We start from the raw sequence: 230,686 nt of genomic DNA on the forward strand, positions 1-230,686 counted from the left end.
AGTCCTTCAGATCACTGCCGGAGCCGGTGGTACGGAAAGTTGCGACTGGGCTTCCATGCTGATGAGAATGTATACCATGTGGGCAGAAAAACAGGGCTATAAAATCCGTGAGCTTAACTTTCAGGAAGGAGATGTAGCCGGAGTAAAAACCGTTACCCTTGAAATAGACGGTGAATATGCTTTCGGGTATCTGAAAGGAGAGAACGGTGTACACAGGCTGGTAAGAATTTCACCTTTTGACAGTAATGCAAAGCGCCATACGAGCTTTGTTTCCGTATATGTATATCCTTTGGTAGACGATACTATCGAAATTAATATTAATCCTGCCGATATTTCATTCGAAACGATGAGATCTTCCGGAGCCGGAGGGCAGAACGTAAACAAGGTGGAAACAGCCGTACGTCTTCGTCATGCGCCAACAGGAATTATCATTGAAAACTCTGAGTCCCGTTCCCAGCTTCAGAACAAGGAAAAAGCCATGCAGCTCCTTCGCTCAAGACTTTATGAAATGGAGCTTGAAGCACGCATGAAAGCAAGAAACGAGATAGAAGCCAATAAAATGAAAATAGAGTGGGGCAGCCAGATCCGAAACTACGTGATGCATCCGTATAAACTGGTGAAAGATGTCCGCTCTGCTCATGAAACCTCAGATGTGGATTCTGTGATGAACGGAAATATCACGCCATTCCTGAAAGCCTTCCTGATGGCCGATGGTACTGCGGTTTCAGATGATGATCTGGATTTGTAAAATATCATGTCTGTATTTTAGTTAAAATCTTATAATTAATTTTTGTTTCAGACTTTTTACACTTACTTTTGTTGTTAATCGTTATATATGGAAGATTTCAATAGCTGGAAAGATTTACTGAATCCTGAGTTTTATATTAAAATGGGAGGATTCTGGCTTATTTTATTTATTATTTTTGCCGAAACAGGCCTTTTTGTAGGATTTTTTCTACCAGGAGATTCATTACTGTTCGTATCCGGAATTTATGCTGTTGAAATTATCAAAGAGACTTTCGGCTCCACAGGGAGCGATTTCCTGGATACAACCATTCTGGCTTCATGTGTAGCGCTTGCTGCAATTATCGGAAACGAGATCGGCTATTATTTCGGAGTGAAAACAGGCCCTGCTTTATATAAAAGACAGGATAGCATGTTATTCAAGAAAAAATACCTGTATCAGGCACATGATTTCTTTGAAAAACATGGGGCGCTGGCAATCATTATGGCAAGATTTTTACCGGTAGTAAGAACTTTTACGCCAATTGTTGCAGGTATTGTAAAAATGGACAAAAAAGAATTCTTAAGAGATAATATTATAGGAGCGGTTCTTTGGTCATTCGTCCTGATCTTTGCCGGACATTATCTGGACAAGCTTTTCCAGGAGCAGTTCGGAATTAATCTGAAAGAGAAACTGGAACTTATTATCATTGTCATTGTTCTGATAACAACCCTTCCGGTAATCATCAAATTTGTTTTCGGTAAAAAAGAAGATTTCTCGAAATACGAAGACAAGGATTTTGAGTAAAAGATTTAACAAAAAATATATATAACCTGCTTTTGGCGGGTTATTTTTTTATCCATTCCAGAATATTCGGGTAAATAATACTGTCTCTTTTTATTTTACTGAAAAACCTCGGAACATGGCCCGTTCTTTTCATAAAAATGAGCTTGTGAGGTACACTCTGGCGGGTAAGGGCAGAATCCATAGATAACCCCTGATGCTGATTCACAAGAAAGTCATTATTGCCCTGGAAAAGTAATGTGGGAACATTGGAGATATTAGCAATTGGGCTTGCCTCCCTGAAAGCTTCAGATATGTTTTTACGGTCAAATTTTGTCCCTACCACTTTCTGGAAGGTTGGAGAAGTATATTTTGAATAAAACGAGCTAAGGTATTGCGGACTGTAAAAATCCGTTGGACCACTCATTGAAATGATCTTTTTAATCTGTTCAGGATGCTTGTAACCGTAGAGAAGAGCAAGATGTGCTCCTGCACTTTCTCCCAGCAAAATGTAATTGTTCGGTTGAAGCTCTGCTTTTTCAGCCAGGGAATTGAATTTTTCAATCGCAGCGGCAATATCTTCAAGCTGCTGTTTATAAGTAATGTTTTTCCGTTTGGAAACCAGCCTGTAATTCATATTAATGCTGGGAATCTTGTTTTCGAAAAGCATTTTCTGAACCTGGATCATATGTTCCTTTTTACCGAGAGTCCAAGCGCCGCCATGTACAATAAGAACTACCGGGGTATCTTCTGCATAATCCAGTGGAAGAAAAACATCCATTTTCTGTCTCTTGTGCTCCCCATATTTCAGATTATATATTTTCTGCTGGCCTCCAGTGCCTACCCAAACCCTGAATTTTGTATTACAGGACTGCAGCAGGAAACTGAGGCATCCTACAATGAAAAAATGATACCTGAGAATGAGCTTTTTCATAGATTAAAAATACTGAAAATAAACAGTGTAATATGGGGAAGACTTATGATTTTTGATTGTTTTAATATTTTTCTGCCGTTTTGCTTGAAAGTCCGTTTTTTACCTGAATAAGTTCCTTTCCGTCCTCTGTGGAAAATGTAATTTCCGTATCATCATCAGAAACAAAAAAAGAATTTTCTTTCTCCGGTAATATTCTCACCGAAGGCCCGCTATTGTTTTGAAAGAATAATTGACCATTTTTTAAAGTTATGTGAATAATATCATCTTCTGAAATGTGATAATTCCCCACATATTTTTTTAAAGTTGAGCTATCCAGAGTTGCCTCTTTCTTAGGCTTCGGAAGATCATAAGGCTGATCTAAAAGTGCACCCAGAATCGTATTTCCAGCCTTCTCTAGTTTTTTACTGGTAATATTGTTGAGCAAAACAATGCAGATGTCATCTTCGGGAAGCATTGCCAGATAGCTTGTTGCCCCTTCAATATTTCCTCCGTGATTAATCACTTTTTTTCCGTAAAGATCATCAATGAACCATCCGTAGCCGTAGCCACTCAGGAAAGGGGTTGTTGCTTTTTTAAATGCTTCTTTAGAAACAATTTTATAATCTCTGAGACCTGTATAATATTTGTAAAGATCTTCAACTGTACTGTAAATTTGCCCTGCGGAGCCGGTTAGTTCAGGATTCCATATTTCCGTTTTTTCCTGTTTTGTTTTTGAAAGATAGGCATAAGGAACCGTTTTTTCAGGACTTGTCAATGACGGATAATCAAAGCCGGTATGATCCATTTTCAGGGGATTTAAGATCATCTTTCTTACGGCTTCTTCATAGGGCATTCCTGTGATTTTTTCAATGATAACTCCAAGCAGAATATATCCTGAATTGGTATATGAGAATTGTTTGCCTGGCTCAAAATCCAAAGGCTCATCTTTAAAAAAGGAAATCTGCTTATTCCGGCTGATACTTTCCCCGGAGTGAAGAAGACGGAAGTATTCCCTGTTTCTTAGAGGTTCGTAAATTCCTGATGTATGGGTGAGGAGATTTTCAACGGTAATCTCATTGCCTCTTGGATAATCTGCAATGAATTTAGAGATAGGATCTTTTACGGAAAGCTTTCCTTCTTCGCTGAGCTTTACAATCGTTAATGCAGTAAAAGATTTGGTTAATGAAGCAATTTGGTAAATGCTGTTGTTTTGATTGAGAATCTTCTTTTCCGCATTCTGCCATCCGTAAGACTTTTCAAAAAGCGTTTTGTTGTGATAATGGATAAGTGCTGTACCATTGAATTTATTGATCGCAGCATAAGCTTTTATGATATTATCTATTTCCTGTTTTTTCTTTTCCGGATTCGTATCTGCCTTATTTTGCGCTTGGAACAGAGAACCGAATGTACTGAATATAAAAATCATACATCCTACAAAGAAAACATAATATGTATGCCTCATGATATGATCGTTTTGAAGACAAAGTAAAAATAAGCAGAGTTTCTTTAAATAAACAGCTTATTATCAGAAAATATTTAAAATTAAATACCCGGAAACAAATAAAAGTAGAATTTAATAATTATTTTTGCTCGACTTAACATATATTAAAAAAATATTAAAAGAATATGGCATCTGGTTTTTTTGCAATTTTAGATGATATTGCTGCACTGATGGACGATGTGGCGGTTACAAGTAAGGTGGCAACACAAAAAACAGCGGGTATCTTAGGAGATGATCTGGCTGTGAATGCAGAGAAAGCCACTGGTTTTCTTTCTTCAAGGGAAATTCCGGTTTTATGGGCAATTACAAAAGGTTCTTTTATTAATAAGCTCATTATTCTTCCCGTTGTATTCCTTCTCAACTGGCTTTATGCTCCGGCAATTAATTATGTATTGATTCTGGGAGGGTTATATCTGGCTTTTGAAGGAGTTGAAAAAATCATAGAATTTCTTTTTCACAGGGAAAAAGAAGGTCATGAAGTAGTGGAGGAAATTATAGAAGACGAAAAAAGTGATGAGGAAATAGAAAAAGCAAAGGTAAAATCGGCCATTACCACAGATTTTATTTTATCTATTGAGATTGTTATCATTGCCTTGGGAACTGTTTTGGAAGAAAACCACCCTTTCATTACACAGATTTTGGTGACGAGTCTGGTTGCCTTTATAGCCACAGTGGGAGTTTACGGAATTGTTGCTTTGATCGTAAGAATGGATGATGCAGGGTTCAAATTAATCAAAAAAAGTAATGACAAAGGCTTCTTTGGAAAGCTTGGACATTTATTGGTGAAAGCTTTACCTATTGTTATTAAAGCCTTAGCAGTTATCGGTACAATTGCTTTGATTATGGTAGCCGGCGGAATTTTTGCCCACAGAATAGAATTTTTTCACCATGTTTTGCCTTCATGGTCTTCTAACGAGTTTCTTACTATTTTAAAAGAAATTATTCTCGGCCTTATAGGAGGATTAGGTGCTGTTGCGCTTTTTACGATGGGGAAGGGTGTTGTTTCTTTAGTAAAGAAGAAATAGAATCTGATATATAAGATATATAATAAGCGTTTCGGGGCGGCTTCGTAGAAGCCGCCCCGAAACATTTATGACAAAAAAAAGAGGCTGATAAAAAGCCTCTTTTAAATATTTTAGTTGAATAAATCTTTCACTTTATCAAAAAAAGTTTTTTCCTTTCCGGAAGGTTCTGCAACCATTTCTCCGCTTGACATCTGCTTTTCGAAGAAATCTTTCTGATCTTTAGTCAGTTTCTGCGGTGTCCATACATTAATATGGATGAACATATCTCCTTTGCCATAACTGTCGATACTTGGAAGTCCTTTTCCTGCTAATCTTAAGATCTTTCCGGACTGGGTTCCCGGATCAACGGTAATTTTCACTTTACCGCCTACCGTAGGTACTTCTTTCTTAGTTCCTAAAGCAGCTTCTGCAAATGAAACATATAATTCCTGGTGAAGATTATCACCTTCTCTCTTGATTATTTTGTCTACTTCCTCTTCAATGATTACCAACAGGTCTCCCGGAATTCCACCGAAAGGAGCATCATTTCCTTTTCCTCTTACATTAAGCTGGATACCGTCTCTGGCCCCTGCCGGGATATTGATTGAGATTTCTTCCTCATCTTTAATCAGTCCCTGAGCATTGGCTCCTGCAGGAATTTTATCCGCTACTTTCCCGATTCCCTGACAAGTACCACAGGTAGTCTGCGTCTGCATCTGTCCGAACATTGTGTTCATTACTTTAAGCTGAACACCGGAACCGTTACAGGTAGGGCATACTTTTGAAGTAGCGCCTTCCGCCATCTTCATTTTTTTTACTTTGATGGTTTTTTGCGTACCGTTCACCATTTCTTCAAGGTTCAGTTTGATTCTGATCCTTAAATTAGAACCCTTTACCTGTTGGCGTCCTCCGCCACCACCTCCAAATCCACCGAAGCCTCCACCGAAAATATCTCCAAACTGACTGAAAATATCTTCCATGTTCATACCTCCGCCGAAGCCTCCGCCTCCGAAACCACCGTTACCGCCCATTCCGGCATGGCCGAACTGATCGTATCTTGCACGTTTCTGGTCGTCGCTCAGTACCTCATAAGCCTCTGCAGCTTCCTTGAATTTTTCTTCAGCCTCTTTGTCACCCGGATTTTTGTCAGGGTGATATTTGATAGCCATTTTTCGGTATGCTTTCTTTATCTCGTCAGCTGAGGCAGATTTACTGATCTCAAGAACTTCGTAATAATCTCTTTTTGACATAATGCTTATAATTGATTATTGATGGATGATAAACGATGTGTATTCCATCATTTGTCATCCATCATGATCATTGATATTTTTAGTTTCCTGTTACTACTTTTGCAAAACGGATTACTTTATCACTTAAAGTGTATCCTGTTTCAATAACATCTACGATTTTGCCTTTCAGATCTTCAGATGGTGCAGGAATCTGAGTAATTGCCTCATGGAAGTCTACATTGAACGAGTCACCTGCTTTTACTTCCATTGTTTTTAACCCTTTTTCGGTAAGTTTATTTTTTAATTTCTGATAGATAAGCTCTACTCCCTGGAGATCCGATGCATTTCCGTTTTTAGCAATTTCTTTCAAAGCTCTTTCGAAATCATCCAGAACTCCCAGCATAGAGATCATCATATCCTGGTTGGCATATTGGAAGAATTCCATCTTCTCTTTTGCCGTTCTTTTTTTATAATTTTCGAATTCAGCGTATAATCTGATGTAACGGTCCTTTTCTTCTGCCAAAAGTTCCTCTGCAGAAGGTGTTGCTGTCACATTTTCCCCAGACACCGCTTCTTCCTGAATGTTGTTTAATTCCTGATTATTGATGCTTTCTTCGTTAATATCCTGATTTTCCATAATTCAATATTTATTTAAAGAATTGATTCACAAAGAACCTGCCAAATAGAAAAAATGGACATTAAGGCAGAAAAAGAGAACAAAAAAATGATGAGAATGGTCAATTTTGCTGCGCAAGTCAATGGTGAATTATTGGCGCGGAAAAAATTCACCAGTGATAATACATCTCTATCCTGTAAATGTCTGGTACAGCAGATACAGATTCAAAACAATTATGATAATTGAAATGATCCATACGATAATTTTTAAAAACGGTTTATTAACAAATTCCCCCATTTTAACCTTATCGTTGGTGAACATCACCAAAGGAACTACAGCGAAACTCAGCTGCATAGACAAAATAACCTGACTTAAAACCAGTAAATCTGTTGTGCCTTTTTCACCATAAATAATAGTAACTATTAGGGCCGGAATCACAGCGATCAGTCTTGTAATTAATCTTCTTAACCAGGGTTTTAAACGGATATTTAAGAAACCTTCCATAACGATCTGTCCGGCAAGCGTTCCTGTAAGTGTAGAATTCTGTCCCGATGCCAGTAAAGCAATTGCAAAAGCAATACTTGCCATAGAAGCACCGAGTATTGGGGTAAGCATTTTGTACGCATCATGAATGTCCGCTACATGCTTATTTCCTGTTGTATGGAAAGTGGCGGCAGCTAAAATAAGTATGGCCGCATTAATAAAGAAAGCCAGCATCAGTGAAACGGTGCTGTCGATAGTTGCGAATTTTATCGCTTCTTTTTTCCCTTCTCTGTCTCTTGGATAATCTCTTGTTTGGACAATGCTGCTGTGCAGATATAAATTGTGGGGCATAACAGTTGCTCCCAGAATCCCGATAGCAATATAAAGCATTGCAGGGTTTTGGATGATTTCCTTTTGAGGAACCAATCCGCCAAGGATTTCATTGAAAGCAGGCTGTGAAATCACGATTTCATAAATGAAGCAGGCAAGAATGATGAAGATAAGCCCACCCACAATACTTTCTATCCACCGGAAACCTTTGGCCTGAAGTAAAAGAATGATCAGAACATCCACTGTGGTAATTACAATTCCCCAGGTCAGAGGAATATGAAACAGGAGATTTAAGGCTATGGCAGAACCAATGACCTCGGCGAGATCACAGGCAGCAATGGCTATTTCACAGAATACCCATAGAATAAAGTTGGTTGTTGGGTTAAAATGATCACGACAGGCCTGAGCAAGATCTCTTTCAGCAACAACACCTAGTTTTACAGATAAATGCTGCAAAACCATTGCAAAAATATTTGAAATAAGAATTACCGAAAGCAAAGTATATCCGAACTGAGCACCTCCGGCAATATCGGTAGCCCAGTTCCCCGGATCCATATATCCTACGGCAATCATCAGTCCCGGACCGGCAAATGCAAGATATTTTCTCCAGAAATTGGCTTTTCTGGGCACTTTTATAGAGGAATATACCTCTGATAGGGAGTGAGAAGTTTTATCTTTACGCCAGGCGCTATTTAATTTAAAATTCATAAATGTTAGAAATGACTAACAAATTTAATTAAATAAATATAAATACAGAAATAAGAGCATAAAAAAATCCCGGAAATTGATTTCCGAGACTTTATTTTTAAAGATTCTAAAGATCTATTTTGCAAATCTTACAGACATTTTTCTGTCCGCAGCTCTTTCTGCATCAGAAGCTTTAGCATCTACTGTAGCAAATTTGCTTCCGTAACCTTCAGCTCCAAGAACCTGAGCTCCAACTCCTGCTTTTGCTAAAGCAGCTTTAATGAAGTCAGCTCTTGCCTGAGATAATTTTACGTTGGAAGCCTCGTTTCCTGTTTTGTCAGTGTAACCTCCGATTTTGATTTTTGCATCCGGGAATGCTTTTAAGATCGCTACCAGATTATCAAGCTGTCCCTGAGAACCTGCTTCCAGCTCAGAAGAACTTCCCATTTTGAAGTTTACGTGGTCAAAATCATACCACTTATCTTTTAATACTGCATCATCAGCTGCATTTTTGTAATCTCCTGATTTAAGGAAAGTAATCATCTGATCTTCCATACCTCCTTTGTAACCTTTCAGCATTACACCGTTAAGATCAATGTTTTCATCTGTTCTGGTTGCCGGTGCTGCAGTTGTTGCAGAAGTATCCGTAGAGGTAACAGTGGCAGCCGTATCAGTTGTTGAAGCTGTAGAATCAGTTGTTGTAGTGGTAGTTGTTGTCTGTTTCTTATCACACTGTTTCCAGATGAAATAAGCCGCAGCAATTAAAAGTAAAAGCGGAAGTAACCATTTCCAGATTGAACCTCCGCCATCATTATTGTTTCTGTCAGGATTGGTTCCTGCAGATGTAGTACTTCTTGTAACTTCTATTTTCGGCTCATCCTGTCTTGGAGCTGCTTCTGCATGAGAGCTGCTTCCTCCGAACCAGCTTCCTAAATTTAGGGATGCAAGAGAAAGTCCTGCCGGCAGAAGGGTAGAAATAATTCCTTTTTGGTCACCCAACAGGCTTGAAATACCTGATTGTCCTAAATTATTATCAGCAGCATATTTACCGATAGAACCTACCGTAGCTCCTGTTACTAAATTAAGCAGTGAACTGGAAGAATTATTACTGATTCCTGCATAGGTAGCAATAGCATTTACTATTCCACTAAGCTTATCTCCAAAAATGGATGTCAGCAGAGTGGAAATTATAGGATTGTTAGATGATCCGCCAAGTAAATTTCCTAAAATTCCGCTTGATGACGCATTGGTAATTGCATCCAAAACTCCCGGATTATCCGAATTATTTGCTAATCCTCCAACAACTGCAGGCAAGAGCCCGCCAATTGCTTTAGAAATACCGGATTCGCTTTCTCCGAACTGAGAAGCTGCTTGCGAAATTAAAGCGGGACCTAACTGTCCTTTAATTAAATCAATGACATTTAAAGACATAATAAATTATTTTTTTAGATTAATGTTGCATAAATTTAAACAAAAATCTGTCCAAAAGTCATTTTTTTTGAATATTTATTTAATTTCCTGCATAGCTTTTGAAAATCAGCAAAAAAAATTAGTAGGCTTTTGCGAATAATACACGCCTTTTAGACGGTTTTCCACTTACCAGAGAAATACCTTCTTCAATATCATCATTTAAAGGAATACATCGTATCGTCGCTTTTGTTTCATCTTTAATCTGCTCTTCTTCTTCAGCGGTTCCGTCCCAATGTGCATAAATGAAACCTCCTTTTTCTTCAAGAATCTTCTTGAATTCTTCATAAGTATCAACTTTTGTAATGTTGTCTTTTCTGAAGTTGAATGCTTTTTCATAGATGTCCTTCTGGATAGTCTGCAATAATTCTTCAACATAAGTATCAAGACCTTCGATAGAACGAACTTCTTTGGTAAGATTGTCTCTTCTTGCAATTTCTACAGATTTATTCTCAAGATCTCTGGGTCCCATTGCAATTCTTACAGGAACGCCTTTCAGTTCGTATTCTGCAAATTTCCAACCTGGTTTGTTGTGTGTATCGTCATCGAATTTCACTGAGATTCCTTTAGCTTTTAATTTAGCCTGGATATCAAGTGCCACTTCACTGATCTGTGCCAATTGCTCTTCTCCTTTGAAGATCGGAACAATAACCACCTGGATTGGCGCAAGGGTCGGAGGAAGTACCAGCCCGAAATCATCGGAATGGGTCATAATCAGAGCTCCCATCAAACGTGTGGAGGTTCCCCATGAAGTTGCCCAGGCGTGTTCAATCTTACCTTCTTTATTGGTGAATTTTACATCGAAAGCTTTCGCGAAATTCTGACCCAAGAAGTGAGATGTTCCTGCCTGAAGTGCTTTTCCATCCTGCATCAATGCTTCTATACAGTACGTTTCATCAGCTCCTGCAAATCTTTCAGACGGTGTTTTTAACCCTTTGATAACCGGCATTGCCATGAATTTTTCTGCAAAATCTGCATATACGTCATTCATCTTTTCAGCTTCTTCTATAGCTTCTTCTTTTGTAGCATGGGCTGTATGACCTTCCTGCCACAGGAATTCTGCGGTTCTCAGGAAGAGACGTGTTCTCATTTCCCAACGGACAACGTTGGCCCACTGGTTAATCAATATAGGAAGGTCTCTGTAAGATTGGATCCAGTTTTTATATGTATTCCAGATGATTGCTTCGGAAGTAGGACGTACGATGAGCTCTTCTTCCAGTTTAGCGTCCGGGTCTACAATAAGTTTGTGAGGATTGTCCGGATCTGTTTTTAATCTATAATGGGTAACTACGGCGCATTCTTTAGCAAAACCTTCTGCATTTTTCTCTTCTGCCTCAAACAGGCTTTTGGGCACAAAAAGCGGGAAATAAGCATTAACGTGACCTGTTTCTTTGAATCTTTTATCCATTTCATCACGCATTTTTTCCCAGATTGCATAGCCATATGGTTTAATTACCATACATCCTCGCACTCCAGAGTTTTCAGCTAAGTCAGCTTTTACCACCAACTCATTATACCATTTGCTGTAATCTTCGCTTCTTGAGGTTAATTTTGCCATTATTTTTTAAAATTTTTTTAACTTTTGTTCATTATTGTAATCTAAAAATAAAAATCTATTTTTGATAGATTTTTTTACCAGTGTTTTGGTACATTTTTGGTACAGATTGCAAATATAATTTAAATTAAAAATCTTTACGTTATCATGAAAAGAAATATACATAAAAATTTGCTTGGTATGTTAAAATCCAAAGGGATCTTAGCGATATCAGGTGGATTGTTACTTGTCTCCTGTGGTGCCCAGATGGGAGGATATACAGAGACTGACGGGGTATACTACGACCCTAATAAAGATACGCTGCCAGAAGGAGTGATTATTAATGATGGCGGTAACAGGGTTGGAGAAAACTATGATTATTACCAGGACTCCAATGTCATTCAGAATGCACAGGCCAATTCCAGGGAGCAGGACAATAAATACAATACATGGAGTGATAGTAACTGGAATACAAATGCAACTGATTCAGATTGGGGTGCATTTGCAGGAAACCAGACCAACTATTATGATAATTCCTGGGGATATTCTCCGTGGGGATGGTATGGTTATAGCCCTTATTGGGGCATGAACCGCGGCTGGGGTTGGGGTATGAATTTATCCTGGGGCTGGGGCGGATCGTTCGGCTGGGGCTGGGGTGGCTCATTCGGTTGGGGCTGGGGAAGCCCTTACTGGGGATATGGCTATTCTCCTTACTGGGGTGGATATTATGATCCGTTCTGGGGTGGCGGTTACGGTTACCCATATTGGGGTGGCGGCTATTGGGGTAATGGTTACAGACAATCTTACAGAAGAAGCAGTGGCGGAGGATTCAGTAATCCGGGCCTAACAAATGCGGTTTACAGAACTAATACTTACAGAGGAGGCTTTAGAAACAGCGGAAACGGATTCCGAAACTCATCAACGAACAATGGTTTCAGAAACAGTGGCACAAACAACGGTTTCAGAAATAACGGTTCATATAATAACGGCGGATTCAGACAAGGAAATAGTAACGGAGGGTACAGACCGCAACAGCAGTCTGGAGGATTCCGTAATTCAAACTCTCAACAGAGACCTAATTATAACTCTCAGCCAAACTATAACAACAATGGCGGCTTCAGATCCAATGACGGCGGAGGTTTCAGATCAGGCGGAGGCTTTAATTCCGGAGGCGGAGGCTTCAGAAGCGGAGGTTCTTCAGGCGGCGGTATGAGATCTGGCGGCGGAGGCGGTGGCTTCAGAGGCGGCAGATAATTTCAAACTTAATAACTATTAAAAAAATAATGTTAAAAAAATCTTTAGTATTAATGAGTGTTTCTGCTGCATTTTTTGCACAGGCACAGGATGTTTCCATATTGAGAAATACTGTAGATGTTTATTCCAGCACTCCTATGGTGGGTTCGTCCAAGTTCAATGCAATGGCAGGAGCTAACGGAGCATTAGGTGGTGATGCCAGCGCATTGCTTACCAACCCTGCAGGTTTGGGAGTAGCTATTTCCGGAGAAGCTTCCGGAACGCTATCCATTGCAGGAAATAAAAATAAAAGTACATGGGCAGGATCTGCGGTTGATTACAGCCAAACCAATACGGACCTTGGAAATATCGGAGGAGTAATTGCTTTTCCTTTAATGACGGAATCCGGATGGAAATTTATCAATATCGGGATCAACCATTCCAACCAATCATTAGATAATTACGTAGAGTCTCCGGGAAGTAACGGTCTTATTTATGATTTTGATGTTGATAAAAGTTCATCACTGGCAGGACATGCATATGACAGATATGGAAATCTTTCAAAAACAAGTTTTGGTGTTGGTGCTAACTATAATCATAATGTATACATCGGTGCCGGGTTCAATTTTTTCAATGCTTCAATTGATCAGTCTGATAAGGCAGCCTTCAGATCACTTCAGAATGGCTCTTTAGAATATTTTGACAGACAGAGTACACCTTTTTCAGAAAGATCTTCAGGTTTTTCAGCCTCAGTAGGGGTAATAGGTAAGCTAAGTCCTAATTTCAGAATTGGAGGGGCAATAGAAACTCCTACATTCTGGCGTATAGACAGAGGATATAATTACTATAATGATCCAACCTATGGTGATGGTTCGGATGGTGAATCCAGAGACCTTACGACTCCTCTTAAAGCAACGGTCAGTGCGGCATTTGTTGCCAGTAAAAACTTTTCATTAAATGTGGATTATACATTAGGTTTAACAAGACCTAAATATAAGGTGGTTACCGGTATTGAAAGCGAACTGAACAGCTTCTTTAAAGATAATTATAAAAATACATCAGAGGTAAGAATCGGTGCTGAATACAGATTGAAGCAGCTTAGACTGAGAGGAGGTTATTCTTTTATGTCTAATCCTTTTGATGCTCTCACTGTGAGCAGGTTCAATGCGGATGGGTCTGCCGGAGACCAGTCTTACAGTAATATGCTGCTGAATAACAGAAACCTTGCTTCTTTCGGTCTGGGATACGATTTCAAATCATTCTATATCGATGCATCTTATCAGTATGTAACCACTACATATAGCAATCCTTTCTTAAGAGGTATTGAAACAGGAGATCCTGGTACAGATACTGCTTACTATTCTCCATATAACAATATGACCGATACACCTGGAAATATTATCTCTAGCAACTCATTTGTTGTCTCAGAAGTAAAAAATAACAGGAATAACTTCTTTATTACATTCGGCTGGAAGTTCTAATTCCAGATTGTGTAATGAGTGATTAAATTGAGGCTCCGGATTTCATTCGGAGCTTTTTTTGTGTAAAAAATATTAATGGGAATGTCCTGCCACCGGATGATGATGGAAAAGATGCATAAGCAAGGCCAATGAAACACCAACGATCACAAGTCCGATCTTTATCCAGTCAATATTATGGTTTTTATTGCTTTCAAAAATAATGACGGAAGAGATATGCAGAAAGATTCCTCCTACAATAGCCAGGAAATAAGGCTGCAGATCAGGATTGAAATAATTTCCTAACAGCATTCCCATCGGAGAGGCAAGCGCAAATAAAGCTACAATCAGGAGTGATGGATACGGTGAAGTTCTGGATTCATTTTTCCTGTTGAATAAAAAGGCTCCCAGAATAAAAGAAATAGGAAGGTTATGAAATACAATTCCCAGAAGGTAAGGGGAGAGCTGTTGTTCCTCATTGGCTAAAGGGATTCCCTCTATGAATGCATGGATAAATAATCCTACCATCAATGCCATAGGAAGAATATTGTGTTCACTATGATGATGGAAATGTCCATGCTCGAAACCTTTTGTCAGGGCTTCAAGGATCATCTGAAGCAAAACACCGGCTATAACGAAAATTCCCAGGCTGCTTCCGGCTTCAGAAGTATAAACCTGTGGAAAAACTTCATTCAGGCAGATGGTGATCAGGAATCCGGCACTTAAAACCAGCAGGTTTTTGGCCAGCTTTTCTTTTTTTCCGAAATGCTTGCCCAGAAAGACTCCTGTAATAACGCTTAATATCAGTAAAACAACCGTTATCATACTTTTTTCTTAAATAAATTGATACAGCGTGGTGAAACTTCACGGTCAAATTCATTCAGCTGATAATCGCCCCAGATCTTTACTCTTTCAAAGCCACAGTCTGTTGCATAGGAATTGATAGCTTCCAGAGTATGAAGCTTTACTTTTTCGAAGAAATGATAAGGTCTTCCGTCTGCTTCAAAACGGATATCTTTAATGATATGTCTGCCCTCAATCTTTTTCAGGATTTTAAAATCAATATTACCACGGGTTATGATGGTTTCAGGAACTAAATTTCTCCTTACATATTCTTCATTCAGGTAATCCAGGACAAAATGCCCTCCCGGTTTTAATACATCATAAACCGATTGAAATACTTTTTTGTCATCACTTTCATTATCAAAATACCCGAAGCTGGTAAACAAATTGAATACGGCATCCATAGGATCTGCATCAATGGGGTTCCGCATGTCGTGAACATTGAAAAGAAGAGTCTGGTTTTCAAACTGTTTGTCGAACTCAATGCTTTGCCTGGAAAGATCCAGTCCCAATACGTCATATCCCAGTTTATTCAAAAAAACAGAATGCCTGCCTTTTCCGCATGCCAGATCAATAATCCTGGATGATTGCGGTAACTGAAGGTCTTCAGTAAGTTTTGTAATGAAATTTTCGGCTTCCGTATAGTCTCTGTTACTATAAAGAAGGTGATAATAAGGCGTATCAAACCAAGATTCAAACCATTCCATAATGCAAAAATAACTAAATTTGTGCGGTTAAAAGCAAAGTATTTAAATAATGAAAGATTGAAAAATTCAATTATGAGCAAAATTGAATCCGTAATCTTTTAAGTGTTAAATCATTAAATCTTTTAATCCCTATTTATGAATACAGAAAATCTAAAGATTCAGATAAAGACATTTTTCGGATTGGAGCAGATCCTTTTCGAAGAAATTAAAAAATTAGGCGGAAAAAACGTTGAAGTGAAAAACCGGGCAGTTAATTGTGAAGGAGATCTAGGTTTTCTTTATAAAATTAATTATTCTGCAAGAACAGCATTAAAGATTTTGATTCCTGTTTATGAATTCAAAGCATTCAACCAGCACCAGTTTTACAGTAAACTTTCAGCGTTTGCGTGGGAAGAATATATGGACGTGGACCAGTCTTTCGCGATTGATTCTACAGTAAATTCAGAAACTTTCAAGCATTCCCAGTTTGTTACTCTGAAAATGAAGGATGCCATCGTTGATTATTTTCAGGATAAATTCAAAAGACGCCCGAATGTAGAAACAAAAAGCCCGGATATTAAGTTCCATCTGCATATCGACAGGGAATTGATAACAATCTCTTTAGATTCCTCCGGAGATCCACTGTTTAAAAGAGGATACAGAAAAGAGCAGGGTGAAGCGCCTATCAATGAAGTGCTGGCAAGCGGAATGCTGCAGCTGGCCGGCTGGGATGGTAAAGGAAACTTTTTAGACCCGATGTGTGGTTCAGGAACTCTTTTAATTGAAGCGGCAATGATTGCCATGGATCTTCCTGCACAGATCTTCAGAAGAAGGTTCGCATTCCAGAACTGGAATAATTATGATGCTGATCTTTTCGCAAAAATTAAGGAAGTCAGGGTAAACAGGGTAAAAGAATTTACCGGAAAGATTATCGGTTATGACATTGATGCCAGAATGCTGAATGCTGCCAGAACAAATATTGAAGCAGCAGAAATGGAAGATGTGATTGAAGTGAAAAAACAAAACTTCTTTGAATCCAAAAAAGAGCTTTTCCCGTTGCTGATGGTTTTCAACCCGCCATATGATGAGAGAATTTCCATCAATGATGATGATTTCTATAAAAAAATAGGAGATACATTTAAAACAAGTTATCCCAATACATTAGCGTGGCTGATCTCTTCTGATCTGGAAGCTGTGAAAAAAATAGGACTTCGTCCTTCAAGAAAAATCAAGCTTTTCAATGGTAAGCTGGAAACAAGATTCCTTCAGTATGAAATGTACGAGGGCACGAAAAAAATACATAAAAAGGAAAGCTAATTTTTTAGATTATAATAACTTCATCTAACGATGTAAAAAATTTACGATATCCTGTATCTGTAAATACAATTTTTGTTAATTTAGTAACCTTAATTATATTTACTCGTATTAGTTAGAGTAAATGTGCATACAATAAAAACATAATGGCAAAAGATTTTAGCTGGAAAAGTCTTTTTATCAATGATAATGATAAAGACGGAGAATCAAAACAAAATACCAATACTTCCGCTGAATTACCAGATGAAGCCAGATTTCCCACTTCTGTAGCCTCTCCAAATATTGGAAGTACAGGTACGGCAAGCAATGTCAATATAACAGGTAATCCTTTTATAAATGAAATTTTGGACGTATATCAGAAAGGATTTGATAGTCTGAATAATGAAGGATTTGATTTTTATGAATTATATAAATCCGTACACGCAGTAGGAATCAATAACCCGCAAAGTTATCAGATGGCTTTTGCTATGGGAAAATCTTTGAGACCTGAGATCAGCAAAGAATTCTTACTTGATAAATCCCAGTATTATATTTCTGAAATTGAAAAAGTATTTCAGAACTATGATGTTATTGGAAACTCAAAACAAAAAGAACTTAGCAATTCCATTGTACAGAAAAAAGAAAATTTAAGCAAGCAGATTGCAGATTTACAGGCACAAATTACCAAGTTGCAAAACGATCTGCAAATCAAAAATATGGAACTGGAAAGAATTGATATTGACAACAAACAGATGTTTTTGGAAATTCAGCAGAAAATAGAAGCAAATAACCTGGCAAAACAAAAAATTTTAGAATCAATAAATACCGTTGTGGCAGGTATTAAACAATATTTATAAAAATGGACACAAGATTTGAACAAGAAAAAACAGCTTTATCAGAATTACCTATACTTAAGCACTTTGACGAATCCAAAGGCGAAATAGCACTTAATAAAGATACTCTGAAAAAAGGAGAGAAAGGACTTTTCTATGCTCTTATGGCAGGATTACTGGGTGTAGGAGGATATTTGGTCTGGACATTTATTATCCCGCCATTATTTACCATGTTGGGACAGGCAATTGCACTTTCGGCGACGGCAGTATTTTTAGTGTTTTTGGTAATGATGTATCCCGTTATTATGAAAGGGTTGAGGTTCCTTACCAGAAATATCCACAGAGCTTTAATACAGAGTAATCCGTTTAATGAACTGGAAGAACAAAAGCAAAAAATGCTTAAAAACCGTGAGATCTTTAAAAGCACAAAAGCAAAATTAAAAGGGCTGAAAAATGAAATGGAAATCGAAGCGTCCAAGTCTGAAAAAGAGGCTAAAGACTTTCAGGAGCAGGTTCTAAGCCTTCAAAGGCAATCCGAAAGGTTGAAATCTGCAATGGATGAAATGGTAAGACAACACGGACAAGGAGCAAAAGATACCGATGAATATGTTGCTTTACAGAGTGAGCTGGCAAAAAAATTAAGCGACTCTCAAAGAGTTTCCAATCAATATGAGCAAAGTAAGAACTTCATCCAGAAATATGGAGTTCGTGCAAATGTTTTAGGAAAAATGGATAGAAAACTAACATTGGCAGGAACGGCAATAGATATCAAAATTGCCGATTTTGATACTACTGTAACAATGCTTAGAAAAGAATATGAGTTTGCTAAAAATGCCAAAGCCGCTACAGAATCTGCAAAAAGTGCAATGATGTTCACAAAAGATTGGGAACTTGAATATGCACTGGAAGTAGTAACATCTACCATTGCGCAGGATATTGCAAGAACTTCGGAAAACCTTATCGATATTGATGCTCTTACCTCACAGTATTCTGTAGACAATGATGAATTGTATACCAAACTGGATACTTTGGCAGATAAAATCAAAACCGGAGACAATGTAATTCCGGACTCAACAAAATATACCAATCCGAATTATAAAATGTCTAAAGATGACAAAATGAATGCAGGAGGTTTCGGTGATATTTTCTAATACAAAAAAAAATAAACTATAAGAAATGGGAAAAATTTTAAAAATTAATAAACTCACTACTTTTTCAGAGTTATTAATTGTTGTTGTTGGAATTGGAGCAATTCTGGGTGCAGTATATGCTTTGTCTCCAGGTCTTAAAACAGCTGTTTCCAAGCAGTTAACAGGAATAGAGCTTAATAAAACTGACGTAAACAACGTAACAAATGCAGAAAAGATAGAACTTCCCTCAAAAGAACTCTCTTCTGCAGTTTCAGGAAAACCATTGGTAAGAATTGCGGGATATGCATGGAACGGACAATCCGGGATGATCGTTGCGAACGGAGGACCAAAAACTACCAAAGGTTCTTTAATGGAGAAAAACGGAGTAAACCTTGAGATCATTCGTCAGGACTGGTTATCAGAACTTAGAAATATGCAGATGAAATTTATCGAAGATTTTGATAAAGGTGAAGCCTTTCCTTCTTCTGATAAAAGTGCATTTGCTGTAATGATCATGGGAGACGGAGCTCCTTTCTACATCAGCTCGGTTCAGAAAGCATTAGACGAAAAATATGGTAAAGATAAATACCATTTACAGGTAATGGGAGCTGTTGGAATGAGCTACGGTGAAGATAAATTAATTGGACCTCCAAGCTGGAAATCTGATCCTAAATCTATGAAAGGTTCTGTAATTTCAGCAGTTTTAGGAGACGGAGACTGGGTAACAACGGTAAATTACTGTTTTGCGAACGGTCTAAAAGTAAACCCTGATCCAACCACATATGATGCAGAAGCAGTAAATATCTATCCGTCTGAAAATGATGATTATATGAAATCTGCCGAAGAATTGATCAAATCTCAGACTACAGGATGGACAGTAGGTTTAAAAGAAGTTTCCAATGGAAAACTTACAGGGAAAACAGTAAACAGAAAAATTGACGGTTGTGCAACTTGGACACCGGGAGATAAACTTGTATTTGATAAACTTTCAGGATTTGTTGATATTGTTTCTACAAAAGAATTCAATAACCAGATGCCTACTGCATTCATTGGTGTAAAAGAATGGGCTGTGAAAAACCCGGAAATAGTTTCCAATATTTTGAAATCAGCACTTACAGCTTCCAACCAGATGAAAAACTATGAAGACTGGAAAGTAAGAGCTTCAGAAGCTGTTGCAGATACTTATAAAATCGAAACTCCACAATACTGGTACAAAATGTTCAAAGGAGAACAAGGTACCAAAAATGGACTTACCTATAATATGGGAGGATCTAAAGTCTTCAATTATGCAGATGCAATGCAGTATTTTGGAATGACGGACGGAGTAAACAGATATAAATCAGTTTATAATCAGGTTTCCGGTTATTTAACAGAGCTTAATCCATTTGGATTTAATGAGAATGTAGGAAAAGTAGTACCATACGAAGATGCAGTAAACTTATTCTTCCTTAAGAATATTAATGATATTGAATCTACATCTGCAGATCAGGCGGATTACAGCAAGCAATCTACAGAAGTTATGGCTTCCGGAGAATGGAAGATCAACTTTAATTCCGGTAGTGCTTCTATACAGAATAGCTCAGAAAAAGACCTTGAAAAAATCTATAATCTTCTTATTCAGGCAGAAAACTCTAAACTTACTATTGTAGGTCATACGGATAACAGCGGAAATAGTAATAATAACCTTACTTTATCTAAAAGCAGAGCAGAATCTGTAGTAGATTATCTGAAGAAAAAAGGAATTCCGGAATCCCGTTTCCAGTTAATTGACGGAAAAGGCTCAAACGAACCTGTCTCTGATAATAATTCTGAAGCAGGTAAGGCACAAAACAGAAGAGTTGTAATAACATTCTTAAAATAAATAAATTAAAATATAGCTGCCTGAAAAGGCAGCTTTTTTAGTATGATAAAATTAATAACACCTTTCGAAAATGTCTCAAAAACTACCAGAACCATTATTTTGGTGGGTTGGATAGTATTGTTACTTATATTGTGGTTTGTGATCACTTCCGGTGAAAAACATTTGTTTCCTTCGCCCGATCAGGTTTTAAAAGGTTTTGAAGAACTCTATAAAGAAGGACTGGTTGTACATATTTTCAACTCCCTGAAATTATGTTTCATATCCATTTTACTGGCAGTTATTTTATCCATGCTGTTTGCTTACAGTTTTCCTTTGCCTTTGCTGAAACCGATTTCAGAATTTATTACCAAACTCAGATTTTTACCTTTTACAGGACTTTCGTTTTACATTACCATGGTAGTACATGACGCAAGAAATATGCAGATATGGATCATGGTTATATTTTTAACAACTTTCCTTACCACTTCGCTTATTTCGGTGATCAATGCTATTCCACAGGAAGAATTTGATCATGCAAAAAGTTTGAAATGCTCCAGATTTGAAGTGCTTTGGCAGGTTATTGTGTTGGGAAGAATAGACTATGTAATAGATGTTATCCGTCAGAACCTTGCTATTACATGGATGATGCTTGTAACAGTAGAATCCATTGTTGTGGCTTCCGGAGGATTGGGCTTCCTTATTAAAAATTCAGATAAATTTATGAATCATGGAAGAATTATCGCTTTGCAGATCATTATACTGCTTATAGGATTGTTTTTAGATTGGTTCATTAATTACTTAAGGAAAGCTATTTTCAGATACTCAAAAATATAAACTATGACTTATCATTTCGAAGAAACATTATTATATATAGATAATTTAAGTGTCGCTTATGATGAAAATATCATTATAAAAGATATAAGTTTAATAGAAAAAAATGTAGTAAGAGCCGGAATAGAAAATACCGGCCAGCTTGTAGCAGTAGTTGGAAGATCAGGAAGAGGGAAATCAACCTTTTTTAAAGCTCTTACAGGTCTTGTAAGTCCTAAAACAGGAAAAATTTTGATCAGGGATTTCGAAAAAGAAGATATCAATGCAGCCAGAAGTGTGGAAGAAGGAGACATCGGTTTTGTTGATCAGAAATATACCCTTTTCAGACACAAAACGGTAAAGCAGACTTTTGAATATGCTCTAAGAAAAACAAGTCTCTCCAAAGAAGAAAAAAACAAAAAAATTGAAGAGTATGCTTCAAAATGGGGTCTGGAAAAATGTCTTGATAAATACCCCAATGAACTTTCAGGAGGACAAAGACAAAGAACAGCCATTATAGAACAGCTTTTTTCGTCAGATAAATATATTGTTCTGGATGAACCTTTTTCTGGGCTGGATGTAGGAAATATTGAAGAAGTAAAAAAGACATTCGGGATGCTTTGTGATGAATCTGAGCATAATACCATTATGTTTTCCACCCATGATATTAAACTGGCGATAGAATTGGCGCAATCCATTTATGTAATAGGCTATCCAACCATTGATGGAAACAAAAAAGATTACGGAACCATTGTAGCGAGATATGATCTCAGAGAAATGGGATTGGCGTGGAAAGAATATGGAGACGAACACCGTGATCTGTTTAAGGAAATTGTACAGCAAATGATGAACTCATAAAAAACCGTATTTTGAAAAAATTTGATCCGATTTCTCTTATTGAAGACTCTATTTCTTCCATAAAAGATTATATAGACCAGGAATTATTGACCGAAAATAATTCTATCGACATTTCATTGTTAAAAGAACTGAAAACTGAAAACACTGAGCTTTTAAACTTATGTAAAGAGTTGAATAATGATGAGGTTTTTATTCAGAAAGTCAATGATAAAATTGATCGGAATAAGATCAATGCATTATACAAAACAGAAAGAATATTTCTTTCAGAGATTCTTTCCATATATGGAAGGAACAAAAGCGAAGATCAGGATAAATCTAAATTTATACTTGCTTATTATTATGATGCATTAAGAAATGATCATTTTGCAGATGAAAATCATTTGAGCAAACTCAATCAGCTTATAAAAACACAGGAGTTTTCCGGAATTATTGACAAAATACAACAGGAAAACAAACTTGTATTACTCGTTCCTGATGACAGAAATCTAATTCTTTCCATATTAACAGAACTGAAGCATCCAAAACTTCAGGCAATGCAAACAAACTTTGAGAATTACAAAAAATTCTCAGGGATTTCAGAGCCCGAAAAGATAGAAGTATATGTAGAAAGCCCTGAAAATAAAGAGAAAACTGAAAAAGAAGCCGAACAAAATAATATCAATGTTTCCTTTCCTCCAAAAGATGATACCCTTGAAAAAGCCTTACAGGAACTTCACAATCTCGTAGGTCTGGAAAAAGTAAAAAAAGACATTAACGAATTAATCAACCTTCTTGAAATTCAGAAAAAGAGAAATTCAGAAGGGATGAAAAATGTTGAAATTGCTTTACATACTGTATTTTTAGGACCTCCGGGAACTGGTAAGACCTCAGTGGCGAGACTTTTAAGCAGAATTTTCATGCATCTTGGTTATTTATCCGAAGGACAATTGTATGAAACTGACAGAGAAGGACTTATTGCAGGATATGTAGGACAAACCGCTATAAAAACAGATAAAGCCGTAGAAGAAAGCAAAGGCGGAGTTCTTTTCATAGATGAAGCCTATGCTCTTACACAAAACCAATGGGGAAATGATTTCGGTGCGGAAGCAGTGAATACCATTATAAAAAGGATGGAAGACTACAGGGACGATTTGGCAGTCGTTGTAGCAGGTTACACAGAACCTATGAAAATGTTTATCGATTCCAATCCGGGACTGCGTTCACGTTTTAACAGATATTTTTATTTTGAACATTTTACAAGCGAGCAGCTATTGCAGATTTTTGAGAAATTTTGCAGCCAATTTGATTTCAGTATTTCTGATGAATCCAAAAACAAACTGAAGGAAATTTTCTCTTCAATGGATAACTTGAAAACCGAAAGTTTTGGTAATGCAAGAGCAGTAAGAAATATATTTGAAAAATCTATTCAGAACCAGGCAAACAGACTTATTTACTGGACAGCTCCCAAAGGGGAGTATTTAAAAACACTGCATGTGGAAGATATTCCAAATTTAGAAGAAGTTTTGGAGAGTCTGGGAGATCAGGAAAAAGAAGAAGAATAAATAATTATGGGCTGGGATCTTCTTGATTTTTTGGGAAATCTTTTAAATGTTCTGGATTTATTTACAGTGAGTTCATCATCTTCTGAAAGCATCAGTTATGATGATAAACCCACTGTAAAGAAGAAGACAAAATACTTTACAGAAAAAGCTAGTGCAGGTTTTATGCTTGTAGCTGCGGTTTTATCCTTTTTTGTCTTTAAAGCCCCACTTCCTGAAAAAGATTATTTTCAAACCTTAATTGTAATTTCCATAATAGGAATTGCGGTTTCAGCAATCTTATTCTTTATATTGCATATCCTGGAATTGTACTATTTTAAAAATCTTTTTAAACTTTTGCTTTTCAGTATTTCTGTAATCCTGTTTTTTATTTCACTGGCGGCATTCATTTATTTTAGATCGGGTTTATTTTTATAATTTGAATTTCTTATATAAAAATCTCTCGCTGATTGAGATTAAGCAGATCTTCTTTAACTGTTTATTCCTTAATAAGCTCGCTTCATCGAATCAACGAAGTTGATTTTTTTCTTTGCTCATCTCAAATCTGAATTCATATTAATAAACTTTGCGTTAAAACCTATGTTTACAGATCAAGTAGATTACACAAATTTTACATTAACATTTGCTAAACCAATTATACCAAAACAGAAGGTACATGCCCATACTGTTTTTTAAAAGCATAGGAGAAATGGGAAAGATCTTCAAAACCAACTTCTAAAAATACATCCGAAGGTCTTTTATGCTTTTCCTTCAAATGATAATAGGCCAGTTCAAGACGTTTTTGCGTAAGCCACCGTTGTGGCGTTGTCTGAAAAATTTTCCTGAAATCCCTGTTAAAAGTAGACAGACTTCTTCCCGTAAGATAACCAAACCTTTCCAGAGACATATTGAACATATAATTCTTCTCCATAAATCCGGCCAGATCAATCTTTCCTGGTTCTTCAAAATCTGTGAGGACAGCATCAATATCTTTGTCGATTTCCCTGAGGATGCTTATCGCTTCAGTTATTTTTAATGAAGCAATATTTTCCGGGAAAACTCCTTCCACTTCAAAATAAGGAATCAGGGATGCAAGACAGCTCTTTAATAATGGATGGTTTTGATAGCTGTAGATTTTAGACTCACGGCTTATTATTTTATGTCCCAATGCAATTTGAGCATAGAACTGTTTCAGCCGTTCTGTTGTAAGGTGCATCACGACAGCTTTATGAGGAAGTCCGTCTTTAGGATAATTGATGATTGTGGCCAGATGATTTCTCGGAATCAGGAAAATATCTCCGGCTTTGAAGAGGTATGTTTTATCAGCCTGGATAATTTTGGTCTCTCCCGAGATAAACCAGACCAGCATATGGAACTCAAAAACGGTTTCTGTTTTGAAAAGCTTGTCATCATAGGTAGAAAGCTTGATATCCGGGGTAATATACTGTATCTGGAAATCCATGATCTTTAGTTTATAAGTACAAATGTATTTAAAAAGAGCTTATTCTGCATCGAATTTGAAGCCGAGCATTTCTTCGCTTAATTTCCATAACCTTTCCGCGTTTTCCCTGTCGATGGAGTAGGACTGAACACCACGGATGGTGTCTGGTTCATCATATCTGTGCTCTATGTGTCCGAGGTCTATTTCCGCAATATCACAATTTTCACAGTAAACACCGCCAATATTTTGAAGAGCAGGGCTTGTTGCACACCAGACTGTTGTGGCAGCACCTTGTGGAACTGTTTTTAATCTGACTTCTACTTCAGGTTTTATTTTTCCGTTTTTATCATGTGTTCCCATCTGAATGTAGAGGTCAATCGGTTCTTCCCTTCCCAAATCAGTTCCGTAAACAGATCCGGGATGCAATGAATAGGCTCTGATATTGAATTTTTTTCCTCTTTCATCCAATGCTGCGGAAAATAAATTACATGCCGTCTTCGATTGCCCATATCCTAAAAGGGTCTGGTATTCTCTTTTCTCAAAATTAGGGTCTTCAAAATCAAATGGAGACATCTGGTGGCCGTAAGAAGAAACACTCAGTACACGGGCACCGTCCGCTTTCTTTAATGCAGACCAGAGTCTTGCTGTTAAATGGAATTGCCCAAAATAATTGGTTGCCAGCTGCGATTCAATACCTCTGCTGTCTCTTCGGAGAGGGACCCACATAATTCCCGCATTGTTAATCAGGAGATCCAGTTTTCTGCCGGATGCAAGGAATTTTTCGCTGAAATCTTCAATAGATCGGGGATCTGTTAGGTCCATTTTTTCCAGCTCAATATTGTTTATTCCGGCAAGATTCTTTCTTGCTTTTTCAATATCTCTCGCTGGAATAATTACGGTTGCACCGGCAGATGCAAGGACTTTTGTGGTTTCAAGGCCGATTCCTGCATAGCCGCCTGTAATGATTGCTGTTTTACCTGTAAGGTCTGTTCCTTTGATGACTTCCTGAGCTGTAGATTGTGCATTAAAGCCGGACTGTAAAGGGTGCTGTTGTGGATTAATGTTCTGTATCATTTTTTTAGGTTTAAATTTCTACAGCAAAGGTAGGGCTGGATTTTCCTGGCGATTTTGTTTAAAATGTCAAATTATTGTGTTGAGAATTTCAAAATCATTTCCGGAAACGGACTTGCTTAAAAGTTAATTTCTTTGAATAAGCTGTTAAACTGTTTGCGGGTTCATCTGCGAATAAGTAATTTTGAAAAATTTTCAATTTGAGACCTACCATTTCCATTGTCGTTGCCATTTTCAACCGAAAAGATGAGCTGTTTGAACTGCTGAATTCCCTGACTTTTCAGACGGATAAAGACTTTGAAGTGATTATTGCAGACGACGGCTCTCTTATTGACCTTAAACCGACCATTCAGAATTTTGAAGAAATACTGCATATCAAATATTTCAGAAAAGACAATTCAGGCCCTGGTCTTACGAGAAATTACGGTGCTAAGAGAGCTCAGAATGACTGGCTTCTTTTTGTAGACAGTGATGTAATTGTAGAAAAAGATTACATCGAAAACATTAAAAAAGACATTGAAACTATTCCCTGTGATGCTTTCGGTGGAGCAGACAAAGCCCATAAAGGTTTCAACCTGATGCAGAAAGCCATTTCCTATTCCATGACCTCAGTTTTTACAACCGGAGGAATCAGGGGAAGTAAAAAAGCAGTTTCCAGGTTTCAGCCGAGAAGTTTCAATATGGGCGTGAAAAAAGAAGTTTTTGAAAAAGTAGGCGGTTTTTCAGAAATGAGGATAGGGGAAGATCCCGATCTTTCTATGACACTCTGGGAAAATGGCTTTACTACAGCTTTTTTTGATGATATTGCTGTGTATCACAAGCGAAGAGTGGATTTAGGTAAATTTTCAAAACAGGTTTACCAGTTCGGATGTGCAAGGCCTATTCTTAACCAGAGGCACCCCGAATATGTCAAAATATCATTTGCATTTCCTACACTTTTCATGCTGGGCTATATTTTTGGTTTTATAGAATATTTTCTTCTCGGAAGAGGAATTATTCTTGCATTTTACGGGTTGTATACATTTCTTGTATTTTTCCATGCGATGTTTGTAACGAAGAATATCAGCATTGCCGGAATGGCAGTCATTTCAACCTATATTCAGATGTTTTCCTACGGATATGGTTTCCTGAAGTCATGGATACTACTGAATATTTTCAGAATGAAACCCGAAGAAGCCTTCCCAAAACATTTTCATTTAAAGTAAACCTTTTTTAATTGGTTAATGCTTAGTTGGAAATAGATTTAATATAACGCAAAGCTTAATTCTCATACTGCATATTTTAGTCTTCAAAGGTTTGATCAATTTTCAATTGATCTGATGAAGCGGACTTTTAACCATTAGCTTCATCAATGGTGCAGCCATCATCTTTGCTTTCCTCAAATAGAACGATTTGTTATCTAAACTTTGAATATAAATAATTCTACATTTTTTCTGTGAAACTTTATTAAGAATCCTTATTTAATGGGGTTTTAGGTAAAAATAAAAGCTGCCGGAAATTCCAACAGCTTTTACAACAATAAATTAGGATATGAATATGGTTTCATGGTTGAGAACACCTGTTTTCAGCATGCATTCCCGCATTTTTTCATACGTTCTGGCAATATCATGATCCAGCCCAATCGAAAATCTGATCAAACCGTCCGATATGCCCATTGCTTCACGCTCTTCTTCCGGAATTTCCGATGAAGTGGAGCTTCCCGAGCATGAAAATAAAGTTTTATAGAATCCTAAACTTACAGCCAGGTAGCCCAGGTTTTCCTGCTGCATCATTTCCATCAGCTCATTGGCCTTTTCCGTAGTTCCGGCATCTATAGTTAACAGTCCTCCGAATCCGTATTCTTCATGCATCATGCTTTTCATCAGCTCATGATCCTTATGGGATTCCAGACCCGGATATGACACTTTTAAACCGTCTTGTTCAAATCTTTCAGCAAGATACATGGCGTTGTGGCTGTGCTGCTTCATTCTGATGTGAAGTGTTCTCAGGTTTTTAAGGATGCTTGCAGAGCGGAAGCTGTCCATAGTAGGTCCCAGCAGCATGCAGGCTCCGTTGTTCACGTTTTTGGTATCATTGATGAATTCCTGGCTGGCACAGTAAACACCGCCTACCGTATCACTGCTTCCGTTAATGAATTTGGTCAGACTGTGAATCACAATATCCGCTCCCAGTAATGTTGGCGAAACAGAAAGAGGGGAGAAGGTATTGTCAACGATCAGTTTTAGATTATGTTTTTTACAGATTTCAGAAAGTTTTCTAAGGTCAGCTACCTCAAGGAGAGGGTTGCTTACACTTTCACAATAAATAACTTTCGTATTTGGAGTTATGGCATTTTCTATAGACTCAAAATTGCTGATGTCTACAAAAGAAGTTTCAATATGAAACGGAGGCAGGAAATTTTTAAGGAAAGCATAAGTTCCACCGTAAATCGTTCTGCTGGAAATAATATGGTCACCACTTTTACATACCTGCATTAAAACTGAGGTAATGGCTCCCATCCCCGATGCTGTAACATTGGCGGCTTCGGTATTTTCCATTTTTGCCAATGCCTGTGCGAGGTAAAGATTCATTGGTGATGAATGTCTTGAATATAAATAGCATCCTTCGGCATTTCCCTCAAAAGTATCAAACATTGTTTTTGCAGAAAGGAATGTATAGGTGGAGCTGTCAGAAATGGAAGGATTCACTCCCCCGAATTCACCAAAATACTGAAGATCCTGAATTTCATTAGCCGCATTAAAATTTTCCATAAGCTTTAGATTTATTTGTCGGGCTAAATATGCTTTGTTTTCATATTTATTACAAGATATATTCAAAAATGTAGAATATAAAACTGTAAATTATTATTTATTTAGAAAATATGTTTATTATATTTGAATGTATTAAACTTTCTCCAAAAAAATATCTATGAATTTTGATGAAACCGATAAAAAGCTGCTCCTGTTTCTTCAGAAAGATTGCAAGCAGACTACCAAAGAATTGTCTTACAAACTCAATTTATCTGTAACAGCTGTTTATGAACGCATAAAAAAGCTTGAAAACCTGGGAGTAATCTCAAAATATGTTGCATTGCTGGACCGGCATAAAATAAACAGGGATTTCATTGTATTGTGCCACATAAAATTAACACAGCATAAAAAAGAATTCGTGCTGCAGTTCGAAAAAGAAGTCATGAATCTTCAGGAAGTCACAGAATGCTTCCATGTGAGCGGTGATTACGACTACATCCTTAAAATAGGAGTAAAGGACATGGAAGATTACCGTAATTTTATGTTGAGTAAATTAACGGCACTACAGCACATAGCAAGCACTCACAGCTCTTTTATGATCTCTGAGGTAAAAAATACAACAGCTATAGTTCTGTGATTTATACGAGGACTCCGTTCTTTGAAGCGATTGGTTCCGGAAGGTCTTCATGTTCTCCTATCATTTGAAGAACATCAATCTCTATGGTACGGCATATGGAAAGCATCGGAATATCAAACATCATTCCTTCAAACGGGTTTTCCGAATAGTCACCAACCAGCTCCATAACGATGTAGATCCATCCGATAATCACGCAGAAAGGTACACTTACCAAAATTCCCCAGTTCCCTAATTTGGCAAATTCATTGACAAGCCCAAGAGGAAGCAGCATAATGAAAATGACATTAAAAATAAAAGCTGTGCTCGCAAACTGCCTCGGAGAAGGGAATTTTTTGATTCTTTCCGCCTGCCCCTGATAATCATAAAACAGATTAAGCGTTTCCTGAAGCTGCATCTGGTTAAATTCTGAAATATCCCCGAAATTCTTCAGGTCATTAACTTCTTTTGCCTGTTTTGAAATCAGGTAGGTTGCAAAATTTTTATATTCCGGCTGTAGATCCAGTTCTTTTTCAGAAAGGTATTTATGAAGGAAAATCGGAGTTCTTCCGTAATCAGGAAATCCTGCTTTGATGAGCCTGTGTCTTCGGATATTGATATCCCCGAAATGTCTTTTCTGTGACATATGTTCCCATTCCGTAGGTACCAAAAGCTGTTCACGGAAAGTATAAAGCCATGCAATGTGACGGTAAGCGATTTTCTTTTTGAGTGTTTCTGTTTCACTGTTGCTTTCTCCGTTTGTATTAAAAGCATACAGCATGGAAACAAAAGATCGGCTGGAATTTACAATTCCGCCCCATATTTTCCGGGCTTCCCACAATCTGTCATAGGCCTGGTTATTTTTAAAACCTACATAAAAGGCTTCTGCAGTACCAATCAACGCTACAGGTACCCATGGAATAATCATCCATTTCCATTTGAAAAAATAGAAAAGGGCTGCCACTAAAGTGCACCAGGCTGTAAGCCAGATGATATGGCCGCCTGCCAGATTTAATACCTGTCTGTAGTTGAAATATTTTGTGGTGATCATACTGCGTTCATCAAGTTTGGTGTGGACATGAGCAAATCGGATACCAAAATCCGAATATTTTTAATCCAATATTAAAAGTAATAAAAAAACCTCTAAAAAAATTAGAGGTTTCATATATTTAATAGTGCAGATTAATATTGCAGCATTTCTTCAATTTTCTTGCTGAGTTTGTCAGCATTCGGAAGCATTTCTTTTTCCAGTACCAGATTAATAGGAACGGCAGGAACATCAAGAGATCCCATAGTTTCTACAGGTGCATCCAGATATTTGAAACACCTTTTCGAAATACGGTGTGCAAATGCTTCGGCAAATGAATTGTTAAGCTGTTCTTCCGTAAGAACGATGCACTTTCCATGTGCTTTTACTCTTTCGAAAACAAGTTCTTCATCCAAAGGAATTATAGTTCTAAGGTCAATTACCTCAACTCGTCCTCCAAAGTTCTTCACGGCTTCTTTAGCCCAGTAAACACCCATTCCGTAAGTTACAACCAGTAAAGTTCTGCCTTTTTCAGTTTGATCCTGGTCTGCTTCAATGATCACTTTACCTTTGCCGAAAGGAAGGATATAATCTTCCGCAGGCTCAATGGTTTTGGCATCTTCAGTTCCGGGAACCTTGCTCCAGTATAAACCTTTGTGCTCCAGCATGATCACAGGGTTTGGATCGTAATAAGCAGCTTTTAACAAGCCTTTGAAATCGGCTGCGTTGCTTGGGTAAGCAATCTTAATTCCTTTGATATTGGCTAAAATACTTTCTACACTTCCACTGTGATAAGGTCCGCCTCCGCCATAAGCACCAATAGGTACACGGATGATATTGCTTACAGGAAATTTTCCCTGACTTAAATAACTTGATTTTGAAATTTCAGTGATCAGCTGGTTAATTCCCGGATAAATATAGTCTGCAAACTGAACTTCCACGATAGGTTTTAATCCTACCGCACTCATTCCGGCAGTTGATCCGATAATGTATGCTTCCTGGATAGCCGTATTGAAAACTCTTTTGTTGCCAAATTTTTTACCTAAAGTAACTGTCTCCCTGAAAACACCTCCGATTCTTTCTCCTACATCCTGTCCGTAAAGTAGAGCTTCAGGGTGTTTCCACATCAGTTCCTGAACCGCGTGGATAGCAGCATCAACCATAACGATTTTTTCACCGCCAGCAGGTTCACGTGTTCCTGTTTCTTCCGTGATAGGGGTTGGTGCAAAAACATGTTGCATAACCGTTTCAGGCTTTGGGTCTTCTGCATTTTTGGCTCTTTCAAAAGCTTCTTCTGCTTCAAGGCGGGCTTTTTTAGTGATCTGCTTTAAAAGATCTTCGTCAATCCCTGATTCAAGAAGTTGTTTTCTCAGGATTTCTCCCGGGTCTTTAGCTCTGTGCTTTGTTAAATCTTCCTCATCTCTGTAGAATTCTCTTCTTACACCAGATGTATGATGGCCGATAAGAACGGTTTTAGCACAAACTACCAAAGGTTTTCTTTCGGTTCTTACAAAGTCTACAGCTTTTTTCATCGCTTCGAAACTTTCTACAAAGTCGGTTCCGTCCACGCGCATTCTGCTGAGACCTGTAAATCCGGCAACGAAATCGTAGGCATCACAGGTTCTTGCTTCTTCTTTGGTTACGGAAATTCCCCATTCATTATCCTGTACAAGAAATATGATGGGAAGCTGGTGAAGAGCGGCAAACTGTAAAGCTTCACTTACTTCACCTTCTGTTACAGAATTGTCCCCGAGGCTGCAAATCACAACAGGATTATTCTCAAAGTTCTGTAAATTGAATTCCTGGATATATTTTATTCCCTGAGCAACTCCTGTCGTAGGAATGGTCTGCATTCCCGTTGCTGAACTCTGGTGAATGATTTTCGGTTTGTTTTCTTCCCTGCTTGAAGGATGGGAGTAATAAGACCTTCCTCCTGAAAAGGGATCTTCAGCCTTTGCAAGAAGCTGCAGCATTAATTGGTAAGGTTCGAACCCGATTCCTAAAAGAATACTTTCATCACGGTAATAAGGAGATACCCAGTCTTCTTTTGTTAACTGATAGGCTGTGGCCAGCTGAATAGCTTCATGACCTCTTGAAGTACTATGAACATATTTACAGATATTTCTGTTTTCCTCATAGATATCTGCCATAGCTTTAGCCAGCATCATATGATTATACGCTTTAAGCAAAATATCCTGAGAAACCTTTTCGTGAAGTGTATTTTCCATAGAAAGCAAATATACACAAAAAAATAAAATACTAACAAGCGTTAGTATTTTATGAAAGCTGCATTATGCAAAGACCTATTCTTTAATGATTTTCTTGGAAATAACATCTTTGTCCGTTTTTATTTCAATGATGTAAATTCCTTTACCGGAGCTTGAAAAATCTATAGATTCTTTATCACTATTAATAGTCCCGCTTTGTATTCTTTTACCTGAAATATCATAAACAGTGAATACTGATCTTTTGGGTGCTTTCAGGATATAAACGTTATCTTTCGTAATGGTCGGGGCTATGGAAAGACTGCTTAAAGGTGAGGTTTCAGCGGTTCCAAGAACTCCATTCTGACCTGTTACAATAATTGAATAGTTTTGAGGTGCTGCAGCTCCTGAATTGTTTTTTAATATTCCCTTATGAGATATTTCAATTCTGTATCTTCTGCCTCCTGTTGGGGTATCCACAACCACCTGTTCAACATTGTCTACCGTATTATCTCCTTTGGTAGCAGGTGTCATTGGGTTGAGAGAATTAAGTTTCCACGGAGTGTATACCATATTGGTAACAGTATCTATAATTCTTACATCAATGTCGTTGATAAGCTTAGAATTCCGGTCATTATGAATTTCAGTCCACAAGGTGCCAAAATTGGTAAACTCAGGATCTATCCATGATAGGGTTACTTTTAATGGTTCTGAGCCGGAAGCAATAATATCTTTTTTGTTAACAGTACCGTTATTGAGTGTCTCGTCATTAAAAATAACCGTATTATTTGACTTTCCTACCAATAGCTCTGCTCCTTTTTTAGCATTGATAAAGCCCCATCCGAATTGAGGGTCAGGACCTGTATTTCCTGCCTCTGATGCTGAATGTATCATTAGTGTTTTGGCAGAAGCTGCATTGAGAACACTTCCTGAAAACAACTGTTTGTTGATTTGTGTCCAGAGTCCTATAATTCCGGTGACAACCGGGGCTGAAAAAGAAGTACCGCTTCCTGTAGTGGAGCTGCTTCCTGTAGGATCGGAAATGTTTGCGCTTATAACGTTTGTTCCAACAGCGATGATGTCGGGTTTAATAGCTCCGTCATCCCTGGGACCTGCACTGCTGTAGCTGGAATGTATTACGTCAGATGGTGAGTTGTATCTTCCTCCGTTGGCTGTAATGATATCTGCTGCTCCCACTACAATAATGTTCTTTGCTAAGGAACCTGTACTAATGCAGTCATAGCCCTGAGAGCAATTATTTGGAGGTATAATGTCTGTAGGTGCGAATTCAGTCAGGTATCCGTAATCATTTTCATAATATTTTTTTTCGTTGGCCGTCTGGGGTCCGTCTCCGAAAAAGTTACCGGCAGATTTTACGATGATGAATGAAGGATTATCATATACAATCCGATCATAATCCCTGTCGTTAGCGAGATAAACTCCTTGAGCATCATAGTACAGACTTGGACTTGTAAAACTCCCTTGCCAAACCCAGGCTCCTTCTCCTGCAACGGACTGGTAAGCCCATCCGCTATCGGTGCCATAAGAATGATTTGAAATATTGGGATGAGCAATCAGCAATTTCTGAAATACACTGCTTGCCGCAGAATTACCCGGGAGTGGGGTTGTTCCGAAGGAATAGGCATCTATCGTTGAATTAGGAGCAATTCCTTTAAAATTGACCTGTTTGGCTGTTCCGTTTACTGTGATGGTGGAAGGGTAGTTCTTGGAACCAATAAATCCGGCAACAGCAGTTGCGTGATCTCCATAGATGAAGCTGTTGCTTTCCTTGTTGCTTATTCTGCCGGGAAAATTATTGAATAAAAAATGTTCGGAGTATACTCTTGCTTCGCTTGTTGTAGAACTTCCGTCAAAAATTGTAAAATTAATATTCTCACCATTGAAAGAACCTGATAATCCTGAGATGTTGCCATCCTGTAAGAAATCGGAATTTGAATTTAAAATCTGATTCTTGTCTGTAACCTGCAGAAAATAAGGTTTGTCGTTGGGAAGGAAACCGGCGAGGGTATTTCTTTTTTCCTTAATTTCTTTTAATGTTTCCTCATTTTTATTATTGCCGTAATGCCTGAGAATATAAGAATCAAATTTTCTGCTGTTCTCAATGTTCTGTCTCTCAAACTCTTCGTTGAGGGTTTCATTTTTTTGGGCGTTACCGAATGTGATACCCAGGGTACCCACCAGAATAAAAATTTTTTTCATTAAATCGAATTGTGTTTTTGAGACTGCAAATATATCAAATATGCAGGAATAATTTGACGGAATAGAATTATATCTAAATTATGCTTTGAACTATGAATCTGCACTTTAAAACTTATTTAGACTATAATACAGGACAGTAGAATAATATTAATTGCAAATGCTTATCTGATTCTGTTTTGATATGAATTTCATTTTTTGTTTAAAATATAATTTTTTGTAAAAAACCATTCGCTTTCTTTTGTATTTTACTGCCGGATTTTTGAAAAAATGAAGTAACTTTACATTCTCTTTTTAAAAAAGTTAGAAACTTATATGTATTTAATTTTTGACACAGAAACAACCGGATTACCTAAAAATTTCAATGCACCGCTTTCAGATTCAGACAACTGGCCAAGAATGGTTCAGATTGCATGGCAGATACACGATGATAATGGTAATTTAATTGAAAATCAGGATTATATTATAAAACCTGAAGGGTATGACATTCCCTTCAACGCCGCAAGGATTCACGGAATTACCACAAAAATTGCCAACGAAGAAGGACGGGATCTGCAGGAGATTCTGGAAGAGTTTTCCAAAGTCCTGGACAGGGTAAGGGTAGTATCCGGACATAACGTAGAATTCGACTATAATATTGTAGGAGCAGAATTTTTCAGGAAAAATATAAAAGACAATCTTCAGGAAAAGCCAAAAGCCGATACCATGATTTTGGGTACGGATTACTGTAAACTGGGCGGAGGAAAAGGAGGAAGATACAAATCTCCCAAACTGGAAGAACTCTACGAAAAGCTTTACGGCCATAAGTTTGACGAAGCTCACAACGCTGCTGCCGACGTAAATGCAACAGCCAGAGTATTCTTCGAAATGATGAGAATTGGCGTGATTCCTGCCGAAGTACTCAAAACCTCCGAAGATCAGCTGGCTTACTTTAAAACACTTTATCCGGACCCGATAAAGCCGTTTGATATTGTCATCAGAAGGCAGGTTGCAGATTTCAACAATAAGAAAAAACAAACGGATTTCGGAAATGTTGATGAGGTAGACCTCGGAAAATATTTCAATTTTAACAGTCACAGCGTTTTCTCCACACTGATGGCTACCTCGGGCATTAATGACCTGATTAAAAAAGCTTCCGATGATAACTTCCCGGCGGTAGGAATGGTTGATATTGGAAACATGATGGGAGCCTTCAAATTTGTTTCCGCAGTAGAATCTGCCAATTCAGACCGGTCGAAAAAACATAAAGAATATCTTGCAAAAAAACAGGAAGCAGAAGAAAACGGGACAGAATTTACTGAACAGGAACCTGTTTCAGAACCCCTCATTCCTGTTGTGGGTTGTGAATTCTACATTTCAGACCGTTATGAGCAAAAACAGTTTACAAAAGATGATCCGGACAGAAGAACCCAGGTTGTTCTTCTGGCAAAAGATTTTAACGGCTATAAAAATCTCGCCAAACTCTCAAGTATAGGATTTCTCAAAGGTTTCTATTTCGGAGTTCCGAGGATCAGCAGAGAATTAATTGCTGAGTATAAAGAAGGCCTTATTGCTTTAACTTCCGGAATTTTAGGAGATATCCCCGATGCCATTCTTAATACCGGAGAACAGAAAGGAGAAGAACTTTTCAAATGGTGGAAAGATACTTTCGGAGATGATTTTTATGTACAGCTTCAGAATCATCAATTGCCTGAAGAAGAGCACTTAAATGAAGTTCTATTATATCTTGCAGATAAATATAATACCAGGATCCTTGCCCAGAACGAAACTTTTTATACCCATAAAGACGATGCCAATATTCAGGATATCGTAAGCTGCATCAAAGATGGTGAAAAGCTGACAACACCTGTAGGAAAAGGATTTGGTAAACGAAGAGGGCTTACCACAGGAGAATATTATATTAAAAACAGTGATGAGATCAAAGAAACATTTCTTGCTTATCCCGATGCCTTTGAAGCATATGATGAGTTTCTCGCGAAATTCAGTCCGTATACTTTAAAAAGAGACGTTTTACTTCCTAAATTTGATATTCCGGAAGAATTTATCCATGCAGAAGACGAAGCAGACGGAGGGAAAAGAGGAGAAATGGCCTACCTTACTCACTTAACTTATGAAGGTGCCAGAAAAAGATATATAGAAATCACAGAAGAAATTAAAGAACGTCTTGATTTCGAACTTGATGTAATTGCCAATACCGGGTATCCGGGGTATTTCCTTATTGTACAGGATTTCTGTAACGAAGCAAGGAATATGGGAGTGTGGGTTGGCCCCGGAAGGGGTTCTGCAGCCGGTTCAGCAGTAGCCTATTGCATTGGAATTACCAACGTAGATCCTATTAAATATGACCTCCTTTTTGAGAGATTCCTGAATCCTGAAAGGGTCTCAATGCCGGATATTGATATTGACTTTGATGATGAAGGCCGTGACAGGATTATTAAATGGGTAATTGAAAAGTACGGACAGAGCCAGGTGGCCCAGATTATTACCTATTCGGTTTTAGGTGGAAAATCTGCCATTAAAGATGCGGGAAGAGTATTAGATGTCCCGATTCCTGATACAAACAATATTGCCAAACTGATTCCTTCAACTCCCGGAATGAACATTGCCAAAGCTCTGTCAAAATATGATAAACTGAAACCGGAAGAGCAGATGCTGGTGGATGAAATGAGGATGGTGCTTGATAATCCTGAAGATCCACGTTTTGATGTTCTGGCCAGTGCCAAAAAGATGGAAGGCTGTATCAGGAATACAGGAATTCACGCTTGTGGAGTAATTATTACCCCTGAAGATGTAAGTAATCTCGTTCCGGTAACCATTGCTGCTAAAGATGCCGATATCCTGGTATCACAGTTTGATAACTCTGTAGCAGAGAGTGCCGGACTTCTGAAAATGGATTTCCTGGGCCTCAGAACTTTAACGATTATCAAAGATGCTTTAAAATTGGTCAAAGCAAGACACGGAGTAGATATTGATCCCGATGAAATTCCGCTTGATGATGCAAAAACATATCAGCTGTTTAAAGAAGGAAGAACGGTAGGGATTTTCCAGTATGAAAGCCCGGGAATGCAGAAATATATGAGAGAGCTTAAGCCTACGGTTTTTGCCGATCTTATTGCCATGAACGCACTTTACCGTCCGGGACCTATCAAATATATCCCGAACTTTATCAACAGAAAGCATGGTATTGAAGAAATTGTCTACGATTTACCCGAAACAGAAGAATATTTAAAAGAAACATACGGAATTACCGTTTACCAGGAGCAGGTAATGCTTTTATCTCAAAAATTGGCCGACTTTACCAAAGGTGAAGCCGATACACTGAGAAAAGCAATGGGTAAAAAGCAGATTGATGTTCTGAATAAAATGTACCCGAAATTTATTGAAGGCGGTAAGAAAAACAATCTTAATGAAGAACGATTAGAAAAAATCTGGAACGACTGGAAAGCCTTTGCGGAATACGCCTTCAACAAATCCCACTCTACATGCTATGCATTAATTGCCTATCACACGGCTTTCCTGAAAGCCAACTATCCGGCAGAATATATGGCAAGTGTAATGAGCAATAACATTAACAATACCGATTCCATCACTATGTTCATGGAGGATTGTAAAAGTATAGGGGTTGATGTTCTTGGACCGGATGTTAATGAATCCCAGTATAAATTTTCAGTAAACGAAAAAGGGCAGATCCGTTTCGGACTGGGGGCAATCAAAGGAATTGGAGAAGGTCCGAGTGAAGCAATTACAAGAGAAAGAGAGGCTGGCGGGAAATTTAATAATGTTTATGATTTCTTCGAAAGAATCCTGCCTTCCCAGATGAATAAGAGGGTAGCGGAAAGTTTAGTGCTGGCGGGAGCCTTTGATGAATTAAGCTCTTATCACAGAGGCCAGTATTTTGATATTGATATGTCAGGAAGAACAAACCTGGAACGGTTGATCAGATACGGGCAAAGTTTCCAGGAAAGTAAAAACGAAATGGAACATTCCCTTTTTGCCGATTTTGCGGATGAGGTACAAATTGAACAGCCAAAGCTGCTGCCTTGTCCGGAATGGCCAAATATGCATAAACTTAATAAGGAAAAAGAAATCATCGGATTCTACCTTTCAGCGCATCCGCTGGATGAATTCAAATATCAGTTCCAGTTTATGCAGGGCAGACTTTCCAGGAAAAGTGTACTCGAAAAGGACGAAGAAAAAGTAGTAACGGACGAAGTTCCCCTTTTAGAAAAAGATTCCCAGGATGAAACTGTCGATCTCATTGAAATTGTTTCCGATGATTTGTCTGTAGGAGATGGGGAAGAAGAAATTATAGAAGAAGTAACAAAAAAGGCCGAGCCGAAAGGAAATTTCCTGTTTTTAAATCTGGATGAGGTAGATGCCTATAAAGAGCAGGCCTTTGCAAACAAACAGGAGGAGCTCTTTGAAGAGAAGAAAAAAGACTGGAAAACAGTTCAGAAAGAAAGGGAAAATGGCGGTGCCGGAAAAGAGTATACCGTAGCCGGACTGATCACAGAATACAGGGTTCAGGATGGATTCAGAAGCGGTGAAAAAGTGGCTTTTGTTACGCTGGAAGATTATTCGGGGTCTTATTCTTTCAGGCTAGGAGACAGAGATTATATGCGCCTGAAGGAAAAGCTGGAAGTCCAGAGATTTGTAATTTTTAAAATAAAATTTGCACAGGTAAAGGACGGAAGAGTATTTGTGAATGTAAATGACGTCATTGAGCTTCAGGAAGCTTTTGAAAGATTTGCGAAAAGTATTTCCCTGGTAATGGACGTTATGGATGTTCGCCCTGAAGATCTTGATTTCTTCAGAACGGTTCTTGACAGAAATAAAGGAAACCAGAAACTTAAATTTTTTATTAAAAATATTGAAGATGATTCGCAGATTGAAGTGCAATCCATGAAACATTCCGTAGATCTCAACGGAGATTTGATCAAGGAAATTCAGCTTCTGAATAAATATGAATTTTATCTGAATTAGAATTTAGAAATAGTAAAAAAGAGCGGCATTTTTTGTCGCTTTTTTTATGGCTGATTAAGTCGTGAATTGGTGAAAAGTAAAAAAGTTTTTTTATGTTAAATAATAATTATTCCACTGTTTTGTGATTTTTAGTTTGATGTTAATTCATTGATTGTTAATAGTTTGTGATTCTATTGTAAATTGATGATTTTATGTTAAAATTAAACATATATTTAATTCTAGGTAATAAAAAGTTTTCTTTATGATTTTGTCTGTAATATTTTATGATAATTTTTGATTTTAGACAAAATATTTGATTACTTTTACCCTCTAATTTTTATTTTACTACGTATGAAAAAACTTCTACTTTCGTGCTTAGTTGCCATGAGTATGGGAACTTATGCACAGGTAGGCCCACCACAAGCTACAACTCCGAATACCAATAACGGGTATGGATTTGCGCAAAGTAGTGGAACCTATACTCCGTTATCTGCCAGTAGGACCATCTGGCAATCTGGTGCAACCTTAGGAACAAATGCTGTGTCTGCAGCCATTAATTTACCATCAGTATTTAAATATAATGGTAAATCCTATTCCAGTATTTACATTAGTAACAATGGTTTTGTAACTTTGGGTACAGCTGCTGGTACAACTACCTACACAGGGCTTTCTACAGATACTTCCACTCCTTATGAAGGAGCATTTGCAGGTTTTGCAGCCAATCTGAGAAATGCAAATACAACCACTTCGGAAATTTCTTATGAATCCGTAGGGTCAAAGTTTGTTGTTCAGTTTACTGATTTACAGGGGAATTCAGCATCAACAGCTCAGGCTATCAATTTTCAAATACAATTTGATTTAGTAACCAATACCGTTAGTATTGTATATGGTAGTTGTGTTTCCGGAACATCAACATTGTCCGGGGAAGTAGGAATCAGAGGATCTGAAAGTTCGGATACAAACAACAGAACCGGAACTGACTGGACTGCTACCGCTATTGGAACATCAACATCATCCACTTGTACTTTAGGAAGTACCAATGGAACTACTGTTCCTGCTTCTGGTCTTACATTTACCTTTACTCCGGGAACATGGCTTTCTACAGCACCCACTTATGCTACATTACCTTTCACTGAGAGCTTCAGTTCATGGGTGAATGGTAACTCAACAGGTGACCTGCCGAATGCTGCCAACTGGAGAACCTGGCCTTCAAGAGGTGATAACTCCTGGAGAGCAAGTGATAATACGGTCTCAGGATTTTCAAGCGCAACCGGATGGACGAGTGCCAATGGAACGGCTACTGTTGCGGCACCTGCTGTAACACCTGCAGCAAGATTCCACGCCTATAATACGGTGAGTGCTTCAGGATACATGGATTTGTATATTGACTTATCTGCAGGCACTGGAAGTAAAATTTTAAGTTTTGATTATATTAATCCGACAGGAACAGATGTTTTGAAAATACAAATCTCCACAGATGGAGGAACCACATTTAATACAGTTGGTTCTACATATGGAGTTTCTTCTTCCTGGTCTAATAAGCTTGTTAATCTTGGAGCAAATAGTGCAACTGCAGTTGTAAGATTCATTGCGACAGGTGATAATGGAAGTGATGATATCTATATCGACAATGTAAACATAAGCAATGTGACTTGTTTAATGCCGGATACAGTTACCGTAGGTACTACAACAGCAACTACAGAATCTGTAAGCTGGACTATTGGAACTCCTGCTCCTACTTATGATATTTATTACAGCACTACCAATACAGCTCCTACAAGTGGAAGCACTCCTAACGTAACCGGTGCTACTGGTACAACTTATACGTTAACGAATTTAGCTCCGCTTACGACTTATTACGTTTGGGTAAGATCTCATTGTAGTACTACAGATCAAAGTATCTGGATTCCAGGTCCATCTTTTACAACAAAAACATTCTGTCCGGCAGTAACAGCTCCAGCTTCTTCAGCAACAGGAGTTTCAGTAACGCCTACCTTCACATGGACGGCAAATGCTGATGCAACCGGATATAGAATTACTATCGGAACTACATCAGGAGGAACAGATGTATACAACAATGTAGATGTTGGTAATGTAACAAATTATCCTTTACCTATTACCCTTAACAATTCTACAACATATTATTATACCATAAATTCTTATAATGCTGGTGGTGTAACTTCTACATCATGTACGGTAAGAAGCTTTACAACAGTTTGTGGTGTTATAACTCCTGCATACACTAATGATTTTGCTTCATTCCCTGGTACATGCTGGTCTCTGGCAAATGGAGGGACTCCTGCAACCGGTCCGGGTACTGGTACTACAAACTACTGGGTTAGTGATGGTTTCTTAAATGTAGGATCTACAGGAGCTGCTAAAATTAACCTTTATACAACAGCAAGACAAGGATGGTTAAAATCTCCATCTTTCAATTTATCTGCAGGCGGATACAGAGTTAAGTTTGATTATGGTGTAACTACTTATAACGCTACTACAGCCAGTGCGATGGGGTCTGATGATGTAGTACAGTTCCTTGTTTCTCCAGATGGAGGAACTACATGGACAATATTGAAAACCTGGAATACAGCCAATACACCTAGTAATACTTCAAATACATACATTTTTGATTTAACAGGTTACACTGGAGCTAATACTATATTTGCTGTTTATGGAAGTGACGGTACAGTGGATGATACTCAGGATTATGAGTTCTTTGTAGATAACTTTGCGGTAGAAGCTATTCCTGCTTGTGATGCACCTACAGGTCCAACCAGCACGCTAATTACAGATTCATCGGCTACAATTTCTTGGACAGCCCCAGCTACGGCTCCGGCAAACGGATATGAGTATTATTATTCAACAACTAATACTGCTCCTACATCTGGAACTGCTACTACGGCTACTTCTCAGAATCTTACTCCTTTGTTGCCTCAAACTACATATTATTATTGGGTAAGATCTATGTGTGCAGGTACACAAAGTGTTTGGGTATCCGGAACTTTCACAACGTTGGCTACTCCGCCTGCGAATGATAATTGCTCAGGTGCTGTTGCGCTAACAGTAAACCCAGGTACTGCTTGTACTGCAACAACTGCAGGAAATACTTTAGGTGCTACAGATTCAACTGTACCTGTTGGTACTTGCTCAGGAACACCGGATGATGATGTTTGGTATTCTTTTGTAGCAGGATCTGTTGCGCATACGGTTTCTCTTTCAAATGTAGTCTCTACAGGAACAACTTCATCTACAAGTTTATACACTCAGGTATTTAGTGGTGCTTGCGGATCTTTAACAAGTATCCAGTGTGGAACAACAAACTCTACAACCGTATCTGGATTAACAGTTGGACAAACTTACTATGTAAGAGTATATAACAGTAATGGTGCTGGATATAATAACAGTTTCAATATCTGTTTAGGCACTCCGCCACCACCACCAGCTAATGATGTTTGTTCAGGTGCTGTAGCTTTAACAGTTGGAAACAATTTCAACTCTCATCCTATTGTTAGTTCGAATGTAGATGCTATTACTGATGGTACAACATCTTGCCAGACAAGCAGAGGAGAGAATGTTTGGTTTGCAGTAGTAGTTCCTGCAAGTGGAAAAGTTACTTTGGAAACCCAGGGTGTTACAGGATCAGGATTTGTAGATAGTGTAATTTCTGTTCATACTGGTACCTGTGGATCATTAACAAGTATTGCTTGTGATGATGATAGCGGAACAGATAACTTCTCTTTAGTTACTGTAACGGGTCAAACTCCTGGAGCTACATTATATGTAAGTGTATGGAGATATACCGGAACTGCAGGTGGTGGAAGTACTACAGGACAATTCAAGCTTTCTGCTTATGATTCATCAGTGTTAGCAACTTCAGAAGTTTCAGGAGCTAAAAATGATATCAAAGCATACCCGAATCCTTTTGCAGATGTATTGAACATTTCAGATATCTCTAAAGTGAAATCAGTAACAATTGTTGATATTGCAGGAAGACTTGTAAAAACAATCGACAACCCTTCTTCAGCTCTTCAGTTAGGAGATCTGAAACAAGGACTGTATCTTGTAACTCTTAACATGCAAGACGGATCAAAACAAACGATCAAAGCAATCAAGAAATAATTTCTATTGATCATAATTATTTGTAATAGCAGCCGAAAGGCTGCTATTTTTTTTAATGTGATATTCTGTGTATTCAAAGCTCATACAGACAACATGAAAATCCATCTTAAATCATCCGTTTAGAATATTTGAAATGGAGAATATATTATTTTAAAGAGACGGTTTAAAACCGTCTCTTTTTCTGTTCAATATAAAAAGATTATTGTATTATTTTTATTAAATTTGTTTTAACCATAAAATAATATTATATGAAAAAGATTTTACTTGCGAATTTACTAACGATTGGCACATGTGCCTTTGCTCAGACCTATTGTACACCGGAGTTTTCCAGCGGATGCAATGGAGGAGATATGATTAACAGTTTTACCATCCCGTCAGCCGGATTTAGCCATCTTGATACAGGATGTTCTCAGGCAGCATATGGAGATTATACGTCTCAGACTATTAACATGAATGCAGGAGTCAATTACGCATTCTCTATTACTCATGATTATGAAAGTCAAAACGTACGTATCTGGATAGATTTTGACAATAACGGAACCTTTGATGATACCACACCGGAATTAGTGGCCGAGGCTACCAGTGGTGATGAACTGTTTACTAACGGTACCATATCTATTCCTTCCACGGTTACACCCGGAACTTACAGGATGAGAGTAGGAGACAGGTATTCCAGCCAGCCAGTGCCTTGTAATACGGCTGGTTATGGAGAGGCTCATGATTATACGGTGGCTATAGGAGCGGCCCCAAGCTGTCTGGCTCCAAATAACTTATCATCCAGTGCAGTTACTTCCAGCTCGGCTTCTATAGCCTGGACAGCCTCAACAAGTACCGTTGGAGTGGGCTACGAATATTATTATTCTACAACAAATACAGCCCCGGTGAGTACTACTCCTGCAACAGGAAGTGTGGGAGCGTCTGCCTTATCAGCCCCGCTGTCACCTTTAAGTTCTGCAACAACTTATTACGTGTGGGTAAGGTCCGTATGCAGCGCTGCCGATAAAAGCGGATGGTCTGTTGGAACATCATTTACAACAGCATGTGCTACTGTAGTACCAACAACTGCTTATACCAACAATTTCTCTACATTCCCCGGAAGTTGCTGGGAACAGGCTTCAGGTGGAGATGCATCTACAGGACCTACCGGTACAGACGAATTATGGTATGACGGTGACTTCCTGAATGCCGGAGATGATAATAACTCTGCTAAAATAAATCTTTATTATAATGAAACTGTCGCGTGGCTGAAAACTGTGCCTTTCAATCTTTCTGCGGGAGGATATAAAGTTAAGTTTGATTATGGAGTTACGGAATTTTTCGACACTACCCCTTCCGCTATGGGATCTGATGATGTTGTACAGTTCCTGGTTTCCAGTGATGGTGGAACTACATGGACAGTTCTGCAGACATGGAATGCTGCAAATGCTCCTTCCAATACCTCTACCACTTATTCCTATAATCTGACCTCTTATACAGGAGCAAATACGGTTTTTGCATTTTATGCCTCCGAAGGTGCTGTAAATGATTCTGAAGACTATGAATTCTTTATCGACAACTTTAAAGTAGAAACTGCAACACTGGCAACATCAGAAGTTTCCAAACCAAAAGAAGATATTAAAGCATATCCGAATCCTTTCACCGATGTGTTGAATATTTCAAAAGCAGAGCTGGTAAAATCTGTCTCCGTTTCTGATGTTTCCGGAAGATTGGTGAAAACCATAGAAAATCCATCCTCAGCGCTTCATTTGGGAGATCTGAAGCAAGGATTGTATTTCGTTACTCTACATATGAAAGACGGATCTAAGCAGATGATTAAAGCAATTAAAAAATAACCGGAATACTCATATTTAAATAAAAAGACGGCTGATTGGCCGTCTTTTTTATATTACTCATCTTTATTATTCATTATTAATTACCTGTCATTTATTGGGTACCGGCTGTATGTCACCTGTATTCATATGCTCAAAGACAGTTGGGAAAAACATCACAAGTATAAAATAGATAATGATCATTAATATCACTAAAGCAAAAAGGATAATGACCAGGCTGTTGGGTTTATTTTTCTTTTGTGGTTCCATGATTTTTGTGGTATTGGGTTAATAGATTAATATCAATACCAAATACTAAGCTAATTTCTTGCCACACTGTTTACAGTATCTTGCATCATCATCAATATCTTCATTTCCGCATTGGTCACAGATCTTCTCCAGGTTCTGTCTTTTGTTTCTCATTTCTGCCGTTACAATTCCTGTAGGAACTGCAATGATAGAATAACCGGCAAGCATTAAAATAACAGCAAAAAATTTACCCATCGGTGTAATAGGGGATACATCTCCATAGCCAACCGTGGTTACTGTAACTACTGCCCAGTAAATGGACTGTGGAATTGTTTCAAAACCTGGTCTTCCGCCTTCCACCATAAACATCAGGGAGCCCACAATCACAGAAAAAATAATCAGGAATAAAAGAAAAATATAAATCTTTCTGGAACTGTTCTTCAGGGCACGCACAATGAGGTAGCCATCGTTCATAAAATCCAGGAGATTGAAAATTCTGAAAATTCTCAGCATTCTCAGCATTCTGAAGATCAGAAAATATTTAGTGACAGGAAAGAAAAAGCTAAGGTAGAAAGGAACCAGCGCAAGAAAGTCTATAATTCCGAAAAAGCTGAAAATATAATGCTTTTTATTCTTCACTACACTGATGCGCATCCAGTATTCAATTGTGAAAAAGATGGAAATAATCCATTCCAGGATCAGAAATGTATAATGGAACCTTTTGTCGAGCTGAGGTACACTTTCCATCATAATAATGGCAGTGCTTATCAGGATAAGAGATAATAATGTAATGTCGAATAGCTTTCCCAGCCTGGTATCGGCACGGTAAATAACCCTGTAAAGAAATCTTTTCCAAAGTTTGTCTTCAGGAACAAGATTATGTTCTCTTTCCATTTTTAATGTTTTTTACAATTAACAAATTATCGTTATTTTCGTAGCAAACATACAGAATAAAATGACAATAAGTGAAGTAATTTCAAAAATAGAAAACCGTATTCCCCTACAGCAGGCAGAAGATTTCGACAATGTGGGATTGCTGTGCGGAGTTCCAACCCGGAATGTCAGCGGAATACTCGTATGCCATGATGCTTTGGAAAATGTTGTAGATGAGGCTATTCAGAAAAACTGTAACCTGATTGTATGTTTTCATCCGATTATTTTCTCAGGATTAAAATCCCTTACCGGGAAAAATTATGTGGAAAGAGCCGTACTGAAGGCTATCGAAAATAAAATTGCCATTTATGCCATACACACGGCATTTGATAACGATTTTTTTGGGGTGAATCATGAAATTTGCAGACAATTAGGGTTAAAAAATCTGAAAATTCTCCAGCCTAAAAAGAATAATTTAAAACAATTGACTGTATATGTACCGAAAGATCATTCCGAAAAAGTGAAAGAAGCATTATTCGCAGCAGGAGCAGGAAATATTGGCTTTTACGATGAATGCAGTTTTACTTTGAATGGAAACGGAACATTCAGACCTGTTGAAGGCTCAAATCCGTTTTCCGGACAGCAGAATATCCGCGAAAATGCTGATGAAGATATGATCTCCGTTATTTTTGAAGATTACAAAAAAGGGAAGGTGATTTCGGCTATGAAGGCTGCCCATCCATACGAAGAAGTGGCTTATCAGATTTATCAGCTGGATAATGAGAACCAGCATTCAGGACTGGGAATGTATGGTGAGCTTGATGAAGAAATGGATGAACAGGATTTTTTAAGAATGGTGAAAGAAAGATTTGGACTGGAAATCATTAAACACTCTGATTTTACCCATAAAAAAATTAAAAGAGTAGGGGTTCTCGGAGGATCCGGAGCCGGCGGAATAAAATCAGCTCTGTCACAAAAATGTGATGCTTATCTTACGGGAGATATTAAATATCACGACTATTTTCAGGCAGAATCCAAAATGCTGATCTGTGACATCGGGCATTATGAATCAGAACAATTTGTAACTCAACAATTATTTGAAATTTTGTCACAAAAATTTAGTACATTTGCAATTTCAAAATCTATTGAGAAAACAAACCCAGTAAATTATTTCATTTAAATATGGCAAAAACCAACGATATTTCAGTTGAAGAAAAATTAAGAGCTTTATACGATTTGCAGATCATTGATTCAAGATTGGATGAAATCCGAAATACCAGAGGAGAATTGCCAATTGAAGTTGAAGATCTTGAAATTGAAATTGAAGGACTTGAGAAAAGAGCCGAAAAATTTCATGCAGACATCAAGGATCAGGACGATCAGATCAAAACAAAGCATGAAGTGATTAACCATGCAAAAACTTTAATTGAAAAATACAAGTCTCAGCAGGATAATGTAAGAAACAATAAAGAGTTTGAAGCATTAGGAAAAGAAATTGAATTCCAGGATCTGGAAATTCAGCTTGCTGAAAAAAGAATTAAAGAATTCGGAGTTAAAATTGTTCACAAAAACGAAACTTTAAGTGAGCTTAATGACAAAATCAGCAATTTAAAAAACCACCTGAAATTCAAAAAAGAAGAATTGGATGGTCTTATCTCTGAAACTCAAAAAGAAGAAGAATACCTAATAGAGCAGTCCAAAGAATTTGCAGGTAAAATTGATGAAAGATTACTTTCTTCATACAGCAGAATCAGAAAGAGCTCTATCAACGGATTAGCTGTTGTAGGATTAGAAAGAGGTGCTCCGAAAGGATCATTCTTCACAATTCCTCCTCAAAAGCAGATGGAGATTGCACAAAGAAAGAAAATCATTATTGATGAGCACTCTGGGAAAATTCTTGTAGATGACGAATTGGTAATGGAAGAGAACGATAAAATGAAATCTGTAATTAAATTTTAATTACAATTTATAAATAATAAAAAATGTGCTTCAGAAATGGAGCACATTTTTTTGTTTAAACTTTATCTGAAAACGTGGAATTAAAGTCTAAACCTTAGTTAAAAGGTATAAAAAAAGCTGCTTCATCGTCTGAAACAGCTTTCTGTATTTTTATTCGTTGTGCCCGTACATTTTATTGTACAGCTCTATGAATTTTTCTTTTATCGCTTTTCTCTTAAGCTTTAAAGTTGGAGTTAGAAGTCCGGTATCAATGCCCCATACTTCAGGAGTTAATTCAACCTTTTTAATTTTTTCCCAATTTCCGAGATGCTCATTAATGCCTTCTATTTCCTTTTCAATTCTTTCCTTTAATTCAGGGCTTTTTGCAATTTCTGCAGGAGTGGAACCTATATTCAGGTTATTTCTCATGGCCCAGTTTTTGGCAAACTCAAAGTCAGGCTGTACCAATGCGCACGGCATTTTTTCACCGTCTCCCACCACCATGATCTGCTCAATGAATTTTGAAGCTTTTGCCTGATTTTCAATTGTCTGTGGTGCAATATACTTTCCGCCTGAAGTTTTAAACATCTCTTTTTTACGGTCAGTGATCTGAAGGAAACCTTCACTGTCGATATGTCCAATGTCTCCCGTTTTGAAAAATCCGTCCTCAGTGAAAGCCTCTTTGGTCATTTCTTCGCTTTTAAAATAACCTTTGAAAATAGATGGACCTTTTACTGTAATTTCACCGTCTTCCTGGATTTTTACCTGTAGGTTATCCAATGGTCTTCCAACTGTACCGACCTTCATTTTTTCAAAACTGTTTACAGAAATTACCGGTGAAGTTTCGGTAAGGCCGTACCCTTCCAGAATAGGAATACCGGCATTCTGGAACATCAGGTTTAATCTCGTGGATAAAGCTGCAGAACCGGAAACCAAAGTGATGATTTCTCCGCCGAGCCCTTCTCTCCATTTTGAAAATACCAGTTTATCAGCAATAATTCCCTGTAATCCTGAAGGCTTGGAAATATCTTTTTTCTTGCTGATTAAATTTAAAGCCCAGAAGAATATTTTTGATTTCAGCCCGCCGGCTGAAGAACCTGTATTGTAAATTTTATCGTATACCTTTTCCACCAATCGGGGTACAACGCTCATATAATGAGGCTTTACCTCTTTTACATTTTCCCCCATTTTATCAATGCTTTCAGCGAAGTAAACAGAAAAGCCATTGTACTGGAAGAGATAAAAAAGCATTCTTTCAAAAATATGACATATAGGAAGGAAGCTCAACACCCTTGTATCTTTGTAATCCAGACTTTTTTTCTTAGGAATTCTTGGAAAAGAACCTAAAACATTGGACACAATATTATGGTGGGTAAGCATTACGCCTTTTGGTTTCCCGGTGGTTCCTGAAGTATAAATAATGGTAGCCAGATCCTCCGAATTGATAGCATTGGAAAGATCTTCCACTTCAATCTGGGTGGAATCATCCTCACCAAGATCCAGAATTTCTTTCCAGTTGGCAGCTCCGCTTATATTGTCGAAAGTGAAAATTCCCTGTAGCGAAGGGATATTGTGTTTTACCTTCATTACTTTTGAAAGCAGATCCTTGTCAGATACAAAACAATACTGTATTTCAGCATTATTAAATATGAATTCATAATCTTCAGAAGAAATACTCGGATAAACGGGAACTGAAACGACACCGATTTGTGACAGTCCAAGATCCATTACCGCCCATTCCGTACGGGAATTGGTGGTAATCAGAGCTATCTTGTCTCCCGGTTTTATACCCAGCTTCAAAAGTCCTCTGGATATTTTATTTCCCTGGTTGATAAACTCTAATGTTGAAGTTTTTTTCCATTCACCCTGATACTTCGTCACAAACATATCTGTTTTAGGAAATTTTTCTAAAGCATAGTGTGGAATATCGAATAATCTTTTGATTGTCATGATTTTTTAAGCAATTTTTAAAGAATTTTAAATATAAGCATTTTTTTTAATTGAAAAAACCGAACCTTATGAATTAGAGATTACTTGAATGCTTAACATATTAATTTAAAATCCGGTCCGGAAAAATGCAGGATTTTCCTTTTTCTTCTAAATTACTCATTTATTTTGGGTAATGGGGTTTTTACCTGTCTTTCAAAGATTTTATCTCACGGTTTTTATCAACCCAGCCGGCAAGGAAAATAATAAGAGTCATAAGAATAATAAAAGATATAAATAAAACTTTAAGAGAATTGGGCGGGGGAGGTCCGAATGTATTGGAGATAGTTACGATTACAAGTAATGCTGCCAGTCCCCAAAGTACCCAGGTACCTTTTTTATTTTTGGCTTTTGTTATGGAGGTGTATACAAACAAGCCTCCGAAAAAGAAGAGAAATTCAGTAATAAGTGTAGCTGCAACGTGATTCCATAATCCGAACCCCACTTTATAATCTCCGAATGGAGTTATGGGCAGGTCTGTAGTATGTACGATTAAATCAAAGAACCAATGACTGAGGACACACAGACCAATGACAACAGAGCCGCGAATATCTTTTTTAATTAAAAAGTATATGAATCCGACAATTATTCCCCAGATGATTCCCATCAAAAGGCTGTGGGTATATGGAAAGTAGAGAAATTCGTATGCATTCGCCTGAGTATACCCCGGCACAACTGCCACTTTTTCTATATTAAAGATAAGCATAAACGGCCAGAGAATATCCACGAATTGAGTGGCTATAAACAGAGTTGCCAGTGAAACTTTGGGAGCCACTTTTTTAGCTGCGAATGATAAACCAAAATGTCCTATAAACATAATAATGTTGTTTTTTATTTAATAGCAATAATGGGCACAAAGTTAAAATATAGAATCAGAGGCCCGCTTGATAAAAATCAAGAATTACATGAGCTGTTTTTTCCTGATCCTGCTGAAAGTTTCCGGTGTCATTCCCAATATTGATGCAATGTACTGTAGCGGAACCTGATTAAATAGTTCTTTATTGGTCTCAAAAAAAGAATTATATCTTTCTTCTGCAGACATGGAGAGATGGCTGAAAATCCGGTCTTCCATATAAGTAATGCATTGTATGATGAAGTTTTTTTCCAATTCATACCATGTTGGAACTATATTCGTGATTTTATGATAATCGATGTTGGTAATAGAATATATTTCTGTATCAGATAATGCCTGTATAGTCCAGCGGGATGGACTTTTAAAAAAGAAACTTGACAGATCTGTTCCGAAATATCCTTTCGTGGCAATCCATTGGGTGATCTCCTTATCATCCGTAGCTGTAAAAACCCTTAATAATCCGGACTGAATAAAGCATAACTGGTCACATACCTTTCCTGTTTGTAGAAAATAGTCTCCCTTTTTCAAAATCATTGGCCTGAAAAGTGAACTTATCCGGTTCAATTGTTCAGGCTGAATAACTTTGAAATAAGATTGAATATATTGTTCAAGTTCTGTCATTATTCAGGAATTAAATATTCTTATTGCCAAATCTACACATTAAATCAATACTATACATGCTTTGCATTGGAAACCAATACCGGCTTTCCAATCCTGTTTATATAAGTGTAAAGATTAATAATGTATGATTTCTGATTCTATTTTCAGGTTTCGTTAAAAAGTGTAAATTTACGGCTATCTAATTATTATTTTTTATGGACTTTAATTTATCGGAAGAACAGCTGATGATTCAGCAGGCTGCAAGAGATTTTGCACAAAATGAACTATTACCTGAAGTTATTGAGAGAGACCGCGATCAGAAATTCCCTACAGAACAAGTAAAGAAAATGGGTGAAATGGGGCTTCTGGGAATGATGGTAGATCCTAAATACGGAGGAGCAGGTATGGACAGTGTTTCTTACGTTTTGGCAATGGAAGAGATCGCAAAAATAGATGCTTCTGCAGCTGTTGTAATGTCCGTAAACAACTCTTTGGTATGTGCAGGTCTTGAAAAATTCGCCTCCGAAGAACAAAAAGTAAAATACCTTACTCCTCTTGCGAGCGGAAAAGTAATTGGAGCCTTTGCGCTATCTGAGCCTGAAGCAGGTTCTGATGCAACTTCTCAAAAGACAACAGCAGAAGACAAAGGAGATTACTACCTTTTAAACGGTATTAAGAACTGGATTACCAACGGTGGAACTGCCTCTTATTATATCGTAATTGCACAGACAGACCCGGAAAAAAAACATAAAGGAATCAATGCTTTCATCGTAGAAAGAGGATGGGAAGGTTTTGAAGTTGGTGTGAAGGAAGATAAATTGGGAATCAGAGGAAGTGATACACACTCTTTGATCTTCAACAACGTAAAAGTGCCTAAAGAAAACAGAATCGGGGAAGACGGATTCGGATTTAATTTTGCTATGGCAGTATTGAACGGTGGTAGAATCGGGATTGCTTCACAGGCATTAGGTATCGCTTCAGGTGCTTACGAACTGGCTTTAAAATATGCAAAAACAAGAAAAGCTTTCAAAACCGAGATCATCAACCACCAGGCTATTGCTTTCAAGCTAGCGGATATGGCTACCCAGATCACGGCGGCAAGAATGCTGTGCTTTAAAGCTGCATGTGAGAAAGATGCAGGTAAAGATATCTCTGAAAGCGGTGCAATGGCAAAACTGTATGCTTCTCAGGTGGCTATGGATACTACTATTGAAGCAGTACAGATCCACGGAGGATACGGATACGTAAAAGAATACCACGTAGAAAGAATGATGAGAGATGCAAAAATAACGCAGATCTATGAAGGTACTTCCGAGATTCAGAAAATAGTGATCTCCAGAAGTATTGCAAAATAAATAATATAAAAAACACACTGCTTATGAAAAAAACTTTGTGGATAATCCTGGGAGTAGTTCTTCTTCTGATAGGCGTAACGGTATGGTATAAGTACTATTTCGTCTTTGGAGAAGGAGTGAAGTCCGGCTATCTGAATTATGCCATGAAAAAAGGCTACGTTTTCAAAACCTATGAAGGAAAACTTATCCAGGAAGGTTTTGGAAAAGGAAAAACAGGAACCGTTACAAGCTATGAATTTGAATTTTCTGTGGAAGATCCTGAAATTTTTAAACAGCTGGAAACCAACAGCGGTAAAACGTTCGATCTTCATTACAAAGAATACAATGGAGCGCTTCCATGGCGGGGCAATACAAAGTTTGTTGTAGATAAAGTAGTGAATATGAAATAGCGAAAGGCTCCCATTGGGAGCCTTTCTTTTTACAAACCACTTTTATATAATATACTTTTATCCATCGCTGCAGAATAGAGTCAGTTATGAATGTCTAAATATACAAAGAAGAACCTCCCCGCGCATTTGATTTTTATTAAAATAATATTAAAAAATCCATCTTTCGATGGATTGTATTTTATTGAGGATTATTGTCGGTGAATTTTTTATTTTTCTTCTTGTAAAAATAATACCCTATTCCGCCAATCAGGAACAAAGGCCACAACGGAAGAATAAAAAGGAAGACAGAAGTGATCACTCCCCAACCGGATGAAACTGCTGCCAGCGATTTCTCACCAAAAGTTTCAGGCTGCTTTTCATTAACTGATCTATCCGTAAGTGTTACAGTTATCGTGCATAAAGTATTGTCTGTATAGTTATTTCCGGAAACCTGTATGCTTTTAGTCTCAATATCGCCAATGTCGCTCAGATCATTCATTAAGTCGTCAAAATTACGGATCGGAACTTTAATATCCATATAATATACCTTCTGGTTGCTTTCTGAGTAAGAAGAATTTCTGTTGGCTGCTTCTGTGGCAACATAGGAAAGCTCTTCACTTTTAACATAACCGTTATTTTTTATGGTTTCTTCCTTTACGAATTCCTTCACGGTTTCTGCATTGTCTGCTTGTACGGACAGAATACCCGTTTTTACCATTTTGTTTTTGAGTTCATAGCTGTCATTTTGAGGTTTATCCTTATAAACAATTTTGGTTTCTTTGATCACTTTTGGAGCTGGAACATTTACGATTACCTTTTCAGCTTTTTTCTCCACGGAATCTTTTTTCTCAATTTTAGATTCCAGTTTTGTTGAGGCAATTTTATCAGTTAAAGAATCTACGATCTTGGAAGTATTTTCTATTTTCTGCTGGATTTCGCCTTTGGCATCCTCAAAATCTTTTATTCTCACATTGGCGGAGTCCAGAACTTTGTCTGCTGTATTATTGATAGAATTTACGGTTTCATTTACTGCAGCAGCGGCACTGTCTGCGGCATGTAAAGTATCTTCCACCTGAGATTTTTCAGCTTTTCCTTCTTTACACATAATGAATGTGCTTGAAACAGCCACCAGTAATATGAATTTTTTCATAATGTTAATTTTTTTGATGAAGTAAAATTAGCAGTGAATGCAGCCAAACTTTTGTAAATGAAAAGTATTATTTTAGTAAAATTTTAACTAATTGATAATCATTGAATTGATCTTGTTTTACAAAAGATTTACAAAATGAAACTTATCAAAATTATCATCCGCAATATTAGTTTTGGTTATTATATATTATTTACACTAAGCTTTTTCTAAAAAACACGGATGTGAAAATTTATGAAACCTGTGGTTAAAAAATTAGTGCATTCTTAAATGAAAAATACTCTTTTAAAGGTGACCTTTTAAACAGCCGTTTTGCCCTCAATTGAGTATTTTTCAATTAAATAATTTTTACGGCTCATTAGTATATTTTGAAAATGATCTGAAGGAATTAAATAATTTTTAAAAAAAATATTCAAAATGCTAATTCTGAATATTTTAATATTTACATTTGCTTTTTAAGATTTTTATAATGAAAAACGTGTATTTTGTTCTCGTTTTTAATAGTGTAGTCATCCACATTTGTTGATGATGAAATTGTATTATTTAATAGTAAAAAGATAAGCACAGTAATAATAAGTTAAAAAAAGAAAAAACTATATGAAAAAACAAATACTTTTTATGGGGATATTTCTTATTTCCAATGTTTTTTTAGCACAAACAAGCCAACTTTGGAAGGAAGTGTCTCAAAAAAATACTTCTGAAATCTTTGAAAATAAGACCAGCATTCTTCATCCCAAAATTTATAATCTTGATTTTGATAATTTAAAGAATGCTTTAGCGAAAGCACCCAAAAGATTTGCTGTTAAAGGAAAGTCTGATATTATTATTTCTTTCCCAAATTCTAATGGTAAGCTTGAAAGTTTCAAAGTAAGAGAAAACTCAAATTTCGATCCTGAATTAGCAGCAAAATATCCGGATATTAAATCTTATGTTGGTGTAGGTGAAGATGACTCCAGTTCTACTATTTATTTCAGTATTTCACCATTGGGATTATCTTCAATGGAGATATATGGAAACAAATCAGCGGTTTTTATCGAGCCATATACTAAAGACCTTTCGACCTATGTCGTTTATAAAAAATCAGACAAAAAAGAGAGTTTAGATAAGTTTGAATGCACTGTGCTTGATGTTGCTCAAAAAGGTCTGGATAATTCTAATCTTACCGCAAGACCAAATGCTGATGATGGAAAATTAAGAACTTTCAGATTAGCCTTATCTTGTACAGGTGAATATACAACCTACTTCGGAGGAACAGTAGCAGGTGCATTGGCAGCAATGAACAATACAATGACTCGTGTAAATGGAGTTTTTGAAAAAGATTTCTCTGCAAGAATGATCATTATTGCAAACAATAATGCTGTAATTTATACTGATGCAGCTACAGATCCTTATTCTCCTTCAGCCCAGATGAATAACTGGAATGCTCAGTTACAGAATACTTTAACTGCGACGATTGGAGAAGCAAACTACGATATCGGCCATTTATTTGGAGCGACTGGTGGTGGTGGAAATGCTGGTTGTATTGGTTGCGTTTGTACCAATGGATCAAAAGGAAGTGGATATACTTCGCCGGCAAATGCCATTCCATCTGGCGATAGTTTTGATATTGATTATGTTGCCCATGAAATGGGACATCAGTTTGGAGGGAATCATACATTTTCTCATAATATCGAATCAGCAGGGGTAAATATGGAGCCTGGCTCAGGATCTACAATTATGGGATATGCAGGAATTACCAGCCAAGATGTGCAACAAAATTCAGATCCGTTTTTCCATGCTATAAGTATTCAGCAGATTACCGATAATATTAAAACAAAAACCTGCCCTGTAGTTACAAACACTGGAAATACTATTCCTACAGCTAATGCCGGATTAGATTATATCATTCCGAAGGGCACTCCATTTATGCTTACAGGAACGGGCACTGACGGAAATGGAGATGCTCTAACCTATATTTGGGAGCAAATGGATAAAGCTGTTTCCGGACAAACCGGAGCAAATTCTGCGGCAACTGCAACAAAAGCTTCTGGTCCTACTTTCAGATCTTGGACTCCACAAACTACTCCTATCAGATATTTTCCAACAATGGCTTCAGTATTAGCTGGAAGCACGACCACTCAAGGTTCGGAAATCCCTGTAGAAGCTTTATCAAATGTTGCCAGAACCTATAACTTCAGGTTTACCACTCGTGACAATAGAGCAGGAGGTTCCGGAAACAATTCTGATGATATGGTAGTTACAGTGAATGCAGCTGCAGGCCCGTTTACCGTAACCTCACAAAATACTACTGGAGTTGTTTGGTCTGAAGGCCAGTCATATAACATTACATGGGATGTTGCCAATACAACGGCTGCCCCTGTAAGCACACCTAACGTAACGATTCTGTTGTCAAAAGACGGTGGTCTTACCTTCCCGACTGTTTTAGTTGCAAGCACCCCTAATAATGGTTCTTATAGTTATACTGTTCCGGGCGGTCTTGGAACAATTTCCAATAATGCCAGAATTATGGTGAAAGCTGTTAATAATATATTCTTTAATGTGAATTTAAAGAACTTTACAATTAATTCATCAGTCGTAGTAGATCCCGGACCAGATCCAAGAAATCCAGTAATACCTACAAGAATATACCAGGGTCTGATGATATATCCGGTACCTTCCAATGATGGTTATGTGTACATTAAAGCTGATTTCCCTAGACAGGTTCCGCTGCGTCCATACGTTATTACCTACGAATTATTTTCAATGGACGGGAAACTGATTGTTCCTAAAAAGACCAAATATATATTTGATGAACTTTTGGAACAGATTAACTTAAAACATTTACCTACGGAATCCTATATGATTCATGTTACTGTAGATGGAGAAAAGATTGTTAAGAAATTAATGATGATACCTAGATAATAGATCCTCAAAATAAACAATAAAAAAACCGTTCGGAAGAACGGTTTTTTGTTTTTTATGGCAATTTAGCTTTGTTCAAATTCACTGATAAAATGCAGTTTCACATTCGGGAATTTTTCCTGTGTCATGTGGATGGTAAATGAAGAATCCGCCAGGAATACAAGCTGATTGTATTTATCTCTTGCAAGAAAACGCTGTTTTAACCTCGCAAATTCCTTGAACTCTTCAGATCTTTCATCTGCTTCCACCCAGCACGCTTTGTGCATGGAAAGAGGTTCATAGGTACATTTAGCGCCATATTCGTGTTCCAGACGGTACTGGATAACCTCGTACTGAAGTGCTCCAACTGTTCCGATGATCTTTCTGCCGTTCATTTCAAGGGTAAATAACTGGGCAACCCCTTCATCCATAAGCTGATCTACCCCTTTTGCCAGTTGCTTGGCCTTAAGAGGATCGCTGTTGTTGATATAACGGAAATGTTCCGGAGAGAAACTTGGAATTCCTTTGAAACTCAATTTTTCACCGCCGGTCAGTGTATCACCTATCCTGAAACTTCCCGTATCGTGAAGGCCTACAATATCGCCCGGGAAACTTTCATCCACAATTTCTTTTTTGTCAGCAAAGAATGCATTCGGGGAAGAGAACTTCATTTTCTTTCCTTCTCTTACCAGCAGATAATTTTCATTTCTTTTAAATGTTCCCGAAACAATTTTTACGAAAGCAAGCCTGTCTCTGTGCTTAGGGTCCATATTCGCATGGATTTTGAAAATAAATCCGGTAAAATTACTTTCTTCCGGTTTTACAAGACGTGTATCACTTTCTTTAGGTTGAGGCATCGGGGCAATTTCAATAAATGCATCCAATAATTCACGAACTCCAAAATTATTTAAAGCAGATCCGAAGAAAACAGGCTGTAAATCACCATTCATATAATCTTCACGGCTGAATTCTGGGTAAACGGATTGCACAAGCTCAAGCTCATCTCTCAGATTCTGGGCTGCTTTTTCACCGATTACCTCATCTATTGAAGGATCATTAATGTTGTCAAACTTAATCGTTTCACCTACTTTCTGCTTCTTTTCTTCAAGAAACAGCTGGATATTGTTTTCCCAGATATTATAAATTCCCTGGAAATCACTTCCCATACCAATAGGGATGGACAATGGAACTACTCTCAGTCCTAATTTCTGTTCAACCTCATCCAAAAGGTCAAATGCATCCTTACCTTCACGGTCAAGCTTATTGATGAAAACAAGCATTGGGATATTTCTCATTCTGCAGACTTTTACCAGCTTTTCAGTCTGTTCCTCAACCCCTTTTGCAACGTCAATCACAACAATTACAGAATCTACAGCCGTTAAGGTTCTGTAAGTATCTTCTGCAAAATCTTTGTGACCGGGTGTATCCAGGATGTTGATCTTGTGGTCTCTGTATTCAAAAGCCAATACGGAAGTCGCAACGGAGATCCCTCTCTGTCTTTCGATTTCCATAAAGTCGGAGGTAGCTCCTTTTTTTATTTTGTTGGATTTTACCGCTCCGGCTTCCTGGATAGCCCCTCCGAAAAGAAGTAATTTCTCCGTAAGGGTTGTTTTTCCGGCATCCGGGTGGGAAATAATCCCGAAAGTCTTTCTTTTTTGTATTTCTTTGATTAAGTCTGACATAGTGTATTTTGAAGTTGCAAAAATCGGGATTTTTTGTGAGGTTTCAAATAATTTCAGGGAAATAAATGGTTTCGGGTTGCGAGGCGCGGGTTATAGGGTTCGAGTTCCGGGATTTTATATTGTAAGTTATGAGATACGGGTTATGAGCAGGAGTAAATAGTAATAGCTTTAAAGATGTTCTTCTAAATTAAATACTCAAACGCTCAAACTCTCAAACTCTCAAACACTCAAACCTTCAAACTTTAAAACCTCATCCCGAATCTCGCACCCCGCATCCAAGTATTCTCTTTTTTAGTTGCTCAAGGCTTTCAAAAAAATTATCTTTGTTTTTATAAACTTTTTATAGGGAAAAGTATGGAAAATAGCAGGTATCCGAAGTTTACCTTCACATGGATCGGCGGTCTTGTTTTACTGGCAGGGTTATTTATAGGAACAATGGCTGTTTCTTTTTTCAGCAGCTTCTGGAAAATTGCTTTTCTGGAAAATCTTGAGCTGAAAGACTGGTTTCTGATGGTGACCAACGCAGCAGGATTTTTAACCGCCGTCGCTTTTTTCGATTTTTTCATCGTAAGGCCCACAACCGGGAAAAAACTGAATTTCAGTTTTTCACCAACGAATTTTTATACCTACGTCCTGATATTTCCTATGATGATCGGGATGATGTTTATTTCAGAGTTTATTACCTCTCTTATACCAATTACAGGTCCGTTCTGGGGAAAATATTATGAATTTTTCTCACAGCTTATGGAGCAGCTGACCTTTGAACCGGTCATCATGATCATCATGACAGTAATCATGGCGCCTGTTTTTGAAGAAATTATTTTCAGGGGAATTATCCAGAAAGGACTTATCAATAAAGGAGTAGATCCCAGGAGAGCTGTTTTTTATGCATCTGTTATCTTTGGGCTTGTTCACGGAAATCCGTGGCAGTTTGTAGGGGCAGTATTATTAGGATGTGTATTGGGACTGGTATATTATAAAACAAAATCCTTGTTGCTGCCAATGCTTTTGCATGGTTTCAATAATCTGTGTTCTTCGTTGCTGGTTACTTATAACAAAAGCGAAAGTTTTTCAGAGGCTTTTAAAATTTCCGAATGGGTTGTTCTGGGTGTTGGGATGGTGCTTTTTTCATTATTTTTCTATCTCTTTACGGTAAGGAACAAAATTCATTATTCTGAAATATAATAAACAATATAAATACGGTTAATCGTAACAGGCTTACGAAAGAACAAATTGAGCAAAAATGAATATAGATATGGAATTATTAGTTGCCACTCATAACGAACACAAAAAAGAAGAGATCCAGCAGATTCTGGAAAATAATTTTACAGTAAAAAGTCTTACAGATTATAATATTCATGAAGAGATCGTGGAAGATGGTGATTCTTTCAATGCCAATGCCCTCATCAAAGCAAAATACTGTTTTGAAAAAACCGGGATTCCGAGTTTGGGAGACGACAGCGGACTTGTTGTGGAAGCTCTGGATGGCAGACCTGGAATTTTTTCTGCCCGTTATGCCGGTGATCATGACTTTGCAAAAAATATAGAAAAGGTTTTAAGCGAACTGGAAGGCCAGGAAAACAGAAAAGCCTATTTCATTACAGTTCTTTGCTATTATGACGAAAATGGAGCCCAATATTTTGAAGGAAGGGTTCATGGGAATTTATTGACGGAAAATAAAGGGCATAAAGGTTTCGGGTACGATCCTATTTTTGTTCCTGAAGGATATGAAAGAACTTTCGCAGAGATGAATCCTGAAGATAAAAACAAGATAAGCCACCGTAAACAGGCATTGGATCTGTTTCTGGATTTCTTAAAAGTAAAAGAATAATTAATTCTATGTAAGCCAGTATTTAAACTTCAATCTGAGAAGATATGTTTAAATTTTCTGTCGTACATTTGCTGCAATAAACTATTGATTTGAGTACTTATTTAACGATATTAGGCTTTAATTCAGCTATCCCTACCATTAATTCTTCACCTACGGCACAGCTGCTGGAAATGGAAGAAAGATGTTTCCTGATCGATTGCGGAGAAGGTACCCAGGTACAGCTGAGAAAAGCGAAGGCGAGGTTTTCAAAGATCAATCATATCTTTATATCCCATCTTCATGGTGATCACTGTTTCGGTCTTCCCGGTCTTATCGCCTCTTTCCGTTTGCTCGGTAGAGAAAATCCGCTTCATGTTTATGGTCCGAAAGGAATCAAAAAAATGCTGGAAACCATCTTTACAATCACAGAGACACATCGTGGTTTTGAGGTAATTTATCATGAACTCGATAAAGATTATTCCGAAAAAATCTATGAAGACAGCAGAGTAGAAGTATACACCATTCCGCTGGATCACAGAATATACTGCAACGGCTATCTTTTTAAAGAAAAGCCAAAGGACAGGCATCTGAACATGAAGGAAATTGCCAAATACAGCGACATAGAAACCTGTGACTACCATAACATAAAAGCAGGAAAAGACGTCGTACTGAATGATGGTTACGTTCTTAAAAATGAAATACTTACTTTAGAGCCCGCGCCTCCGGTTTCCTATGCTTTCTGCAGCGATACCCGGTATCTTGAAACTGTGATCCCGATCATTAAAAATGTAACCGTTCTGTATCATGAATCCACTTTTCTTCATGATCTGAAAGAAATGGCAGATTACACCGGGCATACCACCGCTTTGGAAGCAGCTACGGTAGCTCAGAAAGCAGAAGTTGGAAAACTGATCCTGGGACATTTTTCGAACAGATATGGAGATCTCACCGTATTTACTGATGAAGCGAGAAATATTTTTCCCAATACTTTCCTGCCAAAAGCACTGGAGAGCGTAAAAATCTAGAACCTGTATGCTTAATTTTGAAGAACTGAAAAGCTTTCTGAATGAAAAGGCAGACCAATACAACAGTCCTGATTTCATTGAGGATGATCCCATACAGATCCCGCACCATTTTACCTTAAAGCAGGATATAGAAATTGCCGGTTTTCTGACTGCAACCATTTCATGGGGAAACCGGAAGTCAATCATCAGGTCTGCAGATAAGATGCTTGATATCATGGGAAATTCTCCCTACGATTTCGTATTGAATTATTCTGAAAAAGATCTAGAAATCCTTCACGACAAAAGTATTCACAGAACTTTTAACGGCCAGGATTTTGCTTATTTCATCAGGCAGTTCAATAAAATCTATAAAGAAAATCAAAGCCTGGAAAATTTATTTTTAGTAAAAGACCAGGAGGCTGATTTTCAGCATGCCATTGAAAGATTCAGAAGCAGTTTTCTGGGATCAGAGAAACACAGAAGCCATAAACACGTCAGTTCACCTTATAAAAACTCTTCCTCCAAAAGAATCATTATGTTTCTCCGGTGGATGGTGCGCAAGGATAAACGTGGCGTAGATTTTGGTATCTGGGAAAATATAAATCAGAAAAACCTCTCAATTCCGTTAGATGTACATACGGGAAACATTTCAAGAAAACTGGGTCTGGTTTCCAGAACACAGAACGATTGGAAGACAGTGGAGGAGCTGGATACAGCCATCAGAAAATTTGATGAAAATGATCCGGCTAAATATGATTTTGCATTATTCGGGCTTGGAGTAACCAAAGAACTCTTATAATTAATATAGGAAAGGATGAAAAAAGAAAAAGAAAAAACAGAAGTGTTGGAAAGAATTGCAAACGGGATCACCTGGTGGGTCGGTTCTATTCCGTCGCTTATCGTTCATACCCTGTTTTTTATCACGTCATTTCTTTTGCCGATGCTCAACATCGTTGAGTTTGACAAGATGCTTCTGATCCTTACAACAGTAGTTTCACTGGAAGCTATTTATCTGGCTATTTTTATTCAGATGTCCGTTAATAAAAGTCACGAAAAAATTGAAGATATCCAGGAAGATATTGAGGAGATCAGTGAGGATATTGAAGACATTCAGGAAGATATCGAGGAAATCAGTGAAGACATAGAAGAAATCAGTGAGGATATTGAAGAGATCAATGAAGATATTGAAGATATTCAGGAAGATATTGAAGAAATTAACGAAGATGAAGATGATGAAGACCATAATGAAAGAGCAAAGAATGTAATGCTGAAAAGCAATGTAAGCTCCAATAAAAATGAAATCAAGGCCCTGAAAGACATCATCAGCCAGCTGAAAACAGAAATAGAACAGCTGAAAAACGAGTAATAAATAGAAGTCATAAAGAATAATTTTTCCTTACAATAAAAGCAGACCTGTACAAAAAAGGCCTGCTTTTTTAATAAATTCTAAATTCAAAATCAAATCCTATTAATTTTGTAGAATATATAATTGTAAAACATATTTATTATGAATGTATATAGTGAATTATTTATATGTGCCGGAAATAAGATGGTTTTTACTAATATTTTTGCTACATTTGAACAAACAATTATAAAATGTTAGGTTATAGATTAAACAAATACTTTTTATTTCTGGTATTACTGTTTACTTCTGCAGCAGTATTTTCCCAGAACGTCAGGAAAAAATCACCACCCAAAAAAGCTACTCCGGCAACCATGAAAGCAGGCGCATTCATAGATGTGAATGTACCGACTTATCCTCAGTCTGCCTATACCATTGAGCAGCTTGTGAAAAACGTACTGATCTCCGGAGGATCTGTATGTGCGGCTCCTAATGTAAGTAACGTAACGGTATCTCCCAATCAGCTGGCAACAGATACAGAAAGAGCCTGGGGGTATTTCAATAAGGGCACAACCAATTTTCCTTTCACGGACGGGATAGTATTGGTCGCTGGTAAAGCAAGAAGGGCCGGAAACGGATACGAAGGGACTAATCCCCTTTCAGATGAGGTTCCGAATTCCGGTATTAACGATCCTGATCTTGTAGCAGCAGTCAATCCTCCCGTTACCCTTAAAGATGTTGTTGCAGTTGAATTTGATTTCGTTCCGAACAGCAACCAGGTGAAATTCAATTATTTATTTGCATCGGAAGAATATACAAGCGGATTCCCATGTGGTGATTTTGCCGACAGCTTTGCGCTTCTTCTTAAAAAAGTAGGTGATCCAACCTATACCAATCTGGCGATACTTCCCGGGGGTGCAGGACCTGTAAGTGTTACCAACATTATTCCACATGGAGTAGGATGTGATGGAGAAACCGTTAACGAACAGTACTTCGGTGGATTGAATACATCAAATATTGAAACCAATTTTATAGGAAGAACAGTTCCCCTTACAGCAGTTGCAACAGTTGTTCCCGGTCAGGCATACCACTTCAAGCTTGTTCTTGCAGATGCTTTGGACCAGCGTTACGATTCTGCTGTATTTCTGCAGGGAGGATCATTTGATATCGGGATGACCATCGTTGATGGTAACGGAAACCCTCTCGGAGAATCAATCAATATGTGTGATAATACACCACAGGTCCTAAAAGCACAGGTAAGCACCGTTCCCGGAATGACCTACAAATGGTACAAAAACGGAGTATTGATCCCTAATGCAACTAGCGTTACATATATAGCTACCTCACCGGGAGTATATGAAGTAAAAACGTTTGTAGGCGGAACAGAATGCCAGAAAGCAAGTATTACCATTGTAGGCGGCACTTCGCCCACAGCCCAGAATGCAATATTGAAGCTCTGCGCTACACCTGCACTCAGCACTTTTAATTTAGAAAATTCAAAACCACAGATCAGTACAACACCGGGAGCTGTATTCCGTTTTTATGTCAATCAGACAGATGCACAGGCTCAAAACAACAATTATATTACAAACCTTACAAACTATAACGGGACCGATGGACAGGTTATATACGTAGTAGTTTCCAATGGTGCATTCTGCAGTAAAATGGTGACTTTAACTTTAAAAAGAGAAGAAACACCTGTTGCACAGCTTAATGCTCCAAGGCTGAGAATCTGTGAAGGAGAATCTTTGATATTAACAGCTTCAGGCGGTGTAACCTACCAATGGGGAGATATTTCTTCTACCGGAGGCGTAAGAACCGTAAGCCCAACCCATACAACCACTTATACAGTATACGCTATCGGTGCGCAGGGGTGTAGATCTTTACAACCCGCTACCATTACAATTGATGTAGTTCCTGCTATCGTATCCTCACTGAAAGGAGGACAGATTTGTGAAGGAGATATGATCCTTTTAGATGCCGGATCCGGACCGGGCTACACTTATGAATGGAGTACAGGAGAAACCACCCAGGCAATTACCGTAGGAACTCCGGGTGAGTATACAGTGATAATCAGTAACGGTGTATGTTCCAAAGTATTTACAACCCAGGTAATCCGTGCCATAATCCCTGAAATCATAAAGGTTGATTATAGCGAAAACGGAACGATGATTCTTACAGCAAGTAATCCTAGTGGCGGTACATTGGAATATTCTGTAGACAACGGCTTTACATGGCAGGCCTCTAATGTATTCTCCAATGTTCCTAAAAACACAGTAATATCCATCCGTGTCAAAGTGAAGGATACCAGTTGTGTAGGATTCCTGGAATACTTTACATTTGTTATGAAAAATGTAATTACTCCAAACGGGGACAATGTAAACGATATCATTGATTTCAGTGGAGTAAGCAGTTACAAAGACTTTCAGGGTTTTGTTTTTGACCGTTATGGAAGAGAAGTATTCAAGGCGGGAAGAACCAGACCGTATTGGGATGGTTATTTCCAGGGTAAACGTTTGCCTACTGCATCTTACTGGTATCAGGTAATTTATCAGGATCCTGCCAGCAAACAGCCTGCTGTGAAAACAGGATGGATCCTTCTTAAAAACTTAGAATAATCTTTTAATAAATACAAAAAAGGCTGGCATTTTGTCAGCCTTTTTTATTATATTCAAATAAACCAAATTTATATTGCAGAATAAATAAACTTGTGTTCATGATAATGTAAATTGCGTTAAATTGAAATTCAATCAAAAAAAATAGTATTTTTGTTTAAAATACTATAAAATGTTAAATAGGAGGATTGAAAATTTATTTTTGGCGTTATTTTTTGCATTGGTCGGCAACTTTGTTTTTGCTCAAAACACAGACAGAGCAGCGATCCCTGCAAAAAAAGCTAATGCAACCTCTATGAAGGCAGGTGTTTTTATAGATGTAAATACACCCAATTATCCGGAATCTAATTTCAGCATTACACAGCTGGTAAAAGAAGTCCTTATTTCCGGAGGTGCCTGTTCCACATCCAATGTAAGCAACGTTACTGTTTCCCCTAATTTATCAATAAGTGATCCTACCAGAAGCTGGGGATTCTTTAATAAAGGTACCACAGCCTTTCCATTTGCAAAAGGGATTGTTCTTTCAACAGGATTCGCTGCAAAAGCAGGGAATAATTATCAGGGAACTTTAAATGACGGGTTAAATACTTTTGGAGATACAGACCTGGCCACAGCTTTAGGAATTAATAATGGTGAATTGAGAGATGCCACCTATATAGAATTCGATTTTGTACCGGCTTCTACAGAAATTACATTCAGATATTTATTTGCATCTAAAGAATATGCGCCGGGGTTTCAGTTTGCATGTACCAAATCAGACGGGTTTGCTTTGCTGTTAAAAAAAGTAACGGATCCTACCTATACTAATCTGGCAGTGCTTCCCGGAGGAGCTGGGCCGGTGAGTGTAACGAACATTCACCCAACGATTCCCAACGGCTGCGGGGCTGTTAATGCCGCTTATTTTGCAGGGATAAATAACCCGGTTATCGAAACCAATTTTGACGGGCGTACCATTCCTTTAACTGCAAAAGCTACTGTAACTCCCGGGGTTACCTATCATTTTAAAATGGTTTTGGCAGATTTTAGTGACAGAAATTATGATTCAGCAGTATTTCTGGAGGCAGGATCTTTCGACATCGGTGTGAAAATCCTTGATCCTGCAGGAGTTCAGCTTCCTGATACTGTAAATATGTGTGACAATGCTCCTCAGACGTTTACAGCTTCCGTACAGGCTCCTAACGTAACTTATCAGTGGTTTTTAAATAATAATCCTATTCCTGGTCAAACAGGACCTAGTTATACGGCTACACAGCCCGGAGTATACAGTGTTCAGGTTTTTATCCAGGGGAATACATGTCCTGGTACAGGAACCATTACCGTTGTGGGAGGAACTTCGCCTACAGTGCAGAATGCCACTTTAACAGCCTGTTATGCTGCCGGAAATGCCACATTTAATTTACCTTCAGCACAGCCTTCCATAAGTACAACGCCCGGTGCAACGTTTGCCTACTATTTTAATCAGGCGGATGCACTTGCCGGAAATGCCAATACTATTCCCAGCCCTGCAACTTATTCAAGTCCAGGGGGACAAACAGTATATGTTCTTGTAAAAAACGGATTCTGTTCCAAAGTCGCTGAATTGCAGCTTGTAAAAGCCCCTCAGATGACTGCATCCATTTTGCCGCCGGCAGTATTGACCTGTGTGAGTTCACAGACAACCTTAGACGCTTCGGCTTCTGTTTATCCTACAGGATCTACTTTTAACTGGACAACTACGGGAGGAAATATTGTGTCAGGAGGAACTACCTTAACTCCGGTTATCAATGCTCCGGGGACCTATACTTTAACCATATCAAAAACTTATCAGCCGGGAAGTGTAATCTGTACCGCTGTCGCCAGCGTTACAGTTACAGGAGACAGTGCTCCGCCTGTTACTGGACTTACGGCAAGCAAAATACAGATATGCAACGGTGAATCCGTAACATTAACAGCATCGGGAGGTGCTACCTATAACTGGACAGGGCTTCCCGGAACAGGAAACACCCAAACAGTATCCCCTACAACTACTACTACCTATACAGTAACTGCTGTAGGAGCCAACGGATGTGTATCTCAAAACCCTGCTACAATTACTATTGAAGTTTCGCAGCCTATTACAGTGCAGAATGCTGTATTACATAAATGCTATGCGCCAGGGCTTACTTATGACCTGACAACCGCCCAAAGCCAGATTACTTCTGCAGGTGGCGGAGTTACCTTCACATATTATATCAATCAGGCGGATGCTCTTGCCGGAAATGGCAATTTTATTGCAACACCTACCTCTTATTCACCTCCGGGGAGCCAGACCATATATGTATTGGTGAAAAACGGAGGATGTCATTATGTGGTTTCCCTTCAGTTACTGAGAACCCCTGAAACAACACTTACGATAGCAGCACCGCAGCAGATTACCTGTACTACACCTCAGACGACATTAAATGCCTCGGCATCTGTAGTGCCTGCCGGATCTACTATTACATGGACAGCAACAGGAGGAGGCAATATAGTATCAGGAGCAAATACCCTTACTCCTGTAGTGAATGCAGGAGGAACCTATACCCTTACGGTTACCAATGTATCCCAGCCTGGAAATTTAAGCTGTACTTATACGGCAACTGTTACAGTAACACAAAATACAACATTGCCAACTGCCGGTGTAGTATCCTCTCAACCTAGAATATGTTTGGGGGAATCGGTTACATTGACAGCCTCAGGTGGTGTTACTTATAATTGGGTTGGACTTCCCGGAAATGGAAATACTCAGGTAGTTTCACCAACTTTAACTACAGTATATACGGTATATGCAGTGGCAGCCAATGGTTGTGTTTCTGCAACTCCTGCAACAGTAACTGTTGTGGTTGGGCCGCCAATTGCGGGTATATCTGCCTCTAAAACAAAAATATGCGCCGGGGAATCTGTTACCCTTACAGCTACCGGAGGAATTACCTATAACTGGGTTGGGCTTCCCGGAAACGGAAATACCCAGGTGGTTTCCCCAACGGTTACTACAACTTATTCTGTATATGCATTGGGAGGTAACGGCTGTAGCTCTATAAATCCTGCGACCGTAATAATAGAAGTGGTTCCGGCAATTGTGTCCACATTGCAGGACGTATATGTATGCGCCGGAGATACAGGGATTTTGGATGCCGGTGCAGGTCCCAACTATACATATTTATGGAGTACAGGTGCAACTACACAAACATTATCCACCAATGTTCCCGGAACCTATACAGTTACCATCAGTAATGGTGTTTGCTCAAAAGTATTTAGCGGAAGCCTATTCAATCCGGATCTGCCTAAATTTACTAATATAGTATATGATAAACATGTGCTTACCCTTACAGCAAGTAATCCTTCAGGAGGTGTTCTGGAATATTCTATAGACGGAGGTACAACCTGGCAGACATCCAATACGTTCTATAATGTTTTGGATAATACAAACTATCACCTGATGGTAAGGGTAGTAGATGCAAAATGTGGTACATCACTAGATTATTTCACATTTGTGATCAGTAATGCCATCACTCCTAATATGGATGGAGTAAATGATACCATAGATTTCTCCGGAATCAGTGGATATAATAATTTTACAGCATCAATTTTTGACAGGTATGGTGCAGAGCTTTTCAGGGCAACCAAAACCGATGCTGTCTGGAGAGGTACTTTAAAAGGACTGAATCTGGCCACAGGTACCTATTGGTATAAAGTACAATGGGAAAATCCAGCCAGTAAAAAGCTCGAACAGCGCTCAGGCTGGATATTGCTAAAAAATAGAAACTAATAGATAAACCTTCCATATTTGGAAGGTTTATTTTTTTTATATTAAAAAAAATATAAAAAATAGGGTATATATTTAGAAAAAAATTAAATTTGTTAAAACAAAAGTATTATGCGAAGAAATCTACTATTCCTTTTATTTTTCTTAGTCGTTTCGACATTTTTATACTCACAAACAGACGGGCCCCGTAAGCCTCCAAAAAATCAACCTTCAGGATCAGCTAATCAAAAAGCAGGAGCGTTTATAGATGTAAATGCAGCAGGATATGCAGAATCCACCTATTCAATTACACAGCTGGTAAAAGACGTCCTGATCTCATCAGGAACAAATACCTGTGTAACCCCTACTGTGTCCAATGTAAAAATTACACCCAATCACGCAGTAACAAATGCTGACAGATCCTGGGGATACTTCCATAAGGGAACTACCAATTTTCCGTTCAAGGACGGGATTGTACTTTCTACAGGAAAAGCCAGAAGAGCAGGTAACGGAGCAGAAGGAAACCTGAGTGATAATAACGGTGGAGGAACAGATTCCGACCTGGCACAGGCCATCGGATCTACCGGAACCCTGACTGATGGCGTTCTTCTGGAATTTGACTTTGTTCCTACTACCTCACAAATAAAATTTAATTATATCCTGGCATCCGAAGAATATTCCGGCTCATTTCCATGCCAGTATGCAGATGCCTTTGCTATTTTGCTTAGGCCGACATCGGGAGGAGCCTATCAGAATATGGCCATACTTCCGGGCGGTGCCGGTCCTGTAAGCATTACCAATATCCACCCGCTGATTCCCGGAGCTGGTGGTTGTGCAGCAATTAACGAACAGTATTTCGGAGGATATAATACCACCAGTATTGAAACGAATTTTGAAGGAAGAACCATTCCTCTTACTGCAACCGCAACCGTAATGGCAGGACAGGAATATCACTTTAAAATGGTGGTTGCAGATTATGCACCGGGAAGCTTTGAAGACCACGGCTGGGATTCTGCTGTATTCCTGGAAGGAGGATCATTCAATATTGGTGTAGAGCTTTTAGACCCTAGCGGTGCTACTTTACCTTCTGATATTAATGTATGTGATAATGTACCACAGCTGATTACCGCCTCAGTAAGCGACCCTAACTTATTATACCAATGGTACCTGAATGGAACTCCAATAACGGGTGCTACTACAAATACTATTTCGGCAGTACAGCCGGGAACATATACCATTGAAGTAAGCGTTCCCGGAAATCCATGTCCGGGCAGAGCTACTATACAGATTCATGGGGGAACTACTCCGGAAGCACAGGATGCCACACTTCTGTTATGTTCTACGCCGGATATTACCACTTTTGATCTGACGAATGCTATGCCGACAATAAGTCCGACACCGTCAGCTGTATTTAAATTCTATGTAAACCAGGCTGATGCAATAGCTCAGAATGATAGCTATATTCAGAATATTTTAAATTATAATGGTACAGACGGACAGATCCTGTATGTGGTAGTGTCAAACGGCGGATTCTGCAGCAAAATGATAGAATTGACTTTACAAAAAGAAACCACGCCTAAAGCAGGTATCAAATCTTCCAGAATCAAAGTGTGTCCGGGAGAATCAGTAACCCTGACAGCTGAAGGAGGTGTAACTTATCAATGGGTTAACTTCCCGGGTACCGGAAATACACAAGCCGTAACTTTATATCAGACTACAACATTTTCTGTCTATGCAGTGGGGGCAAAAGGATGCCGTTCTTTAAATCCTGCTACTATAACCGTAGAAGTTACACCGGAAATTACTTCTCCTTTAAAAGACATAGAAATGTGTATAGGTGACCGAATTACTTTAGATGCAGGTGCGGGCCCTAACTATAAATATTTATGGAGTACCGGAGCTACAACACAGACTATTATTGCTGACAGTTGGGGTATTTATACCGTAGAGATAGATAACGGATTCTGTAAAAAGATCTTCACGGCTAAAGTAGGAGGTGCAGCTACACCTTACGTTACAGCAGTGAATTATGAAAGTGCCAAAAAAACAGTGACAATTATTGCAGAGAATCCTATGATGAATAACACTCCAAGTACTTTGGAATATTCTATAGACAACGGAATCACATGGCAGCAGTCCAATGTTTTTACCAATCTTTTAGACAATACCAATTATACAGTGGTGATCAGGAGAGTAGGAACTCACTGCGTTGGAACATTTGATTTCTATACGCTGCAGATCAACAATATCATTACACCTAATAACGATGGCATTAATGATGTACTGGATCTTAAAGCACTGACTGATTTTAAAAATTTCACAGGATCTGTTTTTGACAGATATGGGGTGGAAATGTTCAGATTCTCTAAAGAAAAACCAGTCTGGGACGGAACAGTGGGAGGTAAAAAACTTTCTACAGCGACTTACTGGTATAAGTTCAATTTTGAATATCCTAAATCAAAAGTTCAGATGAACTGGTCCGGTTGGATCATGCTTAAGAACCGAGAATAAGATAAAAGCATACAGAAAAAGCCTTTCAAGAAAACTTGAAAGGCTTTTTTATTTTGAAATGAATTTTATTGATTTTGTTTCCAGAGATTGGCAAAGCCGATGAAATCCAGGACACTCAGTTCTTCCGCCCTTTTGTCTAAAAATTCATGGGTCTTTAAAGCTTCAGGAATATTAAGTATTTTCAGAGAGTTGGAAAGCTTTTTTCTTCTCTGGTTGAATCCGGCTTTTACAATCTGCTTAAAAAGAACTTCATTGCCGGCCAGACCTTCTTTAGGATTTCTTGTCAGCCTGATAACCCCTGATTTTACTTTCGGAGGCGGATTAAATACATTCTCATGAACAGTGAACATATAATGCACATCATAATATGCCTGTATCAGAACGGAGAGGATACCGTAATCTTTAGTTCTGGGTACTGCTGCTGTTCTTTCTGCAACTTCTTTCTGGAACATCCCCACCATTTCAGGAATTTGTCCATAATAATCCACCATTTTAAAAAGAATCTGGGAAGAAATGTTATAAGGGAAATTACCGATGATGGCAATCTGTTCTCCATTAATAAAATTAAAATCCTGTTTCAGGAAATCCCCCACAAAAGTATTTTCTGTGATTTTAGGATAATTGTTTTTCAGGTATTCAATAGATTCGGTATCAATCTCTGCCAGATAAACAGTCTGATCTTTTTCAAACAGGTATTTGGTAAGAACGCCCATCCCGGGACCTACTTCCATGACGTTTTTATAGCCTTCAAAATTAAGACCTTCCACGATTTTTCTCGCGATATTTTCATCTGTCAGAAAGTGCTGCCCAAGATGTTTTTTTGCTTTTACACTCAACGTTTTTTATGATTTTATTAACAATGATTTTCTTTATTTCGTCCCAAATTTCGGAAGATTTTTTCTATTTTAGCCAAAAATTTTAATATTAATGGCTAAATCTGTTGATGAGTTTAATAAGAAAAGGCTTCGGTCAAGCAATATTACAGTAGTAGTAAGTATCGCATTAGTGTTATTTTTGTTAGGATTAATGGGTCTTATTCTAATCAATGCCCAAAAGTATTCTGACTATATTAAAGAACAGCTGGTAGTGAATGCTTATTTTGATGAAAACTATGATGCAAAGGATTCTGTAAAGATTGCAAAACTGGAGGAAGAAACTTTTAAAAAGGTACAGACATTAGCTCCTGTAAAAAAAGCGACCTATATCTCCAGGGAGATGGCGGCTGTAGAAGCCAAAAAAACAATGGGCATAGACAGTGATGCGCTTTTTGAAGAAAATATTTTCCCTTCATCTATAGAAGTGGCTTTAAAACCTGAATATGTGGATCCTGCAAAAATTGACGGAGCCATCAAAGCACTGAAAGCCGTTCCGGGTATTGTAGACGTTAAGAATGACAGCAGCCTGATGGTAGATGTTTACAATAACCTGAGCAGAATTTTGAAATGGATATTAGGTTTTTCCGTTTTATTCCTGGTTTTGGCGGTTGTTTTAATCAACAATTCAATCCGTCTGAAGATATTCTCCAAAAGATTTATCATTAAAACCATGCAGCTGGTAGGGGCAAAAAGAAGGTTTATCCTTAAGCCGTTTATCATTGAGGCTGTTATTCTGGGTGCCATCGGTTCTGTGATCGGGCTTCTGGCATTGGGAGGTGTCTGGTATTATTTTACAAGCCAGATCGGTTCAGCTTTCGTGCAGGATAACAACCAATACTTCTGGCTGATTGTTCTCGTACTCGGTGTAGGAATTTTTATATCTGTTTTAAGTACCATTTTCGCTACATGGAGATTCTTAAAATCAAACGTTGACGATTTATATTACTCTTAATAATGAGCAAAAAAACAAATAAATTTGCCGCTTCAGATTTTGGCAAGGAAACCGAGGTAACACAGGAAAATACCTTTTATTTCGGGCAGCAGAACTTCAGGTGGATGCTGATAGGGCTGGCTTTTATCGTAGTAGGATTCCTGCTGATGATGGGGGCGGATGCTAACACGGTAGATGGTAAATTTGATCCCAATTCATGGAATGACGGTATTTTTTCCATCCGCAGGATCAGAATTGCACCACTGTTTATAGTGATAGGCTTTGCAATAGAAGTTTACGCTATTTTAAAAAGAAAATAATTATTACATTCTTTATTTAGAGATTAAGGGATTGAGGAGTTTGGAGATTTTCTGAATTTCAAAATCTTTTAATCTTTAAATTTTTATATACACAAAATATGGATTTAATTAAAGCAATCATTATTGCTATTATCGAAGGGCTTACAGAGTATCTTCCTATTTCTTCTACGGCGCATATGGGCTTTGCTGCCAATATTATGGGGTTGCAGGATGATGAATTTCTCAAAATGTTCCAGGTGTCTATTCAGTTTGGTGCTATTCTTTCTGTTGTAGTGGCTTACTGGAAAAAATTCTTTGATCTTAAAAATCTCCAGTTTTATTATAAACTTGCTTTTGCGGTTGTTCCTGCATTAGTTTTAGGCTATTTATTTGATGATAAAATTGAAGCCGTTCTCGGAAACCAGATTGCCATTTCTTCCGTATTGGTGCTGGGAGGAGTAGTTTTGCTTTTTGCGGACCAATGGTTCAAAAATCCTAAAATTGACGATGAGAAAGGAATTACGATAAGAAAAGCGGTCACAATAGGTTTCTGGCAATGCCTTGCTATGATGCCGGGAACCAGCCGTAGTGCTGCTTCGATCATTGGAGGGATGTCGCAGGGATTAACGAGAAAAGCAGCGGCAGAATTTTCTTTCTTTCTGGCAGTTCCAACGATGCTGGCAGTAACCGTATATTCCGTTTTCCTTAAAACATGGGGTAAAGAGACCGGACATCCGCAAAAAGGATATGAGATGATTATGGCATCCCAGGATCATATTCTGGTTTTTGTGATAGGAAATATTGTAGCATTTATTGTAGCGTTAATTGCCATTAAAGCATTCATCGGGGTACTGAACAAATACGGTTTCAAGCCGTGGGGCTGGTACCGTATCTTTGTAGGAATTGCCCTGTTGATTTATTTCTATTTCTTTAAATAAAAGTATGAAAAGTAATATTTTAAAGATATTGGCTTTTTCCGGTTTAATAGTTTCCTGTACGCCTGCCCATACACTGTTTGTAAAGAACGGCACAAAAGAGAGAATAGAGTTCTTCGTTGAGCTTAAAGACAAAAATACAGCCGAAGATCTGCTGATCTGTAAAGAACTTGTACCGGATGAAAAGCTGGACCATAAACCTTTCATGGAATATGACAAGGAAGGGAAATGCTACCGTCAAAAGATCACATCGGTGAGCAAAACAAGCTATAAATTTAATTTACCGGAAAATTATACAGTGAATATCACTCCAAATAATTCAGTATATCCTTTCCGGAATATATATTATTTCATGGGTGATAAAAAATGTTTTGTCAACGTAGAAAACGGCCCTGATTGTAAGCAGAAAGTCAATAAGTTACCAAGTCTGGTAAGTATCACGGAAATATTAGAATAATGACAGCCGAAGAACTGCAATCAGGATATGTATTTTTATTGGACAAACCTCTGGACTGGACCTCTTTCCAGGCTGTCAATAAAATGAAATATAAACTCAAAAGAGAGTTTAATCTTCCCAAGAAATTTAAAATAGGCCATGCCGGAACTTTAGACCCGAGAGCAACAGGTCTGCTGATTGTCTGCTGCGGAAAATTCACAAAGAAAATTCCCGAAATCCAGGATGCTCCCAAAGAATATTGGACAGAAATTAAAATAGGGATTCAGACAGAATCCTATGATACCGAAAAGCCGGAAATCCTTCATCAGGATATTACTCACGTTACCGAAGAGCAGATCAGGGAAACCCTTGAAAAATTCGTTGGCGAAATAGAACAGAAACCTCCGGTATATTCAGCAATAAAAATAGACGGACAGAGAGCTTATAACCTGGCGAGAGCAGGAGAGGAGGTAGAAATGAAGTCGAGAAAAACGACTGTTTTCTATATCAAAGATATTAAAATTGCTCTTCCTTTAGTCAGCTTTACAGTAGGATGCTCAAAAGGAACATATATCAGAAGCCTGGCTCACGATATCGGGCAGGAACTGGCAGTAGGAGCGTATCTTACACAGCTTAGGCGTACAAAAATCGGGGAATATACAATAGAAAATGCAACGTCTGACTTTTTAGAGAACGAATACAGATTTGAAGGTCTATGATAAAAAATTACCTCTTACTTTTAGGTTGTTTATTTTCAGTAATGTGTTTTTCACAGGAAACTGAAAATAAAAAAATTAAAATGGATTTTTACTTCAATCCGGCACTTAATGTAGGGTTTAATCTTCAGAACAGAGATAATCAGCTTACCGATTCACAATATATTGAACCCAAAAGAACCGGTAAAATCACCTATGGAATGACCGCAGTAGGAGGTTACAATTTTCTTCCTAACTTTGCACTCGGAACAGGATTTAAATACAGTTTTATAGAAGATAACTACCATCTGGTATACTGGATGATCCAGCCGAAGATTATATTCAGCCCGGGAGACCGTCCTTTTTATATTGATCTGAATTATGGAAAACAGCTTAATCATTCCGCCATTTCAGATTCTGAATTTTGGGGAGTCAGGCTTGGAATGATGGTTTCCTATTCCAAAAGACTCAGCCAGGAAGGAGGAATTATTTTCGAAGGATATCAGCTGAATGGAAAATCTAACGGCTTTTTTATCGGATTAAGTTATGGAATTACTGTTTTCAGTAATAAAAATTATACAGGTTACGGAGAAGACTAATGGAAAAAACGCGTATCAATAAATATTTATCAGAAGTAGGCTACTGTTCAAGAAGAGCTGCAGATAAACTTTTAGAGGAAGGAAGGATAACAATCAATGGGAAAGTTCCTGAAATGGGTACAAAAGTTTCTGATGAAGACCTTGTGGAAGTAGACGGGAAGCCCATCCGCGAACCTCAGGATAAACCCGTGTATATTGCCTTTAATAAACCTGTAGGAATTGTATGTACTACAGATACAAAACGTGAGAAAAACAATATTGTAGATTATATCAGCCACCCAAAAAGGATTTTCCCGATAGGAAGGCTTGATAAACCCAGTGAAGGCCTCATTTTGCTGACGAGTGATGGCGATATCGTAAACAAGATCCTCAGGGCAAGAAACAACCACGAAAAAGAATACATTGTTCGTGTAGACAAACCTATTTCTCCCAAATTCCTTGAAAAGATGAGGAATGGAGTTCCGATTCTGGACACAGTCACTAAAAAATGTGAAGTGGAAAAGATTGATGATATGACTTTCCGTATCGTTCTTACCCAGGGACTGAACAGGCAGATCCGCAGAATGTGCGAATTTCTCGGGTATGAAGTAAAAAAGCTGAAACGTATCCGCATCATGAACATCAAGCTGGATCTTCCGGTTGGAAAATGGCGCGATCTTACAGAAGAAGAATTCAATGCACTTAATACGCTGCTTGCAGATTCCAGTAAAACCGTAGATTAAATCGTTTCGGGTTTCGGGATACGTAGTTTAACCGGTTTTACCACTATCAACTGACTGATAAACCTGAATCCTGTAACCCGAAACACGCAACTTATAATTATTTGATATAAAGTTTCATCCTCACTTCATATTCAGGTTTTAGACTCCAGTAAAACCGTAGATTAAATCGTTTCGGGTTTCGGGATACGTAGTTTAACCGGTTTTACCACTATCAGTTGACTAATAAACCTGAATCCTGTAACCCGAAACCCGCAACTTATAATTATTTGATATAAAGTTTCATCCTTGCTTCATATTCAGGTTTCAGTTTCAGCATTTTCCAGATTTTTGCATCCGTAAAATTGCTTGTACGGTAAAAGACGATCTTATCAGCAGAATATTTAAAATAAGGATGGTTTTTGAGCCATTCTTCGGGAGCATCGGTCAGCGTATATTTAGCAACATTCGATGTATCGAGCTGGCACGTGGAGATCAGTTTCTGAACCATTTCCTTATCAATATTGTACGTATCCATAATTTGCTGTTTATTGACAAATCCACCCAGTTTTCTGCGAAATCCAATTATTGATCCTGCGCTTTTTTCATCCAGCCCGAATTCCAGAAGCTGCTTGAACGTGATGGTATTAAGATCCATCTTAGAAAAATCGGTTTCCTGTTTTTGAACTGTATTTGCAATTGCGCTGAGTTTAATATAAGGACTCAGCTCCTGGAATTTTTCCTGGGAAATAACAAAACATTTCTTGATATCTTCAAGTGATTTGAAACTTCCTCTAAGATTTCTGTCCCGGTAATTGACAATGGTACTGGCTTGTTTTTCAGAAAATCCCAAAGCTTTCCAGCCATTCAAATCTAATGTATTAGGATCAAATGGATGATATTGTATGCTGGATTTTATGGCATACTGGCCACCTGAGTTTCTGAAATTATCAGGCGTTTTTGCAGGAAGCAGTAAATAAGGTTCAAGTTTGCTGTAATTCTCTGAAGAAATAATAAAACATTCTCTGAATTTTTCCTTGCTCACAAAGCTTCCGCCCAGATAATTCCTATACTTTAAAATAGCTTCCGCCTGTTTTTCACTGAAGCCCATCGCTATCCATTCTGAAGCAGAAAGTCCATCCGGATTGAATTTTTTGGAAACATTGATTTCTTTTTTCTCCGTATTTCCGAATTTTTCAAAACGTTTGCTTTTCCCATTTTCAGGGAGCAGGATAAAAGACTCCAGTTCATTAAATTTCTCAGCAGAAATGGCATAGCATTTTTTGAGCTGTTCTTTTGAAGAAAACTGACCTCCTACAATTTTTTTATAATTAAGAATAGTGGAGACCTGTTTTTCTGAAAATCCTAAATTCCTCCATTGTTTTGCATCCAGATCATTGGGATTAAAATCATCCAGGTTTAGAGGGACAGTACTTGCCGTAATAAATTTTAGTTTGGGAAAATCTTCTTTTTCCCTGCTGGTGTACTTTTGAAAAGCAAACAGCACAATCAGCAGCATTCCCATGAATGCCAGTTTCCGGTAATAGTTTTTTCTCATCATAAGGTAAACTTATTCATAAAAATAAGTACGAAGCAATGGTGAAATACAAAAAGTATTGTTTTGTACAATAAATTCACTCAAATGATTTTTAAATTACACTTGTGTACATATTGTATAGAATTATTTGAAGAAATAGGGATAGGATTATTCTGTAAATGTCCTTAGAGTGATTTTTTAATATAGTACAATTATACTTATTGAGAGGAAAATCTTTATGTAAGTAAACAGAAATGAGTAGTATTATAAGATTGAAATGATTTTAATACAGAGCCTGTACGGGATTTTAACCACAGATTTCACGGATTTCCACAGATTTTTATGTTATACTTGTTGAATTATGAACAGCAAATCCGTGGTTAATAAAATAAAGATCTGAAATTATTCAGAATCTCTGTCTGCCAAAGAAGCCTTCAACTTCTGAAGTTCGGCTTTTATAAATTCAAGACGGTCAATGATGGTAACGGTTTCAGAAATTTTGCTGTTGGTGGTTAAAGCAATCCTTGCTCCATCCAGTGTATAGCCCTTTTCTTTTACCAGATGGTAGATCATCTGTAGATTTTTGATATCTTCAGGGGTAAAATAGCGGTTGCCCTTCTTATTTTTTTTAGGTTTAATAATAGGAAATTCCTGCTCCCAATAACGTATCAGTGAAGTATTTACATCAAAAGCTTTTGCAACTTCTCCTATGGAATAATACAGTTTGTCAGCTAAGTTTATCTTCATTTTACAAATCCTAAAAGCCAAAGATAAAAATTTTTTAAACTCGGATGCAAATATGCAAGGGTAAATATCTTTTCTGAAGGGTTTATATGAAGAGAAAAATTTTCATTGATATTTTTTACTGCTTGTATTTTTTCTCTTTTTACAGTACTTTTATACAATAACCTCGATCTGTAATGAACTTTATCTCCGTTCTTCATATGGAACTTTTCCAGTCCGGCAGGAATACGTCAGACTTTTATTTCAATACCATGAAAGAACATCTGGTTGTAGGCCATCAGCATATTGAGAAGCCGCACCGTCATGATTTTTATGCCGCTGTTCTTTTCACCAAAGGAAAAGGGATTCATGAGATTGATTTCCAGAGATATGATGTTTCAGAGGGAAGTCTTTTCTTTCTTTCCCCCGGACAGATTCACAGCTGGGAGCTTTCGGAAGATATTGACGGATATATTTTCTTTTGTTCACAGGAATTTTACGAGATGCACTATGTCAACCAGAAATTGAGGAACTTTCCGTTTTTCGGTTCCGTATCTTTTCCCAGAAAACTACAGCTCGATCCTGATGAGATGATAAAAAATACCGGCTTATTCCAGGATTTAGAGCGAGAATATCAGGCTCAGGATCTGATGAAAGAAGGATTTATTCTGTCCCTGATGTCCCAGATTTTCATAAATGCTACAAGGCTCTTTTCAAAAAATGTTGATATGCATTCCTCTTCCGCGAGCCTTTCTTATTTTAAACATTACCAGGATTTTGAAGATCTGATGGAACAGCATTTTACTACTCAGAAATCCATTTCCTATTATGCATCGCTGTTAGGAATCACTCCAAAACATCTCAACAGAATTATACAAACCGTTGTTCAGAAAACAGCAACTGATATCATCACGGAAAGAGTAGTGCTGGAGGCCAAAAGAATGCTGATGTACCTTGATGAAAGCCTCATAGAAATTGCATTCAGGCTGGGCTATGAAGAGTATTCCTACTTTGTAAGGGTATTTCGGAAAAGCTCCGGAATGACGCCTACTCAGTTTATGAGAAAATATAAAGCTTAAAGTTGATGGATGGGAGAGGGAAGCTGGAAGAGGTGATTAAAATTTAAGATAACAGATATATATCCCGTTTTCAATAGATGCATATCAATCCTGTATATTAAAATTTCTTACTTCAAATCTGACATCTGACATCTGATATCTGGCATCTAATATCTTGGTTCTTGGCTCTTAATTCTTGACCTTTCTACAACAACAGTTTAAACGGTCCCTCAAACGTCGTCTCAAACGAATCCAGCATTTCTCCTTTTTCATCAAAAACACCAATCACCATATTCTGCTTGGAAAACTTGATATCTTCTTCAGGAAAAGTGATATTGATGTTTCCTTTCATAATTTCATCACCCTTCAGGACAATTTTTTCATCACCGAAATAGGTAATCTCTGCATGAGCAGGGCTTATTACTTTAATGGTAAGGATCTTTTTCTCGTTCGATTTGTTTAAAAGAGTATAAATAAAAGTATTGGTGATCTTACCGTCTTTAATGAAGAATGTGGAACCTGCCGGTTTGATGAATTTGGCTTCCATAGATCCGCGGTCATGCATCAGAAATCCTAAAAACCCGATCAGCAGTGCCAAAAATATTGTAGTAGCCTTCATTCTTGATGTAAACCTGAAACTTTCCCGGTTTTCAATTTCAGCTTCCGTAGCATACCGGATCAGTCCTTTAGGTAAACCTACCTTATCCATAACTTCATCACAGGCATCTATGCAGGCTGTACAGTTTACACACTCCAGCTGCTGCCCGTTTCTGATATCAATGCCTGTAGGACAAACTACGACACACTGATGACAATCGATACAGTCTCCTTTGCCTGTAGCCTTTCTGTCTTCATTATTTCTCCATTTTGAACGGTTTTCCCCTCTTTTGAAATCATAGTAAACATTGATGGTCTGTTTGTCGATCAATACTCCCTGAAGCCTTCCGTACGGGCATACCAAAGTACAAACCTGCTCGCGGAGCCAGGCAAAAACAAAATAGAAGGTCATAGTGAAAAACAGCATCACAAGGAATTTTACGGAATTGGCTTCCGGTCCTTCGCTCATAATCCGGTATACTTCTTCATATCCTACAATGTACATGAACATGAAATGGGTGATGATTAATGATATAACTGCAAAAACGGACCATTTCAATATTCTTTTTCTTATTTTTTCAGCATTCCATTCCTGTCTGTCCAGTTTCATCTGCTTATTTCTGTCACCTTCTATCCAGTATTCTATTTTTCGGAATACCATTTCCATGAAAAGGGTTTGCGGACACAGCCACCCACAGAATATACGCCCGAAAACTACCGTAAACAGCATAACGAAAATCACAGAAGTTACTGCTCCCAATGCCAGGATAAAGAAATCCTGCAGGTAAAAAGGTTGTCCGAGGATGAAAAAACGTCTGTCAATCACATTGATCAGAAGAAAAGGATTGCCGTTGATCTTTACAAATGGAAGCCCGAAAAATACAGCCAGCATAAGATAGCTTGCATAATTCCTGTAGTTGGTATACTTTCCTTTTGGTTTTCGTGGGAAGACCCATTTACGCTTTCCCGTTTCATCCATGGTTCCCACTGAATTTCTGAACGTTTCATTTTCAATTCCTATAAATTTGTCGCTGCCTGATTCTGCACTCATTGCGGTACTTTTACTGAGTTAAAAAAAGTATGAAGGTGATATTCTGTAGCAGGATCAATGAATTTTTCAATCAGTTTAAAAAAAGAAAATAGCGTTGATCTTACTGTAGCAAAGGTCCGGATAAAACTATTTTTTAACTAACACCATCTGCTTCAAAAATAGGACAAAGAGGACATTCATTGTTTTGAAGTATATTGTATCAAAATGAATAAATAAGTTTGAATCTTATCCCTGATATTGTAACTTGCAGTCTTTAAAATAAATGAGGCATGAAAAAGACAGGCAAAATAGGTGTAATTGGTTTGGTTTTCGCATTGATAAACTGTCAATCAGTAAATTACAGCAAAATGTTTTATGGAGATGTACAGCCGGAAAAGGTTTCGGACCAGTTCAGTTTTACAGAAGGGCCGTCTTCCGATAAACAGGGAAATGTTTATTTTACGGATCAGCCTAATGACAAAATTTATTACTGGGACTGGAAAACGAATAAAATTATTGAGTTTTTAGGAAAAACAGGCCGTGCAAACGGAACTCATTTTGATAAGGACGGAAATCTCATTACCTGTTCTGATGATCAGGGAGAAATCTGGAAAATTTCAAAAGATAAAAAAGTGGAAGTAATCCTGAAAGGTTTTCAGGGAAAAAGGCTGAATGGGCCTAATGATGTATGGAATGATTCTTCCGGAGGAATGTATTTTACGGATCCTTTATATAAAAGAGATTACTGGGTAGATTTTAAACAGGAAATTCCTCATAAAAGCCTTTATTACAGAACTAAAGAAGGTCAAACTGTTAAACTGGACACCTTTGTACAGCCTAACGGGATTATTGGAAGCGAAATCTTTAAAAAACTTTATATTTCAGATATTGATGACGGAAAAACTTATGTGTATGATATTCTTGGAGAAGGGAAGTTGTCTGAAAAGAAACTCTTCTGCGAAATGGGCTCAGACGGTATGGCTCTGGACAAACATGGAAATCTTTATTTAACCGGAAAGGGAGTACATATTTTCAACCGCCACGGAAAGAAACTTTATCATATTCCTATTGAAGAAGACTGGACTTCGAATGTCACTTTTGGAGGGGAGAACAATGATATTCTCTTCATCACAGCCTCAAAATCTGTTTATACTTTACCGACTAAAGTAAGAGGAGTGAAGTAATCCTATTTTTTGTATATAAAGATTTAAAAAAGAAGAGAAGCCCGATTTGAACTTCTCTTCATATTCCTAAAAGCTTGAAATAGCTTAATGGTTCATATTAATAAGCAATTTCCATTTTCACTTTCTTACCTTTCAGCTTTTCAGTGCTTAACTTTTTTAAAACAGCAACTGTTTTATTTCTGGCAACTGCCACATAAGAAGTAGTATCCTTCACTTCAATAATGCCGATATCTTCTTTCTGCAGTTCCCCTTTTTTAATAAGATAACCTACAATATCTACCTTATTTACCTTATCTTTTTTCCCGGCACTGATGTAAATTGTCTGGAAAGGGGTTCTCTCCGGAACTTTATTGAAACCGGCTACACTTTCTTCCGGTGTGTTGCTTTTAATGAAAGGAAAGTTTTCATCTTCGGTCATAATCAGGTAGGCAAAACCTTTCGCGTTCATTCTTGCGGTACGGCCATTTCTGTGGATAAAAGCGTCTTCCTTCGGGGGAAGCTGGTAGTGAACAATAGATTCTACTTCGGGAACATCCAGGCCTCGTGAAGCAAGATCTGTGGTAATTAAGATCCTTGCAGAATCATTCCTGAATTTCAAAAGGGCACGTTCTCTCTCATCCTGTTCCATTCCTCCGTGGAAGGTTTCTCTGGCGATCCCTTTTTCTCTTAAAAGCTCGGAAATACGGTCTACAGCTTCACGGTGGTTACAGAAAATCAGTGTTCTTTTATTCCCGATCTTGCAGATTAAGTTAAATAAAGTATCCAGTTTTTCTTCTGGAATGGTCATTACTTTTCGCAATTGAATGTCCGGTTTTACTTCATTTAGTTTTAAGAAATTAATGATCTTCTCATCTTTTAATCCTGTAAATGCTGGAATTTCATCCATTGCTGTTGCTGAGGTTAAAATTCTCTGTGAAAGACCCTTTAATGTTCCGGTGATAAATTCCATGTCTTCATGAAAACCGAGTTCCAAAGCTTTGTCGAATTCATCCAGAACCAAAGTCTGAATGGTCTTAGGATCAAAATTATTATTCCTTAAATGATAAACCACACGTCCCGGAGTTCCGATCAGGACTGCCGGAGCTTCAATGAGATTATTGACCTCAATTTTTTTATCATGTCCGCCATAACATACAGACACTTTAAAATCTGTTCCCATTGATTTGAATACCTGCTCAATTTGCAAGGCTAATTCTCTTGCCGGAACTAAAATCAATGCCTGAATTCCTGAAACGTCCTTTTTGAGGTTTCGGAGGACAGGAAATAAGAAAGCAAGTGTTTTTCCCGAACCTGTAGGAGACAGCAAAACAACATCGGTATTATTTTCTGAGGTTTTATAAGTAGATTTCTGCATCTGATTCATATCCTGAATCTGCAGTTTTTGATAAATTGATTCTAATTCCATTTTGCAAAGGTAGTGAATTTAATAGGTTGCAGATCGTAGGTGGCAGGGATTGGGGATTAATTGGAAGCAAGGTTAAAAGTTTCAGGGTTTATCAGTATTTGTTTCAGTTCATTTAATTTTTTAATCCTTGAATTTTTCAATCTTTTAATGAATTTAAGACTGACATTCAGTAGTTTAAGAAATAATTGAGGGAACAGAAAAGCTTTGTTAATTTCAAATAAAATTCCTATCTTTGCACCCACTTTTGTGGCGAAAAGGTTTGAAGAGTAAATTACTTATAATTAATTACTTCCGTATTTTTTAATCCGCATTTATTCAGACCGTTAAAAAAGAAGGAATACAAATTTTATTAGAAAATGTCAAAAGAGACAAATTCAGCAGAGGTTTTATTAAACCAAAACGTAGCACCAGAACAATTTGATTGGGATTCATTCGAATCAGGTCTTGATGCAGATGCAAGAAAAGAAAAAAGCGATCTAGAAGAAATCTACAACGGATCTCTAAGCAGCCTTAACGATAACGATGTTATCATTGGTAAAGTTGTAAGATTAACTGACAAAGAAGCTATCGTTGACATCGATTTCAAATCTGAAGGTGTTATTTCTCTTAACGAATTCCGTTACAACCCAGGATTGAAAGTTGGTGATGATGTAGAAGTAATGGTTGACAGAAGAGAAGACAAAACTGGTCAATTACAATTATCTCACAGAAAAGCAAGAACGCTTAAAGCTTGGGATAGAGTAAACGAACTTCACGAAACTGGAGAAATCGTTAACGGTTTTGTTAAGTCTAGAACTAAAGGAGGTATGATCGTTGACGTACACGGAATCGAAGCATTCTTACCAGGTTCTCAGATTGATGTTAAGCCAATCAAAGATTACGATCAGTTCGTAGGTAAAACTATGGAATTCAAAGTTGTGAAAATCAACCCTGAGTTCAAAAACGTAGTAGTATCTCACAAAGCATTGATCGAAGCAGATATCGAAGGTCAGAAAAAAGAAATCATCGCTCAGCTTGAAAAAGGTCAGGTTCTTGAAGGTACTGTTAAGAATATTACTTCTTACGGTGTATTCATCGACTTAGGAGGTGTTGATGGATTGATCCACATTACAGACCTTTCTTGGTCTAGAGTGAACCACCCATCTGAAATCCTTGAAGACGGACAGACTGTAAAAGTTGTTATCCTTGATTTCGATGATGAGAAAACAAGAATCCAGTTAGGTATGAAGCAGCTAGAAGCTCATCCTTGGGATGCTCTTTCTGCTGACATGAAAGTTGGTGATAAAGTAAAAGGAAAAGTAGTAGTTCTTGCTGACTATGGTGCATTCGTAGAAATCGCTCCAGGTGTAGAAGGATTAATCCACGTTTCTGAAATGTCTTGGTCTACTCACTTAAGATCTGCAGGAGACTTCGTGAAGGTAGGTGATGAAGTAGAAGCTGAAGTATTAACACTAGACAGAGAAGAAAGAAAAATTTCTCTTGGTATCAAGCAGTTATCTAAAGATCCATGGGAAAACATCGAAGCTAAGTATCCGGTAGGATCTCAGCATGTAGGAACTGTAAGAAACTTCACTAACTTTGGTGTATTCGTAGAGTTGGAAGAAGGTATCGACGGATTAATCTACATCTCTGATCTTTCTTGGACTAAGAAAATCAAGCACCCGTCTGAATTCTGTGCAGTAGGTGATAAATTAAACGTTATCGTTCTTGAATTGGATATCCAGGCTAGAAGATTATCTCTAGGTCACAAGCAGTTAACTGAAAACCCTTGGGATAAATTCGAAACTAAATATGCTGAAGGTACTATCCACGCTGGTAAAGCTGTAGAAGTTCACGATAAAGGAGCTTCTGTACAGTTTGAAGACGTTGAAGTTGAAGCTTTCTGCCCGTCAAGATTGTTAGAGAAAGAAGATGGATCTAAAATCAAGAAAGGTGAAGAGGCTGATTTCAAAGTAATTGAATTCAACAAAGAATTCAAGAGAGTAGTAGTTTCTCATACAGGAATCTTCAGAGACGAAGAGAAGAAAAACATGAAAGAAGTTTCTTCTAGAAATGTGTCTTCTTCTTCAAACAATGAAGAAAGATCAACTCTTGGAGATATCGATGCATTAGCAGAATTGAAAAGAAAAATGGAAGAAGGTAAATAATCCTTGAACCATTTATAATATGAAGCCGCTCATTTGAGCGGCTTTTTTTATTAACTGTAATTTAAAAACTTTCCAACTAAAAACTATTCTGTGAAACAATGGGATAAATAATTCTTTACTCTTTAAGCAGAGTTTTTTATTGTAATAGCCTGTAGTAGCTTATTTGAGGAAATGGTAAAAGTGGTATGAATGATAGATTTTGTGATAAAATATTTTATTTTTGAAATAATACCCTGAAAAATTATATTAATTGTGAATTATTTGTAAATTAGCGACTTTATTAGTAAAAATGAAGAAAATAACTCTACCTCTTTTATTTGCTGCATTCGCAGTATTTCCTTCTACTTTATTTTCACAAGATAATGAGAAGCTAGTTAAAGATTATATTTCTCAAAATAAGATTAGAGAATATAAAAAGAACGATCTTACCAACTTTACCATTGACAATATTGATAATTCCACATCAATGAATGGACAGGTTGTAAAGTTCCAGCAGATGTATAATGGTTTGCCATTATATAGTTCAGTAGGAACAGCACTTGTAAAAGATAATAAAATAGTTTATTACACGGATAACTTTGTGAAAGATTATTCTGTATCAGCTCCAAAAATTGCAACTGTTACTAAATTTAATGCACTTCAATCCATTGCAAAAGATTTAAGAAAAGATGAAATTTCAAATCTGCCTATTATAGGCTTTTCTGAATCTGAGCCTGTATCCGGAGCAGCTAAACAAAGGTTAGTGTATGTCGAGGATAAAGGAGATCTTAAACTTGCTTATGAATACTCTTTAAGAGAGCCGAAGTCTGCAAGCTATTGGAATATCCTGGTAAATGCTTCAACAGGGGAGATTATCAGTAAACTTGATTTAAATTTATCATGTAATTTTGAGCATGGTGCTTATTCCCATGATGACCATGAAAGCTTTGCTAAGAATAATCTTATAGGCCCTGTAAATACTTCAAATGCTGCTACTGCTTTTTTAGCACCTGATAATGCTTCATATAATGTATTCCCTTTCCCTATAGAAGCTCCTACATTCGGAGGAAGGTCTCTTATTTCAAATCCTTGGATGTTGACGTCTTCACCGGAAGGATGGCATTCTGACGGAACAACCCATTATACTTCAACAAGGGGTAATAATGTTCATGCATATGAAGATACAGGAGGTATTAATAGTGGTGTATCAGCAGAAGGAGGAGCGTCCAGAAGTTTTGATTTCCCTTTTAATATTCATTCCGATCCCGGTAGCAATCAAAATGCTTCCATTACCAATTTATTTTATGTAAATAACAGAGTACACGATATATTTTATAAATTTGGATTTACAGAATCGGCAAGAAACTTCCAACAGAATAATTTTGCAAACGGAGGTGTTGGAAATGATTATGTAAAGGCTGAAGCACAAGATGGAGGTGGCAGCAACAATGCAAACTTTGCAACTCCTTCAGACGGAAACAGGCCTACCATGCAGATGTATTTATGGTCCGCAGTAAATCAATTATTCTATTATAATGCTCCAAGTGCAGCTACCAGCCGAAATCCAACAGTTGGAACTGCTCAGTTTGGTCCTGCATTAGATGCTACGGGAGTTACAGGTAACGTTCAGCTTGCTTCAGTAATTGATGGCTGTACAGCACTTCCTGCAGGATCTCTTACCGGAAAAATCGGATTAATGGAAAGAGGTGGTACAAACTGCCCTTTCACATTAAAAGTAAAGAATGCACAGGATGCAGGTGCTATAGGTGCTATTATTTATAATCATACAGCGGCTACAAACTTCCCTTCACAAATGTCAGGGACAGATGCTACAATTACTATCCCGTCAGTGATTATCCTTAATCCTGAAGGAGAATATATTAAAAGCCAGCTTGCAGCAAGCACAACAGTTAATGTAACTTTAAAAGATGATCCTGCTACAAGTATAACTCCAGACGGAAGTTTCGATAATGGGATCATAACCCACGAATACGGACATGGAATTTCTAACAGATTAACAGGAAACGGCTATACTTGTTTAAGTTCAAGTTCAAGTAAAGAACAGATGGGAGAAGGATGGTCAGATTTCTTCGCTCTTATGGTAACCAACAGACCTGGTGATAATGCATCAGTTCCTAGAGGAATGGCTACTTACGCTGCGGGGCAAACTCCGTCAGGTGGAGGAATCAGACCGGCAAAGTATTCTCCTGATTTTACGATTAATGACTATACTTATGGAGATACAAACGGTATGGAATATACGAACCAAAGTGGAAATATCGTACCTGATGTTCATTCAATTGGTTTTGTATGGGCTACCATGTTATGGGATCTGCATTGGAAATACGTTGAAAGATATGGATACTCTTCTGATGTAACAGCCAATACAACAAACGGAAGTTCCAGAGTACTTCAATTGGTAACTAATGCCTTGAAACTGCAAGCATGTAACCCTACTTTTATTGATGGAAGAGATGCTATCCTTCAGGCTGAACTTGCATTAACAGGAGGACAGGATAAATGTATGATCTGGAGGGTATTTGCCAAGAGAGGTCTGGGAACTGGGGCTTCAGCCGGAGCTAAACTTAATATCAACGACCAGACTGAAAGTTTTACTCTTCCTGAAGGCTGTTCTGCACTTTCAACAGAAGACGTACAGATTGCCAAGAACAAGATTTCTATCTATCCAAATCCTGCGAAAAATGAGTTTTATATCAACTTCCCAAGCAGTACTATTGGAAAAGTAAGTCTGGAAATTTATGATATGTCCGGAAAACTGGTTTCTTCGGAAGACAAAATTTCACCGGAAGCTAAAAAAGCAGTTTCTACAAGTAACCTGGTAAACGGAACCTATATGGTAAAAGTTAAAGGTCTTGGTATTGATGCTACTTCCAAAGTAATTGTTAAAAAATAATAATTTACATAATCTCTATCTGAGAGTCGCCGCAAGCAAAGCTTGCGGCGATTTTATTTATCTATCATACCAATGTCCCGGATATTTAAATTATTATGTTGTAACTTTGCAGGCTGTTAAAAAAATTATGAAGAAGAAAAATATACTCAAAGGAGTTTTATTCGTAGGGATTGGGGCCAGTATATACGGAATGCTGGCTACATTTGTAAAAATGGCTTATCATGATGGTTTTACCACATCTGAAGTTACCACTTCGCAATTTCTGTTAGGGATTGTAGGACTTTTGATCTTGAATTTCATCCAGACCATTACATCGAAACAAAAACTTTCATCTCCAAGTTCTAAAGAGGTGAAAATGTTATTGCTTGCAGGAACATCTTTAGGCTGTACCAGTCTGTTCTATTATATTGCTGTTCAGTACATTAATGTTTCCATAGCGATTGTGCTTCTGATGCAGTCGGTTTGGTTCAGTGTTGTAGTGGAAAGTATAATTACAAAAAAATTACCCAATGCCCGGAAAATTACTTCTGTAATTATTGTACTGGTGGGTACTGTATTGGCTACAAACCTTATTAATATGGATATTGAGCTTGATTGGCATGGGATCTTCTGGGGTTTAATGGCCGCTGCATCCTATACGATGACTATGTTTACGTCCAATACATTGGCTACTCATCTTCCTGTGTTCAGGAAAAGTATCATTATGCTTTGCGGAGGTGCGGTTGTAGTATTCGGATTTTTATTTTTTGCACAGATAGGTCCTATGTATTCTGATGGATTAAAGTCTTTATATCTGAATTTTACGGAAAATACAGAGCATATTCATTCATTCAATTATTCAATATTCTGGACATATGGATTTGTTCTTGCTTTATTTGGAACCATTGTTCCGCCTATTTTGTTTAATATAGGTTTTCCGAATGCAGGACTTGGATTGGGAAGCATTGTTTCATCATTGGAACTTCCGGTTTCGGTAACTATGGCCTTTGTTTTACTGGGTGAAAAAGTTTTCTTCATACAGTGGATAGGTATCATCCTGATCCTTTTTGCTATCGTACTGATGAATTTACCTTCCAGAAGCGAAGTGAAGTCCGTGGAGTTTTCGTAATAAATGAAATTAAATTAAAAATAATATCAAGAAACCGTTCCTTTTGGAGCGGTTTTTTTAATTTTATTAGATCAAATAAAGTTTCTATGAAATATTTCAGAAAGGCAGCGGCAATGATCATGCTTTCCGCAATACCAACTTTCCTGTTTTCGCAGATAAAACCCCTGGATGCAGAGCTGTCTGAATATAAATATCCTTTTGAAGTTCATTATATCAACCTTAAATCTCAGAATAATGAGCTTAAAATGGCCTATATGGATGTCCAGCCCAAAAAGGCAAACGGAAAAACGATCATGCTTCTCCATGGAAAGAATTTTAACGGAGCATATTGGGAAAAGACCGCCAAAGACCTTTCAGATAAAGGATTCAGAGTGATTATTCCGGATCAGATCGGGTTTGGAAAATCTTCAAAACCTCAGAGTTACCAGTTTTCCTTCTCACAACTGGCTCAAAATACAAAAGCCATACTGGATAAACTTGAAATTGATAAAATAATAGTGCTGGGACACTCTATGGGTGGGATGGTAGCAACAAGATTCACCCTTCTTTATCCTGAAAAAGTTCAGAAACTGATCCTTGAAAATCCTATAGGACTGGAAGATTATAAAACATTTGCGGCCTACCAAACTATTGATGAAGCTTATCAATCAGAGCTGAAAAATACTGCTGAAACCTATAAGGCTTATCAGCTAAAATTCTACTACGACAATAAATGGAAAGAAGAATATCAGCCATGGCTGGACCTTATTGCAGGCTGGACACTGCATAAAGATTATCCGAAGGTGGCGTGGAATGCTGCACTGACTTCTGATATGATTTATAACCAACCTGTCTGTTATGAGTTCAAAAATATCAGAACACCTGCACTTCTTATTATTGGAACAAGAGACAGAACAGCAATAGGAAAGGATAGGGCGCCTAAAGATCTTCAGCCTAAAATGGGTCAGTACCAGGAGCTAGGTAAAAAGACACAACAGGAAATTCCTGGTTCAAAGCTGGTGGAGCTTGAAAATGTAGGGCATCTTCCGCATATAGAAGTCTATCCGGAATTTTTCAATGCTTTGTATGATTTTATTAAGTAGGACTGGGATGATATTTACATAATAATATAGGAGCAGAAATATGTAATAGATAACCATCCGCTTAATCGAATTAATTTTAATTGATTCTTCCTTGGCCCCCTTAAAATAATATAATTAAAACTTTGCGTTTAAGAAATACTACAGAGAAATTAATACATCAGATTATATGCAAAATAAAAAGAGACTATCTGAATTAGATAGCCTCTTTTTGTATGTATTGTTGTCTGAATTACTTTTTCTTGTAAGCAGCGTCTTTGATTCTAGCTTTTTTACCTCTAAGGTCTCTGAAGTAATAAATTCTAGATCTTCTAACTCTACCTCTTCTGTCAACTTCAATTTTCTGAAGTGCAGGCATGTTGATAGGGAATACTCTTTCTACACCTACATCACCACTCATTTTTCTGATAGTAAATGTTTTTGTAGCTCCGGTACCTCTTAATTGGATAACTGTACCTTTGAAGAACTGAGTTCTTGTTTTTTGTCCTTCTTTAATTTCGTAATACACAGTAATTGTGTCTCCTGCTTTGAATTCAGGGAAATCTTTTTTAGTAATGTACTGGTCTTGTACGTACTTTAATAAATCCATTATTAATAAAATAAAATGTTAAAGCTAAGCAACTTACACGTTCTTCGTCAGAGGTTGAATAACAGGTCGCAAAGATACAAAATAGTTTTTGATTCTACCAAATATTTAATGTGCTAAAAACTATAATTTTTTCGCGCTGTATCTGCCTGAAAATTAACAGTTCTTTTAAATTCCCATCAGGCACAGTTTATATAGGAAATCTACTTTTGCCCGAAATTAAAAAATCAGATCATTTTTTAGCATCTGATATACAAATCGAAATAAATCTATACAAAAGTAAACAACTATGAAACATTATTTCTTCTTTTTCTGTTTTGCCGTCCAGATGGCATTCGGGCAGGCATTGTTTCCCTACCTGCAGAATCCGACGCCCAATTCAATGATCGTCAACTGGAAAACAGCTTCCGACAACGAAACAACCGTGATCTACGGAACATCTCCAGCCAATCTGAATGTAACCGTTACCGGAACAACCAATATTTTTTCGGATACAGGCTATAATAACAACTATTATTACCACACGGCAAAGATTACCAGCTTGCAGCCAAATACCAAATATTACTACAAAATAAAGACAGGAACCAGCGAGTCATCAGTTTATAATTTCAGAACACTTCCTTTGCCGGGGCAGCCTGTTACTGCGGATGGGAAAATACGTTTCCTGATTATGGGAGACAACCAGATCAAGGCAGAACCGAGGTATGACAGTCTTACCTTAAATGCATTCAAAAAATTAAAACAGAAATTCGGGCCCAATTCCGATCCTTCTGATAATATTGCGCTTACTTTTATGGTGGGAGATCAGGTAGATGTGGGAACATTGGACCATTATGAAAATGTTCACTTCAAAAAGAACATCAAATTATCTCCCTATCTTCCTATCCAGACAACAGTAGGAAATCATGAGACGTACGGAACCCTCGGGATGAATTCTTATTATGCCCATTTCTATATTGATGAAATTAAGTACAAAAATATCAGTTCAGGAAATGAAAATTATTATGCACAGCAGGCTGGGAATGTTCTGTTTGTAAGTTTAAGTTCTGAACATACAGGAACAGCACAGCAGACATGGCTTTCACAGATATTGAATGAAGCAAACGATGATCCTACAGTAGACTGGATTATCTCTCTAAGCCACAGACCATACCAGGCAGAGCAGTACGTAGGTGATATCTCTACTTGGGTGAGAAACAATGCAGTACCCTTATTGACTACTTCCGGTAAATATTTAATGCACGTGGGAGCTCACCACCATTTGTATCACAGAGGCCAGTTAAAAGATACCCCGAATTACCAGATCATTTCCGGAGGAACTGCATGGGACCAGTATTGGGGAATGTCCAATGAACAAGATTTTGATGATGTGCAGAAAACACTGACAGACTGGACCTACCAGATCGTAGAAGTAGATGTACAGACCGGAAAAGTAGATATAGAATGCTACTCAATCGGAGGAGTTTATAACAGAAAATACAATGAACTGGTGGATACTTTTCACAGGTATAAAAATCAGCCGAAACCTTCAAAACCATCTGTTGCGAATACTTTTTCTACACCGGTAACATTACCTTTAACGCTGGATGGAAGTGCTTTTGCCTCTTCTAATGGAGAACTGCTGAATACCACACAGTTTTTAATCAGTAAGGCTTCAAATTTCTCTGTAATTGAGAAAGAATTCTACCGCGATTATGAAAACTGGTTCGGAAAGGACGGAAACGGAACACCGGACAGAACGAAAAATTTAAATGCCGGACTTGATATTACAAAGGCAACCATTCCCGCAAACTCTATTTCCAACGGAATTTATTATGTGAAGGTACGCTACAGGGACAGAAACCTGGAATGGAGCGACTGGAGTGATGCAAAACAGTTTGAAGTAACAGGAAGTGTAGTTTCTAATCCTACATTTACATTAGATAAAACAGAATATACCCAAAATGAACAGATAACCGCCACTTATACAGGAGGCCCCGGAAATCAGCAGGATTGGGTGGGAATTTATAAAAAAGGACAGACACCGGCAACAACAACCTCCCAAAGCTTCCTTTATACGAATGGACAGACGGCAGGAACCGCTGTTTTCCCGAATGGTCTTGCCAATAAAGGTCAGTACTTCGCAGGATTCTTTGCCAATAATGGCTACACAGAAATTACACCGAGAAAAAATTTCTACATAGGCCCGAAAGTACAGCTTCAGACTACAGCAGATACTTATCCTGTAGGCGGAACAGTTGTCGTTAATTACAGCAACGGCCCCAATCTGGTAAAAGACTGGATAGGAATTTACAAAATGGGGCAGACGCCGGGAACCAATACATCTATTAAATGGAGCTATGTATCCACACCTTCAGGAACATTGAATTTTACAGGTCTTCCAAAAGGATATTATTACGCTCAATATCTGCTTGAAGACGGATATACCGGAATAGGGGACAAAGTATTCTTTAAAGTAGGGGATATTGTCACGGAATTATGGATCAACAAGCCTGTTTATACATTAGGCGAAAATATTACCGCTTCATGGACAGATTCTCCTGGAATTATCAAGGACTGGTTGGGAATTTATCCTCAGAGTGTTCAGATTCCGGATGATAATTTTGTTTCCTATACTTACTTTGACGGAGTTACCCAGGGAACAAAAACCATTCAGGGAACAGCGCTTCCTGCAACACCGGGGAATTACTACATGGTGATGTTTACCAACGATTCTTATACCGAGGTATCCAACAGAAAAGAGTTTCAGATTACTTCCGCAACATTGGGAGCCGAAGAAGTAAAAAGTACTGAGAAAAACGTGGTTTTATACCCGAATCCTACAAAACCGGGAGAACCTACATTCATCAAAAGTGATTATCCTATTGAGAAAATTGAGCTGGTATCAGCATCAGGACAGCTGTTGTATGAATCCAAAAACATCAACAACCAACGCTTCTCTCTGGTGAACGAAAACCTTCCGAAAGGAGTATACTTTGTAAAAGTGCATACCCGGAAATTATTCACTTTAAAGCTTGTTATACAATAATATAATGATATATCAAAATAGTTTCGGCCGGCTTGAAAAGCCGGCCGAAACTATTTTGATTTTTAATTGAAAACTAATCAAAACCGTCAAGCAAATACTGCTCATGCATCCTGGTCTGAATGACCGTGAAAATATCACTTTCTTCATTGTCAGCCAGGACTTTGGCGTCCTGGATAAGCTGGCCGTCTGCGTTGTAAACTTTTACAATTATCCATTTTCCGCTGCGTTCGAGTTCTTTTATGCCCTGTTCGCCCTTAACTTTAATTTTACCGCTTTGCAGGATACCATCTTTAAAAACCGATTTATTCACCGCCTTGCCTTTAGCATACTGAACAACCTGGGCGGTAAAACCTTCAGGTTCTTCTAATGGCTGGCTGTAGGCAAACAACAGCGTACCTTTTTCATTATATACCGTTGAATCATAACCGTCCTGTTTGGCATTGAGCTTTTTTTCAGATCTCAGAGTGTTATCATCCCAGAAAAATTTAGATAAAACCAAAAGCCCGTTTTTATAATGTTCCTCGGTAACTCCTTCATATAAAATACCATTATAAGGCAGGTCATCCTTATACGTGATGTTGCTTTTCAGATTTCCGTCCGGGGTGTAATATTTGATTTCCTGCGTTACATCATCCTTGATAATTTTCTCTGAAGACAGTTTTCCGTTTTCGTCAAAAAACCTATTAAGAACCAGAGAACTGTTTTTATAAACATTGATCAGGGAAACAAGCGAATAGTCGTTGATAAACTGGTGGTCTTCCCCTTCCTGAGGGATCAGGGAATCAGAATCTTTATCATAGGTATAGGTAAGATGTGCTACTTTGTTGCCGTTTCCGTCATATGTTGTTTTGTAGCCGTCTTTTTTGTTCATTTTCTGTTCCTGCAGGATTTTTCCGTTTTTCCCGTAAATAACAACTTCCTTTATACTTCCGTCATTTTTGTATTTCTCAATTTTTGAAACCCTCATAGGGTTAGGATAGTATTCTACGAGAAGATTATTATCAGTGTTTTTAGAAGAGCTTGTTCCTATATATTTGCCATTTTCACCGTAATATTTAGTTTCACTGTTTCCGTCCTTGTCTGTTACAGTTTCGTACCTGATTCCTTTAATATCGTTATCATACACAATAGTTCTGGACTCTGTGGAACTTTCATATACTGTATAAGAGTTAAAGTAGGATTCATTCTCTATATTCTTATACATATAGGATTTGCCCTTGAAGTTACCGTCTGCGCTGTACACCAGATCTTCCAGAGGCCTTCCTTTGTCGTCAAAAGTCTGGGAAGGTCCCACCTGCTTCCCGCCGGAAAAAGTTGCTGTGCTGTTTATTTTTCCTTCGGGGTTGTACCAGGTTACTTTACCGTCATACACCTCACTACCCGGTGTAGGGTCCGAAGCAAGGCCTTCCATTTGAAGTTTTCCGTTTTTATAAAAGTCTTTGATTAGTGTAAGCTTACCTTTGGCTGCGGTTTCCCTGTAAAATTCCATTTTATCCTGAGTGGTTTTCTCCCAGTTTTCATCAAAATAGATCTTTTCCTGGGCATTTATACTGATACTCAGAAACAGGGCAAGAACTGCTGTTGTAAATAATTTTTTCATGTTTTTATTATCATTTAAATGGTTATCAGATTGGGGGTTAAATATCCTTTGTTTAGATTACATAACTGTCGTTTTCCAATGTCAAATATAAATCATTTTACTGAGAAATAAGACTGTGTTTAACTTAGGAAGACCCGTAAAATCCCGGAATTTTTTATATTTGTTGATTCCTGAAGTTGAAATCAAATAGGTGACGGTAATTTTGAATGCATCAGTTTTCTTGAATTAAATGCCATAAGTTTGAACTTCCTTATAAAATGAGTAAATAAATTTCCGCTTACTGTAGATTTAAGAAAAATGATTAAATTTAACCGACAGAAAATCTAATATTTCATGATAGATAAAAGAGTAAAAAATGCCACAGAAGCCATCGAAGGAATTAATGATGGAATGACTTTAATGCTGGGGGGATTTGGCCTTTGCGGTATCCCTGAAAACTCCATCAATGCTTTAGTGGAAAGCGATGTAAAAGACTTAACGTGCATTTCAAACAATGCAGGAGTCGATGATTTCGGGCTGGGATTATTGCTTCATAAAAGACAGATCAAAAAAATGATCTCCTCATATGTAGGGGAAAATGCAGAATTCGAAAGGCAGATGCTTTCCGGAGAACTGGACGTTGAACTTACTCCACAGGGAACTTTAGCTGAAAAATGCAGGGCGGCACAGGCTGGAATTCCTGCTTTTTATACTCCTGCAGGATACGGAACAGAAATAGCAGAAGGTAAAGAAGTCAAAGATTTTGACGGGAAACCTCATATTCTTGAACACGCTTATAAAGCAGATTTTTCAATTGTAAAAGCCTGGAAAGGAGATTATGCCGGAAACCTTATCTTTAAGGGTTCTGCCAGAAATTTCAATCATCCGATGGCTGGCGCTGCAAAAGTCACCATTGCTGAAGTAGAAGAGTTGGTAGAACCGGGAGAATTAGATCCCAACGAGATCCATATTCCGGGAATCATGATCCAAAGAATCTTCCAGGGAGAGAAATTTGAAAAAAGAATAGAGCAGAGAACAGTCAGAAGCAAAGAATAATTTCTGAGATTAAATTTGTTTAAGCTTTTACTTTTTAAATAGGAATAAAATCTACAATAAAAAAGCGCTGAATTCATTCAGCGCTTTATTTTTATGCTTGAGGGTTAAGCATTTTTCTTTCCCCGATCTGTTGTCGCCACATGGCGTAGTATAGTCCTTTTTCAGCAATTAAATTATCGTGGGATCCCATTTCTACAACCTGTCCGCGCTCCAGAACATAGATCCTGTCCGCATGCATAATAGTACTTAAGCGGTGGGCAATCAGAACGGTAATTTGCTCTCTTTCTTTCGAAATACTTTTTATAGTGGAAGTTATTTCCTCTTCAGTGATACTGTCCAAAGCAGATGTTGCTTCATCAAAAATCAATAAATGAGGTTTCCTTAAAAGCGCTCTGGCAATGGCGATTCTTTGTTTTTCCCCGCCACTCAGTTTCAGCCCGCCCTCTCCAATAACAGTTTCAATACCCTTTTCAGCTCTTTGTAACAAGGCGGTGCAGCTGGATTTTTCTAGAGCAACAGCCAGCTCAGATTCCGTAGCCTGTGGATTAACAAAAAGTAGGTTTTCTTTGATAGTTCCTGCAAAAAGCTGGGTATCCTGCGTTACAAAGCCAATCTGGTTTCTTAATTCATCAAAATCAAATTCCTTTCCGTTGATGGAATTGTAAAAAATATTCCCTTCCTGAGGCCTGTAAAGCCCAACCAGCAATTTTACCAGTGTACTCTTTCCGGAACCGCTTGGCCCCACAAAAGCAATGGTTTCTCCATTTTTAACATCAAAAGAAATATTATTTAAAGCCTTATACTGAGCAGATTGATGTTTAAAAGAAACATGCTTAAATTCCAGCTCCTCAATAGCACCGATTTGTTTTGGATGAAGCGGTTTTTCTTCCACATCTTTTTTCATTAAACGGTCAAAATTCTGAAGAGATGCTTCTGCTTCACGGTAAGAAATAATGATATTCCCGATCTCCTGCATCGGCCCGAAAATAAAGAAACCGTAAAACATAAGAGACAGATACTGCCCGGGAGTAACTACATTTTTAAAAATCAGGAATAACAAGGTCAGGGTGATTAATTGTTGAAGAAAATTCACCATCGTTCCCTGGATAAAGCTTAAAGAACGGATGCTTTTAACCTTTCTGAGCTCAAGTCCCAGAATTTTATATGTATTATTATTTAGACGGATTACTTCCTGACTCGTTAATCCCAGACTCTTGACAATTTCTATATTTCTTAAGCTTTCCGTGGTACTTCCTGCTAAAGCCGTAGTTTCCGAAACGATATTTTTCTGGATGCCCTTTATTCTTTTGCTCAGTAAATTGGTGACAAATGCAATCAGGAAAATTCCGCAGATATATACCGGCATGATCGACCAATGGAGACGGATCGCATACACGGAAACGAAAATAATACTCACCAAAATACCAAAGAAAATATTAATAAAATTGGTAATGAACTTTACAGAATCCTCCCTTACTTTCGTCAGGATAGATAAAGTCTCACCACTTCTCTGATCCTCAAATTCCTGGTAAGGCAGCGCCATAGAGTGTTTTAAACCATCCGTAAAGATTTTTGCACCAAACTTTTGCGTAATAACACTTACCGCATAATCCTGAAAAGCCTTGGCAATTCTGCTCACCATAGCTGTTCCGATAAGTAATCCTAAAAAGTAAAAAGCACCGTGATAAGCCGGGCTTCCATATAAATATTCGTTCAGGCTTCTCGGAAGGAACTTTTCCTTATCAAAGAAGTTAGGATGGGTAACCAACTGATCCAGAATATTACCCGTAATAGCCGGAGCAAACAAAGAAAAAACCTGATTAATGGCTGCCAGAAGCAAAGAAATGACAATTAACCATTGGTAAGGCCTAAGGTATCTTAAAAGTATTTTCATTTTAATAAATAATGCTGCAAAATTAGAGATATTATTTTGACTTATAACATTAATAATTTTGAATAACAAAGACCTTTTGTATTCAAGTGAAAAGAATTAAATTGCAGTCTAAGTTTTTACTATGCTTACAAAAGAACAAATTGCCAAAAGAATTTCAAAAGAACTGAAAGATCGTTACTATGTAAACCTGGGAATAGGAATTCCCACTCTGGTTGCCAACTATGTTCCGGAAGGTATTTCCGTAGAATTCCAGAGTGAAAACGGAGTCCTGGGGATGGGGCCTTTCCCTTTCGAAGGTGAAGAAGATGCAGATATCATCAATGCAGGAAAACAAACTATTACGATCCTTCCAGGAGGTTCATTTTTTGATTCCGCATTCAGTTTCGGGATGATCCGCGGCCAGAAGGTAGATCTTACTATCCTGGGAGCGATGGAGGTTTCAGAAAACGGAGATATTGCCAACTGGAAGATCCCCGGAAAAATGGTAAAAGGAATGGGAGGCGCAATGGATCTTGTAGCTTCTGCAGAAAATATTATCGTTGCTATGATGCACGTGAACAAAGCCGGAGAAAGCAAAATTCTTAAGAAATGTACCCTTCCGCTTACAGGTGTTAACTGTGTGAAAAGAGTGGTAACAGAATTAGCGGTATTGGATGTTACTCCAGCCGGATTCAAACTTGTGGAAAGGGCTCCGGGAGTTTCAGTAGAGCATATCATCAAATCAACAGAAGCAGATCTGATCATTGAAGGTGAAATTCCTGAAATGCAATTCTAATAAAACAAAAACCTTGTCACTGGCAAGGTTTTTTTATTGATTTTTATTTCAATTTCCAGGTCTTGACTTTTTGTTTCTTTTGTTTCAATACAAAAGAAAAAGCTAACTCAAAAAAAGAGATAGCTTTTGTATTTTATAGCATCAAGATTGTAATACTAATCTTTAACTTATTTCCCATCCTGAGCCCCAAAAACCTTCTGTAAAATAGAAGTCGTTCTCATGGCCGGCGTATTTCTGATCCCGCTTTCTTTATCTGCTACCATTTTAAATACCCCGTTAATAGTTTCTGTGGTAACATATTCATTAAGATCCGTTGTTACAGACTGTCCTGTAAAAGTATTGTATTTAGAGATCAGGTTTTTCCAGACTGTATCTGCACCCACTTTTCCCAGAGAAGCTTTTACCTTTGGCTGGAAAGCTGTAAACAGCTGGCTTTGCGTCTTGGACTGTAAATAACTGGTTGCAGCATTATCACTCCCCAATAAAATATTTTTAGCATCTGTGATTGTCATTGAGGTAATAGCTTTGGTAAAAATAGGAGCAGCCTCTGTTACCGCATCTTCAGCAGCTCTGTTCAACAGTTTTACACCTTCATCAGCAAGACTTCCCATTCCTATAGAACGCAGGGTAGTATCTATTTTTCTTAACTTTTCAGGCATTAAAATCTTTACAGCTTCATTCTTTAAAAAGCCATCGGTTAAAGCCAGTTTCTTTACACCATCAGTTACCCCAAGGCTCAATGCTTCCTTTAATCCTGAAGAAATCTGTGTTGAAGTAAGGTTCCCCAGATTGACAGAAGAATTTTGAGTTGAGGTCGTAGTAGTTGTAGTGCTTGTGGTACCTGTTGTAGAGGTTTTAGGCTTTGTAGGATTTTCAAGGTCAATTCCGGTTTGGTTCTTAACTGTAGATTTAATAATATCCATCAATTGTGCCTGTGCAGAAACTGAAAATAATAACCCTGCAGCGAATAGAATATTTTTTCTCATTGTATCTTTTTTGCAAATTTAGATGATTTATTATTTAATAAGTTAAATGCTCAAAGAGTTTTGGAAAATAATTAACTTAGCTAAAACCTTAATCATACCTAAATGCGACGTTTTCTTTTTATGTGTTCTGTTATTTTTTCCACCGTTTTTCATGCTCAGAAGAAGCCTGATCTGATCCCTTATCCTCAAAGTGTAACTATGCAGAAAGGCAAGTTCATCATTCCCGAAACACTCATACTGAGTGATAAACTTCCCAAAGAAGAAACAGAATACTTCAAAAAACGTCTTGGTTCCCGGATTAAATTTCAGAACAGCAGTAAAATAGAAGGAGCTGATATGATATACGTTCCGATTCCGCAACTAAAGACCCCGATTGATCCTGAACATAAAGAAAAATATCTTATTGATATTTCCTCCAAAAGAATTTTTATAACTGCTAATACAAATCAGGGTTATTTTCTGGCACTTCAAACATTAATTCAATTATTTGAAGAGCATAAAGAAGATAAAGAAATTCCAGCTATGGAAATTAATGACTATCCTAAATTTGCGTGGAGAGGAATGCATCTTGACGTTTGCCGTCATTTCTTCAACGTTGATGAGGTGAAACAGTATATTGATTATCTGGCCATGTATAAGCTGAATACCTTTCACTGGCACCTTACAGACGATCAGGGATGGAGAATTGAGATCAAAAAATACCCAAAGCTTACCCAGACCGGATCAAAACGTAAAGAATCCATGATTGGTGCTTACGTTGATAATACTTTTGACGGAAAGCCTTATGGGCCCTATTTCTACACCCAGGAACAGATTAAAGAAGTTATTAAATATGCTGAACAGAGGCACATTACCATAGTTCCCGAGATTGAAATGCCAGGTCATGCTTTGGCCGCTTTGTCAGCCTATCCTGAACTTGCCTGTACAAAAGGGCCGTTTGAGTCCGCTACAAAATGGGGCGTTTTTGATGATGTCTTCTGCCCGAAAGAAGAAACATTCACCTTTCTGGAAAATGTTCTGGATGAAGTTATAGCGCTATTTCCCTCCCAATATATTCACATTGGCGGAGATGAATGTCCGAAAACAAGATGGAAAGAATGTTCCCACTGCCAGGAACTCATCAAAAAGAATAATTTGAAGGACGAACATGGTTTACAAAGCTATTTCATCCATAGAATTGAAAAATATGTCAACAGCAAAGGCAGAAAGATTATCGGCTGGGACGAAATCCTTGAAGGAGGTCTGGCTCCAAATGCTGCCGTAATGAGCTGGACAGGCGTAAACGGTGGAATAGAAGCCGCAAAATCCGGGCATTTTGCTGTAATGACACCGGGAGCTTATTGTTATTTCGATCATTATCAGGGAGATCCACAGTCAGAACCCAATGCTTTCGGAGGATTTACCCCTTTAGAAAAAGTCTATTCCTATGATCCTGTTCCTGCAGAGCTGAACGCAGAACAGGCAAAATATATCTTAGGAGTCCAGGCTAATTTATGGACAGAATATATTACCGGTTTTAAGCAGGTAGAATACATGATATTCCCAAGACTGATGGCACTTTCGGAAGTTGGATGGGGCACTGCTGATTCTAAGAACTATAAAGAATTTGAAGGAAGGGTAATCAGGCAGTTCAAAGTTCTGGATAAAATGAAAGTGAATTATGCCAAAAGCATTTATAACATTTCAGGAAAAGTACTTCCGGCCAGTAATGGTATTGCCTATGAGCTCACAGTATCGCAAAATCCAGAGGGAATACGATATACAACAGACGGAACAGAACCTTCCATAAGTTCACAGATCTATCAGGGGCCTGTTGCTGTTTCGAAATCTTTAACCGTTAAATCTGCCTATTTTGAGGATGGAAAGCTGAAAAGTGCCGTTTCTTCACAGGAATTTACGGTTTCCAAAACAACGGGAAAAAAAATTACACTGGAACAGCAACCGAGTGAAAATTACTCTTTTGGCGGAGCTTTTACGCTGGTAGACGGAATTATAGGAAATACAAGACAGTTGGGTAAAACATGGCTGGGTTTCCAGGGAAAAGATGTTATAGCAACAATTGATTTTGGACAGAAAACAGCATTTTCAGAAGTTTATTTTAATACATTGGAAAACAAAGGAAGCTGGATTCATCTTGCAAAATCTGCACAGATTTTTATTTCTGATGATGGGACAAATTTCAAACTGATCAAAGAAATCGGGGAAAACGAGATCTTGAATTCAAAAGGAAAAATAAAGCTCAATGTAGGAAATCAGAATTCAAAATATATTAGGCTTACAATAGAAAATGCAGGTATTATTCCTGCCGGAAACCCCGGTGCAGATTCAAAAGCGTGGTTATTCGTTGATGAAATTGGTGCAAATTAGAAACTATTCTGTAAAATAGTGTTTGTTATCATCGTCTGCTAATTCCAATTATTTCAAAATAAATTATTTCATAACAATAAAAAATTAAAGATCACAGTGCTATATTCTGTGGTCTTTTCCTTTTCTGCCAGCGGGAAAATTGCTAATTTGGAAGTCAAATATTTCAAATATGCAAAGTAGACGAAACTTCATCAAAAAAACGGCTGCTGCTTCTCTGGCACTTGCCGTAAATCCACTGGATCTGATTGCCGGAGAACTGCCCGAAAACCATTCAACAGCCGGAAAACCTATTGTTCTTTCCACCTGGAATTTCGGACTGAAAGCAAACGAAGAAGCATGGACCATTCTGGGAAAAGGCGGGAAAGCCCTTGATGCAGTAGAAAAAGGAGTCCGTCTCGTAGAATCAGATCCGTCTGAAAGAAGTGTAGGCTATGGAGGTCGTCCGGACAGGGATGGCAGGGTTACGCTGGATGCCTGTATTATGGACGAAAACTATAATATCGGTTCAGTTGCCTGTTTGGAATATGTTAAAAATCCTATTTCCGTAGCAAGAGCAGTGATGGAAAAAACACCCCATGTTATGCTGGTTGGTGATGGAGCGCTGCAATTTGCATTATCGCAGGGATTTAAAAAAGAAAACCTTCTTACTCCCGATTCAGAAAAAGAATGGAAAGAGTGGTTGAAAACGAGCGAATACAAGCCGGTTGCCAATATTGAAAACCATGATACCATCGGAATGATCGCCCTTGATGCCCAGGGAAACCTTTCCGGAGCCTGCACTACCAGCGGAATGGCCTTTAAAATGCATGGAAGGGTAGGAGATTCCCCCATCATTGGTGCTGGTTTATTTGTAGATAATGAAGTGGGGGCTGCTACAGCTACAGGTCATGGCGAAGAGGTGATCCGTACAGTAGGAACCCATCTTGTGGTTGAACTGATGAGACAGGGCAGAAACCCTCAGCAAGCCTGTAAAGAAGCGGTAGAAAGAATTGTAAAAATTGCCCGGAGAAGAAATAAAAACCTGAAAGATATCCAGGTTGGTTTTATTGCTTTAAATAAAAAAGGAGAATATGGCTCTTACTGTATACAGGACGGATTTAATTTTGCAGTATACGATCAGAAAGGGAACCGTCTGGAAAAACCGGAATTTGCCTTGAAATAATCACTTGATTTAATAATGAGAAATATAATTATCGTTTCCTTATTTCTGGCTGTAAGCTGTCAGGATAATACCAAAAAAGATGCTGATATCAATGCCGTAGAAGAAAATATTGCTGTAAATAGCTCCACTGAAGCTGAGAAAGCAAAAAAATGGCTGGAAAAAAGTATTGTAAGCTATTTCAAAGCAGACATTTCTGATCAGGAGAAGAGGATGCAGGACATCACTACAAAAGATTACTATGAATACAAAACCGATGCTGCCAATGTAGATATGGATGTTGACGGAAGCCTTACCCTGAAGGAATTTCAGGATAAATGGAAAAATAAATTCAATACAAAATATGCAGGAATAAACACCGGATTCCTGATCTCTGAACAGGATTGGATTAATATTGGAGTTGGAAAATGTGAATTGGACGCAATTTCCGGAAATAATGCCTTTGTTTTCGATGTGGAAATAACAGATGAAGGAGCGAAGGCTATTTTTGACCGTAAAATAGGGGTTGTGAAAAAAGATGATAAATTCCTGATAGCCGATGTTCTTGAAAAAGATTAAATATTAAATTAAAAAAAAATGTCAAAAATAGAAATTGCATGCTTCAATCCGGAATCGGCATTAATTGCCTTTGAAAATGGAGCCGACAGAATAGAATTGTGTGACGGGCTGAGCGAAGGCGGAACAACCCCCGGTTTTGAAACTACTAGAGAACTGAGAGCAAAAATAAACATCCCGGTTTTTGTAATGATCCGCCCAAGAGGAGGAAATTTCATCTATTCAGAGGCTGAATTTGAACAGATGCAAAAGGACCTGCTCCAACTAAAATCTCTGAAAGTAGACGGTTTTGTTTTTGGAATTCTGGATGAAAATGATAAGGTACACACAGAGCATAACAGAATTCTGGTCGAAATGGCAAACCCTCTTCCATGTACTTTTCACCGTGCTTTCGACAGGGCAGATGATCTTGAAGATTCCCTGGAAAAAGTCATTGATTGTGGCTTTAAAACAATTCTCACTTCAGGTCAGAAGCCCAACGTTTCCGAAGGAAAGGAAAATTTAAAAAAACTGGTTGAACTTTCCGCCGGGAGAATTGAAATTCTGGTCGGTGGCGGACTTCGTTCTACCAATATTGAAGAAATCCGGGAATTTACAAATGCAGGTTACTTTCATTCTTCAGCAATTACGGATGGTGGGGCTTTTGCCAATGCAGATGAAGTTATTGCTTTGAAAAATAAATAGTTTTTTTAACGCAAAGTTTATATAGAATGATGTTAAATTTTAAGTAAAGCAAAGGATCTGACTGCGTCGAAATGAAGCTGAATGGATATGCGCTTGCTTAATCGAATCAACTTGTTGATTCTGCCCTTTGCATTCCTTAAATCTAAAGCATAGATAATAAAGCTTTGCGTCAAAAAAATAACAAATCATATTGGAATATTCTATTTAACTAGATAAAAAAACATAAGACACAAATGAATGACAGAAAACGAAATATCCTATAAAATAATAGGAGCCGCAATAGAAGTACATAAAAATTTAGGAGTTGGATTACTGGAAAAAGCCTACGAAACAGCTCTGGTTTATGAACTGAAACAACTGGGAATGGATGTGAAACAACAGATTTCCCTCCCCTTAAAGTATAAAGAAGTTACAGTAGAAAATGCTTATATAATTGATTTAATAATTGAAAATAAGGTTATTGTTGAAATAAAAGCAGTCCTTGAGTTGAATCCTGTTTTTTACTCGCAGGTTTTAACCTATCTGAAACTAACTGATCTGAAGCTGGGGCTACTGATAAATTTTAATAGTGAACTTATTAAATATGGGATCCACAGAATTGTAAACAAACTTATTAATGAATAAATCTATCCTTCTTGCTTTCCTCTTTATTCAGGGTATTATGGTTGCTCAAATGACAAAACGAAGCTTGTCTTCTGAAAAATGGCAGTTCAAAAATACACAGGAAAATAATTGGCTGCCTGCAAAAATTCCGGGTACTGTTCATCTTGATCTGATGAATAACAGGATGATTCCTGATCCTTTTAAAGATGAAAATGAGAAAAAAGTACAGTGGATAGAAAACGAAGACTGGGAATATCAGACCAGTTTTAATATATCATCAAAAGAACTGAATAATGAACATATTGACCTTGTTTGTAACGGCCTGGATACCTTCTCAGAAATCTATCTGAATGAAAAACTGCTGAAGAAAACAGATAATATGTTCAGAAAATGGGAAATCCCGGTGAAAGAACTTTTGAAAGAAGGGAATAATGAACTTAGAATTATATTCAGGTCTGCAGTAAAAGAAGGAAAAGAACTGGCCAAAAAAGTTCCGTTTACCATGCCGGAATCACCAAGAAGTTTTGTAAGAAAGGCTCAGTACCAGTTTGGCTGGGACTGGGGTCCAAGACTCGTCACTGCCGGGATCTGGAAAGATGTAAACCTGGAATTCTGGAATAAGATAAAAGTCGGGAATATTCAGTTTCAGCAGCATAGCCTTACAAATACACTGGCTGAAGTTTCTTTTAATATGGAAATCTTTGCAGACAATGAAGGAGAATATACAGCCTGGTTCAATATGAATAAAGGCAAATATAGTTTTTACCTTAAAAAAGGCCTCAATAAAATTGCTGTTCCCTATAAAATTAAAAATCCCAAAATATGGCAGCCTAACGGATGGGGGAAATCCCAACTGCTTGCTACAAGAATCAGCCTGCTCACTGCTAGAGGCCAGATCATTTATGATACCAAGGTTTCCTATGGGCTTCGCACGGTAGAACTGGTTCAGGAAAAAGATACAGCCGGAAAATCCTTCTATTTTAAGGTCAATGGAAAACCATTATATGCCAAAGGAACCAACTGGATTCCCGGCGACAGTTTTTCGCCCAGGATGACCAAAGAAAAGTATCATCAGCTTATCAAAGATGCCAAAGATGCCAATATGAACATGATCCGTGTGTGGGGTGGTGGTATTTATGAAGATGATGAATTCTACAAAGCCTGCGATGAAAACGGTATTTTGGTATGGCAGGATTTCATGTTTGCAGGAAGCTTTTATCCGGCTGATGAATCTTTTTTAAATAATGTAAAAGAAGAAATAAAAGATCAGGTCGGCAGGCTTCAGAACCATCCGTCCATTGCTTTATGGTGCGGAAATAACGAAATTGATGAAGCCATTGTCAACTGGGGCTATCAGAAGCAGTTCAAATACTCAAAACAAGATTCACTCCAGGTTTGGAAAGACTATAAAAAACTCTTTCATGATGTGATCCCAAATACCTTACAGACAACGCTTACTCCTGATAAAAATATCTATTGGCCAAGTTCACCGTCTGTTGGATGGGGACATAAGGAAAGTCTCACACAAGGAGATTCCCATTACTGGGGAGTTTGGTGGGGAGAGCAGCCATTTGAAATATATAATGAAAAAGTAGGCCGTTTCATGTCAGAATACGGTTTTCAGGGAATGCCGGGTGTTGAAGCTGTAAAATCCATGTTTTCCGGAACGTCCGATCTCAGCCTTCAGAATCCTGTGATTAAAGCCCATGAAAAGAACACAAGAGGATGGGAAATCATTGGGAAGTATATGGAAAGGGACTATAAAGTGCCTTCACACTTTGTAAAATACAATTACATTTCCCAGCTTCTTCAGGCCCGTGGAATGAAAATCGCTGTTGAAGCCCATCGCCGCTCACAACCTTACAATATGGGCACATTATACTGGCAGCTGAACGACTGCTGGCCGGTAGTTTCCTGGTCATCCATTGACTATCTGGGGAACTGGAAAGCGTTACATTATCAGATGAAAAGGAGTTTTGAACAACAGGCCATTTTAACTGAGGAAAAAGATGGGATTTTAAACTTTTATGCTGTTAATGATGGAGTAAAGAGCTTTAATAATATTACGCTGGAAATGAGAATATTAAATTTTCAGGGGAAAGTTTTAAAACAGGTAATGGCAGTTTCGAAAGCGGAAGTATTGGAAAATATTCTGCAGTTTGATCCTGTTAAAATCAAGAATCTGATATCTGAATCTGACAGGAATAAAGTTTTTTTACAGTTAACTTTAAAAGACAAGTACGGGGGAATTCTTGCGGTTAATCAGCATTTCTTCTCAAAACCCAAAGAACTTCAGCTAGCTAAACCCGTTATCAACATTAAAAAAATCACATCAGATGAGGTTGAAATTTCCACAGATGTTTTGGCAAAAGATGTTTATTTAATGGGAGAAGCTCATTTCAGTGATAATTTCTTTGATCTTTTTCCCAATACTTCAAAGCGGATCAAACTTTCAAAGCCTCTGGAAAATATTAAAATGATGAGCCTTTGGGATACATTACAAAATTAAAATAGTATGTTCCAGCAAAAATGTGCCCAACCCACTCAATCAGTAAGATTTAAAAAATAACCCATGAATTCTGAGCTGAAATTTATTTTAAATAAAATTGATTTTCTTTCTTGATTTTTAAAGGGATAACTAAAAAATCAGCCGTAACTTTGTATTATATTTCTTAAATAGTATGGTAAATTTTGTTCTTATTGCAGTGTGCATTATTGCAGGAATGGTATTCAGAGCAACAAAATCGATCCATCCTGATGCCCACAAGGGAATCAACACCTGGATTCTTTACCTTGCCCTGCCCGCAGTTTCCTTTAAATATCTGCCAAAAGTAAAGTGGACAACAGAAATGCTGTTCCCCATTGCGGCTACCTTTCTTATTTCTGTTTTCTGTTTCTTTTTTATGATGTTTTACAGTAAAAGTAAAGGCTATTCAAGGCGTTCCAGAAGTACATTGGAACTTACCAGCGGTTACAGCAATACATCTTTTATCGGTTTTCCGCTGATCAGTGCATTTTATGGTGAAAGTCTTTTAAGTATTGCCATTATCTGTGACCAAACCATGTTTTTTGCCCTTTCAACACTGGGAATTATAGCAGCGGTGAAAGGGGGAGCAGATCCGGCAAAGTAAGCGCAATATTTATTTTAAAAAGGCTGGTCACATTTCCACCATTAATAGGATGCATCGCTGCATTGGTATTATCGCAGTTTATTGATTTCACCGTTGCAGAACCCTTTTTTGATAAACTGGCGGCAACAGTAAGTCCATTGGCATTATTTTCAGTAGGGCTTCAGCTGAAATTTAACGGATGGAAAAAACTTGTCCCCCAGATGTCCACTTCCATGCTTTATAAACTGATTTTGGCACCAGCCATTGTTCTTGGATTGGCGTTACTTTTCAATATAAAAGGAGATGTAGCCAAGATAACGGTGTTTGAAGCTGCAATGCCAACTGTAGTCACCTCAAGTATTATCGCAGAACAGTTCAGGCTGAATACCAAACTTACCAATCTTATTATTGGCTTCAGTATTATTGTCGGGTTCCTTACCTCTGCGGTCTGGTATCACATCACTGAGATTCTTTTTTAAAATCAATGTTTTGATAAGCAAAAGACTGCTATTCATAGCAAGGTAACAATAATACCTAATTAAATAATTAAAATATTCTCTCGCAGATTGAGCTGATCAAGCAGATGTTTGCGTTATTCTTGATCTGCATAATCTGCTCAATGTGCGAGAGTAAAAAATAGATTTCCTATTTTAAGATAGCTATAATCAGAAAAATAGCATGAGCCTGTTTTACCATCCGATCCTAATAAAAAATTGCAGTTCTCTAAAGAAAAATCTAATTTTACATTTTAAAAATTTCCCTTGCAGTACGCCCAAATTGTTTTACCACTTAATTTAAAAGGATCTTTCACCTACAAGATTCCTGAAGAACTTATGCCTGTAATTCAGTTGGGAATGCGGGTTTTGGTGCCGTTTGGCGGAAAGAAAATTTATACCGGAATTGTCTTTGAAATTCATCACAGTACACCGGAAAGTTTTGTTGCAAAAGAAATCATCAGTATTTTGGATGACAAACCGATTCTGCCCGAAGAGCAGATCAGTTTCTGGAACTGGCTTTCAGAATATTATCTCTGTGGTCTTGGTGAGATCTACCGTTTTGCATTTCCGTCCTCTTTGAAACTGGAAAGTGAAACCTATTTAAAATTGAGGCCTAATATTAAGGTTGATTTTGAAAATCTGGATGTCAATGAAATGTACCTTATCCAGGCATTGGAAGTGCGCCAGCTCATCAATCTTACCGATATAGAAGCGTTTATTCCGAAAAAAGAGATTATCAGAACGATCAACTCCCTGATTGACCTGCAATATATTGAAATTGATGAAAAAATAGCTGAAAAATATAAAGCCAAAGAAGTAGCCTATGTTAAAATCAGTAATGAGGTGCTTAAAAATCAGAATCTTACAGATATTCTCATAAAACTTAACAGGGCAGCGAAACAGAAAGATCTTTTCCTGGCGATTTTAGAAAAGCAGACGGAACATCCGGATATTCCGGTTAAAAAATCTGAACTGTTTGAAGACGGGTATTTTGGGACGTCCCATTTTAATGGACTTGCAGATAAAGGCCTTGTTGAAGAATACCACATGCAGAAAGACAGGATCGAAAGTTACGAGGGCGAAATTGAAGAACTGGAAGAACTTTCCGAACAGCAGAAGGAAGCTAAAACTGAGATTGATGAAGCTTTTGAAGAAGGGAAAAATGTGTTGCTGCACGGTGTTACTTCCTCAGGGAAAACACACATTTATCTGGAAAAAATTGAAGAATGCATTCAGGAAGGTAAAAATGTTCTGTTCCTGCTTCCTGAAATTTCACTGACCAAACAGATTACCCAAAGATTAGAAAAAAAATACGGCCGGCAGCTCGGTTTCTATCATCAGAAATTAACGGATTTTGAACGGGTCGAAGTTTGGAGAAGAATTAAGCAGAATGATATTAAAATCCTTATCGGAACCCGTAATTCACTGTTTCTGCCTTTTCAGGATCTTGGGCTCATCATTGTAGACGAAGAACACGATTCCGCGTACAGACCGAGAGAAGCATCCCCTTATTTCAATGCAAAAGATGCAGCGCTCGTTTTGGGGAACTTCTACAAAGCCGGTGTGATTTTGGGATCTGCAACACCTTCTGTAGAAAGTTACTACAACGCCAGAAAAGATAAAATAAAATATATTTTCCTGAATGAAAGATTTGGGAATGTGAATTTGCCTGAATATGAGATCATCAATTTTAAAGAAGCCCAGGAATCCAAAAAGGTTACCGGAAATTTCTCTTTACACTTAATTGATGAGATCAAAAAAACACTGGACCAGAAAAACCAGGCCATTGTGCTTCATAACCGCCGTGGCTATGCCAATGTAATAGAATGTGAAACCTGTGGCTATGTTAATTATTGCTCAAACTGTGATGTTGTAATGACCTATCATAAGGCAGCCAATGAAATGAAATGCCATTACTGCGGACAGAGAGCCTCAAAACCGAGAACCTGCCCGAAATGCCATTCGGAAAACCTTAATGAAAGAGGAGTGGGAGTAGAGCAGATCCATGAAGAAGTATCCAAAATGTTCCCTAACAGTGAAGTGGACCGTATGGATGTTGATTCCATGCGTAAAAAGTTTGCCTATGAAAAGCTGTATGAAAAAATAGAAGAAGGAGAAACAGACATTATTGTAGGAACACAGATGATATCCAAAGGACTTGATTTTGACCATATCGAGCTTGTGGCTATTCCTAAAGCAGATTCCTTGTTATATGTTCAGGATTTCAGGGCAGAAGAAAGAGCTTACCAGCTGATTACCCAGGTTTCGGGAAGAGCCGGAAGGGTTTCCGGGAAAGGAAAGATTTTAATTCAGACCTATAATCCGGATCATTCCGTTTTTCAGCTGATCAAGATGAACAATCCTGCAAAAATCTATAAATATATCCTCACCGAACGTCAGAAATTCCATTATCCGCCGTTTACAAAGCTGATTATGATCGAGCTGAAACACAGAAAAGAAGACAAAGTAAACCGGGCTTCCCAGTTTTTAGGATCTGTTTTAAGGAAATATCTTCCGGAAGAATGTGTCCTGGGCCCGGAAAGAGCGCAGATTGCAAGGCTTAATAATTTATACCAGTTCCAGATTATGCTTAAGCTTCCCCGCGGGAAAAAATATGATGAATTCAAAAAAATGGTGTTATTAAGTTTGAATGAATTCGATGAAATCACTGCTTATCAAAGTATTAAAAAAGATGTTTTTGTGGATTTTTAACAATTTTTAACAAACTTTACACTCTTTTATAAGAACTCTGTAATCCTTTTTAAAACAATAATTTCTACTTTTGATCGTTGATAAAGTGTTTGGCTCTTTAACCGGATGATTTAACTTATCACTTTTTAGAGTGTCAAACTATGGAACCAAAAAAAGATAGATGGTAAATTACAGAAAATATATTTCAGGTGTAGCGGTATTGGCTTCTGGGTTTTTCCTTGCCCAATCTACCGTTTCTACAGTTCTTTACTCACAGGCTTACGAAAATCAGAAGAATACTTTAAACCTTCCTTCTCCGGTTACCTCAGTAGCGGAGAGAACGGTTTTGTCGGCCAAGGAACTTGTAGATATTAATGTAAACACAATGATGGCGGATCCTGTGCTGAAAAATGCAAACTGGGGATTCGTAGTGTATGACCCTAAAACGAAGAAGGTAATTTCTTCGTACAATGAAAATACTCCTTTAGTTCCGGCTTCCACTACAAAATTGCTTACCACGGAAACAGCACTGAGCCTTTTGGGCGAAAACTACCGTTGGATAACACAGCTGGAATATTCAGGAACTATTGATGAAAATGGAACTTTAAACGGAAATCTGTATGTTGTAGGCAGTGGTGACCCTTCTTTAGGAACCAATAAAGCAGGAGCATGGTCGTACAGGGACATTATTTCAGATTTCATGGGCGGACTTTCCCGTGAAGGTATCCGAAAGGTAAATGGTGATATTATCATTCAGACAGCGCTTTTCAAAGGCAATATTACAAGGCTTCCGGAAAATGTTGTATGGCTTGAAAACAATAACTATTATTTGCCTGTAGGAACTACACGTGAGATCAATCCTGCCAACGAAAAGCTGATCATGAAAAAATCAGGCTTGGTTTCTGATAAAAAATATTTCTATATGTCTCCGTATGCCAACCAAATGGTATATGCAGATAAGTATGAAGGAGATGGTATTTTAACAACAAAACTTCCCGATGCGCCCGCTTACCTTGCCAATACGTTCAGAACAACACTGGTAAAGAGCGGAATTGCCGTAACAGGAAAGGTGACCCCTAGAATGACGGATGCAACCCCGGAAAGCAGAAAACTGGTATCAGCCTATAAATCTCCTACATTAGGGGATATTATATTCTACACCAACCAGCATAGTGACAACTCCCTGGCAGAAGCATTGCTGAAAACCGCTGGTTTCCAGAAACTGGGCGATCAGACTTCAGAATCAGGAAGAATAGTTGTAACCAGCCACCTGAAAGATGAGAGCTTTGATATGATTGGCCTGAATTATATGGATGGAAGCGGACTTTCCAGAAGCAATAATGTAACGCCGATTTCCCAGGTAAAGTTCCTAACCTCTTTAATGAATGAAAAATATTACAAAACTTATTTTACTTCATTACCGGTTGGCGGACAGTCCGGAACACTGAAAAGAATGTTCATAGGTGCAGGAAACGGACAGGTTTTTGCCAAAACTGGAACTTTAAATAAAGTAAAGACTTTAGCAGGATACCTGAAAACCAATTCAGGAAAAACCCTGGTGTTTTCTTTAATGGTAAACAATTATTCAGGATCTGTAGATATGGTAAAGAAAAGAATGGAAAAAATTCTTGAACCGGCTCTGGATCTCTAAAAGATATTATTTTAATATTATAAAAACCTTTTAATCAATGATTAGAAGGTTTTTTTTATCTTTGGTTACAATCTAATATTCTGAATATGAGAAAATTTTACCTTCTGATTCTGAGCTTTCTGATCTCTCAGCAGTTCTATGGACAAGTGCAGGATCAAAATATCGAAATAAAAGGGCTCATCGCAAAAGAAATGAAATCTTTTGCGAACAAAATGACTGCTTACAATATTAATCCCAATACTCTAAACTACGATCTGCAGTATCAAAGGATGAATGTCACCTTAGATCCTGCGGTATATAATATTGCAGGTTCAGTTACTTCTCACTTCAAGCCCAATCAGAATATGAGCAGCATTTATTTTGATCTGACGGATAATATGATTGTTTCCCAGGTGCAGTATCACGGAAGCAGTATTACCTTCCAGCAGCTGCCTACAAAAGAAATAAAGATTGATTTTCCAGCTTCTGTTCCTGCCAATACACTGGATTCATTAACGATTCATTATTCAGGAGCTCCAACTCCCGGAAATGCTTTTTCAACCACTTTGCAGAGCGGAACACCTATTTTATGTACTCTGAGTGAACCTTATGGGGCACAGGACTGGTTTCCGACCAAACAGAGCATGAATGATAAGATTGAAAGGTTTGACTTTAAAATCACAACACCTTCACAGTATAATGTTGCGGCCAACGGAAAGCTGATGTCTGAAACAACACTTCCCGGCAACCAGAAACTTACTTTCTGGAGAACTGCTTACCCTACTGCGGCTTATCTGATTGCGCTTTCCATTACTAATTTCGTTAAAATTAACGATACGATGGGAAATCCTCCGTTTCCATTCGTTAATTACATATATCCGTCTACCAATGCTGATGCTGCGAGTATGGCCAATATTGAATGGACAAAGCAGGTGATGAATACATTCGAAACCTATTTTGGACCTTATCCTTTCCGTAATGAAAAGTACGGGCACATGCAGTTTAAGTTCGGAGGCGGAATGGAACATCAGACCATGTCATCTATGGGAAGCTGGAGCAAGGGTCTTATTGCCCATGAGCTTGCCCATCAGTGGTTCGGGGATAAAGTAACCTGCGGTGCCTGGAATGATATCTGGCTGAACGAAGGTTTTGCTACTTTCGGTGCTATTCTTGCCAATGAAAAGCTATTGATGACCAATGCAGAGTTCAAAAACTTCCTGCTGGGGGAAATTAATAATATTACCTCTTCTCCCAATGGATCTACCTACGTTCCGGATGCTGGCCTGTCCAATGTAAGCAGGATATTCGATAACAGGCTGACGTATGCAAAAGGGGCCTATATTTTACGAATGATTAAATGGATTCTTGGGGATGCGGCTTTTTACCAGGCGTTAAAAGAATATCATGCAAGACCGAATTTAGCTTATAGCTATGTTAAAACTATTGATTTTAACGCATCCCTGCTTCAGTCTACAGGAAAAGATTTTACACCGTTCTTCAATGACTGGTTATATGGTGAAGGTTATCCTGCCTATACTACAAAATGGAGACAGATTGGAAATCAGATTCTGTTTAAAGTTTCCCAAACGCAGAGCAGCCCTATCGTAAGCTTTTTTGAAATGCCGTTGCCTATCAAGGTAAACGGAACCGGTGGGCAGACTGCTTATTTTGTACTGAATCATACAGCTAATAACCAGGGGTTTCTGGAGGCAGTACCTTTTCCGGTAGCCAGCGTTGAATTTAATTATGAATACCAGATTTTAGAAAAAAATTCCACTGTAATTCAGGATAATACACTAAGCGTATCATCTGTAGAGAAGGAAGATTTTGCACTGTACCCAAATCCTGCAAAAAATGAGCTGTATATCAAAGGAGTTAACAGGCCTGCTGAATATTCAATTTATAGTATAGATAGGAAATTGATAAGAAAAGCAGTTTATCAGCCTGGAAAAACAGTTGGAATTTCAGTACTGGTCCCGGGGTCTTATCTTTTTACCATTGATGATAAAAAGATAAAATTTTTAAAACAGTAGAATAGACATTTAAAAAAGATTCATACTATAAAAAATCAAAAAGTATTTTAGTTTACAGCTGGAATACTTTTTTTATTTACCTGTTGAAGGCTTCAGAATTTTCATTTTAGAATTGATTTTTGAAATATAATCTCTTGTTTAAAATGTGTTTTTATGTTAAAAATTTTTGAATTTTTAATTTATTTTATTATATTTAGTTCAACAAATAAATCAAAATGTTATGAAAAAAATTCTACTATTGCTGTCATTAGCTTCTGGTATCACAGCTTTCTCACAGGTTATTTTTAGCGAAGGATTCACTACCTTCAGTTCTTTGGCTGGAGCTGGCTGGACGACTACTAACCAAAGCAGCCCTTTAGGAGCCAGTACATGGGCACAGGGAGGAGGAACCGCTTTTTCAGGTGGTGGACAGGCAGGAGGAACTACCTCTTTTACCTTATGTAATTTTAACAGTACAACGGGAGGAACCGGGACTATTAGTAACTGGCTTATTACCCCGCCCATTACAGTGAAAAACGGGGATGTTATTTCTTTTTATTCAAGAAAAGGAGGAACGAATGGTTCATATGCAGACAGACTTGAGTTCCGTCTGAGTGACCAGGGAGCAGCATCAGTTGCACCTTCGGGAGCTGCCGGAGTAGGGTCTTACACGAATCTTGCAGTGTCTATCAATCCTAATCTTACCAATAATACTACCGTAGTAGATGGTTATCCGTTGACCTGGACCCAGTATTCCTATACCGTTTCGGGATTGCCTGCCGATACAAGCATGAGAATGGCTTTCCGTTATTTTGTTACCAATGGAGGTCCTGACGGAACCAATTCAAATATTGTAGGAGTAGATACTTTTGCAGTAACAAGAACGGTTTTATCAACTAATGAGGTAAGCGCTCAGAAATCCGGGCTTTCAGTTTATCCGGCTATTACCGACAGGGAACTGAATGTAAGCCTAAAAAACAACCAGCAGATCACAGGGATCTCTATTTATGATATGTCCGGAAAGGCTGTTTCTTCAGTAAAAGCAGATGTGATAGATAAGAGCAGTTCAATAGTAGATGTGTCCGGTCTCAGCAGTGGAAATTATATCATCCACATCTTAACGAAAGATTCAAAATATACAAGCAAATTCATAAAAAAATAATTCTTTAATAACCGGAAAGCCTTCAGTAATGGAGGCTTTCTTTTTTAATTTAAAAGATCGGATAAAAGAGATATAGGAGGCGTTCTGCGGATAATATACATAGATAAATTCCATTATTTAATAATTTAATTGTTAAAACCTTATTGAAAGCTTTCAGATCAGAAAGTTTTTTTGTTTTCTGGCAGCAGCAGCTCCTCTTCTTCTAGCGGTTTTCACCTTATATTTGAACCATTTTTCTTTGAAGAGTTTACGCATTATATTATCAAAGTTTCTTGTGACTACCATATTTTTAAAGCCACGCCATTTTTCCAGCAGACTCGATGGGAGAGCCCTTACGGAAACAGAATATCCTTCAGTTTCATATTGTATATAATGCCACCATCCGGATGGAATATAAAGGGTCTCACCCGGCTCTAATAAGGCTTCGTAACCGTCAAGATAGACTAAGGCCGGAAATTCCCTGTAATCAGGATCTTTAATATTAGGCAGACTGTGAAAATTATACGGCAGCTTATACATAAGATCTGACTGCTCCCAGGGAAAAAGCCAGATCCTTTTAATCCCATGAAACTGAGTGATGAAAACATGAGACATATCAATATCAATATGGTTTCTGGTAATAGAACCTTCACCTCCGAAGAACATAAAAGGCAGCCATTTCAAAATTTTTCCGTTTGTAACATCGTTGTAATGAATGTCACTCTTAAGTTCCGGCCTGATTGTGAGAAGGTTAAATAGAAAAAGCCTGTGCTCAGTTGGGGCAGTACTTATAAGGTCCAGATATTCTGCAAATGTAGTCTGTCCAATCGGGCTGCTTGCTACCTTATCCAAAGATTCAAGTTCGCTGCCGTAAATATTAACTTTATGTTCGCCAGCTATTTCTTTAAAATACGCATAATTCCATTTTTTGAAAGCGGGACTTTCCGGATCAATAAAATCCTCCATAATAACAGGAAAACGCGGCTTCATATGATTGCTGATAAAGCTTCCGGAACTTATTTTCTTTACTTTTTGTATCGGTGTCAATCTCATACTCCTGAATTTAAAGGACAAATATAATTATTATCCTACTAAATTAGTAGACTAATAATGTTAAAACTGAAATTAACCTTCATTTTTAGAATTAAACTTATAAAAGCTGATACTTTAAAGCCTTTTTATTAAATTAGCACATCTAAAAAATTACTAAAAATGATCTCTGAAAAATATCTTCAGCATTTACAGAACGAATTGCAAAACATTGAAAATGATGGCCTTTACAAAAGAGAAAGAATCATCACTTCCCAGCAAAGTGCAGAAATTGAAGCCAATGGAAAAAAACTTTTAAACTTCTGTGCAAACAATTACCTGGGGCTGTCGAACAATCCGGAAGTAATGAAAGCTTCCCGGGACATGATAGAATCTCATGGTTACGGAATGTCTTCTGTACGTTTTATCTGCGGAACACAGGATATTCACAAGCAGCTGGAAAAGAAAATTGCAGATTTCTTAGGCCTTGAAGATACTATTTTATATGCTGCATGTTTTGACGCAAACGGTGGTGTTTTTGAACCGTTGTTTACCGAAGAGGATGCTATTATTTCAGATGAACTGAACCATGCTTCAATTATTGACGGTGTACGTTTATGCAAATCCGCAAGATACCGTTACAAAAATAACAATATGGCTGACCTGGAAGCCCAACTGATTGCTGCTTCCGAAAAAAATCACCGTTTCAAAATTATCGTTACGGATGGAGTTTTCTCAATGGACGGTATTGTGGCAGACCTTAAAGGCGTATGCGACCTTGCAGAAAAATACAATGCCTTAGTAATGGTAGATGATTCTCATGCTACAGGTTTTATCGGGAAAACAGGCCGTGGAACTCATGAAGCGAACGAAGTAATGGGAAGAGTGGACATTATCACTTCTACATTAGGAAAAGCTTTGGGAGGAGCTCTTGGAGGATTTACTTCGGGTAAAAAAGAGATCATTGATATGCTGAGACAGCGTTCACGTCCATATTTGTTCTCAAACTCATTAGCGCCTGGTATTGTTGGTGCAGCTTTGAAAGTTCTGGACATGATTTCCAGTGACACTTCTCTTCGTGATCAGGTAATGGAAAATGCAGAATATTTCAGAACCCAGATGGTTGCCAAAGGATTTGATATTCCGGATGGAGACGCTGCTATTGTTCCGGTAATGCTATACGATGCCCCTCTTGCCCAGAAAATGGCTGAAAAGCTTATGGATGAAGGTATTTATGTAATAGGATTCTTCTATCCTGTAGTTCCGAAAGGAAAAGCAAGAATCAGAGTACAGCTTTCCGCTGCGCACACAAGAGAACATCTTGATAAGGCCATTGCAGCGTTTGAAAAAGTAGGAAAAGAATTGGGAATCATTTCTTAATTGTAAAATTCAATATATGTGCTTCGACTTCGTTCAGCATGACAGTTCTCATTATTACGTTTAATTTTTGATAAAATTAGAGCAGTTAGTGTAAATAATGTCATAATGAACAGAGTCGAAGTGTTTTTTATACTATTTCTACCAAATATTTTTGTTATTAACATTATATTTGCCATTATTTAAAAAAATGCTTTATACCATAATCAAAGCACTGCATATTATCTTCATGGTAAGCTATTTTGCGGGAATTTTTTATCTCGTAAGAATCTTTGTCTACTATAAAGATACCGATGAATTTGCAGAAGAAAAGAAACAGATTCTGAGAGAACAGTATACTTTCATGGCCAGAAGGCTGTGGAATATCATCACAGTTCCGGCCGGTATTATTATGGCTGTCTGCGGAATCATTATGGTATTTCTGAATACCGGACTGATGAAAATGCCCTGGTTTCATTTAAAACTTACATTCCTGATCGGGCTTGCAGTTTACCATTACTGGTGCTGGAAAAAAGTACTGAAGCTGAAAGAACTGAACGGTAATACAATGGAAATCCCCAATATCAAACTGAGACAGGCGAACGAAATCGCTACATTCATTTTATTTCTGGTGGTTTTTACCGTAATCCTTAAATCTTCGGTTATTGAATACTGGTGGCAATTAATTACAGGATTTTTCGTTATTGTATTTCTGATCATGATGACCGTTAAACTCGTTAATAAGAATAAAAAAAACAAATAATTGTTGAAGCCGGATGTACATATAAATACATAAATACACCTGCTTTTACATTGTACAAAAAACTATGATTGCAATTTTAAAGAAGGAACTTTGGAGCTACTTTGGAAACTGGAGCGCATGGGTTATTATTGCCGCTTTCAGCCTCATCACAGCTCTTTTCCTGTTTTTTTTCGAGAATGATTCCAATATTTTTGATATCGGAATGGCTTCTCTACAGAGCTATTTCGTACTCGTTCCGTGGCTGCTGATGTTCATTATTCCTGCACTTTCCATGAAAACCTTTGCAGAAGAGCAGCAAACAGGAACACTGAACTGGCTTTTTTCTCAGCCGTTAAAAGTTTCAGATCTGGTAACAGGGAAATTTCTTTCAGTTTGGATTGTTGGCGTTCTGTGCCTTATTCCATCATTGATTTATCTTTATACCGTATATGTTTTAGGAGTTCCTGAGGGAAATATTGACCTGGGAATGACCTTTGGAAGCTATATCGGGCTGATTGTTCTTATTGCAGCTTTTGCAGGAATAGGAATTCTGGCCTCGTCACTTTCCCAGAACCAGATCATGGCTTATCTGCTGGGCGTTTTCATGTGTTTTATCATGTATTTCGGAATAGAACAGCTGGCGAGCTACAAGCTTCTGGGCGGTGCAGATTTTATACTTCAGAATATAGGGTTTTATCAGCATTTTCTTGGCTTTACAAGAGGTCTTATCGATCTTAAAGATGTGGCCTATTTTATCCTGATCATCGGTGCTACGTTATTATTGTCCAACCATTTTATCACTAAAAAGAAGTAGCATTATGAAGAAGTTTGATATTAAATCCCCATTAGGAATTTTCTTAATTGCCGTTGTACCTTTGGTTATCCTGCTTACATTTTCCGGAATCAGGCTGGATTTAACCAAAGAAAAAAGATATACCCTTTCCGATAATACTGTAAAAGTGCTGGAATCTGTAAAGAAACCGCTCACAGTAGACGTTTACCTTGAAGGTGATTTCCCTGCAAGCTTTAAGCAGCTTCAGAGCGAAACCAAATTCATGCTGGAAGAGTTCAGAAAGATCAATCCGAAAATAGATTTTAAATTTATTGATCCCATTAAAACAAAGATGTCCCAGGATACTTTGATGGCCATGGGAATGCAGCCTTCGGTTCTTCCGGATGTTAAAGACGGAAAGATTTCGCAGATCACACTTTTTCCTTATGCCGTTATAAAATACGATAAAAGAGGAGTTTCTATCCCTCTGGTTGTACAGCAGGCAGGAATAGATGCCGATCAGCAGCTTACAAGATCTATCGAAGGCCTGGAATACAGCCTTGTTTCCAACATCAAGAATATTGCAGCAGACAAGAGAAAGAAAGTAGGAATCCTTGTCAATCATGATGAACTTGGACCGGAAGAATTTCACAGCTTCATGCAGCTGGCACTGGAAAACTACGATGCAGGTCCTGTAATTCCAAAAAACCAGACAGAACTTACCCTGCAGGATCTTCCTTTACTTAAGCAAATGAGTGCTTTGGTCATTGCAAAGCCAAGAAAAGCATTCACAGATAATGAAAAAGTGATTCTTGACCAGTTCATTATGAATGGAGGAAAGACACTTTGGATGATCGATGCCGTTAACGCTGAAATGGATACACTGACAAGATCCCAAAAAGTAATGCCTTTTCCTGTGGACATCAATATGACTGATTTCTTTTTCAATTACGGGATCAGGATCAATCCGGCACTGGTAAAAGATGTAAAGAAATTTGCTCTTCTTAAACTGGTAACCGGTGAAGTGGGAGGGAATCCGCAGTATACAAGCCTTCCGTGGCCGTATTTCCCGCTTGGAATTGCTGAAAATGATAATCCGATCACGAAAAATATCAACCCGGTAAAATTTGAATTCCCTACTTCCATTGATACTTTGGGTGGAAGAAAAAATATTAAAACAAAAGTTCTTTTTGAATCCAGTGAAAGAACACTTCTGAAGCAGGTTCCGAATTATGTCGACCTTAAAGAAATTGCAAGTGTGGACAGCCTCGGGCAAATGGAAAAGCCAAGTACGCCAAAAATATTTGCTGTTGCGCTGGAAGGGAAATTCAGTTCTGCTTATGCATCAAGAATTGAAAGAAAAGGTTATCCTGGCTTCAAAAGTCAGAGTCCCGAGAATAAAATGATCATTATTGCAGACGGAGATGTAGGAAGAAATAAAATGCACAAAGGTGAGCCGCTTCCGATGGGAATTGACCGCCTTACCAACCAGGAATTCGGGAACGAACAGTTTTTGAGAAATGCCCTGGATTATCTTCTGGACGACAGCAACCTGATGGCTCTCAGAAACAGGAATATTGAGGAAAGACTGTTGGACCGGAACCGTGTCACAGAAGAAAAAGCAAACTGGCAATGGCTGAATTTATTACTGCCTTTAGTGGTAATAGGCCTGCTGGGAGGATTATTCTTCTGGATGAGGAAAAGAAAGTTTGGATAATACATAAAAGCCGTTTCATTTTTTTGAAGCGGCTTTTTTATTTATATTCTAAGCTACTTTCTGAGTTTACTTTGATATTTCTCAAGCACATTCCATATTCCGTAGAAAGCATCATTTCCTTTTTTATCCGAAAAATTGGTGTTAAAAACCATGATGCGCCCCAGATTATTCTTAGGATCAAAAAACAGGATAGACATAACACCCGGATCGCCTCCGGTATGCCCGATGTATCCGGTATAGCCATATCCTATAAAAATACCGGTATTGTAAGATTCGCTGTAAGGATTCTGCTCATTTCTTTCCGTGAAGTTTTTGGCAGTAAGCTGGGGTTTAAAATATTCTCTGTAGCTTTCAGGAGTCAGGATGGTTCCATTGCCGTTATAACCTTTGATCAGTTCGGATAAATATTTACTCAGGTCGTTGATGCTGGTTATCAGTCCGCCATCCGGATAAGTTATGGAATGATAATAGGGAAGAACCGTTTCAGGGTTTTCATAAAGACGGGAAAACTTTGAGAAATTAATGTCTTCAAATTTCCAGCCTGAATCATTCATTTGTAAAGGTTTAAGGATATATTCTTTGGTGAAATCACTGAAACTCTTTCCGGTGGCCTGTTCTATGATGAAAGCGGCAAGCGTGGTGCCTACGTTGGAGTATTCATACATACTTCCGGGCTGATGTGATGAAAAGCTGTTTTTATTCCATTTTCCGTTTTCTGCGAGTACATTTTGTAAAAATGATTTCATTGGAATAATTGAATCTGAAGGATTGAAAATCTGTTCATCATCAAAATTAAGTTTAACGCCATCTAACTTCTGATCCTGTTTCAGATAATAGTTTTTGGAAAGGTAAAATTCATTGTCAGTGATCGAGGAGGTATGTGTCGCTAATTGGCGGATGGTGATATTGGCCTGAGGAAAGTTCGGATTAGCCACTTTGAAAGGCAAATACTTCTGAACAGGATCATCCAAATGCAGCTTTCCCAGTTCCTGTGCTTTAAGAAGGGCAATTCCGACAAAGGTCTTTGAAACAGAAGCAATATTTTGAATCGTATGATCGGTATATTGCTTTTTACTTTTTACATCTGAATGGCCAAATCCCTGCTGATAAAGTGTAGATTCACCATCAACGACAGAAACAGCAAATCCGTTGAAAATTCCCTGTTGATATATGGTGTTTATTTCCGTATTGAGAGATTCTCTGATATGTTTTTCTATATTAAACTGTCTGTTTTTCTGTGCGTTACATGATGCTAAAACATATACGGCAATGAGTAATAAAAATCCTTTCATATGTCTTTTAATAATAGGACAGTTAGAGTAATGGTTTTATTACATAATTTAACAGGAAGGAAATACAAAAGGGGAGCCCTAGTATGTTGAAAGGAAGTAAATTAACTAACTGAAAATCCCATTTCAGCTGTTGCCTGTTTGTTTTTTATGTAATTTATAGCTTACTGTTCTTTATCCACTGTTTCAGGAAGCAGCAATGCTGTTTTGTAATAGCTTATGTCTGCCGGAATTTTGTTTTGCAGATCTTTAAAAGTAGAATAATCGTAGTGCTCCCATTCAGAATCATCATCCGGATCAGGGGTTTTATCTATAGCCAGTTCAAGTTTTCCGTCTTCCTGGTAGCTGAATTCTATGGCTGCAAATTTTTCACCGTTTTCATCATAAGTATACCAGCACTTTGTTGTTCTTTCCAGTATAGGTTTCAGAGTTTTGTTATCCAGAACCTGGGAACAGATGAAGTTTTCAGGATCATCATAATGAAAGACTGTTTTTGAGATCAGGGGTTTTTCATCCACGGTTAATGAATACATTTTGTTTGTGGCAATGATGAAGTCTCCGTTGGTTTCCCGTTTCTCAATATCAAAAAGGTCAGATTTTTCTTTCAGGTAATTCACAATTTCTTCTTCATCTTCCTTATGATTCATAAAATAGTTGATATTGTACACTTCATCTTCGGTAAGAAACTCTATCTCTTTCAGTAATTCAGAGTCTTTCTCATAATAGTATAAATGATAATCGTCCAGCTTTTCAGCCCTGGCCTTTGAAATCACTTCTCCAAAAATGTTTTTATATACTTTTTTCATGTTTAGTCGTTTATTAGATTTTATTATCAGTAGTTATGGTGTATACAGCATATTTGAGGCCTTTTTTTTATAATTCCGGCAGAAATTTATTTTTTAGATACCACACGCGCATTTTTTAGCAGAATTTTTATCCGTTGCATAAGTTGGTTGCCTGTACTAATTCCTACATGGGAGTGTCCGGTGTCTGAAAATTTTCCGGAATAGAAATGAGAATCAAAATATTCCTCATTCAGGTAGTTTTCGGTATGATAATAACTGTTGGATAATTGATAACGGTACTTGTCTGTTTCAGGGAGGGTAGGCATGAGCTTAAAGTTCTCATCCCTGTATTCAGTTTTCATGGGTTAGTTTTTGTAGTTCCAAATATATTTAAAATCAAATAATTATGGAATTATATCCGGGATTTTATGATAAAGATTGTAGGAAAGGTATAAAAAATTCAGGATTTGGATCAAAATTAATGAATATCTCTTTAACATAGAGAATATTAGAACATATTAAAGCCTTTTATATGATTTCTGATTCTGCCTTCAATAAGCATCGGAAGTGTACCGTTAACGCTGTTGAAATATTTTTCAGGCACCGGATTATTTGCTAATTGGTTTAGAGGAGGATTATCTCCTTCATCTAAAAACATAAAAACCGGAAGTCCGTGGGATGCCAGGCATATAAAAAATAGAGATCTGGAAATCAGTAGATTATAAACATCCAATAATTCAAGTCTTTCCTCCCGCTGCATTTCATTCTGGCTGTCATAAATACCATAATCCAAAGCATAACAGTAATTTCCGGCCAGGAATAGAAGTTCTTTTAAAACCTTCGGAAAAGAATTTCCTTTATTATAAGTCTGTTCCAGAAGGATAATATCACTTTCAGGCATGCCTTTGTTGGTATCACCATCTATTTCAGGGTATTTGAGTAGAATATTCAAGTATTGTATGTCCATTTAATTAAACTCTATACATCTTTGATAAAATCTTCATATTCATAATAAAATCTCTCAAAACCATCCATTTTATCCCAGAAAAATTCGAATGTTTCCTGCCAGGTATTTTTATTGAATATAGAAACATTATGCTTTTCAACCCAGATTTTACTGATTACCTTTCCGTTATCAAGGGTAAAATATTCCTCTTTCTGAAAGTCTCCTATAAAATCTTTCAGAATATCTTCCAGAGACCATATCTTTTCATAATAGGCATTCCGGAAAATTTCATCCTTCATCTCTATGTCCAGTGAAACCCCGGCTTTTTTGTTATCGGCATAAAATTTAAATGACAGATCCTTGATCTTGGTATCATACAGGATCCACTTTCTCGGAAAAGACTTTCCAAAAGCCGTCCAAAACTCCTTTTTTAGTTGCTGTGCTTCTTGTTTGCTGAACATATGAACAAACTTAAGAATTTAATGGTGAAAAGGCAAAAAACGGGTACATAAAGAATAAGCAAAACGACACATAGTCTGCACTTTTCTTTCATCATGATTTCTTCATTTATCTAATTCAAACTATTTTCTTATTTTTGCTGTAATGCTTTCAAAAAAATCCCAATATGCTTTTAAAGCGCTTTCATACCTTGTAGAGAAAAGGAATGACGGCCCGGTCCTTATTTCTGAAATTGCGGAACATAAGAAGATCCCTTTGAAGTTTTTAGAAAATATCCTGCTGGAATTGAAAAAAGCAGATATCCTCGACAGTAAAAAAGGAAAAGGAGGCGGATATTTTGTAAAAGGAAATCCTGAAAATGTAAAGCTTGCCAAAATTATCCGTTTGGTGAATGGTCCCATTGCCATGCTTCCATGCGTAAGTTTAAATTTCTATGAAAAATGTGAAGACTGCAACGAAGATCACTGCGGACTGCACGATGTACTCATAGAAGTTCGGGATGCTTCCCTCAATATTCTTGAGAAAAAAACTTTAATGGATCTGGTTGACTAACCCGGTCCCTTTTTTTGAATAATTAGTCTACTTATTTGGTAGGATAATATTTTTATTTGATATTTGCAGTACCCAAATGCTTCAATCATAAATGAAAGCGGCCTTGTTCCGGTTGTTCAATGCCTGAGAGATAAAACCGGTGGCCAGGAGCTGTAATGATAGTAATATGATAATTTCAAGAAAAATCCAGATAAGACTCAATGTATTCTTTATCACGGCCATTATCCTGCTGATCACCATTTTATCCATGTATGAACTGGGGTATATGGATGAGCTGCTGAATATTTTAGCTAAAGACAATTATATCTTTTACTGGATGCTGCTGGTTGGTGTATTTGCAGAAATTGTAGCCGGATCAATGGGAATGGGGTATGGGGTAATTTGTACAACAACCCTTTTGTTCCTGAATATTCCACCCCATATTGTGAGTGCCAGCATTCATTCTGCTGAAAGCTTTACAACGGCGGCAGGAAGCTTAAGCCATATCAAGCTTAAAAATGTAAGTAAAACCCTGGTTAAGAAACTGGCTGTTCCGGCAGTTATAGGAGCCATTATAGGTGCAGTAAGCCTTACTTATTTGGGAGAATATTATTCCAAAATCACGAAAACACTTATTGCTTTTTATACCCTTTATCTGGGAATTCAGATTCTTTCCAATGCATTTAAGGATAAACAGAATAAGGCTCTGAAAAAGAAAACCAATCTTACAAGACTTGGTGTAATTGGAGGTTTTATAGATGCTTTTGCCGGAGGTGGATGGGGCCCGTTGGTTACCGGAACCCTTATTAAAAATGCTTTCACTCCCAGATTTGCAGTTGGCAGCTCCACCGTTGCTAAATTTATACTGACCATCACTGCTGCCATTACGTTTTTCCTTACCCTTGGAATTCAGCACTGGAATATCATTCTTGGCCTTTTGATAGGCGGAATTATTACCGCTCCTTTTTCTGCTATGCTTACGGCAAAACTTCCTGTAAAGAAAATGTTTCTGGTGATCGGAATCCTTGTTATTGTGATGAGTTCCATAACTATTTATAAATCAGTTTTCAAATAAAATTTATGTGTTCCGCAGAAAAATAAATGCCCGAAAAGCTTTTTCTGCTTTGAAAATATTCTACTTTTACACCAATAAATAATAGAAAATGAATTTGCACATAATAGCGCTTTTTAAGTTTAATGAAAACTATCTGATGGAAGCTGTAGAGCTGTTTCAGAATCTTGTAAAAGAGACCAGAAAAGAAGAAGGATGCCTTCAGTATGACCTTATTGAAGACAAGGATAATAAAGGAACATTCTTTCTGATTGAGCTGTGGGAAAGTGTTGACCACCATAACAGGCACAACGGTCAGGACCATCTTCTGGACTTCCGTAAAGATGCTTCAAAAATCATGGAAAGCTCCGCTGAGGTGTACAAGGGGTTTAAGATTTATTAATAATTAATTTAAAAATTTAAGATTTAAGCATTTAATTAATCAGGTGTCTGTTGAATTGTAATTTATATTCACTCTCTAATTCTTTTAATCTTTAAATCATTAAATCTTTTAATTTAAAAATCATATAAAAGGCGGTCTCAGATTCTGAGACCGCCTTTTGATTAGAAAAAATAGAAAGTATTAAAATTTGAGTTTATTTTACAAATGTAAATAATTATTTTTAATAAGTCTAAATAAAAGTATAATATTTATTTTTTTCACCTTAATCCTATGAGAATTGTTCTGCCGGATATAAAAAAGCTGCCCCGAAAGTTTCAGAACAGCTTTATAAAGGTGGTATAGTCTAATAAACCTTATTTTTTAATGAACTTGGATTTTATTACTGAACCTTCAGCAGTTTCAATAATGATATAGTAAACACCAGCCTGAAGAGCTGCAATATTAAATTGCTGTCCCTTTACTTTACCTTCAGAAACTTTTTGAGCTCCTGCAGAGTAAATCTGGATATTTTTAGGTTCTTTTTTGTATACAAACTGTAAAGCCGTATTATCCGAATTTACAGCAAACTGAACATTCTCCTTAGTTTTTACATGGTCTGAAACGGCAAGAGTAGATGCTGCATTATAAATAACATCATCCACCTGCAGGGCAGCATGCTGTACAGAACCGGTAAATTTAAACGCAATATACTGGTTGGCAGATGCCGGTACAGTGATGGTTACTGTTTGCTCCGTTGCAGAATTTAGTGAATAAACCGGGCTGATGGATGTGAAAGTTGCAGTACCTGCGGTTGTAGCTGCAGAAATAAGACCTACTTCCAGAGTTCCTCCTCCGGCAGATCCTGTTGTCATTGCATAAGTAAATTTCAGTGATTTTGTACCATCGGGAGCAACAATCTGAGGAGAGATAAGATATCCGGCAGTATTGGGAGACATCAGTGTATAGAACTGTGCATGCTTATCTGTAGTTCCGTCTGCATATATAAAGGGTCCGGCTCCGGGAGGAACTACCTTCGACCATCCGTTCTGTGGCCAGGCTGCGCTCGTACCCGTTGTAAATGAATCAAAGTTTTCATTAATCGTCGCTACTTGTGCATTCGCTGTAAAAGCCGTAAACATTAATGTTCCTAGAAGTAGTTTTAATTTCATAACGTTATTTTTATTTAGAATTATTCTACAAAAGTAATAATTTTATTTTTAACTATTCTAAATAAAATATTATATTTGTCGAAAATTTTTGCGTCTATGAAGAAGAAGGTACTTTCAATACTGTCATTGTCCGCTGTTTTGTGGATCAATGCGCAGGAAAAAGATTCTCTTAATCAGAAGAAAATAGAAGAGGTTGTTGTTACGGGACAATACACCCAGCAGTCTATTAATAAATCCATTTATAAAGTAGAGGTTATTAATGCAGAGCAGATCAAAAATATGGCGGTTACGAATGTCGCAGAGGTTCTTAATCAAAATCTTAATATCCTGATACAGCCCAACAGAAGCAGCGGAGATTCCAACGCCAGTATTATGGGATTAAGCGGGGAATATACCAAAGTTCTTATTGATAATATCCCAGTGGTGAGCGATCAGGGAATGGGAAATCTTGTGGATCTTACCAAGCTTAATGTTAATAATATAGAACGTATTGAAATTGTAAAAGGTTCGATGGGTGTAGAATACGGAAATAATGCTGTAGCAGGTGTTATCAACATTATTACTAAGAAAAGCTATTCTAAAACGTTTAATGCCTTGCTTTCGTTGCAGGAAGAAACAGTAGGTAAAGATTATGACTGGTTTAAAAAAGGTAACGGACGCCATGTTCAGTCTTTAAATTTAGGGTATAAAATATCTGAAAACTGGTCAATCACTGCAGATGTCAATCATAATGATTTTCAGGGATATAAAGGGAAATATCAGGGGTATAAATTCTTTGATCCCGATAATGCACTCAGAGGTTACGAATGGCAGCCGAAAGATCAGCTGGTTACCAATGCTGCGGTTCGGTACGCAAAAAACAATACCTCCCTGTTTTATAAAGTCAATTTCCTTACAGAAACCGTTAACTTCTATAATCCCCTTGTGAATGTAGATATATTGGGGGAAGGTAACAGAACTTACGTAGCAAATGATAAGGATTATTTTACTAAAAGATGGATTCATCAGTTCAATATTCAGACAAAAATAGGATCAAGAATAAACTATACAGGAGATTTTTCATACCAGAGCCAGGAGAGAAAGCTCCAGGATTATAAATATGACGTTCCGAACAGAACTGAAAAATCAAGGGAAGATAAAAGAACATACTATAAATCTGAGGTTCTATATTCAAGAGGAATGCTCAGCAATTTCCTTGACAGTAAAAAGATTAATTTCCAGTTGGGCTACGAATTAGACAGAACAAAAGGTTTTGCAAGCAGTGCTATCGGAAATTTCGGAACTACAGGAAAAGAAGATATTAACAGAACCATTTTCAATTATGCCAATTTCCTGTCCGCCGAATGGATAGTAACGGATAGATTTTCCCTGCGTCCGGGAGCAAGGCTGGCATTAAGTGATAAATTCGATTCACAGTTTAATTATTCATTAACAGCAAAATATAATTTCTCAGAACAATCGGACATCCGCGGAGTTTTCGGATCTGCCAACAGATTTCCGACTTATGATGAGCTGTTTACCTTTGTAGTAGACAATAACCACGACATCAGGGGAAATGAGAACCTTAAACCTGAAACCGGTTATTCCATCGGGTTATTCTGGGATTATAACCTTAAAAATTCCAATGACTGGAAATTCAATTTCAGCGCTTCGGGAATGTACCTGAATGTGAAAGACAGAATTGAAAGCGTAATTATCAGCAACAGCCCTCTGAAATATACCTACCTTAATATTGATAACTATAAATCATTACTGTTTGGAGGAAGTGTAAATATAAGAAAAGATAACCTGAGCATCAATGCAGGAGTTTCTGCACTAGGGATTTCACAGGTTTTAAATACCGGGAACATCACTTCACCCGATGATTTTAACTTTTATGTGGAAGCTAATTTAGCAGCCAATTATACCCTACCAAGAACCAAAACACTTTTTGCCCTTTATTATAAATACTCAGGCGAAAGCAGGCAGTATGTTCATATAGGAAATGCCCAGGACCCGCTGGATCCGGGAAAATATGTTCTGGGAGAAATCGGGGATTTTAATATGATGAATTTCACCGTTTCTCAGCCATTCTTTAACAGTCACCTCGAACTGGCCTTGGGAATAAAAAATATTTTTGATGTTTCTACCATCAGAAATACAACCATTGCAGGAGACGGCCACAATGCAGGAGCAAGCAATCAGAATCTTTTTTACGGCAGAAGTTATTTTGCCCGCTTAAACTATAATTTCTAATACCATCAAGAATGAAAAAAATAATATTTTGTCTCTTATTCGGAGCTTCATTTGTTTTTCAGTCATGTCTCAGCGATAATGAAGATCCCGTAGCAGTAGCACCGGTTCAGGGAGCTATCGGAAATCCTAATGTAGGAGGGGCAACAGAACCCAATCAGGTCTGGATTGACCTGAGCGAGATTGATCCCACTACCAAAGGCCCTGTACAAACCTTTACAAAAAGAACAGACTGGGATCTCGCATTCTATTCGGGATCTGAGTTTAAAGTTGTTATAAATTCATCCATAATGATGGCGGCAGGCAAAATCCCTAATGTAACCACTCTGGATCAGGTTACGGATGCAAGTGTAGCTTCCATGAAATATGATGTTCAGGTTGCCAATTTCAACCCTGCCAATGAAGTATACGTTGATGATGTTAAAGGGAACTTCCCATCCGGATATACAGCCATTTCAGAAATCAAGGCCGGTGATTCCGGAAATGCCATCTATCTGGTTAATATGGGCAGGGAAATCTTTGCCGGTACTGTAGCTCCGGGATCTGTAGCGACAGGAGGCGACAGCAGAGGCTGGAAAAAAGTTCAGATTGTGAGATCAGGCGATGAATATAAAGTAAAATCAGCGGATCTTGACGGAAGTAATTATTACGAAACAACAATAGCTAAAAACGCAGCTTACAATTACAGCTTTCTCAGTTTAAAAAATAAAAGGCAGGTATTTATTCAGCCTGAAAAAAATAAATGGGATCTGTGCTTTACCGTATTTACCAACATTATTACCGGAGCCGGAAGCTATATTTATGCAGATTTCGTAAACAATAACAATCTGGGTGGCGTTGGTGCCTATGAAGTTATGGTGACTTCAGGTTCAGGAATTGATGCATACAACAATTTCAAAATGGCAGATGTAGTTCCGTCCAAATTCATTTATAATGATCACCGCGTTATCGGTGGGAACTGGAGAAACCCTGTAGGAACAAACGGACTTGAAGTGTACGGAGACCGTTTCTATGTCATTAAAGATGCCGAAGGATATTATTTTAAGCTGAAGTTCACAAGATTTACCGACAGCCAGACCGGAGAACGCGGTTTCCCTCAATTCGAATACAAACCTTTATAATAAATCAAATAATAGTATATCATGAAGAAATTAATCCTTGCAGCTTCCATCCTGATGGCAGTATACTCTTGCAAAAAAGAAGAAGGTGCTAAAAAAGAAAATACAACAGAAGCTTCTTCTGAAGCTCCGAAAACCAATAACAAAATTGTTACCCTGAGCGGTGGTATTACAGAAATTATAAGCGCACTGGGCCACGAAAAAGAAATCGTGGGAACAGACGTTACAAGTACATATCCTGAAACTCTGAAAGCTACAGCTAAGGATCTTGGGCATGTAAGATCCATGACAATTGAACCAATCATGGCCGTAAAACCAACCTTGATTTTAGCTTCAGATAAAGACATCAATCCTGAACTATTGGGAAAGATCAAATCTTCAGGGATTAAAGCTGAGGTTTTCAAACAGGAATATTCCGTAGACGGAACTAAAAAGCTGATTACTGATGTGGCAAAAGCTATCGGAAATACAGATTACCAGAAATTAAACGATAAAATTGATGCTGATTTAAAACAGATTCAGCCAATCGCTAAAAAACCAAAAGTATTGTTCATCTACGCAAGAGGAAACATGCTGATGGTTTCAGGAAAAAATACACCTATGGCCTCATTGATAGGTCTTGCAGGTGGTGAAAATGCAGTAAATGATTTCGAAGACTTCAAACCACTGACACCTGAAGCCGTTGTAAAAGCAAATCCGGATGTATTATTCTTCTTCTCAAGCGGATTACAGGGAGCCGGCGGAAACGAAGGAGCTCTTAAAATGCCGGGCGTTGCACAAACCAACGCAGGTAAAAATAAAAAGATCATCGCAATGGACGGAGGACTGGTTTCAGGTTTCGGACCTAGACTGGGAGAAGCAGCAGTAGCATTAAACAAACTTTTAATTGAGAACACAAAGTAAACTCTACTTTTATTTAACTATAGGTACCGTGCTGCTTGCCATTATAGCAGTGCTGGCACTTAATACAGGAGTCTATGACTTTGGAGGAACATCACCCTTCAAAATTTTATGGCAATATATAAAAGGAGATCCGGGCATATCGTTAAGCGATAAATATGTGATCTGGGATGTACGTGCGGCCAGGATCATTATGGCAGTTTTAATAGGAAGTATGCTTGCTGTTTCGGGGACAGGCCTGCAGGGGCTTTTCAAAAATCCTCTTGCAACGGGTGATCTGATAGGCCTTACATCGGGAGCAACACTATTGGCAGCAATTGCCATTGTTTTAGGAGGGCATTTCAAACAGTATCTTCCTGAAGCTGTACAATTTTCACTGGTGGGAATTGCGGCATTTATAGGATCTTTTTTATCGATGATGTTGGTATACAGGATTTCCACAAGTGGAGGAAAAACAAATGTGGTGATGATGCTTCTTACCGGAGTAGCCATTACAGCGATCGGATTTTCAATTACCGGATTTCTGATCTACATTTCAAAAGATGAACAGCTCCGGGACCTTACGTTCTGGAACCTCGGGAGCCTGGCAGCAGCAACATGGACTAAGAATATTATCCTGGCAGTAGTGCTGGTTATTTCTTACATCATCCTGCTTCCGAAGGGAAAAGCCCTGAATGCCATGATGCTTGGAGAGAAAGATGCCCAGCATTTGGGAATCAATGTAGAAAGACTTAAAAAACAGATCATCATTATTGTAGCCCTTATGGTAGGAAGCTGTGTTGCATTTTCAGGAACAATAGGATTTGTAGGGTTAATTGTACCTTACATTTTAAGACTTTTATTCAAATCGAATTATGCATTTATCCTGCCTTTGTCGGCCGTATGCGGAAGTATATTGCTTTTAACGGCAGATACTTTCAGCAGAAGCATTGTAGAACCTTCCGAACTTCCGATAGGAATTCTTACGGCACTCATGGGAGGTCCTATTTTTATTGCCATTTTAATTAAATTCAAAAAATCCCTGTAATGATAAAGGCACATCAGATCAGTTACAAGCATAAAGACTTCTATATTCTGGACGGAGTTGATGTTTCTCTGGGGTATGGAGAATTTCTTGCTATTGTAGGTCCTAACGGAGCTGGGAAATCCAGTCTTTTGAGCGTTTTGGCCAACGAAGTAAGATCCAGGCAGGAAGTATTGTTTAAGAATAAAGCTATTGCCAAATGGGATGTGAAAGAACTGTCTAAACATAAGGCTAAATTTTCCCAGCACAACAGCAACGATATTCCTCTTGAGGTAAAAGATGTCATCATGATGGGAAGGTATCCCTATTTCGATGCCCAGCCCGGAAAAGAAGACCTGGAAGCCACAAGCAGAATGATGGATGAAACAGATATTTTTCATCTGAAAGACAGGGAATACAATACACTCTCCGGAGGCGAAAAACAGCGTGTACACCTTTCAAGGGTAATGGCCCAGCTTGAAAATGACATTGCCCATAAAGTGGTTTTTCTGGACGAGCCCCTGAATAATTTAGACATCAAACATCAGTATAAAGCTTTGGAGATCATTAAAAATTTTACAAAAAAAGCTAACAGTGCTATTGTTGTGCTGCACGATCTGAACCTTGCCGCACAGTTCGCAGATAAGATCTTATTAATGAAATCAGGAAAGGTTTCCGCATACGGAACGCCGGAAGAAGTTTTCACCGCTGAGAACATCAGCCATGCTTATAATTTTCCCTGTACCATTTGCGGACACCCGATTACCAATAACCCAATGATCATTTTTGGATAACCATGGAAAAAGATGAATTAAAGATCCTCGCTCAAAACCTTGCCAACCCGCAGGGAGAAAAGGGTATAGAGATCGGCGAAATGATGAATGCCACCAACATCAGCATGACGCTGGAAAGCATCAAAACACTTTTAATAGAAGATGATGAGCGTATTCTTGAAATAGGACACGGAAATGCCGGCCACCTGAAACATATTGTAAGCAGGGCACAAAACCTGAAATATACAGGAATCGATATTTCTGAAACCATGCACAATGAAGCCAGGAAGCTGAACAAGGATTTTGAAAGCCAGGCTGAATTTGTACTGTATGAAGGGGAAAAGCTTCCTTTTGAAGACAAAACCTTTGATAAAATATTCACGGTTAATACCGTTTATTTCTGGGAAAATCCGGTTGAATTTCTCAACGAGATCTATAGAGTTTTAAAGAGAGACGGAACTTTTGTCCTCACTTTCGGACAGAAAAAATTCATGGAAACACTGCCGTTTACAGAATACAATTTTACCATGTACAGCAACAGTGAAATGGAGCAGCTGGTTTCCAAAAGCCATTTCAAAAGAATGAAAATCTCGGAAAAAGAAGAAGATATACCAAGCAAGTCCGGAAACGAGACCATACATAGAATTTATACAGTTTTAACCATAAAAAAATAAAATAATGAGCACATTAGTTAATGATTTAAAGGAAAAATGGGAGGCTCTGAAAGCAGAAAATCCACATATAAGAATAAGAAATGCCGCAACACAGCTGGGCGTAAGCGAAGCCGAACTTTTGGCAACAAGCATAGGAGAAGGAGTAACGGTACTTAATCCTGAATTTCCGGCTATCCTTACCGAAGCAGAAAAACTGGGTAAAGTAATGGCTCTTACCCGTAATGATGAATGTGTACATGAGAGAAAAGGAATTTACCAGAACGGTGATTTCAGCAGCCCGCATGCACAGCTTTTTGTAGGAGAAGACATTGATTTGAGAATATTCCTTAACCACTGGAAATCTGCCTTTGCCGTAGTGGAAGGAGACAAAAAAAGCCTTCAGTTTTTCGGAAAAGATGGCCTTGCTCTTCATAAGATTTACCTGACAAAAAACAGTGATGAAGCTGCGTTCGATGCTATTGTAGGAAAATTCAAGGCGGAAGACCAGAATAGCGTATTAACCATTGAAGCAGTGGCTCCGAAAGCTCCTGAAAAAGCAGATTCTGAGATTGATGTTGAAGGATTCAAAAAAGCCTGGACGGAATTAAAAGATACCCATGATTTCTTCATGATGACCAGAAAATTCGGGGTAAGCAGAACCCAGGCATTAAGGCTGGCTCCTGAAGGATTTGCTAAAAAAGTTGACAATTCTAAAGTAGTGAACGTTCTTGAAGATGCTTCAGAAAAGAATATTCCTATTATGGTTTTCGTTGGAAACAGAGGAATTATCCAGATTCATACAGGTAATGTAAAGAAAACACTTTGGCACCAGCAGTGGTTCAATGTAATGGACCCGGATTTCAACTTACATCTTGATGTTACCAAAATCGCTGAAGCATGGATCGTTAAAAAACCTACGGAAGACGGGGAAGTAACGGCTATTGAAGTATTCAACAAAGAAGGGGATTTCATCGTTCAGTTCTTCGGGAAAAGAAAGCCTGGAATTCCTGAACTGCAGGAGTGGAAAGACCTTGTTGCAGAATTAGAGAAATAAATAGTTAGATGATTTTTATAAGGGCCGTTTTGTTTTTTTAATTCAAGGCGGTCTTTTGTTTTTGAAAGGCTAAAAAGCTGAGATGGCAAAGAAGGCTGATTGTACCTTTTGTGGTTCAGAATTAGTAAAAAAATGTGATAGTGTGAAGAAACATTTGTGTAATTTGTGTTTAAATAAAATAAGAATGAAAAATATATTCATAACCGTTCTGCTGGCAGGTTTTTGTTCATTAAGCGGGCAGAATTTTAAGGCATACCAGTTTTATGATAAAAAAGGGAAAGAAGTAAAAACAGATAAACTGGTTAAAGAACTGGCTGAATATGATGTGGTTTTCTTTGGTGAAAATCATAACAGCTCAGTCAACCACTGGCTTCAGCTGAGAGTAACCGAAGCTTTGTTTGAGAAGAAAAACGGGCAGATTATTCTTGGGGCAGAAATGTTCGAAAGAGATAACCAGTCACAGTTGAATCAGTATTTGAATGGAAAATCTGATGCAAAAACATTAAAAGATTCAGCCCGCTTATGGAACAATTATACTACGGATTACAAACCGCTGGTTGATTTTGCCAAAACTAAAAAACTGAATTTCATTGCAACGAATATTCCAAGAAAATATGCTTCCCAAACTGCAAAGGAAGGACTTGAATCCCTGAATACATTAAGCGCTCAGGAGAAAACATACATCGCACAGCTTCCGATTAAAGTAACCTTAGATACACCCGGTTATCCGGAAATGAAAGCCATGATGGGAGATCATGCGGAAGGAACAAAAGTGATGAACTTTATCTCTGCACAGGCTACAAAAGATGCTACTATGGCTGAATCTATCCTGAAAAATATACAGGCGGGAAAAACTTTCATTCATTACAACGGAAACTATCACAGCAAAGAATTCGGTGGAATTTACTGGTACATCAAACAGAAAAATCCCAATCTTAAAATGGCGGTAATCTCTGTTTTTGAATCTGAAGACCCTGAGCTGAAAATTCCTGCTAAAGATTATATCCCGACAGATTTTAACCTGATCATTCCGGCGGATATGACGAAAACATTTTAAAATTCGGAGGGTCTTTTGACGAGAGAGTTTTTATAATTAAAAAAGGCTTCGACTCCGCTCAGCCTGACAGTAATAATCTATTCGTTTGTATTGTTTTAACTGCCGGGTTGAGTGGAATCAGAGTTCTTAAAAAATGTTCAGCGGGTAGGGTATCACGTTGTTTTATTCCGGATTGTTGTCCAGGTTCTTAAACCAAAGTTCTGTACTTTCTTCAGCGGGGATATTCAGTTTTTTCCTGAGATTGTGTTTTCTGTTTCTAACGGTGCTTATAGTTCTGAAAGTATACTGTGCAATATCTTTCGTATTAAATCCTAGGTACACATATGCGCAGAGGGTAAGCTCTGAAACTCTGAGTTTAGGATCAATTTTCAGGAGTTTATTAATTAAATCTGTATAAACTTCCCGGAAACGTGTAAAAAATTCAGGGCTGTTGTTTTTGGCAAGCTGTATCAGGTCATCAAAAGATTCATTTACCTTCTGTTTTAGTTCCTGGGTTTCTTCTTCTTTTTCCACAATGATTCTTTCTTTTTCCAGAAGAAGTTTCTTTTTTCGTTTTTGCAGCTTTCTTACAAATAAAAAGGTTGAAAGTAAAAGGATAAATCCCAATATTAAAGCACTGTATAATAATATTCTGTAATCGTGCTTATGCTTTTCCTGTTTTTCGTTTATTATTTTACGGATAGGAACTTCCACCAGCATTTTATTGGCATCTTCTATACTGTCATTAATGGTAGTATATTTTTCCAGGGCCAGCAAACGGGCATTTTCCTCTTTTGCATCTTTATAATTCTGGTATAATAATTTATAAATCTCCTTTTCATCATTAGGTCTGTTCAGTTCCTTAGCAATATCTATTGCTTGCAGATAATTTTCCGTGGCCTTGTTGTACTCCTTATTTTTATTATAATATAAACCTGTTGCATGCAAAACGACACACTTCTGGTAGGGGGTAACCAAAGGGTCTGATTTTAACAGCTCATGAGAAAGATCCAGAAACTTTTTAGCTTTCGCCAGATCTTTTGTATGAAGGATATAATTTTTAGCAATACGGGTTGCTGAGATTGCATCTTTTTTTATTCCGAATGCTTTTTCTGCGGCAAGCATGGAGCTTTTAATATTTCCTGCCGCTTCATTGCTTACCGCCTGGCAATTGTAGACATAAAACAGCGCTTTTTCCTTTTTTTGCGGATCGGGAATTTTCAGGGCCCAGTTTTCAGCAATTCCATAACTCTCCATGGCGTTTTGCAGTAAACTCAGCATTGAGTAATTTTTCCCTAATTCTGTATATACTGCTGCATTTAAATCGGCAATCTGAAGATCTTTATTGTAATATAAAGCCTCATCAAGGTATTTCAGACTTTCTTTATAATTGCCCATGTTATTATAGAGATTTCCAACCTGAAAGCTGGAGTAGGCAGCCCCTTTTGTATACCCTATTGATTTTGAATTTTGTATTAGGGCAAGATTCAGATCTATTGCCTCCTGGTAGGTTCCTTTCTTTCTTAATTCATAAGTGGTATTACACAGCGAGTCAATTTGCGGGATAGAATATTGGCATAGAGCAATATACGGAACCAATAGACATAATAACTGAAACCCGTTTTTCAGTAGAATATAATTTATAAAAGTAGAGGTTGAATGTAATTTTTGTTTTGGATATATCATAAATTTATGAATATTATTCATGTTTCTAAAAAGTAAAAGTATATAAATAAAACTGTATTTCTTTAAATAATATGCCTGTTCACTGAATTATCCGCTCCTTTAAAGTTCATATCTTAAATTTTGAATTTTTCAAACATTTCTCATATGCTTTCATTATAGCTTTGTAATACTTTCCTTTTATCTTTACATCACAAACTGTAAAAAATGAAAAAAATATCTTTTCTGCTCATCTTCTTTATCGGGTTCGTTAATGCTCAAAAACTGTCATCAAGTGAAATTTCAATAATCAATAAAGGTGATATCAATGCGGCGTTGCCAATTTATCAGACAACAGACTCTCATCAGCATAAAACCTTATTAAGCCTCTCTACAGAAATAGATCCTGCTGATCCTAATACAGTAACTTTGGTGAAAAGGATGAAAGAATCCCTTCTTTCAACGGATGGTGGAGTAGGAATTGCAGCGCCACAGGTTGGGATCAACAGAAAAGTGATCTGGGTACAGCGTTTTGACAAGGAAGGAAATCCATTGGAGTATTTCATCAATCCTGTCATTGTATGGAGATCAGAATTGCAGAATCTTGGCCCGGAAGGGGATTTGTCTATTCCGGATTTCAGGGACCAGTTTTACAGGAGTAAAGTAATTCAGCTGGAATATACGGATCTGAAAGGGCAAAAATATTCGGAGATTGTAGAAGGTTTTACGGCTGTTATTTTTCAGCACGAGATTGACCATCTTTTCGGAATTTTGATCTCGGATAAAAAAGAGAAGGAGAAAAACGATTCTTACAAAAAAGTGGATGCTTTTAAGAAGAGTGATTCAACGACGAGATAATGGTTTTGTTTTCATATAGGCATTCAGGCTTTATTTACAGTTTTGCAATGCCGTTTTAATGTGAAGATTGTCTTTTGTTTCTTGTATATGTACATCCGGGAAAATTGCTGCAGCCCCAGAAAATCCCGTATTTACCATTTCTTTCAATAAGATTTCCACCGCATTCCGGACATGAAATATTTTTATTCATACTGGAATTAACTCTTCGTGTTGTATCTTTATTCCGGTTGTTTGTTTTTGCATTGAGAATGGTGGCGACAACTTCGTTCCTGGTTTGTTCGTTAAGGTAAAATGAATCATACCTTTTAATTGTTTTGACCAGCTTATTCACATAAACAACATCAGTATATGTTTTGGTTTTAAGCGTTGCTCTTTTTGTAAATGTAATGATCGAATAATATCTCAGATACTTATAATTTTTCAGGACGTGCTTTAAAGCATAAATATGACTCTGATTCTGTAAAACAGGATTATAAAACTTACGTCTGTATCTATAAATGGCCTGAATCCAGAATTTATCATTTTCATAACCCAAGATCCAGCCTTTGTAATTTTTAGTTTCAATAACAAAGATTCCATACTCTGAAACAATAATATGATCTATCTGTGAAGTGGAGCCTTTAATCCTGAATTCAACATTATTCAGAACAATGTATTTTTCACTATTCAGTCTTTTTAAGGCTTTTGAAACTTTATTCTCACCAATAACTCCTTTTATTCTTGGAGTGTAGTATTTAATTAATAGGAATAAGATACCCAGAACTAATAGAAAAATAATTAGAAAACTGCTATCCATACTGTTTGTATAAGATTTCTGTTAATGCTTTTATACTTATTGGGCCGGTTGTCATCAGTAAATAAAAAAATCTGCCTCCAAAGAAACAGATTTTTTTATAGAAAAGAAACTAAACTTAGTTATTCGTAACCGAAAGCTTAACCTCCATATTATTTCTTGTAGCATTGGAATACGGGCAGATCTGGTGAGCCTTTTCAGTTAATTCCTGTGCTTCTTCAATAGAAACCCCCGGAATATTCACATCAAGCTCTGCAGCTAAACTAAATCCTCCGTTTTCCAGCTGTCCTATACTGATTTGTGCAGCAACAGTAGTTTCCCCGGTTTTTACTTTTGAAAGGCTGATCACCCTGTTAAGAGCACTGTCGAAACACGCTGAATATCCCGCGGCAAAAAGCATTTCAGGGTTGGCAAAATCATCATTGCCGCCACCTAACGCTTTAGGCATTCTTACATCCAGTTCCAAAACTCCGTTTTCACTTTTTACATGTCCGTTTCTTCCTCCTTGTGCTGTTACTTTTGTTGTATATAATGTTTTCATTTATTTTTCTATTTTGTTTAATACTTTTAAGATTGTTTCTTTAAGGTGCAGCAGATCTTCCGAGTCTACACCAATTTTATTCTGTATTTTTCCGGGAATTTCACAGGCTTTCTGCTGCAGCTGCTTTCCGGATTCTGTCAGAAATACTTCAACCACTCTTTCATCCTCTTTTTTCCGTTTTCTGGTAATAATTCCCTTACTTTCCAGCCTTTTCAGAAGAGGAGTTAATGTTCCGCTGTCCAGAAACAGTTTTTCACCGATATGGCTTACCGGAAGACCATCATTTTCCCACAATACCATCATCACGAGATACTGCGGATAAGTGATATCAATCTCATCAAGGAACGGACGGTAAAGCCCTGTAATTTCCTTGGCAATCACATAAAGCGGAAAGCAGATCTGATTTTCCAACTGTAAAGCTTTTGAATTTTCCATAATACCTGAATTTGAAAGGTTTATTGAATATATTACTTTTTAATGATGAATTCCTCCATCGGAACCCTTACTTTTTTCATTGAGGACAGCCAGTCTTTTTCCTCATCCCTGTAACCGAGATAAAGCAGGGTGACACTTTTTAATCCCAGTTCTTTTAATCCCAGGATTTCATCCACCACTGCATTGCTGAATCCTTCCGCGGGTGTACTGTCGATTTTCAGTTCTGCGGCCTGGGCAAGGGCAAATCCCAAAGCAATATACGTCTGTCGTGCCGTATGGGCAAAGTGCTCTTCTGAAGTCTGCGCATTATACATCTCCTTGATCTTATCCGTATAGCTTCCGAAACGCCCTCTCGGCAAATCCCTCACATCGGTATGATAATCGTATACCTTATCAATTTTTTCATTGGAATAGCTGTCCCATGCAGCAAATACCAGCAAATGGGAAGAATCTCTCATTACCTCAGGATTTAAAGCCCCGGCAGTCATTTTTTCTTTTAATTCCTGATTTTCCACTACAATAATACGGAAAGGCTGAAGCCCCGATGAAGTAGGAGCAAGCCTGATTGCTTCTAAAATAGTATCAAGATCTTCCTGTTTCACTTTTTTTGAAGGATCATATGCTTTTACGGCATGTCTCCACTGTAAATCTTTTATTAATGACATTTCTGTTGGTTTAAATTATATTTTCTGTTATTTAATTCCTTAAGCTCCTTAAAGCTGAAAAGAACTATGCAAATATATAGCCAATTATATTGTGTGCAATTTAATTATGATAGATTTAATTAATATGCATTTTAGAACAGAAAAATCAGAAGAAAGTAAAATGACAATTTATGCGTTAGTTATTTCATCTTTTTCAGCAGGAATCGGATTTTTTGGGAAGTTCTTTATTTCAAACTTTGTATTGGAATTTTAAACAAAAAACAATGCAGAGATTTACAAACAAAACAGCCCTGATTACCGGCGGAACCAATGGAATGGGATTTGCAACGGCACGGCAATTCATCAATGAAGGCGGAAATGTCATCATTACAGGACGAAGTGAAGAAACAGTAGATAAAGCTTTAAAAGGGTTAGGTAACAAAGCTTCAGGAATCATTTCAGATGCGGGAAGCATGAAAGATCTTATGAATTTACAGCAGGAAGTAAAAAAGTATACGGAAACCATCGAAGTACTCTTCGTTAATGCAGGTTACGGGAAATTTTCACCCATTGAAAATGTAGATGAGAATCACTTTAATGAGCTTTTCAATATGCTTGTTAAAGGGCCTTTCTTCACGGTTCAGCAAATGTTGCCTTTAATGGGGAAGGGAAGCTCAGTTATTTTCAATACTTCGGTAGCAACTGAGATTGCCATGCCCAATTTTTCAATTTATTCTGCGGCAAAATCGGCAGTACAGTCTTTTATTAGAACCTTTGCAGCAGAGCTTACAGAACGTGGAATACGGGTGAACGGAATCAGTCCCGGGCATATTAAAACCAATATTTTTAATAATACAGGCTTGAATGCCGAAGAGATTGAAAATGCAGTACATGATATTATTTCCACGATTCCTTTTAAAAGGCAGGGTGAGCCCACAGAAATTGCCAATAGCGTGCTGTTTCTGGCTTCGGAGGAGGCTTCTTACATTCATGGGGCGGAAATTAAAGTAGATGCGGGAATTTCCGTCATAAGATAATTAAAAGTCCCTGTCATATCAATGACAGGGAGATTTTGAAGGATATCATTTGATTTTCCTCTTCAGTTTGCTTTTAAGTGCAGTATATTTTAAGGGAAAAGATAGTCAAATCAAGGGATTTCATTGATCTGTTTTATGATATTTGTATTGTTTTCGATACCTATATTATATGCTTTTCCTTTTTTATGACCCTGATTTGCTTTTTCAAGGAGTGCTTTATAATCAGCTCCTTTTTTAGACAGGTAAAAAATCTGCGGACTTATTCCAATGGATATACGTGTGAATTCTTCCGGTTTCTCCGGATCTTTAGTGACATCAGTAATGACTGAATTATTATACCAGGTCAGATTTTGCGAACCTGAAGTACCGGAACAGGAAGTGATCATAAATAATAGAAATAGTATATAAGTCCAGATTTTCATAGAAAAATATTTAGCAAACAGCTTCTACAACTGAGTTTAAAATTGCAGAAGCTGTTTTAAGTTAATTAGAATCCACAGCTTGCCACACTTGGGGCCGGCGATGGAGAGCACCCTGAAAGTAATGAGAATTTAGTCAGTACACAATTGGTATTGATTAAATTATCATCATAAAGATAAGATGCTGACGGGCTTCTGTAATACACGCTCCCTGTAGTATTCGCATAGGAAGATACGGACGCGGATCCACACGAAGTATTGATACAGGCATTTCTCCAGGCAGTATCTGTAACAGGTCCGCTAGAGAATAGGGAAGGATCTATGATTCTTTTTTCAGTAACACCTGATGCATTTTTATAGCTTACCAGAATGGCAACGTGATAACTCCATGATACGCAGCATGTTCCTGTAGATGCTTTTAAATTTCCGTATACAAACTGTTTCTCACAGTCGTAGCCGTTGTTAATCAGGATTTGTCGCATTTTGTGGGCTCTTGCGTAACATCCGTCTACAGGATATCTGAATGTGATGCACGGTGAAGATGCTGTGGAAGTACCGCAGGCCTGGTTTTTGATCAGGTTGAACATACTGTTTAAGGTAGCCACATTAGGAAGAACACTGGTTAACTTGTTGGTTTCACTTTTAGCCTGCTTGGTATAGGCAGATTTGAAAAAGCGGATATCTTCCTCATTCCCTTTCTCTACTTTGGTAATTTCATGAGTGTTGGGTTTGATAAAAACCTGGATAGGAGTTTCATTTTTTACAGCTTCCCGGATCAGGCTGATGTACTTTTCATTTTCCTCCGTTGGCGTAATGGTGTAGAACTGTGCAGTAACAATAAATGATACTTTCAGTGTCCCGTTTTCATCTTCTATCCCTACCGGAATGGTTTTTCCAAGATCTGTAAATGTTTTGTCGATTGTTTCGTTCTGACTCATCTGCTGTTCTGCACCGGAGTCCGTACAGGAATTAAATGACATAGCTGCCACAAATACCATTACTGATAAAAGAAATTTTTTCATAATTCTCATAATTTGGTGGTTAATAATACAATGTATTGATCTAAGTTTTGGTGTGTATTGTTTTTAAAAGGAATTTATTATAAATAATAGTTCACTTTATTGTGATATTAAAAGTAAATAAAAATTGCATCCTGGCAAATTATTTTTGAATAAAAATTCAATTATCTTTATTTTATTTGAATAATAGTAATGTTTAAAGTGTTTATAGTTGATTTTTATTGTTAATATCTCAAAAAGGTTTAATAGTTATAAAAATATAAAACATCCCGCAAATTTGGATTGTAGGATGTTTTGTGGAAAGAAAATTATTTTGCAGATGGCCTTATTTATGAGTAAACTTTTAAAACCTTGCCATTTACAGCTCCCAAAATGCTTAAAATATAGGCATTGACTATCTTACTCATCGGAGCGAGATTATACCCGGGAAATAAACCTTTATACCTTTCGAAGCTGTCTTCAACAAGTCCGGGGCTTACGGCATTAATTCTCAAACCGTTTTTCAGTTCCTGTGCCGATGCAAGTACGAAACTGTTAACAGCTCCGTTAATCATGGCTACTGCGGTTCCGTTTTTTGCAGGATGCTCTGAGGCGATTCCGGATGTGAGGGTAAATGAACCTTCTCTGGACAGGAAGTTTTTCCCGATAAGTACAAGATTCATCTGGCCTATTAGCTTTCCTTGTATTCCGGGCAACATATCTTCTTCCGTCATTGAATAATAATCACCATAAAAACCGGTTCCTGCCGTGCATACACAGGCATCAATGGTTTTCAGCTCTTCAAACATTTTTAGAATTGAATTTTTATCAGAAATATCTACCCTGATGTCTCCGCTGTTTCTGCCGGCTGTAATTACTTCATGAGTATCCTGTAAAGATTCTTTTACTTTTTTCCCGATGGTTCCGTTACCACCTACCAATACTATTTTCATATAATTTTTTATTCAAAATTAATGATTGGGGCAGGGGGTGGGTTAGTATAAAAAGTTCATTATGTAGAACAATTGGTCCGGAATTCGGAAGGGGTAAGTCCGTAGGTATTTTTAAATAATCTCGTAAAATAAGAAGAATTGTCGAATCCGCATTGATCTGAAATCTGTGAAATTGTTTCTTGGGTGTTGTTTAAAAGAAGTCTGGCATGTTCCAGGCGTTTCAGGTTGATCCATTTTTTAGGAGGAGAACCATATATTGTGTTGAATTCTCTTTTAAAGGTAGAAATACTTCTGTTGGTAAGCCCTGCAAGATCCTCAAGGGACAGCTTCTGAAATAAATACTTTTCAACTGTATAGGTCAGATTTTCAGCTGATGTTGAAAGTACGGAACTCCAGAAAGGCATTGTCTGTGGGAGTGGCATTGTTTTGAGGATATACAGCAAAATTTCCTTTTGCTTAAGAAGTAAAATCCCTTTGTCTTTTAAGCTGTTATCGGTGAAGTATTCCTTTAGCTGCTCTTTATATATTTCAATGATTTTATTGGTGGAAAGTTTTAGAAACCGGGCATTAGAAACAGCGTGGCTGATATTCAGTCCATATTCTGAGATCACTTCCCATACAGTCTGAGGGTTAAGAAATAATAAAATAGCTTCAAAATTGAGTCCTTCCTCAAAATATTCTGCCATTGCATAAATCCCTTTCCTTAAGAAAATGATCTCATTGGAATTGACTGTTATTGTTTCATTGTCTATATGCAGATGCTTATTCCCCCTTAAAATAAATACCAGTGTATCCTGCGTAAGGAAAACTGTTTTGGTTGTTGTTGTATTCTCCCTTTTAAATTTGGCAAAGAAAGTATTTTCAACAACCAGGAAAGTATTGTCATTTACATCAGCTTTTTTAGGGGGAAAATGAAAAATCATGGTTGGCCTGTAAAGATTTCTACCCTGTTATTTGATGTACTATTAAACCGCTTTGGTAACAAGCTCTGCTTCAAAAACATCTGCAAAATGCTTTCTGATCTTTGCTTTCAGGTCTTCCATTTCTTCAGGAGAAAGTTCTCTTTCAAGCTCTCTTTTCAGGGAGGTTACCTGCTTATCTTTAATTCCGCAGGGAATTATGTATTCAAAATAACGCATATCTGTATTCACATTCAAAGCAAAACCATGAAGGGTAACCCACCGTGAAGCTTTTACACCCATCGCACAGATCTTTCTGGCATAAGGTTTTCCTACATCCAGCCATACACCGGTTTCTCCCTGTGAGCGCTCTCCTTTAAGACCATATTCACCAATAGTCCGGATAATTACTTCTTCCAGATTTCTCATATATAAATGAATGTCTGTAAAGAAGTTTTCAAGATCCAGTACCGGGTAACCTACAACCTGCCCGTAGCCGTGATAGGTAATATCTCCGCCACGGTTCACTTTTACGAAAGTAGCATCAATTTCTTTCAGTTTGTCGATGCCGGCCAGCATGTTTTCTTCATGGCCGCTTTTTCCTAATGTGTAAACATGAGGATGTTCTACCAGTAAAAAGTGATTGGGAGTGGTTATATGCTGTTCCGTGGGTAAATCGCGGTTTTTTATTTTGGTATCAATGATGTTCTTCATCAGGCTCTCCTGGTAATCCCAGGCGGGCTGATATTCTTTTATACCCAGATCTTCGAATTCTACTGATTTATTTTGATTTGTATTCATACCATTTTTCTGACATACAAATTTAGTGAATTTTAACCTTTCACAGCATGGATAAAATCTATGGCAGCATTCTTCCAGTCTTTATGGTTCAGCAGGGTACTGACAAAGGCTGTTCCTATAATTCCACCGGCAGCTTTTTCTGTGACATTTTCGAAATCGTCTTTTGATTTGATCCCAAAACCTATCATCACAGGATTTTTGATGGGAAGAGAAGCAAGCCTTGACAAATAGTTTTCATTTTTCAGCACGGCATTGTCATTTCCTGTCGTAGATGATGAACTTACCGCGTACAAAAATCCTGAACTTAAAGAATCCAGATACAGAATTCTTTCATCCGATGTTTCAGGGGTAACCAGAAACGTAAAATTAAGGTTATAATTTTTTAAGATTGACTGATAATTATTTTCAAATTCAATAGGGGGAAGATCAGGAATGATAAGCCCTGAAACACCACTTTCTGAACATTCCCGGCAGAATCTTTCAAAGCCAAAGCTCAATACAGGATTGATGTATCCCATCAGAATAACAGGAATATGAATGTCATTTTTTACGGTTTTCAGCTGGAAAAACAGTTTTTCAATAGTCATTCCGTTTCTTAAAGCCAGCTCGTGAGCCTGCTGAATCACCAGACCGTCCGCCACAGGATCAGAATAAGGCATTCCGATTTCCATCATATCAGCACCGGAATTTTGAATGAGCTTTATAATATCAGCGGTATCTTCCAGTTGTGGAATTCCTGCTGTGAAATATATATTTAGTTTTTTCATTTCTTTTATAATAGAGGTTAGAAATTAGAAGTTAGAAATTAGAAGTTAGAAGTTAGAAGTTAGAAGTTAGAAGGGAATATTACAATTCAAAGTTGGAGAAACTAATTTCTAATCTCTAACTTCTAATTTCTCTTAAATACGTTTCCATATCCTTATCTCCGCGTCCGCTCAGGCAGATCACGATAATCTCATCTTCACCAAATTTCTTTTTATCTAAAACGGCAAGCGCATGGGAGCTTTCCAATGCCGGGATAATTCCTTCCAGCTTTGTCAGTTCAAAAGCAGATTTTAAAGCTTCCTCATCATTAATGCTGAAGAATTCCGCCCGTTTTTCTTTAAACAAATGAGCATGGAAAGGGCCTATTCCCGGGTAATCAAGACCGGCAGAGATGGAATGGGGTTCAATGACCTGTCCGTCTTCTGTCTGCATCACAAGGCTTTTGCTTCCGTGAAGAACACCTAATGTGCCCAGGAAAGTTGTGGCAGCAGATTTTCCAGAATTAACACCCAGACCGCCGGCTTCCGCAGCAATGATTTTCACGTCCTTTTCTTCTACAAAATGATAAAAAGTCCCTGCAGCATTGCTTCCTCCGCCTACACAGGCAATTACGTAATCAGGATTTTTTCTTCCGGTTTTCTCTTGCAGCTGTTCCCTGATCTCCTTCGAAATGATACTTTGAAATCTGGCTACCAGATCCGGAAAAGGGTGGGGTCCAACTACACTTCCTATCACGTAATGAGTGGTCACGGGATTATTGATCCAGTCTCTGAGGGCTTCATTTACAGCATCTTTCAGGGTTTTTGAACCGGATGTTGCAGGAATAACTTCTGCACCCAGCATTTTCATTCTTGCTACATTCGGGGCCTGGCGCTGAATATCGACTTCTCCCATATAAACGATGCATTCCAGGCCAAGCAGGGCGCAGGCCGTAGCTGTGGCCACTCCGTGCTGTCCGGCTCCTGTTTCGGCAATAATTCTGTTTTTTCCGAGGCGCTTTGCCAGAAGAACCTGTCCCAGGGCATTATTGATTTTATGGGCTCCTGTATGGTTGAGGTCTTCTCTTTTTAAATAAATCCGGGTATTGTATTTTTGGCTTAAATTTTTAGCAAAGTAAAGCGGTGTAGCGCGTCCTACATAGTTTTTAAGCAGATCCTGGTATTCGTTCTGAAATTCTTCAGATTCTATGATCTTAAGATAGTTTTTTTGCAGCTCCTCTACATTCGGGTAAAGCATTTCAGGGATGAAAGCGCCTCCAAATTCACCATAATATCCGTGTTCATCGGGGTTTTTATAATTCATTGTAGTATTCTTTAATAATTAAATAAGCGGTTATTTCGTTTTATTCAGCCTCAGAGCCTTAAAATAGATTTTGTTTCATCGCCGGGCTTTTTAATTTGATAATTCATCGGTTAAACTGTTGATGAATTCTATGTTGTGATTCCGTTGCTGTCTTGTAATCAGTTTTTTATGATGAAGCAGTTCAATTTTACTGATCAGATCAATTAAAGTGGCGATATCTATTTTGGATTCATACATGGTAATGGCTATTTCCAGGTTGTCGATCAGGAAATAAGGATCATAATCTTCATAAAGCAGAAAAATTTTGGCATAAATCTTTCCCAGGTCATATTTTACGTTTGCTTTAACGTGATTGTCTAAAAATTTGTCGGAAATAATTACAAGATAGTAGCTGTTCCACAAACCGATTCTTTCAAAGAAGTATTGAATATCACTTTCATCAAAATTTTTAATAATTTCTATAAATTCCTGAAGCTGTCCGTCTATGCTCCAATATTCCGTGTCACTATCATTTTGAGAAACAAAATTATATAGTGCCTGTATTTTTTTATTTCCAAATTTAGTCGGAAATAGTGTTTTATAAAATGTCTTTTTCAGCCGACGTATATTCATCATCCTTCGTGTGTATTTTTTTAGTGGTTCTTTCAGAACGCTTTCGAAATGAATTTTTTTATTTTTTCCAGGTCTTTTATTCCCGGTTGCAGTTCAAATTTTGAATTGATATCTGTTACAAAAGGCTTCCTGAGCAGATGGGCTGTATCTTTTATATTTTCCTCTGATATTCCACCACTTAAAAAATAGGGAAGCGGGATCTCCAATTCATTCAGTATCATCCAGTCGAACTGTTTTCCTGTTCCTCCAAAGGCTTTACTGTCCGTATCAAAAAGGAAGTAATCTGCTATTGAAAGGTAGGAGTTCATCATTTGTTGTATTTTTTTTATGGTTTCCCGGTCATTGCCTCCAACTCGTATCACCTTTATAATTTTAATTTCTGATCCTATATTCTGCTTTAATTCAGCAATAAAATCCTCATTTTCGTCACCGTGAAGCTGGATCAGGTTTAATCCTGCTTTTTCTGCGATATCTGCAATTTTATCTGTTTTTTCATTGACAAAAACTCCTGTTTTTCCCGGATGGTCAATTTTTGAGATATCCTGCAGATTCAAGTGATTCAGAACATATCTTGGTGATTTTTCATAGAAAATAAACCCAAGAAAATCTGTTTTCATGGATATCAGCTCTTGAATCTGGTCCAATTGTGTCAATCCGCATACTTTCAGTTTAGATTGCTGATCTTTATTCATTGTTAAATTGCTAAACAGTTATGTTGGAAGCAAACTCAGCGAATTTGCCTGCCGGATCTTCATTTTTCATAAAATATTCTCCCATCAGGAAACCATCAAATCCTTTTTCCTTTAAATATTTAAAATCTTCGACATTGTAAATTCCACTTTCTGCAACAGATACAACACCTTTCGGAAGCTGGTCTTTTAAAAGAACGGAATGCTGAAGATCAACCTTGAAATCCTTTAAATTTCTATTATTGATGCCCACAAGATCAATCTCAGCATTGAAATGTTTCAGCTCATCTTCTGTATGAATTTCCAGAAGGGTTTCCATACCAAGCTGATGTGCTAATTGCGTAAATTCAAGAACCTGACCGGGAGAAAGGCAGGCTGCAATCAGTAAAACAGCATCGGCACCGATACTTTTGGCTTCATAAAACTGGTATTCGTCCACCATGAAATCTTTTCTGAGGACAGGAATGTTAATATGGTTTCTTACCTTTAAAATATCATCAAAGCTTCCTCCGAAAAAATCTGTATCCGTCAGGATTGAAATCCCGGATGCTCCAAAGTTTTCATAGGCAGAAACAACTTCCAAAGGCTGAACTTTATCATTGATGATTCCTTTTGAAGGGGATTTTCTTTTAAATTCAGCAATAATTCCGCTTTTGTTTTGAACGGATTCTTTAAGGGATAAATTTTGTCTTCCAAAAAATTCAGAATTCTTAAGACCGTCAATTGAAATTTTCGCCTTTGAAACCGCAATTTCTTCTTTTTTCCTTTCAATAATTTTATCCAGTATTGTCATGTGTTTGTTTCTTTGTTAGAAGTGTTACGGAATACCGCAATCTTACTGTTAACCATTAATCAATAATTCCAGGCTTCTCAGTGCTTTTCCGCTTTCCAGGCTTTCTTTGGTTAGGGCAATGCAATCTTCATAGGTTCCGAATTTCCGGGTGTGGAAAAGAGCGGTTGATGCATTCGCAAGAACCACAGAATTTTGTTGTACCGTACCTTTTCCTTCCAGAATATTCCTGAAAATCTTTGCAGATTCCTGGGGAGTTTCACCTCCTTTAATGCTTTCCGGACTTACAGAATCAAAGCCCAGATCTTCGGCAGAATGGATCTCTTCACCACTTTTTGTAATGATCTTAGTGTCCTGGGTCAGGCTTATTTCATCATATCCGTCAAGGCCATGTACAAGAATAAATTCGCGTTCTTCTTTTTGCAGAAGATATTGATAGATCCTTGCAATTTCAAGGTTATAAACTCCAATGACCGAATATTTTGGTTTCGCAGGATTAACCAGCGGTCCCAGAAGATTAAAAAATGTTCTCAATCCCAATGCTTTCCTTAATGCACCAACAGACTGAAGTGCAGGATGAAAGTAAGGAGCGTGCAGGAAACAGATATTGGCTTTTTCAAGATCTTTATTCAACTGATCTGAATCTTTTTTGAACTGATAGCCGAGCTCTTCCATTACATTGGATGATCCGGTAGTGGCAGAAGCTCCGTAATTCCCGTGTTTTGCCACTTTCTGTCCCGTCCCGGCAACTACAAAGCTTGCCAGAGTTGAGATATTGATCGTATTTTTCCCGTCTCCTCCGGTTCCTACAATATCTATGGTATCTATAGCATCAAGTTTTACAGGAACAGTCATCTGGAGCAGTGCTTCCCTGAAACCTTCCAGTTCCTGCAAGGTAATATTCCGCATCAGAAATACGCTGATGAAGGCAGTTACTTCTGCGGAATTGAATTTATTCTGAGCAATCTCGATCATCATAGCCTTTGCCTCGGATTTGGATAAGGTCTGATGGTTGAACAGGTATTGGAGAATCTCTTTCATCTGAGGTTTTTTTATAGTGTTGAATATTTCTGTAGTTTTCAATGTAAAAGGAAATTTTTGATGATAACCTCTCCATCAGGAGTTAAAATGCTTTCAGGATGGAACTGTACGCCGTGAACATCATAGGTTTTATGCTGCAATGCCATAATCATCCCATCTTTATCTACCGCGGTAATTTCCAGCTCTTCCGGAAAACCTTCAGGATTTACTGCCCAGCTGTGATACCTTCCCACTTCTATTCCCGAAGACAGGTTCTTAAAAATCTTGGTATTTTCCTTAACCAGTTCGGCAGAAGTTGCCACCCCATGGAAAATTTCTGAGAGATTGATCAGGCTTCCTCCAAAAGCCTCCGCAATGGCCTGCTGCCCGAGACACACTCCCAGAATACTTTTCGTAGGAGCATATTCTCTGATGAGGTTCAGCAGAATGCCTGCTTCTTCCGGAATTCCCGGGCCAGGGGAAAGAATAATTTTATCATATTTCCCGATCTCTTCCAGAGTGATCTGATCATTTCTTACAACATCCACTTCCTGTCCCAGAATTTTTTCAATGATCTGAACCAGGTTATAGGTAAAACTGTCATAGTTATCGAAAACGAGGACTTTCAGTTGTTCGTTAGAAGCTGGTGTATTTATATCGCTGTTCATTTTTTTGTTTTTTATTGTTTGATAAAAGTGATTGGTTGCCGGTTCTCAGTTGTTTTTTAATTCATTACTAATTTACCAGCTTTGTCAACTGCTTTTTTCAATGCATTTAATTTGTTGTTGACTTCCTGCAGTTCACTTTCAGGGATGGATTTTGCGACCAGTCCGGCTCCGGCCTGATAATAAAGGGTATTGTTTCTGCTTAAAAAAGTACGGATCATAATGGCCTGGTTGCAGGTTCCGTTTAATCCTATCATACCGATACATCCGCCATAATAGCCGCGGGAATCTTTTTCATACTGGTCGATCAGTTGAAGGGCTCTGTGCTTCGGAGCACCACTTAAAGTTCCCTGGGGAAAGGTTGCTGAAACCATATCAAGAGGATTAAGATTTTCAGGAAGATCGGCAGTAACTTCGCTTACCATGTGAATGACATGGGAAAAAAGCTGAATCTCTTTCAGCTTGGTAACGGTTACATTTTTGCCCAGTTTACCAAGGTCATTTCTTGCTAAATCTACCAGCATGGTGTGTTCCGCATTTTCTTTCGGATCATTTTTTAAGGCTTCAATGGATTGAAGGTCGGTTTCCAGATGCCCGGTTCTTTTAAAGGTTCCGGCAATAGGGTGAATAACGGCTTTATTGTCTTTGATGATCAACTGGCTTTCGGGACTGGAACCGAATAATTTATAATTCCCGTAATCGAAAAAGAAAAGATACGGGGAAGGATTGATATTTCTCAACGCTCTGTACACATTGAATTCATCCCCTTTGAATTTCTGCTCAAACCTCCTGCTTAAAACCAGTTGGAAAACATCACCTCTCATGCAGTGTTTCTGTGCTGTTTTTACCAGTTCGATGTATTCTTCATCAGTAAGATTGGAGGTTTCACTGCCATCTTTTTCGAAAGGGTAGACGGGAGTGTTCTGGTTTCTGATCAGGTTTTCCAGCAGATAAAGCTCAGATTTTAAACCGGGAATCTGATTTTCAATAATATGCATTTCATCATTATAATGATTGATGGCTATCACGTATTGGTATAATCTGTAACGGAGAATGGGGATTTCCACTTCAGGGCTCTGCGGCTTTAAACTGATGTCTTCGAAAAACTGTACAGCTTCAAAACTTGTATATCCGAAAAGGCTCTGGGCCGTTTGTTCAATAGGATCATGTGTAATTTCACAATCGAAAATACTTTGGAATTCATCAAAAATATCAGTGATATTACGTTCACCTATCAATTGCTTTACAGGATCTGAGCCGGGAAGTTTTACCTCAAATTCAGTAAGGTTTTTGACTTCAATTCCTGCCACGGCATTCACTGCAATAAATGAAAAATTATGATCAATATTCTTGGAATCTGAACTTTCCAGAAGGATAGTATCCCGGAACCTGTCCCTGATCTGGAGATAAATGTTCATCGGGGTATAAAGATCTCCCAATGTTTTTCTTGAGCCGGTTTTTATTTTTATTTTCTGAGTGGTCATCTGACTTGTATTTTTTTGATTTTGGATTAAATAAAAAAAGCTTCAACGGAATCCGTCAAAGCCTATATATTGTTTATTGTAATTATGCTACTTAAGATGAGTAACATGACAATACTTCCAGACCCGACGAAGAGTTTGAAAGCCACCACCAATTATTGTTACTCGTATTTAACATAAGGCAAATGTAGAAATTTTTTTAATATAAAAGCAAAAAAATGGGCAGAAATAAAAAAACTTAATATAGGAATCCTTTATTTAAGCTGGTTCCGCTCTTTTTTTAATTCTTCAATTTTTGTTCTGTATTCTTCCTTATCATAGGATTTTACATATTCTTCCAAAGCTGAAATATATTCTTCAATGAACTCCTTATTCGTCCTGTCAGCTTCATATTTGATCTTTGCGGAGTTTACCGGAGCTATTTTCTCATATTGCAGCAAAGCGTTTCCTTCTTCAGACTGATAATAAAGAATCACAATGTTTTTCTCATATCCCGGAATGTATTTTACCGGAAAATGCTGTTCGGTTCTTGGGATTCTGATCGCATTTTCGATGGGGTAGATTGCGGCGCTGGTTGTAGAAAAATAAGTTGAGGTGTATTTTCCGTTCTGCTTCTTTACAATGGCTTCATAATCATGGATATACATGTCGTTCAATGTAGAATTGGTTTCTATGTCAGAAGTGATAATGGCCGTACTTTCAACACCGTATTTGTTTAAAAACCAGGCATTAAGGTATTGTCCGGCAACACCGTTCAGAATGGCAAGAGGAAGAACTGGGATCAGCAACCATGCTTTTTTGGTTACAAAGGAGAGCAGACCAAAAACCACCAAAAGTATGATCACCGTATAAAAACCATGATGGCTGGTAAAAAATAAAATTTTGGATATAAAGATCATTGGAAAGCCTTAGCTATTTTTTACTAAGTTAATAAAAATCAGCAGATAAAATCGGATTCAAAATATAATACTGTTACCGGAAAGTTTTACGGTAATATTGTACTCCTTTAATTCCAACAAACAACATCAACACTCCAAAAAATCCCAGTAATGCAATGGCTAAATAATTATTATTCCGGTGACTTTCATTATAATCTTTTAAAGATAAATATGGTGTGTTTTTATTATGAATTTCTACAATACTGATATTTTTTTTATACAGAAAGTTTCCCGGAAACGGAATTTTTTCTGATTTTACTATTTTTCTATAATATTCATGCTTTTCAATAAAGAACATAATCGAATCTCCCTGTTTATTATCGTTCATCAAACCATAAAGAGATGATTGGTTCAATTCAAGATCTCCAATCATAAAATTGATTTCAGGATATTCATTTAAATTAATTATTAAAGTTTTGCTTCTTCTTCCTTTTTTTATTTTAAGATCTTTTACAATACCTTTTACTTCAACAATACTGCTTCTGGTAGGTAACTCGGAGAAAGAACATTTAACTGAGAACAAAAGGAGAATAAAACCTGAAATGAATGAAATCCAGATCAGCCTGAGATTGGTTCTCTTTTCTTTTTGATAATTATTTTTCATTTGTGATTTATTTTGATAAAAGGAAGTGAAATTACATAAAAATCCTTCCCTCCAATTTGCTGGCTAAATTAATAAAATATGAAGGTTTCGTATCCGGATATTGTATCCGCAAAAATAGCCTTTTAGCTGTACGACTCATTTAATACAGTAAAATATCATTAAATGGGAAAATGTCATCCATTTAAAAGCTTATTTTTTATACTTTTGTCTAAATTTTATAGAAAAAATAATGAAAAAAGTATTAGCAATTGCATTCATCGGAAGTTTATTCGTGGTAAACTGTTCCAAGAAAACAGAGCATCCATTACAAGACAGCAACACCATGTTACCGGAACCAGACGCTCCAACCGTAGTAGACTCTACAGCTAAGAAAGCTGCTCCTGCTGCTGCAACAACTCCTGCACCGGCTACTCCTGAAGCTGCTAAAACAGATTCTGCTGCTGCGAAAAAATAATGAAAAAATTCCTTTTGATAGGAGCGGTGGGATTTCTGATCGTTTCCTGTTCTAAAAAAGAAAATACGGAGGTACCGGCTATAGCTTCTGAAACATCCGCTGTTTCTGAGCCTGCAAAAACTAATCTTTCCGGTGACCAGATCATCGAAACATTAGACTGTTCAGGGTGCCATTCCGTGAATGAAAGAATGATAGGACCTTCTTATAAAGAAATTGCAGAGAAATATTCTGAAAAAGATATTGAACTGCTGGCTTCGAAGATTATAGAAGGCGGAAGCGGAGTTTGGGGAGGTGTTCCGATGGCTGCCCATCCACAGGTATCCAAAGAAGATGCTAAAAAAATGGTAGAATATATTCTGAGTCAGAAAAAATAAACCATGTCTACCGAAAAATCCAGTCTGCACACAAGAAACCTGCATCGTGATCCCTATGATTTTGATCAGCTTATTTCTTGTGTGCCGGAACTGAAACATTATGTTTTTGTCAATAAATACCAGACAGAAACAATAAATTTCAGCATTCCTGAAGCGGTTAAATTGCTTAATAAAGCATTGCTGTTACATTTTTATAATGTTAAAAGCTGGGATATTCCTGATACCAATTTATGTCCGCCTATTCCCGGCAGGGCAGACTATATCCACTATATTGCAGATCTTTTAGCAGAAAACCGGACTGATATTCCTGCAGGAAATTCCATAACAGGTTTAGACATAGGTACGGGAGCCAATCTTGTTTATCCGTTGCTTGCTCACGGTTCTTACGGATGGAAAATGTTGGGAACGGATATTAATCAGGCTTCTTTGGAAAATGCACAGCGTATTTTAGACCATAATCAGGATTTATCACCTGTTATTCAATTGAAGAAACAATCTGATCCCAATCATATTTTCAGAAATATTATTGAGAGTGGAAACCGTTTCACATTTTCTATGTGTAATCCTCCTTTTCATGATTCCGAGGAGTCTGCACTGAAAGGAAACCTGAGAAAAACAAAAAATATCAGGAAATCTAAGCCTCAAAAGGCTCTTCTTAACTTTGGCGGACAACAATCTGAACTGTGGTGTGAAGGAGGCGAAATAGCTTTCATTACAAAAATGATTGAAGAAAGTGTTCTGTATTCTTCACAAGTTCTCTGGTTTACATGTCTGGTATCTAAAAAAGATAATCTTCATAAATTAACCACATTTTTAAAGAAAGTCAACGCCATAGATGTCAAAACCGTTGATATGGCTCAGGGGCAAAAAGTAAGCAGAATGTTAGCCTGGACGTTTATCCCTCAAAAAGACAGGAAAGATTGGTTTTAAATGTTAATGGTCAGTTTTGCTGCGTAAGTTAATGGTGAATGGGATGAAATAATTAATTCATATCTAAAATACCAACAGTCAACACCAAGCCGTGTCCGGAAATTCATTGGAAATCAAATTCAAAATTCATAATTGACAACTCACTAAAAATGCCTAAATTTGTACGCTTTTAGAAAAATAAGAAATGCAATTATCAGAACAAGAAATCATTAGAAGAGAAAAGCTGAACAAGCTTACTGAAATGGGAATTAATGCATTCCCGGCGGAGGAGTATACTATTACAGATACTACGGAATCTATAAAACAGGATTTTGCTGAGAATAAACAGGTGAAGATCGCTGGTAGATTAATGTCCCGCAGAATTCAGGGAAAGGCTTCTTTTGCTGAATTGCAGGATTCTAAAGGTAAGATCCAGGTTTATTTTAACAGGGATGAGATCTGTCCGGGTGAAGATAAAGAGCTTTATAATGAAGTGTACAAGCACCTTTTGGATATCGGAGATATTATCGGTATTGAGGGGACTTTATTCACTACTCAGGTAGGGGAAATGACTATTCTGGTAAAGAATTTTACGCTTCTTACCAAAGCTTTACGTCCGCTTCCTCAACCAAGAACAGATGAAAATGGAGTTGTACATGATGGATTTAATGATCCTGAACTGAGATACAGACAGCGTTATGTAGATTTAACGGTTAATCCGCAGGTAAAAGAGATCTTCGTAAAAAGAACAAAAATGTTCAATGCGATGAGAACTTTCTTCAACGATGCCGGATATTTTGAGGTAGAAACACCAATTTTGCAGTCGATTCCCGGTGGAGCCGCGGCAAAACCGTTTATCACCCATCACAATGCTTTAGATATTCCGTTATATTTAAGAATTGCCAATGAATTATATCTTAAAAGACTGATTGTCGGTGGTTTTGACGGTGTTTATGAGTTCTCTAAAAACTTCAGAAATGAAGGAATGGACAGAACCCATAATCCTGAATTTACAGCAATGGAGATCTATGTAGCCTACAAAGATTACAATTGGATGATGGATTTCACAGAAAAACTTCTGGAATTCTGTGCTACACAGGTAAACGGAAGTTCTGAATCCACATTCGGAGAACATACAATTAACTGGAAAGCTCCTTATCCGAGAGTTTCCATGACAGAAGCGATCCAGAAATATACAGGTTTCGATATCACAGGAAAAACAGAACAGGAATTATTCGATTTTGCCAAATCTATCGGAATTGATGTGAATGAGACAATGGGTAAAGGAAAATTAATTGATGAGATCTTCGGGGAAAAATGTGAAGGAAACTTCATCCAGCCGACCTTCATCACGGATTATCCGATTGAAATGTCTCCACTGACAAAGAAACACAGAAACAAAGAAGGCTTAACAGAGCGTTTCGAATTAATGGTTTGTGGAAAAGAAATTGCAAACGCTTATTCCGAGCTTAATGATCCAATTGACCAGAGAGAACGTTTTGAATCTCAAATGGCCTTATCTGAAAGAGGAGATGATGAAGCAATGTTCATCGATCAGGATTTCTTAAGAGCATTGGAATACGGTATGCCACCAACTTCCGGATTAGGAATCGGTATGGACAGACTTATTATGTTCTTAACGAATAATGCTTCTATTCAGGAAGTACTATTCTTTCCTCAGATGAGACCGGAAAAAACTGTTCCACAGATTGAATTGGGAGAGGATGAAAAAGTGATCCTTGAAATCCTTAATTCTCAGGAAGAAGCGATGGCTTTGACTGAAGTAAAAGACAGAAGCCAGTTATCCGGTAAGAAATGGGATAAAGCTTCCAAAACTTTGACTAAAAATAATCTGGTGAAGGTGGAGAAGATTGACGAGAATCTTTTGATGAAGTTAGCATAACTTTATTGATATATAAATAAAAAAAGACTGCTAAAAAGCAGTCTTTTTTGTTTGAACTTTACTTTCTCTGCCTGCTAAACGAAGCCATCAGATAAAACAAAAACGGAAGAATAAACAACGAACCCAACATCAAAGCCCAGCCGAGTGCTGCTATTGTCTTTTCAGGTGCCATATGTTCCAGTAATGAAAGATGCTGTCCATTTCCCAGTAAAATAATATCCGGATTATGCTGATAAGTAGCTGCCACAAGGATCATCACCATCTGAAATCCCGCCAGTGCACGCACCGGAAGCAGCTTTCGTTGATTCATAGCTCGAAGTATGAGCAATAAAGCTATAGTAGCAAAAACAATAGCCATAATTCCCAAAGGCTTTGAAAATACCCACATCAAAAGAGGAATATCTGAGATATAGGCCGTTACAAATACCAATATTCCGGTAATTACTACAAAAATCATAGTCTGCTGGGATTTTCTGATCATCAGGGTCAGATCAGCTTTATCCCGGGTTTCCCTTAATGAAAATATAGAGGCTAAATAAGCACAAAGCGAAACTGTAAACAGGCCTACGGAAACACCAAACCAGTTCAGCCAGCTGAAAATATATAAATCTAAAAATCCAATCGCATCAGGATTTATGGAATGTGAGACAGTTGCAGCAGCAATCAATCCTAAGAAAAATGGCGTTAACAGGCTGGCATAATAAAATACCTGTGTGTATAAAACCTGCATATTGTCTTTTACAGCATCATAATGCCTGAATGTAAAAGCGGTTCCTCTTGCAATAATTCCTACAAGCATCAGAACCAAAGGAATATGAAGGTAGGTTGACATTGTTGTATAAATCTCAGGAAATCCCACAAAAAGAATAACGATTGCAATGATGAGCCACATATGATTGGCTTCCCATACCGGAGCAATGGATTCATACATAATCTCTTTTGTCTTATGACGGGCCTTTTTATGGGTAAAAAGCTCTACAATTCCAGCCCCGAAATCAGCTCCGCCCAAAATAATATAAAGGCAGATGGAAAGCCATAAAAAACCTATAACAATGTAGATCATGATTTCTTGTTTTTATCGTTAAACTGAGCATCTGTAGGGTCATAAAGCTTTGGTACCATCTTGATCTGTCTTCTCAAAAGGAAAATGATAATTAAAGATAATGATACGAAAATTGCGGTAAAGAAGTAAAAAGAATACTGTATTCCCGGCATTGGTGTTACCGCATCTGCTGTCCTCATAATTCCATAGATGATCCAGGGCTGTCTTCCCACTTCGGTAACTGTCCACCCGGCTTCCAGAGCTATGTACCCGAAAGGTGTCGCAATTAAAAATGTTTTTAAAAACCAGTTTTTGTCCAGCCATTCCTTTTTAAAGAAGAAAGAGTAGAGGTATACCGCCCCGATGCAGATCATTACAACGCCGAAAAAAATCATGATTTGGAAAGCATAATGAACAACAGCTATCGGAGGCCATTCATCCCGTGGAAAATCATTTAAGCCCTTTACTTCAGAATTAAAATCATTGCTTACCAGGAAGCTTAACACTTTTGGAATTTTAACGGCATATTTTACTTCCCCTTTTTCCTCATCAGGAATGCCTCCCAATACAAATGATGCTCCTTTTTCAGTTTCAAAATGAGCTTCCATAGCAGCCAGTTTAATAGGTTGTCTTTCTGCAACGGATTTTGCAGCCACATCACCGCTTAAAGGTGCACCAAATGCCCCGATCAATGCAAACCCTGCAGCAATCCTGAACGCTTTTGTATGGAATTCCACATTCTTTTTCTTCATCATTAAAAAGGCATGAACACCTGCCACAGCAAATCCTGTTGCGCAGAAAGCCGCCACCGTCATATGAAGAGCCTGTGGAAACCATGCCTCATTGAACATAGCTTTAATAGGATCTATATTGGTGTATTGCCCATTGATATAATCAAAACCTGCAGGTGAATTCATCCACGCATTAGCAGCAACCACAAGAATACCTGAAGCCAGTCCGCTTAAACCAACCAGAAATCCACAGAACCAGTGGAACCACTTATTGAACTTTTCCCAGCCGTATAAGAAGAATCCTATGGCAATGGCTTCAATAAAAAATGCAGTTCCCTCAAGAGAAAACGGCATCCCGAAAATAGGTCCGGCGTGCTTCATAAATCCCGGCCATAAAAGGCCAAGCTCAAAAGAAAGCATAGTTCCCGAAACAGCTCCGGTGGCGAACAGGATGGCAACTCCTTTGCTCCAGGCTTTGGTAAGTCCTTTATATACTTCATTATTGGTTTTAAGGTATTTCCAGTGGGCAAAGGCCATCAGGAAGGGCATTACCATTCCCACGCAGGCAAAAATGATATGAAAACCCAGCGAAATAGCCATTTGCGCACGGGCTGCAATAAAATCATCCATATAATCAACTTTTGAGTAAATAAATTTAAGGATAAATTAGGGATATGTAATATGATTTAATACAGCCGATGTTTAAGAAATAGATCATAACTTTAAACTTTTTTAAACAAAACAACATTCTTGTTTTCTATAAAAACTCTACTTTTTTTGACATATTTTAACTTTCATAAGTCGAAAAAAATCACGATCTTTGTGAGTCTCTGCATTTGGCAGGATTTTAATAATTTATATGAGTCAGAAACAATATACAGCTAGTAGTATTCAGGCATTGGAAGGAATGGAGCACGTACGTATGCGTCCTTCAATGTACATTGGTGATGTGGGAGTAAGAGGTCTCCATCATTTGGTTTATGAAGTAGTAGATAACTCTATTGACGAAGCGTTGGCAGGATACTGCGATACGATCTTCGTTAGCATTAAAGAAGGAAACGGAATCGAGGTTAGTGATAACGGTAGAGGTATTCCGGTAGACTTCCATGAAAAAGAACAAAAATCCGCCCTTGAGGTTGTAATGACGAAAATCGGGGCCGGAGGTAAATTTGATAAAGATTCTTACAAAGTTTCCGGAGGTCTTCACGGAGTTGGGGTTTCGTGTGTTAACGCACTTTCCAATGAAATGATTACCACTGTTTACAGAGACGGGAATGTTTATCAGCAGATATATTCAAGAGGAAAAGCACAAACCGGGGTTGAAGAAATTGGTCACAGCGACAAGAGAGGTACCAAACAGTTCTTCCAGCCTGATGATAGTATCTTTACAGAACTGGTTTATAACTATGATACTTTGGCGAGCCGTTTAAGAGAGCTTTCCTACCTTAATAAAGGAATTACCATTACCCTTACCGATGAAAGAGAAACGCTGGAAGACGGTTCTTTCAAAACGGAAATTTTCTATTCTGAGGGAGGTTTAAAGGAATTCGTTGCCCATATTGACGGAAACCGTGAATCTATCATGGAGAACGTAATCTTCATGGAAGGTGAAAGAGATGATATTCCTGTGGAAGTGGCTATGCGTTATAATACTTCATTCAGCGAAAACCTTCACTCTTATGTTAATAACATCAATACCCATGAAGGAGGTACTCACCTTGCGGGTTTCAGACGTGCTTTGACGAGAACTTTGAAGAAGTATGCTGATGATTTGGGAATTCCGCAGAAAGAAAAAGTGGAAATTACCGGTGATGACTTCCGTGAAGGACTTACTGCCGTAATTTCTGTAAAGGTAATGGAACCTCAGTTTGAAGGACAGACTAAAACAAAATTGGGTAACTCCGAAGTTTCAGGTGCTGTAGATAAAATTGTTGGGGAAATGCTTACCAATTTCCTTGAGGAAAATCCTAATGAAGCTAAAATTATTGTTCAGAAAGTAGTTTTGGCGGCAAAAGCCAGACAGGCAGCTAAAAAAGCCCGTGAAATGGTTCAGAGAAAATCACCGATGGGTGGTTCAGGACTTCCGGGAAAACTGTCAGACTGTTCATCCAAAGATCCGGCAGAATCCGAATTGTTCCTGGTGGAGGGAGATTCCGCAGGTGGAACAGCTAAACAGGGTAGAGACAGACACTTCCAGGCAATTTTACCTTTAAGAGGTAAGATCCTGAACGTTGAAAAGTCAATGCTTCACAAAGTATATGATAATGAGGAGATTAAAAATATCTATACTGCCCTTGGAGTTTCTGTAGGAACAGAAGAAGACAGCAAAGCTTTAAATATGGTTAAGCTGAGATACCATAAAATTGTTATCATGACCGATGCTGATATTGATGGTTCCCACATTTCTACGCTTATTCTTACGTTCTTCTTCAGATTCATGAAAGAACTTATTGAGAACGGATATATTTATATTGCCCAGCCACCTTTATATTTATTGAAGAAAGGAAATAAGAAGATATATGCTTATAATGAGAAGGAACGGGAAGAATTTACTTTAGAAATGGCTCCGGATGGAAAAGGCGTGGAAGTTCAGCGTTACAAAGGTCTTGGAGAAATGAACCCTGAACAGCTTTGGGAAACTACGCTAAACCCTGAGCACAGAATTTTAAAACAGGTTACGATTGATAATGCAGTGGAGGCAGATAGTATATTCTCAATGTTGATGGGGGATGAAGTACCGCCAAGAAGAGAATTTATCGAAAAAAATGCAAAATATGCAAAGATTGATGCATAATTGTTATTAAAAATATATTAAAAAAAGCTTCTATGTATTAGAAGCTTTTTTTATATTTGGTGAAAACCAATAAAAAATAATACTATGTTAACTCTTTTACAAACAGACCCTTATGAAGGGATGGATTCAATGACCGGAGCAGCAGCTGCAGGGCTGGGAATAGGCACTATGATCTTCGGATTGCTGGCTTATATATTTTATGGATACTGTATGTATAAAATATTTCAGAAAGCCGGAAGACAGGATGCCTGGGCAGCTTTTATCCCGATCTACAATATTATCGTATTGCTAGATATTGTCAAGAAACCCATATGGTGGATTATCCTGTTTTTAATTCCTCTTGTTAATATTTACGCATCATGGGTTGTTAATGACAGATTGGCGAAAGGGTTTGGGAAAGAAACTCCGGTTTATACTATTCTTTTATTCTTCTTCGGTTTTATTTTTATACCAGTTCTTGCTTTAAGCAGTGATAAGTACGATAGTAACAGAATTCCAAATGACCAGTAATTAATCAAAAAAGAAATATTGAAGACTTCAGAAATGAAGTCTTTTTTTATGTCTGTTCTGTAAATAAGAATTTAATACTATCCTATAAATTAAAATATTGAAGAAAAACTATAAAACATCATTATTTAGAGATATAATCTGTTAAAATTAGTATATATAAAAATGCAGTGGTGAAGCCTTTCACATAGTATTGACATTTATTTTGAAATAAAAAATTAACATATATTAAGATTTTATTATTTTTGCTCAATTTTAATAAACATGATGAAAATTTTATTTATAGGAGCTATCTCCGGTATCTTTATATCCTGCATAAAGATTATAGTATTTATTCTTGATACCAAACTTTTATCAAAGTCAATAAAAGAGTTTTAACCTGAGGAAACTTTATATACTAATCTGATTATCTAAAATTTTATTAGCCTTCAATTATTCAATTTATAGTAACAAATGATAAAAAATATTATGATGACTCGTTATAAATTCCATATCACAATATGTGGTTTGGCCTTTAATCTGTTTTTTGGACAGCACAAATTTCTCTCTCAACCGGTCTTTAATGAAGATGATTTAAAGAAAACCAACTCATTGATAGAAAAAAGTGCCCCTGCGGAAATACTCTATAATTCTGTAAGGTATAACTTTATGCCTGATAATACCATTGAAAAAGAATATTATTCAAAAATCAAAGTATATGATAAGAAGAATGCAGAAGAATGGCTGAACATCGAAATTCCTTTATTTGTTGAAGACAGGCTGGATAAATATGACGTGAAAGTATACAATCTTACAAACGGTAAAGTAGAGAAAATTTCAATTGATAAAAAAGATCAGCTTAAAGAAAATTTTACAAAAGGCTTAAAGATCTATAAACTTGCCTTACCTAATATTCAGGATGGGGCAGTCATTGAATATAGTTATAAGATCGTAACGAGAAATGTGGTAAACCTTACTTATTTTCTGGAGTATAGTATTCCGGTTGTTTATCAGGAATATAATTTGGAATATCCGGATGATCGACTGACTTATCATTTTAACAATACAGGAAATATTATCACTCCCAAATATCATGTTTCGAGCAACGAAAATCGTTTGGGGGCATTATATAATATATTCCGTTTCGGATATGAAAATATGAAGCCTGTCCAGAAAGAAAAGTTTGTAAAAGATATAGATCGGTATCGGGGAAAAGTAAAACCGGAGTTGAAGCAATATAAAGGGAAATATTTTATCTATACTGATGCAAAAGACTGGAACGAGGTAGCAGTGCAACTTGACAGGAATGAGGAATTCGGTGGATTTCTTAAGGATAATGTAAGTAATATACTTCCGGAACAGTTAAAGAACGGCTACAATTCTGTAGAAAAGGCAGATAAGATTTTTAGTTTTGTAAAAGAAAATTACAAATGGGACAGAAAGGATGCAATATTGACTACGCAAAGTCTTAAACAGCTCCTGAAAACAAAATCCGGGAATAGTGCGGAAATTAATCTACTTCTGATCATGCTTTTAAGGCACGCAGGAATTGAAGCTAACCCTCTGCTAATTTCTACAGTAGATAATGGAATATTGAATATAGGGTCTCCAGGACTTAGTAATCTGAATTTTGTGCTGGCATCGGTAAAGATCAATGGACAAACCTATTTTTATGATGCTACATCATTTAGTTCGAGAGTAAATATTCTTCCGGAAAGAGATTGGAATGATTTCGGAATTTTAATGGAAAAAAGCAAAGGAACAAGTTTTTCATATTCCAATACAAACATCAGCAAAAAACAACAGGAGATCAAAGCAAGCCTTGACATAGATAATTCCATTGTAAAAGGAACATTTAAACAAAATGATAATGGAATGTATGCTATAGAATCTTACGACGGATTTGATGTAAATAAAGATAAATACAATCAGTCTTTTGCAACTAAGTATAATACAGATATCAAGAAAGTAGAATCAAAACTTCTCCAGGATGGAGATTTTGAATCTCAGATGGAGTTTTCAGGGAATAATTTAATGGATATTGTAGGAAATAAGATAGTAATCAATCCGCTTTTATTTCTGAATAATCAAAATGAATCCTTTAATCAAACTGATACAAGAAAATATCAGATCGATTTTATCTCTGCTTTTGAGAAAGAAAAGAAAATTGAATTGGAAATACCGGAAAACTATAAGGTTTCAAGTCTTCCAAAAGATAAAAAAATTGCTACTGATGATAAGGAAATATCTTATGAATATAAAATTGAAACTGTTGGTAACAAATTGGTCGTTACCTCAAAAGTGAATATAGGAAGCCAGAACTATCCTAAAGAATATTATCCTTTCTTTAAACAGATATGGAAAGCTATTTCAGATTCTGAAAATCAGGTAATTACTTTAGTAAAGAAATAGTAATTAACGTTAATCAATTATTTATAAAAGTTAAACTATAATGATGAAAATATTAGTTTTAGGAGCGCTTTCTATAGCCTCCTTATATTATGCACAAACTTATCCTGTTTCTGCAATTCCTGAAAACCTGAAGAAAAATGCAGATGTTGTAATAAGGAAAGATCTTACAACCGTTCAGATCAATAAGATTGACGAAATTAAATATCAGTATAATACAGTAACTACTGTTTTAAATAAAGACGGTGACTCTAAAGCCCATATTTATATTCCCTATCAGAAAGGAGATAATATTTCCGAAGTAAAAGTGACTATTTATGATGAGTCCGGGAAGAAAGTAAAGAGTTTTTCGAAATCAGATTTCGGAGACTTTGCCAATAATACTCAGGGTGTATTTTATTCGGATAACAGGATTTTAGCTTTACCGTATACTTCGGCCTATTATCCATATACCATTGATTTTTCCTACCAGATCACAGATGAGAATACTATTTTCATTCCCGATTTTGTACCCTTTTCCTCTCCGAATATCTCTCTTGAAGAAGCCCAGTTCAAAATAATCAATAAATCAGGAATTGATCTTAAGACCAAAACCTATCCCTCAAAATACAATTATACCGCAGTAATTGCAGCTGATAATGGTAATGAAAAAACTTATTCCTATAAAAATGTTCCGGCAATAGATGATATACAGATGCTGCCCCAGCCTGAAAAAATATTGCCTAAAGTAAGCTTTACTTTAGCTAAATTCAATCTGGAAGGTAAACAGGGAGCTTTGAATAACTGGACAGATTTCGGAACCTGGTATTATAGTAATCTTGTAGAGCCTGTTTCTGTATCTACTCCTGCCATTAAAGCTGAGGTAGCTGCATTGAAATTAGAAGGTTCCACAGAGGAAAAAGTGAAAAAACTTTACCAGTATATGCAGTCCAAAACAAGATACATATTTGTAGGACTGGGAATTGGCGGCTGGCTTCCGATGCCTCCCGATGAGGTAAACAAAAAAGGATATGGAGACTGTAAAGGGCTTACCAATTATATGAAGACATTATTGAACGAAGCGGGAATTCCATCTAATTACTGTGTTATTACTTCAGGTTCATCCGATATTTCTTTTGATCCCGACTTTCCATCTATGGGAGGAAATCATGCGATTTTGATGGTTCCTACGGAAAAAGGGAATATCTGGCTGGAAAACACATCCCAACAGGTTGCTTTTAACCATTTGAGCTACAATACTACAGACAGAAATGTTCTTGCCGTAACCAAAAAAGGGATAGAACTTATCAATACACCAACATATACAGCTGAACAGAATAGGGAAAAACAGACTGTTAAAATTCACCTTACGGAAGACAACAGTATCAATGGCGAAATTCAGTTTGCTTATACCGGAAGTCAGTATGATAATAATCTGGTCTATGCTTATTTATCACCAAAAGAAAGAATTGAAGCTATGAAAAAGGCATTTGACGTTCTGAATTTTGAAAAGGTGGATATGAAAGATTTCATTAATGACAAAGATAATGGAATGATAAAATTCAATGTGGATTTTAAAGCTAATAACTATTCCAAAACTACAGGAACAAATTTGATTTTCAGAGCCGTGCCTGTTTTCTCGAATAATTTTTATAAATCAGATGAGAACAGAGAACTTCCTTTTGAGATAGGGCAGTCTTTCCAGGATGAATACGAAATTGATTTTATCATTCCAAAAAATTATAAAATTGATGAAGTTCCGGAAAATGTAACCATCAATTCTGAATTTGGAACCTACAAACTGAATATTGTAAAAAACGGTGAATCTGTAAAAGTTACACGATTCATTAAAATTAACAAAGGAATATTTCCAAAAGAAAAATATAATGAATACGTAAGTTTCAGGAAAAAGACCCTGAATATGGATAATTCAAAAATATTACTGACTAAAATTTAACCATGAAAAAAAACTTATTAACAGCTTTCTGCTTCGGAATTTTAATTTCTGTAAACGGTCAGAAACATGAATTTCTGGATCCCCCGAAATTTGATAATGCAGATCTTTCTAAAGCAAAATCTGCACTGGACGAAAATGCACCCGCAGAAATTTTATATAAATCGGTACATTTTGATATTGATACTTCTACCGGGGATCTTAGGAAAAAGGTTTTTTACAGGGTTAAAATTTATGATAAAGATAAAGCAGAAGACTGGTTGAATCTTGAAATTCCGCTGTACAAAAATGCTCATGGTGATGAAGAGGCTTTAAACAAAATGAAAGCATTCGTTTACAATCTGGAAAATGGAGCAGCAGTAGCTACAAAAGTGGATAAAAGTTCAAAGTATAAGAGCAAAGAGAGTAAATATACAACCATAACCAAATTTGCTTTTCCCAATGTGAAAAACGGTTCCATTATAGAATATCAGTATGAAGTTTTATCTCCGTTTTTATATTCGGTTCCACAGGTGGTAATAGAGTCTGACACGCCTGCTCTTTACACCGAATATATTCTGGACAGCCCCTCTCATATAGCTTATAATGTAAACTATACCGGTTCATTAACTCCAAAGTATAGGATGGTGGAAGAAAAAACAATGTATGGAATGCCGTTTAAAACTTATAGATTCGGATATGAAAACTTAAAAGGGTTCAAATCTGAAAAATTTGTCAAAAATGATAGAAATTACCGTACAAAAGTAAGCGCAGAGCTTCACTCTACTAATTTTGGACAAGTGAAAATGTATTCCTCCTCATGGGAAGAAATCAAAGAAAAGCTCTATAAAGATGATGATTTTGGAGAAGAACTGAAAAAAACAAAACTGGCTAAAGAATTAGTACCATCAATTATTTCAGGCCTGCATTCCGATACCGAAAAAGCAGACGCTATTTTTAATTATGTAAAAAATACATTCACCTGGAATAAAGACCGTGGAATCTATACGGAAGACGGAATAAAAAAGCTCTTGGAAACCAAAACAGGAAATGCAGCCGAAATTAATCTCTTTCTCATTATGATGCTTAGAGAAGCTGGTATAAAAGCCGATCCGCTTGCCATTTCCACGGTAGACAACGGCGTGATTAATTTAATTTCTCCTAGTATAGTTGGGATGAATTTTGTAATTGCAGCAGTTAAAATAAAAGATGGGTATAGCCTTTACGATGCCACCTCAAAGCAGGCATCTGCGAACAACCTCCCTCCAAGAGACTGGAACCAGTACGGTGTTCTGATGGCTAAGGAAAAAGCAACCCTGATCGAGATGGGAAATGCCACAACCAGCTTCAATTATCTTACGACAGAAGCAAAAATCAATGAAGATGGTAGTATTTCAGGAACTTATTCTGATAAAGATACCGGTTCATACGCTATGTTTGTTAAAGAAAGCTACGATGAAAATGCTGAAAAGTACAAAAAACAGTACAAAGAAAACTTTGCGATAGACTTTACAGGAATTGATTCTAAAATTCTGGAAAACGGGGATTTTGAAAGCACAATGAAATTCACTTCAGACAACATGGTAGATAAAGTAGGGAAGAAAATGATCATCAATCCTATGCTTTTTCTCGGCAAGAACTCCAACGAATTTGATCAGATTGATGAAAGAAAATATCAGATAGACTTTATTTCATCATTCACGAAAGTTAAAAAAGTTATTCTTGAGATACCGGAAGGCTATATCATAGAAGCCATGCCTAAAAGTAAAAAGATCGTTACAGATGACAAAGAAATAGAATACAGCTACATCGCTGAACAGAAAGGCAACAAACTTGAAATAATTTCTACCACAAAAATTGCCAGCCCGGATTATCCGAAAGAATACTATCCTGCATTCAAACAGATATGGGGAACCGCATCAAAAAGTGAAAACCAGGTGATAAGCCTGATCAGGAAGTCATAAAAAGCAAAACTTATTCAGATCAACAAAAATAATTTTTGAAAACCATTCATCTTTTGAATGGTTTTTGCATTAAGTATCAAAAGATAATTATGAAAAACACGATTGCCGTTCTGGCAGTTTCTTCTTTGCTTGCTTTTTCATCATGTAAAAAAGGAGAAAACATAACTGCATCTTCTGACAAAACAGAAATTTCCGAGCTGGAAAAATTTACAGTGGATTCCGTAAAAGTAAGCGATTCTTCAAAAGTAGCAGATTCGCTGACTGTAAGTTTTACATCCAGAATACTCGTTTTCCCGACTCTGAAAGACAAAAAACTGCTGGACAGTATCTATTTTGACAACAAAGCAATCAAGGATTTTTCTAAAAAAGGCCTGCAAGCCTATCTGGACAACGAAAAAAATAAATATTTCCAATCTATAAAGAGCGATAGCAAAGACTGGATTTCAGATATTTCCTATGCACAGAAATGGTATTCAGATTCCCATATGAAATTGGTATCTAATGATAACGATTATATGCATATCAGGTATGTATGGAGTTCATATGAAGGTGGTGCCCACGATAATTACGGGTTTTCAGAAAGAGTTTTTGATCTTAAAAACAATAAAAAACTGGAACTTAAAGACATTACTTCAATGCCAAAAGCCAAACTTGAAGCTATACTGATGAAAAATATCAATAAGATTGGCAGTGGTACAACAGACAGTGAAGGGGAAGTGAAAAATTCAGATATGCTGCTGGTAGAAGTCATTCCTGCCACAGATAACTTCTATTTTGATCAGAAAAACCTGTACTTCCACTACAGTCCGTATGAAATTACCGCTTTTGCAGCCGGAGACATTGTTATTCCTGTTTCCTGGCAAGAACTTAAAGGAACATTAAATACAGAATTTAAAGAAAGAATGAAAATAAACTAAATTAATGCTTCCGGATCTGGAAGCATTTTTTATTTTTGCGGTAATGGAAAGAGTAGCTTTTATCATTAATCCTTTTTCGGCCAAAAAAAACTATCAGCCGTTTCTTGATGAACTCAAAAAAAAGGTCAGTAATCCTTTGTACTATATCTCCGAATCTATTCCGGGGACAGATGATTTTATCAGGGAAAATTTTGACCGTGTTGATATCTTTGTCGCTATCGGAGGGGATGGAACCATTTCCACAGTGGCAAGAAATCTTATCAATACAGATAAAATCCTGGCTATCTTTCCGGCAGGATCCGGAAATGGCTTTTCCAATGAGACTAAATTCAGCAAAAATCTGGACGAGCTTTTAGAAAAAATCAAAGCCAAAGCATCCAGGAAGATTGATACTTTTACCGTTAATGACAGGCTTTCTATCAACGTTTCAGGAACAGGTTTTGATGGTAAAGTTGTTAAAGAATTCGAAAAAACCAGCCGTGGATTCAAAAATTATATCAAAGTTTCCCTGAAAACATTCTTCAATTACAAACCTATCAAGGTAAAGTTTTTTGATGAAGCCTATCAACAGTACAATGGGCGCTACCTTATGCTGAATGTAGCCAACACACGCCAGTTTGGAAACAACGCTTATATTGCTCCCAATGCAAGTAAAAGTGACGGTTTGGTAGATATGGTCCTGGTGAAAAAATTTCCGCTCACATATTCAGCTCTTTTTGCTTTCAGAATGTTTACCAAAAGGCTGAAGGATGATGAATATGTAACCTATCTTCCCGTTTCAGAAATTTCATTTAAAGTAAATACCAAAAACTGGCATCTTGATGGTGAGTTTAATAAAATAAAATCGCCCGTACATGTAAAAGTACAGCCAGCGAGCCTGAATATCCTGACCTGATTTGTCTATTTCCAGTAGTTTTTCATAAGATCTCCCATCTATTCAATAGAATTGGAGAACTTTAGTTCTGCGATAATTCAACCGTTGGAAGTCCTGTTGTGTTGATGAAAAAAATATCCTAAACTTCTAATTTTTTCTCAATTTCATTCGGATGATCCAGACAATATTGCAGCTGCGTTTTATCCAGCTGTTTTTCCCAGTTTGCTACAACTACAGTCGCAACAGAGTTTCCGATAACATTGGTTAACGCTCTGCATTCACTCATAAACTTATCAATTCCTAAGATTAAAGTCATTCCCGCAATTGGAATTTCCGGAACAACGGCCAATGTTGCAGCCAGTGTTACAAATCCTGCTCCCGTAACACCGGCAGCGCCTTTTGAACTTAGCATTGCCACTAAAAGTAACATTAATTGCTTTTCCAGTGGAAGGTGAATATTAAGAGCCTGGGCTATAAAAAGAGAGGCCAGTGTCATATAGATATTGGTTCCGTCCAGGTTAAAAGAGTATCCCGTAGGCACCACAAGTCCTACAATAGCTCTTGAGCAACCCGCCTTTTCCAGCTTTTCCATAATCCCCGGCAGCGCTGATTCTGAAGAGCTCGTCCCTAAAACCAGAAGCAATTCCTCTTTCAGGTAAAACATCAGCTTGAAGATACTGAAACCGTTATACCAGGCCACCGCACCCAAAATCAATACAACAAAAAGAATAGAGGTAATATAAAATGTTCCTACTAAAAAGATAAGGTTCAGTACCGAATGAAGACCATATTTCCCGATAGTAAATGCCATTGCCCCAAAAGCCCCGATAGGAGCCAGCTTCATCAGCATATGCACAATTTTGAAAACAGGGGTGGACAGATCCTGCAGAAAATCAGTCACTTTCTGGCTTTTTTCTTTGGTAAGAACCAGTGCAACACCCATCAGAATAGCTACAAGAAGCACCTGAAGGATATTTTCACCAACCAAAGGACTGAAAAGCGTTTCAGGAATAATGTTCATGATAAAACCTGTCAGGGTAGAGTCATGAGCTTTTTGCTGATACTGGGAAACATCACCTGATAAGGTAGAAGGATCAATATTTAATCCGTGTCCCGGTTGTAAGATATTTCCTACAATCAATCCGATAATTAATGCTAAAGTTGAAAATGTAAAGAAATAGAGCATTGCTTTTACTGCAATACGTCCAACCTTTTTGAGATCGGTCATGTGGGCAATTCCCAGTGTTAAAGTAATGAAAATCACTGGAGCGATGATCATCTTCACCAGTTTGATGAATCCGTCGCCTAAAGGTTTCATTTTTTCACCCAGTTCGGGATAAAATCTTCCCAGAAGTATACCTGCTGCTATGGCAATAATAACCTGAAAATAAAGCTGATGATGAATTTTTTTCGCTTTCAAGTGACTTTTTTTAGATGTTGAATGCGGAAAATTAAGAATTTTTATCTTAAACATGACGAAAGTCAGTTAAAATAGTCCGGATGAGTTTTTTGAAAGAGGGAAGAAGGGAGACAGAAGAGGGAAGTTCTGGAAGTTTATATAAAACCCGTGTCTTTTGATTGAATTGTCTGCTTTTAAGGAAATAATGCTTCGACTCCGCTCAGCATGACATCTCTAATAAATAACTGTAGAGTTTATAAACGGTCATGCTGAGCGGAGTCGAAGCATATATTATAATAGAATTTTAATTTCTGGATTATTCCACTGCAACAGAATCATCACCGCGGCCATCCGCCACAGCATGAATATTTCCGTTGTCATCCATCAGGATCAGTTCTGTTTTCCCAATGTATTTTATTTTTTCGATCATGTAGTTTTTACTTTTAAGGGCTTCGATGGTACTTTCAGGGAAATTATTTTCTACCGTAATTTTCTCAGGAAGCCATTGATGATGGAATTTCGGGGCATTCACAGAGATATTGGCATTCAGTTTAAAATCCACCACATTCACAATCGACTGATACACTGAGGTAGGAATAGTAGTTCCACCCGGTGTTCCCACAACCATATAAGGTTTCCCGTTCTTAAGCAGAATGGTAGGAGTCATTGAAGAAAGCATTCTTTTATTAGGCTGGATGGAATTGGCTTCACCGCCTACAGCTCCAAACATATTCGGAACTCCGGGCTTAATGGAGAAATCATCCATTTCATTATTTAAAAAGAAGCCTGCACCGGAAACCACTACTTTACTTCCGTAATATCCGTTAAGTGTTGTCGTTACAGAAGCTGCATTTCCGTCCTTATCTATCACAGAAATATGAGTGGTCTGTGTGGATTCGTTTGGCTGGCTGATGATCTTTCCTACTTCCGAACTGGGAGTCGCTTTACTGAAACTGAAGCTTTTCCATCTGTTTTTTAAATAAGCATCAGAAGTAAGATAAGTTGTTTTATCTTCAATGAAATCCGGATCTCCCATGTATTCTGCTCTGTCTGCAAAAGCTCTTCTTTCGGCTTCCGTCATGATCTGTACAGCCTCCGTTGAGTTCTGCTGATACTTTTCAAGATTTTCATAACCGGCCATCGTCAGCATTTGGGCAAGCAATACGCCGCCGCTGGAAGGAAGAGGCATTGTTACCACACGGTTTCCTTTGTAGTCGAATTCCAGAGGTTTTCTTTCTGCTGCTTTATAGTTTTTAAGATCTTCCAAAGTGATGATTCCATTGCCTTTTTTCATTTCAGAAATCATTAATTCAGCTGTTTTGCCTTCGTAAAAACCTTTTGCTCCCAGCTTCTGAATTAATTTCAGCGTTGCAGCCAGTTCTTTCTGAACCAAAATATCTCCGGCTTTCCAGGGAGTATCTTTTACAAAGGCAATAGAGGATTTATTATGTGTTAAGAAGTTTTCTTTGTGTGTGTTCAGCATATTGGCTTCCATTTCTGTAATGGCAAACCCTTTTTCTGCAAGATCAATGGCTGGCTGGATGATTTTTTCCATCGGGAGTTTGCAGTATTTTAAAGTGGCATAAAATCCGGCTATGCTTCCCGGTATTCCTACTGCAAGCCTTCCATTTTGGGACAAGTCCGTATTGGCTTTTCCGTTTTTATCAACATACATGTCCCTGGATGCCTTTTTCGGGGCTGTTTCCCGGTAATCCAGTGTGAATTTTTCACCGTTGTTTTTAACACCCACCAAAAAACCTCCTCCTCCGATATTTCCGGCCTGAGGATAAACTACGGCAAGAGCATATTGTGTGGCTACAATAGCATCGTAAGCATTTCCGCCCATTTTCATAATATCTGCTCCGGCCTGGCTTGCAAGGGGATGAGCAGAGACTACTACACCTTTATTCTTTACTTTTACTTCCTTTATGATGTTGAAATCAGTAAACTGAGCCCAATATAGATTGCCTGCCAACAGTACCGCTGCAATAAAAAACTTCTTCATAAAATTTTGTTTAAAACAAAAGTAGATAATTTTTTAATGTAAACGGTTGCATATTAAACAAATGGAATGCTGTTATCTGATTGTATTAATGAAGAAACTGGAGATAGGAAGAGATATTTTTGAAAAGTTTTTACTGAATGATGATTATAGTTGATTTCTTGTAAAATTAATTGTTTATAACCTGTCCAGTGACCTGTTTTTTTTAAATACATCTTTTTTATTATGATAAACATGATTTTTTTACTTTTGTACAACTCTAAAAAATATGTAAAATGGAATCCTATACGGAAAGAATATTAATTACAGGTGCCTTGGGACAGATCGGCACCGAACTCACGAACAGACTTGTTGAAATTCACGGGGCTGACAATGTAGTAGCATCAGGGCTGGACAGATGGCAAAAGGGAATTACAGCTGCCGGACATTATGAAAGAATGGATGTTACCAATACACAGCTGGTAAGACAGGTAATCAAAGACTATGAGATTACAACGGTTTACCATCTGGCTTCTCTTTTATCCGGGACTTCAGAAAAGCAGCCGGTTTTTGCCTGGAAACTGAACCTTGAACCTCTTCTTCATTTTTGTGAAATGGCAAAGGAAGGGCTTCTTAAAAAGATCTTCTGGCCAAGCTCAATTGCTGTATTTGGAAAAGGAATTCCAAAACATGATGTAGCTCAGGATGTGGTTTTGAATCCTACAACGGTTTACGGGATCTCCAAAATGGCAGGAGAGAAGTGGTGCGAATATTATTTCGATAAGTATGGAGTAGATGTAAGAAGTATCAGGTATCCGGGGCTTATTTCATGGAAGACTCCGGCGGGAGGCGGCACAACGGATTATGCTGTAGAGATTTTTTATGAAGCGATAGAAGAGGGAAAATATACAAGCTTCATTTCTGAAAACACCGGAATGCCGATGCTGTATATGGACGATGCTATCAATGCAACATTACAATTAATGGAAGCTCCAAAGGAAAATCTTACAGTCCGTTCTTCATATAATTTAGGAGGAATGTCATTTACGCCGAAAGAACTGGCCGAAGAAATCAAGAAAGAAATCCCTGATTTTTCAATCGATTATCAGCCGGATTTCAGACAGGCAATTGCAGATTCCTGGCCGGCTTCAATTGATGATTCCGTAGCAAAAAAAGACTGGGGACTGACCTATGATTTCGGAATTTCTGAAATGACGAAGGATATGATTACGAATCTTAAAGTGAAATTAAATAAAAATTAATCACTTAAAGTTAAAGTTTAAATAAAAATTACTTTAACATTTGATTTTTAATTGATTATAAATATTATCTAAAATTTAATTTAAATGATTTTACTAACTTTTAACATCTTAAATATTGAGGCTGAGGCAAAAAACGGGTCGGAAATTTCTGATGTGGAAAGACTGAAAATTGCAGAAGATAATACAAAAGCTATTCTTCGGATTTTAGATATTCATGATATCAAAGCAAGCTTTTTTGTGGAGATTTCCATCGCAGAAAAACTGCAGGACTTAATAAAAGCAATTTCATCCAAAGGGCATGAAATTGCTTTTTATAATAAGAGCTCTTCTCTTCCCGAAATTGAAGAAGTTAAAAAGAACATTCAGGGTTTTCTGGAAAAACAGATCAGGGGAATCAGGCAGAAAGATTTCAAATTGCCCCAGGAAAATCTGAAATCTCTGGAATTTAATTATGTTTCCAATATTGATAATGCAGATATTCTTTTTCCGTTCAAAAGGCTGAAAAGAGATACGGAGATCAATGAAGAGGATGGCCTGAGTATTGTCCCTGAAAGTATCTCACCTTACAGTCAGTTGCCATATAATGATTTTGTCTTCCAGATCCTGCCGATGAAGTATTATCAGAGCATGGTTTTTGAAACGCTGAAGAAGGATGATTTTGTATTGATTTATCTTAATTCCTGGCAGTTTACAGATTTTAAAAAATACAGGTTTGATATTCCGTTTTACAGAAGTCTGTTTTCAGGTAAAAAAATGGAAGACAAGCTGGATGCGCTCCTTAGCTGGATTAACGAACATGATATGGCTACTTCGCGTATGAAGGATTATATTTTTTAGGTTCTTCCTTCAGGTTTTATACAATTTTATACTCTCGCAGATTTAGCGGATTAAGCAGATGTTTGTGTTATAATTTTGGATGCATTCATTTTTAAAATATGAGTGTATTATTAAGCCTGTTTACCAATCATTATTGTAATATCCATAAACATCTGCTTAATCCGCTAAATCTGGAGAGATTATTTTAAGACAGTTCAAAAAGCGTAATTTCCGGCAGTACCCCAACTCTTCCGGGATATCCCAGAACTCCAAAACCTCTGTTGACATAAAGCATTTTTCCTTCGCTTTCATACAAATCAGCCCATTTTGGATAGCGGTACTGTACTGGCGACCATTTTATATTTTTTAAGTCTAAACCGAACTGCATCCCATGTGTATGTCCTGAAAGTGTCAGGTGGATGTTTCCCGGATGTTTTTTTACCACATAATCGAAATGGGTAGGGTCGTGGCTCATTAAAATTTTCGGGGCAGATTCCGGTACACCTTTTAAGGCATCATCAATTTTTCCGAATTGAGGGAAAGGCTTAAGTCCCCAGTTTTCAACGCCGAGAATATAAAGTTTTTCTCCGTTTCTGTCAATTACCCTGTTTTCGTTTCTTAACATGTCAAAACCGGCCTGTCTTTCGTATTCTATAAGCGTTTCGAGATTTTTCTTCTTGGCATCAGGAGAGGTCCATGATACATAATCGCCGTAATCGTGGTTTCCTAATACTGCAAACTTGCCGTCTTTTGCTCTGATCTTTGAAAATAACGGGATAAAAGGCTTGAATTCATCCGAAATATTATTCACCATATCTCCTGTAAAAAGAACAAGATCCGGGTCCTGTTCATTGATGAGATCAATGGCGTGCTGTAATTTGGATGGATCAGAAAAACTTCCGCTGTGAACATCTGAGATCTGGATTACCTTATAGCCTTTAAAGTTTTTTGAAAGACCAGGTAGTTTTACCTTTATTTTTCTTACAGTATGTCTGTATTTCCCGAATGTAATCCCATCAATAAACAGGGCAGACAGAACTCCGCCAAGACCTAAACCTACCATACTCAGGAATTTTCTTCTTTCCGGGAAGAAGTTTTCTTTTGGTTGAGTTAATCCTATCAGGTATCCGCCGGTTCTGAAGATATCATCAATTAATAAAAACAGGACTACGAAAATTTTAGGTAAAATAAAGATCAGGAATAACGAAATCATGATCTGTGCCCTTACAGTGCTCCTGTCTGATCTTTGGAAATGAGTAACCTCATAGGCAAAAATCCCATAGACGGTTAAAGATATGACCCAATATCCGAGTCTTATCCAGAAATTATCAGTTAATGTTCTTACAGCCTGATAGATATAAACTTCCAAAAACAGGAAGATTCCGGCAATAATTAAAAAATTTCTTTGCATAATAAAATCTAAAAAAGCACAAAGAATCTCCCTGTGCTTTATATTTTTTTTGTTAAATCAAATATTTTTAAGGAAATCTGTAAACGATAGCATTGATGTTCATCCCGGCACCTACCGAAGTCATCACAATGTTACCTTTATCCTTAAACGTTTGACCATCCATTTTTCCTTTAATTATTAAATCATACATGGTAGGAATGGTTGCTACAGAGGTATTTCCCAGGTTCTGGATCGTCATAGGGGAGATGGAATGATCGTAATCTTTCACATCATAAAGCTTGTGAAGTCTCTCAATCATCGCGTAATCCATTTTTGCATTGGCCTGGTGGATTAATATTTTGTCGATGTTTTCGATGGAAAGTCCGGCTTCTTCAATCGTTTCTTTAATGGCTACAGGGACATTTTTAAGCGCATACTCATAAATTTTTCTTCCCTGCATTCTTACAAACAAACGGGTTTGATCAGCATCTTTATTGATGGAAGGCCCGTTAGCCAGATAATTCAGTTCAGGTCCGTTATCACAGATTGTATTGTGAGCGATGATTCCTACATTTTCATCATCAGTAGCCTTTACTACCACAGCACCCGCACCGTCTGCAAAAATCATTCTGTTTCTGTCGTACGGATCTGTTACACGGCTTAATGTTTCTCCACCGATAACCAAAATTGTTTTTGCCGTTTTAGCTTTAATTAAATTGTCTGCCAGAATCATTGCTTCCACCCATCCCGGACAACCGAAAAGCATATCATAGGTTACACATTTTCTGTTTTTAATACCTAATTTATTCTTTACTCTTGCGGCCATAGTAGGCATGAAATCAGCATATCCGTTTGCCGTAACTTCCCCAAAGTTGCTGGCATAAATGATGTAATCCAGTTCTTCGCCGTCTATTTTAGCGTTTTCAATAGCTATTTTAGCGGCCTCGTATCCGATCTGTGAGTTGGAAAGACCGTCTTCAATAAATCTTCTGTTTTCTATTTCAGTAATTTCTACAAACTTCGCGATAGTTTCTTCAGCAGGTTTTTCAATCTTAACTCCGTCTTCAGTGTAAAACTCAGAATCCATAAAATAATCTCTACCAATAACTCTGTTAGGAATATAGGATCCGGAACCAATAATGATCGTATTCGGCATTCGTTTATATGATTTTTTTTAAAGATGCAAAGTTAATAATTAATATTAATAACGGAGAATTAAAAATATTATTAAATTTGCAAAAATTGTACTTTACAATCGTATGAAAAACAACTCGTCCTTAAAAGGCTTACTTATTGCAGCTGTGGTGTTTATCGTTGCCTTTGGGGTATACTTCTTTATTTTAGCCAAGAAAAATTATTTTGTAGTAGATAATCCCACTCCTAACACCTATTATTTTAAAATTAATAATGGTTCTGAGGGAATTATCTCTGCTGGGCAGTATGTTCATGTGGATGTGAAACAAGGGAAAAATTCGATTAAGGTTTTTGACCAGCATAAGAAAATGCTGTATGATTCTGCGTTTGAAGTAAATAAAATACGCGGGCTGATTAATATTGCCCATCAGGATTATTATATCAATGACCAATATTATGGATATAATCTAAAAAAAGATTCACTACTTTTGGCCCTTGACAAAGTTACCATAGACGGAAAAGATTATTTCGGAGGAGCAAAGCATTTCAATAAGCTTTACACCGAAGATTTTTATTATAATGTGGATGAAGATTACGATAAGGTGATCAAAAACATCCAGAAAGTGGAATCCAGATCAAAGATTTTCAGAAAGCAGGATTTCCTGAATTATTACAAAGAATATTACAAGTTTTAAGTTTTGACAAAAGATATTACCAAAGTTACTCCCTATAATTCCGAGGCTACCAAAAAAAGCCAGGTAGAGGATATGTTCGACAATATTGCACCGAAGTATGACCTTCTGAACCATGTTTTATCTATGAAAATTGATGTTCTGTGGAGAAATACATTGGTGAAAATGATGAAAAAAGACAATCCGCAGGAAGTGCTGGATGTGGCTACAGGAACGGGAGATTTAGCAATTACCATTGAAAAAGGAACCGATGCAAAAGTAATTGGTTTAGATTTATCACAACAAATGCTGAATGTTGGCGTTATTAAAATAAAAAAACTTAAATTAGACGGCAAAATTTCCATGCAAAAAGGAGATGCGGAAAATTTACCTTTCGAGGACAATAGATTCGATGCTGTTTCCGTTGCATTTGGAGTGAGGAATTTTGAAAACCTTACCAAAGGTTTGGCAGAATTAAGAAGAGTAGTTAAAGATAACAAGAGTGTTTATATACTGGAGTTTTCAAAGGTTGAGGGGTTCTTAGGACCATTTTATATGTTTTATTTCAAAAATATATTACCTGCCATTGGCAGACTGGTTTCCAAAGATAATAGGGCATATACATACCTTCCGGATTCTGTAAATGCTTTTCCTTTCGGGGAAAAGATGAAACAAATTCTTTTAGATACAGGATTTAAGAAAGTAGAATATAAAAAGCTAAGTTTAGGTATAGCTACAATTTATAAAGCAACAAAGTAACCTATGAATAAATTTCTATTAAGAGCACTGGTTTTAGCCTCAGTCAATATTGCCGTTTTTGCAGACGCACAATTCAGAACCCGAAACAGAATGGATAAGTTGGAAGACTTTGACGAGCAGAAATTCAGTTGGGGTTTTTATTTGAACGGCAACAGGCTAGACTACCGTATTGTCCTTCATCCAAGGTATGGTTCGGAGGGGAATCAGAATCTTGTTAAATCTAAAGAAAGCTACAGTTTCGGTGCAGGTTTGATCGCCAAATGGAGACTGAACGACTATCTGGATTTAAGATTGGAACCAGGCTTGCAATTTGCTCAGAGGCAATTGATTTTTGATACCCAGTCTAATGACCAGTATGCGGCAGGAACATTAACGAACCCGCCTTTTACTCCAATTCCTTTGACTGATAAAGATAAAACAAGAGATATCAAATCCACGTTGGTAGACGTTCCTGTATTATTGGAGCTTCACGGTAACAGATGGTATAACTCCAGACCTTATATTGCGGCTGGTGTGAACTACATTGTGAACCTTCAGTCCAATTCAGATTCCGAGGATGATAACCTTCAGCAGGTTTTCAGATCCACCACGCACAACTTTGCATGGTCGGCTGAAATGGGGATTCAGTTTTACTTTAATAAATTTAAGCTTACCCCTGCGATCAGAGGAACATTCTTCATGAACAACGAGAAAGTGGCGGATAATGCAAATACACCTCCGTACTGGGCAACAGCAATGTCTACGCTTCAGACAAGAGCTGTAATGTTTGTTCTGAAATTCGAATAAGAAAATACAGCAATAAAATATAAAAGGAGATGTTTATGCATCTCCTTTTTTCGTACTTAATCAAAATATAGGGACTTTTATTTTTGTTACTGTTATTATTTTTTTACTTTTGCTATTAGTTAGAATATAGAAAACCTGAAATGCTTCAAGATTTAGAAAATAATTTTTCAGAATTAGAGAAAAAGATTTTGCTTTTACAAAAGAACTATAAAAATCTTACTGAAAGATTATCTGAATTAACTGTTGAGCATGAAGATCTGAAGAAGAAATATGATGAGGAAAGAAAAAGAAATCAGGTATTAGCAGAAGAACAGAAAAATATAAAACTTTATTCAGCAATATCAGGAAACCCTGAACACAACAGATTAATGAAAAACCATATCAACAGATTGGTTAAAGAAATTGATTTCTGTATTGCACAGCTTCAAAACAGTGGATTATAATGGATGTAAGAAGAATAACCATCAACATTGCAGGAAGGGTATATCCGCTGAACGTACCGGCCGCAGAGGAAGAAACTCTGCGTAAAGTAGGAAAGCAGATTGAAAGTATGATTAAAGATTTTGAACAGAACTTCGATGTAAGAGACAAACAGGATGCTTTGGCCATGTGTGCCCTGAAATTGGGAACCAATGCTGAAGTAGTTTCTCTGAACTACGAAAAAAATATAAATTCTACCAACGAAAGATTAGTGAAGATTAATCAGTCGTTGAATGAAATTGGGAAATAGATTTTTTTCCCATCAAGACTGCCTACAATAATTCTAACACATTTAAGGTAAACTCAACGCTAAACAATTACCGAGCAAATGTCCGCTGAATGGCGTGCCGGATTTCCGGATTACAGACAGTGGAAATCAGTTCAAATCGTGTTGATTAGGAGTTTACTCTCAATCCCTGAATTGTTGTAGGTTTTTTTTATTTAGATAAGTGTAAGACAATTAAAACTCGATATATATTATGACAACAGCCATTATAGTAGGCGTTATTTGTTTGTTTATAGGGGCAGTGGTAGGAATTCTTTTCTCCAGAAGCTCTTTAAATACAAAAGCAAAATTTATTGTAGACGATGCAAAGAAAAATGCCGAAAACCTTATAGAAAAAGCAAATGTTCAAGCAGAATCCATAAAGAAAGAAAAAAATCTGCAGGCCAAAGAAAAGTTTTTGGAACTGAAATCACAGCATGATGCGGATATCCAATCCCGTGAAAAGAAAATGCAGGAGGTTGAAAAAAGAATTAAAGACAAGGAACATAAGCTTAATGACGAGCTTAGCAAGACCGGAAAACTTGAAAAGGACCTTGACAAGCAGATTGCAGACTATGCCAAGAAAAACGAAATCCTGGAAAGAAAGCAGCAGGAACTGGAGGTAGCCACTACCAAAAAAGTGGAAATCCTTGAAAAAATTGCCAATTATACAGCAGAAGAAGCTAAAGCAGAATTGGTGGAAACCATGAAAGCAGAAGCGAAAACAAGAGCCCAGGCACACGTTCAGGGAATTATGGAAGAAGCACAGCTGAATGCTAAGAACGAAGCAAGAAAAATTGTTATCCAGACCATCCAGAGAATCGGAACAGAACAGGCAATAGAAAACTCAGTATCAGTTTTCAACATTGAATCTGATGAGGTAAAAGGAAGAATTATCGGTAGAGAAGGTAGAAACATCAGAGCTTTAGAAGCAGTAACAGGAGTAGAAATTATTGTTGATGATACCCCGGAAGCGATCCTTCTTTCATGCTTTGACCCGGTGAGAAGAGAAATTGCAAGATTATCCCTTCACAGATTGGTAACGGACGGAAGAATCCACCCGGCAAGAATCGAAGAAGTAGTAGAAAAGACAAGAAAACAGATTGAAGAAGAGATCATTGAAGTAGGAAAAAGAACAATCATCGATCTTGGAATCCACGGATTACACCCGGAACTGATCAAGATTGTAGGTAGAATGAAATACCGTTCTTCTTACGGACAGAACCTTTTACAACACTCAAGAGAAGTGGCAAACATTGCTGCAACTATGGCTGCCGAATTAGGTTTAAATGTAAAACTGGCAAAAAGAGCAGGTCTTTTACATGATATAGGTAAAGTGCCTGAGCAGGAATCTGAACTTCCTCACGCTTTATTGGGAATGCAGTGGGCTGAAAAATATGGTGAAAATGCAGAAGTTGTTAATGCAATCGGAGCTCACCACGACGAAATTGAAATGAAATCATTATTATCACCAATCATTCAGGTTGCCGATGCTATTTCAGGAGCAAGACCGGGAGCAAGAAGACAGGTATTGGAATCTTATATCCAGAGACTGAAAGATCTTGAATCTGCGGCATTAAGCTTCGATGGTGTATCAAGTGCATACGCGATCCAGGCCGGTAGAGAACTGAGAGTAATGGTAGAAAGCGGAAAAGTAAATGATGAAGTGGCCAACCAGTTATCTTATGACATCTCTGAAAAGATCCAGAATGAACTGACTTATCCTGGACAGGTAAAAGTAACGGTAATCAGAGAAACAAGAGCTGTGAATATTGCAAGATAATAACAGGTAAAGATATTTTATAAAAACCTTTCAAGAGATTGAAAGGTTTTTTATTTTTATCAAAACTTAAAAATGCAAGAACTGTCCCTGTCTTCAAAACTGAAGTACATTTTTTCAATCCCCGTTGTCATTTCAGCCCTGGGCTATTTCGTAGATATCTATGATCTTCTTTTATTCGGTATTGTAAGAATTCCCAGTTTAAAAGCTTTAGGTCTGAATCCGGATGCTGACGGAACCTTTATCCTGAACTGTCAGATGGTCGGGCTTTTGATCGGTGGGGTTTTCTGGGGAATCTTTGGAGACAAAAAAGGAAGGCTGTCTGTACTTTTCGGTTCCATTCTGGTATATTCATTAGCTAATATTGCCTGTGGATTTTTACCCTATTTTCCCAAAGAGCATTTGGTGTATCAGTATGCAGGTTTGAGGTTCATTGCTGGAATAGGACTGGCCGGGGAGCTTGGAGCCGGAATTACCCTCGTTTCTGAAAGCCTGCCAAAGAATCTGAGAGCAATCGGGACTTCTGTGGTAGCCGGTTTCGGATTAATGGGTGCAGTAGTGGCACAGCTCACGGTAGAACTGGCCGGAGGATGGAATATTTCATACATCATTGGCGGAATTATGGGAATCATGCTGCTGATTCTCAGAGTAAGCGTTTCAGAATCCGGTATTTATAAGAATATTGAACATAAAAGTGTTTCCAAAGGGAATTTTCTTTCCTTTTTTACCAATAAAGAACGATTGGTCAGATATCTTAAATGTATAGCCGTAGGGCTGCCTACCTGGTATTGTATAGGGATTCTGGCGGTTTTGGCTAACCAGTTTGCCCCGGAACTGAAGATAAAGGATATAAGTCCCGGAAAAGCTATTATGTGGGCTTATATAGGCATTTCTGTAGGTGACCTGATGAGCGGTTTCATTTCTCATGCATTGAAATCCCGTAAAATGGCCATCTTTTATATGTTGCTGTTCACCATAATAGGAGTGGCAATTATGCTGTTCGGAAATACCAATACCGAGACAAAATATTATATCTTCTGTGTCTGGCTTGGATTAGGAACGGGCTATTGGGCAATGTTTGTAACACTTGCGGCAGAGCAGTTTGGTACCAATATCAGAAATACGGCAACCACAACAGTTCCCAATATGGTAAGAGGCCTGGTACCTGTAATGATCCTGGCATTTGATCTGTTAAAAAATAATTTCACAGTCATTATCAGTGCTGCAGTGGTAGGAGTGGTTGTATTCGGACTGGCTTTTTATTCAGCGCTCACCATCTCTGAAACCCACAACAAAGATCTTGAATTTACAGAATAATATGGTTCTGTCAGGGATTAAGTGTTATGTATATGCAATTAAATGAGTGAATTAACATTTTATTGTGCTTTAAATAATAATTATTTGTTTACTTTTGAAGATAACCGATCTAATTCTATTGTTTAATTAAAAATCAAAACATCATGTCACAGGAAATTTTTAAAAACGCGAAAAAGCTAAAAAAGGACGATCTTAAAAACATTGTAGGAGGTATTGGCGGAGTAACAACCCCGGATCTTTCAAAATGCGGATGCAGCTGTACAGGAGCTGTAACAGGTCCGTCATATTGTGTAAAATATAAAAAATGCCTGCAGGTAATAACCTGTTAACAGAAAACATTTCATGTAATAAAACCTTTCGGGAAATCGGAAGGTTTTATTTTTATAAAAGGCAAAAAATTTAAAATAGGTTAAAAAAATTTCAACCATTACAATAAATATTGAGACTTAATTTTTGTGGATCAAGGCTGGTGGTAACGATCTTTTAATAGCGAAATTGTATAGCTGTTTAATAAATGATGAAATATAATATTATGTTTATAGTGTAATAAATACAATGATATCAATATATTGTTGAAATTTTAATTAAATTATATTGCAAATAATTAATATTTGTTTAACTTTGAAAAGTAACAAAACTATATTGTTTAATCTCAAACCAATCACGTAACATTATGAAAAATGCAAAAAAATTAAGAAAAGCAGATCTGAAGAACATTATCGGAGGAATCAGTGGCAAACCTGATTTATCACTTTGCGGATGCAGCTGTTCAGGAGCTGTAACCGGACCTTGGTACTGTGTTCAGTATATTGCCTGTACACAGGGATATAACTGTGACCAGTCTGCAATTTAAGCCAGAAAACATTTCCACATTTAATACGCAGAAGCCTTTTGGACCTTCCAAAAGGTTTTTGCCGTTTTAACCCACGATATAAAGTAAACTTCCCACGCTTATGGCAACCCATAAAATAACAGCTGCAGCCAATGGCTTGATGCCTATTGTTTTTAAAGCCTTTACTGAAAGGGTAGACCCGATAAAGAACAAAGTAAGGTTTAACCCTGATTTGGCAAGAGCAGTTACAGGACCGCTGAAATGATCAAAAACCGGAAAATACGTATTCAGCACTATGGCAAGGATGAACCACCCGATGAACCACGGAATTTTTATTTTCGATTCTTTATTTTTAAAGATAAACATCGTAATCACAGAAACCGGAATGATCCATAAAGCACGGGCCAGCTTCACTGTTGTTGCTATTTTTAAAGCTTCATCCCCATATTTACCGGCTGCACCTACCACAGAACTGGTATCATGAATTCCTACAGCACACCAAAGCCCGAACTGTTCCTGGGAAAGTTGTAATAAATGCCCAATTGCCGGATATACAAATAACGCAATAGAATTCAGGGTAAAAATAATGGCAAGCCCTAAAGAAATTTCCTTTGTACCCGGTTTTATAATGGGAGAGACGGCTGCAATGGCACTTCCTCCGCAAATGGCAGTTCCCACAGAAAGAAGATAAGATAGTTTTTTCTCAAGCTTAAATACTTTTCCCAATACACTCCCCAGAATCATCACAGTTAAAATACTTACAACCGTTAAAAAAAAACCTGTTTTTCCTGCCTCGAAAGCTTCATCCAGCTTAAGCCCGAAACCCAGGCCTACAATGGAAATCTGAAGAAGCAGATGAATGTATTGATGAAGATGCTTTTCAAACGGATTTCCGGTAAAAACAGCTAAAGCAAAGCCCAATGCTAAGGCAATAGGAGAAGACACAATTGGTGTGAGACAAAGTACCGCCAGGGCAATAAAAATAATTTTTAATAAAACTTTATTCTGAATATAATGCTGCATCCTGTAGAATTTTTGAATTGATGGTTCAAAATTCCACAAATTATTATAATAAAATAAATTGTATTTTATTATTGAATATAACTTTTAGTTATAACTAAGGTGCTTCAAAAAGAGTTTTATCAGTTCAGACTGTTCACCTTTAGGAAGGATATAATGAAAATTTCTTTCGATGCTGAAATTCTTTACATCCACAATGCTGAGGGTGTTATTTTTGAGCTCACCTAAAACCGTACTGATGGATAAGAATGCCATACATTCGGAATGAAGAAGGTAGTTCTTGATACTTTCACTGCTTCCCAGCTGCATAACAACATTAAGATCATCCATCTGAATGCCCTTTTCTTTTAACCTGTTCTGAATGAATTCCTGCGTTCCCGAGCCCTGCTCTCTGAAAATAAGATCGAGCTGGTGCAAATCTTTTAATTGCAGAGTTTTACGGGCTAAAGGATGATTGGTTTTTGCCACCAAAACAATTTCGTCTGCCTTAAAAGGATGGTATTCAAAAAATGAAGACTGAGATTCGCCTTCGATAATTCCCACATCTATTTTTCCCTCTTTAAGAAGGGTAGAGATTATTTCCGTATTATGGGTCACCAATTCTATTTTGATGTCCTTGTAATAAGAATGAAAAGTTGCCAGAATCTCAGGTAAAACATATTGAGCAACTGTTGTACTTGCCCCGATAATGAGTTTTCCTCTGTGTTCCTGGTTAAACTGATTGATTTCGAACTCCATATCACGGTAGAGGCTCCGGATCTTTTCTGAATATTCAAACAAAATCTCCCCGCTTGCCGTCAGTTGAATGCTTGTTCCTTTCCTGTCAAATAACTTGGTAGCAAGCTGGTTTTCAATTTCTTTGATGTGTTTGGTTACAGCAGGCTGTGTAATATTAAGCTCTTCCGAAGCTTTTGTAAAACTCAGTCTGGAAGCCACGGTATGAAAAACTTTAAGTCTGTAATCAAACATTTTACAATTTATTTTTGGGATTGGAAATCTTATATGAAGGTAGAAAATTATTTAATTTCAGAAAAGTTTTTATTATGATCATTTTCATATCTCCGGTTTTTAGCTTCTCCTACTTTCTGCCGGGTATAAATACTGTTGTGACCTGATAAAAGATAGGAAACCACGCAGGCAATGGCCACATAAACACCGCTTTCTGCTCCGAATAATTCTATTCCCATCAGAATACAGGCTAAAGGAGTATTGGTAGCCCCTGCAAATACTGCAACAAATCCCATTCCCGCAAGCAGTCCAAATGGTAAGGGAATGAATAATGATAACGCGCTGCCCAATGTAGCCCCGATAAAAAATAAAGGAGTTACTTCACCACCTTTAAAACCCGCTGAAAGTGTGATAATGGTAAAGATCATTTTTAAGGCAAAATCATACAACGGAAGCTGTTTTTCAAAAGATTCCAGGATCACGGGAATTCCCAGTCCCGTATATCTTGTTGTTCCCATAGCAAAAACTGCCGCAGCAATAATAATTCCGCCCACCACGGGACGAAGCGGAGGATATTTGATATTGGATTTAAAAACTGATCCCGCCCGGTGAATGATTCTGCTGAAAGCTGCCGCACAGATTCCAAATGCAATTCCCGCAAGAATGCTGTATAAAACAGGCAGAAATTCCATTTTTGGAATAAAATCGATATGGTAATGAATATGCTTTACCTTCCATAGATTGGTAGCCCGGTCTGCAAAGATTGCTGAGGCAAAAGCCGGGAAAATAGCATTGTACCGTATCCTGCCGATCAGGAAAACCTCAAGCCCAAAGACTGCCCCGGCAAGAGGGGTCCCGAAAACAGATCCGAAGCCTGCTGCAATGGCTGCTATTAACAGGATTTTTCTTTCATTCTTATCAAGTTTAAACGGTTTGCTTAGCTGATCTGCAATGGCTCCTGCCATCTGGATTGCCGTTCCTTCACGGCCTGCAGAACCACCGAAAAAATGGGTAACTATAGTTCCGAGGTAAACAAAAGGAGCCATTCTGAAAGGAATGATTTCTTTCGGATCATGGATACTGTCAATGAGGAGATTGTTTCCTGCTTCAATATCTTTTCCGGGATAATAGTAAAGGAGGCCAATAAGAAAACCTGCAACAGGAAGAAAGGCAATCAGCCAGATATGATTTTCCCTGAAATTGGTAGCCCATTCAAGGGACTGTAAAAATCCTGCAGAGGCTGTTCCCACTAAAGCACCTGTAATTATGCTGATGCACAGCCATTTTAAAATATAAGGCAAAGCCGGGTATCTTCTGAAAAAAAAGCGGGTATGAAAAGTAATTTTTCTACGTATTGTTCTTTGATTTTCTGACATAATAATCCTGATAAGTTATTGGTTAATAATCTCTTAATCAGGCGTCATCAGCTTATGTAAAGCGGTTGGGTAAGGAAGAGCACCATTTCCTTTTGTGATGCAAATATAAGTATTATTTTAAAAGAAACTGTTTTCAAGAATATACTTTTTGCTTATCCGGATACTTTCAAAAATATCTTTATCACTTGAATCCTGCTCAAGGAACCAATATTTCAGGCCTGCTTTTTCCCTTGCACTGAAAATTCTTTTGAAATTGATTGTCCCGTTTCCAATTTCTGTAAAATCTTTTGTGCCGGCCTTCATATCTTTTACGTGCCATAGAGGGAAACGGCCGGGATATTTGTCAAAATAAGCGAGTGGATCAAGCCCGGCCTTTGAGATCCAGTATAAATCCAGTTCCATTTTAACCAATTCTGATGCTGTATTTTCCAGGATAAAATCATAAACACTTTGGTGGTTGTCCAAGATTTCAAATTCAAAATCATGGTTATGATAGGCAAACTGAATTCCTGCTTTTTGGGTTACATCACCGGATTTTTCAAACAATTCAGGAAGCTTTTTATAGTTTTCGGCAGTCCTTTCCTCAGGAAAAAGATAAGAACAGACCATATATTCAGATCCGATAAAATGCAGATCATCCACGCATTTTTCCCAGTTGTTTAATAAGGTTCCTTTATCTTGATGGATAATTCCTGTGGTGTGATGTGAGCTGATGACCTTTAAACCGGTCTGTTGCAGAATATTCTGAAACTCGGTTCTGTTTTTTCCGAAGAATGTTCCGTTATATCCATAGATTTCCAGTTCTGTAAAGCCTAAAGCTGCCAGTTTTTCCAGTGCTTTTTCAAGATGATCCGAAACAGCATCCCGAACTGTGTAAAGTTGAATGGCTAAAGGCTTTTTTGTGCTAAATCTGGAAATTCCACAGGAATATAACCCCAGAAATCCCAACGATGAAAGTTTAATGAAATCTTTTCTCTGCATCGGCTATAGAAAAGGCTTCATTTCATCTTCGATCTGTGTTCTCAGGTTCATCAGGCGTTTGGCGTACTCTTCCTGCTGTTTTTCCTCTTCCGTTTCAGGGACCCATGCCGGGACAGGGAGTTTTTTACCGTTTTCATCTACTGCAACGAAAACAATGATACAGTGGGTTTTTTTATCAAAAGTAGGCTGTTTCAGATTCCTTGAAAAAACGTTGATGGAAATATGCATGCTTGATTTCCCTGTGTAAATCACCTGTGCATCTACTTTTACCACTTCTCCGATTTTGATGGGCTCATAGAAACGGATTCCGCCCACATAAACAGTTACCGAATAATTTCCACTCCATGTAGTGGCACAAGCATAACCTGCCTGATCAATCCATTTCATAACGCTTCCTCCATGTACATTTCCCCCGTAATTTACATCTGAAGGCTCTGAAATAAACTGAAAAGTAATGGGTTTGTTCTGCATTTTTATAAAATTTGAATAAAGTTATTTAATAATTTCCAGAATTTTAGATTAAATCCTACTTTTGAAAGATAAAAAATTCCTTGAAAAGGGAAATTTAACCCATAACAGATTTAAGAAGCAACAATGAAGAAAGTATTCTATCTCAATACATGTGATACATGCAGAAAAATTTTAGCACAGTTTGACCTTGCAGACTGGGAGCTCCGTGAGATTAAAAAAGAACCGGTAACTCAAGAAGAGCTGGCAGCCATGCATAAGAAAACAAAATCTTATGAAGCGCTTTTCAGTAAAAAATCAACACAGATCAAGTTAAGAGGTGTGGATGTAAAGTCTCTTGAAGAAAAAGATTTCAAGGAGCTGCTGTTGGATCATTATACATTTTTAAAACGTCCTGTTTTTCTTACGGATAAGGAAATTTTTGTAGGAAACGACAAGAAAAATGTTGAAGCTTTAAAAGAATTCTTTGGCGTTAATGAATGAAACTTCTGATTTCCATATTGCTTTTTACTTCCTTAAGTTTCTATGGACAAACGGTTTACAGGACACCTTCAGGGACGAAGTATCATTTGTCATCATGCAGAATGGTGAAAAATGTTTCTTCCGGTCTTACCGTAAATAAAGCGTTGGAAATTGGTCTTCAACCCTGCAAAATATGCAATCCTCCGACAACTGTATACGGAATTGCTTCCCAGCCTAAAAAAGTAAGCGGTACGGATAAAGGAAACCGTTGTCTGGGTACTACAAAGGCAGGAACAAGGTGCAAGCATTACACCCGTATAGGAAATGATTACTGTTTTCAGCATACTCCTAAGTAATCATCTTTTTTAAATGTATCTTGTCATTGGTATGTGATTTATTTTTAGTAGATTCATTTTTACATATTTATAATCACAAAAAATAGAATCATGACAAAAGAATTTTTAAAAACAAAGAACCTTAACAGATCCACACTGAAACAAATTAACGGCGGAGGGAAACCTCTTGTTGTCAACTGCTTTACACTTTGCGGTCCGGGAGGTGGCATTATTTCCAGCAGACCGGGATTAGGTGATGCCTGCAATCCTGACAGAACAATATGCTGTGTTTGTAACTAACCACAAAACATAAAAAACAGGCTGTAATTTATTTACAGCCTGTTTTTATTTTAATTATTTCTGAACAGTTATACGAAAGGAGCTTTCACCACTTTTGCAGGAATATTCTTGTTTCTTACCTGGATAAAGATTTCAGACCCCAGTTTGAAATGAGGTTTGTCCACATAAGCAAGTCCCAAACCGATCTTTTTCATTGGTGACTGTGTTCCTGATGTTACTTTCCCGATTACGTTGCCTTCTGCATCCACTACAGGATAGTCATGTCTTGGAACTCCTTTATCCTGAAGCTCAAAGCCTACTAATTTTCTTGTAACACCTTCTTCTTTCTGTTTTGCAAATGTATCTTTGGAAACAAAATCCTTATCGAATTTGGTGATCCATCCTAATCCTGCTTCAATAGGAGAGGTAGTATCATCGATATCGTTTCCGTAAAGGCAGAATCCCTTTTCAAGTCTTAAAGTATCTCTTGCAGCAAGTCCGGCAGGAACAATTCCTTCCGCTTCACCTGCCTTGATGATGGCATCCCAAAGCTGCTTGGCATTTTCATTGTTGAAATAAATCTCGAAACCGCCGCTTCCGGTATATCCTGTATTCGAAATGATTACATTATTTACTCCGTCAATGCTTCCTACCGTAAAGTGGTAGTAAGGAATTTCAGAAAGATTGGTTTCTGTAAGCTTTTGCAAGATTTCAGTAGCTTTAGGCCCCTGTACTGCCAGTAATGACATCTCGTCAGAAGCATTGGTCATTTTAGCACCGAAAGTGTTGTATTTTGAAATATGATCCCAGTCCTTATCAATATTTGAGGCATTTACCACCACAAAATATTTATCGTCTTCCATTTTATAAACAATAAGATCGTCCACAATACCTCCGTTTTCATTAGGAAGGCAAGAGTATTGAGCTTTCCCGTTCTCAAGAGCATCTACATTGTTGGTGGTAACAAGCTGTAAAAGGTCTTTAGATCCAGGTCCTTCAATAAAAAACTGTCCCATGTGTGAAACATCAAACAATCCTGCTTTTTCTCTTACTGCAAAATGTTCTTCCGTAACACCGGAATATTGTACAGGCATTTCAAAGCCTGCAAAAGGTACGATTTTAGCGCCCAAAGAAACGTGTTTATCGTATAAGGCTGTTTTCTTCATATTTAATTTTATTTCTTTATTTTAAAGCTGTTGAAAGTTTCGTTAAAAAGGTTCATATAGTTTCCGTTCCAGAATTTCTGACCACAGTTGATGGATACCAGATACAGGTCTTTATCTTTCTGAAAAGCCCTGGTGATCCAGAAAAGTTTCTCTTTTTCATCAAAATACTCGTAAAAATATTCGGTATATCCTTTTTTACCTTTGTTTTCTTTTATTTTATTCTCCGGATCTTCAGATTTATAAAGAGCCAGGATAAATTTTTTCATATCTGCTTTCGGGAGGTTCAGATCATGGTATTCCGAAATGGTAATTGCTCCGATTTCATTGGTGGGGAAAATATTGACAATATCACTGTCATTGGTAGATTTCCAGCCTTCCGGAACATTGATGGAATAGCCGGGACCTTCATAAACTTTTGCTTTTTGGGCAAAAAACAGGCTTGCCGATAGAAAAGCGGATACTAATACTATTTTTTTCATCAGTTAAAAATGGTGTTTATATTCTTCAAGGATAATTTTAAACCATTCTGTGAAATTTTCCGGAGACTCAATTATTTCTTTATCCAGATCTTCCATTGAAATAAATCTTACTTCTTCCACTTCATCCTGGTTTAAATTGAAATCAGCTTCATAATTTCCTGTAAATACATGGTCGAGTTCATGTTCCCAAAGACCGCCTCCCACATCTGCTTTATAGATAAAACTGAATTTTTCTGAAAGTTCCGTTTCAATTCCCAGCTCTTCTTTTATACGGCGTTCGGCTCCTTCAAGATAAGTCTCATTTTCTCTTGGATGAGAGCAGACCGCATTGGTCCACTGACTGGGAGAATGGTATTTTCCGGGTGCTCTTTTCTGGAGCAGCATTTCACCTTTGCCATTGAACAAAAATACAGAAAATGCACGGTGCAGAAGGCCGTTAACATGAGCCTGCTGCTTTTCCATAAGACCTAGAATTTCATCTTCAGGATTCACTAAAACTACAAATTCTTCCATTTCTACAAATGTAAGCCTAATAAATGTATTTTGAAAATTTTTGGAAAAACATCATATTTATGGGAAATCTAAGTTGCTAAACAGGCTAGCTTCAATATGCACAGACTGAACATTCCCCTTCTCCGGAGGGTCGGCTTTCAAAATTCAAAGAATTTTGAAAGCCGGAGTGGTTTAAAGATTTTTATAAATTGAAGACATTGTGAATTAAATATAAATAAGAAAATTTTTAACCATAAGGATTGAAATTGCGAATAAAATATTTATATTATTCATTAAATATTATTTTTTATAGTATTTTATTTACTTAAACTCAATTTAATACTCCGTTTACTTATAAAAACTGTAACTTTGCAGCTCAAATTTTAATGATGGAATTAGAATACAAAGAGCATATAAGTCCTATTCTTAAGGACGGGGTAAAAAATTATTTAATAGATATAGACGGTACCATTACAGATGATGTTCCGAATGAAGAACCCGAAAGAATGGTTACCTGCGAGCCTTATCCTGATGCGCTTGAAACCATCAATAAATGGTATGATGAAGGGCATCAGATCTGTTTCTTCACTTCAAGAACAGAAAATCTGAAGCAAATTACTATCGACTGGCTTGATAAGCATGGCTTCAAATACCACAGCGTACTCTGCGGAAAACCAAGAGGAGGAAACTATCACTGGATAGATAACCACCTGGTAAGAGCTACAAGATACAAAGGCAAATTTACTGACCTTGTAGAAAAGCAGGTTACCATAGAAGTTTTCAAAGATTAAGAAATCATATATAAAGATTTAAAAATTAAATGACAGAAGTGTACGCACCGGAGCCTTTAATTTTTAAATCTTTTCACTTTTAATATCAATTGTACTTATGAAAGTTTTAGCAAACGACGGTCTGGATCAATCTGGAATTGATGCTCTGGCTGAGAAAGGTTTTGAAGTGATTACTGCAAAAGTTCCGCAGGAGTTTTTGGTGGATTACATTAATGAACATAAAATCCGTGCCCTGTTGGTAAGAAGTGCCACACAGGTGAGAAAAGATATTATTGACGGATGCCCGACTATTGAGATCATCGGAAGAGGCGGTGTAGGAATGGATAATATTGATGTGGATTATGCAAGAGAAAAAGGAATTCATGTGATCAATACACCTTCTGCGTCTTCAGAATCGGTTGCTGAACTTGTTTTTGCCCATTTGTTTTCAGGAGCAAGATTCCTTCAGGATTCAAACAGAAAAATGCCTTTAGTAGGAGATACAGAGTTTGCCGGTCTTAAAAAAGCCTATACTGCCGGTATTGAACTGAGAGGTAAAACCATTGGGATCGTTGGAATGGGAAGAATAGGACAGGAGGTTGCAAGAATTGCCCTTGGATTAGGAATGAGAGTGGTTGCAGCGGATAATAATGTAGGGAGAGCAAGCATCAAAGTGAAATTCTACAACAATCAGTTCATTAATGTAGACATTGAAACTGAACCGCTTCAGGATGTATTGAAGCATTCAGATTTCATTACGCTGCATGTTCCGGCTCAGAAAGACGGATATATGATCGGGAAAAATGAATTTGATATTATGAAAGACGGTGTAGCTATCGTAAACTGTTCAAGAGGAGGTGTTATTGACGAGTCAGCTTTAATTGATGCATTGGATTCCGGTAAAGTGAAATTTGCAGGACTGGATGTTTTCATCAATGAGCCTACGCCTTCCAAAGAAATACTGAACCATTCAAAAATCTCTCTGACCCCACATACAGGAGCTTCCACGTTAGAGGCTCAGGACAGGATCGGGCTTTCTTTGGCAGACCAGATATCAAGTATTTTACAGATTCAGTAATAGCTAAAAGATAAAAATAAAAAGCACCTGTTTGAGGTGCTTTGTTTTTTATATATTGTTTTTACTTTTAAGAAGATCTCTGATTTCTGTAAGCAATTGCTGGTCTGCAGTAGGTCCGGCAGGAGCTTCGGCTTCGGCCTTTTTCATTTTGTTAATCATTCTTACCATAATAAAAACTACCAGGGCAAGCAATAAAAAGTTAATGCCTACTGTAAGGAAATTTCCATAAGCAAAAATACTTGCTCCGTCTACTTTTTTTGCATTCTCTAACACCATACCTGGCTTTACACCATTGTTAGGGTCAGAAAGAACAAGGTACAGACTGCTGAAATCCGGCTTACCTATAACTGCTCCCACCAAAGGCATAATAAGGTCGTCCACAACACTCGTTACTATTTTCCCGAATGCTCCTCCAATGATAACCCCTACAGCCAGATCGAAAGCATTGCCCTTAATGGCAAATTCTTTAAACTCTTTAACAAATCCCATAATTTATATTTTTTTAATTAGTATACACACGCAAAAATATAATTAAAAAATGTAAAAAACATTACTTTTTAGAGTTTTTTAGTCCATAATTGATCAATTACTAGCAGTAATTAATTAGATATTTTCATAAAATTTTCTATTTTGATTAATATTTTATTGTTGTAATGATTTACTGTAATCTGTCAAAGAAAACTTTCGTAATTTGGTTAAAAGTTTACATTGTCTTATGAAAATTTTTACCGCAGAACAAATACGTCATTGGGATCAGTTTACAATATCCAGCGAACCTGTTTCATCAATACAGTTAATGGAAAGAGCATCAGAAGCATTGGCCGGCTGGATCTCTGAAAATTGTAAGAATTACAGGAAATTTACTGTTTTTTGTGGGAACGGAAATAATGGTGGTGACGGTTTTGCTGTTGCAAGAATACTTTATTTAAAAGGTTTTGATGTAGATGTTTTCATCAAAGATTTAAAATCAAAGTTTTCAGAAGACGGTGCGGCAAATTTTAAAAAATTAAGGGATTTTTCAGGAATATCTGTAAAAGAATTCAAAGATATAGATCAGAATAATTTTGACAATAAAACCGTGATCATCGATGCACTCTTTGGAACAGGCTTATCAAGGAATATAGAAGGCGAATACAAGGAAATCATTGATAAGTTAAATGCCAGAAACAATGTAAAGATCTCGGTGGATCTTCCTTCCGGCCTTTTTGCTGACAGTATTTTACAGGAAGATTCCACTGTCTTTAAAGTAGATTATACCTTAAGTTTTCAGTCCTGGAAAAAAGCTTTTTTGCATCCTGAAACGGGTCCGTATGCCGGAAAAGTAATTATTTTAAACATTGATTTGAATAAAGAATATGCTTCCGATACAGAAACCAATGATTTCGTTATTGATGATTCCGTTATTGAACATATTTTTAAACCAAGATCAGAATTTTCCCATAAAGGAACCTATGGCAAAGTAACACTTGCAGCCGGAAGTTACGGAAAAATAGGAGCTGCGGTACTTTCTGCAAGAGCTGCTCTGAAAACAGGAACCGGACTCACTTTTACTCTTGCTCCCAAATGCGGATATGAAATTCTTCAAACCTCATGCCCGGAAGCTATGTTTATTGAAGGAGGAGAAAATCATATTCACCGTTTTGAGATTGAAAAAGATTCTGTTGCCGGAATAGGACCAGGCTTAGGAACCGACACGGGAACACAAAAGGCGCTTATACAATTTTTAAAAGACTACACGAAACCTCTGGTTCTGGATGCCGATGCATTAAATATATTAGCTCAGGACAAAGAAAACATAAAGCTGATCCCTGAAAAATCAATAATAACTCCGCATCCTAAAGAATTTGAACGTCTTTTCGGAAAACAGGAAAACTCTTTCCAAAGACTTGAGCTGGCAAGAAATAAAGCAAAAGAATTTCAAATCTATATCGTTCTGAAAGATCATCATACACAGGTAGTTACACCTGAAGGCAGGGTTTATTATAACATTACAGGGAATTCCGGCCTGGCAAAAGGAGGAAGCGGTGATATTCTTACCGGTATTATCACATCACTTGTTGCCCAAAAATATTCTGAAGAGCAGGCTGCCATTTTGGGAATCTGGCTTCATGGAAAAGCTGCTGATTTTGCTGCTGAAAAATATTCCAGGGAATCCATGCTCCCAACAGATGTTATCAATGAACTGGGAAATGTATTTAAAATTCTGGAAAAATAAATTTTCAGAGCCTAATTTCATTTTGAATATTTTTCGCAGGGTTCATATTCCCTGAATTTTCCTGATTCAGTTCTGCAAAATAAAGTTTAAGTGGTATATCAAATCTATGAAAGTGTAATATTTTATACTTTTTACATCTTTGTTTTTTCTGTTTTTTAATTCTGATTATTAATTGGTTATGACTTTGTCATGTTTTTGTAATATTGGTTTTTTTGGAACAATTGATCCTGATAATCCAAATTTGCATTCTACTTTTAAACACAACACAGATGAAAAACACACTTTTACATTTTCCTTCAATCACTCAACCATAAGCTAGGAATATTATACCAATCCGGTATAATACTCTTACCTGCCCTTGTTACCAATTTCATCATGAGGTAACAAGGGTTCATTTAAAACATGATGATTCTAAAAACACAATTAATTAAAAACATTCAAAGATGAAAAACAGAATTTCGGTAATGGCATTACCCGCTTTATTATTTTTTGCACAAAGTGCATTCGGGCAGGTTGGAGTGAGTACTCCCGATCCAAAAGCAACATTAGATGTGGCAGCAGTTCCTGCTGATCTTACAAAAACAGATGGTATCATTGCACCAAGGCTTACAGCAGACCAGGTAAAAGCAAAAGATAATATTTATGGTGCGGCACAAACAGGAAGTATTGTATATGTTACACAGGCATTAACGACAGTTCTACCTACAGGTGCAAAATCAGCTAACTTAACGGCACCGGGATATTATTATTTTGATGGTACAATCTGGCAGGTTTTAAATACCAGTGTTGGTATCTGGAACCAGAAAGGAACCACCAATACTGTTGCCCATACATCTGCTGAGAATGTTTGGAGGGGCGGAAGTGTAGCTGTAGGAGAAGATATTGGGAATTCAGCGGTTAAATTTGCTGTTACTAACAGGATTACGGATGGGAGTACAACAAATTCATCAGGAATTGGAGCGGTAGAATATAGCAATGGTCCGGGGCAGAAAAGTGCAATATATGGCCTTCTTGAAGATACTGCGTCATCAGGTACCAGTGTAAATCTAGGTATGATGAGTACTGTAAATGACAAATCAACAACTCTGTCAAGAGGAAATGCCGGTTTATTTTCCTATAGTTTGATTGGTTCAAAGGATAATTCATCATCATTGATCACTGGTGTAACGAGTAATCTTTTTCTTTATTCAACAGGTACTCTTTTAGCCGGAAATGTTTATGGTACTACATCGTATGCTGGTGGGACCGCTGCTGCTGGCTCTAATAACACAGGAGATATCTCCGTAAATAATCTCCGTGGGGTAGATGCAACTGCAGCACCTTATACGGTAAGCGGCCACAACTTTACATCACCAATGACCATAGGGGGACAAATGGAAGTAAGCCTGCAAGGAGGCGGAACATCAGATCTTGTCTCTGTTTATGGAGCTAATGCATCAATTAATACCACAATGGCAGGAGGTAATTTAAAAGTTACAAATGCAATGGCTGCATTAAGATCTTATACGGGCTTTGGCTCAACGGGTACTTATGATGTTAACAAATTATACGGGTTATTTGTTGATGTGGCAGAAACAGGAAGTGCAAGTAAAAGATTAGGTAATTCATATGGTATTTTTATCAGCCGTTACCGTTTTGCAGGAGACACAGCTAGCAATGCCTATAACCTATACTCTCAGGGAGCAGACACAAAAAATTATTTCCAGGGAAGAGTAGGTGTGGGAATCAATACTCCTGGCGCTCAGCTGCATATTGTAAAGCAGGCTACGGACCTTACGCCGGCTATTATTGCAGGATGCAATGAATATACGGACAATGCAGATGCAATTTCGAATGGTTTACCGCAAGGTGCCCTGTACAGAACCGGAGATGTATTAAAAGTAGTACACCCGTAAAACTTCATAAGTTAGATTCATAAGAATCTGATGAATGAAACAACAGATAATTGATAAGATAGTTTTACCCTCTAACCTAACCATTTCAAAGTGTATTTTAAATTTTAACACTGTACCCCTTCAAAATCAGGTTAGAGGTAAAACTTTTAAAAAGATTTATAAAATAAATACTTTAATGTCTGAATTTAAAGTTTTACAATGTCTGCCGCAGAAATGGGGCAGTTTTTATTATAATAAGAATGAAATGACTGTAGTTTATAAGCCTGAAACATGTTGCCGGCTTCTGCGGGAATAGTTTTTATCTTATTTCCTCTTTTTATATATTTTGGTTTTCATCCCTGGAATGTTGAGACTGTCAGAGCCCGGACTAATGAATAAAAAAGCGTTTCAGAGTTGAATTCTGAAACGCTTTAATTTTTTTCTATGGTTGGTAATTATTCAGGTTTTTCGTTTTCTGCCTGGGTAATTTTAAACTTTTTTGAAATAATCATAATAACAACTCCGGCAATCATAAACGGAATGGAAAGTACCTGTCCCGTATTCAGGCCGCCGATGTGAATAAACTCATCTCCCTGAGGCTCTTTCAGGAATTCAACAAAGAACCTGATTGCCCAAAGGATAATGAAAAACAGCCCAAACAGCCATCCCTGCTGGTATTTTTTATTGGTTGTTCTGTATAGAATCCATAATAAAATGAAAAGACATACATATCCGATGGCTTCGAGAAGCTGCCCCGGATAGCGCGGAACGGTTGGACCGTATTCACTGCTTTGCTGTGGGAAAAGTATAGCAAGAGGAGAGTTCGGGTCAACGGCTTTTCCTACAATTTCAGAGTTGAAGAAATTCCCCAGTCTTACAAATGCGCCACCTAAAGCAACCACAATTCCAAGTCTGTCATACACCCAGAAAGGATTTTTCTTAATGATCTTAAATGAATAATATAAAGTGGTGAAAATCAAGGCTATCGTTGCGCCATGACTTGCAAGTCCTGCAAAACCTGTAAATTTAATTCCGTTTTTAGTGCTTATCGGTAAAAATACACTCCAGAAATCCTCTTTAAACAGTTCAGGCTGATAAAAAATAACGTGGCCTAATCTCGCTCCCAGGATAGTTCCGATTAATGTCCAGGTAAAAAGCGGTTCCAGGTATTTCTGGTTTACATTGTCAATTTTAAAGATCTTCGACATTAAAAGATAACCAAAACCGAAAGCAAAAACAAACATCAAGCTGTAGAAATGCAATGTGCTTGACCATATTTTAATACCTTTTGCAGGGTCCCAGATTTTAAAAGAAGTCTCCAGTGTTACACTATCAGTACCGTTAATAGGTTTTGCTGTTTTTACAGCATATTTGAAACTGCTGATGTTTTCCTTGGTAGGAGAGCTGTCAACTATTTTAAAATTTTTATCAAAAAACTGATAGTGAAGCCCTTTGTATTTATCTAAAGTGTTAACACTGTAATTAAAGTAGGCCGGTTCAAAATTCGATTCATTCAGGATAACCAAAACATTGCTGTCCGTAGTTTTGTCCGGAAAAGCATTCAGGTCACCTATTTCTGTGGTAGAGTAGATCTTTACCGGGACACTGCCTCCATTTACTTTAAGAGTACCGTCCGATAAGCCTCCGGGGTAATTCTGTGCGAAAGCAGATTGTGTAATAAATGCAAATACGATGAGGTAAATTCTGAAAATTAGATTACTCATTTCTATTAATTTAATAGTTTGTTACTGATTTAATTTTTTCGGTGGAACAGGGTCGTAACCGCTGCCTCCCCAGGGATGGCATTTTGAAATTCTTTTTATTCCCATCCGCAATCCCCTGAATATGCCATGTACCTGAAGGGCTTCCACCATATAATGGGAACAGGTAGGTTCGTAACGGCAGTTTTTGGGAAGTAGGGGCGAAATAAACCATTGGTAAAATTTGATCAAAATTACCAAAGGAAAACTGATGATTTTATTGAATGTAAGTTTCAAAACAATGCAAAAATAGGGTAAAAAAATTAAAATTAGTTTAATTTTGTTATAAGTTTCAGGGATCAGAAACCTGAATCCATTTACCCAAAAAATAAATTATCTTGAGCCAAAATATACCATTAGCCGAAAAATTAAGACCTAAAACCCTTGACGAAGTTCTTGGCCAGGAACATCTTACCGGTGAAAAAGGCACGATCAGGAAAATGATCGAGAATAATACATTGAATTCCCTTATTTTCTGGGGCCCTCCCGGTACCGGAAAAACAACGCTGGCTGAAATCATTTCTGAAAAATCCGGCAGGAAGTTTTATAAGCTTTCGGCAGTTTCTTCAGGGGTGAAAGATGTACGTGATGTAATTGAAGACGCTAAAAAGCAAAACCTGTTTTCAGGAAAGTCTCCCATTTTATTCATAGATGAGATCCACAGGTTCAATAAATCCCAGCAGGATTCATTATTGCATGCTGTTGAGAAAGGATGGATCGTATTAATTGGCGCTACTACGGAAAATCCAAGTTTTGAAGTGGTGTCCGCACTTTTGTCAAGAAGCCAGGTGTATGTTTTAAAAGCCTTAAGTTATGAAAAACTTGAAGAACTTATAGATATTGCCTTACAGAGCTACAATAAAGATGAGGGAACCGGTTTTAAGATCATAGAAAAAGAAGCTTTCATACAGTATTCGGGTGGAGATGCCAGAAAGCTGATCAATTCTGTAGAGCTTGTTCTCAACCAGTACAGGAATTCAGACACAAAAGAGATCAGTAATGCAGATGTTCTGGCTGTTCTGCAGGAAACGATGGCGCTCTATGATAAAAACGGTGAGCAGCATTATGATATTATCTCTGCTTTTATAAAATCCATGCGTGGCGGTGACCCGAACGGTGCCGTTTACTGGCTGGCAAGAATGATTGCGGGTGGGGAAGATATCAAGTTTATCGCGCGAAGGATGCTTATTCTAGCTGCTGAAGATATAGGATTGGCCAATCCGAACGCTTTGGTGATTGCAAACAACTGTTTCCAGGCAATTAATGTGATCGGGAATCCGGAAGCAAGGATTATTTTGAGTGAAACAGCCGTTTATCTTGCCGTGTCCCCTAAAAGCAATTCTACTTACATGGCTATTAATGATGCACTGGCTCTTGTAAAGCAAACCGGAAATCTCCCTGTGCCCCTGCATTTGAGAAATGCACCAACCAAGCTTATGAAAGACCTTGATTATGGTAAAGAATATAAATATGCTCATTCCTATGAAGGAAATTTTGTAGAACAGGACTTTTTGCCTGAGGAAATCAGGAATGCAAAGCTTTACCAGCCGGGGGACAATGCTACGGAAAAGAAAATCTACGAAGAACTTAAGAAAAAATGGAATGACAGATATTGAAAAAACAAAAAGGATACTTCAAAAGTATCCTTTTTTATTGTATAATTTTATGTATTGCCTATTTTAATGCGCTTGTGCTCAGGAATACTGTTTTTCTTCCGTTGTTGTCCTTCACTTCCACATTTCCCATCATATCACCGTAGATCTTTGTACTGCTGTCAGAAAACTCATAGCCTTCAATAATTACCGGTGTGTTTTCAGGCACTCCGTACTGTGAGTTTAGTTGGGCTAAAGAAATTACATCCAGGCCTTCATAGCCATTTTTGATTTTAAATTCTGTCAGGCCTTTTTCTGCAATGAAGCCGTATTTTTTTAAACCCTGAGGCAAACTTGCCGGGCTTTTATAAATGCTCGAACTCTGAACGATGGCTTTTCTTGCATTGAACATGCCTACTGTTCCTACAGCATCATTCGCTACTGCAAACTTTACAGAAGGATTTTTCTGGGCAGATAATGCTACAGATGATAAAATTAAAAAAGAATAGATTATTTTTTTCATAACCGGATTATGTAACTGTTAAAAACTGGATAAATATAATTAATTTTTATAAAATGTGAATGAATTTTTATGATATTTTAAATATTCTTTGAAAATAATAGTTTTTTAGAAAATGATTTGATATGCAGAGGGAAGCTTGAAGAGGGAAGACAGAAAGGATAACTGGCCATCAAAATTGATTTTCAATAACTTTACTGATTTTGAATTTAATATCAGTTATCACAAATAATTTAATGATTGAACTACAGTTAAATTATCGTAGAATATTTCTTCCTTCTTCCCGCCTCCCTCTTCCTTAAACTTTATTCCTCTTTTTCTTCTTCCTTTTTATCAACCATATTTTTGATGATATTTTTTAATCTTTGGAACGTGAAAGAACTTAACAGTAAAATAACTCCCAATAGGATAAATGCGGTAATTCTGGAAATATTATCCATCTGCCATACATCATAGCTGTAAAGTTTCAATACCATGATGCCTATAAGTACAAATCCTATTCTGCTGTATTCGGAAATGTTTCTTTTCAGGCTGATATAGATGAAAATGCTTGCAAGAATAGTCCATATAATCGGAAGATAAAGGATATTGAAATGTTCTTTCGCCTCATAAATATGTGAAATGTCATTAACAGAGCTTAAAATATAAGTATGATAGAATCCGCAGCTTATAGCAATAACAAGTGCAGCGGAAATCATCCAGTAAGAAATCCTTGTTTTATAGAAATCCAAATGGGAAACCGAACTCCACAACACATATACAAAAGGAATCCAGTGAAGAAGGTGGATCATATAAAAACCGGATGTAAGTTTTTTCTGTAAAACGGCCGTAACTACTGCTGAGGCTGCAAATGATGCATTCAGAACAATAAGAAGCAGGAACAGGTAAATAAGCCCCGTCTGAATAATACCGCCAATACCCAGTTTTTTCTTTAGTATCATAAGTGCAAAAATGTAATAAATACTGAAAAGAAGACCAATACTTGTAATGGCGGGCCAGGGCATATCCGAAATATGATAAGTAATTTCCAGCAGAAGGGCAATGTATATAACGCCATAACTTACAACGGCAAAAATGTTTTCAAAAAAGCTGTTTTCCTGTTTCAGGGTTTCGTTTATCTTTTTTAACAGGAAAAGATTGGCAATAGTTGTAGTAACAGTTACAAGACTGGTTAGAAATACAGGATTAAATACAATGCTCATATTGTCTTTATTCAGGTATTCTGACCATGTTATGATTTGTGCAATAATAACAAGAGGAAAGAGTACATAAAAACATGTTTTGAAAATATCATGTCCGCTTTTTTTCCACAGATAAAGAAGAAGGGTAGTTTCTATGGCCCAAACACTTGTAATAAGATGGCTCTTGAACTGCAGAGCAACTGCTACAGTAACCAGGCTGACCGTAAGTGCTGCAAAAATAGAGTAACTGAAGCCAAAACTCTTTTTTCCATACTCTCTTAAAAGCAGTAAAGCATTAACAGCAGCAAAAATAAGAGGGAAAATAATTACCGGCTCATAGCTTAATCTATCGAATATATAAACTAAACCGATAATGCCGGAAAAATTAATGAGCACCAGCATTAAAGTATCCCACGGGGAAAGTATATTTTTCTTGATATAATCCTGGAGGGCAAAAATGTAGAAAATAATATAACTGATAATATAAAAGACAATACTGAGGAGTTCAGGTTGTTTTACCGTCCAGAAGAATAAATAAATGCTGGTGAAAATATAAGAGATCCATCCCACGCTTTTCCAGTTTTTTAGAAATGCAGTGGTAAGCATGCCTGTATTCAGGAGGGTAAGATAGGTAAAAAGGAAAAGATAATTGCTTTGTCCCGTACTGATCATTAAAGGAGCTGAAAATCCTCCAAACAGGGCGAAAATAATCAGCACTTCACTTTTATAATAATAGGCGAGGAGAATAGAAATTATAGTAACCAAAGTTGTAATGAAGAATGCTGTATTCTGACTGAACAAATGGTATTCCCGGAATGCAATGGTTGTAGTGAAGTACAGAACGGCAATTCCGCCTCCCGTGATGATGGATGCAAAAACAGCATAATTCTTTCTGAGAAAATGTCCCGTGAGCATAATTCCTGCGCCAACAGCCAGTCCTATTCCCGCTCTGGCAGTTTCTCCGATCCAGTTTTTATCGATAGCGTATTTTACAAAATAACCAATTCCAAGAACAAGAGTGAAAATACCGATAATGGTAAGGATATTCTGCTTTAAAAAATCAAAAACAGGTTCCAGCCAATCTTTCCGGGGTTCTGAAGGCAGTTCATCCGGAGTGTTTTTCATGGAAGCTGTAATAGTCTGTGCCGGTTGGGATACCGTGCTTTCTTCATTAATTATCGGTTGTCGGGTATCTGTATTCTGTTGAGGTGGGTTGATTTTTAAATTCAAATCAAAAATCTCCTTCTCAAGCTTCCTGATCTTGTTATTAAGATTGTTGAAGATAAAAAAAATGACTGCTATGATTAATATGGTTAGAAAAACTCCATTCATTCTTTAGTTTTTATCAAATATAAACTAAATGTAACAGGATAAAAAATTAATCCACCACATATTCTGTGATGGATTAACCGTGCAGAGTGATTAAATTGCGTTCTTAATTTGATACTTTGTAAATGTAAAAGGATCCAACACTGGTTCCTAATAATCCAGCTTCAAGAGCTGAAGATCCTGTAAGCCCGAATGAAATTTTGTCTCCGGTTTGGAATGAATATAGGGAATTGATGCTACTTTCGGAAATCGTTAAGCTTAAAACAAGTGGAATTGTAAGACCACTGAAAGAACGGCTGTCAATCAGGGTGCCTACTCCTGCTCTGTTTCTGAAAATACCGATTCCCGGAGTATTGGTGAGGATAGCTGCCTGCAAACCAGCTCCGTAACGGAAAGAAAATCCTACGGCATATACCCCGTTAGATGGAATGGTATATGTGTTATCCGTATCGGAAAATAAACTGGCAGATCCTACTGATCTTTCGGCGGCAAGGAAATTTACGGCCCTGAATCCTGTTGGGAAAAGACCTAAACTGATCAAAGTAATTCCGGAAGTTTTCTTCGCGGCATACACAGAAGAATTGGTATTCGCTGCTGCGGAAGCAGCATCAATAACTACCTGGGGATCTACTTTGGCAACCTGGAATGTTCCCTGGTTTACTGCCATAATTTCATATCCCGGCAGTGCCGTTACCATAGGAGTATCACGGATCTTTACAGTTCCGTTTACATCTAATGTTGCAGTTGGGGTAGGTGTATTAATTCCAACCTGGGAAAATACAGGCATTGCAAATAAAGCTAGAAATAAGCTGTAGATGTTCGTTTTCATGAGTAAGTTTTTTAATTAGTTTTCTGAATAAATAAAGCAAAAATCATGCCTTGTTTTACAATTTATTCAATTATTTATTGATTATGGTGTGAATATTTTAAATGTAAATTTATTATTAACTTTATATTATTTGTAAATCATGTTATGTTTGAATATTATTGAAATGATATTGGGGTAAAAGTAATAATTTATTTTAAATATATCCCTGTATTATGAATTAATTATTTTTCCAGAATCTTTTATACTGTCACTTTTCATGACAAATTGAACTGCAATTGTGTCAGTATTTTTCCAGGTGTTGTGATGTTACAGGCTGATAGTGAGCAAAAAAAACACTGCTCTAAACAAGGCAGTGTAGGTTTTCAGTATATGTATATTTCTTAACTTTCGAGGAGGAATTCTTTATAATTTCCTAAAAAATCTACCTCCGCATTAATCGATTTAAGCTCTAAAAGAGCATTCCCGTGAAGTATTTCTTCCCATTTTCCAACCACATTGATAAAGAAGAAGTAGTTTCCAAGGCCGGTTTTCAGTGTCCGGGATTCAATTTTGCTGAGGTTCATTTTTCGCCAGGCAAAAACGGAAAGGACCTGGTGAAGTCCACCCGCATGATCTTCCGGAAGATTGATCAGCATACCGGATTTCTCTCCCAAAATTTCAAGGTTTGTATTGTGGTAAGCAGGTTGTTGTTTGGTAATAACAATAAAACGGGTGTGATTCTGCTCAAAATCCTGAATGTTCCGGTGAATAATTTTCAACCCGTACAAATTGGCGGCAAACTGATTTGCTACAGCAGCTATTTTCAAATCTTTATTTTCTGAAACATATTTTGCTGCGGCTGCGGTAGAAGAAAAATCCTGTCTTGTTACTTCTTTATAGTGGGTATCCAGGAAATGGAAGCTTTGCGCCAAAGCCTGTGGATGCGAAAATATTCTCTCTATATCTTCCGGATTATGATCGGGATGAATCATCAGATGGTGCGCAATAGGCATCACACCTTCTGCTTCAATTTTGATGGCCGGTGTTTTATAGAGGTAATCCAGTGTCATGGAAACTGTTCCCTCAATAGAATTTTCCAAGGGAACAACAGCTTTTTCAGCTTCTCCGCTATTAACAGTATTAAAACAGTCCAGAATATTGGCCTGTGGTAAAAGTTCCTCATCCGGAAAAAGCTGCGTGGCTGCAAGCTGGGTAAAACTTGCATGCGGACCCAAAAATGCAATTTTCATTATCTTAATATATCAATGTAGAATTATATTGGAAGTACAAAGATGCAAATTAGTTTAAAAACAAACGTGTTTCATTAATGACATTTTGCCTGTAGCCCATCATCTGCTGTTTTCTAATGTTGCCAGTTCTCTTCAATAAGTTTCATCAGGAAATCCGGACATTTTATAATCTTGCTGGTTTTTGCATCCAGAAAGAACAGGGTAGTGGATGCTTCCGTAATCTTCACCTTTTCTTCATTGAAGATTTCATATTCAAATTCAATTCTTACGCCCGGAATTTTTTTTACATACGTGTGAATTTCCAATTTTTGATCGTACAGGGCAGGACGGATGTACTTTATTTTATAATCCGAAACTGGCAGCCAAATTCCTTGGTTTTCAATTTCATCGTATGAGATTCCTATGCTTCTGAAGAGTTCCACCCTTCCAACTTCAAAGTACTCTGCATAGTTTCCGTAGTACACATATTTCATAGGGTCTGTTTCTCCGTAACGTACTCGTAATGAGTGTGTTGTATGTATCATTTTTAGTCCTTATTTACACATACAAATATATTTTTAAATAATCAATACCTGCAATATTTTTTTTTAAAAAGAAAAAATTGGACCTTTGTCTTCCTTCTAAAAAAAGTACTAACAAAGATTTAATCGGGGCATAAATATGGATGAAAATTTAATGATGATATGGCAGAAATGCCTTCAGTTCATGCGGGATAATTTGAATGCAGCTGAAGACAATTCTGATCTTAAGAAGCTTGAAAAATCCTTCGACATGCTATTCGATAAGGTACAGCCACTTTCGTTGGTTGCCAATAACCTTACGCTTATAGTGCCGAGCGATTTTTACAAGGAATATATCGAGGATAATTACCTATCCCTGCTTTCTGCTGCCCTGAAGAAAAATCTTGGAAAAGGTGTGAAATTATGGTACTCTGTCATGGAAAACAGGCCTGCCGGTGAGGAAAAGCCAGTAACCATGAACATGAAGGGAAAAAGTGTTCCTACCCCAAAAATGCAGGAAACAATGCCGCAGGGATTCTCTGCCAATATTGTAAACCCTTTTGTGGTTCCGGGAATAAGAAAAGTAAATATAGATTCCAACCTGAAATCTGATTATTCATTTGATAATTATATTGAAGGAGAAAGCAATAAATTTGCTGCTACAGTAGCAAGATCAATCGCAAAAAGACCGGGAGCAACGGCTTTCAACCCATTATTCCTTCACGGAGGATATGGCGTTGGAAAAACCCACTTAGGCCAGGCGGTAGGGCTTGAGGTGAAAAATCAGTTTCCGGATAAAGTAGTTCTTTATCTGTCTTCTGAAAAATTCATCCAGCAGTTCATTTCGGCAGCTAAAGCACATAAGCAGACAGAATTTGCCAACTTCTACCAAATGGTGGATGTTCTAATCATTGATGATATTCAGTTCCTGTCGGGTAAATCTGCCACACAGGACAGTTTCTTCCATATTTTTGACCATCTTCACCAGAACGGAAAGCAGATCATCCTTACATCTGATAAGGCACCTGCGGATATCATGGATATTCAGGAAAGAATTGTTTCCCGTTTCAAATGGGGACTTTCTGCTGAAATCAAATCTCCGGACCTTTCTACAAGAAGACAGATCATTGTAGACAAATTAAGCAGAGACGGAATTGTTCTTCCTGGTGATATGCTTGATTTCCTTGCTGCAGAAGCTAAGACCAATGTAAGAGAGCTTATCGGGGTAATCAACTCTGTAATTGCATACTCAACTGTTTATAAAACTGATCTGAGCCTTGAATTACTGAAAGATACGATTAATAAGATTGCTGCTAATCAGAAGAAAATCATCAATATTCCTTACATTCAGGAAGTGGTGTGCGATTATTTCGGAATTAAAAAAGAACAGCTTCTTTCAAAAACAAGAAAAAGAGAAATTGCTCTTCCAAGACAGTTGGCAATGTATTTCTCAAAAGAATTAACGAACGCTACCTTTACAAAAATCGGTGAGGAAATGGGCGGAAAAGACCATTCAACGGTAATGTATGCCTGTGATACCATTAAAGATGTATCAAAAATTGATAAAGAAGTAAAGAAGTACGTTAAAGATCTTGCAGAAAGAATTAAAAAATAGAAAATAATTTAATCTTAATAAACTGAAATGGAGAATAGTGGTATTCTTCATTTTTTATTTAGTTTTGCTGCAGAAAAGAATGATCATGAAATCCTTTAATCTTTCAATCTCTCAATTATAATAAACTGGTATGAAAATATTAATGGTCTGCCTCGGAAATATCTGCAGGAGCCCTTTAGCAGAAGGCATTATGAAGGCAAAAGTTCCGGAAAGCTATATCGTAGATTCAGCGGGAACAATTTCAATGCATGAAGGAGAGCATCCTGATAAAAGAGCAATTAAAACGGCTGCGAATCACGGGATTGATATTTCAAAACAGAAATCCAGGCCCATTACCAAAGCTGATTTTGATACCTTTGACAAGATCTATTGTATGGACATTGATGTATACGAAGATGTGATCTCAAAAGCCAGTAATGAAGAACAGCGACTGAAAATATCATTATTTTTAGAAGCTGCGGGAAATCACAAAAATGCTGAAGTTCCTGATCCGTATTGGGGAGATTTGAAAGATTTTGAAGAAGTTTTTCAATTGCTTGATACAGGTTGCAATATTATTAAGAACCAGCTGATCTCAGCTACAACTCAAAGAAAGAACTAAAAACAATACGATGCTTTTTTTACTCCCGGCTTATTTATCAGAAAACACTTCTATTACTCATTTTTCACCCGTTCTGAAGGATTATATCATGCAGACGGATTACTTTTTTGTAGAAAATGAAAAAACGGCCAGAAAAGTTATTAAATTCTTTGCTCCTGAAAAGAAACAGGCAGATCTGAAATTGTTTTTACTGGATAAATACACTGAAAATGCGGATATCAAAGAAGCTCAGACCCTGATGCTGCAAGGACAGGATTTCGGGCTCCTTTCTGAAGCTGGCCTTCCATGTATTGCAGATCCCGGAAACCTGATTGTGAAATGGTGTCATGAGAAAAATATCAGGGTGATGCCTGTTTCAGGGCCTTCATCTATTATTTTAGCTTTAATTTCCAGTGGATTTAACGGCCAGGAATTTACCTTTCATGGTTATCTTCCCATAGACAAAGGAGAAAAGAAAAAACAGATTCAGCGCCTCGAAAGCCTGGTACAGCAAACGGGATATTCCCAGATTTTCATGGAAACTCCGTACAGAAATAACCAGCTTTTCGAAGACCTTACCAAATTTTTATCTCCGAATACAAAACTCTGTATTGCTGCCAATATCAACGACCCGGAACATGAATTCATCCAGACAAAGACCATCAATGACTGGAAAAAAGCAAAACCGGAACTTCACAAAATTCCGGCAGTATTTGTCCTGGGGAAGTAGTTTTTCAGATTAATAGTTAATAAGGTAGAATTTACTTCTATTACTTTATGCCTATTTTTTTTATTCTCACAGATTTGGCAGATCGAGCAGATCCTTTTTTATGAATATTATAAATCTGCATAATTTGCTAAATCTGCAAGAGGCTAAATATTGTTAACCACTCTTTTCACACCATCCAAAATATTAGTCGTATTAAAATTAATCAGCAATCCTAACTTTTTATCCGAAAGTTTCAGATAAGTATTTAGCTGTTTAAAATGAATATCCTCTAAGCTCTTTACAGATTTAAGTTCAAGAATTACTTTATCCTCAACCAAAATATCAATTCTGAAATTAAGGTCAAATTCTTTATCATCATAAGAAATAGGAATTGCCAATTCGGACTTTACATCAAGTCCATTTTCTTCTAATTCATAAATAAGAATTTTCTGATAAACAATTTCAAGGAGACCGGGACCAAGCTTATTGTACACATTAAAGATACATTTTCTTACGATGTAAGAAATTTCGTTTTCATTCATTTGTTTGTGTTTTATCTTCTGCCAAATCTAATATTTTAAATGACTCTATTGCAAGATTTATTCTTGAGCCGCTATAAATGGCTATCAGTTAGTTCATAAAAAATCTGCATAATCTGCCCGATCTTCGGGAGCTATAAAATATTTAATTAAGCATTTCATCAACGTAACTCTTTCACAAAAAACATTTAACAGCCCTTAACATTCCCTTTGCACCATTCTTGTTTTACATCGTGTATAACACCAAAAAAAATAAATTATGTCAGACAAGAAATTAGCAGGAATCTGGATTGATACAGAAAAAGCAGTAGTTGTAAAGAATCACGATGCTCAGAATGCATTCAAATTTTTCCTTTGCAGTCCTGTGAAAGCAGAAATACAGCATGGAAATTCAAGTGAAAATGCGGCTAACAATGCAGAACGTACCAACCGGGCAAAATTTTTCAAAGAAGTGGAACATCTTCTGACCAATTCCCAGGAAGTTTATATTACAGGTCCCGGGACTATTCAGGAAGAGCTTAAGAAATATCTCCATGATACGGCTCAGTTTAAAAATCTTGATATAAAGCTGGATACAGCACAGAAAATGTCGGATGAACAGGTGCTTGAAACTGTTAAGAATCATTTCAATGCTTAAATTGTAGATAATGCAGTAAAAATCCGGGCATCACTGATGCCCGGATTTTTATTATGTCATTAAAACTAATTATTTTTTGTTCGTCCTGCTTTCCATTTTCTCCATAGAAAAATGATGAGTGGAATAATGAGAAGGTATGGCCAGAATGAGATAATTCCTAGCAGAAAACTGATAAAACTGTTCCAGCCTTCCGTTACAGAATCTGCAAAACGGCTTCCGAAACCAACTTTTGAGGTTGAAGAACTTCTTACCTTTTCTTTGTATAAGCTAAGATTGAGGGTACTGTAATTCACGCGGTCATCAATGAAACGGAGCCTGCCTTCAGCCACATCAATCTCATCTTCCAGCTGGCGGATCGTTTCCTGGATCTCAATCATATCTTTAGTGGTGGAAGCATTTTTAAGCATATCCCGGTATTTTTCAAGATAAATTTTCTTATTAGCCAGCTTAATGGAAATGTCTGTGTATTCTTCAGTGACATCATCAGAAGAAATATTTTTGGCTAAAACAGATCCCACTCCGTCAGAAAATGAATTGACCAGTACATCGAAATTTTTGTGTGGTACACGGATAACCAGATCCAGATTATCATCCGTGTCTGTATTCTGAAACTGCTCATTTTGGATGTAAGCATCATTTTTCTTTATGATGTCTCCTACCTGGTTCTGGGCTTTTTTAATATCTCCTACCTGGATTCTCATGTTCCCATTTTTGATGACCTTTTTAGTAATAGTGTCAATTTTCTTCGACGGTATCTGTGATTGAGGGGATTTATTCACTTCTGGAAGCAATTTTTCAGTCATCTCTTTAGGAGGAGCAACCTGATAGGCATCTTCAGCTACTTTGTATTCTGATACGGTCTTCGCTGCAGGAGAATTTACAGCTTCCAGCTCAGATTTTTTGCATCCGCTCATCAAAAGAAGTATGCATAAAGGTAAAAATAATTTTTTCATGAATATTTTTTAATGAATCTTATCAAAAATTATGCTTAAATCTTTATTTTTTTTCAAATTCATATGTTTTTATTGGAATGTTTGTCATTTAATTATTTTTAATAAGTTTGAATGCGGTCTGAAATCTAAATTATTTTCTATTTTTAATGAATGAAAAAAAGTCTTTTAGCATTCGTATTTTCTCCATTCTTGATGTACGCTCAGGAAGCCCCCAAACTGACTGATGAAATGGCAGTTAAATTACTTGAAAAACCTCTTCACTGTATCAATCAGGAATATCCCAACAAAACAGCGCATATCATTAATAATGCCGGCGAAGTTATCTTGACACCAAAAAACCTTCACCCAAGCTTTTATGGCTGTTTCGATTGGCATAGCTCTGTTCACGGACATTGGATGCTGGTAAGACTGTTGAAGACAAAGCCGGATCTGGCCAATGCGAAAGACATTGAAAAAATTCTGGACAATTCATTAAGTAAAGAAAATTTACAGGCGGAAGCAGATTATTTCACAAAATATCAACTAACCACTACCTTCGAAAGAACCTATGGCTGGGCCTGGCTGCTAAAGCTTGATGAAGAATTAACCACGTGGGATAATACCAAAGCTAAAAAGTGGAATGAAAACCTGAAACCTCTCACGGATCAGATCTTAAAATCATGGAAAGCCTATCTTCCTAAGCAAACCTATCCTAACAGAACCGGAGTCCATCCCAATACGGCATTCGGGTTGGCATTTGCCATAGACTGGGCTGTTGCAAATAACGACAAAGAATTCGAAAACCAACTGAAAGAAAAAGCAAAATACTTTTACAGTAAAGATCAGAAAACACCTGCCTATCTGGAACCGGACGGCTCTGATTTTTTCTCGCCAAGTCTTGAAATTGCCGACCTCATGAGAAGAGTGCTGCCACAGAAAGAATTTGTACTCTGGCTTAACAATTTCTACGAAAAAAGAAGCTTGGAGAATATTGAGAAAATTCCGGTTGTAAGTGATCTGAGTGATTACCAGACCGTTCATCTTGTAGGACTTTCCTTTTCAAAAGCATGGTGTATGAAAGGGATATCGAAAGCGCTTCCCAATAGCCATCCTTTGAAAAAAACTTTTAAGAAAACAGCAGATGTATTTTTGGCTAACGGACTTCCTCTTTTATTTCAGGGGAATTATGGCGGTGATCACTGGCTGGCAAGCTTTGCGGTATACTCTCTGGAGGACTAGAATATTGTCAACGCAGAATATATTGGTTACATTTGTGATATGTCAGCCTTAGAAAAATTCGGTGTTGAAATCTTTACCCAGCACAATATTTTCGAGAGAATTTCTGCGGATAAGCCTTTCCGCCCGGAAAATCCTGCATTTATTTTTATTAAATCCGGAACTATAAAATTACGGCAGCACTTCAGTGATCTGGAGCTTTCCGCCAATATGTTTATGGTAACCGATCCTCAGACGGTGTATGAAATGGTTTCCGTAAGCGGAGACTTTCAGTCAAGGATGGTTTCTTATAAAAGAGAATTTATTTCCGCATTATCTTTGAAATTCAACAGGCTCATTACGTACCGCTATTTCCGGCAGCAGATGAATAAAGGAGTTCCTTTCCCTGAAAATGAAATGGAAGTGGTCTGGAAAAGTGTTAATTTCCTTAAATACATCCTGGATTCAGATACGGAGATGCTTTATAAAAAAGAAATGGTGGAGCATCTTTTCTCTGTTTTCTGTTATCAGATGGCCGGAATTATTTCCAAGGAAGACAATAATTCTATGAACCAGATGTCAAGGCAGGAAGAAATTGTGTTTGTATTTCTTACAGATCTCTCAAACCATCATATGACGGAAAGATCTGTTGAGTTTTATGCGGAGCGGCAGTCAATTACAACCAGACATCTTTCCTCTGTTGTGAAATCCATTACAGGAAAGTCTGCAAGCCAGATTATTGCCGTAATTGTAATGAATGAGGCAAAAGTACTTTTGAATTCTTCAAATAAACCGGTTTCGGAGGTTTCTTCCATCCTCGGTTTTAGTGATCAGTATGCGTTTTCCCATTTTTTCAAGAAGCATCTGGAAATAAGCCCAAGGCAGTACAGACATCAATTCGAAAATTGAAATCTTACATTTGAACATCTTTTTCCAAAATTCAAACATTTGTTTGAATTTGTTGCAGCCGTAACTTTGCCTTCGTAAAACAAGGTAAAATGACAAACAATATAAAAACAGCACTATCATTCGTGATAGCTTTATTCCCTGCGCTGTTTTTTTCTCAGGAAATCAAACAGATGACCGCAGGTGAAGCAGCAGAAATGGCTGTGAAAAACCACCAGCAGTTAAAAGTGGCCGCACAGAATATTGATATTGCAAAACAGAATACAAATATTACAAAACTCCAGAAGCTTCCTAATATTACCGCTTCTACGAGCCAATTTTATTTAGGCGATGCTGTAGCGATTGATAAAGATTTTTCCAACTCAACGAATATTCCGATGCCTCATTACGGAAGCTCTTATGCCGTACAGGCCACCCAGCTGATCTTTAAAGGAGGTTTGGTGAACAAATCCATTGAAATGGCCGGACTTCGTGAACAGCTTTCTGAACTGGATCTGGAAAAAAATAAACTGGATGTAAAGTTTCTCGTGATCTCCAATTATCTGGATGTTTATAAGATATTCAACCAGGAAACCGTTTTTCAGAATAATAGAAAACTGGCTCAGGAACGTTTGAAAAATATTCAGAAATTCTATCAGCAGGGAATGGTGACCCGTAATGAGGTAATCCGTGGTGAACTTGCAATTAAAAATCTGGATCAGGGAATTCTGACGCTTACAAATAACAAGAAGATCCTTAACTATAATCTAAATATTGCTCTGGGACTTCCTTCCGAAACAGAAATTGTTCCCGTTGAAAGTCTTAACAATAAAGAATCCGGCATCAGCATGGATTATTATCTGGATCTTGCCCACAACAGCAATCCCCAGCTGAAATCTGCAAAGAAAAGTATTGATGTTGCTGATAAAAACATTGAAATCATTAAAACAGATCAGCTGCCGACACTTTCCGGGTTTGGAGGATATACTTTACAACGGCCAATTACAACTAGAAATCCGGTTCTGGATATGTATTCCGGTGGATGGCAGGCAGGTGTTTCATTAAGTTATAATATTGACAATTTATATAAAACCAAAGAAAAAGTAAAGCTGGGGGAATTGCAGAAAACACAGGCCGGTGATGCGGTAACATTGGTTCAGCAGAATGTGGATATGGCGGTGAATGCTGCTTATGTAAAATACCAGGAGTCCATCCAACAGGCAGATATTCTGAACGATTCTAAAAGACTGGCAGAAGAAAACTACAAGATCACAGAAGCCAAATATTTAAACCAACTGGCTGTACAGGCTGAAATGATTGATGCCCAGAACCAAAAACTTCAGTCGGAGCTGGATTTTGCCAATGCCGAGATCAATGTGCTTTACCAGTATTATAATTTGCTGAAAGCAGCAGGAACACTTTAATTTTTTAAAACTGAAAATCAAGATAATGGAAAACAAGGAACAAACCACTCAAAATACCCAGGCCGCTCCGGCACAATCAGGAGCTGCTGTTAAAAAGAAACAGAACAGAAAGAATAAAATCAGAGCTGTAATTTCCAATATTGTTGTATTTCTGATCATAGGATTCGGGCTTTTCTGGCTTGTCCGTGAATATTTTCACATCGGGGATAAAACGTATACGGAAGCCGCTCAGGTAGAAGAATTCATTAATCCAATCAATACAAGGGTTTCCGCTTATATCAAAGACATAAAATTCATAGAACATCAGAAGGTTAAAAAAGGGGATACACTCGTTATTCTGGATAAAAATGAACTGCTAACCCAGCTAGGTCAGGCAGAAGCAGCTTATCAGAATGCACTGGCACAAAGATCCGCAACAAGCTCATCAGTAAATACCGTTTCCAATAACGTAAGTGTAATGGAATCCAATATTGCAGGAGCAAAAGCAAGATTATGGAATGCCGAACAGAATTTAAACCGATATAAAAACCTTCTTGCTGCAGAAGCAGTCACCAGACAGCAGTACGATCAGGTAAAAACTGAGTATGATGCCCAGAAAGCAGCCTATGAAACGCTGGTGAATCAGAAACAGTCGGCAAATCTTTCCACGACCGAAGTTAAAAGTAAATTAGGAATCAACGATGCAGAGATCAAAAGAACAAAAGCAGCATTGGATATGGCAAAGATCAATCTTTCCTATACCATAATCACTGCACCGTATGACGGAATTATGGGACGCAGAACAATCTCTGAAGGACAGCTGATACAGCCGGGACAACAGGTAGCCACCATCGTCCTGAATGGTCAGAAATGGGTTACAGCTAATTTTCTTGAAAGCCAGATGCCGAATATCAGAATAGGTGAGAAGATAACAATGACTGCCGACGCTTTGGGAGGAAAGAAATTTGAAGGTGTGGTAACCGCCATTTCCGCAGCAACAGGTTCAAGGTATTCAAGTGTTCCTACGGATAATTCCACAGGTAATTTTATCAAAGTACAGCAGAGAATTCCTGTAAGAATAGAATTCAGTGCTTCCAATAAAAAGGAAGATCTGGAAAAGCTGAGTGCGGGAATGAATATGAATGTGAATATTAATTAGGATTGAAAGATTTAAGAATTGAGAGATTAAAAGATTTAAGAAGGGAAGCAGGAGGTCTGAAGATGGAAGTTCATGCAGATGTAGAAAAGACTTCTGGCATCCTTTACTAATTTTAAATTTTTGCATTTAATTTCTTTTTTTGGAGGAATAGGGATTTCTTTGACGAAAAGTAACTTCCATCTTCTGACTCCAATCCTCTAACCTCTAACTTTTAAATTCATGTACAACAAAGGATTATATAACGATTGGGTACCCAAACCGATACAATTGCTGCTTATCGTGCTGTTATTAGCCGTTGTAATGCCGCTTGGCGGGGTATATACCGGGAATATCAGTTATCTGGTAGGTGGTACCGGGGCTATGACAGAATATTTTATGTGGGCCAATTATGCCACAACAATAGGAATGGGAGCCTGTATGCCGATTGTTCTCAGAATGAAAATGAGATTTAAGGTGAGAGATAAAATGACATTGCTTCTTGTGCTTTTAGGACTTCTGAGTTATATCAACGGAACTACGGTGCAGCCTATGGTTTTCGTATTTACGGCACTTTTTATAGGGTTTTTGAAAATGATGGTGACTATTGAGCTGTTTCTCCCGTTAATGGCAATGATTGGAAACAGGGGAATGTTTTATGGTCTGTTCTACACCTTTGTTTTAGTGATGAATCAGGTTGCAGCCTATTATGCGGTGGTGGTTTCCATTAATTACAACTGGCAGCATTTTTATGTTATTGCTGCGGTATTATGTTTTATATTGGCTCTGATTCACTGGATCTTTATGCACAATAAATATTTTGCTTTAAAAGTTCCGTTGCATTATATCGACTGGATGAGTATCATATTGTTCGTTTCAACATTCATGTTTTCCGCTTATGTTTTTTCATTTGGGAAACAGCAGGACTGGTGGAATTCGAAGAATATTATGAATGCAAGCATTGCCGCTTTTGTAAGTTTTGCTTTATTGGTAGTTCGCCAGTTTACCCTGAAAAGACCTTATCTGTCCTTCAAAATTTTTACAAAAAACAATGTGCAGCACGGGCTTTTTATGTTGTTGTGGTTGGGAATGTTCCTGGGAACAACTTCTCTTCAGAATACTTTTGCAGTAGGAGTTCTCGGATACGACCAGCTTACAAATGCCGGCCTGAATATGCTTATGATCCCGGGAATTATTCTGGCAGGAATTACAGCAGTATTCTGGTTTAAAAAGGAAATACCCTTGAAAATGTACATATTCTCAGGATTTTCAGCGATGATGGGATATGCACTGATCATGTACTTTTCAATGGTCCTGGAGTTCAATTATGAGAACTGGTACCTGCCGATGTTTTTAAAAGGATACGGAATGTGCTCACTGTTCATTTCTGTATGGTTCTACACCCTTGATAAGCTTGAACTGGATGATATGCTGGCAGCTATAGGATTGGTTCTGGTATGGAGAACATTTCTGGCGGTAGGATTCTTTTCGGCATTGTATTCCTGGTTTCAGTATCGCTTTCAGATAACAGTAGTCGGGGATCTGGCAGTATACATTGATGGAATGACGGTTACTCCACAAACGTTAGCATCCAATATGAAAACACTTCAGCTCAATGCCATCATTGTTTCCGGCAAAAAGATTTTCGGATATATTATTTTAACAGGATTTGGTGTATTGCTGTATGTTATGACACATCATTTCGGAAGAGAAAGGTTTCAGTATTTGCGGTTTATCAGGGTTCTTGGCGGTAAATCTGTAATCGCAAGAAGAAGGCTTCGCGAAAGAAAGAAACTATTGGAAGAAATAAAAGACGCAGCCGGGCCTGCAGTTTAAAGATACCTTGTTTTTCATCCGTAAAGCTCTGCTATATTTTGTAGTGGAGCTTTACATTTTTTACTTAAATTAATTTTATTTAGACAAAATAAAATTAAATTTGTGATACAAAATAAAATATATGTCAAGAATTTCAACCGGCCGGATTGTTGCTGAAATGATAAGAAAAGAATATATCACCGATCATTATATCAGGGTTTACCTGTATTCATTTGAAACTCATTTATTTAAAAATACCACCATAGGAGATAATAACAAAATAGCCATTCCGCCTGAAGGTCTGGATGAAATTCATTTTCCAACTCTGGATGAAAACCGCCAGTGGGTTTATCCACCCAAAGAAGTGGCTCCTTCAGTAAGAACCTATACCCATCGCGGAATTGATCTTGAAAATAATACGCTGATCATTGATTTTGTTGACCATGGTGATGGAGGTCCGGCATCAAAATGGGCAAGAGAATCCGGAGCTGGTGCAAAATTAGGCATTATGATGAGAACGGAAGCAAAAGAACTATATCCCGAAGCCGAATGGTATCTTTTTGTTGGAGATGCCACAGCAATCCCAGTTCTGGGTGCCATGCTGGAGACCCTTCCTGAAACGGCAAAAGGCATTTGTATCATTGAAGTCCACGGGAAAGAAGATGAACAGATCCTTGAAACCAAAGCAGATATTAAATTTATATGGCTGCATAATTCCACACCACATATCAGCAGTGAAATGGCCAATACTGTCAAAAGTATTATGATCCCGGAAACTTCTAAATTCGGTTATGTTGCAGCTGAATTTTCAAGCGTTAAAGAAATCCGGACCTATCTCAGAAAAGAAAAGAACTGGACAGCACAGGAGCTTAATGCCTATTCTTACTGGAAAGCCGGTGTGGCGGAAAATGAATCAGAAAAGGACAGGCATAAGGAGAAGGATTCGATGGGGTAGAGGTTTTCGTGTTTAGAGTTACGGGTTGCGAGTTTTAGCCGCAGTTTTAATGGATGTTCTGAATTTTGGTTTTAGCCGGATGTTAAGATAAATAGTGAATCTTAATAACAAATGGTCATAGCTTTAAGCACCACGCATCACGAAACTCTAAACCCGAACCCCGGATCACAACCACATCATCAAAAAACTCTTATCTTTGCGACTTTTAAAGTCAACACATGAAAGATTTAATGGGCAAAGCAATCTGGGATTATTTTCACAACGAAAATCCTGAAGATTTGCAGACTGAAACTTCAATCTCAGAGCTGGACGAACTGCCGGTAGAGTATCTTTTCAGGGATTTTGAAGAGATGAATCATATTGAGCAGAAAGCACTGAAACTTGCGGAAGGAAAAGCCCTGGACATTGGGGCCGGAGCAGGTTCCCACACTCTATATCTTCAGAATGAAAGAAATCTTGATGTTCTGGCACTGGATATTTCACCCAAATCTATCGAAGTCTGCAAGCTGAGAGGAATTAAAAAAGCAGTATGTGAGAATATGCTGGATTTTTCTGGGGAAACTTTTGATACTATTCTGCTTCTGATGAACGGAACAGGAATCTTTGAAAGCCTGGAAAAAATTGATATTTACCTTAAAAAGCTTTTTACCTTACTGAATGATAACGGACAAATCCTGATCGACAGCACGGATATTCTATATATGTTTGACCGTGATGAGGACGGAGGTGTTTATATTCCTGCAGGAGGTTATTACGGCGAACTGGATTATGTAGTTCATTACAAAAGTGAATCCGAAGATCCGATCAAATGGCTTTATCTTGATTTTAAAACCTTGAAAAATGCAGCCGAAAATAATGGTTTTGCAATAGAAAAAGTTTTTCAGGATGAAGATTCTTATCTTGCAAAACTGACTAAGAAATAACAGCGCAATGACAAGGGAGAAAATAAAAAAGACACATGATTTTCATGTGTCTTTTTCTTTATCTGAGCATTAGATTATCCTATTTCAATACCGTTTTCTACATTATTGTCATCCGGTGTTACGAAAGACAGTTTTCCGTCCGGTTTTGTTGTTAATAAGAACATTCCCTGGGATTCAATTCCTCTGATCTTTCTCGGGGCAAGATTTAATAAGATCATTACCTGCTTTCCAACCAGTTCTTCCGGTGTGAAGCTTTCTGCAACACCTGAAACCACAGTTCTGATATCTACACCCGTATCTACTTTGAATTTCAGTAATTTATCTGCTTTTTCCACTTTCTCAGCTTCTAAAATAGTTGCTGTTCTAAGGTCTATTTTAGCAAAATCATCAAAAGAGATTTCTTCTTTCATAGGGTTGGCGTTAGGGTTTGTTTTTTTATTATTTTGTTTTGTTTGCTCCAGTTTTTCAATCTGGGCCTCAATTACGCTATCTTCTATTTTTGAGAAAAGAAGAGAAGCTTCATTGATTTTGTGACCAGCTTCTATTAAAACAGATTTGTTTTCAACATCATTCCAGCTTACCTGTTCAGCATTGAACATTGTTAATAACTTTTCAGAGCTAAACGGCATGAATGGCTCACATAACTGAGCTAAAGCAACAGCCAGCTGAGCACCTACAAATAACGATTGCGACGCTTTTTCAGGACTGTCTTTAATGGTTTTCCAAGGCTCTTCAGTCTGAAGGTACTGATTTCCAAAACGGGCAAGATTCATCAATGCAGTTAATGCGTTCCTGAATTCATAGTTTTCTAAAAATCCTGAAATTTCTTTAGCAGCTTTATTGATTTCTCCCAATTCAGGACTGTTTATATCTCCCTGAGGAACAATCCCATCGTAATATTTATGAATCAGAACAGCAACTCTGTTGATGAAGTTTCCGAAGATTCCTACCAATTCAGAATTATTCTTAGTCTGGAAATCCTTCCACGTAAAATTATTATCCTTTGTTTCCGGAGCAGACGAAAGAAGTGCGTATCTTAAAACATCCTGTTGTCCAGGGAATTCTTCCACATATTCATGTGCCCAAACCGCCCAGTTTCTTGATGTTGAGATCTTATCATTCTCAAGATTTAAGAACTCGAAAGCAGGAACATTTTTCGGCATGATATAATCACCATGAGCCTTCATCATCGAAGGGAAAATAATACAGTGGAACACAATATTATCCTTTCCGATAAAGTGAACCAGATCACTGTCTTCACTTTGCCAGTAATCTTTCCAGTTTTTGCCGTTTTTCTCTGCCCATTCTTTGGTAAAAGAAATATATCCGATAGGCGCATCAAACCAAACATAAAGCACTTTCCCTTCAGCGTTCGGAAGCGGAACCGGAACTCCCCAGTTCAGGTCTCTGGTCATGGCACGTGGTTTCAGTCCGTCATTTAACCATGATTTAACCTGTCCGTATACATTCGGTTTCCAGTCGTCTTTGTGGCCTTCAATGATCCATTCGTTTAAGAAGTCTTCGTATTCATTTAAAGGAAGATACCAGTTTTTGGTTTCCTTAAGAATCGGAACATTTCCGCTCAACATCGATTTCGGATTAATCAATTCCGAAGGTGACAGGGTAGAACCACATTTTTCACACTGATCTCCGTAAGCATTTTCATTACCACAGTTCGGGCATGTTCCTACAATATATCGGTCTGCCAGGAATTCTCCGGCCTGTTCATCAAAATACTGTTCAGAAATTTCTTCTGTAAATTTCCCTTTTTCATAAAGAACTTTGAAGAAATCCTGACTGGTTTCATAATGCTTTTTAGAAGTTGTTCTGGAATATTCATCAAAAGAAATTCCCAGGTCTGAAAAAGATTTTTTGATGATTTCGTGATATTTATCTACGATATCCTGAGGCGTTACTCCTTCTTTTTTTGCCCTTATGGTAATAGGAATCCCATGCTCATCTGAACCACAGATAAACGCTACATCTTTTCCCAGCCTCCTCTGAAATCTTGCGTAGACATCCGCAGGAATATACACACCTGCCAAATGTCCTATATGAACCGGACCGTTTGCATAGGGCAAAGCTGCCGTAATCATCTTTCTGTTTGACATTTATAGTAAAGTTTTAACTGCAAAGATAAGGATTATCTCTCGAAACCGCCTAATATTCGATTATAATAAGTTTTTAGCCCATGTGGTAGGCTGAAATATTATATTCAGTTAAACGGATGTTTAACTTTATGTTATTTATAATAATGTGTTATGCTTTGCATATGTTAACGTAATGTTATGAAAAACAGATATTTGGTTTTTGACTAGACAAGCAATTTACATAAATTTATCTAAATTTTCAATAATATTATGGTAATTCTAATTTTTTTATAAATTGCAAGGCTGGTTGTACAGCCTTATTAAGAAAACGAAACTAAAAAAACGATATTGTGAAAAATTTTACAACGGTATTAAAAATTGCTCCTGCTTTTTTATTGGCCAGTTCAATAATGCATGCGCAGGACTCTATAACCAAGGAAAAAAAGATCGAGGAAGTTGTACTGATTGGATACGGAAAGCAGAAGAAATCGGACCTTACGGGTTCCATTACTTCAGTTACAGCTAAAGATTTCAACGGTGGCGCAACTTCTGCAGGTCAGCTGATCCAGGGAAAGACACCTGGGGTACAGATTACCAACAACAGTGGTGCTCCCGGGTCGGGAACAAAAATCAGGATCAGGGGTACATCTTCTTTAAATGGGGAAAACTCTCCATTGATTGTAATTGATGGGGTTCCCCAGGATTTTACAGGAGTTAACGGAGCTTCAGATCCATTATCATTAATTAACCCTAATGATATTGAAACTTTTGACATTTTAAAAGACGCCTCTGCTACGGCAATCTATGGTAACAGAGCTTCCAATGGGGTAATCTTAGTTACAACTAAAAAGGGAACTGCCGGAAAATTTAAAGTTAACTTTTCAACACTTGCTTCTGTTTCAACAAAAATGGGAAATGTTGATGTTCTTAATGCAGACGAATACAGAGCATTTGTCACTGAAATGGCGCAGACTAATGCTGCTGTTGCTACAAATGCTTCCAGGTTGGGAACAGCCAATACAAACTGGCAGAATCAGATCTATCAGAAAGCTTGGGGAACCGATAATAATTTAGCTCTTTCAGGAGGAGTTAAATGGTTGCCATACCGTTTATCAATTGGATATAATGACCAAAATGGTATTGTAAGAACCAATTCATTTAAAAGAACTTCCGTAGGAATAAATTTAAATCCGAAATTTTTTGATAATCATTTAGCAGTAAATGTTAATGCAAAAGGAACATTTACTGATAACAGGTTCTCAGATGGTGGAGCTATTAAAGCTGCAACTTATTTTGATCCTACCCAACCGGTGTATTCAGGCAACTC

The 230,686-nt window shown here is 37.5% G+C and carries 200 protein-coding genes and 1 riboswitch (2 of these 201 running past the window's edge); of the genes, 118 read left to right on the forward strand and 82 right to left on the reverse strand.

Translation table 11 applies throughout. The features are described from left to right. Positions 1-748 carry the 3' portion of a peptide chain release factor 2 gene (gene prfB / locus HNP36_RS01850; protein ID WP_184161135.1) on the forward strand. 365 nt of this gene lie to the left of the window's left edge, so only the last 748 of its 1,113 coding nucleotides appear in the window; its start codon lies off the left edge, out of view; the stop codon is at positions 746-748. Positions 749-835: 87 nt separating this feature from the next. Next, positions 836-1,531, forward strand: a complete 696-nt coding sequence (locus HNP36_RS01855) for a DedA family protein (protein ID WP_184161132.1) — start codon at positions 836-838, stop codon at positions 1,529-1,531. A gap of 40 nt (positions 1,532-1,571) precedes the next feature. Here the strand turns inward: HNP36_RS01855 and HNP36_RS01860 are convergent, their stop codons facing one another. Beyond that, positions 1,572-2,441: an alpha/beta hydrolase gene (locus HNP36_RS01860; protein WP_184161129.1), complete on the reverse strand. Its 870-nt coding sequence runs from the start codon at positions 2,439-2,441 to the stop codon at positions 1,572-1,574. A gap of 61 nt (positions 2,442-2,502) precedes the next feature. Further along, complete coding sequence (locus HNP36_RS01865; protein ID WP_184161126.1) at positions 2,503-3,882, reverse strand: serine hydrolase; 1,380 nt, start codon at positions 3,880-3,882, stop codon at positions 2,503-2,505. Positions 3,883-4,046: 164 nt separating this feature from the next. On the opposite strand from HNP36_RS01865, the gene HNP36_RS01870 reads away from it, so the two are divergent. Then, positions 4,047-4,946: a DUF808 domain-containing protein gene (locus tag HNP36_RS01870; protein ID WP_184161123.1), complete on the forward strand. Its 900-nt coding sequence runs from the start codon at positions 4,047-4,049 to the stop codon at positions 4,944-4,946. 110 nt (positions 4,947-5,056) lie between these two features. Here HNP36_RS01870 and dnaJ read toward each other — a convergent pair whose 3' ends face one another. The 5 genes from dnaJ to proS form a co-directional block, all read right to left on the reverse strand. Continuing rightward, the gene (gene dnaJ / locus HNP36_RS01875; protein ID WP_184161119.1) at positions 5,057-6,175 is read right to left on the reverse strand and encodes a molecular chaperone DnaJ; all 1,119 of its coding nucleotides are present in this window, start codon (positions 6,173-6,175) and stop codon (positions 5,057-5,059) included. Between the two features lie 79 nt (positions 6,176-6,254). After that, positions 6,255-6,791, reverse strand: coding sequence for a nucleotide exchange factor GrpE (locus tag HNP36_RS01880; RefSeq protein ID WP_194304112.1), 537 nt, complete (start codon positions 6,789-6,791; stop codon positions 6,255-6,257). A gap of 168 nt (positions 6,792-6,959) precedes the next feature. Next, positions 6,960-8,291 carry an Nramp family divalent metal transporter gene (locus tag HNP36_RS01885; protein WP_184161115.1) on the reverse strand — a complete coding sequence of 444 codons (1,332 nt, stop codon included), beginning with the start codon at positions 8,289-8,291 and terminating at the stop codon, positions 6,960-6,962. 114 nt (positions 8,292-8,405) lie between these two features. Next, positions 8,406-9,701, reverse strand: coding sequence for an OmpA family protein (locus HNP36_RS01890; protein ID WP_184161112.1), 1,296 nt, complete (start codon positions 9,699-9,701; stop codon positions 8,406-8,408). A 118-nt stretch (positions 9,702-9,819) separates the two neighbouring features. Continuing rightward, on the reverse strand, positions 9,820-11,295 hold the full coding sequence (gene proS, locus HNP36_RS01895) for a proline--tRNA ligase (protein WP_184161109.1): 1,476 nt from the start codon (positions 11,293-11,295) through the stop codon (positions 9,820-9,822). 177 nt (positions 11,296-11,472) lie between these two features. On the opposite strand from proS, the gene HNP36_RS19325 reads away from it, so the two are divergent. Together HNP36_RS19325 and HNP36_RS01905 are read left to right on the forward strand one after the other, a co-directional pair. Continuing rightward, positions 11,473-12,525 (forward strand): prolyl-tRNA synthetase, encoded by a 1,053-nt coding sequence (locus HNP36_RS19325; RefSeq protein ID WP_317168941.1) that lies wholly within the window; start codon positions 11,473-11,475, stop codon positions 12,523-12,525. A gap of 53 nt (positions 12,526-12,578) precedes the next feature. Continuing rightward, on the forward strand, positions 12,579-13,985 hold the full coding sequence (locus tag HNP36_RS01905) for an OmpP1/FadL family transporter (protein WP_228456213.1): 1,407 nt from the start codon (positions 12,579-12,581) through the stop codon (positions 13,983-13,985). A 72-nt stretch (positions 13,986-14,057) separates the two neighbouring features. On the opposite strand, the gene HNP36_RS01910 is transcribed toward HNP36_RS01905, so the two are convergent. Together HNP36_RS01910 and HNP36_RS01915 are read right to left on the reverse strand one after the other, a co-directional pair. After that, positions 14,058-14,783 (reverse strand): ZIP family metal transporter, encoded by a 726-nt coding sequence (locus tag HNP36_RS01910; protein WP_184162321.1) that lies wholly within the window; start codon positions 14,781-14,783, stop codon positions 14,058-14,060. Then, positions 14,783-15,511: a class I SAM-dependent DNA methyltransferase gene (locus HNP36_RS01915; protein WP_184161100.1), complete on the reverse strand. Its 729-nt coding sequence runs from the start codon at positions 15,509-15,511 to the stop codon at positions 14,783-14,785. The genes HNP36_RS01910 and HNP36_RS01915 overlap by 1 nt, the downstream gene beginning before the upstream one ends. 135 nt (positions 15,512-15,646) lie before the next feature. On the opposite strand from HNP36_RS01915, the gene HNP36_RS01920 reads away from it, so the two are divergent. The 8 genes from HNP36_RS01920 to HNP36_RS01955 all read left to right on the forward strand — a co-directional run bounded on the left by HNP36_RS01920 (position 15,647) and on the right by HNP36_RS01955 (position 24,209). Beyond that, positions 15,647-16,807, forward strand: a complete 1,161-nt coding sequence (locus tag HNP36_RS01920; RefSeq protein WP_184161097.1) for a class I SAM-dependent RNA methyltransferase — start codon at positions 15,647-15,649, stop codon at positions 16,805-16,807. A 143-nt stretch (positions 16,808-16,950) separates the two neighbouring features. Beyond that, complete coding sequence (locus HNP36_RS01925; protein WP_184161094.1) at positions 16,951-17,640, forward strand: hypothetical protein; 690 nt, start codon at positions 16,951-16,953, stop codon at positions 17,638-17,640. 2 nt (positions 17,641-17,642) lie between these two features. After that, positions 17,643-18,767: a hypothetical protein gene (locus tag HNP36_RS01930; protein ID WP_184161091.1), complete on the forward strand. Its 1,125-nt coding sequence runs from the start codon at positions 17,643-17,645 to the stop codon at positions 18,765-18,767. 25 nt (positions 18,768-18,792) lie between these two features. Further along, positions 18,793-20,607, forward strand: a complete 1,815-nt coding sequence (locus tag HNP36_RS01935) for an OmpA family protein (protein WP_184161088.1) — start codon at positions 18,793-18,795, stop codon at positions 20,605-20,607. Between the two features lie 42 nt (positions 20,608-20,649). Next, positions 20,650-21,420, forward strand: coding sequence for an ABC transporter permease (locus HNP36_RS01940; RefSeq protein WP_184161085.1), 771 nt, complete (start codon positions 20,650-20,652; stop codon positions 21,418-21,420). A gap of 3 nt (positions 21,421-21,423) precedes the next feature. Continuing rightward, positions 21,424-22,254, forward strand: coding sequence for an ATP-binding cassette domain-containing protein (locus HNP36_RS01945; RefSeq protein ID WP_184161082.1), 831 nt, complete (start codon positions 21,424-21,426; stop codon positions 22,252-22,254). An 11-nt stretch (positions 22,255-22,265) separates the two neighbouring features. Continuing rightward, positions 22,266-23,795, forward strand: a complete 1,530-nt coding sequence (locus HNP36_RS01950) for an AAA family ATPase (RefSeq protein WP_228456215.1) — start codon at positions 22,266-22,268, stop codon at positions 23,793-23,795. Between the two features lie 6 nt (positions 23,796-23,801). Further along, positions 23,802-24,209, forward strand: coding sequence for a branched-chain amino acid ABC transporter substrate-binding protein (locus tag HNP36_RS01955; protein WP_184161079.1), 408 nt, complete (start codon positions 23,802-23,804; stop codon positions 24,207-24,209). A 217-nt stretch (positions 24,210-24,426) separates the two neighbouring features. Here HNP36_RS01955 and HNP36_RS01960 read toward each other — a convergent pair whose 3' ends face one another. Both HNP36_RS01960 and HNP36_RS01965 read right to left on the reverse strand, forming a co-directional pair. Beyond that, entirely contained in the window at positions 24,427-25,233 is an 807-nt protein-coding gene (locus HNP36_RS01960; protein WP_184161076.1) for a helix-turn-helix domain-containing protein, read from the reverse strand. A gap of 39 nt (positions 25,234-25,272) precedes the next feature. Then, complete coding sequence (locus HNP36_RS01965; RefSeq protein ID WP_184161072.1) at positions 25,273-26,286, reverse strand: SDR family NAD(P)-dependent oxidoreductase; 1,014 nt, start codon at positions 26,284-26,286, stop codon at positions 25,273-25,275. A gap of 197 nt (positions 26,287-26,483) precedes the next feature. Between HNP36_RS01965 and HNP36_RS01970 the strand changes: the two genes are divergently transcribed. Further along, on the forward strand, positions 26,484-27,488 hold the full coding sequence (locus HNP36_RS01970) for a glycosyltransferase (RefSeq protein ID WP_184161069.1): 1,005 nt from the start codon (positions 26,484-26,486) through the stop codon (positions 27,486-27,488). Between the two features lie 318 nt (positions 27,489-27,806). Here the strand turns inward: HNP36_RS01970 and HNP36_RS01975 are convergent, their stop codons facing one another. Continuing rightward, positions 27,807-29,033, reverse strand: coding sequence for an aminotransferase class I/II-fold pyridoxal phosphate-dependent enzyme (locus HNP36_RS01975; RefSeq protein ID WP_184161066.1), 1,227 nt, complete (start codon positions 29,031-29,033; stop codon positions 27,807-27,809). A 157-nt stretch (positions 29,034-29,190) separates the two neighbouring features. Between HNP36_RS01975 and HNP36_RS01980 the strand changes: the two genes are divergently transcribed. After that, a complete protein-coding gene (locus HNP36_RS01980; RefSeq protein WP_184161063.1) occupies positions 29,191-29,649 on the forward strand; it encodes an Lrp/AsnC family transcriptional regulator in 459 nt (152 codons plus the stop codon). Position 29,650: 1 nt separating this feature from the next. On the opposite strand, the gene HNP36_RS01985 is transcribed toward HNP36_RS01980, so the two are convergent. From HNP36_RS01985 to HNP36_RS01995, 3 genes are all read right to left on the reverse strand, one after another. Then, the gene (locus tag HNP36_RS01985; RefSeq protein WP_184161060.1) at positions 29,651-30,676 is read right to left on the reverse strand and encodes a bestrophin family protein; all 1,026 of its coding nucleotides are present in this window, start codon (positions 30,674-30,676) and stop codon (positions 29,651-29,653) included. 131 nt (positions 30,677-30,807) lie between these two features. Next, the gene (locus tag HNP36_RS01990) at positions 30,808-32,880 is read right to left on the reverse strand and encodes a thiamine pyrophosphate-dependent enzyme (RefSeq protein WP_184161057.1); all 2,073 of its coding nucleotides are present in this window, start codon (positions 32,878-32,880) and stop codon (positions 30,808-30,810) included. A 75-nt stretch (positions 32,881-32,955) separates the two neighbouring features. Beyond that, positions 32,956-35,076, reverse strand: coding sequence for a S8 family peptidase (locus HNP36_RS01995; protein WP_184161055.1), 2,121 nt, complete (start codon positions 35,074-35,076; stop codon positions 32,956-32,958). Positions 35,077-35,388: 312 nt separating this feature from the next. Between HNP36_RS01995 and dnaE the strand changes: the two genes are divergently transcribed. The 3 genes from dnaE (at position 35,389) to HNP36_RS02010 (ending at position 45,986) form a co-directional block, all read left to right on the forward strand. After that, positions 35,389-40,056 carry a DNA polymerase III subunit alpha gene (dnaE, locus tag HNP36_RS02000; RefSeq protein ID WP_184161052.1) on the forward strand — a complete coding sequence of 1,556 codons (4,668 nt, stop codon included), beginning with the start codon at positions 35,389-35,391 and terminating at the stop codon, positions 40,054-40,056. Between the two features lie 330 nt (positions 40,057-40,386). Next, complete coding sequence (locus HNP36_RS02005; protein ID WP_184161049.1) at positions 40,387-44,154, forward strand: fibronectin type III domain-containing protein; 3,768 nt, start codon at positions 40,387-40,389, stop codon at positions 44,152-44,154. Positions 44,155-44,402: 248 nt separating this feature from the next. Then, positions 44,403-45,986 carry a GEVED domain-containing protein gene (locus HNP36_RS02010; RefSeq protein WP_184161046.1) on the forward strand — a complete coding sequence of 528 codons (1,584 nt, stop codon included), beginning with the start codon at positions 44,403-44,405 and terminating at the stop codon, positions 45,984-45,986. A gap of 291 nt (positions 45,987-46,277) precedes the next feature. Here the strand turns inward: HNP36_RS02010 and HNP36_RS02015 are convergent, their stop codons facing one another. Continuing rightward, entirely contained in the window at positions 46,278-47,105 is an 828-nt protein-coding gene (locus HNP36_RS02015) for an ion transporter (RefSeq protein ID WP_184161043.1), read from the reverse strand. A 61-nt stretch (positions 47,106-47,166) separates the two neighbouring features. Here HNP36_RS02015 and HNP36_RS02020 point away from each other — a divergent pair, with 61 nt between their 5' ends. After that, positions 47,167-48,264: a Nif3-like dinuclear metal center hexameric protein gene (locus HNP36_RS02020; protein WP_184161040.1), complete on the forward strand. Its 1,098-nt coding sequence runs from the start codon at positions 47,167-47,169 to the stop codon at positions 48,262-48,264. Positions 48,265-48,266: 2 nt separating this feature from the next. Continuing rightward, on the forward strand, positions 48,267-49,043 hold the full coding sequence (locus HNP36_RS02025; RefSeq protein ID WP_184161037.1) for a zinc ribbon domain-containing protein: 777 nt from the start codon (positions 48,267-48,269) through the stop codon (positions 49,041-49,043). 150 nt (positions 49,044-49,193) lie between these two features. Here HNP36_RS02025 and HNP36_RS02030 read toward each other — a convergent pair whose 3' ends face one another. From HNP36_RS02030 to HNP36_RS02040, 3 genes are all read right to left on the reverse strand, one after another. Then, a complete protein-coding gene (locus HNP36_RS02030; RefSeq protein ID WP_184161034.1) occupies positions 49,194-50,972 on the reverse strand; it encodes an AMP-dependent synthetase/ligase in 1,779 nt (592 codons plus the stop codon). A gap of 181 nt (positions 50,973-51,153) precedes the next feature. Then, positions 51,154-51,825: a metal-dependent hydrolase gene (locus HNP36_RS02035; RefSeq protein WP_184161030.1), complete on the reverse strand. Its 672-nt coding sequence runs from the start codon at positions 51,823-51,825 to the stop codon at positions 51,154-51,156. A gap of 84 nt (positions 51,826-51,909) precedes the next feature. Then, a complete protein-coding gene (locus HNP36_RS02040; protein WP_184161028.1) occupies positions 51,910-52,482 on the reverse strand; it encodes a Crp/Fnr family transcriptional regulator in 573 nt (190 codons plus the stop codon). 194 nt (positions 52,483-52,676) lie between these two features. Here HNP36_RS02040 and HNP36_RS02045 point away from each other — a divergent pair, with 194 nt between their 5' ends. Both HNP36_RS02045 and HNP36_RS02050 read left to right on the forward strand, forming a co-directional pair. Further along, the gene (locus tag HNP36_RS02045; protein WP_062652654.1) at positions 52,677-53,816 is read left to right on the forward strand and encodes an acyl-CoA dehydrogenase; all 1,140 of its coding nucleotides are present in this window, start codon (positions 52,677-52,679) and stop codon (positions 53,814-53,816) included. A gap of 23 nt (positions 53,817-53,839) precedes the next feature. After that, positions 53,840-54,205 carry a hypothetical protein gene (locus HNP36_RS02050; RefSeq protein WP_184161025.1) on the forward strand — a complete coding sequence of 122 codons (366 nt, stop codon included), beginning with the start codon at positions 53,840-53,842 and terminating at the stop codon, positions 54,203-54,205. 178 nt (positions 54,206-54,383) lie between these two features. Here HNP36_RS02050 and HNP36_RS02055 read toward each other — a convergent pair whose 3' ends face one another. Next, complete coding sequence (locus HNP36_RS02055) at positions 54,384-55,334, reverse strand: DUF4349 domain-containing protein (protein WP_184161022.1); 951 nt, start codon at positions 55,332-55,334, stop codon at positions 54,384-54,386. A 594-nt stretch (positions 55,335-55,928) separates the two neighbouring features. Between HNP36_RS02055 and HNP36_RS02060 the strand changes: the two genes are divergently transcribed. Next, complete coding sequence (locus tag HNP36_RS02060) at positions 55,929-58,232, forward strand: reprolysin-like metallopeptidase (protein WP_184161019.1); 2,304 nt, start codon at positions 55,929-55,931, stop codon at positions 58,230-58,232. Between the two features lie 65 nt (positions 58,233-58,297). Here the strand turns inward: HNP36_RS02060 and HNP36_RS02065 are convergent, their stop codons facing one another. After that, entirely contained in the window at positions 58,298-59,893 is a 1,596-nt protein-coding gene (locus HNP36_RS02065) for a peptide chain release factor 3 (RefSeq protein ID WP_184161016.1), read from the reverse strand. Between the two features lie 354 nt (positions 59,894-60,247). Here HNP36_RS02065 and HNP36_RS02070 point away from each other — a divergent pair, with 354 nt between their 5' ends. The 8 genes from HNP36_RS02070 to HNP36_RS02105 all read left to right on the forward strand — a co-directional run bounded on the left by HNP36_RS02070 (position 60,248) and on the right by HNP36_RS02105 (position 72,917). Beyond that, a complete protein-coding gene (locus tag HNP36_RS02070) occupies positions 60,248-61,078 on the forward strand; it encodes a CPBP family intramembrane glutamic endopeptidase (protein WP_184161013.1) in 831 nt (276 codons plus the stop codon). Between the two features lie 70 nt (positions 61,079-61,148). Continuing rightward, positions 61,149-61,724 carry an RdgB/HAM1 family non-canonical purine NTP pyrophosphatase gene (rdgB, locus tag HNP36_RS02075; protein ID WP_228456217.1) on the forward strand — a complete coding sequence of 192 codons (576 nt, stop codon included), beginning with the start codon at positions 61,149-61,151 and terminating at the stop codon, positions 61,722-61,724. A gap of 89 nt (positions 61,725-61,813) precedes the next feature. Then, complete coding sequence (locus HNP36_RS02080) at positions 61,814-62,728, forward strand: ribonuclease Z (protein ID WP_184161010.1); 915 nt, start codon at positions 61,814-61,816, stop codon at positions 62,726-62,728. 7 nt (positions 62,729-62,735) lie between these two features. Then, positions 62,736-63,506, forward strand: coding sequence for a TIGR02757 family protein (locus tag HNP36_RS02085; protein ID WP_184161007.1), 771 nt, complete (start codon positions 62,736-62,738; stop codon positions 63,504-63,506). Positions 63,507-63,521: 15 nt separating this feature from the next. After that, positions 63,522-64,073, forward strand: coding sequence for a DUF1003 domain-containing protein (locus tag HNP36_RS02090; protein WP_184161004.1), 552 nt, complete (start codon positions 63,522-63,524; stop codon positions 64,071-64,073). 230 nt (positions 64,074-64,303) lie between these two features. After that, positions 64,304-66,667 carry a choice-of-anchor L domain-containing protein gene (locus tag HNP36_RS02095; RefSeq protein ID WP_184161001.1) on the forward strand — a complete coding sequence of 788 codons (2,364 nt, stop codon included), beginning with the start codon at positions 64,304-64,306 and terminating at the stop codon, positions 66,665-66,667. A 169-nt stretch (positions 66,668-66,836) separates the two neighbouring features. Continuing rightward, positions 66,837-70,430, forward strand: coding sequence for a choice-of-anchor L domain-containing protein (locus HNP36_RS02100; protein ID WP_184160998.1), 3,594 nt, complete (start codon positions 66,837-66,839; stop codon positions 70,428-70,430). A gap of 108 nt (positions 70,431-70,538) precedes the next feature. Further along, a complete protein-coding gene (locus tag HNP36_RS02105) occupies positions 70,539-72,917 on the forward strand; it encodes a choice-of-anchor L domain-containing protein (RefSeq protein ID WP_184160994.1) in 2,379 nt (792 codons plus the stop codon). Positions 72,918-72,982: 65 nt separating this feature from the next. Here HNP36_RS02105 and rsmA read toward each other — a convergent pair whose 3' ends face one another. Next, complete coding sequence (gene rsmA / locus HNP36_RS02110; RefSeq protein WP_184160991.1) at positions 72,983-73,753, reverse strand: 16S rRNA (adenine(1518)-N(6)/adenine(1519)-N(6))-dimethyltransferase RsmA; 771 nt, start codon at positions 73,751-73,753, stop codon at positions 72,983-72,985. Between the two features lie 91 nt (positions 73,754-73,844). On the opposite strand from rsmA, the gene HNP36_RS02115 reads away from it, so the two are divergent. The 7 genes from HNP36_RS02115 to rluF all read left to right on the forward strand — a co-directional run bounded on the left by HNP36_RS02115 (position 73,845) and on the right by rluF (position 78,409). Continuing rightward, positions 73,845-74,744, forward strand: a complete 900-nt coding sequence (locus tag HNP36_RS02115) for a cell division protein FtsX (RefSeq protein WP_184160988.1) — start codon at positions 73,845-73,847, stop codon at positions 74,742-74,744. 2 nt (positions 74,745-74,746) lie between these two features. Then, the gene (locus HNP36_RS02120) at positions 74,747-75,043 is read left to right on the forward strand and encodes a DUF3098 domain-containing protein (RefSeq protein WP_184160984.1); all 297 of its coding nucleotides are present in this window, start codon (positions 74,747-74,749) and stop codon (positions 75,041-75,043) included. Between the two features lie 98 nt (positions 75,044-75,141). Continuing rightward, positions 75,142-75,960, forward strand: coding sequence for an undecaprenyl-diphosphate phosphatase (locus tag HNP36_RS02125; RefSeq protein ID WP_184160981.1), 819 nt, complete (start codon positions 75,142-75,144; stop codon positions 75,958-75,960). A gap of 4 nt (positions 75,961-75,964) precedes the next feature. Beyond that, complete coding sequence (locus tag HNP36_RS02130; protein ID WP_184160978.1) at positions 75,965-76,414, forward strand: hypothetical protein; 450 nt, start codon at positions 75,965-75,967, stop codon at positions 76,412-76,414. Then, on the forward strand, positions 76,414-77,112 hold the full coding sequence (gene truB, locus HNP36_RS02135) for a tRNA pseudouridine(55) synthase TruB (RefSeq protein ID WP_184160975.1): 699 nt from the start codon (positions 76,414-76,416) through the stop codon (positions 77,110-77,112). Before HNP36_RS02130 ends, truB begins: the two co-directional genes overlap by 1 nt. Positions 77,113-77,192: 80 nt before the next feature. Beyond that, positions 77,193-77,687: a hypothetical protein gene (locus HNP36_RS02140; RefSeq protein ID WP_184160972.1), complete on the forward strand. Its 495-nt coding sequence runs from the start codon at positions 77,193-77,195 to the stop codon at positions 77,685-77,687. Beyond that, on the forward strand, positions 77,687-78,409 hold the full coding sequence (gene rluF / locus HNP36_RS02145; RefSeq protein WP_184160969.1) for a 23S rRNA pseudouridine(2604) synthase RluF: 723 nt from the start codon (positions 77,687-77,689) through the stop codon (positions 78,407-78,409). The genes HNP36_RS02140 and rluF overlap by 1 nt, the downstream gene beginning before the upstream one ends. Positions 78,410-78,671: 262 nt before the next feature. Here rluF and HNP36_RS02150 read toward each other — a convergent pair whose 3' ends face one another. Then, a complete protein-coding gene (locus HNP36_RS02150; protein ID WP_184160966.1) occupies positions 78,672-79,946 on the reverse strand; it encodes a ComEA family DNA-binding protein in 1,275 nt (424 codons plus the stop codon). A 378-nt stretch (positions 79,947-80,324) separates the two neighbouring features. Beyond that, positions 80,325-80,669 (reverse strand): MerR family transcriptional regulator, encoded by a 345-nt coding sequence (locus tag HNP36_RS02155; RefSeq protein ID WP_099766499.1) that lies wholly within the window; start codon positions 80,667-80,669, stop codon positions 80,325-80,327. A gap of 173 nt (positions 80,670-80,842) precedes the next feature. On the opposite strand from HNP36_RS02155, the gene HNP36_RS02160 reads away from it, so the two are divergent. Then, positions 80,843-81,724 carry an AraC family transcriptional regulator gene (locus HNP36_RS02160; protein WP_184160963.1) on the forward strand — a complete coding sequence of 294 codons (882 nt, stop codon included), beginning with the start codon at positions 80,843-80,845 and terminating at the stop codon, positions 81,722-81,724. Positions 81,725-81,908: 184 nt separating this feature from the next. Here HNP36_RS02160 and ccoG read toward each other — a convergent pair whose 3' ends face one another. Further along, positions 81,909-83,351, reverse strand: coding sequence for a cytochrome c oxidase accessory protein CcoG (ccoG, locus tag HNP36_RS02165; RefSeq protein WP_184160960.1), 1,443 nt, complete (start codon positions 83,349-83,351; stop codon positions 81,909-81,911). Between the two features lie 269 nt (positions 83,352-83,620). On the opposite strand from ccoG, the gene HNP36_RS02170 reads away from it, so the two are divergent. Then, a complete protein-coding gene (locus HNP36_RS02170; RefSeq protein WP_184160958.1) occupies positions 83,621-84,514 on the forward strand; it encodes an SMP-30/gluconolactonase/LRE family protein in 894 nt (297 codons plus the stop codon). Between the two features lie 97 nt (positions 84,515-84,611). Here the strand turns inward: HNP36_RS02170 and HNP36_RS02175 are convergent, their stop codons facing one another. Continuing rightward, positions 84,612-85,919, reverse strand: a complete 1,308-nt coding sequence (locus tag HNP36_RS02175) for a DEAD/DEAH box helicase (protein WP_184160955.1) — start codon at positions 85,917-85,919, stop codon at positions 84,612-84,614. Between the two features lie 356 nt (positions 85,920-86,275). On the opposite strand from HNP36_RS02175, the gene rpsA reads away from it, so the two are divergent. The 4 genes from rpsA (at position 86,276) to HNP36_RS02195 (ending at position 93,149) form a co-directional block, all read left to right on the forward strand. Continuing rightward, positions 86,276-88,066 (forward strand): 30S ribosomal protein S1, encoded by a 1,791-nt coding sequence (gene rpsA / locus HNP36_RS02180; protein WP_184160952.1) that lies wholly within the window; start codon positions 86,276-86,278, stop codon positions 88,064-88,066. Positions 88,067-88,355: 289 nt separating this feature from the next. After that, complete coding sequence (locus tag HNP36_RS02185; RefSeq protein ID WP_184160949.1) at positions 88,356-90,959, forward strand: T9SS-dependent M36 family metallopeptidase; 2,604 nt, start codon at positions 88,356-88,358, stop codon at positions 90,957-90,959. Positions 90,960-91,086: 127 nt separating this feature from the next. After that, positions 91,087-92,067: an EamA family transporter gene (locus HNP36_RS02190; RefSeq protein WP_184160946.1), complete on the forward strand. Its 981-nt coding sequence runs from the start codon at positions 91,087-91,089 to the stop codon at positions 92,065-92,067. 86 nt (positions 92,068-92,153) lie between these two features. Then, a complete protein-coding gene (locus HNP36_RS02195) occupies positions 92,154-93,149 on the forward strand; it encodes an alpha/beta fold hydrolase (protein ID WP_184160943.1) in 996 nt (331 codons plus the stop codon). 229 nt (positions 93,150-93,378) lie between these two features. Here the strand turns inward: HNP36_RS02195 and rplS are convergent, their stop codons facing one another. Beyond that, positions 93,379-93,735: a 50S ribosomal protein L19 gene (rplS, locus tag HNP36_RS02200; protein ID WP_034704964.1), complete on the reverse strand. Its 357-nt coding sequence runs from the start codon at positions 93,733-93,735 to the stop codon at positions 93,379-93,381. Between the two features lie 286 nt (positions 93,736-94,021). Between rplS and HNP36_RS02205 the strand changes: the two genes are divergently transcribed. Next, complete coding sequence (locus tag HNP36_RS02205) at positions 94,022-96,760, forward strand: fibronectin type III domain-containing protein (protein ID WP_184160940.1); 2,739 nt, start codon at positions 94,022-94,024, stop codon at positions 96,758-96,760. A gap of 73 nt (positions 96,761-96,833) precedes the next feature. On the opposite strand, the gene HNP36_RS02210 is transcribed toward HNP36_RS02205, so the two are convergent. After that, complete coding sequence (locus HNP36_RS02210; protein ID WP_184160937.1) at positions 96,834-98,360, reverse strand: membrane-binding protein; 1,527 nt, start codon at positions 98,358-98,360, stop codon at positions 96,834-96,836. A 333-nt stretch (positions 98,361-98,693) separates the two neighbouring features. Here HNP36_RS02210 and HNP36_RS02215 point away from each other — a divergent pair, with 333 nt between their 5' ends. After that, on the forward strand, positions 98,694-99,395 hold the full coding sequence (locus HNP36_RS02215) for a CoA transferase subunit A (protein WP_184160934.1): 702 nt from the start codon (positions 98,694-98,696) through the stop codon (positions 99,393-99,395). 91 nt (positions 99,396-99,486) lie between these two features. Here HNP36_RS02215 and HNP36_RS02220 read toward each other — a convergent pair whose 3' ends face one another. After that, positions 99,487-101,289 (reverse strand): ABC transporter ATP-binding protein, encoded by a 1,803-nt coding sequence (locus HNP36_RS02220; RefSeq protein WP_184160931.1) that lies wholly within the window; start codon positions 101,287-101,289, stop codon positions 99,487-99,489. A gap of 121 nt (positions 101,290-101,410) precedes the next feature. Here HNP36_RS02220 and HNP36_RS02225 point away from each other — a divergent pair, with 121 nt between their 5' ends. Continuing rightward, entirely contained in the window at positions 101,411-102,064 is a 654-nt protein-coding gene (locus HNP36_RS02225) for a CoA transferase subunit B (protein ID WP_034709462.1), read from the forward strand. 167 nt (positions 102,065-102,231) lie between these two features. Here HNP36_RS02225 and HNP36_RS02230 read toward each other — a convergent pair whose 3' ends face one another. Further along, positions 102,232-103,050, reverse strand: coding sequence for a DUF4197 domain-containing protein (locus HNP36_RS02230; RefSeq protein ID WP_184160928.1), 819 nt, complete (start codon positions 103,048-103,050; stop codon positions 102,232-102,234). A 102-nt stretch (positions 103,051-103,152) separates the two neighbouring features. Here HNP36_RS02230 and HNP36_RS02235 point away from each other — a divergent pair, with 102 nt between their 5' ends. The 12 genes from HNP36_RS02235 (at position 103,153) to HNP36_RS02285 (ending at position 119,520) form a co-directional block, all read left to right on the forward strand. Then, positions 103,153-105,417, forward strand: a complete 2,265-nt coding sequence (locus HNP36_RS02235) for a family 20 glycosylhydrolase (protein WP_184160925.1) — start codon at positions 103,153-103,155, stop codon at positions 105,415-105,417. A gap of 169 nt (positions 105,418-105,586) precedes the next feature. Further along, entirely contained in the window at positions 105,587-106,579 is a 993-nt protein-coding gene (locus HNP36_RS02240; RefSeq protein ID WP_184160922.1) for an isoaspartyl peptidase/L-asparaginase family protein, read from the forward strand. A 15-nt stretch (positions 106,580-106,594) separates the two neighbouring features. Continuing rightward, complete coding sequence (locus HNP36_RS02245) at positions 106,595-107,134, forward strand: hypothetical protein (RefSeq protein WP_194304109.1); 540 nt, start codon at positions 106,595-106,597, stop codon at positions 107,132-107,134. An 18-nt stretch (positions 107,135-107,152) separates the two neighbouring features. Beyond that, positions 107,153-107,815 (forward strand): copper homeostasis protein CutC, encoded by a 663-nt coding sequence (locus HNP36_RS02250; RefSeq protein WP_184160919.1) that lies wholly within the window; start codon positions 107,153-107,155, stop codon positions 107,813-107,815. A 237-nt stretch (positions 107,816-108,052) separates the two neighbouring features. Next, complete coding sequence (locus HNP36_RS02255; protein ID WP_184160916.1) at positions 108,053-108,439, forward strand: GxxExxY protein; 387 nt, start codon at positions 108,053-108,055, stop codon at positions 108,437-108,439. Continuing rightward, positions 108,432-110,927, forward strand: a complete 2,496-nt coding sequence (locus tag HNP36_RS02260) for a beta-mannosidase (protein WP_184160913.1) — start codon at positions 108,432-108,434, stop codon at positions 110,925-110,927. The genes HNP36_RS02255 and HNP36_RS02260 overlap by 8 nt, the downstream gene beginning before the upstream one ends. A gap of 172 nt (positions 110,928-111,099) precedes the next feature. After that, the gene (locus tag HNP36_RS19240; protein WP_228456219.1) at positions 111,100-111,549 is read left to right on the forward strand and encodes an AEC family transporter; all 450 of its coding nucleotides are present in this window, start codon (positions 111,100-111,102) and stop codon (positions 111,547-111,549) included. Between the two features lie 62 nt (positions 111,550-111,611). Continuing rightward, positions 111,612-112,007: an AEC family transporter gene (locus tag HNP36_RS19245; RefSeq protein WP_262889225.1), complete on the forward strand. Its 396-nt coding sequence runs from the start codon at positions 111,612-111,614 to the stop codon at positions 112,005-112,007. Positions 112,008-112,289: 282 nt separating this feature from the next. Further along, the gene (priA, locus tag HNP36_RS02270) at positions 112,290-114,737 is read left to right on the forward strand and encodes a primosomal protein N' (protein ID WP_184160910.1); all 2,448 of its coding nucleotides are present in this window, start codon (positions 112,290-112,292) and stop codon (positions 114,735-114,737) included. A gap of 160 nt (positions 114,738-114,897) precedes the next feature. Further along, entirely contained in the window at positions 114,898-116,367 is a 1,470-nt protein-coding gene (gene dacB, locus HNP36_RS02275) for a D-alanyl-D-alanine carboxypeptidase/D-alanyl-D-alanine-endopeptidase (RefSeq protein ID WP_184160907.1), read from the forward strand. 86 nt (positions 116,368-116,453) lie between these two features. Then, positions 116,454-118,379, forward strand: a complete 1,926-nt coding sequence (locus HNP36_RS02280) for a M1 family aminopeptidase (RefSeq protein WP_184160904.1) — start codon at positions 116,454-116,456, stop codon at positions 118,377-118,379. A 220-nt stretch (positions 118,380-118,599) separates the two neighbouring features. Next, the gene (locus HNP36_RS02285; RefSeq protein ID WP_184160901.1) at positions 118,600-119,520 is read left to right on the forward strand and encodes a T9SS-dependent choice-of-anchor J family protein; all 921 of its coding nucleotides are present in this window, start codon (positions 118,600-118,602) and stop codon (positions 119,518-119,520) included. Between the two features lie 153 nt (positions 119,521-119,673). Here HNP36_RS02285 and HNP36_RS02290 read toward each other — a convergent pair whose 3' ends face one another. After that, complete coding sequence (locus HNP36_RS02290; RefSeq protein ID WP_184160898.1) at positions 119,674-120,552, reverse strand: cupin-like domain-containing protein; 879 nt, start codon at positions 120,550-120,552, stop codon at positions 119,674-119,676. A gap of 159 nt (positions 120,553-120,711) precedes the next feature. Between HNP36_RS02290 and kbl the strand changes: the two genes are divergently transcribed. From kbl to gldG, 4 genes are all read left to right on the forward strand, one after another. Continuing rightward, positions 120,712-121,908 carry a glycine C-acetyltransferase gene (kbl, locus tag HNP36_RS02295; protein ID WP_184160896.1) on the forward strand — a complete coding sequence of 399 codons (1,197 nt, stop codon included), beginning with the start codon at positions 120,712-120,714 and terminating at the stop codon, positions 121,906-121,908. 187 nt (positions 121,909-122,095) lie between these two features. Then, positions 122,096-122,647, forward strand: coding sequence for a CopD family protein (locus tag HNP36_RS02300; RefSeq protein ID WP_184160893.1), 552 nt, complete (start codon positions 122,096-122,098; stop codon positions 122,645-122,647). A gap of 64 nt (positions 122,648-122,711) precedes the next feature. Next, on the forward strand, positions 122,712-123,440 hold the full coding sequence (locus HNP36_RS02305; protein WP_184160890.1) for an ABC transporter permease subunit: 729 nt from the start codon (positions 122,712-122,714) through the stop codon (positions 123,438-123,440). A gap of 4 nt (positions 123,441-123,444) precedes the next feature. Beyond that, positions 123,445-125,115: a gliding motility-associated ABC transporter substrate-binding protein GldG gene (gldG, locus tag HNP36_RS02310; RefSeq protein ID WP_184160887.1), complete on the forward strand. Its 1,671-nt coding sequence runs from the start codon at positions 123,445-123,447 to the stop codon at positions 125,113-125,115. Positions 125,116-125,168: 53 nt separating this feature from the next. Here gldG and HNP36_RS02315 read toward each other — a convergent pair whose 3' ends face one another. The 5 genes from HNP36_RS02315 to HNP36_RS02335 form a co-directional block, all read right to left on the reverse strand. Beyond that, positions 125,169-126,407 (reverse strand): serine hydrolase domain-containing protein, encoded by a 1,239-nt coding sequence (locus tag HNP36_RS02315; RefSeq protein WP_184160884.1) that lies wholly within the window; start codon positions 126,405-126,407, stop codon positions 125,169-125,171. 161 nt (positions 126,408-126,568) lie between these two features. Beyond that, complete coding sequence (locus HNP36_RS02320) at positions 126,569-127,210, reverse strand: hypothetical protein (protein ID WP_184160881.1); 642 nt, start codon at positions 127,208-127,210, stop codon at positions 126,569-126,571. 86 nt (positions 127,211-127,296) lie between these two features. Then, positions 127,297-127,551 carry a hypothetical protein gene (locus tag HNP36_RS02325; RefSeq protein ID WP_184160876.1) on the reverse strand — a complete coding sequence of 85 codons (255 nt, stop codon included), beginning with the start codon at positions 127,549-127,551 and terminating at the stop codon, positions 127,297-127,299. Positions 127,552-127,697: 146 nt separating this feature from the next. After that, the gene (locus tag HNP36_RS02330; RefSeq protein WP_184160873.1) at positions 127,698-128,156 is read right to left on the reverse strand and encodes a hypothetical protein; all 459 of its coding nucleotides are present in this window, start codon (positions 128,154-128,156) and stop codon (positions 127,698-127,700) included. Between the two features lie 11 nt (positions 128,157-128,167). Further along, complete coding sequence (locus tag HNP36_RS02335; protein WP_184160870.1) at positions 128,168-128,596, reverse strand: DUF4268 domain-containing protein; 429 nt, start codon at positions 128,594-128,596, stop codon at positions 128,168-128,170. 142 nt (positions 128,597-128,738) lie between these two features. Between HNP36_RS02335 and HNP36_RS02340 the strand changes: the two genes are divergently transcribed. From HNP36_RS02340 to HNP36_RS02350, 3 genes are all read left to right on the forward strand, one after another. Further along, positions 128,739-129,146: an RrF2 family transcriptional regulator gene (locus HNP36_RS02340; RefSeq protein WP_184160867.1), complete on the forward strand. Its 408-nt coding sequence runs from the start codon at positions 128,739-128,741 to the stop codon at positions 129,144-129,146. A 166-nt stretch (positions 129,147-129,312) separates the two neighbouring features. Further along, positions 129,313-130,200, forward strand: coding sequence for a sulfite exporter TauE/SafE family protein (locus HNP36_RS02345; RefSeq protein WP_184160864.1), 888 nt, complete (start codon positions 129,313-129,315; stop codon positions 130,198-130,200). An 88-nt stretch (positions 130,201-130,288) separates the two neighbouring features. After that, complete coding sequence (locus HNP36_RS02350; protein WP_184160861.1) at positions 130,289-130,579, forward strand: putative quinol monooxygenase; 291 nt, start codon at positions 130,289-130,291, stop codon at positions 130,577-130,579. A gap of 353 nt (positions 130,580-130,932) precedes the next feature. On the opposite strand, the gene HNP36_RS02355 is transcribed toward HNP36_RS02350, so the two are convergent. Beyond that, entirely contained in the window at positions 130,933-131,727 is a 795-nt protein-coding gene (locus HNP36_RS02355) for a T9SS-dependent choice-of-anchor J family protein (RefSeq protein ID WP_184160858.1), read from the reverse strand. 96 nt (positions 131,728-131,823) lie between these two features. Here HNP36_RS02355 and HNP36_RS02360 point away from each other — a divergent pair, with 96 nt between their 5' ends. From HNP36_RS02360 to HNP36_RS02395, 8 genes are all read left to right on the forward strand, one after another. After that, a complete protein-coding gene (locus tag HNP36_RS02360; protein ID WP_184160855.1) occupies positions 131,824-133,962 on the forward strand; it encodes a TonB-dependent receptor plug domain-containing protein in 2,139 nt (712 codons plus the stop codon). 11 nt (positions 133,963-133,973) lie between these two features. Then, positions 133,974-135,080, forward strand: coding sequence for an HmuY family protein (locus tag HNP36_RS02365; RefSeq protein ID WP_184160852.1), 1,107 nt, complete (start codon positions 133,974-133,976; stop codon positions 135,078-135,080). A 21-nt stretch (positions 135,081-135,101) separates the two neighbouring features. Beyond that, entirely contained in the window at positions 135,102-135,980 is an 879-nt protein-coding gene (locus HNP36_RS02370; RefSeq protein ID WP_184160849.1) for a hemin ABC transporter substrate-binding protein, read from the forward strand. Continuing rightward, the gene (locus HNP36_RS02375) at positions 135,964-137,004 is read left to right on the forward strand and encodes a FecCD family ABC transporter permease (RefSeq protein WP_184160846.1); all 1,041 of its coding nucleotides are present in this window, start codon (positions 135,964-135,966) and stop codon (positions 137,002-137,004) included. The genes HNP36_RS02370 and HNP36_RS02375 overlap by 17 nt, the downstream gene beginning before the upstream one ends. Next, positions 137,004-137,774 (forward strand): heme ABC transporter ATP-binding protein, encoded by a 771-nt coding sequence (locus HNP36_RS02380; protein WP_184160843.1) that lies wholly within the window; start codon positions 137,004-137,006, stop codon positions 137,772-137,774. Before HNP36_RS02375 ends, HNP36_RS02380 begins: the two co-directional genes overlap by 1 nt. A gap of 2 nt (positions 137,775-137,776) precedes the next feature. Next, positions 137,777-138,427, forward strand: a complete 651-nt coding sequence (locus HNP36_RS02385) for a class I SAM-dependent methyltransferase (protein ID WP_184160839.1) — start codon at positions 137,777-137,779, stop codon at positions 138,425-138,427. Positions 138,428-138,431: 4 nt separating this feature from the next. Next, a complete protein-coding gene (locus HNP36_RS02390) occupies positions 138,432-139,460 on the forward strand; it encodes a hemin-degrading factor (protein ID WP_184160836.1) in 1,029 nt (342 codons plus the stop codon). 184 nt (positions 139,461-139,644) lie between these two features. After that, positions 139,645-140,517, forward strand: coding sequence for a ChaN family lipoprotein (locus HNP36_RS02395; protein ID WP_184160833.1), 873 nt, complete (start codon positions 139,645-139,647; stop codon positions 140,515-140,517). 162 nt (positions 140,518-140,679) lie between these two features. Here HNP36_RS02395 and HNP36_RS02400 read toward each other — a convergent pair whose 3' ends face one another. After that, positions 140,680-142,182: a tetratricopeptide repeat protein gene (locus HNP36_RS02400; RefSeq protein ID WP_184160829.1), complete on the reverse strand. Its 1,503-nt coding sequence runs from the start codon at positions 142,180-142,182 to the stop codon at positions 140,680-140,682. 204 nt (positions 142,183-142,386) lie between these two features. On the opposite strand from HNP36_RS02400, the gene HNP36_RS02405 reads away from it, so the two are divergent. Beyond that, positions 142,387-143,016, forward strand: coding sequence for a peptide deformylase (locus tag HNP36_RS02405; protein ID WP_184160827.1), 630 nt, complete (start codon positions 142,387-142,389; stop codon positions 143,014-143,016). Between the two features lie 55 nt (positions 143,017-143,071). On the opposite strand, the gene HNP36_RS02410 is transcribed toward HNP36_RS02405, so the two are convergent. The 4 genes from HNP36_RS02410 to HNP36_RS02425 all read right to left on the reverse strand — a co-directional run bounded on the left by HNP36_RS02410 (position 143,072) and on the right by HNP36_RS02425 (position 145,450). Further along, complete coding sequence (locus tag HNP36_RS02410) at positions 143,072-143,812, reverse strand: NERD domain-containing protein (protein ID WP_184162307.1); 741 nt, start codon at positions 143,810-143,812, stop codon at positions 143,072-143,074. Between the two features lie 115 nt (positions 143,813-143,927). Beyond that, positions 143,928-144,350 carry an organic hydroperoxide resistance protein gene (locus HNP36_RS02415; RefSeq protein WP_184160824.1) on the reverse strand — a complete coding sequence of 141 codons (423 nt, stop codon included), beginning with the start codon at positions 144,348-144,350 and terminating at the stop codon, positions 143,928-143,930. Next, a complete protein-coding gene (locus tag HNP36_RS02420; RefSeq protein WP_184160821.1) occupies positions 144,351-144,785 on the reverse strand; it encodes a MarR family winged helix-turn-helix transcriptional regulator in 435 nt (144 codons plus the stop codon). It abuts the gene before it with no gap. Between the two features lie 32 nt (positions 144,786-144,817). Then, entirely contained in the window at positions 144,818-145,450 is a 633-nt protein-coding gene (locus HNP36_RS02425; protein WP_184160818.1) for an NAD(P)H-dependent oxidoreductase, read from the reverse strand. A 263-nt stretch (positions 145,451-145,713) separates the two neighbouring features. Here HNP36_RS02425 and HNP36_RS02430 point away from each other — a divergent pair, with 263 nt between their 5' ends. After that, positions 145,714-146,466, forward strand: a complete 753-nt coding sequence (locus tag HNP36_RS02430; RefSeq protein WP_184160815.1) for an SDR family oxidoreductase — start codon at positions 145,714-145,716, stop codon at positions 146,464-146,466. 110 nt (positions 146,467-146,576) lie between these two features. Here HNP36_RS02430 and HNP36_RS02435 read toward each other — a convergent pair whose 3' ends face one another. The 15 genes from HNP36_RS02435 to HNP36_RS02505 form a co-directional block, all read right to left on the reverse strand. After that, positions 146,577-146,888 carry a hypothetical protein gene (locus HNP36_RS02435; protein ID WP_184160811.1) on the reverse strand — a complete coding sequence of 104 codons (312 nt, stop codon included), beginning with the start codon at positions 146,886-146,888 and terminating at the stop codon, positions 146,577-146,579. A 65-nt stretch (positions 146,889-146,953) separates the two neighbouring features. Next, on the reverse strand, positions 146,954-147,907 hold the full coding sequence (locus HNP36_RS02440; RefSeq protein WP_184160807.1) for a protein-glutamine glutaminase: 954 nt from the start codon (positions 147,905-147,907) through the stop codon (positions 146,954-146,956). A gap of 326 nt (positions 147,908-148,233) precedes the next feature. Beyond that, a complete protein-coding gene (locus HNP36_RS02445; RefSeq protein WP_184160804.1) occupies positions 148,234-148,836 on the reverse strand; it encodes a short chain dehydrogenase in 603 nt (200 codons plus the stop codon). A gap of 59 nt (positions 148,837-148,895) precedes the next feature. Further along, the gene (locus tag HNP36_RS02450) at positions 148,896-149,759 is read right to left on the reverse strand and encodes a helix-turn-helix domain-containing protein (protein WP_184160801.1); all 864 of its coding nucleotides are present in this window, start codon (positions 149,757-149,759) and stop codon (positions 148,896-148,898) included. 42 nt (positions 149,760-149,801) lie between these two features. Continuing rightward, positions 149,802-150,536 (reverse strand): lipoyl(octanoyl) transferase LipB, encoded by a 735-nt coding sequence (lipB, locus tag HNP36_RS02455; protein ID WP_184160797.1) that lies wholly within the window; start codon positions 150,534-150,536, stop codon positions 149,802-149,804. Positions 150,537-150,568: 32 nt separating this feature from the next. Next, positions 150,569-151,303: a tryptophan synthase subunit alpha gene (gene trpA, locus HNP36_RS02460; RefSeq protein ID WP_184160795.1), complete on the reverse strand. Its 735-nt coding sequence runs from the start codon at positions 151,301-151,303 to the stop codon at positions 150,569-150,571. A gap of 115 nt (positions 151,304-151,418) precedes the next feature. Beyond that, positions 151,419-152,603, reverse strand: coding sequence for a tryptophan synthase subunit beta (trpB, locus tag HNP36_RS02465; RefSeq protein ID WP_184160792.1), 1,185 nt, complete (start codon positions 152,601-152,603; stop codon positions 151,419-151,421). A 90-nt stretch (positions 152,604-152,693) separates the two neighbouring features. After that, complete coding sequence (locus tag HNP36_RS02470; protein ID WP_184160789.1) at positions 152,694-153,218, reverse strand: hypothetical protein; 525 nt, start codon at positions 153,216-153,218, stop codon at positions 152,694-152,696. A 29-nt stretch (positions 153,219-153,247) separates the two neighbouring features. Then, complete coding sequence (locus HNP36_RS02475) at positions 153,248-153,907, reverse strand: phosphoribosylanthranilate isomerase (protein ID WP_184160787.1); 660 nt, start codon at positions 153,905-153,907, stop codon at positions 153,248-153,250. 10 nt (positions 153,908-153,917) lie between these two features. Next, on the reverse strand, positions 153,918-154,697 hold the full coding sequence (gene trpC / locus HNP36_RS02480; protein WP_184160784.1) for an indole-3-glycerol phosphate synthase TrpC: 780 nt from the start codon (positions 154,695-154,697) through the stop codon (positions 153,918-153,920). A gap of 48 nt (positions 154,698-154,745) precedes the next feature. After that, complete coding sequence (gene trpD / locus HNP36_RS02485) at positions 154,746-155,735, reverse strand: anthranilate phosphoribosyltransferase (protein ID WP_184160781.1); 990 nt, start codon at positions 155,733-155,735, stop codon at positions 154,746-154,748. A gap of 38 nt (positions 155,736-155,773) precedes the next feature. Beyond that, the gene (locus tag HNP36_RS02490; protein WP_184162304.1) at positions 155,774-156,343 is read right to left on the reverse strand and encodes an anthranilate synthase component II; all 570 of its coding nucleotides are present in this window, start codon (positions 156,341-156,343) and stop codon (positions 155,774-155,776) included. 95 nt (positions 156,344-156,438) lie between these two features. Beyond that, positions 156,439-157,863: an anthranilate synthase component I family protein gene (locus tag HNP36_RS02495; protein ID WP_184160778.1), complete on the reverse strand. Its 1,425-nt coding sequence runs from the start codon at positions 157,861-157,863 to the stop codon at positions 156,439-156,441. Positions 157,864-158,114: 251 nt separating this feature from the next. Continuing rightward, positions 158,115-158,759 carry a hypothetical protein gene (locus tag HNP36_RS02500; RefSeq protein WP_184160775.1) on the reverse strand — a complete coding sequence of 215 codons (645 nt, stop codon included), beginning with the start codon at positions 158,757-158,759 and terminating at the stop codon, positions 158,115-158,117. A gap of 73 nt (positions 158,760-158,832) precedes the next feature. Further along, on the reverse strand, positions 158,833-159,402 hold the full coding sequence (locus tag HNP36_RS02505; RefSeq protein WP_184160772.1) for a hypothetical protein: 570 nt from the start codon (positions 159,400-159,402) through the stop codon (positions 158,833-158,835). Between the two features lie 229 nt (positions 159,403-159,631). Between HNP36_RS02505 and HNP36_RS02510 the strand changes: the two genes are divergently transcribed. The 4 genes from HNP36_RS02510 (at position 159,632) to lysS (ending at position 163,042) form a co-directional block, all read left to right on the forward strand. Beyond that, positions 159,632-159,856, forward strand: a complete 225-nt coding sequence (locus HNP36_RS02510) for a hypothetical protein (protein WP_184160769.1) — start codon at positions 159,632-159,634, stop codon at positions 159,854-159,856. Beyond that, positions 159,856-160,230 (forward strand): c-type cytochrome, encoded by a 375-nt coding sequence (locus tag HNP36_RS02515; protein ID WP_184160766.1) that lies wholly within the window; start codon positions 159,856-159,858, stop codon positions 160,228-160,230. The genes HNP36_RS02510 and HNP36_RS02515 overlap by 1 nt, the downstream gene beginning before the upstream one ends. A 3-nt stretch (positions 160,231-160,233) precedes the next feature. Continuing rightward, positions 160,234-161,160 (forward strand): 23S rRNA (adenine(1618)-N(6))-methyltransferase RlmF, encoded by a 927-nt coding sequence (gene rlmF, locus HNP36_RS02520; protein ID WP_184160763.1) that lies wholly within the window; start codon positions 160,234-160,236, stop codon positions 161,158-161,160. A 184-nt stretch (positions 161,161-161,344) separates the two neighbouring features. Further along, positions 161,345-163,042, forward strand: a complete 1,698-nt coding sequence (gene lysS, locus HNP36_RS02525; protein ID WP_184160760.1) for a lysine--tRNA ligase — start codon at positions 161,345-161,347, stop codon at positions 163,040-163,042. Between the two features lie 58 nt (positions 163,043-163,100). On the opposite strand, the gene HNP36_RS02530 is transcribed toward lysS, so the two are convergent. Beyond that, positions 163,101-164,105, reverse strand: a complete 1,005-nt coding sequence (locus tag HNP36_RS02530) for a cytochrome d ubiquinol oxidase subunit II (RefSeq protein WP_184160757.1) — start codon at positions 164,103-164,105, stop codon at positions 163,101-163,103. Then, the gene (locus HNP36_RS02535; RefSeq protein WP_184160753.1) at positions 164,102-165,445 is read right to left on the reverse strand and encodes a cytochrome ubiquinol oxidase subunit I; all 1,344 of its coding nucleotides are present in this window, start codon (positions 165,443-165,445) and stop codon (positions 164,102-164,104) included. The genes HNP36_RS02530 and HNP36_RS02535 overlap by 4 nt, the downstream gene beginning before the upstream one ends. A gap of 229 nt (positions 165,446-165,674) precedes the next feature. Between HNP36_RS02535 and gyrB the strand changes: the two genes are divergently transcribed. The 7 genes from gyrB to HNP36_RS02570 all read left to right on the forward strand — a co-directional run bounded on the left by gyrB (position 165,675) and on the right by HNP36_RS02570 (position 176,192). Further along, positions 165,675-167,609, forward strand: coding sequence for a DNA topoisomerase (ATP-hydrolyzing) subunit B (gyrB, locus tag HNP36_RS02540; protein ID WP_184160750.1), 1,935 nt, complete (start codon positions 165,675-165,677; stop codon positions 167,607-167,609). An 84-nt stretch (positions 167,610-167,693) separates the two neighbouring features. Continuing rightward, positions 167,694-168,119 carry a DUF5684 domain-containing protein gene (locus HNP36_RS02545; protein WP_184160747.1) on the forward strand — a complete coding sequence of 142 codons (426 nt, stop codon included), beginning with the start codon at positions 167,694-167,696 and terminating at the stop codon, positions 168,117-168,119. Between the two features lie 450 nt (positions 168,120-168,569). Then, positions 168,570-170,507, forward strand: a complete 1,938-nt coding sequence (locus HNP36_RS02550; protein WP_184160744.1) for a DUF3857 domain-containing protein — start codon at positions 168,570-168,572, stop codon at positions 170,505-170,507. A gap of 40 nt (positions 170,508-170,547) precedes the next feature. Beyond that, positions 170,548-172,440: a DUF3857 domain-containing protein gene (locus HNP36_RS02555; protein WP_184160741.1), complete on the forward strand. Its 1,893-nt coding sequence runs from the start codon at positions 170,548-170,550 to the stop codon at positions 172,438-172,440. Between the two features lie 2 nt (positions 172,441-172,442). Further along, positions 172,443-174,380: a transglutaminase domain-containing protein gene (locus tag HNP36_RS02560; RefSeq protein ID WP_184160738.1), complete on the forward strand. Its 1,938-nt coding sequence runs from the start codon at positions 172,443-172,445 to the stop codon at positions 174,378-174,380. An 89-nt stretch (positions 174,381-174,469) separates the two neighbouring features. Next, on the forward strand, positions 174,470-175,297 hold the full coding sequence (locus tag HNP36_RS02565) for an RsiV family protein (RefSeq protein WP_184160735.1): 828 nt from the start codon (positions 174,470-174,472) through the stop codon (positions 175,295-175,297). Between the two features lie 4 nt (positions 175,298-175,301). Further along, positions 175,302-176,192: a diacylglycerol/lipid kinase family protein gene (locus HNP36_RS02570; protein WP_410494143.1), complete on the forward strand. Its 891-nt coding sequence runs from the start codon at positions 175,302-175,304 to the stop codon at positions 176,190-176,192. Between the two features lie 118 nt (positions 176,193-176,310). On the opposite strand, the gene HNP36_RS02575 is transcribed toward HNP36_RS02570, so the two are convergent. Next, positions 176,311-177,591: a dicarboxylate/amino acid:cation symporter gene (locus tag HNP36_RS02575; protein WP_184160731.1), complete on the reverse strand. Its 1,281-nt coding sequence runs from the start codon at positions 177,589-177,591 to the stop codon at positions 176,311-176,313. Positions 177,592-177,886: 295 nt separating this feature from the next. After that, a complete protein-coding gene (gene ggt, locus HNP36_RS02580; RefSeq protein WP_184160728.1) occupies positions 177,887-179,575 on the reverse strand; it encodes a gamma-glutamyltransferase in 1,689 nt (562 codons plus the stop codon). A gap of 272 nt (positions 179,576-179,847) precedes the next feature. On the opposite strand from ggt, the gene HNP36_RS02585 reads away from it, so the two are divergent. Next, complete coding sequence (locus HNP36_RS02585) at positions 179,848-180,813, forward strand: NAD-dependent epimerase/dehydratase family protein (protein ID WP_184160725.1); 966 nt, start codon at positions 179,848-179,850, stop codon at positions 180,811-180,813. 84 nt (positions 180,814-180,897) lie between these two features. Continuing rightward, on the forward strand, positions 180,898-181,650 hold the full coding sequence (locus HNP36_RS02590; protein ID WP_184160722.1) for a polysaccharide deacetylase family protein: 753 nt from the start codon (positions 180,898-180,900) through the stop codon (positions 181,648-181,650). Between the two features lie 184 nt (positions 181,651-181,834). Here the strand turns inward: HNP36_RS02590 and HNP36_RS02595 are convergent, their stop codons facing one another. Together HNP36_RS02595 and HNP36_RS02600 are read right to left on the reverse strand one after the other, a co-directional pair. Then, complete coding sequence (locus HNP36_RS02595; RefSeq protein WP_184160719.1) at positions 181,835-183,040, reverse strand: metallophosphoesterase; 1,206 nt, start codon at positions 183,038-183,040, stop codon at positions 181,835-181,837. Between the two features lie 67 nt (positions 183,041-183,107). Then, positions 183,108-184,175, reverse strand: a complete 1,068-nt coding sequence (locus HNP36_RS02600) for a 3-oxoacyl-ACP synthase III family protein (protein WP_184160717.1) — start codon at positions 184,173-184,175, stop codon at positions 183,108-183,110. A 103-nt stretch (positions 184,176-184,278) separates the two neighbouring features. Between HNP36_RS02600 and HNP36_RS02605 the strand changes: the two genes are divergently transcribed. The 9 genes from HNP36_RS02605 (at position 184,279) to HNP36_RS02645 (ending at position 191,064) form a co-directional block, all read left to right on the forward strand. After that, the gene (locus HNP36_RS02605) at positions 184,279-184,848 is read left to right on the forward strand and encodes a hypothetical protein (RefSeq protein ID WP_184160715.1); all 570 of its coding nucleotides are present in this window, start codon (positions 184,279-184,281) and stop codon (positions 184,846-184,848) included. Positions 184,849-184,851: 3 nt separating this feature from the next. Continuing rightward, the gene (gene ubiE, locus HNP36_RS02610) at positions 184,852-185,583 is read left to right on the forward strand and encodes a bifunctional demethylmenaquinone methyltransferase/2-methoxy-6-polyprenyl-1,4-benzoquinol methylase UbiE (RefSeq protein ID WP_034726327.1); all 732 of its coding nucleotides are present in this window, start codon (positions 184,852-184,854) and stop codon (positions 185,581-185,583) included. Between the two features lie 3 nt (positions 185,584-185,586). Beyond that, positions 185,587-186,369, forward strand: coding sequence for a porin family protein (locus HNP36_RS02615; RefSeq protein WP_184160713.1), 783 nt, complete (start codon positions 185,587-185,589; stop codon positions 186,367-186,369). A gap of 140 nt (positions 186,370-186,509) precedes the next feature. Continuing rightward, positions 186,510-186,812, forward strand: a complete 303-nt coding sequence (locus tag HNP36_RS02620; RefSeq protein WP_184160711.1) for a hypothetical protein — start codon at positions 186,510-186,512, stop codon at positions 186,810-186,812. Beyond that, the gene (locus HNP36_RS02625) at positions 186,812-187,099 is read left to right on the forward strand and encodes a cell division protein ZapA (protein WP_184160709.1); all 288 of its coding nucleotides are present in this window, start codon (positions 186,812-186,814) and stop codon (positions 187,097-187,099) included. Before HNP36_RS02620 ends, HNP36_RS02625 begins: the two co-directional genes overlap by 1 nt. Positions 187,100-187,328: 229 nt before the next feature. Beyond that, entirely contained in the window at positions 187,329-188,897 is a 1,569-nt protein-coding gene (gene rny, locus HNP36_RS02630; protein ID WP_184160707.1) for a ribonuclease Y, read from the forward strand. Between the two features lie 72 nt (positions 188,898-188,969). Then, positions 188,970-190,211, forward strand: a complete 1,242-nt coding sequence (locus HNP36_RS02635; RefSeq protein WP_184160705.1) for an MFS transporter — start codon at positions 188,970-188,972, stop codon at positions 190,209-190,211. Positions 190,212-190,354: 143 nt separating this feature from the next. Continuing rightward, the gene (locus HNP36_RS02640; RefSeq protein ID WP_184160703.1) at positions 190,355-190,540 is read left to right on the forward strand and encodes a hypothetical protein; all 186 of its coding nucleotides are present in this window, start codon (positions 190,355-190,357) and stop codon (positions 190,538-190,540) included. A gap of 344 nt (positions 190,541-190,884) precedes the next feature. Continuing rightward, positions 190,885-191,064, forward strand: a complete 180-nt coding sequence (locus HNP36_RS02645) for a hypothetical protein (RefSeq protein WP_184160699.1) — start codon at positions 190,885-190,887, stop codon at positions 191,062-191,064. 66 nt (positions 191,065-191,130) lie between these two features. Here the strand turns inward: HNP36_RS02645 and HNP36_RS02650 are convergent, their stop codons facing one another. The 5 genes from HNP36_RS02650 to HNP36_RS02670 form a co-directional block, all read right to left on the reverse strand. After that, complete coding sequence (locus HNP36_RS02650; RefSeq protein WP_184160697.1) at positions 191,131-192,066, reverse strand: YeiH family protein; 936 nt, start codon at positions 192,064-192,066, stop codon at positions 191,131-191,133. Positions 192,067-192,150: 84 nt separating this feature from the next. Next, the gene (locus HNP36_RS02655; RefSeq protein ID WP_184160694.1) at positions 192,151-193,032 is read right to left on the reverse strand and encodes a LysR family transcriptional regulator; all 882 of its coding nucleotides are present in this window, start codon (positions 193,030-193,032) and stop codon (positions 192,151-192,153) included. 47 nt (positions 193,033-193,079) lie between these two features. Beyond that, positions 193,080-194,387, reverse strand: coding sequence for a voltage-gated chloride channel family protein (locus HNP36_RS02660; protein ID WP_184160692.1), 1,308 nt, complete (start codon positions 194,385-194,387; stop codon positions 193,080-193,082). Between the two features lie 31 nt (positions 194,388-194,418). After that, positions 194,419-194,486, reverse strand: a riboswitch (Fluoride riboswitch). An 18-nt stretch (positions 194,487-194,504) separates the two neighbouring features. Continuing rightward, entirely contained in the window at positions 194,505-195,368 is an 864-nt protein-coding gene (locus tag HNP36_RS02665) for a sugar phosphate isomerase/epimerase family protein (protein ID WP_184160691.1), read from the reverse strand. Positions 195,369-195,371: 3 nt separating this feature from the next. Beyond that, the gene (locus HNP36_RS02670; RefSeq protein WP_111957755.1) at positions 195,372-195,839 is read right to left on the reverse strand and encodes an acyl-CoA thioesterase; all 468 of its coding nucleotides are present in this window, start codon (positions 195,837-195,839) and stop codon (positions 195,372-195,374) included. Positions 195,840-195,962: 123 nt separating this feature from the next. Between HNP36_RS02670 and HNP36_RS02675 the strand changes: the two genes are divergently transcribed. From HNP36_RS02675 to HNP36_RS02685, 3 genes are all read left to right on the forward strand, one after another. Next, complete coding sequence (locus tag HNP36_RS02675) at positions 195,963-196,319, forward strand: arsenate reductase family protein (RefSeq protein WP_184160689.1); 357 nt, start codon at positions 195,963-195,965, stop codon at positions 196,317-196,319. Then, on the forward strand, positions 196,316-196,654 hold the full coding sequence (locus tag HNP36_RS02680; protein WP_184160687.1) for a hypothetical protein: 339 nt from the start codon (positions 196,316-196,318) through the stop codon (positions 196,652-196,654). The genes HNP36_RS02675 and HNP36_RS02680 overlap by 4 nt, the downstream gene beginning before the upstream one ends. A gap of 90 nt (positions 196,655-196,744) precedes the next feature. Further along, positions 196,745-196,933: a hypothetical protein gene (locus HNP36_RS02685; RefSeq protein ID WP_184160685.1), complete on the forward strand. Its 189-nt coding sequence runs from the start codon at positions 196,745-196,747 to the stop codon at positions 196,931-196,933. A 68-nt stretch (positions 196,934-197,001) separates the two neighbouring features. Here HNP36_RS02685 and gcvT read toward each other — a convergent pair whose 3' ends face one another. From gcvT to idi, 3 genes are read right to left on the reverse strand one after another with little or no spacing between them, the layout of a single operon-like run. Continuing rightward, on the reverse strand, positions 197,002-198,078 hold the full coding sequence (gene gcvT / locus HNP36_RS02690) for a glycine cleavage system aminomethyltransferase GcvT (protein WP_184160683.1): 1,077 nt from the start codon (positions 198,076-198,078) through the stop codon (positions 197,002-197,004). An 8-nt stretch (positions 198,079-198,086) separates the two neighbouring features. Continuing rightward, positions 198,087-198,557, reverse strand: coding sequence for a hypothetical protein (locus HNP36_RS02695; protein ID WP_228456221.1), 471 nt, complete (start codon positions 198,555-198,557; stop codon positions 198,087-198,089). 3 nt (positions 198,558-198,560) lie between these two features. Continuing rightward, complete coding sequence (idi, locus tag HNP36_RS02700; RefSeq protein WP_184160682.1) at positions 198,561-199,070, reverse strand: isopentenyl-diphosphate Delta-isomerase; 510 nt, start codon at positions 199,068-199,070, stop codon at positions 198,561-198,563. 368 nt (positions 199,071-199,438) lie between these two features. Here idi and HNP36_RS02705 point away from each other — a divergent pair, with 368 nt between their 5' ends. After that, entirely contained in the window at positions 199,439-199,840 is a 402-nt protein-coding gene (locus HNP36_RS02705) for a phosphoheptose isomerase (RefSeq protein WP_184162295.1), read from the forward strand. Between the two features lie 97 nt (positions 199,841-199,937). Further along, on the forward strand, positions 199,938-200,897 hold the full coding sequence (locus HNP36_RS02710; protein WP_184160680.1) for a D-2-hydroxyacid dehydrogenase: 960 nt from the start codon (positions 199,938-199,940) through the stop codon (positions 200,895-200,897). Positions 200,898-200,945: 48 nt separating this feature from the next. Here the strand turns inward: HNP36_RS02710 and mscL are convergent, their stop codons facing one another. Further along, entirely contained in the window at positions 200,946-201,386 is a 441-nt protein-coding gene (gene mscL / locus HNP36_RS02715) for a large conductance mechanosensitive channel protein MscL (protein WP_184160678.1), read from the reverse strand. 226 nt (positions 201,387-201,612) lie between these two features. Between mscL and HNP36_RS02720 the strand changes: the two genes are divergently transcribed. Beyond that, the gene (locus HNP36_RS02720) at positions 201,613-203,112 is read left to right on the forward strand and encodes an NAD(P)H-hydrate dehydratase (protein WP_184160676.1); all 1,500 of its coding nucleotides are present in this window, start codon (positions 201,613-201,615) and stop codon (positions 203,110-203,112) included. Positions 203,113-203,555: 443 nt separating this feature from the next. Next, positions 203,556-205,007: a hypothetical protein gene (locus tag HNP36_RS02725; RefSeq protein ID WP_184160674.1), complete on the forward strand. Its 1,452-nt coding sequence runs from the start codon at positions 203,556-203,558 to the stop codon at positions 205,005-205,007. Between the two features lie 434 nt (positions 205,008-205,441). Here HNP36_RS02725 and lgt read toward each other — a convergent pair whose 3' ends face one another. Both lgt and yidD read right to left on the reverse strand, forming a co-directional pair. Beyond that, entirely contained in the window at positions 205,442-206,308 is an 867-nt protein-coding gene (gene lgt / locus HNP36_RS02730; protein ID WP_317168968.1) for a prolipoprotein diacylglyceryl transferase, read from the reverse strand. 423 nt (positions 206,309-206,731) lie between these two features. Further along, positions 206,732-206,983 carry a membrane protein insertion efficiency factor YidD gene (yidD, locus tag HNP36_RS02735; RefSeq protein ID WP_184160670.1) on the reverse strand — a complete coding sequence of 84 codons (252 nt, stop codon included), beginning with the start codon at positions 206,981-206,983 and terminating at the stop codon, positions 206,732-206,734. A 101-nt stretch (positions 206,984-207,084) separates the two neighbouring features. Here yidD and HNP36_RS02740 point away from each other — a divergent pair, with 101 nt between their 5' ends. After that, complete coding sequence (locus tag HNP36_RS02740) at positions 207,085-208,362, forward strand: replication-associated recombination protein A (RefSeq protein WP_184160668.1); 1,278 nt, start codon at positions 207,085-207,087, stop codon at positions 208,360-208,362. A 58-nt stretch (positions 208,363-208,420) separates the two neighbouring features. Here the strand turns inward: HNP36_RS02740 and HNP36_RS02745 are convergent, their stop codons facing one another. The 5 genes from HNP36_RS02745 to HNP36_RS02765 all read right to left on the reverse strand — a co-directional run bounded on the left by HNP36_RS02745 (position 208,421) and on the right by HNP36_RS02765 (position 213,950). Continuing rightward, a complete protein-coding gene (locus HNP36_RS02745; RefSeq protein ID WP_184160666.1) occupies positions 208,421-208,861 on the reverse strand; it encodes a hypothetical protein in 441 nt (146 codons plus the stop codon). 302 nt (positions 208,862-209,163) lie between these two features. Then, entirely contained in the window at positions 209,164-211,371 is a 2,208-nt protein-coding gene (locus HNP36_RS02750) for a DUF2339 domain-containing protein (RefSeq protein ID WP_184160664.1), read from the reverse strand. Positions 211,372-211,474: 103 nt separating this feature from the next. Then, positions 211,475-212,197, reverse strand: coding sequence for a hypothetical protein (locus HNP36_RS02755; RefSeq protein ID WP_184160662.1), 723 nt, complete (start codon positions 212,195-212,197; stop codon positions 211,475-211,477). Positions 212,198-212,577: 380 nt separating this feature from the next. Next, complete coding sequence (gene pheA / locus HNP36_RS02760) at positions 212,578-213,426, reverse strand: prephenate dehydratase (protein WP_184160660.1); 849 nt, start codon at positions 213,424-213,426, stop codon at positions 212,578-212,580. A 113-nt stretch (positions 213,427-213,539) separates the two neighbouring features. Further along, entirely contained in the window at positions 213,540-213,950 is a 411-nt protein-coding gene (locus HNP36_RS02765) for an acyl-CoA thioesterase (protein WP_184160657.1), read from the reverse strand. A 136-nt stretch (positions 213,951-214,086) separates the two neighbouring features. Between HNP36_RS02765 and dnaA the strand changes: the two genes are divergently transcribed. From dnaA to HNP36_RS02780, 3 genes are all read left to right on the forward strand, one after another. Then, positions 214,087-215,541, forward strand: coding sequence for a chromosomal replication initiator protein DnaA (dnaA, locus tag HNP36_RS02770; protein ID WP_184160655.1), 1,455 nt, complete (start codon positions 214,087-214,089; stop codon positions 215,539-215,541). A 130-nt stretch (positions 215,542-215,671) separates the two neighbouring features. Then, complete coding sequence (locus HNP36_RS02775; RefSeq protein WP_184160653.1) at positions 215,672-216,142, forward strand: low molecular weight protein-tyrosine-phosphatase; 471 nt, start codon at positions 215,672-215,674, stop codon at positions 216,140-216,142. Between the two features lie 10 nt (positions 216,143-216,152). Then, positions 216,153-216,851, forward strand: coding sequence for an SAM-dependent methyltransferase (locus HNP36_RS02780; protein WP_184160651.1), 699 nt, complete (start codon positions 216,153-216,155; stop codon positions 216,849-216,851). 143 nt (positions 216,852-216,994) lie between these two features. On the opposite strand, the gene HNP36_RS02785 is transcribed toward HNP36_RS02780, so the two are convergent. Further along, positions 216,995-217,372 (reverse strand): GxxExxY protein, encoded by a 378-nt coding sequence (locus tag HNP36_RS02785; protein WP_184160649.1) that lies wholly within the window; start codon positions 217,370-217,372, stop codon positions 216,995-216,997. Positions 217,373-217,628: 256 nt separating this feature from the next. Here HNP36_RS02785 and HNP36_RS02790 point away from each other — a divergent pair, with 256 nt between their 5' ends. After that, a complete protein-coding gene (locus tag HNP36_RS02790) occupies positions 217,629-218,006 on the forward strand; it encodes a hypothetical protein (RefSeq protein ID WP_184160647.1) in 378 nt (125 codons plus the stop codon). A 65-nt stretch (positions 218,007-218,071) separates the two neighbouring features. Here the strand turns inward: HNP36_RS02790 and HNP36_RS02795 are convergent, their stop codons facing one another. Next, entirely contained in the window at positions 218,072-218,959 is an 888-nt protein-coding gene (locus HNP36_RS02795; RefSeq protein ID WP_184160644.1) for a DUF4349 domain-containing protein, read from the reverse strand. A gap of 150 nt (positions 218,960-219,109) precedes the next feature. Between HNP36_RS02795 and HNP36_RS02800 the strand changes: the two genes are divergently transcribed. The 7 genes from HNP36_RS02800 (at position 219,110) to HNP36_RS02830 (ending at position 227,269) form a co-directional block, all read left to right on the forward strand. Beyond that, complete coding sequence (locus tag HNP36_RS02800; protein ID WP_184160642.1) at positions 219,110-220,177, forward strand: DUF2891 domain-containing protein; 1,068 nt, start codon at positions 219,110-219,112, stop codon at positions 220,175-220,177. 39 nt (positions 220,178-220,216) lie between these two features. Then, positions 220,217-221,062 carry a helix-turn-helix domain-containing protein gene (locus HNP36_RS02805; RefSeq protein ID WP_184160640.1) on the forward strand — a complete coding sequence of 282 codons (846 nt, stop codon included), beginning with the start codon at positions 220,217-220,219 and terminating at the stop codon, positions 221,060-221,062. An 89-nt stretch (positions 221,063-221,151) separates the two neighbouring features. Further along, positions 221,152-222,462, forward strand: coding sequence for a TolC family protein (locus HNP36_RS02810; RefSeq protein WP_184160638.1), 1,311 nt, complete (start codon positions 221,152-221,154; stop codon positions 222,460-222,462). Between the two features lie 25 nt (positions 222,463-222,487). After that, the gene (locus tag HNP36_RS02815; protein WP_184160636.1) at positions 222,488-223,600 is read left to right on the forward strand and encodes an HlyD family secretion protein; all 1,113 of its coding nucleotides are present in this window, start codon (positions 222,488-222,490) and stop codon (positions 223,598-223,600) included. A gap of 219 nt (positions 223,601-223,819) precedes the next feature. Next, positions 223,820-225,412, forward strand: a complete 1,593-nt coding sequence (locus tag HNP36_RS02820) for an MFS transporter (RefSeq protein WP_184160634.1) — start codon at positions 223,820-223,822, stop codon at positions 225,410-225,412. Positions 225,413-225,533: 121 nt separating this feature from the next. Then, positions 225,534-226,346 (forward strand): siderophore-interacting protein, encoded by an 813-nt coding sequence (locus HNP36_RS02825; protein ID WP_184160632.1) that lies wholly within the window; start codon positions 225,534-225,536, stop codon positions 226,344-226,346. A gap of 218 nt (positions 226,347-226,564) precedes the next feature. Next, a complete protein-coding gene (locus tag HNP36_RS02830; protein ID WP_184160630.1) occupies positions 226,565-227,269 on the forward strand; it encodes a class I SAM-dependent methyltransferase in 705 nt (234 codons plus the stop codon). A 74-nt stretch (positions 227,270-227,343) separates the two neighbouring features. Here the strand turns inward: HNP36_RS02830 and metG are convergent, their stop codons facing one another. Beyond that, positions 227,344-229,380, reverse strand: a complete 2,037-nt coding sequence (gene metG / locus HNP36_RS02835; protein ID WP_184160628.1) for a methionine--tRNA ligase — start codon at positions 229,378-229,380, stop codon at positions 227,344-227,346. A 329-nt stretch (positions 229,381-229,709) separates the two neighbouring features. Between metG and HNP36_RS02840 the strand changes: the two genes are divergently transcribed. Continuing rightward, positions 229,710-230,686, forward strand: partial view of a SusC/RagA family TonB-linked outer membrane protein gene (locus HNP36_RS02840; RefSeq protein WP_184160626.1) — the 5' portion only. The gene runs 1,786 nt beyond the window's last position; the window shows 977 of its 2,763 coding nt (coding positions 1-977); the start codon lies at positions 229,710-229,712; the stop codon falls past the right edge of the window.

Source organism: Chryseobacterium shigense (assembly GCF_014207845.1).
In the GTDB taxonomy this organism is placed as follows: domain Bacteria; phylum Bacteroidota; class Bacteroidia; order Flavobacteriales; family Weeksellaceae; genus Chryseobacterium; species Chryseobacterium shigense_A.

Excerpts from the sequence above, each read along its gene's own strand:
- HNP36_RS01855 (WP_184161132.1), top strand. The coding sequence starts at position 836 with ATGGAAGATTTCAATAGCTGGAAAGATTTACTGAATCCTGAGTTTTAT.
- HNP36_RS01860 (WP_184161129.1), bottom strand. The coding sequence starts at position 2,441 with ATGAAAAAGCTCATTCTCAGGTATCATTTTTTCATTGTAGGATGCCTC.
- HNP36_RS01865 (WP_184161126.1), bottom strand. The coding sequence starts at position 3,882 with ATGAGGCATACATATTATGTTTTCTTTGTAGGATGTATGATTTTTATA.
- HNP36_RS01870 (WP_184161123.1), top strand. The coding sequence starts at position 4,047 with ATGGCATCTGGTTTTTTTGCAATTTTAGATGATATTGCTGCACTGATG.
- dnaJ (WP_184161119.1), bottom strand. The coding sequence starts at position 6,175 with ATGTCAAAAAGAGATTATTACGAAGTTCTTGAGATCAGTAAATCTGCC.
- HNP36_RS01880 (WP_194304112.1), bottom strand. The coding sequence starts at position 6,791 with ATGGAAAATCAGGATATTAACGAAGAAAGCATCAATAATCAGGAATTA.
- HNP36_RS01885 (WP_184161115.1), bottom strand. The coding sequence starts at position 8,291 with ATGAATTTTAAATTAAATAGCGCCTGGCGTAAAGATAAAACTTCTCAC.
- HNP36_RS01890 (WP_184161112.1), bottom strand. The coding sequence starts at position 9,701 with ATGTCTTTAAATGTCATTGATTTAATTAAAGGACAGTTAGGTCCCGCT.
- proS (WP_184161109.1), bottom strand. The coding sequence starts at position 11,295 with ATGGCAAAATTAACCTCAAGAAGCGAAGATTACAGCAAATGGTATAAT.
- HNP36_RS19325 (WP_317168941.1), top strand. The coding sequence starts at position 11,473 with ATGTTAAAATCCAAAGGGATCTTAGCGATATCAGGTGGATTGTTACTT.
- HNP36_RS01905 (WP_228456213.1), top strand. The coding sequence starts at position 12,579 with ATGAGTGTTTCTGCTGCATTTTTTGCACAGGCACAGGATGTTTCCATA.
- HNP36_RS01915 (WP_184161100.1), bottom strand. The coding sequence starts at position 15,511 with ATGGAATGGTTTGAATCTTGGTTTGATACGCCTTATTATCACCTTCTT.
- HNP36_RS01920 (WP_184161097.1), top strand. The coding sequence starts at position 15,647 with ATGAATACAGAAAATCTAAAGATTCAGATAAAGACATTTTTCGGATTG.
- HNP36_RS01925 (WP_184161094.1), top strand. The coding sequence starts at position 16,951 with ATGGCAAAAGATTTTAGCTGGAAAAGTCTTTTTATCAATGATAATGAT.
- HNP36_RS01930 (WP_184161091.1), top strand. The coding sequence starts at position 17,643 with ATGGACACAAGATTTGAACAAGAAAAAACAGCTTTATCAGAATTACCT.
- HNP36_RS01935 (WP_184161088.1), top strand. The coding sequence starts at position 18,793 with ATGGGAAAAATTTTAAAAATTAATAAACTCACTACTTTTTCAGAGTTA.
- HNP36_RS01940 (WP_184161085.1), top strand. The coding sequence starts at position 20,650 with ATGATAAAATTAATAACACCTTTCGAAAATGTCTCAAAAACTACCAGA.
- HNP36_RS01945 (WP_184161082.1), top strand. The coding sequence starts at position 21,424 with ATGACTTATCATTTCGAAGAAACATTATTATATATAGATAATTTAAGT.
- HNP36_RS01955 (WP_184161079.1), top strand. The coding sequence starts at position 23,802 with ATGGGCTGGGATCTTCTTGATTTTTTGGGAAATCTTTTAAATGTTCTG.
- HNP36_RS01960 (WP_184161076.1), bottom strand. The coding sequence starts at position 25,233 with ATGGATTTCCAGATACAGTATATTACCCCGGATATCAAGCTTTCTACC.
- HNP36_RS01965 (WP_184161072.1), bottom strand. The coding sequence starts at position 26,286 with ATGATACAGAACATTAATCCACAACAGCACCCTTTACAGTCCGGCTTT.
- HNP36_RS01975 (WP_184161066.1), bottom strand. The coding sequence starts at position 29,033 with ATGGAAAATTTTAATGCGGCTAATGAAATTCAGGATCTTCAGTATTTT.
- HNP36_RS01980 (WP_184161063.1), top strand. The coding sequence starts at position 29,191 with ATGAATTTTGATGAAACCGATAAAAAGCTGCTCCTGTTTCTTCAGAAA.
- HNP36_RS01985 (WP_184161060.1), bottom strand. The coding sequence starts at position 30,676 with ATGATCACCACAAAATATTTCAACTACAGACAGGTATTAAATCTGGCA.
- HNP36_RS01990 (WP_184161057.1), bottom strand. The coding sequence starts at position 32,880 with ATGGAAAATACACTTCACGAAAAGGTTTCTCAGGATATTTTGCTTAAA.
- HNP36_RS01995 (WP_184161055.1), bottom strand. The coding sequence starts at position 35,076 with ATGAAAAAAATTTTTATTCTGGTGGGTACCCTGGGTATCACATTCGGT.
- dnaE (WP_184161052.1), top strand. The coding sequence starts at position 35,389 with ATGTATTTAATTTTTGACACAGAAACAACCGGATTACCTAAAAATTTC.
- HNP36_RS02005 (WP_184161049.1), top strand. The coding sequence starts at position 40,387 with ATGAAAAAACTTCTACTTTCGTGCTTAGTTGCCATGAGTATGGGAACT.
- HNP36_RS02010 (WP_184161046.1), top strand. The coding sequence starts at position 44,403 with ATGAAAAAGATTTTACTTGCGAATTTACTAACGATTGGCACATGTGCC.
- HNP36_RS02015 (WP_184161043.1), bottom strand. The coding sequence starts at position 47,105 with ATGGAAAGAGAACATAATCTTGTTCCTGAAGACAAACTTTGGAAAAGA.
- HNP36_RS02020 (WP_184161040.1), top strand. The coding sequence starts at position 47,167 with ATGACAATAAGTGAAGTAATTTCAAAAATAGAAAACCGTATTCCCCTA.
- HNP36_RS02025 (WP_184161037.1), top strand. The coding sequence starts at position 48,267 with ATGGCAAAAACCAACGATATTTCAGTTGAAGAAAAATTAAGAGCTTTA.
- HNP36_RS02030 (WP_184161034.1), bottom strand. The coding sequence starts at position 50,972 with ATGACAATCAAAAGATTATTCGATATTCCACACTATGCTTTAGAAAAA.
- HNP36_RS02035 (WP_184161030.1), bottom strand. The coding sequence starts at position 51,825 with ATGTTTATAGGACATTTTGGTTTATCATTCGCAGCTAAAAAAGTGGCT.
- HNP36_RS02040 (WP_184161028.1), bottom strand. The coding sequence starts at position 52,482 with ATGACAGAACTTGAACAATATATTCAATCTTATTTCAAAGTTATTCAG.
- HNP36_RS02045 (WP_062652654.1), top strand. The coding sequence starts at position 52,677 with ATGGACTTTAATTTATCGGAAGAACAGCTGATGATTCAGCAGGCTGCA.
- HNP36_RS02050 (WP_184161025.1), top strand. The coding sequence starts at position 53,840 with ATGAAAAAAACTTTGTGGATAATCCTGGGAGTAGTTCTTCTTCTGATA.
- HNP36_RS02055 (WP_184161022.1), bottom strand. The coding sequence starts at position 55,334 with ATGAAAAAATTCATATTACTGGTGGCTGTTTCAAGCACATTCATTATG.
- HNP36_RS02060 (WP_184161019.1), top strand. The coding sequence starts at position 55,929 with ATGAAAAAACAAATACTTTTTATGGGGATATTTCTTATTTCCAATGTT.
- HNP36_RS02065 (WP_184161016.1), bottom strand. The coding sequence starts at position 59,893 with ATGTCAGACTTAATCAAAGAAATACAAAAAAGAAAGACTTTCGGGATT.
- HNP36_RS02070 (WP_184161013.1), top strand. The coding sequence starts at position 60,248 with ATGGAAAATAGCAGGTATCCGAAGTTTACCTTCACATGGATCGGCGGT.
- rdgB (WP_228456217.1), top strand. The coding sequence starts at position 61,149 with ATGGAATTATTAGTTGCCACTCATAACGAACACAAAAAAGAAGAGATC.
- HNP36_RS02085 (WP_184161007.1), top strand. The coding sequence starts at position 62,736 with ATGCTTAATTTTGAAGAACTGAAAAGCTTTCTGAATGAAAAGGCAGAC.
- HNP36_RS02090 (WP_184161004.1), top strand. The coding sequence starts at position 63,522 with ATGAAAAAAGAAAAAGAAAAAACAGAAGTGTTGGAAAGAATTGCAAAC.
- HNP36_RS02095 (WP_184161001.1), top strand. The coding sequence starts at position 64,304 with ATGTTAGGTTATAGATTAAACAAATACTTTTTATTTCTGGTATTACTG.
- HNP36_RS02100 (WP_184160998.1), top strand. The coding sequence starts at position 66,837 with ATGTTAAATAGGAGGATTGAAAATTTATTTTTGGCGTTATTTTTTGCA.
- HNP36_RS02105 (WP_184160994.1), top strand. The coding sequence starts at position 70,539 with ATGCGAAGAAATCTACTATTCCTTTTATTTTTCTTAGTCGTTTCGACA.
- HNP36_RS02115 (WP_184160988.1), top strand. The coding sequence starts at position 73,845 with ATGGCTAAATCTGTTGATGAGTTTAATAAGAAAAGGCTTCGGTCAAGC.
- HNP36_RS02120 (WP_184160984.1), top strand. The coding sequence starts at position 74,747 with ATGAGCAAAAAAACAAATAAATTTGCCGCTTCAGATTTTGGCAAGGAA.
- HNP36_RS02125 (WP_184160981.1), top strand. The coding sequence starts at position 75,142 with ATGGATTTAATTAAAGCAATCATTATTGCTATTATCGAAGGGCTTACA.
- HNP36_RS02130 (WP_184160978.1), top strand. The coding sequence starts at position 75,965 with ATGAAAAGTAATATTTTAAAGATATTGGCTTTTTCCGGTTTAATAGTT.
- truB (WP_184160975.1), top strand. The coding sequence starts at position 76,414 with ATGACAGCCGAAGAACTGCAATCAGGATATGTATTTTTATTGGACAAA.
- HNP36_RS02140 (WP_184160972.1), top strand. The coding sequence starts at position 77,193 with ATGGATTTTTACTTCAATCCGGCACTTAATGTAGGGTTTAATCTTCAG.
- rluF (WP_184160969.1), top strand. The coding sequence starts at position 77,687 with ATGGAAAAAACGCGTATCAATAAATATTTATCAGAAGTAGGCTACTGT.
- HNP36_RS02150 (WP_184160966.1), bottom strand. The coding sequence starts at position 79,946 with ATGATGAGAAAAAACTATTACCGGAAACTGGCATTCATGGGAATGCTG.
- HNP36_RS02155 (WP_099766499.1), bottom strand. The coding sequence starts at position 80,669 with ATGAAGATAAACTTAGCTGACAAACTGTATTATTCCATAGGAGAAGTT.
- HNP36_RS02160 (WP_184160963.1), top strand. The coding sequence starts at position 80,843 with ATGAACTTTATCTCCGTTCTTCATATGGAACTTTTCCAGTCCGGCAGG.
- ccoG (WP_184160960.1), bottom strand. The coding sequence starts at position 83,351 with ATGAGTGCAGAATCAGGCAGCGACAAATTTATAGGAATTGAAAATGAA.
- HNP36_RS02170 (WP_184160958.1), top strand. The coding sequence starts at position 83,621 with ATGAAAAAGACAGGCAAAATAGGTGTAATTGGTTTGGTTTTCGCATTG.
- HNP36_RS02175 (WP_184160955.1), bottom strand. The coding sequence starts at position 85,919 with ATGGAATTAGAATCAATTTATCAAAAACTGCAGATTCAGGATATGAAT.
- rpsA (WP_184160952.1), top strand. The coding sequence starts at position 86,276 with ATGTCAAAAGAGACAAATTCAGCAGAGGTTTTATTAAACCAAAACGTA.
- HNP36_RS02185 (WP_184160949.1), top strand. The coding sequence starts at position 88,356 with ATGAAGAAAATAACTCTACCTCTTTTATTTGCTGCATTCGCAGTATTT.
- HNP36_RS02190 (WP_184160946.1), top strand. The coding sequence starts at position 91,087 with ATGAAGAAGAAAAATATACTCAAAGGAGTTTTATTCGTAGGGATTGGG.
- HNP36_RS02195 (WP_184160943.1), top strand. The coding sequence starts at position 92,154 with ATGAAATATTTCAGAAAGGCAGCGGCAATGATCATGCTTTCCGCAATA.
- rplS (WP_034704964.1), bottom strand. The coding sequence starts at position 93,735 with ATGGATTTATTAAAGTACGTACAAGACCAGTACATTACTAAAAAAGAT.
- HNP36_RS02205 (WP_184160940.1), top strand. The coding sequence starts at position 94,022 with ATGAAACATTATTTCTTCTTTTTCTGTTTTGCCGTCCAGATGGCATTC.
- HNP36_RS02210 (WP_184160937.1), bottom strand. The coding sequence starts at position 98,360 with ATGAAAAAATTATTTACAACAGCAGTTCTTGCCCTGTTTCTGAGTATC.
- HNP36_RS02215 (WP_184160934.1), top strand. The coding sequence starts at position 98,694 with ATGATAGATAAAAGAGTAAAAAATGCCACAGAAGCCATCGAAGGAATT.
- HNP36_RS02220 (WP_184160931.1), bottom strand. The coding sequence starts at position 101,289 with ATGAAAATACTTTTAAGATACCTTAGGCCTTACCAATGGTTAATTGTC.
- HNP36_RS02225 (WP_034709462.1), top strand. The coding sequence starts at position 101,411 with ATGCTTACAAAAGAACAAATTGCCAAAAGAATTTCAAAAGAACTGAAA.
- HNP36_RS02230 (WP_184160928.1), bottom strand. The coding sequence starts at position 103,050 with ATGAGAAAAAATATTCTATTCGCTGCAGGGTTATTATTTTCAGTTTCT.
- HNP36_RS02235 (WP_184160925.1), top strand. The coding sequence starts at position 103,153 with ATGCGACGTTTTCTTTTTATGTGTTCTGTTATTTTTTCCACCGTTTTT.
- HNP36_RS02240 (WP_184160922.1), top strand. The coding sequence starts at position 105,587 with ATGCAAAGTAGACGAAACTTCATCAAAAAAACGGCTGCTGCTTCTCTG.
- HNP36_RS02245 (WP_194304109.1), top strand. The coding sequence starts at position 106,595 with ATGAGAAATATAATTATCGTTTCCTTATTTCTGGCTGTAAGCTGTCAG.
- HNP36_RS02250 (WP_184160919.1), top strand. The coding sequence starts at position 107,153 with ATGTCAAAAATAGAAATTGCATGCTTCAATCCGGAATCGGCATTAATT.
- HNP36_RS02255 (WP_184160916.1), top strand. The coding sequence starts at position 108,053 with ATGACAGAAAACGAAATATCCTATAAAATAATAGGAGCCGCAATAGAA.
- HNP36_RS02260 (WP_184160913.1), top strand. The coding sequence starts at position 108,432 with ATGAATAAATCTATCCTTCTTGCTTTCCTCTTTATTCAGGGTATTATG.
- HNP36_RS19240 (WP_228456219.1), top strand. The coding sequence starts at position 111,100 with ATGGTAAATTTTGTTCTTATTGCAGTGTGCATTATTGCAGGAATGGTA.
- dacB (WP_184160907.1), top strand. The coding sequence starts at position 114,898 with ATGGTAAATTACAGAAAATATATTTCAGGTGTAGCGGTATTGGCTTCT.
- HNP36_RS02280 (WP_184160904.1), top strand. The coding sequence starts at position 116,454 with ATGAGAAAATTTTACCTTCTGATTCTGAGCTTTCTGATCTCTCAGCAG.
- HNP36_RS02285 (WP_184160901.1), top strand. The coding sequence starts at position 118,600 with ATGAAAAAAATTCTACTATTGCTGTCATTAGCTTCTGGTATCACAGCT.
- HNP36_RS02290 (WP_184160898.1), bottom strand. The coding sequence starts at position 120,552 with ATGAGATTGACACCGATACAAAAAGTAAAGAAAATAAGTTCCGGAAGC.
- kbl (WP_184160896.1), top strand. The coding sequence starts at position 120,712 with ATGATCTCTGAAAAATATCTTCAGCATTTACAGAACGAATTGCAAAAC.
- HNP36_RS02300 (WP_184160893.1), top strand. The coding sequence starts at position 122,096 with ATGCTTTATACCATAATCAAAGCACTGCATATTATCTTCATGGTAAGC.
- HNP36_RS02305 (WP_184160890.1), top strand. The coding sequence starts at position 122,712 with ATGATTGCAATTTTAAAGAAGGAACTTTGGAGCTACTTTGGAAACTGG.
- gldG (WP_184160887.1), top strand. The coding sequence starts at position 123,445 with ATGAAGAAGTTTGATATTAAATCCCCATTAGGAATTTTCTTAATTGCC.
- HNP36_RS02315 (WP_184160884.1), bottom strand. The coding sequence starts at position 126,407 with ATGAAAGGATTTTTATTACTCATTGCCGTATATGTTTTAGCATCATGT.
- HNP36_RS02320 (WP_184160881.1), bottom strand. The coding sequence starts at position 127,210 with ATGAAAAAAGTATATAAAAACATTTTTGGAGAAGTGATTTCAAAGGCC.
- HNP36_RS02325 (WP_184160876.1), bottom strand. The coding sequence starts at position 127,551 with ATGAAAACTGAATACAGGGATGAGAACTTTAAGCTCATGCCTACCCTC.
- HNP36_RS02330 (WP_184160873.1), bottom strand. The coding sequence starts at position 128,156 with ATGGACATACAATACTTGAATATTCTACTCAAATACCCTGAAATAGAT.
- HNP36_RS02335 (WP_184160870.1), bottom strand. The coding sequence starts at position 128,596 with ATGTTCAGCAAACAAGAAGCACAGCAACTAAAAAAGGAGTTTTGGACG.
- HNP36_RS02340 (WP_184160867.1), top strand. The coding sequence starts at position 128,739 with ATGCTTTCAAAAAAATCCCAATATGCTTTTAAAGCGCTTTCATACCTT.
- HNP36_RS02345 (WP_184160864.1), top strand. The coding sequence starts at position 129,313 with ATGATAATTTCAAGAAAAATCCAGATAAGACTCAATGTATTCTTTATC.
- HNP36_RS02350 (WP_184160861.1), top strand. The coding sequence starts at position 130,289 with ATGAATTTGCACATAATAGCGCTTTTTAAGTTTAATGAAAACTATCTG.
- HNP36_RS02355 (WP_184160858.1), bottom strand. The coding sequence starts at position 131,727 with ATGAAATTAAAACTACTTCTAGGAACATTAATGTTTACGGCTTTTACA.
- HNP36_RS02360 (WP_184160855.1), top strand. The coding sequence starts at position 131,824 with ATGAAGAAGAAGGTACTTTCAATACTGTCATTGTCCGCTGTTTTGTGG.
- HNP36_RS02365 (WP_184160852.1), top strand. The coding sequence starts at position 133,974 with ATGAAAAAAATAATATTTTGTCTCTTATTCGGAGCTTCATTTGTTTTT.
- HNP36_RS02370 (WP_184160849.1), top strand. The coding sequence starts at position 135,102 with ATGAAGAAATTAATCCTTGCAGCTTCCATCCTGATGGCAGTATACTCT.
- HNP36_RS02380 (WP_184160843.1), top strand. The coding sequence starts at position 137,004 with ATGATAAAGGCACATCAGATCAGTTACAAGCATAAAGACTTCTATATT.
- HNP36_RS02385 (WP_184160839.1), top strand. The coding sequence starts at position 137,777 with ATGGAAAAAGATGAATTAAAGATCCTCGCTCAAAACCTTGCCAACCCG.
- HNP36_RS02390 (WP_184160836.1), top strand. The coding sequence starts at position 138,432 with ATGAGCACATTAGTTAATGATTTAAAGGAAAAATGGGAGGCTCTGAAA.
- HNP36_RS02395 (WP_184160833.1), top strand. The coding sequence starts at position 139,645 with ATGAAAAATATATTCATAACCGTTCTGCTGGCAGGTTTTTGTTCATTA.
- HNP36_RS02400 (WP_184160829.1), bottom strand. The coding sequence starts at position 142,182 with ATGATATATCCAAAACAAAAATTACATTCAACCTCTACTTTTATAAAT.
- HNP36_RS02405 (WP_184160827.1), top strand. The coding sequence starts at position 142,387 with ATGAAAAAAATATCTTTTCTGCTCATCTTCTTTATCGGGTTCGTTAAT.
- HNP36_RS02410 (WP_184162307.1), bottom strand. The coding sequence starts at position 143,812 with ATGGATAGCAGTTTTCTAATTATTTTTCTATTAGTTCTGGGTATCTTA.
- HNP36_RS02415 (WP_184160824.1), bottom strand. The coding sequence starts at position 144,350 with ATGAAAACATTATATACAACAAAAGTAACAGCACAAGGAGGAAGAAAC.
- HNP36_RS02420 (WP_184160821.1), bottom strand. The coding sequence starts at position 144,785 with ATGGAAAATTCAAAAGCTTTACAGTTGGAAAATCAGATCTGCTTTCCG.
- HNP36_RS02425 (WP_184160818.1), bottom strand. The coding sequence starts at position 145,450 with ATGTCATTAATAAAAGATTTACAGTGGAGACATGCCGTAAAAGCATAT.
- HNP36_RS02430 (WP_184160815.1), top strand. The coding sequence starts at position 145,714 with ATGCAGAGATTTACAAACAAAACAGCCCTGATTACCGGCGGAACCAAT.
- HNP36_RS02435 (WP_184160811.1), bottom strand. The coding sequence starts at position 146,888 with ATGAAAATCTGGACTTATATACTATTTCTATTATTTATGATCACTTCC.
- HNP36_RS02440 (WP_184160807.1), bottom strand. The coding sequence starts at position 147,907 with ATGAAAAAATTTCTTTTATCAGTAATGGTATTTGTGGCAGCTATGTCA.
- HNP36_RS02445 (WP_184160804.1), bottom strand. The coding sequence starts at position 148,836 with ATGAAAATAGTATTGGTAGGTGGTAACGGAACCATCGGGAAAAAAGTA.
- HNP36_RS02450 (WP_184160801.1), bottom strand. The coding sequence starts at position 149,759 with ATGATTTTTCATTTTCCCCCTAAAAAAGCTGATGTAAATGACAATACT.
- lipB (WP_184160797.1), bottom strand. The coding sequence starts at position 150,536 with ATGAATACAAATCAAAATAAATCAGTAGAATTCGAAGATCTGGGTATA.
- trpA (WP_184160795.1), bottom strand. The coding sequence starts at position 151,303 with ATGAAAAAACTAAATATATATTTCACAGCAGGAATTCCACAACTGGAA.
- trpB (WP_184160792.1), bottom strand. The coding sequence starts at position 152,603 with ATGAATTATAAAAACCCCGATGAACACGGATATTATGGTGAATTTGGA.
- HNP36_RS02470 (WP_184160789.1), bottom strand. The coding sequence starts at position 153,218 with ATGATGAATATACGTCGGCTGAAAAAGACATTTTATAAAACACTATTT.
- HNP36_RS02475 (WP_184160787.1), bottom strand. The coding sequence starts at position 153,907 with ATGAATAAAGATCAGCAATCTAAACTGAAAGTATGCGGATTGACACAA.
- trpC (WP_184160784.1), bottom strand. The coding sequence starts at position 154,697 with ATGACAATACTGGATAAAATTATTGAAAGGAAAAAAGAAGAAATTGCG.
- trpD (WP_184160781.1), bottom strand. The coding sequence starts at position 155,735 with ATGAAAGAGATTCTCCAATACCTGTTCAACCATCAGACCTTATCCAAA.
- HNP36_RS02495 (WP_184160778.1), bottom strand. The coding sequence starts at position 157,863 with ATGACCACTCAGAAAATAAAAATAAAAACCGGCTCAAGAAAAACATTG.
- HNP36_RS02500 (WP_184160775.1), bottom strand. The coding sequence starts at position 158,759 with ATGATCTTTATATCCAAAATTTTATTTTTTACCAGCCATCATGGTTTT.
- HNP36_RS02505 (WP_184160772.1), bottom strand. The coding sequence starts at position 159,402 with ATGAAAAATAATTATCAAAAAGAAAAGAGAACCAATCTCAGGCTGATC.
- HNP36_RS02510 (WP_184160769.1), top strand. The coding sequence starts at position 159,632 with ATGAAAAAAGTATTAGCAATTGCATTCATCGGAAGTTTATTCGTGGTA.
- HNP36_RS02515 (WP_184160766.1), top strand. The coding sequence starts at position 159,856 with ATGAAAAAATTCCTTTTGATAGGAGCGGTGGGATTTCTGATCGTTTCC.
- rlmF (WP_184160763.1), top strand. The coding sequence starts at position 160,234 with ATGTCTACCGAAAAATCCAGTCTGCACACAAGAAACCTGCATCGTGAT.
- lysS (WP_184160760.1), top strand. The coding sequence starts at position 161,345 with ATGCAATTATCAGAACAAGAAATCATTAGAAGAGAAAAGCTGAACAAG.
- HNP36_RS02530 (WP_184160757.1), bottom strand. The coding sequence starts at position 164,105 with ATGATCTACATTGTTATAGGTTTTTTATGGCTTTCCATCTGCCTTTAT.
- HNP36_RS02535 (WP_184160753.1), bottom strand. The coding sequence starts at position 165,445 with ATGGATGATTTTATTGCAGCCCGTGCGCAAATGGCTATTTCGCTGGGT.
- gyrB (WP_184160750.1), top strand. The coding sequence starts at position 165,675 with ATGAGTCAGAAACAATATACAGCTAGTAGTATTCAGGCATTGGAAGGA.
- HNP36_RS02545 (WP_184160747.1), top strand. The coding sequence starts at position 167,694 with ATGTTAACTCTTTTACAAACAGACCCTTATGAAGGGATGGATTCAATG.
- HNP36_RS02550 (WP_184160744.1), top strand. The coding sequence starts at position 168,570 with ATGATAAAAAATATTATGATGACTCGTTATAAATTCCATATCACAATA.
- HNP36_RS02555 (WP_184160741.1), top strand. The coding sequence starts at position 170,548 with ATGATGAAAATATTAGTTTTAGGAGCGCTTTCTATAGCCTCCTTATAT.
- HNP36_RS02560 (WP_184160738.1), top strand. The coding sequence starts at position 172,443 with ATGAAAAAAAACTTATTAACAGCTTTCTGCTTCGGAATTTTAATTTCT.
- HNP36_RS02565 (WP_184160735.1), top strand. The coding sequence starts at position 174,470 with ATGAAAAACACGATTGCCGTTCTGGCAGTTTCTTCTTTGCTTGCTTTT.
- HNP36_RS02570 (WP_410494143.1), top strand. The coding sequence starts at position 175,302 with ATGCTTCCGGATCTGGAAGCATTTTTTATTTTTGCGGTAATGGAAAGA.
- ggt (WP_184160728.1), bottom strand. The coding sequence starts at position 179,575 with ATGAAGAAGTTTTTTATTGCAGCGGTACTGTTGGCAGGCAATCTATAT.
- HNP36_RS02585 (WP_184160725.1), top strand. The coding sequence starts at position 179,848 with ATGGAATCCTATACGGAAAGAATATTAATTACAGGTGCCTTGGGACAG.
- HNP36_RS02590 (WP_184160722.1), top strand. The coding sequence starts at position 180,898 with ATGATTTTACTAACTTTTAACATCTTAAATATTGAGGCTGAGGCAAAA.
- HNP36_RS02595 (WP_184160719.1), bottom strand. The coding sequence starts at position 183,040 with ATGCAAAGAAATTTTTTAATTATTGCCGGAATCTTCCTGTTTTTGGAA.
- HNP36_RS02600 (WP_184160717.1), bottom strand. The coding sequence starts at position 184,175 with ATGCCGAATACGATCATTATTGGTTCCGGATCCTATATTCCTAACAGA.
- HNP36_RS02605 (WP_184160715.1), top strand. The coding sequence starts at position 184,279 with ATGAAAAACAACTCGTCCTTAAAAGGCTTACTTATTGCAGCTGTGGTG.
- HNP36_RS02615 (WP_184160713.1), top strand. The coding sequence starts at position 185,587 with ATGAATAAATTTCTATTAAGAGCACTGGTTTTAGCCTCAGTCAATATT.
- HNP36_RS02620 (WP_184160711.1), top strand. The coding sequence starts at position 186,510 with ATGCTTCAAGATTTAGAAAATAATTTTTCAGAATTAGAGAAAAAGATT.
- HNP36_RS02625 (WP_184160709.1), top strand. The coding sequence starts at position 186,812 with ATGGATGTAAGAAGAATAACCATCAACATTGCAGGAAGGGTATATCCG.
- rny (WP_184160707.1), top strand. The coding sequence starts at position 187,329 with ATGACAACAGCCATTATAGTAGGCGTTATTTGTTTGTTTATAGGGGCA.
- HNP36_RS02635 (WP_184160705.1), top strand. The coding sequence starts at position 188,970 with ATGCAAGAACTGTCCCTGTCTTCAAAACTGAAGTACATTTTTTCAATC.
- HNP36_RS02640 (WP_184160703.1), top strand. The coding sequence starts at position 190,355 with ATGTCACAGGAAATTTTTAAAAACGCGAAAAAGCTAAAAAAGGACGAT.
- HNP36_RS02645 (WP_184160699.1), top strand. The coding sequence starts at position 190,885 with ATGAAAAATGCAAAAAAATTAAGAAAAGCAGATCTGAAGAACATTATC.
- HNP36_RS02650 (WP_184160697.1), bottom strand. The coding sequence starts at position 192,066 with ATGCAGCATTATATTCAGAATAAAGTTTTATTAAAAATTATTTTTATT.
- HNP36_RS02655 (WP_184160694.1), bottom strand. The coding sequence starts at position 193,032 with ATGTTTGATTACAGACTTAAAGTTTTTCATACCGTGGCTTCCAGACTG.
- HNP36_RS02660 (WP_184160692.1), bottom strand. The coding sequence starts at position 194,387 with ATGTCAGAAAATCAAAGAACAATACGTAGAAAAATTACTTTTCATACC.
- HNP36_RS02665 (WP_184160691.1), bottom strand. The coding sequence starts at position 195,368 with ATGCAGAGAAAAGATTTCATTAAACTTTCATCGTTGGGATTTCTGGGG.
- HNP36_RS02670 (WP_111957755.1), bottom strand. The coding sequence starts at position 195,839 with ATGCAGAACAAACCCATTACTTTTCAGTTTATTTCAGAGCCTTCAGAT.
- HNP36_RS02675 (WP_184160689.1), top strand. The coding sequence starts at position 195,963 with ATGAAGAAAGTATTCTATCTCAATACATGTGATACATGCAGAAAAATT.
- HNP36_RS02680 (WP_184160687.1), top strand. The coding sequence starts at position 196,316 with ATGAAACTTCTGATTTCCATATTGCTTTTTACTTCCTTAAGTTTCTAT.
- HNP36_RS02685 (WP_184160685.1), top strand. The coding sequence starts at position 196,745 with ATGACAAAAGAATTTTTAAAAACAAAGAACCTTAACAGATCCACACTG.
- gcvT (WP_184160683.1), bottom strand. The coding sequence starts at position 198,078 with ATGAAGAAAACAGCCTTATACGATAAACACGTTTCTTTGGGCGCTAAA.
- HNP36_RS02695 (WP_228456221.1), bottom strand. The coding sequence starts at position 198,557 with ATGAAAAAAATAGTATTAGTATCCGCTTTTCTATCGGCAAGCCTGTTT.
- idi (WP_184160682.1), bottom strand. The coding sequence starts at position 199,070 with ATGGAAGAATTTGTAGTTTTAGTGAATCCTGAAGATGAAATTCTAGGT.
- HNP36_RS02705 (WP_184162295.1), top strand. The coding sequence starts at position 199,439 with ATGGAATTAGAATACAAAGAGCATATAAGTCCTATTCTTAAGGACGGG.
- HNP36_RS02710 (WP_184160680.1), top strand. The coding sequence starts at position 199,938 with ATGAAAGTTTTAGCAAACGACGGTCTGGATCAATCTGGAATTGATGCT.
- mscL (WP_184160678.1), bottom strand. The coding sequence starts at position 201,386 with ATGGGATTTGTTAAAGAGTTTAAAGAATTTGCCATTAAGGGCAATGCT.
- HNP36_RS02720 (WP_184160676.1), top strand. The coding sequence starts at position 201,613 with ATGAAAATTTTTACCGCAGAACAAATACGTCATTGGGATCAGTTTACA.
- HNP36_RS02725 (WP_184160674.1), top strand. The coding sequence starts at position 203,556 with ATGAAAAACAGAATTTCGGTAATGGCATTACCCGCTTTATTATTTTTT.
- HNP36_RS02745 (WP_184160666.1), bottom strand. The coding sequence starts at position 208,861 with ATGAAAAAAATAATCTATTCTTTTTTAATTTTATCATCTGTAGCATTA.
- HNP36_RS02750 (WP_184160664.1), bottom strand. The coding sequence starts at position 211,371 with ATGAATGGAGTTTTTCTAACCATATTAATCATAGCAGTCATTTTTTTT.
- HNP36_RS02755 (WP_184160662.1), bottom strand. The coding sequence starts at position 212,197 with ATGAAAACGAACATCTACAGCTTATTTCTAGCTTTATTTGCAATGCCT.
- pheA (WP_184160660.1), bottom strand. The coding sequence starts at position 213,426 with ATGAAAATTGCATTTTTGGGTCCGCATGCAAGTTTTACCCAGCTTGCA.
- HNP36_RS02765 (WP_184160657.1), bottom strand. The coding sequence starts at position 213,950 with ATGATACATACAACACACTCATTACGAGTACGTTACGGAGAAACAGAC.
- dnaA (WP_184160655.1), top strand. The coding sequence starts at position 214,087 with ATGGATGAAAATTTAATGATGATATGGCAGAAATGCCTTCAGTTCATG.
- HNP36_RS02775 (WP_184160653.1), top strand. The coding sequence starts at position 215,672 with ATGAAAATATTAATGGTCTGCCTCGGAAATATCTGCAGGAGCCCTTTA.
- HNP36_RS02780 (WP_184160651.1), top strand. The coding sequence starts at position 216,153 with ATGCTTTTTTTACTCCCGGCTTATTTATCAGAAAACACTTCTATTACT.
- HNP36_RS02785 (WP_184160649.1), bottom strand. The coding sequence starts at position 217,372 with ATGAATGAAAACGAAATTTCTTACATCGTAAGAAAATGTATCTTTAAT.
- HNP36_RS02790 (WP_184160647.1), top strand. The coding sequence starts at position 217,629 with ATGTCAGACAAGAAATTAGCAGGAATCTGGATTGATACAGAAAAAGCA.
- HNP36_RS02795 (WP_184160644.1), bottom strand. The coding sequence starts at position 218,959 with ATGAAAAAATTATTTTTACCTTTATGCATACTTCTTTTGATGAGCGGA.
- HNP36_RS02800 (WP_184160642.1), top strand. The coding sequence starts at position 219,110 with ATGAAAAAAAGTCTTTTAGCATTCGTATTTTCTCCATTCTTGATGTAC.
- HNP36_RS02805 (WP_184160640.1), top strand. The coding sequence starts at position 220,217 with ATGTCAGCCTTAGAAAAATTCGGTGTTGAAATCTTTACCCAGCACAAT.
- HNP36_RS02810 (WP_184160638.1), top strand. The coding sequence starts at position 221,152 with ATGACAAACAATATAAAAACAGCACTATCATTCGTGATAGCTTTATTC.
- HNP36_RS02815 (WP_184160636.1), top strand. The coding sequence starts at position 222,488 with ATGGAAAACAAGGAACAAACCACTCAAAATACCCAGGCCGCTCCGGCA.
- HNP36_RS02820 (WP_184160634.1), top strand. The coding sequence starts at position 223,820 with ATGTACAACAAAGGATTATATAACGATTGGGTACCCAAACCGATACAA.
- HNP36_RS02825 (WP_184160632.1), top strand. The coding sequence starts at position 225,534 with ATGTCAAGAATTTCAACCGGCCGGATTGTTGCTGAAATGATAAGAAAA.
- HNP36_RS02830 (WP_184160630.1), top strand. The coding sequence starts at position 226,565 with ATGAAAGATTTAATGGGCAAAGCAATCTGGGATTATTTTCACAACGAA.
- metG (WP_184160628.1), bottom strand. The coding sequence starts at position 229,380 with ATGTCAAACAGAAAGATGATTACGGCAGCTTTGCCCTATGCAAACGGT.